The sequence below is a fragment of the Nocardia sp. CDC160 genome (genome assembly GCF_035818795.1).
In the GTDB taxonomy this organism is placed as follows: domain Bacteria; phylum Actinomycetota; class Actinomycetes; order Mycobacteriales; family Mycobacteriaceae; genus Nocardia.
Window position 1 is genome coordinate 73,312 of sequence record NZ_JAYKYT010000006.1, and the last position, 230,686, is coordinate 303,997.

General features: G+C 63.0%; 159 protein-coding genes, 1 tRNA gene and 4 pseudogenes (1 of these 164 cut by a window edge). 92 read left to right on the forward strand and 72 right to left on the reverse strand.

Annotated features, from left to right (window positions below):
- Window positions 1-235 precede the first annotated feature (235 nt).
- The 3 genes and pseudogenes from VMT40_RS31690 to VMT40_RS31700 all read right to left on the reverse strand — a co-directional run bounded on the left by VMT40_RS31690 (window position 236) and on the right by VMT40_RS31700 (window position 2,431).
- The gene (locus tag VMT40_RS31690) at window positions 236-1,183 is read right to left on the reverse strand and encodes a DUF6928 family protein (protein ID WP_326362885.1); all 948 of its coding nucleotides are present in this window, start codon (window positions 1,181-1,183) and stop codon (window positions 236-238) included.
- A 112-nt stretch (window positions 1,184-1,295) separates the two neighbouring features.
- Window positions 1,296-1,958: pseudogene (locus VMT40_RS31695) on the reverse strand (IS256 family transposase); the annotation flags it as partial.
- Window positions 1,889-2,431, reverse strand: coding sequence for a DUF6283 family protein (locus VMT40_RS31700; protein WP_326362887.1), 543 nt, complete (start codon window positions 2,429-2,431; stop codon window positions 1,889-1,891). The pseudogene VMT40_RS31695 and the gene VMT40_RS31700, both read right to left, overlap by 70 nt.
- A gap of 278 nt (window positions 2,432-2,709) precedes the next feature.
- Between VMT40_RS31700 and VMT40_RS31705 the strand changes: the two genes are divergently transcribed.
- Window positions 2,710-3,045 (forward strand): relaxase domain-containing protein, encoded by a 336-nt coding sequence (locus VMT40_RS31705; protein ID WP_326362888.1) that lies wholly within the window; start codon window positions 2,710-2,712, stop codon window positions 3,043-3,045.
- Window positions 3,046-4,620: 1,575 nt separating this feature from the next.
- Window positions 4,621-4,806, forward strand: a complete 186-nt coding sequence (locus VMT40_RS31710; RefSeq protein WP_326362889.1) for a hypothetical protein — start codon at window positions 4,621-4,623, stop codon at window positions 4,804-4,806.
- 407 nt (window positions 4,807-5,213) lie between these two features.
- Here the strand turns inward: VMT40_RS31710 and VMT40_RS31715 are convergent, their stop codons facing one another.
- Window positions 5,214-5,465: a hypothetical protein gene (locus tag VMT40_RS31715; RefSeq protein WP_326362890.1), complete on the reverse strand. Its 252-nt coding sequence runs from the start codon at window positions 5,463-5,465 to the stop codon at window positions 5,214-5,216.
- A gap of 364 nt (window positions 5,466-5,829) precedes the next feature.
- Between VMT40_RS31715 and VMT40_RS31720 the strand changes: the two genes are divergently transcribed.
- Together VMT40_RS31720 and VMT40_RS31725 are read left to right on the forward strand one after the other, a co-directional pair.
- Window positions 5,830-6,057 (forward strand): hypothetical protein, encoded by a 228-nt coding sequence (locus tag VMT40_RS31720; protein ID WP_326362891.1) that lies wholly within the window; start codon window positions 5,830-5,832, stop codon window positions 6,055-6,057.
- Between the two features lie 178 nt (window positions 6,058-6,235).
- The gene (locus VMT40_RS31725; RefSeq protein WP_326362892.1) at window positions 6,236-7,141 is read left to right on the forward strand and encodes an NADP-dependent oxidoreductase; all 906 of its coding nucleotides are present in this window, start codon (window positions 6,236-6,238) and stop codon (window positions 7,139-7,141) included.
- A gap of 464 nt (window positions 7,142-7,605) precedes the next feature.
- Here VMT40_RS31725 and VMT40_RS31730 read toward each other — a convergent pair whose 3' ends face one another.
- Genes VMT40_RS31730 through VMT40_RS31740 form a run of 3 tightly spaced genes read right to left on the reverse strand, consistent with a single transcriptional unit; the run spans window position 7,606 to window position 10,196 of the window.
- Entirely contained in the window at window positions 7,606-8,598 is a 993-nt protein-coding gene (locus VMT40_RS31730) for a zinc-binding alcohol dehydrogenase family protein (RefSeq protein WP_326362893.1), read from the reverse strand.
- 47 nt (window positions 8,599-8,645) lie between these two features.
- Window positions 8,646-9,443: an SDR family NAD(P)-dependent oxidoreductase gene (locus VMT40_RS31735; protein WP_326362894.1), complete on the reverse strand. Its 798-nt coding sequence runs from the start codon at window positions 9,441-9,443 to the stop codon at window positions 8,646-8,648.
- A 60-nt stretch (window positions 9,444-9,503) separates the two neighbouring features.
- Window positions 9,504-10,196 (reverse strand): GntR family transcriptional regulator, encoded by a 693-nt coding sequence (locus VMT40_RS31740; protein WP_326362896.1) that lies wholly within the window; start codon window positions 10,194-10,196, stop codon window positions 9,504-9,506.
- A 111-nt stretch (window positions 10,197-10,307) separates the two neighbouring features.
- Between VMT40_RS31740 and VMT40_RS31745 the strand changes: the two genes are divergently transcribed.
- The 8 genes from VMT40_RS31745 to VMT40_RS31780 all read left to right on the forward strand — a co-directional run bounded on the left by VMT40_RS31745 (window position 10,308) and on the right by VMT40_RS31780 (window position 17,961).
- A complete protein-coding gene (locus tag VMT40_RS31745; protein WP_326362897.1) occupies window positions 10,308-11,159 on the forward strand; it encodes a fumarylacetoacetate hydrolase family protein in 852 nt (283 codons plus the stop codon).
- Between the two features lie 24 nt (window positions 11,160-11,183).
- Window positions 11,184-12,107, forward strand: a complete 924-nt coding sequence (locus VMT40_RS31750; protein ID WP_326362898.1) for a VOC family protein — start codon at window positions 11,184-11,186, stop codon at window positions 12,105-12,107.
- A gap of 85 nt (window positions 12,108-12,192) precedes the next feature.
- Window positions 12,193-13,197 carry a substrate-binding domain-containing protein gene (locus tag VMT40_RS31755; RefSeq protein WP_326362899.1) on the forward strand — a complete coding sequence of 335 codons (1,005 nt, stop codon included), beginning with the start codon at window positions 12,193-12,195 and terminating at the stop codon, window positions 13,195-13,197.
- 100 nt (window positions 13,198-13,297) lie between these two features.
- Window positions 13,298-14,833, forward strand: coding sequence for a sugar ABC transporter ATP-binding protein (locus VMT40_RS31760; protein WP_326362901.1), 1,536 nt, complete (start codon window positions 13,298-13,300; stop codon window positions 14,831-14,833).
- Window positions 14,830-16,071, forward strand: coding sequence for a sugar ABC transporter permease (locus VMT40_RS31765; protein WP_326362903.1), 1,242 nt, complete (start codon window positions 14,830-14,832; stop codon window positions 16,069-16,071). The genes VMT40_RS31760 and VMT40_RS31765 overlap by 4 nt, the downstream gene beginning before the upstream one ends.
- 5 nt (window positions 16,072-16,076) lie before the next feature.
- Window positions 16,077-16,493, forward strand: coding sequence for a cupin domain-containing protein (locus tag VMT40_RS31770; RefSeq protein WP_326362904.1), 417 nt, complete (start codon window positions 16,077-16,079; stop codon window positions 16,491-16,493).
- A gap of 4 nt (window positions 16,494-16,497) precedes the next feature.
- The gene (locus VMT40_RS31775) at window positions 16,498-16,884 is read left to right on the forward strand and encodes a nuclear transport factor 2 family protein (protein ID WP_326362906.1); all 387 of its coding nucleotides are present in this window, start codon (window positions 16,498-16,500) and stop codon (window positions 16,882-16,884) included.
- Between the two features lie 390 nt (window positions 16,885-17,274).
- Window positions 17,275-17,961, forward strand: a complete 687-nt coding sequence (locus VMT40_RS31780) for a hypothetical protein (RefSeq protein ID WP_326362907.1) — start codon at window positions 17,275-17,277, stop codon at window positions 17,959-17,961.
- A gap of 325 nt (window positions 17,962-18,286) precedes the next feature.
- Here VMT40_RS31780 and VMT40_RS31785 read toward each other — a convergent pair.
- Window positions 18,287-18,418 (reverse strand): annotated as a pseudogene (locus VMT40_RS31785) (IS256 family transposase); the annotation flags it as partial.
- A 262-nt stretch (window positions 18,419-18,680) separates the two neighbouring features.
- On the opposite strand from VMT40_RS31785, the gene VMT40_RS31790 reads away from it, so the two are divergent.
- The 3 genes and pseudogenes from VMT40_RS31790 to VMT40_RS31800 all read left to right on the forward strand — a co-directional run.
- Window positions 18,681-19,088, forward strand: a complete 408-nt coding sequence (locus tag VMT40_RS31790) for a VOC family protein (protein ID WP_326362909.1) — start codon at window positions 18,681-18,683, stop codon at window positions 19,086-19,088.
- Window positions 19,089-19,338: 250 nt separating this feature from the next.
- Window positions 19,339-19,875 carry an RBBP9/YdeN family alpha/beta hydrolase gene (locus tag VMT40_RS31795; RefSeq protein WP_326362911.1) on the forward strand — a complete coding sequence of 179 codons (537 nt, stop codon included), beginning with the start codon at window positions 19,339-19,341 and terminating at the stop codon, window positions 19,873-19,875.
- 104 nt (window positions 19,876-19,979) lie between these two features.
- A pseudogene (locus tag VMT40_RS31800) lies at window positions 19,980-20,219 on the forward strand (Tn3 family transposase); the annotation flags it as partial.
- 110 nt (window positions 20,220-20,329) lie between these two features.
- On the opposite strand, the gene VMT40_RS31805 reads toward VMT40_RS31800, so the two are convergent.
- On the reverse strand, window positions 20,330-20,773 hold the full coding sequence (locus VMT40_RS31805) for a winged helix-turn-helix transcriptional regulator (protein ID WP_442790089.1): 444 nt from the start codon (window positions 20,771-20,773) through the stop codon (window positions 20,330-20,332).
- A 199-nt stretch (window positions 20,774-20,972) separates the two neighbouring features.
- Between VMT40_RS31805 and VMT40_RS31810 the strand changes: the two genes are divergently transcribed.
- Genes VMT40_RS31810 through VMT40_RS31825 form a run of 4 tightly spaced genes read left to right on the forward strand, consistent with a single transcriptional unit; the run spans window position 20,973 to window position 24,877 of the window.
- Complete coding sequence (locus VMT40_RS31810) at window positions 20,973-21,839, forward strand: nitrilase family protein (RefSeq protein ID WP_326362916.1); 867 nt, start codon at window positions 20,973-20,975, stop codon at window positions 21,837-21,839.
- 17 nt (window positions 21,840-21,856) lie between these two features.
- Window positions 21,857-23,050 (forward strand): hypothetical protein, encoded by a 1,194-nt coding sequence (locus VMT40_RS31815; protein WP_326362917.1) that lies wholly within the window; start codon window positions 21,857-21,859, stop codon window positions 23,048-23,050.
- Window positions 23,047-24,420, forward strand: coding sequence for an amidase (locus VMT40_RS31820; protein ID WP_326362918.1), 1,374 nt, complete (start codon window positions 23,047-23,049; stop codon window positions 24,418-24,420). The genes VMT40_RS31815 and VMT40_RS31820 overlap by 4 nt, the downstream gene beginning before the upstream one ends.
- Window positions 24,421-24,457: 37 nt before the next feature.
- The gene (locus VMT40_RS31825) at window positions 24,458-24,877 is read left to right on the forward strand and encodes a tautomerase family protein (protein ID WP_326362920.1); all 420 of its coding nucleotides are present in this window, start codon (window positions 24,458-24,460) and stop codon (window positions 24,875-24,877) included.
- A 759-nt stretch (window positions 24,878-25,636) separates the two neighbouring features.
- Here the strand turns inward: VMT40_RS31825 and VMT40_RS31830 are convergent.
- Window positions 25,637-26,272: a winged helix-turn-helix transcriptional regulator gene (locus VMT40_RS31830; protein WP_326362921.1), complete on the reverse strand. Its 636-nt coding sequence runs from the start codon at window positions 26,270-26,272 to the stop codon at window positions 25,637-25,639.
- A gap of 213 nt (window positions 26,273-26,485) precedes the next feature.
- On the opposite strand from VMT40_RS31830, the gene VMT40_RS31835 reads away from it, so the two are divergent.
- The 4 genes and pseudogenes from VMT40_RS31835 to VMT40_RS31855 all read left to right on the forward strand — a co-directional run bounded on the left by VMT40_RS31835 (window position 26,486) and on the right by VMT40_RS31855 (window position 32,076).
- On the forward strand, window positions 26,486-27,409 hold the full coding sequence (locus VMT40_RS31835; protein WP_326362922.1) for a PLP-dependent cysteine synthase family protein: 924 nt from the start codon (window positions 26,486-26,488) through the stop codon (window positions 27,407-27,409).
- 11 nt (window positions 27,410-27,420) lie between these two features.
- Window positions 27,421-28,143 carry a haloacid dehalogenase type II gene (locus tag VMT40_RS31840; RefSeq protein WP_326362924.1) on the forward strand — a complete coding sequence of 241 codons (723 nt, stop codon included), beginning with the start codon at window positions 27,421-27,423 and terminating at the stop codon, window positions 28,141-28,143.
- Window positions 28,144-28,562: 419 nt separating this feature from the next.
- Window positions 28,563-28,895, forward strand: a complete 333-nt coding sequence (locus VMT40_RS31845) for a hypothetical protein (RefSeq protein WP_326362925.1) — start codon at window positions 28,563-28,565, stop codon at window positions 28,893-28,895.
- Between the two features lie 167 nt (window positions 28,896-29,062).
- Window positions 29,063-32,076, forward strand: a pseudogene (locus tag VMT40_RS31855) (Tn3 family transposase).
- Window positions 32,077-32,215: 139 nt separating this feature from the next.
- Here the strand turns inward: VMT40_RS31855 and VMT40_RS31860 are convergent.
- The 4 genes from VMT40_RS31860 to VMT40_RS31875 all read right to left on the reverse strand — a co-directional run bounded on the left by VMT40_RS31860 (window position 32,216) and on the right by VMT40_RS31875 (window position 34,575).
- Window positions 32,216-32,755 carry a hypothetical protein gene (locus VMT40_RS31860; RefSeq protein WP_326362929.1) on the reverse strand — a complete coding sequence of 180 codons (540 nt, stop codon included), beginning with the start codon at window positions 32,753-32,755 and terminating at the stop codon, window positions 32,216-32,218.
- A gap of 77 nt (window positions 32,756-32,832) precedes the next feature.
- Entirely contained in the window at window positions 32,833-33,633 is an 801-nt protein-coding gene (locus VMT40_RS31865) for a hypothetical protein (protein WP_326362931.1), read from the reverse strand.
- On the reverse strand, window positions 33,617-33,931 hold the full coding sequence (locus tag VMT40_RS31870; RefSeq protein WP_326362933.1) for a hypothetical protein: 315 nt from the start codon (window positions 33,929-33,931) through the stop codon (window positions 33,617-33,619). The genes VMT40_RS31865 and VMT40_RS31870 overlap by 17 nt, the downstream gene beginning before the upstream one ends.
- Window positions 33,932-33,945: 14 nt before the next feature.
- Window positions 33,946-34,575 (reverse strand): hypothetical protein, encoded by a 630-nt coding sequence (locus VMT40_RS31875; RefSeq protein WP_326362935.1) that lies wholly within the window; start codon window positions 34,573-34,575, stop codon window positions 33,946-33,948.
- 321 nt (window positions 34,576-34,896) lie between these two features.
- On the opposite strand from VMT40_RS31875, the gene VMT40_RS31880 reads away from it, so the two are divergent.
- A complete protein-coding gene (locus VMT40_RS31880) occupies window positions 34,897-35,838 on the forward strand; it encodes a tyrosine-type recombinase/integrase (RefSeq protein WP_326362937.1) in 942 nt (313 codons plus the stop codon).
- Between the two features lie 161 nt (window positions 35,839-35,999).
- On the opposite strand, the gene ltrA is transcribed toward VMT40_RS31880, so the two are convergent.
- Complete coding sequence (ltrA, locus tag VMT40_RS31885; protein ID WP_326362939.1) at window positions 36,000-37,262, reverse strand: group II intron reverse transcriptase/maturase; 1,263 nt, start codon at window positions 37,260-37,262, stop codon at window positions 36,000-36,002.
- 877 nt (window positions 37,263-38,139) lie between these two features.
- Between ltrA and VMT40_RS31890 the strand changes: the two genes are divergently transcribed.
- Window positions 38,140-38,307, forward strand: coding sequence for a hypothetical protein (locus VMT40_RS31890; protein WP_326362941.1), 168 nt, complete (start codon window positions 38,140-38,142; stop codon window positions 38,305-38,307).
- Between the two features lie 248 nt (window positions 38,308-38,555).
- Window positions 38,556-39,167, forward strand: a complete 612-nt coding sequence (locus tag VMT40_RS31895) for a TetR/AcrR family transcriptional regulator (RefSeq protein ID WP_326362943.1) — start codon at window positions 38,556-38,558, stop codon at window positions 39,165-39,167.
- Window positions 39,168-40,038: 871 nt separating this feature from the next.
- On the opposite strand, the gene VMT40_RS31900 is transcribed toward VMT40_RS31895, so the two are convergent.
- Window positions 40,039-40,440, reverse strand: coding sequence for a Dabb family protein (locus VMT40_RS31900; RefSeq protein ID WP_326362945.1), 402 nt, complete (start codon window positions 40,438-40,440; stop codon window positions 40,039-40,041).
- Window positions 40,441-40,550: 110 nt separating this feature from the next.
- Here VMT40_RS31900 and VMT40_RS31905 point away from each other — a divergent pair, with 110 nt between their 5' ends.
- Window positions 40,551-41,177, forward strand: a complete 627-nt coding sequence (locus tag VMT40_RS31905; protein ID WP_326362946.1) for a TetR/AcrR family transcriptional regulator — start codon at window positions 40,551-40,553, stop codon at window positions 41,175-41,177.
- 1,520 nt (window positions 41,178-42,697) lie between these two features.
- Here the strand turns inward: VMT40_RS31905 and VMT40_RS31910 are convergent.
- Entirely contained in the window at window positions 42,698-43,333 is a 636-nt protein-coding gene (locus VMT40_RS31910) for a TetR/AcrR family transcriptional regulator (RefSeq protein ID WP_326362948.1), read from the reverse strand.
- A gap of 107 nt (window positions 43,334-43,440) precedes the next feature.
- Between VMT40_RS31910 and VMT40_RS31915 the strand changes: the two genes are divergently transcribed.
- Complete coding sequence (locus VMT40_RS31915) at window positions 43,441-44,163, forward strand: SDR family oxidoreductase (RefSeq protein ID WP_326362949.1); 723 nt, start codon at window positions 43,441-43,443, stop codon at window positions 44,161-44,163.
- 177 nt (window positions 44,164-44,340) lie between these two features.
- On the opposite strand, the gene VMT40_RS31920 is transcribed toward VMT40_RS31915, so the two are convergent.
- The 16 genes from VMT40_RS31920 to VMT40_RS31995 all read right to left on the reverse strand — a co-directional run bounded on the left by VMT40_RS31920 (window position 44,341) and on the right by VMT40_RS31995 (window position 101,738).
- Window positions 44,341-88,830, reverse strand: a complete 44,490-nt coding sequence (locus VMT40_RS31920) for a WXG100-like domain-containing protein (protein ID WP_326362951.1) — start codon at window positions 88,828-88,830, stop codon at window positions 44,341-44,343.
- 27 nt (window positions 88,831-88,857) lie between these two features.
- Window positions 88,858-89,352, reverse strand: coding sequence for a YbaB/EbfC family nucleoid-associated protein (locus VMT40_RS31925; protein WP_326362953.1), 495 nt, complete (start codon window positions 89,350-89,352; stop codon window positions 88,858-88,860).
- A gap of 82 nt (window positions 89,353-89,434) precedes the next feature.
- Window positions 89,435-89,752: a hypothetical protein gene (locus VMT40_RS31930; RefSeq protein WP_326362955.1), complete on the reverse strand. Its 318-nt coding sequence runs from the start codon at window positions 89,750-89,752 to the stop codon at window positions 89,435-89,437.
- 196 nt (window positions 89,753-89,948) lie between these two features.
- Window positions 89,949-90,209, reverse strand: coding sequence for a hypothetical protein (locus VMT40_RS31935; RefSeq protein ID WP_326362956.1), 261 nt, complete (start codon window positions 90,207-90,209; stop codon window positions 89,949-89,951).
- 61 nt (window positions 90,210-90,270) lie between these two features.
- The gene (locus tag VMT40_RS31940) at window positions 90,271-92,013 is read right to left on the reverse strand and encodes a hypothetical protein (protein WP_326362958.1); all 1,743 of its coding nucleotides are present in this window, start codon (window positions 92,011-92,013) and stop codon (window positions 90,271-90,273) included.
- Between the two features lie 179 nt (window positions 92,014-92,192).
- The gene (locus VMT40_RS31945) at window positions 92,193-92,972 is read right to left on the reverse strand and encodes an ESX secretion-associated protein EspG (RefSeq protein WP_326362960.1); all 780 of its coding nucleotides are present in this window, start codon (window positions 92,970-92,972) and stop codon (window positions 92,193-92,195) included.
- Complete coding sequence (locus VMT40_RS31950) at window positions 92,972-94,747, reverse strand: hypothetical protein (protein ID WP_326362962.1); 1,776 nt, start codon at window positions 94,745-94,747, stop codon at window positions 92,972-92,974. Before VMT40_RS31950 ends, VMT40_RS31945 begins: the two co-directional genes overlap by 1 nt.
- A gap of 187 nt (window positions 94,748-94,934) precedes the next feature.
- Window positions 94,935-95,819 (reverse strand): acyl-CoA dehydrogenase, encoded by an 885-nt coding sequence (locus VMT40_RS31955; protein ID WP_326362963.1) that lies wholly within the window; start codon window positions 95,817-95,819, stop codon window positions 94,935-94,937.
- A 1,625-nt stretch (window positions 95,820-97,444) separates the two neighbouring features.
- The gene (locus VMT40_RS31960; protein WP_326362965.1) at window positions 97,445-97,675 is read right to left on the reverse strand and encodes a hypothetical protein; all 231 of its coding nucleotides are present in this window, start codon (window positions 97,673-97,675) and stop codon (window positions 97,445-97,447) included.
- 83 nt (window positions 97,676-97,758) lie between these two features.
- Window positions 97,759-98,028: a hypothetical protein gene (locus tag VMT40_RS31965; RefSeq protein WP_326362966.1), complete on the reverse strand. Its 270-nt coding sequence runs from the start codon at window positions 98,026-98,028 to the stop codon at window positions 97,759-97,761.
- Between the two features lie 83 nt (window positions 98,029-98,111).
- Window positions 98,112-98,411 (reverse strand): hypothetical protein, encoded by a 300-nt coding sequence (locus VMT40_RS31970; RefSeq protein WP_326362967.1) that lies wholly within the window; start codon window positions 98,409-98,411, stop codon window positions 98,112-98,114.
- Between the two features lie 21 nt (window positions 98,412-98,432).
- Entirely contained in the window at window positions 98,433-98,732 is a 300-nt protein-coding gene (locus VMT40_RS31975; protein ID WP_326362968.1) for a WXG100 family type VII secretion target, read from the reverse strand.
- Window positions 98,733-98,828: 96 nt separating this feature from the next.
- A complete protein-coding gene (locus VMT40_RS31980; RefSeq protein WP_326362970.1) occupies window positions 98,829-99,815 on the reverse strand; it encodes a PPE domain-containing protein in 987 nt (328 codons plus the stop codon).
- Window positions 99,816-99,820: 5 nt separating this feature from the next.
- Entirely contained in the window at window positions 99,821-100,117 is a 297-nt protein-coding gene (locus VMT40_RS31985) for a PE family protein (protein ID WP_326362971.1), read from the reverse strand.
- An 8-nt stretch (window positions 100,118-100,125) separates the two neighbouring features.
- Window positions 100,126-101,427, reverse strand: a complete 1,302-nt coding sequence (locus VMT40_RS31990) for a hypothetical protein (protein WP_326362973.1) — start codon at window positions 101,425-101,427, stop codon at window positions 100,126-100,128.
- A gap of 2 nt (window positions 101,428-101,429) precedes the next feature.
- On the reverse strand, window positions 101,430-101,738 hold the full coding sequence (locus tag VMT40_RS31995) for a type VII secretion target (protein WP_326362974.1): 309 nt from the start codon (window positions 101,736-101,738) through the stop codon (window positions 101,430-101,432).
- 448 nt (window positions 101,739-102,186) lie between these two features.
- On the opposite strand from VMT40_RS31995, the gene VMT40_RS32000 reads away from it, so the two are divergent.
- Complete coding sequence (locus VMT40_RS32000) at window positions 102,187-103,056, forward strand: formyltetrahydrofolate deformylase (protein WP_326362975.1); 870 nt, start codon at window positions 102,187-102,189, stop codon at window positions 103,054-103,056.
- Between the two features lie 221 nt (window positions 103,057-103,277).
- Window positions 103,278-105,917, forward strand: coding sequence for a helix-turn-helix transcriptional regulator (locus VMT40_RS32005; RefSeq protein WP_326362976.1), 2,640 nt, complete (start codon window positions 103,278-103,280; stop codon window positions 105,915-105,917).
- A 190-nt stretch (window positions 105,918-106,107) separates the two neighbouring features.
- Here the strand turns inward: VMT40_RS32005 and VMT40_RS32010 are convergent, their stop codons facing one another.
- The 5 genes from VMT40_RS32010 to eccE all read right to left on the reverse strand — a co-directional run bounded on the left by VMT40_RS32010 (window position 106,108) and on the right by eccE (window position 115,876).
- Window positions 106,108-106,605, reverse strand: a complete 498-nt coding sequence (locus VMT40_RS32010) for a GNAT family N-acetyltransferase (protein ID WP_326362977.1) — start codon at window positions 106,603-106,605, stop codon at window positions 106,108-106,110.
- 97 nt (window positions 106,606-106,702) lie between these two features.
- Window positions 106,703-110,740 carry a type VII secretion protein EccCa gene (eccCa, locus tag VMT40_RS32015; RefSeq protein WP_326362979.1) on the reverse strand — a complete coding sequence of 1,346 codons (4,038 nt, stop codon included), beginning with the start codon at window positions 110,738-110,740 and terminating at the stop codon, window positions 106,703-106,705.
- A 2-nt stretch (window positions 110,741-110,742) separates the two neighbouring features.
- The gene (gene mycP, locus VMT40_RS32020) at window positions 110,743-112,158 is read right to left on the reverse strand and encodes a type VII secretion-associated serine protease mycosin (RefSeq protein ID WP_326362980.1); all 1,416 of its coding nucleotides are present in this window, start codon (window positions 112,156-112,158) and stop codon (window positions 110,743-110,745) included.
- A gap of 113 nt (window positions 112,159-112,271) precedes the next feature.
- The gene (eccD, locus tag VMT40_RS32025; protein WP_326362982.1) at window positions 112,272-113,738 is read right to left on the reverse strand and encodes a type VII secretion integral membrane protein EccD; all 1,467 of its coding nucleotides are present in this window, start codon (window positions 113,736-113,738) and stop codon (window positions 112,272-112,274) included.
- Between the two features lie 212 nt (window positions 113,739-113,950).
- Window positions 113,951-115,876 carry a type VII secretion protein EccE gene (gene eccE / locus VMT40_RS32030; RefSeq protein ID WP_326362983.1) on the reverse strand — a complete coding sequence of 642 codons (1,926 nt, stop codon included), beginning with the start codon at window positions 115,874-115,876 and terminating at the stop codon, window positions 113,951-113,953.
- Here eccE and eccB point away from each other — a divergent pair.
- Window positions 115,808-117,256, forward strand: a complete 1,449-nt coding sequence (gene eccB, locus VMT40_RS32035) for a type VII secretion protein EccB (RefSeq protein WP_326362985.1) — start codon at window positions 115,808-115,810, stop codon at window positions 117,254-117,256. The genes eccE and eccB overlap by 69 nt on opposite strands.
- Before the next feature lie 132 nt (window positions 117,257-117,388).
- Here the strand turns inward: eccB and VMT40_RS32040 are convergent, their stop codons facing one another.
- The gene (locus VMT40_RS32040) at window positions 117,389-117,679 is read right to left on the reverse strand and encodes a YbaB/EbfC family DNA-binding protein (RefSeq protein ID WP_326362987.1); all 291 of its coding nucleotides are present in this window, start codon (window positions 117,677-117,679) and stop codon (window positions 117,389-117,391) included.
- Window positions 117,680-117,687: 8 nt separating this feature from the next.
- The gene (locus VMT40_RS32045; protein WP_326362989.1) at window positions 117,688-118,002 is read right to left on the reverse strand and encodes a hypothetical protein; all 315 of its coding nucleotides are present in this window, start codon (window positions 118,000-118,002) and stop codon (window positions 117,688-117,690) included.
- 355 nt (window positions 118,003-118,357) lie between these two features.
- Between VMT40_RS32045 and VMT40_RS32050 the strand changes: the two genes are divergently transcribed.
- Complete coding sequence (locus VMT40_RS32050) at window positions 118,358-119,632, forward strand: MFS transporter (protein ID WP_326362991.1); 1,275 nt, start codon at window positions 118,358-118,360, stop codon at window positions 119,630-119,632.
- An 89-nt stretch (window positions 119,633-119,721) separates the two neighbouring features.
- Here VMT40_RS32050 and VMT40_RS32055 read toward each other — a convergent pair whose 3' ends face one another.
- Entirely contained in the window at window positions 119,722-122,229 is a 2,508-nt protein-coding gene (locus VMT40_RS32055) for a LuxR C-terminal-related transcriptional regulator (protein WP_326362992.1), read from the reverse strand.
- A 494-nt stretch (window positions 122,230-122,723) separates the two neighbouring features.
- Here VMT40_RS32055 and VMT40_RS32060 point away from each other — a divergent pair, with 494 nt between their 5' ends.
- Window positions 122,724-123,308, forward strand: a complete 585-nt coding sequence (locus tag VMT40_RS32060; protein WP_326362993.1) for a DUF2165 domain-containing protein — start codon at window positions 122,724-122,726, stop codon at window positions 123,306-123,308.
- 270 nt (window positions 123,309-123,578) lie between these two features.
- Window positions 123,579-125,423, forward strand: coding sequence for a type VII secretion AAA-ATPase EccA (eccA, locus tag VMT40_RS32065; RefSeq protein ID WP_326362994.1), 1,845 nt, complete (start codon window positions 123,579-123,581; stop codon window positions 125,421-125,423).
- Between the two features lie 14 nt (window positions 125,424-125,437).
- Here eccA and VMT40_RS32070 read toward each other — a convergent pair whose 3' ends face one another.
- Together VMT40_RS32070 and VMT40_RS32075 are read right to left on the reverse strand one after the other, a co-directional pair.
- The gene (locus VMT40_RS32070; protein WP_326362996.1) at window positions 125,438-126,205 is read right to left on the reverse strand and encodes an ESX secretion-associated protein EspG; all 768 of its coding nucleotides are present in this window, start codon (window positions 126,203-126,205) and stop codon (window positions 125,438-125,440) included.
- A 228-nt stretch (window positions 126,206-126,433) separates the two neighbouring features.
- Entirely contained in the window at window positions 126,434-126,754 is a 321-nt protein-coding gene (locus VMT40_RS32075; RefSeq protein ID WP_326363238.1) for a YbjQ family protein, read from the reverse strand.
- A 269-nt stretch (window positions 126,755-127,023) separates the two neighbouring features.
- Here VMT40_RS32075 and VMT40_RS32080 point away from each other — a divergent pair, with 269 nt between their 5' ends.
- Both VMT40_RS32080 and VMT40_RS32085 read left to right on the forward strand, forming a co-directional pair.
- Window positions 127,024-127,668, forward strand: a complete 645-nt coding sequence (locus VMT40_RS32080) for a hypothetical protein (protein ID WP_326362997.1) — start codon at window positions 127,024-127,026, stop codon at window positions 127,666-127,668.
- A gap of 120 nt (window positions 127,669-127,788) precedes the next feature.
- Window positions 127,789-128,259: a GNAT family N-acetyltransferase gene (locus VMT40_RS32085; RefSeq protein ID WP_326362999.1), complete on the forward strand. Its 471-nt coding sequence runs from the start codon at window positions 127,789-127,791 to the stop codon at window positions 128,257-128,259.
- 122 nt (window positions 128,260-128,381) lie between these two features.
- Here VMT40_RS32085 and VMT40_RS32090 read toward each other — a convergent pair whose 3' ends face one another.
- From VMT40_RS32090 to VMT40_RS32110, 5 genes are all read right to left on the reverse strand, one after another.
- Complete coding sequence (locus VMT40_RS32090; RefSeq protein ID WP_326363001.1) at window positions 128,382-129,758, reverse strand: DoxX family protein; 1,377 nt, start codon at window positions 129,756-129,758, stop codon at window positions 128,382-128,384.
- A 627-nt stretch (window positions 129,759-130,385) separates the two neighbouring features.
- Window positions 130,386-131,840 carry an MFS transporter gene (locus VMT40_RS32095; RefSeq protein WP_326363239.1) on the reverse strand — a complete coding sequence of 485 codons (1,455 nt, stop codon included), beginning with the start codon at window positions 131,838-131,840 and terminating at the stop codon, window positions 130,386-130,388.
- A 9-nt stretch (window positions 131,841-131,849) separates the two neighbouring features.
- Window positions 131,850-132,881: an aminotransferase class I/II-fold pyridoxal phosphate-dependent enzyme gene (locus VMT40_RS32100; protein WP_326363003.1), complete on the reverse strand. Its 1,032-nt coding sequence runs from the start codon at window positions 132,879-132,881 to the stop codon at window positions 131,850-131,852.
- Between the two features lie 556 nt (window positions 132,882-133,437).
- Window positions 133,438-133,770 carry a hypothetical protein gene (locus VMT40_RS32105; protein ID WP_326363004.1) on the reverse strand — a complete coding sequence of 111 codons (333 nt, stop codon included), beginning with the start codon at window positions 133,768-133,770 and terminating at the stop codon, window positions 133,438-133,440.
- A gap of 1,258 nt (window positions 133,771-135,028) precedes the next feature.
- A complete protein-coding gene (locus tag VMT40_RS32110) occupies window positions 135,029-135,382 on the reverse strand; it encodes a histone-like nucleoid-structuring protein Lsr2 (protein WP_326363006.1) in 354 nt (117 codons plus the stop codon).
- Between the two features lie 1,268 nt (window positions 135,383-136,650).
- Between VMT40_RS32110 and VMT40_RS32115 the strand changes: the two genes are divergently transcribed.
- On the forward strand, window positions 136,651-138,177 hold the full coding sequence (locus VMT40_RS32115; protein WP_326363008.1) for an FAD-dependent oxidoreductase: 1,527 nt from the start codon (window positions 136,651-136,653) through the stop codon (window positions 138,175-138,177).
- A 118-nt stretch (window positions 138,178-138,295) separates the two neighbouring features.
- On the forward strand, window positions 138,296-139,303 hold the full coding sequence (locus VMT40_RS32120; protein WP_326363010.1) for a WXG100-like domain-containing protein: 1,008 nt from the start codon (window positions 138,296-138,298) through the stop codon (window positions 139,301-139,303).
- A 55-nt stretch (window positions 139,304-139,358) separates the two neighbouring features.
- Here VMT40_RS32120 and VMT40_RS32125 read toward each other — a convergent pair whose 3' ends face one another.
- The 6 genes from VMT40_RS32125 to VMT40_RS32145 all read right to left on the reverse strand — a co-directional run bounded on the left by VMT40_RS32125 (window position 139,359) and on the right by VMT40_RS32145 (window position 144,434).
- Window positions 139,359-140,810: an FAD-dependent monooxygenase gene (locus VMT40_RS32125; protein WP_326363012.1), complete on the reverse strand. Its 1,452-nt coding sequence runs from the start codon at window positions 140,808-140,810 to the stop codon at window positions 139,359-139,361.
- Window positions 140,811-141,399: 589 nt separating this feature from the next.
- Entirely contained in the window at window positions 141,400-141,930 is a 531-nt protein-coding gene (locus VMT40_RS32130) for a hypothetical protein (RefSeq protein WP_326363014.1), read from the reverse strand.
- A gap of 96 nt (window positions 141,931-142,026) precedes the next feature.
- Window positions 142,027-142,380 carry a DUF4279 domain-containing protein gene (locus VMT40_RS39450; protein ID WP_442790090.1) on the reverse strand — a complete coding sequence of 118 codons (354 nt, stop codon included), beginning with the start codon at window positions 142,378-142,380 and terminating at the stop codon, window positions 142,027-142,029.
- Window positions 142,331-142,849, reverse strand: a complete 519-nt coding sequence (locus tag VMT40_RS32135) for an HAD domain-containing protein (RefSeq protein ID WP_326363241.1) — start codon at window positions 142,847-142,849, stop codon at window positions 142,331-142,333. The genes VMT40_RS39450 and VMT40_RS32135 overlap by 50 nt, the downstream gene beginning before the upstream one ends.
- 147 nt (window positions 142,850-142,996) lie before the next feature.
- On the reverse strand, window positions 142,997-143,425 hold the full coding sequence (locus VMT40_RS32140; RefSeq protein ID WP_326363016.1) for a hypothetical protein: 429 nt from the start codon (window positions 143,423-143,425) through the stop codon (window positions 142,997-142,999).
- A gap of 400 nt (window positions 143,426-143,825) precedes the next feature.
- Window positions 143,826-144,434: a hypothetical protein gene (locus VMT40_RS32145; protein ID WP_326363018.1), complete on the reverse strand. Its 609-nt coding sequence runs from the start codon at window positions 144,432-144,434 to the stop codon at window positions 143,826-143,828.
- Window positions 144,435-144,588: 154 nt separating this feature from the next.
- Here VMT40_RS32145 and VMT40_RS32150 point away from each other — a divergent pair, with 154 nt between their 5' ends.
- From VMT40_RS32150 to VMT40_RS32165, 4 genes are all read left to right on the forward strand, one after another.
- Entirely contained in the window at window positions 144,589-145,854 is a 1,266-nt protein-coding gene (locus VMT40_RS32150; RefSeq protein ID WP_326363020.1) for a DUF4241 domain-containing protein, read from the forward strand.
- 69 nt (window positions 145,855-145,923) lie between these two features.
- On the forward strand, window positions 145,924-147,270 hold the full coding sequence (locus VMT40_RS32155) for a HEAT repeat domain-containing protein (protein WP_326363022.1): 1,347 nt from the start codon (window positions 145,924-145,926) through the stop codon (window positions 147,268-147,270).
- Between the two features lie 485 nt (window positions 147,271-147,755).
- Complete coding sequence (locus tag VMT40_RS32160) at window positions 147,756-148,646, forward strand: hypothetical protein (RefSeq protein WP_326363023.1); 891 nt, start codon at window positions 147,756-147,758, stop codon at window positions 148,644-148,646.
- A gap of 479 nt (window positions 148,647-149,125) precedes the next feature.
- Window positions 149,126-150,025, forward strand: coding sequence for an SDR family NAD(P)-dependent oxidoreductase (locus VMT40_RS32165; RefSeq protein WP_326363024.1), 900 nt, complete (start codon window positions 149,126-149,128; stop codon window positions 150,023-150,025).
- 143 nt (window positions 150,026-150,168) lie between these two features.
- Here VMT40_RS32165 and VMT40_RS32170 read toward each other — a convergent pair whose 3' ends face one another.
- Window positions 150,169-150,903 (reverse strand): SDR family oxidoreductase, encoded by a 735-nt coding sequence (locus tag VMT40_RS32170; protein ID WP_326363025.1) that lies wholly within the window; start codon window positions 150,901-150,903, stop codon window positions 150,169-150,171.
- Window positions 150,904-151,013: 110 nt separating this feature from the next.
- Here VMT40_RS32170 and VMT40_RS32175 point away from each other — a divergent pair, with 110 nt between their 5' ends.
- Complete coding sequence (locus VMT40_RS32175; RefSeq protein ID WP_326363026.1) at window positions 151,014-151,937, forward strand: AraC family transcriptional regulator; 924 nt, start codon at window positions 151,014-151,016, stop codon at window positions 151,935-151,937.
- A gap of 427 nt (window positions 151,938-152,364) precedes the next feature.
- Here VMT40_RS32175 and VMT40_RS32180 read toward each other — a convergent pair whose 3' ends face one another.
- Both VMT40_RS32180 and VMT40_RS32185 read right to left on the reverse strand, forming a co-directional pair.
- A complete protein-coding gene (locus VMT40_RS32180) occupies window positions 152,365-153,405 on the reverse strand; it encodes a GAF domain-containing protein (RefSeq protein WP_326363028.1) in 1,041 nt (346 codons plus the stop codon).
- 262 nt (window positions 153,406-153,667) lie between these two features.
- The gene (locus VMT40_RS32185) at window positions 153,668-154,693 is read right to left on the reverse strand and encodes a GAF domain-containing protein (protein WP_326363029.1); all 1,026 of its coding nucleotides are present in this window, start codon (window positions 154,691-154,693) and stop codon (window positions 153,668-153,670) included.
- A gap of 204 nt (window positions 154,694-154,897) precedes the next feature.
- Between VMT40_RS32185 and VMT40_RS32190 the strand changes: the two genes are divergently transcribed.
- Window positions 154,898-155,962 carry a cytochrome P450 gene (locus VMT40_RS32190; protein ID WP_326363030.1) on the forward strand — a complete coding sequence of 355 codons (1,065 nt, stop codon included), beginning with the start codon at window positions 154,898-154,900 and terminating at the stop codon, window positions 155,960-155,962.
- A gap of 63 nt (window positions 155,963-156,025) precedes the next feature.
- On the opposite strand, the gene mobF is transcribed toward VMT40_RS32190, so the two are convergent.
- Window positions 156,026-161,692 (reverse strand): MobF family relaxase, encoded by a 5,667-nt coding sequence (gene mobF, locus VMT40_RS32195; RefSeq protein WP_326363032.1) that lies wholly within the window; start codon window positions 161,690-161,692, stop codon window positions 156,026-156,028.
- Window positions 161,693-162,120: 428 nt separating this feature from the next.
- Between mobF and VMT40_RS32200 the strand changes: the two genes are divergently transcribed.
- The 3 genes from VMT40_RS32200 (at window position 162,121) to VMT40_RS32210 (ending at window position 164,053) form a co-directional block, all read left to right on the forward strand.
- A complete protein-coding gene (locus VMT40_RS32200; protein ID WP_326363033.1) occupies window positions 162,121-162,498 on the forward strand; it encodes a hypothetical protein in 378 nt (125 codons plus the stop codon).
- A gap of 73 nt (window positions 162,499-162,571) precedes the next feature.
- Complete coding sequence (locus VMT40_RS32205) at window positions 162,572-163,189, forward strand: hypothetical protein (RefSeq protein ID WP_326363035.1); 618 nt, start codon at window positions 162,572-162,574, stop codon at window positions 163,187-163,189.
- Window positions 163,190-163,333: 144 nt separating this feature from the next.
- A complete protein-coding gene (locus VMT40_RS32210; RefSeq protein WP_326363036.1) occupies window positions 163,334-164,053 on the forward strand; it encodes an HAD family hydrolase in 720 nt (239 codons plus the stop codon).
- On the opposite strand, the gene VMT40_RS32215 is transcribed toward VMT40_RS32210, so the two are convergent.
- Entirely contained in the window at window positions 164,050-165,537 is a 1,488-nt protein-coding gene (locus VMT40_RS32215; RefSeq protein WP_326363037.1) for a helix-turn-helix transcriptional regulator, read from the reverse strand. The two genes, VMT40_RS32210 and VMT40_RS32215, sit on opposite strands and share 4 nt — an antisense overlap.
- Window positions 165,538-165,681: 144 nt before the next feature.
- Here VMT40_RS32215 and VMT40_RS32220 point away from each other — a divergent pair, with 144 nt between their 5' ends.
- Genes VMT40_RS32220 through VMT40_RS32235 form a run of 4 tightly spaced genes read left to right on the forward strand, consistent with a single transcriptional unit; the run spans window position 165,682 to window position 168,480 of the window.
- Window positions 165,682-166,014 carry a hypothetical protein gene (locus tag VMT40_RS32220; protein ID WP_326363039.1) on the forward strand — a complete coding sequence of 111 codons (333 nt, stop codon included), beginning with the start codon at window positions 165,682-165,684 and terminating at the stop codon, window positions 166,012-166,014.
- Complete coding sequence (locus VMT40_RS32225; RefSeq protein WP_326363041.1) at window positions 166,011-167,189, forward strand: radical SAM protein; 1,179 nt, start codon at window positions 166,011-166,013, stop codon at window positions 167,187-167,189. Before VMT40_RS32220 ends, VMT40_RS32225 begins: the two co-directional genes overlap by 4 nt.
- On the forward strand, window positions 167,186-167,818 hold the full coding sequence (locus VMT40_RS32230) for a 3'-5' exonuclease (RefSeq protein WP_326363042.1): 633 nt from the start codon (window positions 167,186-167,188) through the stop codon (window positions 167,816-167,818). Before VMT40_RS32225 ends, VMT40_RS32230 begins: the two co-directional genes overlap by 4 nt.
- Complete coding sequence (locus VMT40_RS32235) at window positions 167,815-168,480, forward strand: AAA family ATPase (RefSeq protein WP_326363044.1); 666 nt, start codon at window positions 167,815-167,817, stop codon at window positions 168,478-168,480. The genes VMT40_RS32230 and VMT40_RS32235 overlap by 4 nt, the downstream gene beginning before the upstream one ends.
- Window positions 168,481-168,551: 71 nt before the next feature.
- On the opposite strand, the gene VMT40_RS32240 is transcribed toward VMT40_RS32235, so the two are convergent.
- On the reverse strand, window positions 168,552-169,553 hold the full coding sequence (locus VMT40_RS32240; RefSeq protein WP_326363046.1) for a 4,5-dihydroxyphthalate decarboxylase: 1,002 nt from the start codon (window positions 169,551-169,553) through the stop codon (window positions 168,552-168,554).
- Window positions 169,550-170,575, reverse strand: a complete 1,026-nt coding sequence (locus VMT40_RS32245) for a PhnD/SsuA/transferrin family substrate-binding protein (RefSeq protein ID WP_326363047.1) — start codon at window positions 170,573-170,575, stop codon at window positions 169,550-169,552. Before VMT40_RS32245 ends, VMT40_RS32240 begins: the two co-directional genes overlap by 4 nt.
- Here VMT40_RS32245 and VMT40_RS32250 point away from each other — a divergent pair.
- Entirely contained in the window at window positions 170,574-171,332 is a 759-nt protein-coding gene (locus VMT40_RS32250) for a TetR/AcrR family transcriptional regulator (RefSeq protein ID WP_326363049.1), read from the forward strand. The two genes, VMT40_RS32245 and VMT40_RS32250, sit on opposite strands and share 2 nt — an antisense overlap.
- A 57-nt stretch (window positions 171,333-171,389) precedes the next feature.
- On the opposite strand, the gene VMT40_RS32255 is transcribed toward VMT40_RS32250, so the two are convergent.
- Entirely contained in the window at window positions 171,390-171,767 is a 378-nt protein-coding gene (locus tag VMT40_RS32255; RefSeq protein ID WP_326363051.1) for a DUF397 domain-containing protein, read from the reverse strand.
- A 2-nt stretch (window positions 171,768-171,769) separates the two neighbouring features.
- Window positions 171,770-172,615 carry a helix-turn-helix domain-containing protein gene (locus VMT40_RS32260; protein WP_326363052.1) on the reverse strand — a complete coding sequence of 282 codons (846 nt, stop codon included), beginning with the start codon at window positions 172,613-172,615 and terminating at the stop codon, window positions 171,770-171,772.
- Window positions 172,616-172,819: 204 nt separating this feature from the next.
- Here VMT40_RS32260 and VMT40_RS32265 point away from each other — a divergent pair, with 204 nt between their 5' ends.
- On the forward strand, window positions 172,820-173,263 hold the full coding sequence (locus VMT40_RS32265; RefSeq protein ID WP_326363054.1) for a DUF4254 domain-containing protein: 444 nt from the start codon (window positions 172,820-172,822) through the stop codon (window positions 173,261-173,263).
- 276 nt (window positions 173,264-173,539) lie between these two features.
- Here VMT40_RS32265 and VMT40_RS32270 read toward each other — a convergent pair whose 3' ends face one another.
- Entirely contained in the window at window positions 173,540-173,959 is a 420-nt protein-coding gene (locus VMT40_RS32270; RefSeq protein ID WP_326363055.1) for a hypothetical protein, read from the reverse strand.
- 525 nt (window positions 173,960-174,484) lie between these two features.
- Between VMT40_RS32270 and VMT40_RS32275 the strand changes: the two genes are divergently transcribed.
- From VMT40_RS32275 to VMT40_RS39455, 23 genes are all read left to right on the forward strand, one after another.
- Complete coding sequence (locus VMT40_RS32275) at window positions 174,485-175,909, forward strand: cutinase family protein (protein WP_326363242.1); 1,425 nt, start codon at window positions 174,485-174,487, stop codon at window positions 175,907-175,909.
- A gap of 77 nt (window positions 175,910-175,986) precedes the next feature.
- Window positions 175,987-176,526 carry a DUF6668 family protein gene (locus VMT40_RS32280; protein WP_326363056.1) on the forward strand — a complete coding sequence of 180 codons (540 nt, stop codon included), beginning with the start codon at window positions 175,987-175,989 and terminating at the stop codon, window positions 176,524-176,526.
- Window positions 176,523-176,810, forward strand: coding sequence for a hypothetical protein (locus VMT40_RS32285; protein WP_326363058.1), 288 nt, complete (start codon window positions 176,523-176,525; stop codon window positions 176,808-176,810). The genes VMT40_RS32280 and VMT40_RS32285 overlap by 4 nt, the downstream gene beginning before the upstream one ends.
- 18 nt (window positions 176,811-176,828) lie before the next feature.
- Window positions 176,829-177,092, forward strand: coding sequence for a hypothetical protein (locus VMT40_RS32290; protein ID WP_326363059.1), 264 nt, complete (start codon window positions 176,829-176,831; stop codon window positions 177,090-177,092).
- A 2-nt stretch (window positions 177,093-177,094) separates the two neighbouring features.
- Window positions 177,095-177,712 (forward strand): hypothetical protein, encoded by a 618-nt coding sequence (locus tag VMT40_RS32295; RefSeq protein WP_326363060.1) that lies wholly within the window; start codon window positions 177,095-177,097, stop codon window positions 177,710-177,712.
- Window positions 177,709-178,530, forward strand: coding sequence for a hypothetical protein (locus VMT40_RS32300; protein WP_326363061.1), 822 nt, complete (start codon window positions 177,709-177,711; stop codon window positions 178,528-178,530). The genes VMT40_RS32295 and VMT40_RS32300 overlap by 4 nt, the downstream gene beginning before the upstream one ends.
- Entirely contained in the window at window positions 178,515-180,017 is a 1,503-nt protein-coding gene (locus VMT40_RS32305) for a hypothetical protein (RefSeq protein WP_326363062.1), read from the forward strand. Before VMT40_RS32300 ends, VMT40_RS32305 begins: the two co-directional genes overlap by 16 nt.
- A 56-nt stretch (window positions 180,018-180,073) precedes the next feature.
- A complete protein-coding gene (locus VMT40_RS32310; RefSeq protein WP_326363063.1) occupies window positions 180,074-181,570 on the forward strand; it encodes an SCO6880 family protein in 1,497 nt (498 codons plus the stop codon).
- A 3-nt stretch (window positions 181,571-181,573) separates the two neighbouring features.
- Entirely contained in the window at window positions 181,574-183,256 is a 1,683-nt protein-coding gene (locus VMT40_RS32315; protein WP_326363064.1) for a hypothetical protein, read from the forward strand.
- On the forward strand, window positions 183,253-184,302 hold the full coding sequence (locus VMT40_RS32320; RefSeq protein ID WP_326363065.1) for a C40 family peptidase: 1,050 nt from the start codon (window positions 183,253-183,255) through the stop codon (window positions 184,300-184,302). Before VMT40_RS32315 ends, VMT40_RS32320 begins: the two co-directional genes overlap by 4 nt.
- A gap of 75 nt (window positions 184,303-184,377) precedes the next feature.
- On the forward strand, window positions 184,378-185,394 hold the full coding sequence (locus VMT40_RS32325) for a hypothetical protein (RefSeq protein ID WP_326363066.1): 1,017 nt from the start codon (window positions 184,378-184,380) through the stop codon (window positions 185,392-185,394).
- 86 nt (window positions 185,395-185,480) lie between these two features.
- A complete protein-coding gene (locus tag VMT40_RS32330) occupies window positions 185,481-186,497 on the forward strand; it encodes a hypothetical protein (protein WP_326363067.1) in 1,017 nt (338 codons plus the stop codon).
- A gap of 37 nt (window positions 186,498-186,534) precedes the next feature.
- On the forward strand, window positions 186,535-187,563 hold the full coding sequence (locus VMT40_RS32335; protein ID WP_326363068.1) for a hypothetical protein: 1,029 nt from the start codon (window positions 186,535-186,537) through the stop codon (window positions 187,561-187,563).
- A 78-nt stretch (window positions 187,564-187,641) separates the two neighbouring features.
- Window positions 187,642-188,649: a hypothetical protein gene (locus VMT40_RS32340; RefSeq protein WP_326363069.1), complete on the forward strand. Its 1,008-nt coding sequence runs from the start codon at window positions 187,642-187,644 to the stop codon at window positions 188,647-188,649.
- A 235-nt stretch (window positions 188,650-188,884) separates the two neighbouring features.
- Window positions 188,885-189,751, forward strand: coding sequence for a hypothetical protein (locus VMT40_RS32345; protein WP_326363070.1), 867 nt, complete (start codon window positions 188,885-188,887; stop codon window positions 189,749-189,751).
- 120 nt (window positions 189,752-189,871) lie between these two features.
- Window positions 189,872-190,579 (forward strand): hypothetical protein, encoded by a 708-nt coding sequence (locus VMT40_RS32350; RefSeq protein ID WP_326363072.1) that lies wholly within the window; start codon window positions 189,872-189,874, stop codon window positions 190,577-190,579.
- 2 nt (window positions 190,580-190,581) lie between these two features.
- Window positions 190,582-191,301, forward strand: coding sequence for a hypothetical protein (locus VMT40_RS32355; RefSeq protein ID WP_326363073.1), 720 nt, complete (start codon window positions 190,582-190,584; stop codon window positions 191,299-191,301).
- Window positions 191,298-193,106, forward strand: a complete 1,809-nt coding sequence (locus VMT40_RS32360) for a type IV secretory system conjugative DNA transfer family protein (RefSeq protein WP_326363074.1) — start codon at window positions 191,298-191,300, stop codon at window positions 193,104-193,106. Before VMT40_RS32355 ends, VMT40_RS32360 begins: the two co-directional genes overlap by 4 nt.
- Window positions 193,103-193,501, forward strand: a complete 399-nt coding sequence (locus VMT40_RS32365; RefSeq protein WP_326363076.1) for a DUF4913 domain-containing protein — start codon at window positions 193,103-193,105, stop codon at window positions 193,499-193,501. Before VMT40_RS32360 ends, VMT40_RS32365 begins: the two co-directional genes overlap by 4 nt.
- Before the next feature lie 166 nt (window positions 193,502-193,667).
- Complete coding sequence (locus VMT40_RS32370; RefSeq protein ID WP_326363077.1) at window positions 193,668-194,279, forward strand: hypothetical protein; 612 nt, start codon at window positions 193,668-193,670, stop codon at window positions 194,277-194,279.
- Window positions 194,280-194,932: 653 nt separating this feature from the next.
- A complete protein-coding gene (locus tag VMT40_RS32375; protein ID WP_326363078.1) occupies window positions 194,933-200,515 on the forward strand; it encodes a DEAD/DEAH box helicase family protein in 5,583 nt (1,860 codons plus the stop codon).
- Between the two features lie 376 nt (window positions 200,516-200,891).
- Complete coding sequence (locus tag VMT40_RS32380; protein WP_326363080.1) at window positions 200,892-201,044, forward strand: hypothetical protein; 153 nt, start codon at window positions 200,892-200,894, stop codon at window positions 201,042-201,044.
- Complete coding sequence (locus VMT40_RS39455; protein WP_442790092.1) at window positions 201,041-202,729, forward strand: recombinase family protein; 1,689 nt, start codon at window positions 201,041-201,043, stop codon at window positions 202,727-202,729. Before VMT40_RS32380 ends, VMT40_RS39455 begins: the two co-directional genes overlap by 4 nt.
- Here the strand turns inward: VMT40_RS39455 and VMT40_RS32395 are convergent.
- A tRNA-Val gene (locus VMT40_RS32395) sits at window positions 202,686-202,760 on the reverse strand. The two genes, VMT40_RS39455 and VMT40_RS32395, sit on opposite strands and share 44 nt — an antisense overlap.
- Window positions 202,761-202,838: 78 nt before the next feature.
- Window positions 202,839-204,623 carry a hypothetical protein gene (locus VMT40_RS32400; RefSeq protein WP_326363085.1) on the reverse strand — a complete coding sequence of 595 codons (1,785 nt, stop codon included), beginning with the start codon at window positions 204,621-204,623 and terminating at the stop codon, window positions 202,839-202,841.
- A 334-nt stretch (window positions 204,624-204,957) separates the two neighbouring features.
- Between VMT40_RS32400 and VMT40_RS32405 the strand changes: the two genes are divergently transcribed.
- Genes VMT40_RS32405 through VMT40_RS32420 form a run of 4 tightly spaced genes read left to right on the forward strand, consistent with a single transcriptional unit; the run spans window position 204,958 to window position 208,928 of the window.
- A complete protein-coding gene (locus VMT40_RS32405) occupies window positions 204,958-206,676 on the forward strand; it encodes a hypothetical protein (protein WP_326363086.1) in 1,719 nt (572 codons plus the stop codon).
- A gap of 32 nt (window positions 206,677-206,708) precedes the next feature.
- On the forward strand, window positions 206,709-207,947 hold the full coding sequence (locus VMT40_RS32410; RefSeq protein WP_326363087.1) for an FG-GAP repeat domain-containing protein: 1,239 nt from the start codon (window positions 206,709-206,711) through the stop codon (window positions 207,945-207,947).
- Window positions 207,944-208,396: a hypothetical protein gene (locus VMT40_RS32415; RefSeq protein WP_326363089.1), complete on the forward strand. Its 453-nt coding sequence runs from the start codon at window positions 207,944-207,946 to the stop codon at window positions 208,394-208,396. Before VMT40_RS32410 ends, VMT40_RS32415 begins: the two co-directional genes overlap by 4 nt.
- A 13-nt stretch (window positions 208,397-208,409) precedes the next feature.
- A complete protein-coding gene (locus tag VMT40_RS32420) occupies window positions 208,410-208,928 on the forward strand; it encodes a hypothetical protein (protein WP_326363090.1) in 519 nt (172 codons plus the stop codon).
- On the opposite strand, the gene VMT40_RS32425 is transcribed toward VMT40_RS32420, so the two are convergent.
- The 3 genes from VMT40_RS32425 to VMT40_RS32435 form a co-directional block, all read right to left on the reverse strand.
- A complete protein-coding gene (locus VMT40_RS32425) occupies window positions 208,925-210,550 on the reverse strand; it encodes an AMP-binding protein (RefSeq protein WP_326363091.1) in 1,626 nt (541 codons plus the stop codon). The two genes, VMT40_RS32420 and VMT40_RS32425, sit on opposite strands and share 4 nt — an antisense overlap.
- A gap of 39 nt (window positions 210,551-210,589) precedes the next feature.
- Window positions 210,590-212,191, reverse strand: a complete 1,602-nt coding sequence (locus tag VMT40_RS32430; RefSeq protein ID WP_326363092.1) for a GMC family oxidoreductase — start codon at window positions 212,189-212,191, stop codon at window positions 210,590-210,592.
- Between the two features lie 133 nt (window positions 212,192-212,324).
- A complete protein-coding gene (locus VMT40_RS32435; protein WP_326363093.1) occupies window positions 212,325-213,296 on the reverse strand; it encodes an AraC family transcriptional regulator in 972 nt (323 codons plus the stop codon).
- A gap of 251 nt (window positions 213,297-213,547) precedes the next feature.
- Between VMT40_RS32435 and VMT40_RS32440 the strand changes: the two genes are divergently transcribed.
- From VMT40_RS32440 to VMT40_RS32485, 10 genes are all read left to right on the forward strand, one after another.
- A complete protein-coding gene (locus VMT40_RS32440; protein ID WP_326363094.1) occupies window positions 213,548-215,218 on the forward strand; it encodes a hypothetical protein in 1,671 nt (556 codons plus the stop codon).
- A 138-nt stretch (window positions 215,219-215,356) separates the two neighbouring features.
- Window positions 215,357-216,232: an MlaE family ABC transporter permease gene (locus tag VMT40_RS32445; protein ID WP_326363096.1), complete on the forward strand. Its 876-nt coding sequence runs from the start codon at window positions 215,357-215,359 to the stop codon at window positions 216,230-216,232.
- Window positions 216,232-217,098 carry an ABC transporter permease gene (locus tag VMT40_RS32450; RefSeq protein WP_326363097.1) on the forward strand — a complete coding sequence of 289 codons (867 nt, stop codon included), beginning with the start codon at window positions 216,232-216,234 and terminating at the stop codon, window positions 217,096-217,098. Before VMT40_RS32445 ends, VMT40_RS32450 begins: the two co-directional genes overlap by 1 nt.
- Before the next feature lie 4 nt (window positions 217,099-217,102).
- Window positions 217,103-218,089 carry an MlaD family protein gene (locus tag VMT40_RS32455; RefSeq protein WP_326363098.1) on the forward strand — a complete coding sequence of 329 codons (987 nt, stop codon included), beginning with the start codon at window positions 217,103-217,105 and terminating at the stop codon, window positions 218,087-218,089.
- A complete protein-coding gene (locus VMT40_RS32460) occupies window positions 218,086-219,108 on the forward strand; it encodes an MlaD family protein (RefSeq protein WP_326363099.1) in 1,023 nt (340 codons plus the stop codon). Before VMT40_RS32455 ends, VMT40_RS32460 begins: the two co-directional genes overlap by 4 nt.
- A complete protein-coding gene (locus tag VMT40_RS32465; RefSeq protein ID WP_326363101.1) occupies window positions 219,096-220,079 on the forward strand; it encodes an MlaD family protein in 984 nt (327 codons plus the stop codon). Before VMT40_RS32460 ends, VMT40_RS32465 begins: the two co-directional genes overlap by 13 nt.
- Window positions 220,079-221,179 (forward strand): MlaD family protein, encoded by a 1,101-nt coding sequence (locus VMT40_RS32470; protein ID WP_326363103.1) that lies wholly within the window; start codon window positions 220,079-220,081, stop codon window positions 221,177-221,179. Before VMT40_RS32465 ends, VMT40_RS32470 begins: the two co-directional genes overlap by 1 nt.
- Window positions 221,180-221,235: 56 nt before the next feature.
- Window positions 221,236-222,240 (forward strand): MlaD family protein, encoded by a 1,005-nt coding sequence (locus VMT40_RS32475; RefSeq protein ID WP_326363104.1) that lies wholly within the window; start codon window positions 221,236-221,238, stop codon window positions 222,238-222,240.
- Window positions 222,237-223,214, forward strand: coding sequence for an MlaD family protein (locus tag VMT40_RS32480; protein ID WP_326363106.1), 978 nt, complete (start codon window positions 222,237-222,239; stop codon window positions 223,212-223,214). Before VMT40_RS32475 ends, VMT40_RS32480 begins: the two co-directional genes overlap by 4 nt.
- A gap of 17 nt (window positions 223,215-223,231) precedes the next feature.
- The gene (locus VMT40_RS32485; RefSeq protein ID WP_326363107.1) at window positions 223,232-224,821 is read left to right on the forward strand and encodes a GMC family oxidoreductase; all 1,590 of its coding nucleotides are present in this window, start codon (window positions 223,232-223,234) and stop codon (window positions 224,819-224,821) included.
- On the opposite strand, the gene VMT40_RS32490 is transcribed toward VMT40_RS32485, so the two are convergent.
- Window positions 224,815-225,564: an enoyl-CoA hydratase-related protein gene (locus tag VMT40_RS32490; RefSeq protein ID WP_326363108.1), complete on the reverse strand. Its 750-nt coding sequence runs from the start codon at window positions 225,562-225,564 to the stop codon at window positions 224,815-224,817. The genes VMT40_RS32485 and VMT40_RS32490 overlap by 7 nt on opposite strands.
- Window positions 225,565-225,790: 226 nt before the next feature.
- Here VMT40_RS32490 and VMT40_RS32495 point away from each other — a divergent pair, with 226 nt between their 5' ends.
- On the forward strand, window positions 225,791-225,913 hold the full coding sequence (locus VMT40_RS32495) for a hypothetical protein (RefSeq protein WP_326363110.1): 123 nt from the start codon (window positions 225,791-225,793) through the stop codon (window positions 225,911-225,913).
- Between the two features lie 205 nt (window positions 225,914-226,118).
- Here the strand turns inward: VMT40_RS32495 and VMT40_RS32500 are convergent, their stop codons facing one another.
- Complete coding sequence (locus VMT40_RS32500; protein ID WP_326363111.1) at window positions 226,119-227,345, reverse strand: GGDEF domain-containing protein; 1,227 nt, start codon at window positions 227,343-227,345, stop codon at window positions 226,119-226,121.
- Between the two features lie 256 nt (window positions 227,346-227,601).
- On the opposite strand from VMT40_RS32500, the gene VMT40_RS32505 reads away from it, so the two are divergent.
- Window positions 227,602-229,344 (forward strand): hypothetical protein, encoded by a 1,743-nt coding sequence (locus VMT40_RS32505; RefSeq protein ID WP_326363112.1) that lies wholly within the window; start codon window positions 227,602-227,604, stop codon window positions 229,342-229,344.
- 44 nt (window positions 229,345-229,388) lie between these two features.
- Here VMT40_RS32505 and VMT40_RS32510 read toward each other — a convergent pair whose 3' ends face one another.
- On the reverse strand, window positions 229,389-230,686 hold the 3' portion of the coding sequence (locus VMT40_RS32510; RefSeq protein ID WP_326363114.1) for a hypothetical protein. The gene runs 502 nt beyond the window's last position; only the last 1,298 of its 1,800 coding nucleotides appear in the window; its start codon lies off the right edge, out of view — the gene reads right to left on this strand; the stop codon is at window positions 229,389-229,391.

Below are 230,686 nucleotides of genomic sequence, written 5' to 3' on the forward strand. Positions count from 1 at the left end.
GCGAGTTCACACCCGTGCGCTGGTACGAGGTCTCCGGCGTAAGTACTGGTCGTGCGCATAGCGCTCTGAACGGTGGGCGCGGCTCCGACCACCGCTATGCATCATTGACGGCCGGCCGAAGCAGCACATCCGTCGCAGCTCGGTAGGGCATAGGTAATCGATAGCACGGTCGCACGATCGAGCCGAGATGTTGTCAAACCCTGTGGATGTGGAACTCGATTGAGACTGCCTGCTGTCAGCTGAACCTGGTCCAGGTGAATGAGGCCCGCCAGCCTGATCGGTCTTCCATCCAGCCGGTGAAGGCTGCTATGACCTGGTCGCGGGAACCTGTGGTGGTGTGGAAATGGGCGTGCGGGCCGCCGTCGCGGTATTCCAGGTCGAAAGTGTCGTCGGGGTGTCGGTAGGTCTGGATGTACTCCTGTTCGGCGTTGAGCCGCTCGAGGATGAGGAAATTGTTGTTCGGTGCGGTCAACTCCAGCAGCAGGGTGGCCAGTGTGTGTTTCGAGGGGTCGTCCTTGCAGACGCCGTTTTCGCTCGTTGCGCGCCATGATGCCCCGGCAGCAGGTGCTGAGCCCGGCGGCCCCAGCAAGAATCCGCACAGCGGGACACTCCATGCTTTCGTCTCATCGGGCTCAGCGGAGCCTTCCAGGACGTATCCGAAGAATGCGCGCAACGCCTCTTCACCCAGCTCCAGCGGATGGAACGGCAGTCTGTAATCCTCGACCGGATGGTAGCCGTCCCAATAGGGTTGCTCGAACGGCAGTGGCTTTCCGATGTCCTCCCGCACGCCGTCGTCAGGGGACAGACTCAGCGATCTGATCAGCGTGTAGTCCTCCCACACCGCGAAGGCCAGCGAGTCGGTCATGCTGAACATCGAGTGCGCAAACACCCGTCGTCCGGGTTTCGGATCCAACAGATGAAGCGGAAGGGTCGAGGGCCGGTGAGTGGACACTTCGGCGCTATAGACGATCCGCAAACCGGGAAAACAACCGACATAGACCAGACCTTCGTCCGGAAACCCTAGCTCACCAAGCAGGCCATCCTCCGCCGCCTCGACCGACCGGCCCGGGAACAGCTGTGCAACCGCTTCACCGGCCGTGTCCCGGTCGAGTGCGGGCTCGGATCGCAGCACTGCAATCGGGTCGTGGTCGGCATGGACGACCATCGCGGTCTTCGCCCCCATCGCGTCCTCCCGCGTTCGATGTGCACTTCACATCCAGCCGAAACTGTTTCGTTGAGCGTTGCACCAGAATCAGGTTGAAGACGGCTACTGTCAAATCCTTCGATGACGGTTTTCAGGCGACGTCCGTTGTGGTGGCGCCGGTTGGTGGCGTGGGGGTGATTTCGCGGGGCCGTTCGAGGCGCTTGCCCTTGTGGAACAGCGCCCCAGCGCGGACGAGGGCGACGAGGTCAGGCGCGTTGACCTTGCGCCAGCGCGTTTGTGCAGCCTCGATCAGCTTGTAGGCCATGGCAATTCCCGCCGCGCGCGAGCCCGGCCCCTTGGTGACCTTGGTCCGCAGCCGCACGGAAGCAAAAGTCGACTCGATCGGGTTCGTGGTCCTCAAATGAATCCAGTGCTCGGCTGGGTATTTGAAGAACTCGAGCAACACGTCGAGATCACCGGTAATCTTCGCGACCGCTTTCGGATACTTTGCGCCGTAGTCGATCTCGAAAGCCTTCACCGCAAGCTGGGCCTTGTCGATATCCTCGGCCATATAAATCTCCTTCATCGCCGTGATCGCGCCGGGATGCGCCGATTTCGGCAGCGAGGCAAGAACATTCGCCGATTTGTGAAACCAGCAACGTTGTTCCCGCGTCTCCGGGAACACATCCCGCAGTGCTTTCCAGAACCCGAGCGCGCCGTCACCGACCGCCAGAACCGGGGCGGTCATGCCGCGGCGGCGGCAGCCCCGCAGCAGATCCGCCCACGACTCGGTCGATTCACGGAAGCCGTCCGAGCCAGGTCAGAACGCCGACGGCTGATCTTGTCGATCACATGCGCGGCATCAGTTCCCGGACAATCGATTTCGGCCTGACCATGATCAGCTGCCTCGCTACCGGATCCGAACAACGGCACCGGCGAACGATACTCGGCCGCAGCCTCGAAAACGGCTTCGCTGATCCGACCACTGAGCAGCGCCAACCTCAAACCGAGCAGGTCAGGGCCATGACAACCGACCCAACCGGCACACATCCGGCGCATTTCGTTGCCAGCGTCGGTCTGATGACACTGAAACAGCTTCTGCGGCTGCAGCGCCATGTCGAGGTCATAAAGGCGCAGCTTCTCATACTCCTCGGCATGCCAAACCCCACTGGGAACATCACGCCGATACGGGCATGAATCACACGGGCGCGGAGCAGGAGCGCCCATCCCACCCCCGCCAACCGCGCCCTCGTCGGCGGCGGCATCAACCTGGGCACTGTCGGTCACGATCACCACGATGCACCAACCCGAGCCCCCACCACAACCCGCCCGAAGCCACCACAAATCACCACAAGAAATACGAATAGTCCCCGGTCTCAATATTATCGCGTCACCGATATAATTCAGCAACATCCAGGAAAAATCAGCGAATTGGTAATTCCCTTACCAGTCCAGACAGTAGCAATGCACAGTCATTCGGGGTTTCGATGAGTGTGTGACAGCGACGCTGCACAAAGTGTTGGCCGGCAACGGCTACCTGTACTACCTACGGCAGGTCGCCGCTGATGATTCCATCGACCGAGGCCCCGGGGACGCTCGCCGACTACTACTCCGTACGGGGTGAATCGCCAGGTCGATGGCATGGCAGCGGCCTGTCTGCGCTGGGTATCGACAGCGGGGATCTGGTCACCGAAGCGCAGATGAGGAGCCTGTTCGGCGAAGGACGCCACCCGAACGCCGACGCCATCGAGAACGAGGTCATCGCCCACGAGATCGCCGCCGGCGCCAAACCCAAAGACGCTCTGTGTGCTGCGGGCAAGGCCACTCGTCTCGGGCGTCCGTTTCGGGTGTACGACGGCGGCGGACAGTTCCCGGAACGCTGTGCGACGGCCTTCGCATAACACAATGCGGCACAGGGTCTTCCACGTTCGGCAGCTATGTTCCACCCGTTCGCTGCGAACATGATGATGAGGTGGTCGTGAACGCACAATAATGGCGCCCCTCTATGTCAAGACGTCGGTTCCTCATTTGGGTCATCGGCACCCCCGCCCTGAATAGACGAAATACGAACCTGGACAGTGCAACCCGTGCGCATCTAGATATACCCCAGTTCGTCCGCAACATCAAACGATGTTGACCGACAGCATGATTCGCGCATTCAGGCGGATGCCCAGGTGCACTTGCATCTGCAATCGAACGCGCCCACACGCGATACCTGCGCGCACGGCTTCGTAGTCGCGGGTGAGACAGTCGACGCCACCGCCAAGATAGATTGGAACAGATCACGCTTCGTCACCGGCACCGTTCCTGTTCGGCGGTCAGAGGCTTCCGCTGCTTCGACGAAGTCGGAAAGCGTTGGGGTGGAACATATTTCACGTCGTCAGATGATTGCGAGACCATTGCGTGTGTCGTGGCTCTCGCATCCGCACTGGCCACGACAGTCGCGGCGGCACGCACCCGCGCATCTGTAAGCCACGGATGTGTGACATGCACCTAAGCCCCGATACTAAGAGCGCTGCGGCGCAAGTGCCGAATTGAAAAGCTCGGGCTCGGGATGGATTTCTATGCTACTACGACCTCTCGATTTTTCTGGTCATCTGATGCGTATGGCATATGCGATGTTCATTGGCGTGATCAGCACAGCGACGAGGCTGTCGAACCCCGCTCTCGACAAGCCTTCGACAGCGCAGCCAACGCCCCTGCCGATACATCCGATCGCGATAGTTGATGCCGTCCCGCGGCCGATCCGATAATCGATGACCACACCCGGTGGCGGCGTCCGAAGTAGCCCAGAACCCCCGTTGTATACCCGGCAGCAATGCGATGCCTTCAGAAAGGAAGGACTCCCCGAACTACCGGCACATAGCGGTCGAGACAGCATTAGAATCGCCTCATTCCGAATGGAATACTGGCAGATCCTCCTACATACCATTCCCTGCGGGAAAATAACAATAACTAATGAGAAGGGTCATATGATAAACATGAAAAACCTTTCCAGAACGGTAATGACTTCCGGTGCGCTGCTTGCAGCAATTGCGATGCCGATAGCCCCCGCGAGCGCGGCTCCGTCGGCTCAGCATTGTCACGGACGATCCTGCTACCTGGATATCGCTGTCAATGGTCCCTGGTATGCAGATATCGTGGTTGATCACGGACAGAGAGGGTCAAAAGTAGATTGGTCTGCTTTCGACAGCCAAAACCGTCTTCTCTGTGCTGATACGAGAAGCCTCGACTCGAACGGGCACATTGCACTGTCGGACAACTGCTCATCACCGATTGGGGTCGCGCAGCTTGGCGTAGGGCTGACCGGAACCGACGCGGACATCTACGTTGACTATCACCAATAGGTCCAGGGGTTCTCGCCGTAGCGGTGGGCCGTTGAGCACAACACGCCTGGCTGGCCAGGCTGCCCTCGACCCTTCGACACCCTTATGTCCGCGCCACCTGCCGGACATTGGGTAGCAACAAGTTGCCGTATGGAGGTACTCACCTGCTATGCGGCACTGATGCATGTGCTGCTCGCCGACGACGACCTCGATGACGCGCTGGCCCAGCAACGCCGGCTCCTGAACGAGGCCGAACAGTTGCTCGGACGCGCGGGCCCCACCATCGACTTAGCAAGCGACGGGTTCGACCGATTGTCCATGCCGCACTGGCGATGAACGAGCAAGGCTCGGGCGGTGCGGTCCGTACGTTTACGAGGACGCGAGCCGTGGGGATGAGTCACGGCCGGTTCGAGGCCGGAATCCGCGGTCAGAGGCTTCCGTTGCTTCGAAGAAGTCGGAAGTCGGGTCCGAAGCCGAGGTCTTCGACCGCGGTCGAGCTGTGAACCAGATAGAAACGCAATTCGCAGAAGACGACCCCGCGGCCGTAGCTGCCCTGGATAGTTGGCGGTCCGCTGCGCAGTAAGCGGCACGAGAGGGGCAAATGCGACCCTCAGCCCTGCCGACTCACTACGGCCCTCGGAGGGCCCTGACTGCGGCCAAAGCCCTCCGAGATGCTGAAAATGGCCCTCAGCCAAAGTAGCCCATTTGCTGAATCACTCAATTGTCGTGAGCTGAGTGAATCTCTACACGCAGTAGGGGCGCCAAATCGAGCCGCAGAACCAGCGATTCAGGTCGGCCGAACCACTGCTGCCGATCCCCGCGTCGCCCATCGCTGTAGGTGCGGCCGCGGTCTGTACCTGATCAGCCGAACTGCTCGCAAACTCGCTGTTCTCGGTCGACATCGGCATGACCTGCGCCTCCGCCGGGGCGGCGGATATCAGGACCGCACCGCCCAGCAAGGCACCAGCGATGATATGACGATTGACTCGGATCATCTCAAACACAACCTTCCACAACGCATTTCGGTCACCGATATGACCTCGTCGAGGACGTCGAGACGGAAGGTCCGCCCGTTACCGTCCATCGGACGAAGCTGCCGAGAAGTACCACCTAAGTGCCACCTGGGATCGTATACCGATGCGGTACTCACCCTGATAGTCGAATCGTATTGACGGTGTGCATCTTACGAAAAACAAGATGATGCCGCTTGAAGTGCCTTGCGGCCTGGACTGGTGATTGTCGTGAGTTGTTGCGTACCACTGATTTCAACGATCGCTGCGACGCTCAACACTTGCCGGATCGCCTTAACCTATTCGGGCCGTACCGCCGAGCGATGAACCAGATTCAAAGGGAGTAAATATGATCCGAAAGACAATTGTTGCGGCGGCAGTCGGCGCCCTGGTCTGCACCCCCGCGATGGCCTCGGCCGATCCAGGGATTGACGATTTCGTTGCCGACCGGTCTACGGCCCAGGAAATTTCGATCAACACCGGTTCGGCGGCAGCAGACGTCGTCATCAATGGATTGATTACTGCAATCTTCGGTCCCGATGACCCGTCGACATGCAAGTTCCCGTACTGCTTTTAGTCCGTTCATTGACCAATTCGATGTTGTGGTAACCCAATCCGCTCCCACCACGGCCCAGAGATGACTCCTGCCTCGTCGCACAGAATTTAAGGCACCGTAGGTGTGAGCGAAGCCAGTGCTGTGCCGCGCGGACACAGCTACCAAAGTATGTTGACCACAGAAACTGAAAGGGTTACGTATGCGTGCCATTCGGATCGATCGGTACGGCGGCGTAGAGGCACTGCGGGTCGACGACGTCCCGGAGATCTCCGCCGGGCCAGGCGAGGTCCTGATCGCCACAATCGCAACCAGCATCAACCCGGTCGACAACAAGACCCGTGAGGGTGCGATCGGTGAGGGATCTCCACCACTGCCGGCCACACTGGGCTGGGATCTCGCGGGAGTCGTGATCGACGCCGACGTCACCGATCTGCGGCCTGGCCAGCGAGTCTTCGCGATGTCGCATCAGCTCGAAACTGGCCGGGGCACATGGGCCGATCTGGTTGCGTTGCCAGCCGATTCGGTTGCGCCCGCCCCGGTCTCGATCAGCGCCGCAGAGACGGCCACACTACCGTTGGTCGGACTGACTGCATTACAAACATTGGACTGGCTGGCAGTTACGGCCGGAGATCGTCTGCTCGTCGCCGGCGCCGCTGGTGCGGTCGGCGCAGTTGCCCTGCAACTGGCTCACGCGCGTGGTGTCCATGTCGACGCACTAGTCTCCCGAGAGACTCATGTCGAGCTCGTCCAGGCCATCGGCGCCAAGTTCGCCACTACTGACCCGACTACGTTGCCGGCCCACAGCTATGACGCTGTGTTCGACACCTTCGGAGCGTTCGTTACCGATGCCGTAGCCGACGGTGGCCGCTACGCTTCCATCGCAACCCAGGCCGGCCCGGTCCCCGACATGTCCGCACGCAACGTCCGGACCACCGTGAACCAGGTCCGTGAGGATGGCGCCGGCCTGCGTGAGTTGGCCAGATATGTCGATGACGGACTCGTCAGGGTCCGCGTGGATTCCACATTCGGAATCCACCAAATCCATGCAGCCCACGAACGTTTCGCCCAGACCGATCGCGACGGCAAGGTCGTCGTGATTTTCTGACCGCGGTAGCTATCGCCGCGACTTTACGTCGTCCAGTGCAGTCGAGTTCGTCAAACACGACACGCCCACGATGGTTGAACCCGATTGAGCCCCGAACCGGTCTGCGTCGGTTCGGGGCTCTCTCGGGGGTAGCCACCCATGTTGATCGCTCACCATGCTTGACAGCTCACGAAGGTACAGGCCTGGCCGCCCCGCTGGCACTGGTTGTGGTCCGCGACACCCGCACCGTCCGGTGATAGTTGCTGGGGATCTTGACACGCCGCGTGTTTGACCAGCATGTCCAGCCCGCTGAACTGGCCGATGGTCACGTCTCTTCCACCACCAGGCGCAAGTCCGGCATTTAGTTGGCCAATACGCCGCCCGCCCGAGGTCCTGCCGAGCGGAACGCCCTCTCCTGCAAACACAACAGCGCTGCGCATCTGGGGAGCTCCCACTTTCCGGCAGGGCACACTCATGGTGGTTGATCAGAAGCCGACCAGCACCGTTTTCCCAATGGCCCGACCGGATTCGGTGAGCTCGTGAGCTTTTCGGATCGTGGTGGCGTTGATCGGGGAGAACTCGGTCGTCATCGTGCTGCGAACCGCGCCCGCGTCGATCAACTCGGCGACGTGAGCGAGCAGTTCGTGCTGGGCGATCATGTCCGGAGTTCGATGCAGCGGGCGAGTGAACATCGACTCCAAGTGGAGGCTGATGCTCTTGGGCCGCAGGGGTAAAAGGTTCAGGTTGGAGGGCCCGTCGATCATGGTGACTTCGCCGCCGGGGCGCAACAATGCGGCGAAGTCGTCGATTCGTCCCGTCGTGTGCGGCGAGAAGATGTAGTCCACGCTGTCTGCCACGGCATGCACATTGCGTACGAGATCATTGTGATCGACGACCTCGTGCGCGCCGAGTTGCCTTGCCCAGCTGCTGGATTCGGGACGCGATGCGGTGGCCACGACTCGCAGCTGGGTCAGCGCCCTTACCAGCTGAATCAGGATCGAGCCGACCCCACCGGCACCGCCCAGGATCAGCAGAGTGCCGCTGCTGTCCGCCGTGAGACGGAAGCAGTCACGCAAGGTTTCGTAAGCGGTGATCGTGGTCAACGGCAATGCCGCGGCCTCGGCGAACGACAGCCGACGGGGCTTCGGGCCCGCGATCCGCTCATCGACGACGTGATACTCGGCATTGGTGCCCTGTCGATCCGGGGTCCCGGCGTAGTACACCTCATCACCCGGTCGAAACAGCGTGACCTCGTCGCCGATCGCGACGACCACCCCCGCCGCATCGAAACCGAGCACCCTCGGCTGACCACCTGGGTCGGCCTTTGCCCGGAACGCCGTGTCCACCGGATTCACCGACACCGCTTCTACCCGCACCAACAGGTCGCGCGGCCCCGGCGTCGGCACCGACAGCACGACATCTTCGAGGGCATCGGGGTCGGTAATGGGCAGGGCCTTTCGATAGGCCACTGCCCGCATCGTTTTCGATTTGATTGTCACCTGGATCCCAATCTCGTGGTCACCGGTCAGATCAACCCGTGAATGGTTCCGCCGACATCGAATCCGGATCCGCTGATCCGTCGCGCCAGCGGTGACGCGAGATAGGCGACCATGGACGCCACATCGGACGGCTCGCTCAATCCGAGTGCAAGCTGCCGGTCCTCCAGATAGCGCTCTATCGCGGTATCGCGATCGGTGTTGTACATCTCGGTCAACCCATCGGCGATTCCGCCGGGCCGAGACCACAGCCCCGTCCATACCGGGCCGGGCAGGACCGCGTTGACCCGGATTGCCGGAGCGTACTGCTGCGAAAGCGCCTTACTCAGATACAGCACAGCCGATTTCATCGCCCCATAGTCCATCGGCATCGGCACCGGTTGCTTCGCGAGATCCGAGGCGATATTGACGATGGCGGCACCACCGGCTTCGGCCATCCCCGGCGCCAGCGCACGGCAGGTACGCACGTAGCTCATGAAGTTGAGCTGGAAGGTCTGCTGCCATGCGTCGTCATCGATGTCGAGGAATTCGCGCTGTACACACGCGGCCACGTTGTTCACCAGGATGTCGGGTTCACGTCTGAATCCCGCCCGCACCGCCTTCACCGCATCCGCGACGCCGTCGCCGGTGGAGAGATCGGTTTCGATGAGCACGGGAGCCTGTCCATCGACGGTCCAGCGTTCTCGGCTGTCCTTCAAAGCGGCGCCATCCGCGTCGGCGACCGCTACGCGAACGCCCTCCTCGGTCAACCGGTCGGCGATGGCGGCACCAATACCGTTCCCACCACCGGTGATATAGGCCGTTTTGCCGGCGAGTTGCAGGTCCATCAGTATGCCTTTCGTTTTAGAGCGCCCGCCCCGAACGGGCATGGAGAAATCGGATTCCAGTCATCGCCGCGGGTTGGGTTCGTCTTCCGCACACGTGATGAGCAGTTGTGCGGTGTGCGCAATGTGGTCTCGCAGGCGCTCGGCGGCGAGATCGGCGTTCCGGGCCAACACGGCCTCGAGGAGTTCACGATGCTCGCGGGGAATATCCCGGTCCGGTTCGTCTCCTATCGACACCGACCATTGCCGGTAGAGCTCCGCCTCTTCACGCAGGCTCTGGGCGACGTTGAGAATCCGTCGATTGCGGCAGCCGTCGATCAGTGCGAGATGAAAGTCGGCGTGCGCTTTCGTCCAGTCGTCGCTGGGGTGATCGTGGTCGTCGTCGGCAAAGAACGGGGTGCGTTCCAGGACGTGATGCGCCGCGACAGCCCGAGCCTCCCACTGTGTGTCGCCCTCCAGCACAGACAGGCGGAGTGCGAGCGATTCGATCTCGACTCGGGCTTGCGTTAGTTCGGCCAGGTCCTCGTGAGACAGCGACGTCACGACGTACCCGAGGTGGGGCTGTGTCTGCACCAAACCTTCCGCGGTTAGTCGTGTGAGCACTTCTCGTGTCGCTCCGACGCTGGTCTGGTAGCGCTCGGACAACTCCGAGAACTTCAGCCGCTGCCCAGGGGTCAGGCGTCCACCGAGGATGTCCGCGCGCAGGCGCTGGTAGATGCCGTCTGTACGGGTTTTGCCGTCAACGTGGCGTGCCATACGTGAACACTAGCAAAAGTTACGAACCTCACGCGAACTTTCGAAAATTCGTAGACTAATCGAATGTGACGGTGTACACATGGATGCACCGTTGACGAAAGGAGAGCCCCCGTGAAGGTGGCGAACGTGAGTGGCCGGTTGCATCTGATTACCAGCGCGGGGACCGCCGTGGATGTCGAGCAGGCGAGCGGCGCTCGATTCACCGCAGACGTGCAGTCCGCCTATGACCGCTGGGCCGAGCTCGTGGCTTTCGCGGCCGACATCGCGCCGGGGCATCCACTCGAACGACAGGTAAGCGATGAGGATCTGTCCAATCCGGTACCGGCGCCCCGGCAGGTCTTCGCGATCGGATTGAACTACGCCGACCATGCGGCGGAGTCCAATTTCGTTGTGCCCGAAACGCCCACGGTGTTCACGAAGTTTCCGACCTGCCTCACCGGTCCACGCGGAGACATCGTGTTGCCGCCGGGCGGACACGTCGACTGGGAGGTCGAACTCGTCGTGGTGATAGGCCGCAGAGCCGAGCGCGTCTCCGAAGAAGACGCGTGGTCGTACGTGGCGGGTGTGACTGTGGGGCAAGACCTTTCGGAGCGTCGACTGCAGCTGTCAGGTTCCGTGCCGCAGTTCAGCATGGGCAAGTCCTATCCGCGTTTCGGCCCGCTCGGCCCGGTCGTCGTGACCCCTGACGAGCTGTCCGACCCTGACGATCTCGAACTCGGCGCGCTCATCAATGGTGAACACGTCCAGCAGGCACGCACCTCGGACATGGTGTTCAGCGTGCCCGCACTGATCGCACGGCTGTCGGCGGTGGCGCCGCTGCTGCCCGGTGACGTCCTGTTCACCGGCACGCCCTCCGGAGTCGGTCACGCCCGAAACCCGCAGCGCTACCTGCTACCCGGCGACGAGTTGGCCAGCTATATCCACGAAATCGGCGAACTACGGCACCGAATGGTCGCTGCATGAGGCAAGGAAAGGAAGTCGCCCCCGATGCCATTGCACAGGTTGACCTCCGTCGTCGTCGGCGTGCCGAACGTCGACTCGACAGCCGCCTACTACCGGGACTTCGGTCTCGGCCAAAATGAGGACGGCTGGTTCACCACCAAGGACGGTGGGCGCCAGTTGAAGCTCGTGTCCACTCCGACCCGTCGGCTGATCGAGATAAGCCTCGGCGTAGACGACAGCGAGGACCTGGACCGAATAGGCCATCGGCTCGTCAGGTCGAACACTCGATTCGAGCACCACAACGAAGCGCTCGTCACAGCGGAGCCGGTGGCCGGGTTTCGCGTCGTCGTTCGCGTGTGCGATCGCTTGAACCAGCCCACGGTGCCGCCGACCCCGTACAACGGGCCCGGGCGGATCGAGCGGCCGAATGTCCGAGCACCGGGTGTGCTGCGTGGTGAACCGATCCGGCCACGCAGACTCGGACATGTGGTCATCGGGTCGACGGACGAAGCGGCGACGAGGCGGTTCTTCACCGATGGGCTCGGATTCAAGGTCAGCGACTATATCGCGGGGCATGGTGCGTTCCTGCGGTGCACCACCGACCATCACAATCTGCTGGTTCTCGGCGCCCCGGTGAACTTCATGCATCACACGTCCTGGCAGGTCGACGATGTCGATGAGGTCGGCCGCGGTGCCGCACACATGCTCGAAGATCACCCTGAACGGCACGTATGGGGCCTCGGCCGCCACCACGCCGGCTCCAATTTCTTCTGGTACCTCAAGGATCCGGCCGGCAATTTCGCGGAGTACTTCTCCGACATGGACAGCATCATCGACGACCAACTCTGGTCGCCGGAAACCCTCGAAGGAGCGAAGGGCCTGTTCAACTGGGGCCCGCCTCCCCCACCATCTTTCCTGCACCCCGAGGACCTCGCAGCGCTGATGACGGGCGCACACCACACCAGCTGATATCCGTCGCTGGTCCCACACCTACCTTTCAACGAAGAAATCTGTTCCCGGCCAATAGCTGTCGGGACGGTAGGAGGTTCGCATCATGGGCACCCTTCGATCCGGTCGCAGTGGCCGCTTCAGGCGCCTGCCGATCTTGATGATCATCCTGTGCACGGCGCTGGCCGCAGCGGGCTGCAGCCGAGCGAGCGAATCACCGGGAGCCGGCGGCAAGCAACGGGTTATCGGAGTCTCTCTGTATTCCCAGGTGCAGAGCCGGTGGCAGTTCGATGCCGAAGCTTTTCAAGCGGAGGCGGCAATACACGGCGACAAGGTGATCATGACCTTCGCCAACGCCGATCCGCAAAAGCAGACTCAGGACGTACAGAGCTTGCTGTCCCAAGGCATCGATGTGCTCGTGCTCGCGGCAACCGACGCGAAGATCGGTGGCGGCCTGATCCAGCAGGCCAAGCGGCAGGGCGTCAAGACCATCGCCTACGACATCGGTGTGCAAGGCGGCACGCCGGACTGGTTCATCCAGCGCAAGCAGTCCGACGTGGCCGCGATGCAGATCGCGGCAGCGAAACGGTTCGCGCCCAAAGGAAACTACGTGGTGATCAAGGGGGACGCGGGCAGCGAGCTGGCGCAAGCATCCTCGACCGAATATGCCCGGCTCGCAGCAGATCCCGATATCAGGGTCGTTTACAACGATTGGACACCCGGTTACAGCGCCGACAAGGCACTACAGGTCGCCGAAGCCCAGCTCGCCCAACACCATGACGACATTCAAGCAATCCTCACCAACGCAGACACTCTCGCCGAACCCGTCGGGCAGGCGCTGAAAGACCGTGGTCTCGCCGGAAAGGTTTTCGTGTCCGGGCTGGACGCCGAACCGGCCGCGCTCGAGCTCATCGCGCAAGGCGCCCTGACCATGACGATCTGGACACCCGTGCAGGAAATGGGCAAAGACGCCGCGACCGCCGCGCACCAGCTCGCCAGCGGCCAAACCCCGGACGCCGACGCGACGAGCGCCAACGACGTCAGCAAATCCATTCCGACCAAGCACATAACGACGTCAGCAAATCCATTCCGACCAAGCACATCTCGATGACCGCGGTCGACAGGAGCAACCTCTGCGAATTCGTCACCAGGACCGCACCGACCGGCTGGGCGACGGTCGAGAAGGTCTTCGGCAACCCGGAGGCATGTCGATGAGGACCACACCGTCAGCCGCCGCGCTGCACCTGTCCGGAATCACCAAGCGGTTCGGCCGTGTCGTGGCGATCCGGGACGTCGACTTCACGGTCGAACGCGGCCAGATCGTAGGGTTGGTCGGCGAGAATGGCGCCGGGAAGTCCACCCTGATGAAGGTCGCGTCCGGGATCTATCCGGCCGGAACCTACGACGGCACTGTCACCGTCGAGGGGGAACAGCACGCGTGGCATGGCGTCAGAGACGCCGAGCAGGCCGGGGTCGTGTTGATCGCACAAGAGCTCCACATCGCGCCCGAGCTGAGCATCGCCGAGAACATGTTCGCCGGGCACCTACCGCGGCGCGGGCTGCTCCATGACCCGATCGTTCTGCACAAACAAGCACGAAAATGGCTCGGGTTCTTCAATATTCACGCCGATCCGAGCCGGCCCGCCAACCTTCTCGGGGCTTCCGAACAACGGCTCATGATGATCGCGGGGGCACTGTCCAGGAAAGCCCGCGTGCTCATTCTCGACGAGCCCACGGCGGCCTTGACCGACCAGGAAGCCGACTCCCTCTTCACGCATCTGCGCCGCCTCGCCGCCGATGGCGTCGGAATCGTACTCATCACACATCGGCTCGACGAGATCAATCGACTCACCGATCGAGTCTTCGTGATGCGCAACGGCGAGATCGTCGAGGGGTTCACCGACCGCCCGGCCCGAAGCGCACTGGTTCGCGCCATGCTCGGCAAGGAGGTGGTCAAGGACAGGCAACGCACCAAAACAGTCCACTTGGAAAGCGAAATCCTGCTCGAACTACGCGCTTTGTCGGTTTCCGATCCCACCAACCCCGCACGCCAACGGGTCCGCGACGTCGGCCTGCGCGTGCATCGCGGTGAGATCGTCGGCCTGTACGGGTTGGTCGGCGCCGGCCGCACCGAACTGCTCAGCGCGGTCTATGGCTCGTGGCGCGGACGAGTCGACGGTGAGGTCCTGTTATCCGGGACCGCCTACCCACACCGGTCGCCACGTCGCTCGATCGGCCTGGGTATGGCGCTGGTGACCGAAGACCGCAAAGCCACCGGGAATTTCGTCGGCCAAAGCCTGTTGGCCAACCTCAGCGCGGGCAGTGTCGGCACGATCAGCCGTCTCGGGCTGATCGACCGGAAGGCGGAGAGCCACCGCAACGGTGCGCTGATTCAACGGCTCAACGTCCAACCACCCGATCTCGGAAGGTCGATCGAAGACCTCAGCGGCGGAAATCAGCAGAAGGTCCTGCTCGGCCGAGCACTCGCCGGCGCACCCGCGCTGCTTCTGCTCGACGAACCCACCCTCGGCGTCGACATCGGCAGCCGCTTCCAGATGTATGAGTACATCCGGGAAGTCGCACGCGAGGGGACGGGAATTCTGTTGGCTTCCAGCGACATCGAGGAAGTCCACAACGAATGCGACCGAATCCTCGTGATGTACAAGGGCCGGGTCGCCGCAGAATTCGGACCTGCCTGCACGCGGCGCGACCTGCTCGCCGCGGCGACCGGAGGAGAAACAGCATGACAACGTCGGCCGCAGTACAGGAGACGGTCCAACCCACACGCAAGGTCAATATTCCCGCCGTATCACCGCGGCTCATCGTCGCTGTCGTCGCGGTGGTCGGGCTGGCCCTGCTGTTCAACATCCAGTCCGATGACGTCTTCCTCAGTTCACGAAACCTGTCATTGCTGCTGCGCGAATCAGCACTGGTCGCAGTCCTGGCGGCCGGGGTCGCCATCGTGATGATCATGGGCGAAATCGATCTCTCCATCGGCAGCGCCGTCTACTTCGCCGGTATCCTCGCTGCGAAATCCCAAGTGAACTGGCACTTTTCGCCGATGGGCGCAGTACTGCTCGCGGTCGGCTTCGGCGTAGTGCTCGGACTCTGGCACGCGTTATGGATTGTCAGAGTCGGCGTTCCGTCGTTCATCGTGACCCTGACAAGCCTTTTGGGACTCCGCGGGCTCGGACTGCAGTTCTCGGGCGGCAAGACCATCGGCCCACTGCCCGACAGCTACATCGGTCTCAGCGAAGACTTCATCTCGATCTCCACGACCTACGGTCTGATTCTGGCCGCCGTCGCCGTTCTCGCGTGGTACTACTGGCGCCAGCGTCGAGTCGCGCGCACCCTCGAACAGGACTACTCCTGGCCATCTGTGCTCGTCCGGATCATGGTATGGGCGGTGCCGCTGTTCGTCGCGACCTGGAGTCTCAGCGGATTCCTCGGCACGCCGACCGCGGCATTGTGGGTCGCAGCCATCGGGATCCTGCTCTCATTCCTGATGGACCGCACAACATTCGGGCGCAACGCCTACCTCATCGGCTCGAATCGAGAAGCCGCACGCGTGGCGGGGATCGGTGTAGGCCGACACCTGCTCATCGCCTTCGTGACGATGGGTGTGCTCTACGGTCTCGGCGGAGTGCTACTTACCACGCGACTCGGTGCATCGGCTGCGGGTACCGGCCAATTCCTGGAACTCGAGGCCATCGCCGCGGCGGTCATCGGCGGGGTGTCGCTCCGCGGCGGGATCGGCACCGTGCAGGCGGCCATCGGCGGAGCATTCCTGCTCACGATCATCGACAACGGCATGCAGACGATCAATCTGTCGAGCTTTCTTCAAGACGTCGTCAAGGGCGGAATCTTGCTGTTGGCGGTCACGGCTGACGCCTCCACCCGGCGGCCGCGAAATCAACGAACCCCATTGCTGCTCGGTCTTCGCGCAAAGTGGATCGACATCGTACGCCCAACCGAAAGGATCTGAGAATCATGGATATTCGCAACGAGAAGACGGCAAAGGCTTTCGTCGAACACGAGGGAACGGTGAAGGTCACCTCCCTGGTCCCGAAGTTCACGATGCGCGAGGAGACTGCCGGCGGATTCCTCGAGCTCGTCGACCATTTCGAAATCGGTCCGGGCGAGAAGGTCGCTCCCCACTATCACGATACGCACGAGTTCTACTACATCCTGGAGGGTGATCCGGTCGTGCAGATCGAGAGCGAGGCGCACCGCGTCTACCCGGGAGAGCTCGTCCATATCCCCCGTAACGCTCGTCACACCATCTGGGCGACCGGGGATCGAGGAATGAAGGGCCTGTGCTTCGCGATCAGCTATCAAGAACCGTACGACCCTGGCTATATTCCGTGCGAGCTGCCCGAAGTCGCGGTAACCGAACGCAATCGGTGACCTGATGACAAACGATGCGCAGATCAACTCCGAGATTGGCCTGTCGGAACAGCGTCGCTATACCGCGATGTTGAACGCGGACACTGCGGAACTCCAACAGCTGCTTGCGGATGACCTCGTCTACACCCACTCCAATGCCGAACGCGACACGAAGGCTTCATATTTGCGGAAAGTCGCCGATAAGACCTTCGATTACGAAGAAATCGACCACAAGATCGACCAGATAGTAGTCACAGGCGACAGCGCGATCGTCGTGGGGTGGATGCGCGCGACGCTCACACTCTACGGTCGGCGAATCGAAATCGACAATGCCTCCATGGCCGTATGGACTCGTGCCAACGGTGCCTGGCAGCTCATCGGCTACCAGCCAACCGTCCGGCCCAGTGCCTGAAACCAAGATCGAGGATCGTTGTTCACGATGCACGCGCTGCACTCGCCGCAGGCGGCGGCAACCGTGTGGTGATGAGAGAACTACACGCTATCGCTGGAGCTCGTCGGCTCGAGCAGGGCTCGAGCCGACGATTAGCCGAACCGATCCTCACCCTGAGCAGGCGGACTCCTTCCTCGGACACGGAACCCACCCATCGGTGACCTGGCGGGACAACCTGCGATCGACCGACATGGCGATAGCGACAGGCACCGACAGCCTCCTGATGCACTATGCACCCCTAGCTAACTCACTATCGGGAACGTCGCATCTTCGTGATCGCGCATCGACGACCCTCCCCTGCGCTGGGAGACCGGCACAGTGCACTCAGGCGGTACCAAGGTTCCGATATGGATGCTGTTTACAGAACCCGCGATTGGCCGCAGGACGCGGCTCGAATGGCTGACTGGTTGGTCGCCGAACTGCCCCCGTCACTGCAGCTGGACTACAGCCCCTCATCACTTCCCCGGGCTCGAAGCTGAACTCCTGCGACGATTTTCCGAACCTGCCCAATTAACCGCGCCCGAAGCCCGGACCTTCTACGAGGGATTTTCAGCCTATTTCGGCACAGTGATCCTCCGCAACGGAGGAGGTCGGCGGTGGGGATGGGCGACAACCTGGGAGGATGTCGATCCACCCTTGGTGATGCCTGAGGAAGAACTCGACCTCGAACCCCTGTCACCTTGGGAGGCGGCGCTACACGCTGTTGAGCGCCGTGAAGGCGACGTTTTCTACACTATCTGGGAATCATGGGACAAGGCCGCAATGGATCGGCTTGTGCAGTCAACCAGCGCAGCGGTTCTAGCCGCCGCTCAGGCCAAGTTGCAAGCCGACGCCGCCGAGTTCAGTCAGTGGGCCGAGTCGGCAACCGCAGCCGAGTATGCGAGCTATGCGTCCGAGCTGGCAGCAGAGGCTGCCACTCTGGCCGAGTTGCCCGACGCTACCGAGTTGGCGGCCCTGGCTGCCGAATTGGCAGCACGAGCGGCTCTCGCTGTTGGACCAGTCGAGCTTGAATCCGACCAGGACAACGACTCACGCTGAGTTCCTCAGATGGCAATTTTTGCACCCGACTGCTTCACCGATCCCAGCGATGGTCTCGGGCTCGTCGGTGTCACCGCCGCTCGCTGAATACAGCCTCGACTCTGGCGACCTCGGACTCCCTGCTCAACAGCGCTGGGTTATCGAACATTTCATCCATGAAGTGGTCCTGCGCGAATCCACAGGCCTTCCACTCGATCCCGCACTCCAAGCACACCATCCGCGCGGCTGGTGACTCATCCCGCATCGCCGTATCCCGGGCATGGGCGCGCCGCACCCACCACAAATGCTTCGCCCTGTGCGCGCCCCCTCCCCTCCGAACCCTCTGCCGTTCGAGGAGCTTGCCCTTGTGGAACAGGGCCCCGGCGCGGACGAGGGCAACGAGATCGAGCGCGCTGACCTTACGCCAGCGTGTTTGCGCGGTCTCGATCAGCTTATAGACCATGGCGGTCCCCGCCGCGACCACGACTCCGACAACAACGCCAGTCTGGCCGACCTCGCCCAGGATTGCAGCGTCGGCCGCTCCACCATCCACCGCATCATCGGCGGCCCCTCGTCGCGAACATAGCCAACGACACCCGAAGTTACTGACAGCCAACAGATTACGCCAGACCAGCCCACCGCACCGCTTGATAGCTGTCCGAGTCTGACCCCTTATCCCCAGCTAGTACCGAGAAGGAGACCATCGTGCGTGCCGGGAACGGTTGGGACAGAATCGAAGCATGGACGCATTGCACCCTCGGCTGCTTGTCGACAACTTCGCGGAATGCTTCACCTTCTACCAGGCGGTACTGCCAAAACTCGTGAACGCGACTCTGATGAAGGGCACCGAGGCCGGGCCCTATGCCAATTGGGACGTCGACGATCAGGCGATTCTGGTACTCATGGCACGCGCCGCGATTACCGGAGTGGCGGGCACGACGGACCTGCCGGTGGCAAATACTGCGGCTCAGGACGGATACATGTTCGTCTTACGAGTCGATGACGTCGACGCAGGATTCACTCTGTGCGTCGAATCCGGTGCCGTTCCTGTCGCAATGCCCACCGATCGCCCCGATTGGGGCCCGAACCTACGCACCGCGCACGTGCGCGATCCGCACGGCACACTGCTCGAACTCCAGTCCTACTGAGCTGTCGACGGACGGGTCCACCGGATTGTCCATCGCGCGCTCCGACCTGGCGAGCAGGAGCAGAATCGGCCGGAAGAGTTTCTGCGCGCTACCACAGGCACTCTCGGCGTCTTGCCCTGAGACGGCAGCCCTTCGCCCAGCCAGATAGCCGGCAGTTCAAGAATTGAACTTGTCACGGTGTTTGCTATGGCTTGATGATTGCAGCGGAATACCACTCAGGACCCTGACCTGGAGAGATGGGCGATAATTCATGCGTTTTGTGATAGTGCCTGGAATCGGTAATTCGGACGCTGAGCACTGGCAGAGCATCTGGGAAAACCGGTGGGGTGACGATGCCTCTAGGATCACACCAAGCTCCTGGACCGAGCCGGACCTTGACGATTGGACCAAAGCCATCGACCGAGAGGTCCGAACCGACAACGATGTGGTGATCATTGCCCACAGCTTGGGTTGCCTGGCGGCGGTTCATTGGATTACCACCAGGATGCAAAAACCCATTCAGGGTGCGCTGTTGGTAACACCACCCGATTGTTATGCCCCCTCCTTCCCTACGTCAGCGTCAACCTTTGTCGCCGCGCATGAGCGACCGCTAAGGATCCCAGGTCTCATCGTCTATAGCGACGACGACCCTTACTGCTCCCCCGAATCGGCCAGGGAGCTGGCGCAGCAATGGGGACTCTCCACGGTCAACGCCGGCGCACTCGGCCACATCAATTCCGAAAGCGGAGTGGGTGAGTGGATTCAAGGGCAAATGATACTCAGTGTATTCATCGCCATGACCACCTGATTCGTTTGGCCGCAACGTTTCCCGTGGCTGGCGATCATCAACCTCGCATCACGGCCACGGCAAGGATCCGCGAGTCGGTTGTTTACTCGCCGAGCCTCGCTCCAGCGGCTTCCGGACGCCAGAACACACTGGCCACCGCGCTCAAGGAATACGGGGCGTTGCGGCGCACCGTCTACGCCGCCCACTACCTGTCCGATCCGGACGACCGGCGCAAGATATCCCGCCAGCTCAACAAGGGCGAATCCCTGCACGCGCTGTGCCGGGACCCGCTGTACGCACACGAACTCGCCCAACTCGGCCCCACCGGCTACCGGCCACTGCGAGTCCGCGACACCCTCTTCTGATCACGCCACACCCAGTTACGTGCTTCACCACTCATGCCCGCCATCCGCCATCGAGGGCGTAAGCGGGAATCGTTCTAACTCAGGTCTAGTGCGGGTGCTTTCCAGCAAGTTCAGACCGAGCCCGCGGCAACTTTCCGCACGAACGCGTCGGCAGCACTGATTGGGCGGCCAGCGGCATCGGTGATCTGGAGCCTCACGGGAAGCTGGTTCTCGTTGTCCAGCAGTGTCGAACGGGGCTCGCTCTCCTCGAAAAGGTATGTCTCGCCCCATTGCCTGAGGGCAACGATGATGCTGAACAGCTCGCGGCCCTTCGGCGTCAGTGTGTACTCGTGATAGGCGGATCCGTCGGCCGCGGGGACGATCTCGAGGATGCCCTGGGCTACGAGCTCACGGAGGCGGGCCGACAGGATGTTCCTGGCCAGTCCCAGGTTCTTCTGTAGCTCACTGAATCGGCGGATTCCGTCGAGTACATCGCGAACGATGAGCAGGGTCCAGCGGTCCCCAATCACGTCCACGGCCCTGGCGACCGGACACTCCGCCCGTTCGTGACTCACACCCCGTCCTTGCATCGCTACCCCTGTCCGACTGATCGATTCTCGCCGAGGCATCTCCTCGAACTGGTTGCAATTTTAAACCAGACTGCCTATGGTGTGCATTACATGGTTTCAAATTGAAACCACATTTAGGGAATGTAGCTGAGGAGATGTCATGCCAGAGCCGCAGGACGCCAGCAAGAGCACCAGTGTCAGCCCGGTGCGGGTCGCGGTGGTGCAGTTCGAACCGCGCGTGGGGGTGGAGAATCTGAAGGCCAATATGGTCGCGGTGGAGCAGCGGTTGACGGCTGCCGCGGACGCTGGTGCGGGTCTCATCGTTTTGCCCGAACTCGCCACGACGGGGTACGTGTTCGAGACTCGCGAGGAAGCCTTTGCGCACGCCGAGACGGTTCCGGGAGGGCGGTCCGTGGAGTTGTTCGCTCGGCTGGCGGCCGAGCGCGATCTGTACATCGTGGGATGCGTGGTCGAGCGGGATGGCGAGCAACTGTTCGACACCGCAGTCCTCGTCGGCCCCGACGGGTATGTCGGCCGCTATCGCAAGACCCATTTGTGGAATACCGAGAAGTTGTGGTTCACGCCCGGCAATGAAGGGTTTTCGGTGTTCGACACCCGCATTGGGCGGATCGGGCTGCTGGTGTGCTGGGACATCTGGTTCCCTGAGACGGCCCGGATCGTGGCGCAGATGGGCGCCGACATCATCTGCATTCCCACCGGCTGGGTGTGGACCCCGCCGCCGCTCTACGACGCCAGCGGTGTCTGCATGGCGGCCTACCTGACAATGACGGCGGCGCATGCAAACAACGTGTTCATCGCTACCGCCGATCGGATCGGGCAAGAACGTGGCGCGGGATTCATGGGGAACTCATTGATCGCTGGCACCAACGGGTGGCCAATTGATCGGATCGCCGGTCCGGAGGAGGACACCAACATCTACGCAGACGTCGACCTGACCGCGGCGCGGACCGCGCCGATCTGGAATCAGCTCAACGATCTGCATCGTGATCGTCGCACCGACCTGTACGACCAGATGCTCGGCTATCGCGGCGGCTCGGCGCTGCCCCGGTAAGGAAAGGGGTGACGGCCATGACGATCACAGCGTGGTGGACACGGCATGGACCACTTGCTCTCTCGGCCCTCGTCGCCGAGATCGCCATCGTGGCTTCGGCGTCCGCGGTGCTCCTGCACACCGCCCGCAGCCACCTGCCGATCCTGACTGGCGGTTACACGGTTTGGGACGGCTCGCTCCATCCGCCCGCCGTGGCGGCGTGGATCGCCTCGGCGGGCAGCGAACCGACCTTCTATACGTGTGCGCTCTCGGGAATCGGACTGCTGGCTGGAGGTGGGTTCGCGCATTGGTTGATGGTGCGCGGCGCCCGCGGACAAGGCTTTACCCAGGCGTGCGGTACCACCGCATGGCCGTGGGTCGTCTCGGCCGCGTTGCTCGGAGTGGTGTTGAGCAACCTACTGTGGGGATGGACGGTCGCCACCACTCACGCGTGGCAGCCGTTGTTCGTCCCGTTCGTGTCGGCATCACCGACGATCGTGCTGATGTATGGCCCCAGCCTGCGCACCGTGCTGACCGGTGCCGGGTTGGGGGCCCTCACCACGACACCGCTGGCCTTGCTCGGAACGAACTACTTGTGCCGATGGCTCGACCTCCCGGCGGTGGTCGGCGTCACCGGGGGTATGGCCATCGGTGCGCTCATCGCCTTCGGTATCTGCCGGGTGCTGCCCTGGCTGCCGCAGCCTGTGCACTTGCGTCAACAGGAACCGCCAAAATCTGCGCCCCGGCAAGTCGGTCACAGCATCGGCTGGTCGATGCGGCGAATATTGGCCGATTTCACCGAGGCGCAGTTCTTCGGCAGCGAGTGGGCCAGCCTGGGACTCATCGCGGGTGCGGTGATGGCCTATCTCCTCAATCCCCGCCTGCCGGCCTACGGTTCGGGCCTGCTGCCGAACATTCTCACCGGACAAGTGCTCACAGCCGCCATCGCGGTGACGCTGTGGCATCGACAGTGGTCGACGCGACCGTTCTTTCCCACCTTCGTCCCGATCGTGTCGGTTGTCCCGGCCGCGATCCTCACCTACGGCGGCACGGTCGCCTCGATCATCGCCGGGGCCGTGCTGGGAGCCGTAATCTCCCCGCCGCTCGCCGCTGCCATATCACATCGGCTTCCTAATGATTTCCATCCCTTCATAGGCAATGTCGCTTCGATGGCGCTCAGCAGCGCACTCATCGTTCCGGCATTGGGGCTGCTGCCCGGGTTCTCCGCATGACAGGCACCACCACCAATTCGCTGCTCGACGGCTACTTCGCCGGCCAGTCGCTGATCACGCTGGGGCATGACCTGCGATCAGCCCGCACGACTTCGGCCGAGCTGGTCGAGTACGCCCTGCAATCCATCGCCCGCATCGACCCGATCGTGAATGCTTTCGTGTCCGTGAACGCCGACGCGGCACGAGCCGCCGCCCGCGCGGCCGACGCCGAGTTGAGCAGTGGTCTCGATCGAGGTCCGTTGCACGGCATACCCGTTGCAGTCAAGGACCTCATCGACATCGCGGGCCTCCCCACCTCGTGTGGGTCGGCTACCTCTTTTGGGGGCATGGCCACACACGACGCCGAGGTCGTCACCCGGCTACGCGACCAGGGCGCGGTCATCATCGGAAAAACCACCCTGCACGAATTTGCCTACGGGGCCACCGGCGACCGCTCGGTGCACGGCCCGTCACGAAATCCGCACGACCCCAGTCGAATGTCTGGCGGCAGCAGTGGCGGCAGCGCGGTCGCGGTGGCCGCGGGCATGGTGCCGCTGTCGCTGGGGACCGACACCGCCGGCTCGGTTCGGGTACCGGCCGCCCTATGCGGAGTCGTCGGATTCAAGCCGGCATATGACGCCATCCCGAGTTCCGGTGTCTACCCGCTGGCACCCACGCTCGACCACATCGGGTTATTCGCACGCAGCGTCGAGGACGCCCTTCTCGGCTATCGGGCACTCACCGACCGACCCGTCGATACCGCCCTACACGATGACTCACACTCCCTAACTATCGGCTGGATCCCGGCCAAAGACGTGGCGGACTCCGACCCGCGCATCGAAGCACTGGCACACGACCTGCTGACACGTGTCGGCTTCGTCCCCGACACGGTGCACGGATTCCCCGGATGGAAACACCACCAGCCCCTGTTCGAGGTCTTCACCACCCTCCAGAGCAAGGAAGCATACGAGGTCCACCAGCATCACCTGGACCACGACCGGAATCTGATCGACCCTGAAGTCCTCGCGCGACTCGACAGCGGCAGGAAAGTCTCGACCTCGAGCTACGCAACGGCCCATGAGGCACGTGGACAATTGCGCTCGACAGTGCAAGAGCTGCTGCAAGCCTATGGCCTGCTGGCACTCCCGACGGTTCCGGTCGTTGCGCCACCCCTCGGCGCGCGCAGCGTGCACATCGGAAGCACCGAACTCGAGGTGCGCTCCGCACTGCTCTCTCTGACCAGCCCGTGGAACATGACAGGCACACCAGCCATCAGCATTCCAGTCGGCACGTGCGACGGACTTCCGACCGCCGTCCAACTCATCGCCTCTGCTGGCGATGAGCACCTCATGTTCGCGGCGGCACAGGCGCTGGAGTCGGCTGCGCGCTGACCACTCGACAATCAAAACTTAGCGAAAGGAATCCCCGATGCCATCCATCCAAATCGACCTGCCATTGACCGTCCCAGCCGACACCAAGCAGGCGCTCGCGCAACGTGTCGGCGAAATATACGCGGAGATCATGCAGGTCGGCATGGATCTTCTCACCGTGTCCGTGCACGACTTAGGGGAGGGTGGCGTGTGGCGCTGCCACGAGACCGGAGTGCCGACTCCCTCGGCGCTGATCATGTGCGACATCCGGAGCGGAAGACCTGCGCAAACCCGAGCCCACCTGGCACGGTCATTGATCGAGGCGTGTATCGGAATGTTCGAACTGGACGCACTGTGGGTGAAGGTCGAATTCACCCAGCACTCCGGCGACGAGATGTACCACCCACACCTGTCCGGTTTCAACACCGACTGGACAGGAGACGAAAGAATCGCCGATACCTCAGGCGTAACACCCTGATCCGCCGTCACGCACGGCCCGCCCGAGCGGGGCCGCGCAGCGCTCTACTTACGAGGCTCTATAGCCTTCCGCCGATGAGCTGTTCGCGATCACAGCGCACTCGCAGGGCGATGGTCTTCCTCAGAGCTCGAAGCTCCCGAAAAGCAGGACGTCCGGTTGTGCGGGCGGGCCCGAACCACGAGCAACCCCCCACCAGATCCACGACGGCCGGGCGGATCAGGCAAACGCGCCCGATTTCGCCCGGCCGTCTCGCTCCGCCGGTGCCCACAGTCTGACGTTAGGACTCGAAATCCACGATTTCACTAGAGGTCTCGGCGACAACAAGCTCACGGTTCCAGCCTGTCGCTCTCGCTGTCTTCCCAGGCCGCCCATCTTCAGTAGATTCGACCGATGCAACATCTCGCGAGCTGTGGGTGCCGTCGGGATTCACCGACCACCGCCCCTATGCGGGAACAGAACCGTCAACACTGCAAGATCGGGACACCAACCGCCCGATCAACCACCAAGTGCCCCAATACTTCCCGAACAGGACTAGGGATGTTCCAGAGCCAGTATTGGACCGGAATCGGTACTGCACTTGAAATTCACCACAATCGCGGCGTTGTGCTGCTGGGCCCCTTCGTCGCCACCACCGATAGTGAGCCAGAGACGCTAATCCACGAGTCTCGATTCTGTCTCTGGGGCTTGGACATTGGCGCGGGAGACAAAGACGGATCGTCAGTCACTAGGTAGCTGTTGACGTAGTCGTCGGGGATACGGTCAGGTTGTGGTCACGCCGAGAGCGCCAGGGGTGAACACGTACCGGGTGAACCAGCGTGGCATTTGTTGCTGCAGTGTGTGGTCACCGTGGAGCTGAACTCCAGGCTGTTGCATCAGTTGCTGCCACGATAGGTTTCCGAGCCACCACTCGGTTGCCGCTCGGGTCGGGGTGGTAAGCCAGATGTCGACCGGTGCGCCGGTGTCGTCGCGGCACAGGTCTACGCCGGTCCGCGATAGGTGTAGCCAAAACTTTCTGTCGGAGATCGGCCGATCGCTGAATTCAATGGCGACCACGATCCGACGGTCGGGTAACGCGGCGGCGTCGACACGGCGGCGCATGTCCCAAGTGAGAGCGACGGTGTCGAGATCGTCCTCCCCCAGGGCGGCGCTATCCGTAGTGATAGCCCATCGGGCCAGCTCCCGGACTATCGGGGAGAGCGCGACACCAGCATCAGTGAGGCGATAGCCATCGACGATACCGGCAGCGCGCAACGCCCGCAGCCGCGCAGACAGAGTCGCTCGCGGGATCCGCGGCAGTCCTCGGCACAGCTCACCGAAACTCGACGCGCCAAGCAGCAGCTCGCGAACAATCAACAGTGTCCATCGCTCACCCAGCACATCCAGTGCCCTCGCCACAGCGCAGAACTGTCCGTAACCAGTACTCACTCCAGCAGCGTACTGACGGCATGCTGTTCCGCGTAGTTCAAAAATTGAACTCGGTACGCAGACGTGGGCTGACGGCCGCAGGCGTCCGCTGTTTTGGGCACTCTCGAGGTGCGGAGCCCATGTCTGATTCAAATTTTGAACTAGAGCTCCCCCAATCACAGGTGAAGGCTTATCAACATGGACATGTCAATTCCTGCGCCTCGTACCGTCCTCGATCGGATCGGCAATACCGCGCTGCTGCCTTTGCGACGGCTCGGACCGCGAAACGGATCTCGGATCTTGCTCAAGCTGGAAGACAGTAATCCGACCGGGAGCATCAAGGACCGGATGGCACTGGCGATGATCGAGGCCGCCGAAGCCGATGGTCGACTGCGACCAGGTGGCAGGGTCGTCGAGTACACAGGCGGTAGCACAGGTGTCTCCTTGGCCTTGGTCTGCGCCGTCAAGGGTTATCGCCTCGACATCGTCAGCTCGGATGCCTTTGCCGCCGAGAAGCTCGCCCACATGCGGGCACTCGGAGCAGAGGTACACGTGATTCCCAGCGACCAGGGCCGGATGACAGAAAAGCTCACGCGAGACATGATCGAAGCGGCCCGGGTCATCACGGCGGACACCGGCGGCTTCTGGACAGATCAGCTCAACAATACCGACCAGCTGTCGGCCTACCACACGATGGCCGATGAGATCTGGGCTCAGACCGACGGTGAGCTGGCCGCGTTCGTGCAGATCGTCGGCACCGCGGCCTCGCTGCGAGGCAACGCTGAGGGGCTGCGGAAACACGACGATTCGATCAGCGTGGTCGCGATTGAACCCGCCGAGTCCGCTGTCTTGTCGGGGCGCCCGACCGGTGCGCACAAGATCGACGGAGTCGGTGCTGGGTTTGTCGTGCCGTTGTGGCACGACGAGGTAGCTGATGCGATCGAGCTGGTGTCCACAGAGGAGGCGGCCGCGATGGCAGTGCAGCTGGCCCAGCAGGAAGGGCTGTTCGCGGGCACATCGACCGGAGCCAACGTCCTCGCCGCACTGCGTGTGGCCGAACGGCTCCCCGCGAACTCGACGATCGTCACGGTTATGTGTGACACGGGCATGAAATACCTGAGCAAATGAGCGCCTCTGCCATGCCGGCCAGCCTGGCCGAGATTCGTGTCTTGGCCGTGGACATCTTCGGCACCACCGTCGATTGGCGCACCGGTGTTGCCGAACAGGTCGCGGCGATTGCCGCCCGAACGAACCTCGAGGTGTCGCCGGGCCGGTTCACCGACGAGTGGCGAGACCGCTATCTCCCAGCCCTGGACGCGATCAGCAGCGGCGCTCAGCCGTGGAGGAACCTCGATGCGCTGCACAGGGAAGCTCTGGACGACCTTCTTGACGCCTACGGCGTCGGCGACGACTTCGACGAGGCCGCACGCCAAGAGCTGGTTTTGGCATGGCACCACCTCGCACCGTGGCCGGATGCGGTAGACGGCTTGTCCCGGCTTCGCCGCCGATACACCGTATCGGCTCTGTCCAACGGTGGCGTGGCGCTCCTGACCAGCCTGATCAAGGGGGCCGATCTACCGTTCGACTGCCTACTGTCGGCTGAAATGCTGCGATGCTACAAGCCCCAGGAGCAGGCATACCGGGCGGCAGCCGACCTGCTAACCGTCCGCCCCAGACAGATATTGATGGTCGCGGCGCACGGGTGGGACATTGACGGGGCGCGGCGGGCGGGACTGCGCACCGCGTTCCTCGAACGACCGCAGGAAAAAGGCCCGGATCGCACCGCGGACCGCGCGGCCGACACCGTTTGCGACATCGCGGTCAGCAGCCTAACAGAACTCGCGGACATACTCGGCTGCTGAGCGAACTCTCGACGAGCCAGTGCTTGCGCGCAGCCGCGCCACCTCAGAGGCCGTTTTCGAACCCCGTGAGTACCGTCGGGCGTGAGGGATATGAACAGCCCGGCCTGTGGCCAACATCGACTACACAGTTACCGGTTGGCCACTCCCCACGGGGAGCAGATCCGCGGCTGGAGCGGGGAGAAGGTGTGGGCACAATCGGTTCTTCTCGGGGCCACGCTGCTATCCCCTTAGGTAGTAATGGGGATGGCGAGCCGGTCCACATTTGAGGACGCTGTCCACGTGCGATTCGTAAAGGTCGAGAGGGACACCGACCGGATTCGTTGGACCCAAGCGGGTATCTGGAGCGGCTACCTGAGCAGGAGGCCGTTCTTCCACCTGGAGCAGCTCACCTCGCCGCAGACCCCGATCACTACGACTTCATGGGCGATCGGTGCGTCAAAGACCTGAAGCTGGTCAAGCTCGAATTCGTCCGCGAGGCCGTAAAATCGACGCTTGTCGCATGGTTCGAATGGAACGACAAAGCGCCCGAAGCCCTCAGAGTCGTCTACCGGCAAGTCGAGAGCGTTGAAATCGAGATGGCGCCTGCTGGACCTGTCCAGCTCGATGAGATCGAACCCCACGATCGAGGCTGCCGTCATGAAATCCAACTGATCGGCGGTTCCATCGTGGCCGTCTGCGCCCACCTCGAGGCCAAATGGATTCCCCAACACCCGAAGTCGGTGGTCGACGACACGGGGACGACCATGGTGTAGCGACTCTGCAACAGCAGGAGCGGTTCCAGTAGTTTCGGCGCAGAAAACAACGGATATGGCTTGACCAGCAGTGATGGGCTGTTGGTTGGTTCGGGCTGCGGGTGGGTGTGGTTGGTGCTTGGCTGGAGCGTCGATGAGTTGGGTTGGCGTGGTGGAGGTTCGGGTTCGTGGCGACGCGGGTGTTCGCGGATGGGGAGCTGGCGCGTCTGCGGGAGTTCCCGGAGATCAGCCGGGAGGAGTTGTTCCGGTTCTTCACCCTCGCTCCGGGTGATGTGGCGTTCGTGGATCCGGAGCGGGGCCGGGGTCCGGAGGATCGCCTCGGGATAGCGGTGGCGTTGTGTTCGCTACCGTGGCTGGGGTTCGTGCCGGACAAGGTGTCCGCGGCGCCGCCGGTGGCGGTGGCGCGGCTGGCCGAGCAGCTGAAAGTTGATGCGCGCCAGATCCGTTCGTATGGCAAGCGGGCCCAAACCCGCACCGAGCATCTTCGGTTGGTGGCGCGCTATCTGGGCTGGCGTGGCCCGGGGTCGATGGAGTTGAAGGAGCTGGACGAGTTCCTGCTGGCGCGGGCGCTCGAACACGATTCACCGACGTTGCTGTTCCGGTTGGCGTGCGAGTATCTGATCTCGGCGAAGGTGATCCGGCCGGGCCCGGAAACCCTGGCTCGCCGGGTCGCGCACGCCCGCACCCAGGCCCAAAGCGAGACCTATGACCGGTTGGCGCACGAATTCACCCCGCAGCGGTGCGTCGAGCTGGACGCGCTGCTGACCATTGATCCCTCGATCGGGACGTCCCGGATCCGGTGGCTGACCACCGGTGCGGTGGAGGCGTCGGCGTCGGGAGTGAAGACCGCGGTCGACAAGCTCGGGTTCCTGCGCAATCTGGGTGCGGACCGGTTGGACATGTCGGTCCTGCCGGCGGAACGGCGTCGTTTCCTGGCCACGATGGGCCGCCGCCTGACCGGGCAGGCCCTCGAGCGTCGCGATCCGCAGCGCCGGTATCCGATCCTGTTGACGCTGCTGGCGCAATCGGGCACCGACGTGCTCGACGAAGTGGTGGCGTTGTTCGATCAGGCGATCTCGGCGAAGCTGAGCCAGGCCGAGAACCGGATGAAGGACGCGCTGGCCGAACGCGGCAAGTCCGGGGGGCCCGCCAGGCACTGCTGGATGACCTCCTGAAAATCATCACCGACACGGGGATCGCCGATGAGGATGTCGGTGGTCTGATCCGCGGCGAAACGATCGGGTGGGACCGGCTGCGGGCGGCGCTGGCCCAAGCCAAGCCCCGCTTGCCTCGTGATCACGGTCAGCTGGCCGCGCTGGATTCCTCCTACAGCTATCTGCGGCAGTTCACCCCGGCGGTGCTGTCGGCGGTGAAATTCGCGGGCGGCACCGCGGCGACGGAGTTGCTGATCGCGGTGGCGATGCTGCGGGAGCTGAACGCGACCGGCCGGCGCAAGGTCTTCGCCGAGGCCCCGGCCGGGTTCGTTCCGACGAAGTGGCGCGGATACCTCGAGGAGGCCCGCAAGACCGGCAACACCACCGCCTACCGGCACTATTGGGAGCTGTGCGTACTGGTCGGGTTACGCGACGGGCTACGCAGCGGCGATGTGTATGTGCCGGGCTCGCGGCGCTACGCCGATCCGGGCTCCTATCTGCTCACGCCCGAGCAGTGGGCGCCGCAGCGCGCGGAGTTCTGCCGTCTGGTCGGCAAACCCGCCGACCCGGACCGTGCCATCGCCGCGATGACCAAGGAGTGGGGTGAGGCGGTCGGCGAGCTGGAGAAAGTCCTCGCCGAAGGCGACGGACCGGTGCGCTTGGACTCCGACGGCGATCTGGTGATCTCGCCGCTGTCGGCGGAGGACATCCCGGCCGAGGCGGTGGCGCTCAAGGCCGAGTTGACCGAGATGCTGCCGTTCGCGCCGATCGTGTCGCTGCTGATCGAGCTGGACAAACGCACCGGCTACCTGGACTGCTTCACCCACGCCACCGGCAAGCAGGCCCGCAGCCCCGAGCTGAAACGCAACCTGATCGCGGTCCTTTTGGCTCGTGCGACCAATCTGGGATTGACGAGTATGGCCGAGGCCACGGGCATCTCCTACGACATGCTGGCCTGGACCGAGGAATGGTACGTGCGGGAAGACACGCTGCGGGCGGCGAACCTGGCGATCATCGACTACCACCAGCGGCTGCCTTTGACCCCGCTGTTCGGCAGCGGCACCCTGTCCTCCTCGGACGGGCAGCGGTTCCCCACGCGCGGCAAGTCGCTGACCGCGCGGACGATGACGAAATTCTTTGCCGACGAAGGACTTTCAACCTATACGTGGGTCACCGATCAGCACGCCAGCTACGGCACCAAGATCATCGTCGCCACCCGCCGCGAGGCACACTACGTGCTCGACGAGATCCTGGGCAACGCGACCGATGTGCCGATCACCGAACATGCGACCGATACCCACGGCGTCACGCTGATCAATTTCGCGTTGTTCGATCTACTCGGGCTGCGGCTCTCGCCCCGGATCCGGGACCTGGGCAAGATCACCCTGTACCGGCCCGGCCCCCGCTCGGACGTCGAAGCACGGTTCCCGCATGCCGGACCGCTTTTGACCCGGCGGTGCAATCTGGATCTGATCACCGAGAACTACGACGACCTACTTCGTTTGGCGGGGTCGTTGAAGTTCGGGCACGCCACCGCGTCGCTGCTGGTCGGCAAGCTGGGCGCGTCGAGCAGGCAGAACACCCTCGCCGCGGCGTTGAAGGAATACGGGGCTATACGCCGTACGGTCTACGCCGCCCACTATCTGTCCGATCCCGCCTATCGGCGGCGGATCGCCCACCAGCTGAACAAAGGGGAATCGGTCCACGCGCTCAAACGGGACCTGCACTACGCCCACGAAGGCATGATCCGGGCACGGCACCTCGAGACCCAGACCGAACAAGCGTGGTGCCTCACACTCGCCACGAACTCGGTCATCGCTTGGACAACAGAGTATTTCGGTCTGGCGGTGGATCAGCTGCGGCGGTCCGGACGCCGGATCGATGACGAAGTGCTGGCCCATATCTCCCCAGCGCACAGCGAGAACGTGAACTTCATCGGCGCCATCGAGGTCGATGTCGAGGCCGAGCTGGCCCAGCTCGGCCCGACCGGGTACCGGCCACTGCGGGTCCGGGACACGTTGTTCTGACATGCAATTCGCCGGGCCGGTCAGCTGTGGTCGGGCTCCGTTAGTCGCGCCGGATGACCACGTCATCGCGCCGTGGCCCGGAGGTCGCACACACGGCTACGGCTGTCGGCAACGGTTCGGCCCGCAATTGAATGCAGTGTCAGCGTAGGAAGTCCTCGGCTTCCTGCTTGATCCTTCCGGGAGCAGCCTCCCACGCAGGGGTTGCCATGAACCGCATCAATTCGGCTCGCTTCTCCGCCGAAGAGGCTGAGGCCCGCACACCGATCACCGACCACAACTCCGGCAGGGACTGTGCGGGAAGATCCCACTTCGTAGTACGCAGCCAATCCTCGTTTCGCCAGTCCGTCAGGTAGCTGGTGCGCCGCTCCGCCGGAAAGCTCCGACACTCGACCGTCTGAAGTCCTGACATGGTGGCTGCCGCCTCGGTCTCGTCCCGCCACCGCACGATGTCGTCTTCGCCGACTTCGCTGCCCGCCGCGACATCCACGCTGATGGCCCATTGGTCGTCCTCGACCCGCCATAGCTTCAGGACCAGCGACGGATTGCCGTCGTCTCCGAGTTCGCGGAAACCGAACCGCGCGTCCTCCCGATCGGTCAACCGACCAGACGGGGTGAGCCCCAGGGCTGCCCGCAGCTCGTCGAGGCGGGGCTGATCAAGCCTGCCCGCCAGGATCAACAACAGTCGACGTTCCCATCTGGCGATCCGCATCAGCTGCCTCCAACCTCGTGCACGATGTCCAGCGTTCTGTCAGTGTCTCAATGGTCGGGTGAGGCGGGCGTGGCCTGCCCGGCCCTTATCCGTGTCGGAGCCATTGGTTGATGGCGGCGATGCGGGCCGTGCCCGGGTAGCAGACGGCGAGTTTTCGCAGGTTCGCCTGTGCACTGTTGCCGCTGCCACCGGTAGCGCAATCCGATCTCGCGGCCGTCAAACGTCAGCGACTGACGTGCCCCGCTCACGCGCAGCAGGCTGTTGGCCACCACGACAAGGGATATGCAGTACAGCTCGCCGGGCCGACCGCGAGGCCATTCGTACCACCAGTGCAGATCGTCGGGATGCTGGCTGGGCAGTGCTATTCGCTCTCCGCCGCGCAGCACATCGATATGGCATTCGCCCAGAACGCTGCGGACGTCATCGGGCAGGTCTTGGTGCTCGATCAGGACCGCCCAGCGCCGGCTCGGTACATAAGGCGCAAAGGTGGCCAGGGTCGGCATGCAGCCGCCCACCTCGTCGTAGGCAGCCGCAGCGAGGCCAGCAGGTGCCAGGACAACGGTCACGGCATCGTCAGCTACCAGATCCACGCCATCCACGCCGCCCCCGCCGCTGCGCACCGCGACAGGTATGCCACGATTCGCATACGCAGCAGCCCATTCGGTGACGGTGTGCAGCTCGTTCACCTCGCTCCACGGCAGGCCCGGCTCACCGTCCAGAACGGCTCTCGCGGCGGCGGCGAGCAGGCACGAATCGGAACTGTGCTCACTCCAGTACGCGCGAGCGGCCCTCGGCGTCATCCCCCTTGGCGGTGCGTCGCAAGTGAACTCCTCATCCTCCAAGCCCATGGGCTCTCCATTCCAAAGTGTTGTAGGCCGGCAGCGGTATCGTGGTGGCGATCTGCGATCTGTTCTGCGGTGCACAGTAGGCAAATAGGTGGTTGGCGGCCCGATCCGCGTTGATCGGGATCGTGGCCTTGATGCCACGCCTGCACAGGTGACCACGATTGGCGCGGGAGCTGTAGGCATTGTCGGCCCGAATCTTCGTCCGCCTGCCCTCGCCGAGGCGAGGCACCGCGCTCCCGCCGAGCACTGCGGTGAACTGCGGACTGTCGCCACGCTGACCTACGGTGATCACGATCGTCAAGGCTTTCCGGCTGCTCAACCCAGTGCGATCACGAGGCCCCACTGAAGTTGATGCGCTTGCTCGACGATGACGGCCCAGCAGTGCAGGTGCTGCTCGAATTCTTCGAAACGGGATATAAAGCGACTGTCGCTGTCGAACTGGGGTTCGATGTAGGGGCGCAGTTCGCCGGTCTTACCGGACAGTCGCCGCCACACCTGCGCCAAAGTGGTCACGTGTGCCGGGGAATGCGCCAACCAGGCATACGCTGCGATGATCTCGGTGCACGAAGCCCATCGCGCCGCCTCTTCGGGGTCGACTGCGATGCCACCCCCGAAAACACCGTCGATGAATTCATCCGTGTCATTGATCAGATCATCCCACAGCAGGGACTTATCCCATCGCTCATCGTGCTCCCCCTGCAGGCATTCGATGACCTCGGACCAGATCTCCTGGAACTCCCGATGCGGTTTGTACAGCGGCCAACCATTGTCCGGGAACCGCGCTTTGACGCCCCAACCGTCTCGATCCCAACCCAAGGGGAAGTGGCCGACCGATGCGTCTCCCGCACGCCACCGCTTCCGGTCGGAAGCACCGGCCCGGACCCGGCTCAACTCCGCAGCGAGACGCGGCCAGTCGGCGATATAAGCGGAAAGATAGACACCCACGCAATCCTCGAGAACTCTTGTCAGACCTGCCGTCAACAGGGCAAGTATGTCATCGCAGTACCCGAAGCGTCATCTTCATTTCAAGCACCAACGAACCGGGAGACTCGTCGAAAGCGTGTGTGGGACGGCGGGGCCCGGTTGGCCAACTGCACGAGGTGCAATGGTCCATGCGCAAGTCGTCACTGAACAAAAGCTACCGGATAATGGACCGTTATCCGGTAGGGTGACCAACAAGAGCAGGCAACAACCAGCACGGATGTCTACCGGCCGACAACGTGACTGATGCACGTTATCCGGTAGGTCGATCCAGGAGGACCGGGCATGACGGCGACCGTGGCGAAGCTGAAGACCCGGCGCCGCGGCGTCGGCACGCCGACTGTTCGCTCCTCGATCGACGCCTTCCTCGACTCACCGAAGATCAAGGGCAACACCCTGCGCGCCTACACCAGCGTGCTCGACCGGGCCGCCGAGGTACTCGGGCCAGACCGGGCGCTGATGGACATCGCCGATACCGAGGTCGGCGACGCGCTGGCCGAGCTGTGGGGCACGGCGAAACCGGCGACCTGGAACCGCAACCGCGCCGCGGTCGGCTCCTGGCTGACCTGGTGCGCCACCAAACAGAACTGGGCCGCCCCGACACTACTGACCTCCGTCGAGCGTCAGCGCGAACCCGAGGACACCACCAAAGCCGTCTCGCGGTCCCGCATCGACCGACTCTGCCGCCGCCGCGACGTGCCGCTGCGGGAGAAAACCCTGTGGCGGATGCTCTACGAGTCCGCCAGCCGCGCCAGCGCCGTGCTCGCGCTCAATGTCGAGGACCTGGACCTGGCCAACAAGCAGGCCAGGATCACCGCCAAGGGCGGCCACACCATGTGGATCACCTGGGGCACCGACACCGCCCACCTGCTGCCCCGCCTGATCGCCGGCCGCAAACGCGGACCGCTGTTTCTGTCCGAATACCGGCCCGGACCGCACCGCCGCGCCACCACCGACCCCCGCGACATCTGTCCCCACACCCACCGAGCCCGGCTCGGCTACGACCGTGCCCGCATCCTGCTCGGCCACTACAGCGACGGCCTACGCTTACACCAACTCCGCCACAGCTCCGCCACACACCTCGGCGACGCCAATATCTCCGCGAACATCATCATGACCAAGACCGGCCACAAGAGCCTGCGCAGCATCCAGCGCTACGTCAAACCCGGCCTGGCCGCAATTCACCAGGCCACCGAGGTGCTATCCAGCCCCCGACACCGAGGCTGAAACCCGAAAGGGAAAAACACCGGCCTCAACGACCGGATCCTGCCATTCGCCACCAGCAACACGCCATCACTGCTGGTCAAGCCAGTCGGGTGGCCCAGGGGAATCTCACCCCTGGGCTCCCACAGATCCGGGCGTAACAGTCTCCCGTTACCCGGCTCTTGTCATCCTGTTCGCCAGGCATGCGGTGTCCACTGCCAGTGTCGGAACATGGCAGGGTATGTCCTGACCGCGGTTTTGTAGGCGCGGCGGGCTTTCTTCACCGGTTTCAGCCGCCGATATTTGCAGCGGATCCAGCGCACCAGGTAGGAGTTGATGCGCGTCAGGAGGGGATGCAGCGCGGAAGGATAGAACGCTCCGTAATACCGCATCCAGCCGGTCACGACCGGATTGATCGATCTGGCCAGTTGGGCGACGGTCGAGCCGGTCCGGTGATGAAGCCGCCAGGAGCGAACATCAGCACCGGTCTTCTTCAGGGCGTCCTGGCTGATCGCGGGCTGGAACGACACGAAAGTGCCGCCGTTCCTGGTCCGCGCCGTGCGGGACCTGAACGTGAACCCCAGGAACGTGAACTGCGTGACGCCATATTGCTGGCGCCGGTTCGCGTCCCGGCAGTAGACGATCTTGGTCTTGGCCGGATGCAGAGCAAGTCCGACCTCGTCCATCCGTTCCTGCAAGGCCGCCAGAACCTGGCGGGCCTGCCGCTCGGTGATGCAGTGCACGACCGCGTCATCGGCATAGCGCTCGAACTCGACTGTCGGAAATTCCCGGACCAGCCACACATCGAACGCGTAGTGTAAGAACAGGTTGGCCAGCACGGACGACACCGATGATCCCTGGGGAGTACCTCGGGTTCGCTCCAACACGGTCCCGTCGGGCTGCTGCACCGGAGCGCGAAGCCACCGGTTGACATACAGCACCACCCACGAGGCGTCGGTGTGCACCTCCACAGCTTTGACGATCAGGTCCCACCGGACGGAGTCGAAGAATTTTTGGACGTCGAGATCGATCACCCAGTCCTTCTTCCAGCACCGTTCCCGGCATTTCCCCACCGCATCCAGAGCGGACTTCCCCGGCCGGTAGCCGTAGGAGTCGGGATGGAACACCGGGTCCACCCGCTTCTCCAAGTGCGCGGCCACCACCGTTTGCGCCACTCTGTCGCTGACACAAGGGATTCCGAGGGTCCTCGTGCCGCCGCCGTGCTGTTTCGGTATCTCCACCGCTCGAACCGGAGGCGGGAAGTAACTTCCCGAGGACATCCTGTTCCAGATCTTGTAGAGATTGTTCTTCAGATCTTTCTCGAAGTCCTCAATGGTCACACCATCGACTCCCGGTCCGCCCTTGTTCTCCTTGACCTTCTCCCATGCCTCCCAGACCTCCCGCTTGGAGATCTCGAACGGCTTGCCTGTCGACTTCAGCTCACTCACGCGACTCCTCCCAGGGCATCGCCTGGTTGATCGAACAAGTACCAGCCACGGATGACCTGGCCCCTTGGCTCCATTCCCACCGCACCAGGCAGGAACTTCCCAGCTACTACGAGCCAGTCCGTCAGCGCCGTCCCGCATCGGTACTCAGTCGCCTCACAGGTTCTCCGCTTGGGATGCTCCCTCTCTCCGACCGCGAATCAGCTTCGCGGACAGAAGTATCGGGACGGGCCTTCTCACGTTCCACGCAAGAGCAGCAGATCAGGCTCGCGCCACCTTCACGCCGGACACCATCTGGCCAGTAAGCAGGTTCCCGCCAGACTGATCCCAAGGTCGGATAAAACCCAGGTTTCGATGTCGTCCTAAACATTTCGACGCTTCAACAGCGAACCCCCGCAAGGGCTTTCAGCGCAACGCCTTCCTGATCCCCACCTGACGCCTCCAACGGACGCCTTTTCCCTCATCGCTCACCACGACAGTCTTCAGCTAACGCAGCAGAGGGTGGTTTAGTGCCTCCCCCGTGCAGGGCGACACTGGAGGGCCGAGAATCCTCCATCTCTCACGCAGCACCGCTTCAAGAAGCTCCTCCTACACCACCAGCTCCTCTCCACGTTCGTGACGCACTATCCGTTGTTTTCTGCGCCGAAACTACTGGAACCCCCAGGAGCGGAATACCCGAGCACGATGACTGCTCCACCGTGCGCGGCAGTCGCGGCGACCGCAACACGCCGACGACGATAAAGCGCTGCCAGGATTCACGCTCAGAGCCGTCAGGCAGACTCGATCGCACCCTCGGAAGCACGTTTGGTGGCTACCCCCTGGCCCGGAAGTGTTGGGGCACTTAGTGGTTGAGTCGGCGGTTGGCGTTCCGAATTCTGCAATGTTGACGGTTCTGTTCTCGTACCTGGACGAACTGGTGGTCGATGACGTTCGTGGTGTCGGTTCGACGGTGCGCATCGATGTGGCAACCGGTGAGGGTGCATCGAGGAACCCTGTCAGCCGCCTTGCTGATCTCACCACAACCAGACGCACGATCGCACAGCATTGATTTCCCTGGCCGACAACGCATTTCACCTCGATACGGCCGACGCCGTAGAGCCGGGCGAGATGCTCGGGGCCTCAACGAAAACAACATCGACAAGCCGTGCTCCCACCTCGAACGGTTCCAGGTCCCTGTTCGGCGGCGTCCCGGCAGCGGACTGCCGCCGGCCGAATACTGAACCCGGCTCCTACCTCGCCCCACACGATATTCCTGACCATCTAGTCAGAATATTGACCATATGGTAAGTTTGCATCATGGGATCTGAGAGTTCGTCGCCGACCCGCACACAACGGGCCCGCCGCGACGACATCGTCGCCGCCGCGATTTCCGTGATCGACAGCGACGGGTTCGCGGCGGCATCGGTGGACCGCATAGCCAGCGAGGCCGGAACGATCAAGGGCACCGCCCTTTATCACTTCAAGACCAAAGACGCCATCTGCGAGGCCGTGATTGCGGCGCTCTACGAGCAAGGCGGGTCGTTCATGACAAGCCGGCTCCAGGACACGGAATCGGTCGGAACGCGGCTCGCCACCGACCTGCGGTCGAATCTCGAGTTCATCTGCGCTCACGCCGCGCATGTTCGTGCGGTCCAACGGATCATCGAAAACTCGCCGCAGCATCGCGATCACGTACCGGATTCGATCACACCACTCTCCGAATTGCTGACCGCAGGCCAGCGCAGTGGGGAGTTCACCCTATTCGATCCATTGATCGTCGCGGGCGCGATCCGCGCGCTCATCGATGCTTCGGCCTATCACCTGGCCAACAGCAACGACGTCGACGTCGACCACTTTGTCTCCGAAATCATGCAGTTCGTCGAGCGGGCGACCACGAGCGCCCACAACAGAAGAAAGTCAGGACAATGATCACCACCTCGAAAAACACGCGAGCAGCGACCGTAACGCGCCTGACCGCGACATACATGTCGCTCAGTGTCGTAACCGTACTTGCGGTGCTGGTCCTCTCGGTCGTCGCCCCAACACAGGCCACGCAACAAGCGTGGGTCCGCAGCATAATCGTCGCGACTACATCTGTGCTCACCTACATCTTCGCCCGACGCGCAGAAAGGGGCGAACCCCGCGCATTGCTCCGCTTGCGCATCGTCGTTGCCGTCCTAGTGATCGCATTCGCCGCCGTCCTGATCGCCCTCCCGTTGCCCGCCTGGATGGTTGTCGAGCAAGTAATCTGCCTAGCTCTGCTCATGATCATCGGGGCATACTCCCTTCGCCTCCCAAGGCCAACGAACGGTTGAACACGAACGCGCTCACGGTGACAACCATCCCGCCGACCTACTGACAACCGGGAAGCACACCGCGTCCCAGCCTCCCAAGTGACGTCATTTTCGCCGAAATTGATCACCGCTTCAGGCACGACGTGACTCCCAAATTCAGTTGGGACCGACGCCAGAACCCACCTGCCTAGCCAGATGCCATCGCGGTCGTAGACACTGGCCGCAGAGCGACATCCAAGATCAGCAGCAGTCCGAACATGTCGAACATGACGTGGCGTTTGCGTCTCTCACTGACGACTCCGCGACGCCAATGGGAGGGTTCTCGGTCGTGCAATGTAGCAACGAATCTCCATCACTGCAGGCGGACTTCCCGCCATTGGAAAGCCCGAGACGGCCCGAACGCATTCGGTCGCGGTCGTCGCACTGCACAACGCGGCCAGCGGCAAGTAAGTTGGTTGACCGTCGGATGACGAGCAAGCAGATCTCGCGTGCCGACGGCCCACGACTCAGGCGAAGCGCACCTCGGGGATGGTTGCCATAAGCTCCTCCCATTCGGGGTACATCTCGACCTTGCGTCGATGTAGCGCGTTGATCTTGTCGGCCAGGTCCGGGTCCGGATCATTCGAAATATCCGGCCCTATAACCAGTTTCGCGAAATGCGGGGCGATCTCTGGATCACCGGCCAAGTGCACCGGGTCGTGGAGGTACCGCTCCAGCGCCGCCAGATCCTCGATGCCGACGCAGTAGGCGTGCGTGAGGCCCTCGGCCGGATCGCCCAGGCTCTGACCCACCGTCGCGAAACTCACCGACTCCACCGACGCGGTGCGACGCATGGCCGCGAGCACCTCGGCACGCTGTTCCTCGGTCGTCTCCGTGCGGAAGCGGAACCGCAGGACGTGAACGATCATGTCAACTCCTCCTGTTGAACTCGTTGGTTCACTGCATGAAACCAACAGGTTCAGTAAACTCGATTGAACCAACGAGTTCAATAAGGCGAACACTGCGGTAAGGTGCCAGAGTGACCAGTGCGAAGGCGACCCGCGGCCGTATCGACAAGCGACAGGCCATCCTCGACGCCGCCCTCACCGTCTTCGCACGGCGCGGTTACGCCCAAGCGTGCGTGCAGGAGATCGCCGACACGGCCGCCGTCGCCAAACCAACGGTCTACAACCACCTGACAGACAAGGAAACCCTGTTCCGCGAGGCAATTTCGGCCGCCGCCGACACCGTCGGGACCGAGGCGCTGACCGCGCTCGACCCCCTGCGCGATCCCGGTGACGACCTCGCAGCCAGCCTCACCGAGACCGCCTCCCTGCTGCTGCGTGCATGTTCGGACGAGCGTGCGCTGGCCCTGCACCGGCTCACCTACTCCGAGGCCGCGGACTTCCCCGACCTGGTCGAGACAGTGCTGAACCGTACGACGCTGCGGCTGCGCGAGACCCTCGCCGACCGGCTGGCCCGGCTCACCCTGTCCGGCCGCCTACGTCACAGCGACCCGTCCGTCGCCGCAGAGCAGTTTCTGGCCTTGCTCAGCGGACCGCTGGAATCCCGCTCACACCAAGGCAATCGCAACGTCCCCCCTGCTGAGCTCCGGAACATCGCTGACGCCGCCACCGATACCTTCCTACGCGCATACCTTGCCTAACCGATAACGGCAGAGACATCCGTGCGGATAGGCCTTACCGCCCACCGATCGGCGGGAGGACGCGGCTGCTCCCCATAGCAGAATGCCGTCGGCCACCGCCGGTCCCGAGGACGAGAGGTAGCTTGCGAAGCGACGTCGCTTGGTAGCGGGCTTGCGTTCACGTTCGTGAGAAGTGCTGTTGAACAGTGGAACCCAGCTACTGCCCTACATGCGGTAAATGCATGCTGATGTCCCCTTATCGCGGGAGCACTGGTTTCGGCCACGCGCCGTGCGGTTCCAAGCAGCCCCGCGATCATCTGGAGTCGAAACCGGCACGGAGGAACTGCATTTCATCCGGACCGCGGGTCGGTGTGAGCAGGATCTTGATTTGGCCAAGCCGGGGTCGAGCCAGTCGGCTAGGTGGGCTCGGCGCTGGTCAGAGCAGCGCAAGAGCGCAGCGATGTGCTTGCGTAGGCGGGCTTCACGTGACGGCGGATCAGGTCGGACCGGGCTATCGGGCCTGGCCGAATTGGCGTGCTCTCTTGCCACTTTGACGGCGATGTGACCAGCGATCGGATGCATGTCGATCTCCTTTTGGTGAGCATTAACTCCGCACCTGACCGGTGCTGGACCGAATGACCAGTTCGGTGGGTAAACCACGCGAGCCACTCCTCGGACGGATCCAGGAGCATGCGTCCGAGGGGTGGCTCGCGCCAGGCGGCGGCGCTTCCAAGTGGTTGTAGGAATCACCTCCCGGCCTCAACGGCCATGGGACCGGGTCGGCTTAGTCAACTAGTTCGTCGAGCCATACGCCCGCACGCATCACCAACGACTGCCCAGGCATCGATCATCAAGACATCCACCGCGCTTCCCAGAGATGCACGAACCCGTAGCTGCGCCTGGAAGTTTCGCACCATACGGCTGTTCTCGAACGTCGCCGTCAAGAGGCGAGGCTCATCCCGCCCGTAGGACACCGGTATGAGATGCGGCCCCGCCCGTCGTTGGCAGTCGTGAACCACGGTCTGAATTTCATTCCGCCCCGTCCGCAAACATGGCAGTCCGGAGCGTTAGTGGGGAACGTCGCCCCAGCAGGTCGGCCCCGCGCCCGTGATCGCGCACAACAGGTTGAGCGCTGCGTTGAGCAGAGTCCCGGATCCTGAGAAGGACCCTGAGTCGACGGAAGTCGCGATATGAGACAGGTCTGGTGAGGGCTGCGCGTTCGCTGCTGATGCGTAAGGTACGCCAACTATCGCAAGAGCTGTGCAGGCAGCAAACACAGCTGCGGATCGTTTGAGGCCACTTCTTGTGCGCTGGGTCTTCGTCATGAATCCTTCTTATCTGAGAGGTATACGAACGAGCGTCCAAGCTAGCTCGCCTAGGTGTGCCGTTGTCATGAGTAGTTTTATCGATTCCGGTCCGATACTGACCTCTAGGTTCCGGGTGAAGGCTGCCCCCGGGTCGGCTCGCGGCATGGCAAGACGGTGTTTTTCGAGCGGGCCCGCACGATTTCAACGTGCCGGTAACGAAGTCCGGCTCGAGTACTAGGGTCTGCTTTTACCGAACCGGACAACTCCAGTTAGCAATGCCAACAGGATGTCGTCGATCCGATCATGGCTAAGATGGAGTCGCGTGGCGATCTCGTCACAGGTTGCGAAGGTGGTGACCGCCCCAACGACTGCGGCGGCGGTGTCCGTGTCAAAGGGGCCGCACAGGCGGCCGGCATCCGCGAGTCTGGTGACGAACAACGTGACTTGATCGAAGCGCCACTGCTCTCGGCTACTAATGATCCGGTGGACCTCCGGGTCCACCGCGGAGAGACTGATCAAGCGTCGAAACAGGTCTGGGTCAGTGCTCCAGAAGCGGCACAGTTCAGAGATCATCGCAGTGAAGGCGGCGACCGGGTCGGTGAGGGCGGCAGCTGCGTACATGCCGGCCACGAGCCCAGCCCGTTGTGAAAGGTCCTCAGCTATCGCGTCGAGGAGCCCGAGCTTGTTGCCGAACTTCCGATAAATGGTCACGCGTGTGACCTCGGCATCGGCGGCGACTTGCTCGAGGCTGAGATTGTGATAGCCAGCGTCGATCAGGCGCTGCCGAGCCGCAGCAAGGATCTTGCTGCGGGTGCGTTCAGCTCCGCGGGCGCGCAACCCCAGTTGCGCCGGCAACTCAGCTCGGTTCACCTACCTTATGTTACGGCTTGTATCTCATGTTACGACTTGTATCATCGAGAGAGAAGCTATTGGACGATTGCAGATGAAAGAGGTGTTCTGTTTTGAGTGGATACCCTGTGGCATTGGTGACGGGAGCAAACAAGGGGCTGGGAAAGGAGACCGCACGCCAGCTCGCTGGACGTGGGGCCACGGTGGTGTTGGGAAGTCGCGACCTTGCCCGCGGCAAGGCGGCCGCCGATGAGCTGGCCGCTGAGGGCATCAACGTAATCCCGATACGGCTCGATGTGGTCGACGCGGATAGCGTCCGAGAAGCTGCGGATTGGCTGGACGCCACCTACGGGCAGCTGGACGTACTGGTCAACAATGCGGGAGCCCACATCGATCAGGTCGCCGAACGCACCACCGCTGTTGAGATGCGGCAGAACTACGAGGTCAATGTCTTCGGCGTGGTGACGATGATCCACACCATGCTGCCACTGCTGGCGAAATCACCTGCACCGCGCATCGTTAACGTCACCAGTACCACCGCATCCCTCTCACTGACCAGCAGCGGAACCGACTTCGGTGGTGACGCGCATCTGCGGCTGGCCTACTCCTCGTCCAAAGCGGCGCTGAATATGCTCACGATCCAATACGCCAAAGCATTCGGCAACAGCGACGCGCTTGCTCACGTCAAGATCAATTCGGCAACTCCCGGATATACCGCCACCGATATGACGAAGCATCGAGGCACACGCTCGGTTGCCGAAGGAGCCCGCGTCATCGTCCACCTCGCCACGCTCGGAGACGACGGTCCCACCGGTGGCTTTTTCAATGATGCCGGACCTGTGCCGTGGTGATTCCACGTCCTCATTCAGTCCACGAACTCATACCGGCTTATTGTTGGACGGGCCGCGCACAGATCGGCTGCCGTCATCAACCAGGATGTTGGAGAGGCGGTGCGGAGCCTCGGCTCGATCGAGCTTAGGTATCCGACCGCTGACGCTAACTACCAGACGATCCGGGCGAATGGTCAACTAGCCCAAGGTGTCATGCAGCTGAGCTGAATCGGGCCGTTTCGACAGCAGCGCCACCACCAGCGCATAGTCGCCTGGACTCGTTTCGTAGGCACGTTCGATTGTCGCGTGGGTGAATCCGTACGTGGCAGCTGTGGCACCCGATGGGATTCTCAGGACTGCTTCCTCCAGCGAGACGCCCTCTGCTATTGCCCTATTCAACTCGATCAGATCCGAAGCAAACCGGCCTTGCGAAAGTTGAATCTCGACGCGGTCCGCGCCTGATCCGATTGCTGCCATGGCATCGGCGAACATTGCGACGTCGGATCGAGTACCTGGGCCCCCGGCCAGCTTGTCGAATCGCACGAGGCCGTCTTCCAGGTACGCCGAAATCCCTTGGCGACCAGGGATTCCGCCATATCGGTTCGTATAGCGGACCACGTTCTCGTACGCCTCGATGCTGCCGGAACGATTACTCACCAACCGATCGTGGCGCGCGGTCCAAGCGATATCGGACGCTGCGGCCGAGGGGAGCGTGGAGCCCCGCAGTTGCAGGTAGCGATCGACCAACCGATGCAACCTGCCGACAAGTTTCTGCCTTTCTCCGGCTTCGTCCGAAGTCGCGTACATCGTCCGAACCATGTTATCCGCTTCGCCAGCAAGTGAGTCGAGAATACGGCGCCAGTCATCAGGACGTATCTCCGGCACCAGATGGGGTTCGAGACTGAATTCTTGGTCGGACAGGTCGAATACCTCATCGACAGCCCAGTCGGGATCATCCCCTCCGGTAGTTGAACTGCCATCGATCTCGACTCGATGCCGATGATCGATCGACCCTCTCGACACAACACTGTCCAGTCGACGCTTGGCTGCCCACACATCAGGGGGAATGAAAACGTCAATGGTGCGGCCCGCCGCGGGGTATCGCTGCAATCGATCTACTTCAACGACGATCATGCGGAAATTCCTCCGCGAATCAATCAACCCAGCTGGCTCGAGTCCGCTTCCGCGCACGAAGTCGACAACCTCTACTTGGGGTGCCACGCCGGTGACGTTCACCTGCGGATACAGCTTCCGCCATGTTGCCAGCGTCCGACCGATATGCGCGGGATGACTGATGACAAGGAGATTTTCAGTTGGCAATTGGGTCGCCGCCAAGACTCCCATCGAAAAGATGATGTTTTCATCCGTATTGCTTGCATACTGCTCCAACACCACCTGATCGGAGGCCATCCCGGCATCGGCTGCTAATCGCGCGAAGGCAGCAGCTTCACCGTTCCAGCCAGAGAAAACGACCGGAGCATCGATATTGTGTTGCCGGACAAATTTTCCGGCGAACTCCCCCACACCCGTGAAGATACTGGTGTGAACAACTACTGCGTCGTACGCCTGCTGCGGATCGAACTCGAGGATCGAATCATGTCGGACGAAATCCCAGAGAATACCCAGGTCACGCTTCACTTGGTCGGTCTCGGCCGGCTCAACACCGAGGCTGGCCAGCAGCTGCTCGTCGCCTGTGGCCTGGACTGGTGTGTCATCGCCCGGAGCATTACCCTGCCCCTCAGGCACCAATGGGGGACGACCGGCCAGCGCTCCCGCCCGTGAATTGTCTGGAGGTGGCGTCGGGTCACCCAAACCACGTACCACGTGTCCGCGCGCTGCATCCGGCTCACGCACATAGACCGAAGCGTAGGTCGCCTCCGCCACATTCGAGGCACCCCCACCCACGCGCAACAACGACATCCGGCGAGTGGAACGACTGTTCACAGTTTTGCGGAACCGCTCGTTGCCGGCCTTGTCGAACCCGACAAATTCGACAGCTTGCCCTCGCACAGTGAAGGCCACCGGCTGCGAACGAGTCTGCTGCACACACGTAACCGTGAAGGTATGGTCACTGACTCCCCATCGGTCGTTCTCGCCGGTTTTCTGCCACACGAACGCCGTAACAACGGTACGTACGGGGTTAGATGCCACCAGCTCGAGCATGCAGCGGACAAGCGCCGCTGCGTCACTCCACCTATCACCGCCTTTCGATCGTTGATCATCACCATGGAACCATTCAGGCTCGGCGCCCGGACGAAAACAGTGTTTTACCTCGGCGTATGTCCAGCCGGCTAGGCGCCCTGGCGCCACTGCAACCCAATCGACGACGTTGCCCTGCGCAACCCTGAGGTCACCGAACGACAGGGGCACACAGTGATTGACGAGATCTAACCCATTGGGTGCGGAGTATCGTGTTGCCCCTTTGCCACCCTCCCGCCTCGTCAAACCGCCGATGGCGGTTGTAATTGCTGAACCGTCCAGGGTTTTGTGCGCGGCTAACGCCTCGAGCAGCTGCGGCCGCGCTGTAACCAAAAGCGATTCGATCGTTTTGCGCGCCCGACCATCATCGAAAGCCCTCATGATCTGCGTCAGGCCCACGTTATTGTAATACTGCAATTGAAGTGCGATGCGCCGACGCTCGTCCAAGCTCGCCAAGGCCGATTCTGCAGATTTTCCATCTACACCACGAAGAGCAGCGCGAATTAAATCTCCGACCCGCGATTTAATAGGAGGTGCTTCCAATTTATCATCGTTACTGAAAGGTTCCCTCACCGAAAAGTCATCGATAACGCGCAGATACAGCTGTTGCACTGCTAGCAAGATGTCATGTCGACCCAGTGATATCGGGTTTGAAATTTTAACCCTACCTTCCCCGGGCCATATATGAGACATAATCAGCTGCCGGCTCTCGTCGGGAAGCAGAGCAAGACCGCGACGCATATCCGATTCGGCAATACGCACCATTTTCCAGGAATCCGCGAAACTCCAAGAACTTGTATCCAATATTGATAGCAGCGCTAACCGAAATTCATGATACTGGAGATGCCGAGGGACTATCGCGGATGCTGCAGCTATCAGTCGCTGGCCTACATTCTCCCCGGACACAATGTCGCTCTGGGCAACCGCGTCACATGCCAAGTCGACAATCTCGTGAACCAGATACGGATCCGTCACTCGGGTACGGACCCAGTGCACCAACGCTTCGCCATGATCGGAGCGCAACTGCCTGGCCTCTACCGCCTCCCGCGTTACACCCACGACGAAGAGCCGATGGACCAACTCTTCGGCAGGAGTCACATCGGCGACACCTCTTTCAACCGCTACGTATGCCTCACCGATCGCCTCCGAGAGGTTGACAGATCGACGCAGCCTGCTGCGCTCGCTGAACTGATCTTGCAGCCATGAGTGGAACAATTTGTCGGTGGTCGCGCCCGTCTCGCGTCGATAGAGCTGTCGTAGCTCCGGAAGCATCAGCCGCTCGACGCCGTTGCGGTCAGTCATATTCACGACGAGGGCGAGCTGCTTGACGACCTCCCAGAATACAGGCTTGTCGGCATCACCGGCCCGAGATTCGAGGGCCTCCTGGGCCAACCATTGCTGGGACAGCAGCTCCGCGTCGGCGACCAGTCGCTCGTTCAAAGTGATCGTCCACGCGGCGCTTGTTGCATGAGGCTTCGGCCGCCGGGACATCCAACCGAGCCGGACGACACCCGACTGCTCGAGCTCATTCAGCGATCCGACGACGATGTCGCCGCCGCGGATGTCGAACCGATCGCAGGCGCGCGCGAAGTATTCGACCGCGCGCCCACATTGGCGAGCGAACTCGATATCCATGCCGGTGAGATCTGAGGCATGAAGACCGCGCGATACCAGCTCGTCCGAGACATCCTGTGTAGTGCGGCAATCGGCCCAGTCGTCCCCATCGCTCGGTGAGCTGGCACCCAGGATTTGCGCCGAGACATTAACGGACACTGCTGAATCCGGATTTGCCGGATAAGCAGGTCCCGCATCGGGACCACCCGTGGCAGTGTCAGCGGAACCCGCCTCGGCAAGGGAGCCCGCGTGTTCGGCATCGTGATCGCCCGGAGAACTGCCAATCCGTAACCGGCGCGGCAAGGATGCCGCCTCACCCAGACCACTCACGATCCGCCCAGCCGACGCTCCGGGGGCTCGTTGATATACAACGGCCGACAGTGCTTTGGTCTCGAGGTTGGTGCTGCCGCACAATGCCGCAAAGGACATGTAGGGATGGGAACCGGTTTGTGCGCCGGGATCAGGGCGGAACCACTCTTGCCCACACGCGTCGAGGCCGACGAATGTCAGCTCGCGATCTTTAATCCTGAAGCGATGCTCGCCAGCGGTGTTCATGCCAAGGTACGTGGCCGTGACGGCATGGCCTCCAACACGACGCTGATCTGGTCTTATCCGCTGGTGCACCACCAAAGCAGTGGTGGTCGCTGCTGGGTCCGCCACAGCGAGCCGGATCATCGCCTCGATCAATCGCGCCGGGCCCGCTTTGTCGGCGGTCGCAGCGAATAACTCCGGTTGTGCATGTCGCAAATACCGTCTGGCCTCGTACCAGAACAAACCTCGTTGTCGACGCGGACTCATCTCGACCACGTCTGCCACGTCCCCTTGCTGAGCGATCAACTCGCCCACAGCGCTGTCCATACAGCTGTTGAGCCGACCTGGCGCCGCGGCGCTGTGTGATACAGCCGCTTGCGTAGCGCCGTCCTCGTCCACTGAATTCGGATTCTGCGTGCCGCGCGAAGAGCTGGAAAGGATTTCCGCCAGACGGTTATAAGCCCGTTGCTGCAATGTCTTGCCGGCGTATTTGCTGCGGCCCAGCGCCGCGGCGGCCTCGCGCATGGTCTCGCCCCGTATCAGTCGCCGCTCGGCATATGCCTTCTCGTTTGGGCCGAGCTTCTCGATCGCCGCGAGCAGTGCTTGCGGGTCATGTGATCTGACCGTCCGAACGATCGAAGCTGCTTGTGCAGCAGTCCACACGGGTCGCTCGGTGAGTACAGCCGCCAGCTGTTGAACGGCACGACGAAACAAGGTAGCGGCAGCCGTTTTGGAGCGATTCAGTTCCTTAGCGACCTCGGTAATCCTGATGTCCTGCAGAATTCGCGAGCGGATCACTGTCTGATGGGTCTCGTCAAGTCTGGCGAGGGCACGGTTGAATGTGTCGCGATCATTGGAAGATGCCGCGTCCCGAACGAGCTGCAAGTTGGTGCCACCCTGCCGTTTCGCTGCTACAGAGACCGGTACCGTCCCGGACAATAATGCAGCGAGACTGCGAGAGGTACGTGAATGGAGCTGACCCATCGAGCGGTTACCGCGATTGGTCTGCGCGCCAAATTCTTCCCGCGACTGTCCCGCGAGGAAATGCGCTCGTGCATAGTGTTGTTGATATTCATTGTGCAGCTCGCCGATGGCTTGCTCCACAGCTCCCCGCCGCAGTTTCACCGCCTCGAGGATCTCGAGCTCCGCAGGCTCCGTCGAAATTTTGCGCGATGATGGACGAGCGCCTGTCAGCGCATCCCGCAATTGGCGTATTACACGAGAGCGAAGCAAAGTCAGCGAATCCCCTTGGACGCCGATTCTATGCCCGACGACCTCTAACGTCAGATCCTCTACAATAAAGAGCTCGGCAAATTCCCTCCGACGAGGCGACAACCCACGAATCGCCGCTCTTACCGGCCCCTCACTGCCACCCCTTTCCCTCGCGAACTCCGCTCGTACGTACTCCTCGCTCAACGACATATTTGGCTTACGGTCCCGGGCAACGAAAACGGCCAATTCCGCCACCGCACTCGCTTGATGGTTACGAACGAATTCAACTGGGCGGTCCAGCGCCGACGCGACCTCCGGCTCCGAAAGCTGCAGCCAAAAACGCTGGTACAGCACAGCTCGCTGGTCGCGTGTCAAACGCGTGATACCTCTTTCGAGTTCGGAGCGGGTAATCGTCGCCAACGCTTGGGTACGCATCCCCGTCTGCGACACATCTAACTGCTCTACGAGCGACGCCACCGTGTCGCTCCGGAACCTCACCAACCTATCCTTCTCGCCCACCCCTTCATCATCGGGCCAACCCTGGTCGACCTCCGATGGCAACACCGCCGCCAACTTTTCCAGTGCTGATTTCACATGACGCCGAACATAATTCGGCTCTCTGCCCACGGTGGACGCCGCCAAGTCGACCGGTATCCCCTTCACAACCACCGACATGAATAATTGATGCTCGACACGCGACAGTAGAACAGACGACAAGATATCGGCTGCTGTTCGCACGGCATCCATCCTGGCGACATCACCTCGTCGCAGGTCCAACGCGGCGGTCACCCGGCCGTACAACGTGTGCGAGACGAACGCCTCGCCGAATACAACCATGATTGCCTGAGCAATTACGGTGAGGCTTTCGTCGCGGCGCCGAGTCGCCGCACTCCGGCCCACCCGTACCCGACCATCCGCGGCCACGGATGACGTGGCAGGCTCACCAGTCCACAGCTCGACGGCAGCACGCACAGTCGTGGGCAGGGATCCGATAAGTTCGCCGATACCCCCGTACAACAGCTCCTCGGCGTTCCGGGCCCGCATATCGCCGTCACCTCGCACGGCGACCTGTCGAAGAACCTCGGCCACGATCGCCCTCGACCTGTCGCTAGGCGCCGAAAGGATATCCAGCACTGGGTGATTCCGCCACGATGTATCGAGTGGCCTATCGCTGTCGACCTTTCTACGAGCGGCGTCGATCCGTTCGGAGGCGCCTTGATCACTCAGCGCCGCCACTGGTGCCGGACCGCCCACACCGGCCTCTGCTCGTCCGCTGTGGGCGGAATCGGCGCCTGCTCGCTGCGAATTCGCCGCCGCCGCCACCGCCAACCTATTCAACGCCGATTGCACATGATGTCGGACGATCTCGGGTGCTTCACACGCGGCAGCCGCTGCCTGGTCGACCCAGGCTCTCTTCACCACTACCGATTCGAAGAATTTCAGTTCATCAGGTGACAACGATTCATACATCGTTGCGATATCCACGCCGGGTTCGTGTAGGGCGGTCGTCACGATCTCGTACGCAGTGCCAGACAGAAACTCCTCACTGTGGTCGGCGAGTATCAGACGGGCCAATACGCCGAGGCCGGTGTGCGGCGCATCCGAATTCTGTCGCGACGAAGGCACACCATCGATCCACGCCTGGACAAGATCGCGCTGATGAGCGGGCAAGACGTGCACGAGGTCACCCAGCACGTCGGACAGGGTCTCGTTCAATCGGGCCTCGGCCACTATTGCCTGTGCTCTGGTATCGGGAGGCGAAAGTACGTCCAAGGACCTGGCCAACCGTTGGGCAAAGGTGACGCTTGCTGCCAGTTCAGCGGCAGCGTTGTCGTGCGGTGGTGGTGTCGACTCGCCAGTTCCAGCTCCCCCAATCCGTGCCGAAAACCGCTCGATCGCAACCGTTTCCGCGTCTTGGACGCCGCGGACTGATCGGTTTTGCTTCTCGGCTACGACCTCTACTGACAAGCGGTGCCAATATAAAAGATTCAGGAGCCGCTGCTCATCTTTCGACAGCGAACCATAAACGCCCAGCATCACACGAATATCGCTACGCCTCGGTGCATCGATGCGGTCCCTGACTCGAGTCACTACGACCATCTGGCGCGTCATCTGCTCAGCCACCCCGACGAACCATCTCTTCTTGTCAGCACCCGGTGGCGGTCGGAGAGCATCGCGATGTAGCAGATCGAGCACAAGCCGCACCACGTCGTCCGCCAGCGCGTCCCTGGCTGGAGCCTGCAAGCCAGCCTGACTCGCGACCACACGCACACGATCCACCATTGCCAATGCGTGAGCACTCACAATTTCCACGGGGTCAGCAGACTCGAGACCGAACTCGTTGAACCTGGTCACCACCGTTGCCAGCGCTGATTGCACACGACGCCGAACAAGACTCGGAGATTTGCCGATATCTGCCGCAGACCGGTCGACCGATGCACCGTCGACCACCACCGATCTGAAGTATCGAAGCTCCGTAGGCGACAACACGCGCGGTAGCTTCGCGATGGCACTCGAATCGCTACTCAGGGCAGTGGTTACCTTGCCATAGTCAGTGGCAGCGAGCAGCTCCGTTCCGTACGTCGCCAGGATCGCCTTAGCGAGTGCTGCGAAGCCGTGGTATCGGCCGCTGGCCAGCGAAATCCAGCTAATGCCCAGACGAGCGGCGGTGTCTTCGAGGCGCTCGGCCGGGCTGGCAACCCACGCATCGACAGCAGTACGCTGATCGGCGGGCAACATCGAGAGAAGTTGGTCGAATTTTGCGGACAGGTGCTCGTGCCGCCGGAACTCGGCCACTATAGCCTTCGACCGACCGCGGCTTGGCGATAGGATGACGAGGGCAGGGTGATTCCACAACGCCGCGTCGGCCCCTCGGCCTTCGGTGCCGACGTTTGGGTACAAGGCGCTCACCAATGTGTTCAGCGCCGATTGCACATGAACTCGAACGAGGTCTGGCGACGCGCCCGCAGCACGCGCGGCCTGGTCGACCGAGTTTCCATTGACCACCGTCAACTCGAAGAACTTGTGCTCGTCGGGCTCAAGGATCTCGGCAGCCATCCTCACGACGTGACCGTGCCGGATGCGCAGGGAAGCGCTCACCCTGCCGTAAGGAGTCCTTGAAACGAACTTTCTACCGTGGTGCGCCATGATTGCTTCGGCAGTTGCGGCGAGGCCGCGTGACCTGCGTTTGGCAAGAGCATCTGACGTGATCTTCATCCGGGCGGCGGTTTCAGCCGGCTGTTCGTTCGGCTCGTCGATCCACGCCCAGACAGCGGCGCGTAGACCTGGATGCAAGCCCTCGATGATCTCTAGAGTTTGCCCAGCCAGGTCGTTGGTCAGCAACGCTTGACCCACGATGGCCATCGACTTTTCATCACGTGACGACAAAACATCGATGGCGGGATGGAGCCATAACTCGGGCCCAGCTGCTGTCCTTCTCACCTCGGACACCAACTGCTCCAGCGCAGGATGCCCGCCCAAACCAGTACTGACGACAGCATCCTCATCCGCCGTCACTGTCGTGTCCCCACCAGCACGCTCTGCCGACGAATCGTCCGCTTCGCTGGATTTCGCTGGCTCGAATCCACCGGTGACCGTCGCTGCCACGAACTCCGACAGCCGTTGCATCACGGCGGAAATACCGCCCGCGGAAACCTGCTGCCAAGCCAACTGGTCGCTTAAACGGTCCGGTGCAATGCCCTGTAAACGGATGAACAGATCTTGGTTCATAGAGCCAGTTGATGTAGCCCCAACTAGATCCGGCATCTCTCCGGCGCCACCTAGGTAGTCGACGATACCGCGAACTTGCCGCTGAATCGGGTGGGCCTCGTCGAGGCCCTCGGCACCAAGAGCCTCCTGAAGCAGACCTGTTATCGCGGCACGGATACGATCGAGTTCCGTGTGCTCCTCCACTCTGCTATGCCAGTTTGTATTAGTGTCCGTCTCGACATGACTCCCCCGCGCGGAGCCCGTAGTTTTCTTCGGATTATCTGAAATTTCGGGGGTAGTGAGCCTGGTCGCGACCCCTTCCGACTTCAACGCCGCAGTACTGGCATCAGCCAATCTCGAGTACTGTTTGAGCACCTTCGATTCCGTCGCCTCGATATCGACGACTCGCATCCGTCTTCTCTCAGCAATGAGAGCCGTCGGCCAGCCATGCCAATAGCGAAGATCCATCAACTGCCGTTCACTCCTCGACAGCGACGCATAGACCCGTAAGAGCGCGGGAACCCCAGTTTGTGCGAGCCCGTCCACACAATCCCGGATCCGGGTGACCACCACAACCTCACGCGCCATCTGTCCAGCCACACCGCGCGCCCATTCTTCGATGTCCTCACCCTGCGGGGGGCTCAGGGCACCGCGCCCCACCAAAGCGAACACCACGCCCAACACGTCATCCACCAGCGCATGCTGCGCGACAGTGTCCATGCCGGCCTGATCCCCGACCGCGCCCACGCGATCCGCAATCACCGATCGCAACTGCGTGCTGTACAGCGATGGGACCGGTGGCAGGACGTCGGAACCAGCCATCACCCCCGCCTCAGTCGTTGTATTGACTGCATGTGTGCCATCCGGGTCGCCGAGGACAGACCCCGTTTCGCCTGCATCCAAAGCCCTCAGCAGCTTGCGCAGCGCAAACTTGACTGTGCGCCGAACAGTTTCCGGCTCTTCTCCCACCACAGTCGCCGCCGCATCGACCGAGGCGCCCATATTCATGACCAAGCCAAAGAGCCGACGTTGTCGAGGTGACAAGATTCTGGCAGACAGCTCTGTCACAACCTCGGATTGGAAAGCCATTGCAGCTTTCAACCTGGCATATGGAGTGCCAGCAATGAATATGTCCCCGAATTCGGTACGGATAGTTTCCGAAATTTTGGCGAAAGCAACAAATCTATGTTGCGCCAGTTTATTGGCCCTGATACCCATACGAGCGGCAGCGGAAGCCACCGAACCGGACTGATCTGCAATCCATATCTCGACAGCTTCCCGCTGATCTGCGGGTAATCCCGCGACAATATCGAGGATCCTTCCGGACAACTCCGGGTTCTGCAGCCCCTCCGCCACAATCGCTTTCGCCCTGCCACGACTCGCCGAAAGCACGTCCAATGCGGGATTACCCCACCAAGCGTTACCCTGAGCCAGCCCGTTCAACTCCGAAGCCAATTTTCTCAGTGCAGACTGGACATGGCCCCGTACGAATTCCTGCCCTACGTCGGCAGTAGCCGCAACGGCGCTGATCGAGCCGCCCTTGACCACCACCCGGACGAAATACCGCCGCTCACCCGGCGACAAGATCCGAGCAGCAAGACTTAAGACATAGTCGGATCCACCAGAAAGGGCATATTTTACCTTACTGTAGGGAGTATCAGCAATAAAAGATTCACCGGACTCGGCAAGAAAGATTCCAGCAATTCTATCGAAGCTGATTTTCCTATGTTTAGCCAGGACATTCTTATTCATCTCCAGTCGAGCGGCGGCATCGGCCAACGACTCAGTCGGCTCCTCGATCCAGGCCTCGACGACTTTGCGTAGATATGAAGGCAATCTCGACACCAGGTCGAGAACTATCCCTGAAAGATGCTGACTCCGTAGCGCCTCGGCTAGAATTGCCTTGGCCCGGCCTCGACTCGGAGAAAGGATATCCAGCGCAGGGTGGACCCACAGCGCAGAACCGATATGAGGTCCGGCCTGGACATCCACCAACTTTTCCAATGCAGACTGCACGTGTCCCCGAACCGTTTCCGGCCTAACAGCAGCAGCAGTAGCCGCACCCTTGACTGATTCACCATTGAGCACTACCGATAAAAAGTATCGATGCTCGCCTGGTGACAAGATGGTGGCAGCCACCCTTTTGAGATCATCAGGCCTGTCGATCAGGGCGTCTTTTACGATGCCATACGGAGTACCAGCAAGGAACGCCTCACCAAATTCACCAAGAATCGCCTCGGAAATTCTGGCGAAACCGCGGAGTCTGTATCTTCCCACTGCATCACGACTAACCTTCAGACGAGTGGCCGCGTCCTCCAGCGACTCGGCAGGCTTCTCGATACACGCCTCGACAACCTTCCGCTGACCCGAGGGCAGGCCATGGATGAGGTCAAGTATTCTCCCGGACAGCTCCTCATTTCGCAGTCCTTCGAACACAATGGCCTTCGCCCTACCATGTTTCGGTGATAGGACGTCCAGCGCAGGGTGATCCCGCAATGAGTAGTCGGCAACAACAGCGCCGAGCGCACTAGCGTCAGGCCCCCCGACTGGTCCAGGGGCTTCCCGCCCGTCCGGCGCCCCTTCGCGCCCAACCTCTAGCGCACGATTTGAGACCCCCAGCCGAGCGGCGGAATCCACCACCGGCTCGACTTCATCAGCGTTCGCTGAGGCTATCGTGTCTCCTCCAGTACCCGATCCGTCATCGCCATCAACGGTGCCCTGTGAGGACGGGGAGAACGGTGCGTTGTGATGCGGTGTTAGAGCACGTATTTCATGGACATTGACCACCACTCGTGCGGCGAGAGCAACTGCTTGACCAAGGATGCCGTCGGTGCCACCACGTGCAACCTCAACAAGATGATTGACCGTGGACTGGATCGTGTCGATCTGCAGCCCATGTTTCGCGGCGGGCACCCCCAGCCGCTCAGCCAACACCGCGACGCGCGAGGCCAAAGTATCGGATTCATCTCTCGCACGTTTGTAGGCGCGCTCCAGTCCTAAAGCCTCATATCGCCCGCGGTCAGCATCTGGAATCGAGGCCTCGGACCGTTGTCGAACAACCAAATCCTCCGCGGCATCCACGGCAGCGCGGGCTCTTGAGCGCTGCGTGAAAGCCTTTGCCGCAGAGCCCAACAGCACAGACGTCTCGTCATCCAGACGACCACGGTCGTCCAAGTGTTGTGCCAACTCGGCTACAACGGCATCAACTGCTGCTGCCGTGTCAGCCTTCATCAGTCGGCCCGAATCTGAAAGCGGCAACAACATCTCGAGCTTCAGGTACACCGCTCCAGCTACATTCGCCCACCCTTGGGCCTTCCCTCTGGCCGCAGCAAGATTCTGCTCGGCCTCAACCAGGTGCTCGACTTGACTGTCTGTCGGGGTTCCTGCTCGATTGACGACAACAGATCCGACAGCAGCGGGTTCCGACTTCGCGTTCGATTCCGTCGCCGTACTATTTGCCGAGGGCGAGCCCTCATCGGCATTGACTGCCACCGCCGTCAATGCGGCCAGAAGCCGCTCCAGGGCAAGCTGGACATTACGCCGAACAACATCTGGCGTCTTACCCAAAGCGGCCGCCACCTCATCGACCGATTGCTCCTCGGCCACTACCAACCTAAAGTCTCGCCGCTGCCCGGGCGTCAAGACTTCGTCAGCCAACGCCATGACATCGTCACGTCGGCGGTCGAGGGTAGCCCTCACTCTTTGATATGGAGTGCCGGCTATAAGTTCCTCTCTGAACTCCGCCATGATCGCTTTCGCAACCCTGGCGAAGCCCGTTGACCTGTGGTTTGTCAGGTTCTGCAGACCAATCTTCAAACGAATCGCCGCGTCGCCCACTGGCTCGGTCGGCTTCTCGATCCACGCCTCAACCGCTTTACGCTGGTATGGAGGCAAGCTTGCGACAAGATCGACGACTTTCTCGGCCAGATTCTTGTTCCGCAAGCTCTCGGCTACTATCGCCCGCGACCAACCTTTCTTCGACGAAAGAGCATCCAAAGCAGGGTGATCCTGACGCACCGGTCGCACGGAACCAGCTGACGAGATCGGCTGCCGGACACCATGGCCGGCCTCCGTTCCGCCATCTGTTACCGAATCTCCTGCAGGAGTTGTGTCGCGATCGACGTAGGGTGACTCGGCGACGGCTCCTTCGAATTTCAGCACCGCCGCCAAATAGCTCAGGGCAGCTTGTACATGATTCCGTACATAATTCGACGCGACACCATCAGCAGTTGCCACCTGGTCGATCGATACCCCCGCAAGAACCACTGAGTTGAAGTATTTATATTCAGCAGGAGGTAGGGCTCGAGACATTTCCTCAATAGCATCAGACCGTTTCCGCAGAGCAGCCATGACTATTCCATACGAAGTGCCAGCGATAAAGGTCTCGGCGTACTCCTCAACAATCTCATCGGCAATCCAAGAAAGTCCGCGATCCCTATATTTGGGAAGCGCATTCTTGCTGATCTCCAAACGAGCGAAAGCATCCGCGTGCGGCTCAATCCATACTTCGACCGCTTCACGCAGAAGCAAGGGCATGCTCTCGAGAAGATCGGAAATTACTCCTCGCAGGTCCTCGTTTCGCAGTGCTTCAACTACAATTGCCCGCGACATGCCCTCCCTGGGCGACAAGGTATCCAGGGTTCTTTTCAGTCGTAGAGGAAGGCCCAATTTCGAGTACCTACTGGTCACAGCCGATTCTGTTGCCATCACCTTCTGGACGGGCAGACCATTCCTCTCGGCGACGACCGCCGCCGACCAGCCATACCAGTGACGAAGGTGCATCAACTGCCGCTCGGGTCGTGATAACCCAGCATGCATCCGCATGAGTGTAGGAACATCGATATCCTCGAGGCCATCGATACCATCCCGGATTCGAGTTACCACAACGACCTCGCGGGCCATCTGCTCCGCCACACCGCGTGCCCACGTCTCGGCGTTCTGCCCCGGCGACGGTTTCAGGGCACCACGCCGTATCAAAGCGGACATCAGCTCCACCACCTGAGTTGTCAGCTCATCGCGGGCGGCGGTATCCAGGCCGGCCTGCTCTCCTACCGCGCGCACACGATCCGCAATAACAGTTCTCAGCTGTGCGCCGTCCGATGACACGGTCGGTCGCAGATCTGGTTCAGCCTCCTCGTCGTCCGTTGATACTGTCGTATCTCCCGCATCACTCTTTTTCGCAACGAGGCGACCTGTGCGCTGCCCAATTGCGGCAACCTCCGTCAGCCGCTGCAGTACAGCCGCAATACGACCGGGCGAAACTCCCTGCCATGCCAAACGATCGGCGAACTGCTGAGGCGCGATGCTCTGCACACGAGCAACGGCCGCACCATGCAGCGGGCCGACAGTCGCAAAGCCCTCCAACTCCGGCGCCTGACTCGCGTCACACACATAGTCCACAATCTTGCGGATCTGCTGCCGGAACACCTCATCGTCGTCATCGCGTCCAACATCAGCGACCTCTGCCATCATCTCCTCGAGCACCGTACGAATACGGCCGCCGTCGGTCAGACGTATCGGCTTGCGCCAATCCGCTGCGCCTTCCATTGCAGAGGTACCCCCGGCCCCCAAACCACGACGCACCAGCGCACTGTCGGACCGCGGCCCGACCCAATTGGTAAGGACGGAACCGGTGTCGAAGCCGTCCAATCTCAACGCCGCCGCCAACATGTCCCCACCGGATCGCACATGCTGGTGAACGACTTCTGCCTTCACCTGCGCAGTACGTGCCACCTCGACGGCTGACACACCTCTTACCGCTACCTGCACGAAGAATCGGCGCTCGGTCGGCGATAAGAGTTGGAAAGACAGGGCCAACACCAACAGTCGTCTGATCGCGTCGGATTCCTCATTCTCCACAGCCTGGACGGCTTGACGCCTCGCGTCGGCAACAGCCTTCACCGGCCGACCGTGCCAATACCGCAGATCCATCAACTGGCGCTCGGGCGGCGACAACAATCCGTACCCCTGAATCAATGCAGCCATCTCGAGCCGACTTAGCCCTTGCACCGAATCACGAACACGAGTAAGCACCACCACCGCATGCGCCATCCGGCCCGTCACGCCATGCAACCACTCCTCCAGGTCGACATCCGGAGACGGTCGCAGAGCCCCGCGGCGCACAAGGCCAGACATCAACCCGATCACCTGCTCCGCCAACTCGTGCTCGGCACGAGGGTCCAGACCGGCCTCCCGCCCGACCTCCTGAGCACGCTTCGCCGACATAAAACTCACCTGCACGTTGTTCAACCACGGCGCGAACTGCAGGAAATCAGGCCCAACCATCGCGCCGACAGCCGCGCCCGAGCCGTCCGTGCGCGTCTGATTCTCCGCAATGACCGCAAGCCCGGGTACGGTCCGGTCCAAGGCTCTGAGCAACTTGCGCAGCGCAGACTGCACATATTCACGAGCGTGTTGCGACCCAATACGCTCTGCGGCTGCCGCGTGGTCGACCGATGCCCCCAAAATCACCACCAGGCCGAAGAATTGACGTTCGCGCCGAGACAAGACCTTAGCAGCTAGATCGTTAACGGCATCTGGTCGCACATCCAGTGCGACCTTTACTCTGTTATATTGAAGACCAGCGAGAAACACTTCACTGAATTCCGCGCAAATCGCCGCAGAAATACTAGCGAAGCCTAGTTTCCTGCCTTCGACGAGCATGTTCGCGCTGATATGCAAACGAGCAGCGGTGTCCGCTACCCGCTCATTTGGTCTCTCGACCCATGCCTCTACAGCTCGACGCTGATAGGGTGGCAGCGCCACGACAAGGCGGCGAATTCTCCTGGCCAACTTCTGGTTTTGCAGCCCGGCGGCCACGATTGCCTTCGCCCTGCCGCGACGGGGCGACAAGGCGTCCAGCGCAGGATGGTCCCAGACATCACTCCCGACTCGGTTCTCCACCCGCGCCTTCTGGACTGGGCTGTCCGCAGAACCGTCAACCGCGGCGAACACGCTCGACTCCGCAATCAACTTGTTCAGGGCAGACTGCACGTGGTGGCGAACATCTCTCGACTTCAGGCCCGCTGCGGTGGCCGCCTCTTTGATCGATGCGCCTTCGACCACAACCCGCTCGAAGTATTTGCGCTGAGCTGGCGAAAGAATGCGAGCTGCCATCTTCGTGATGCCATCATCTTTATCTTCATTGGATGAAGCAAGCGCAGCCTTCACTCTGATATATGGTGTACCTGCAATGAGTTCGTCACCGAATCGATCAAGAATCGACTTGGCGAGCCTAGTGAAGCCTAGGTAACGTCGTCGAAACACCTGTTTCTTACTGATATTTAAACGAGCGGCGGTACCCGCCATCGACTCGGTGGGGTGCCCGATCCCCGCTTCGACCACGATACGCACATAGCGAGGCAAACCAGCAATAAGACCGAGAACTTCGTCGGACAATTCCTCGTTACGCAGCCCTTCTGTCACGATTGCCTTCGTTCTCAATAGATTCGAAGACAGGACATCCAACGCAGCATGGCTCCACAAAGGGTGGTCGCGCAATCCGGTATCCACAACTGCATGGTCTTCAGAATCCGCGCCAGAAGTTTCCAGTCGATCGGGCCCGCTCGGATACGGATCAGTGGCATCCTCGTCCACAGTAACCGTCGTATCCCCAGCACTGAACTCACCCGATGGATCAGCTTTGCTCGGACGGTCCACCGAATCATGGGTGGGCCGCGTATTGGCACCATCCAGTGGGCCGTCCTCGTCGAATCCATCGTCATCGACGTCATCCCACCAGGACGAGAGTGGTGCGTCGTGTTGGGCTGCCAAAGCACGGATTTCGTCAACATTGACCGCTACTCGCGTAGCAAGGGCTACTGCCCTCGCCAGGGTGCCACCGCCGACGCCACGCGCAACCTCGACCAAGCGCTCGACCGTGGAATGGATCGTATCGACCTCCAATTCATGTGCTGTGACGGGCATCCCGAGCTGTATAGCGAAAACTGCAGCGCGTGAGGACAGTTGGCCGTGTCGGTCGATCGCGTGTCGATGGGCACGCTCACGTCCCTGGGCTTCGTACCACCCACGTGCAGTGTCGGGAATCGACGCCTCGGCGTACTGGCGTGCTGCCGCTTCCTCGGCATCACGCACCGCAGTGCGGGCTTTCAACCCTTGTCCGAAAGCCTTTGCCGCGGAGCCCAACAGCAGAGTGGTTTCGTCATCCAGAAGGCCAAGTCGATCCAGCTGGGTTGCCAACTCAATCGCAACCGCATGAACGGCCGCCGGCGTATCAGCTTCGATCAGTTGGCCCGGATCTGACAGTGGCAGCATTTCCAACCTGAAGGACACCGCTTGAGCGATGTTCCGCCACCCTTCGAGGCTGCCATTAGCCGCAGCGAGCTTCTGCTCGGCCTCGAGCACTCCCTCATTGGGCCTACCGGCATCCGACACCGGCCCAACGCCTTCCTCCGCTGACACTGCCACGTCCCCGGCGCCATGCTCACCCGAGTCGGTGGTGGTCAGCGCAGTAGTGGCCTCTGGCATGAATTCACGAGTGACCGTCCTTGCCGCGGTGATCTCCGACAACCGCTGCCGCACAGCCGAAATGCGGCCGGGAGACACGAGGTTCCATGCCAAACGATCAGCCAGATGATCCGGCGCAATGCCCTGCAGACGAGCACGGATTTCGTCGGGTACTGAAGTGGGCTGAGTGACGCCGTCCAAAGCTCGACTGTGGCCACACAGATATTCCACGATGCCGCGGACTTGTGGCTGGTCATCAGCGCTTCCGACACCGATTGCCTGCGCTATGAACTCCGCAAGCAGGGTACGTACGCGATCGTCCTCGGTCGGCTCCGCCGGACTATGCCAAGTTGCCGTACCCGCCAAATCGGCGTCATTCCCCGCCTCCAAGGATGCAGTGCCGACACCCGTCAAGTCCAAATACCGCCTGATTACGGCTGATTCTGCTGCCTCGACATCCCGAGCCGACACGCCTAGCCGCCTGGCCACGAGCTCAACTGGCTGGCGTCGCCAGTATCGAAGATCCAACAGATGCTGGGTACCCCTCGGCAGCGATGCATGGATTCGGAGCAACGGTCGGATGCCGGCATGCTCGACTTCGTGCACACCAGTCAGGACCCGCCTCATCACGACGACCGCACGCGCCATCCGCCCCGCCATGTCGGCAAACCAGTGCTCGATGTCAGAGCCCGGCGTCGGTTGTAGAACACCACGTCGCGACAGGGCGGACACCAGCCGCACCACGTCCTCCGCCAACCTCGTATCGGCAGGAGCATCCAGGCCAGCAATACGCCCGACCTCACGCGCACGATTCCACATCGCCAACGCACCGCGCGAATCCACCTGTTCGTCGCGTTCCAACGGGATCAACATCCCGATATCAAAGTCCGCATCTATAACAGCCACCCCCGTGCTTGCCTGTGTCGCCCCTCCGTCACTGCTGACGGTCGTATCACTCTCTACCCGCGCCGCCAACGTATTCAGCGCTATCTGAAGACGATTGCGAATTTTGCTCGCTTTCACGTCTACAGCGGTCGCCAACAGGTTGATCGGCATCTTCTCAAGCACCACCAGCGTGAAGTAGCGAAGCTCCGCAGGTGACAAAATATCGGCAGCCATACTCAGAAAACGGTTGGCCGCATCATCATGCTCCGAAATAGCGGTCGCGACTATCTCATATGAGGTACGCGAGATTAACTTCTCACCGCATTCAACCAAGATCCACCCGGCCGCTTCGGAAAATCCACGCGCTCTGCGATTGCTCAGTAGGCTAGCCTTGATCCCCATACGAGCGGCGGCAACATCGAGCCTCTCGTCCGGATCGACAATCCATGCTTCGATAGCTTCCCTCAAATCACCCCCACTCAGGCGCTCAACTATTTCGGATAGTCTTTCAAGCGCGTGCTTACGACCCCCGGACAACTCCTCCTGTCGCCAAAACTCTTTCACGAGCGCCATCGACCAACCAGAACTCGGCGATAGAACATCCAATGCGGGATGAGCCCACAGAGCAGTCCCGTTCACAGCACTGTAGGCTCCCTGGTGCAACTCCAAGGCCCTGACCAACTTACGGAGCGCTAATTTCAGATCCCACCGAACAGCATCCGTGCGCACACCGGCAGTTGATGCGACCTGGTCGACCGACACCCCCTCGATAACCACTGACTGAAAATAGCTGTACTCTGATGGCAACAAAAAGCGGACAGCCAACCTAGCAACAATATTTGGTCCGTCACTCTCAGATTCCCTGTTGAGGGCAGCCTTAACTACCTCGTATTCGGTACGTGAAACAAATTCCTCACCATATTCCGCCAATATCGAATTTGCAATCTCGGCCAAACCACGGCGCCTATATACCTCCACAGTGGCCACACTGAATCCCATACGAGTCGCGGCAGCATGCAATCCCTCATCCGGATCAGCAATCCATGCTTCGACCACTCTGCGCATAGCCGGAGTCAAGCGCTCGACAAGGCCGGCGATTCGGCCTATCCCCTTGTTGTCATCGCCTGCCAGCCCTTCCTGTCGCCGAAACTCGGTCACAATCGCTACCGACCTGCCGTGGCTCGACGAAAGAAGGTCCAATACACGATGGCCCCAGAGGGCAGGATGATCGGAGTCATTATCGATATCCGATCCTGATTCATCATCCGGCTTCTCGCCCGCCGAGGTTGAAATAGCCGCCAAAATTCGCGCCAGATTTCGGGAAGTGCGGGAATGAAGCTCATTCATCGAATCTGTACTGCGATTGGTACGGACGCCGAAATCCTCGCGCGAAATGCCATTCAGGAAATGATCTTTGGCATAGCTTTGTTGCGATTTCTGAGTCAACTCGCTGATGGCTTGTTCCACGGCAGCCCGGCGCAGTCGAACCGCATCACGGACCTCAAGCTCGGCGGACCCTCTACCTATTTCCGACGTCGTCGGATGCTTACCTTCCAGTACAGCCCTCAGCCGACGAATCGTTCGAACACGGGTCTGATTAACCGCTTCCCTGTGCTGAACGGTCATTTTTTCGATGAGATCCAGTGGCAGGTCCTGCAGAAAGAATTGTTCAGCGAATACCCTTTGCTGACGCGGCAACCCACGAATCGCGGCATTTACCCGCTGTGGGTCCCTTGCTAGCGCTGCTCGTACATAGGCCTCACTCGGCGGTGTCCGCCGACGGCGGCCAGAGCCCGGAGCAAGTCGATCCGATAATGGAGTCTGCGTCAGGTCGGTGCCCTCGTCTAAAGGAGCGGCGACTACCCCGCCTGTCGGGCCATCGTCCTGAGGTGTCGGGTCGTCAGGGGTTGCAACCCCTCCCCCTTCGTCGGGTTCATCGTGGGGGCCGTCTTCGCTCTGCGCTGATGGGCTACCCGGCTCCGGACTGGTAGGCGTTCCCGGCTCGTCGGCGCGACGGCCGATGAGGGTGGTCGGATAGTCCTGTCCTGCAGTACTGGATATCCGTGACAGGCCCGAAAGGGCAGCGTGCAAAAGACCTTTGGGTTGATCGTCCCGACAATCGATTCCAAATATGCCGCTGACGTCGGTGGGCTGAGACCAGTCCTCGTAGTCCTGTGGCGCGAGCAGCATCGACACATCGCTTGTTTCGTAGACCCGGAAGCGGTCGTGAGTGTCGTCGCCGTCGTTGCGGAAGCCGATGACGTGTGCTCCGGTCTCATGCTGGTAGGCAACGATCAGGAAGTCTCCAGGATGTCCCTGTAGGGAACGCATTGCCTCATCGAACGAAACGTATCCGCCAGGGTGCCAGTGTCCGCGCACGGCCTTGGCCAGTCGCCGCGGGCTGATCTCGGCGGCCAGGCCGGTATTCAACAGTCCGATGTCGTGACGACCGGTGAACAAGTGCACCAGCAGGACAACATTTCCACCGCAGTACTGAGGACCGTTGCGGAGATACGACAGCGCGGGATCTTGTTCACGCAGATCCGGCCGACTGTAGCGGGAAGGGCCATCGTCATCGCGAGTCGAGATCGGGAGCAGATCGGCCACGGATACCTGATCGTTGTGGTCGACGACGACCTGCTTGAACTGGAGATCAGCACCCTGCTCGAACATCTCCCGCAGGACTGAACTCTCGGACAGAGCCAGATCGAGAACCCGATGGTGCGGCGCTTGACCATTCACCGAACGTCCGCAATGCACGACGATGATGACGGGGCGCTCCGGATGCGCGATCATGCCTACGCGATAGCGGTGTTCTTGCCCGTCTCTGTGTTCGCTGACGGAGACCACTTGGGCCCCTTGCGATTCCAAATAGTCCCGCTCGGCATGATCTGCCAACTCCTCGGCGACAGTTTGGGTTTGGCGCCGCAGATAGTTGCGCGCGTCGCGAGCGACCTCCGCCTCGACGGTGTCGGGACCCGTTGTCTGAGCGGCCGCGAGATGCGCCTCAGCGATGGCAATCTGGTCCTTCAGCAGCGTGCGATGCTCGATCAAGCTTCGGATCCGACGCTGGGCTTCAGGTGAGAGCGGCTGTTCGCGGAAGCTACCCGCGAGCCGGAACGCGGTGTTTGCGACGAGCTGGCTCTGCGAGAAGACAAGGTCGCCTTCGGGTGTTCGGCGCCACCTCTCGTGCGCCTGCCTGAATCGCTCCGCGGCGGTGTCTTCGTGCTCTTGCGAAAGCCACTCGGGATCCTGGGTCGATCGTGAGGCGATGTAATCGAGTGCTCGTCGGCTTTCACGCAGTTCCCGAGCGAGTTCTCGTGCCTGGCGCGTCGGACGACGACGACGCGGCTGAGGCCGACCCGACGCGCGGGCATCCGCTTCGGTAAAGGCTCGGAAGCCGCCCTGCACACGCGCCTCGAGCTCAGTGGCTCCGGGATGCGCATTCCGGTACTCGGTTTGGCGGTCGGGGACCGTCCGACGCCGCACCGCAGCCTGTTCGGTCGGCAGCGGCGGCAAGAACTGTCCAATCGAGAGCTCGTCGGGCGCAAGTGGTTCGGGCGCATATCGGATGCCGGTTCGCCAGCCCGACAGCTGCGGGCGGACCTTGTCCCAGTCCAGGCCGAGTTCTCTCGTGACTTCTGAATCCGCGACCTGCCAATCGTCTTCGGGGTGTACCGCGAGATGTGCACGGACAGAAGCCATCCGGGCGATGAAAGTGATGTCCTCTGGCCGAGGGACTCCTTCGGCGAACCGCTGCCATGCCTCCATCACGTCGGGCATGGCTGCGAAACGTGCCAGCACGCTGCGGCCCTGACGGTGATCCCGCACCCTGTGCTCGTCGCGCAATATGAAGTTCTTGAGATCCGTGATGCGCCCGATCAGTGCTTCACGCGATGGCATCGGCAGCGCCGATCCCGCTGTCCATTCGCTACCCGCGTCCTGGCGAGCGAGCATGCTGCCGAAGGCACTGCGCTTGAGTTCCCAACCGTCGGGGATTCTGAACCACCAGGACGCGTCGGGTAGCCAGTCTCGGGTTGTCTCCGTGACCCGAGACCAGGACGAGAACGATCCTCGCGGCCCCTCGGGCACTCGCGCCCATTCGGTGCCGTCGGCCAGCCGCATCCAGCGAGACCCATCCGCCGGCAGGAACATCGAGTACCAGCCGGTCTTCGATAGGAGGTGGTCCGCTATCGCTTCGACGTCATTGCCGTCTTTCAGGAACGATTTGCGCTGCCATTCGGCCCACGTCTGTACCTGGCGCCAGCGCGCTCGGTTGGCGGCCGTCCTGTCCGCCTGGCCTTCGCTCAATTCCTGGCGTGGGCCGTGGTGGAGGTCGTTCAAATCCAGCGGCGCGTGCATCGGCTCCGGATTGCGCTGTGGCCCACCGAACCACGGGTACCGGCGAATGCTGCGAGCGATCGGAATCTGACTGCCGAACAAGGTGGCGTTGTCGAGCCCGACCCCCGACAGCGGGCTGGTCAGCTTCAGGACCCAATGACCAACCCTCGGCACCTGGTTCAGCAGTGTGCGAGTCCACACGTGTTTGGTGGCGCGGGACCCTATCGATATCCATCGGGAAACGTAGAACACGTCAGGCCCGATCGCCTGTTCCTCGACACTGTGCTCGAGTTCCGGCGGTACAGCGAATCGCGGACTGACCATATAGGGGTTCGGGGGGAATGACGCGTCGAATCGGTGGCCTGGTTCGGGATGTTCGAAAATCCAAGCAGCTTGGTCGAACACAGGCTGTACCGAATAGGAGGTGTACCCCGAGGGGATCGCTTCTCCTGAGGGCGTTGCCTCCCAGGAATACTTCAACGGCGCGACCCGTCGATCGAAGGCTGCCCACCAGGCGCTGCTGGTCTCCGGGAATCGTGCAGGCCGTCTGTGTTCACTGATGGTCGGCTTCGCGACTTCCTCGAGGTTGTGCCACTCGCCCACAGCGTCGCGCCACGATGTGAGGAGCATCGGCGCGCGACGACCGTCAGCGCCGATTCCGGTGCCGATCCTCCGCATCAACGGGGATGCCAATGCGTCGACGCGGGTACCGCCGTCGGCGCCGATAGTCACCCGCTGGTACTCAACCCTGGCTTCGGGTCGGCTCATTGCCGCGGCCACGGCGCTGTCGTTCTCCAACGCCTCAGCCAACGCCCGATCCAAGTCGACTTCGTCCTCGCCGCGTGCACCGACCACGAGGATCAGTGGGCGCTCGCCCATCCGGACGCCAACCTGCCGGGTCACCGGTCGAGTCGACTCCGATACCAGCACGCCCAGACCGGCCCGACGATCGTCGTACAGCTCAGCAGCGGCCTCGGCCTGCTCGACTTGCGACGCCGCATCCCTGATCACCGCCAGGCGATGCAAGCTCGCGATCGTGGTGTCCACCGATCCCAGCTGACCCGCCTGCAGATCGCTCGGATCGACACCGAGCAGACGTGCCAATTCCTCGCGTCGGAACTGCAACTCACGCAGTTCCGACCTCATCTCGGCTCGAAGTTGTGGGTCAGGGGCAGCGAGTTCATCGGAGGCAGTGGAGGTTTCACCGCCGTCTAGGCCATGCCACTTCCCATTGCTGAACCATCGCGTGTGCTCGAGCACTTTTCTGCGATGAGTAAGTCCGAACACGCGGGTCTCGATCGCAGGTGTGCGGAACCGCCGAAGCGTCGGCGAGGCGATGTCCTCGGCTCGCACCGGGCTGGCGGCATCGAGAACGAGCTGCTTGTACTCGATACGCGCCCCGGGCTGTCGTAACGCATTCGCAACCTCGGGGTGCACGGGCTGCCCGCTGTCCGGGTCGACGGCGAGCGCATCGAGCAATGCCGCATCGTGTTTTCGCGACGAGCCGGTCGAGTCGGGACGCGGTCCCACGACGACTATCCGCGAGCCCGACGCGATTCCGACACGATCAGTGACCGGACGCGCGCCGGTGGACTCGATCGCCAGTTGCCATGCGGCTGCGTCTCCGGCCGCCAGCTCGTCGAGATGCTCGATCTCCTGGGTGAGTTGATCGATCTGCTTGTCGAGCGAGCCCAGCAGCTGTGGTACCTGGTGTGGCATCACGTCGAGGTAACCGCCGGTGGTGTCGGGTGTGTCCACGCCGCAGCGACCGGCCAGGTCGAACCACCGCGCGCGCCACTGTTCTCGCACAACCATGGCCGAGGCTCTCGCGGCCGCCAACTCGCCGGTGTCATGCTCGCCCGCCCGAATGAGGTCGGCGAGCCTGCCCAAATGCTCGTCGAGAGCGTCGATGCTGTCGGCGATATCGAACAAAGCCCTGACATCGGGCACAGCAGCTATGAGGTCGTTTGCCACGGCATTCTGAATAGCCCGCCAGGTGTCTCCACGCTGGACCGCGCTTGCGCGCGCCGCGGCTAGCCCATCTTGCTCCGCCCGCAACCATGCGTTGCGCAGCACCTCGTCGGGGTCGATCCCTGGACCCTCGAGCTCCGCGATCTTCCATTCGACGCCGGCCAGGTGCGCATGCAGTTCGTCGCGCTCTTCGAGTGCGGCTTCCAGATCAGCGGTGAGCGAGGACACCCAGCTATCACCGGCCGAGTCGGGATCTTCGTCGAATTCGGCAGCATCGCCGCCGGCGCCCGATAGCAACCGGGATGCACCGCCGGATCGCTGCCGCAACCGATCCAAGGTGTCGCGCCGATTATCCGGACGCAACTCGATGGAAGGCTCCGCAATCGCCAAATCGTCTGCCAGTGTGGCACATTTCAGATCGGCTTCGGCCAGCAACGCGGCGGTGATCTGGCGGTCCTCAATGAGTTCGTCGAGCGTCACCGCAAGGTCCTCGCCGTGGCTGGCCACGGTAACCGCCGAAATGACCCCGTGCTCGGTGAGGAGTTCGGTGAAGCCACTCATTGCGGCGTGCAGAGGAGTGCCGATCACCTCGGCGGCCTGCGCGAGGGTGGGTTCACTTGTCGGTTCGACAGTCGCGCTGAGTTCTTCGGAGGGGGTCGCCATCCGCAGAGACCTACGGCGTATCTGCCCTTTTTCGACGGAAACGGCGACAAATTCGATCTCGGCGATGCGTTGCTGCGCCAGGGTCTGCAGCAACGTGGGCTCGAGGTCGATCACCTCGTCGGGATTGGCGAAGGGCGAATAAATCACCAGTCGACGATGCCCATCGTCGATCAACTGTGCCCAGTCACCGAGGCGCTCTCCAGATCCATCTGCTTGCAAGCCTCGGGCCGCAACCGCCGCCGCGTGCACTCGCGCGCGATCGATCGCGTCGGACAGTGCACGATCGTGCGCGAGTTCGCCGCGCATCACTTCGTCAAGATCACGACCTCCCCATTCGGTGTCGACCAGATCACCACGATTCCTGCGCACCTCATCGAGATGATCTGTTCGTGATCGGATTGCATATTCGAGGCGCTTGGACCACACTGCGACCTCGGTCTGCAAAGACATCGGAATATGCTGTTCGACCTGTTCATCGCCGACCGGTTCCCACTCCGACGATGGCTTGCGGTGCTTGGCACCCGTGTGGGTACTGCCAGCGAGCAGCTGATCGAAACGCGCTTGCAGCAACACCCCGGACGACAGCCCCGGCTCCGGCGCCGAACCACCGATCCTGATGTCACGCACGTGCACGACACCAGAAGCATCAGCGTTCGTTTCGTAGCGCTCGACCAGAACACCCGCGCGCTCGAGGTCACTCTGTACGCGTTCATTCAGTAACGGGTCTGGGCTGTCCAGATCCGAAGGTGCGGCAATGACGACGCGACCGTCTACGACTCTTGCCCAATCACCCAACTCGATACCGCCGGCAGCCTCGAGGGCGCCTTCGGCCGCGGCGATGCTGGTGATTTCCAGCAGGCTTTCGATGGTGGGGCTGTTCTGCGCTGCCGCCACCCGGATTTGGGCAGCCCACCCGTAGGCGGCGGCACGCTCTGCACCGTCCTGCATTACCTGCAGGCGAGTGGGTTCCAGCACTGCCGTGGCACCGATGGCAACGCTGCGCAATTGCGCGGGCACCTCGCCCGGTTTGTCGCGGCCAATCTTCATCTCGGGCGGTGGGGGTACACGCTTGCTGAGGTCTTCGAGTCCCAGCTCCCTGCCGAGATCGGGGATCAGCGTGCCGTTCTTGGTACCGGTGTCGCGTTCGTAGACGTAGGCCCAGATCTCGGTCGGTTCGTCTCGGCCGGATGTCAGCTGCGCCAATGTCTGCCATGGCTCGCTTCCGACGCGAAACAGCACCTGGTGAGTCTCTCGGTCGAATCCCACGACCGCTTCTCTGCCGTCGACTTCGAAGAGTGGCTCACCGACCTCCAGCCCGCCCAGATAGGTCATGGTGAACAGGTGGCCGTCGGGATAGTTCTCGAACTGTGGGTGCCGCGCCAAGACCACGGCGGTGATCGTCACGGGTCGTTTCTCCGCGTGCGCCTTCTCGACCAGCGCAAGGATTGCGTCGGTCAAGCGCGCCGCACCGAACGATCCTTCACGGTCATCGAACAGTGCCGGATCGACATCCCAATAGCGTGACCGCAGATATTCCCACGTGAGCTCCTGCAATCCCACCAACGGAACTTCGAGGGGTCGTAGCACAGGCCCTTGGCGTCGCTGCAGATCGTCGAACGCCCTGTCTACACATTGATGTTCGGGCTTGTGAGTATCGGGCGCGACGAAGGCAGCACCACCTTCGGCCACCGCATGTCTGCCTGTACCGCTCAGGCGCTCAGCGATACTGCCGCGGGCATCCAACTTGCGGTGCTGTGGCACCGACTCAACCGCCGGGCCACCGCCCAATCGGTCGCGGAGATCGACCCGATCCACCGGGTTCGACGGCGCCGAAGGCGCCGACGGCGATGGATTCAGAATCTCCTGAATAGAGGCTGGTTTCGCCGGGCTATCCGGCAGATTAAGGTCAAGCTCTCCAACGAAACTGGGAGCCACATCCCAGTGCGAGGGGCCACGACGCGTCCATACTTCATCAACGAACCTCGCAGCGTGTCGATGATGAACGGTTCGCATCAATTCAAGCAGGTGCTTATCGGTCCGCAGTGCCAGTCCGGGCACCTCGTCATCACTGAGGTCGGCCTGCGCATCAAGGCCGCGGCTCGGATCGTCATGCAACAACTGACGCAAATAGCGCTTGATCGCATAGCGTTGCTCGTCGGGTTCGAGGCCTTTCATCGCATCGAGTACCCACTGCGGATCCGTCTTCAACGCCAGCTCGATCAAGGCTTGCGCTGTGTCCGGCTCGCCATCGCCTTTGCTGCGGCGTCCGCCGACCAGACCTTCCGGAGCATTGTCACCAGGTATCGACTCCTGTCCCGGCGCGATGGGCATCACCGGTCGCCCATTCGCATAGGCAATCCCAGCGATATAGGGGACATCAATCAGCCATTCGCCTCGGACATACGGTCGGGCGGGGTCGTCGGTAGCGCGGCGGATCCATCCCGCCCAAGCGTGTCGCACCTCCGTCCAATCGCGAACGACGATGTGCGAGAAGTCTTCTCGCTCGACGACACCGGTGGTCGTCTGCTCTCCTTCAGTCGTCAGGGGCGGATATTCCATCACCCAAAGGTGGTTTTGGGGGCTCCCAGGCTGATGGGTGCCGTAATGGTCCACGAGCAACAGGATTGATCCAGGCCCGAGTTCGGTGAGGAAGGCGGCGGCCTTGTCACGAGCGGTCAACCCGAGGTCCCAATCCGTGCGGAATACCCGAGGCAGCCAATGTCCACCCGAGATCTCGCGCACGACGGGGCTGTCGATACCCAGAAAGTGCGCGGCATCTTCAGGGATGTCACCGATCACGCCAGGTTCCAGCACCTGGGCGAGATAGGCGAACCCTTCGCGATAGCAGTAGTAGGGTGCGCCGTTGAGCATGTGCGCCGTCTGGGCATCGTGCGTGACGACCGACATGCTCGGGGTCCTGAATTCGGCGGTCCCGTCCAATGCCTTCGGCACTGCCTGATCGGTGCCGTACTCGATCACGATCACCTGCGGCATCGACTGCCGGCCGACCACTCCCCCAGCCGACAACAGCTTGACCAATCGTTCCTCGTCGTACCCGCGCCATATGAGAGTGGCGGTGTAACCGCCAGCCCCGTCCGCTTCCCAATCGGTATGGCGCTCAATGCCAGAGGTGACGACCGTCGCCATGCCGCTGATTGGGCAATCAACCGGAACTTTGTGCACCAGCAGGGTATCGGCGAGATTGATATCGCCCAGCGATATCGCCACGTTCCATTGCAGCGAATCCTGGTCGGAGAGCACCAATAGGTGCACCGGCAGCTGCACAGCCAGCGCTCCGGCCTGTTCTTCCATCTGATCGCGGAGCCACTTCACACCGGTCAAGTACCTCAGCCACGGCGTTTCTCCGTCGTCGGGTGTCGTCTCCGCCTGTTCACGGTGTGCGGTGATAGCGCTGATATTCCTGACGAGACGGATATTGTTCGCGAGGTTGCGCCAGCGCGCCGGAACTTCCTCGGCAGCAACCACTTCATCCGGATGCTCCTGGACGACCGATAAACGGAAATCCCGTAGAAGATCGCCAAATCCGTGGCGCCACATGTGGGTGAGGGCCTCGGACCCGGCGGGCAACTCGGGAAAGTCGTTGTCATGTTCCGCCGAGTCGTCGTCGGCCATCGACGGGTTGGCGGGTACCTCCTGTTCTGACACAAGAACAATCCGGCTCTCTGCGTCGGGCAGTCGATAGTCGGAGACGATATTCGAGGCCATCTCGGCCGCGTCACCACGGTCGATCAGGACGACGTGTGACAACGGTGGCCCCACTCCTTCGTCCGCGCGATAGTCACGAACCTCGAGCAAACTCACGATGTCCGACACCAGCACAGTGGCGTCCACCGGGCCGACCACTACGAGCGAGGCGACGCTGTGGCCGGGTACCCGTGCGACGTCGTTGACTCCACGAGCCAATTCTTCCTTCAGCGACGCCCAGTCGGAATCGCGTCCGGGCAAGCGAAGGAATACTTCGCTGGCGACATCAATATCTCCAATCGCGACGGCGACGTCACCCTGCCCGTTCAGCGTTTGCCTCGAGACCGGCCGTAGATGGATCGGCGGCGGACTCGGCAGCTTCGCCGCCAGCGTCTGGGCATGCTCGAGCGCCTCGTGCACCGTGATTAGCTTGTCGCACAGCTCCTGAGTAAGCGATGGGGCGGGAGTCGTGTTGTGGTCGAGCAGGACGTTCTGGTCCATCCACGCGACAATGTCATCGCGCTGGAACTGCACCATCAATTTCCTGACCCGCTCGGACAGCTGCGCCCTGGCTATCGCGTCCAGTGCTGCGGCGGGGAAGCCAGCCACGCGAGGACGATTGGCGCGATCGAAGACAACCGTGGAGAGGTGGTGCGCGACGTAGGCGTCGCGTCGTGGAGTGTCCAACGAATCCCAGACTTCCGCGACCGCCGTGGCCGCTTCGGCATCGTTCGACGCATCATTCAGGGCCCGGCTGATCAACTGACGTACATCCTGCGCCAGCACTGCCTGGTGGTCCTGGGAATTGCTGGTGTGTGGCTGTTGATCCGACCAAGCCTGCTGAATGTCGTGCAAATTCTGAAGTTCGGCGTTGACGGCGCGGACAAGTTTCCAGGCGGCCTCGTAATATTTAGCTGCAATGGCCATTGCCGCAATCGTGCCTGCGGATTCTGTAGGTAGCTGCGTCGAATCCAGCTGGTGTAGGTGGCGCAGCCATTCCACCGTGCGTCGCTGCAGTCCGCGGGCCGACTTCAGCTCGTGCAACCCATTGGGTCGATGCTCGGGGCGCTCCAGCTGTTGGTCGAACATATCGGCCAACGCCCCGCCCAGATAATGGACCGCTGCATGAGCGAGATCCCATTCCGAGGTCAGGAACGGGATGCGCTCCAGCACATCGGGTCGTCCAGCGCTGCGCGCCGCATCGGCGATGAGCGACAAAGCAGCCGGCACATCCATTTGTTCGGAGTCGAGCGTGATACCGAGTTCGGTGGCCAACCTAGCGGCCTCGTCACCGACGTTATGGCGGAAGGCCCGGACGTTTTCAAATTCTTCGTATACCAGATCGGTGAGCTTTTCCAGCTCCTTTATGAACGGCGGCTCGTTGACTTTCTGCGTCCCGGCAGCGGCAAGACTGTCGATGTTGGATGCTTCGGCACGCACCGACTTCGTGCCGACGTTCTCTGCCGATACGATCTGCACTCGCCCTTGGTGCCGTCCGAGCCGTTCATGGGTTAGCGCTTCGGTAATCGCGTTCTGGGCAGCGGGATCGTGGCCGATCAGGTGAATCTGCGTCAGAGCGTGTGCGTCGGGCTGTCGTAACGCGCGATCGTCCCGTACTTCGATCAGACTTGCCACATGCTCGGCCAGTCGACGGCCCGCGATGGTGGCATCCGCAGCGTGCCCGACTATGACCACCATCGACGCCATCGTCTGCGGCGGTTGAGCCGCGACGTGCTCGGCCGCAAGCGTCAACACTGGTTCCAACGCACCGAGACCTGCCGCACCGTGCAACACCTGCACCATCACATGACCGGCACCGCCGAGCGTCCCGACCCCTAGGACCATGTCTTCGAGGCCGTCCAATGCTTCCGGAGGCATCGAGAGCTTGTGTACCGGTACGCCAGGCTGGTCAGCCAACAGTTGTTGTGTCCACTCCACCGCGGTCCGGATTGTCTCGATAGCACGCACCTTCGGGGGCACCCAATCTCGGCGATCGTCCACTACTTGTAGAAGTGGATTTCGTTGGATCACCGTGATCAATCGCTCGCGCTCGGCTAGCGCCATCCACCGCGCATGTTCCTGAGAGTGCACGGCGTGGGCGGCTTCATCCCGCTCTGATTCACCGAACGCAGGCGCACGACCGTGGAGATCGAGGCGCATCTCCAGTGCCCGGGGGTAGACGGTCTGGTAGGCCTGGCGGTCTTCGATATCCAGCAAGTCCCACGCACGAGCGACTTCGACGGCCACATCCTCCGGCGGCGTGTCGCGCAGCATGGTGTTGAGCACTTCTGCCACACGCTGGGCGCGGTCGTATGCCTGCTGGTCAGCAACATCGATGTTCGCTGCGGCGTGCAGTGTCGTTTGCAATCGACTTGCGAGGGCGTCGAGCCGACCGGCGAGCCCGGCCGCATAGCCGAACATCGCTGCCACAGCATCGAACTTCTGGGCAGCCCGTGCCGCCTCCGGTGCAAGGTCGAATCCACGCAGCGTCTGCAGCGTCGTATCGATTTCTTCAGCCGCCAGCGCATCAGGATGTTCGGCCAGATATGCATGCAGTGGGGCGATCTGCTCGCTGATCAGACCGAGTTGACGAAACAGGCGGTTTCGCCAACCTGTAGCACTGGCGCACGCTCGCACGACGGTCTCCTGCTGGATCCCAGCGCCACGCCAGCCCGAATACAGTGCGTTATCCAGCGAAGTGTTGAGGAAGGCACCGAAATGACGTACTTGAGCCTGGGCGAGTTCTAGGTCGGCTTCAGCGCGAGTGATCGCCGGCCCCAACCAATCCCAACCCTCCGCAGCGGCGGCCGCATCCCGCAATACTGCCAACGTCTCCTCGACCGATGGCTCCTCGGCCAACTGAATGCCGAGTTTGCCCGCCATCCATCGAATCTCCCCGCCGGCGTACTCCCGCAAATCGACGGCATAATCGAACGCTGCGCGCATCTGAGCCGCGGCTGCATCACTCAGGTCAGTGATGGACTCCGCAGGGCGGGGCACGGGCGAATTCGGCTGTCCCGCAGGACCTCTGGGTGAGTCGATGTCACCGGCGACAGGGAACATCGGCAGTAGTGCGCGACCTCCGAATTCCTGTACCCGGCCCCGGTCGCGGATGATGGCGGTCTTCACCACGCCGATTGGCATGAGGTCGGCGTTGAAGGTGAACGCGTTGCCGTTGTCGACCAGCGGGTCGCGCACCATCAGGTCGTGGGTCTGCGGATCGTGGTAGAGGTAGATCAGATGGCTGCTGCCTCGCCGCAGCGCCGACAAATTCAGCGGCTGCTGCGTATTCGGCTTCCAGTACGCCACGATGGCGTCCGCGTCCGGACCCAATCGGCGAAGGTCGGATGTCACCTCGATCCACGCACCGAACCAATGGAACTTGGCCCCGGCAGCGTCCTGCACACGGAACGGGAAAACCCCCAGTTCGCTTACCGCGTTGGCGTGGTTCGGGTCAGCACCCACATCCAGCTTCGAGAGATCGATTTCACCCGCATGCCGGTCTGCCGCGGCAGCGAGCACGAATCGCACGCACCCGCGGGTATCGGCCGCAAGGCTGTTGTCTCGCAATCGATCTACGTATTGGGCCAGCCGCTCGTCCGCCATCACATACGGGACGGCATGAGCCCCATTCCCTTCCCCGATAAAGCAAACCTCCCGCACAACCTGCGCATCAGAACGCGAGGAACGATCGTCGAGGAGATCTCCGACGAGGTTGGCCACCCACTGCCCCACCATCCCCGCCGTCGACGCGCGGTCGACCAAGACGACTATGGATGCCGTCGACTCACTTGGAATAGACAGCACATCATCGGCGGCCGAGTTCAACGCACGCCCGAACGCACTGAGACCAGTGTCGCGATTCAGCACGCGCACGAAGATCAGACTGGCCTGATCGACCTCCCCCACTCCCACCGCCAGGTTATCCCGACCAGCCAATGCCTCCCGCGTCATCGACAAGCGGTGCAGACGCACCGAACCCGGCAACCTCGAGAGTCGGTCCTCGGTCTGCTGGATCGCAGCTTCAACGATGCTCTTGACCCATACCCCTGACGACAACGCTGCCGTCGCGCGAACATCAATGTGGCGGACCGCATTACGCTCGGTCGGCGCTGTCACCGCGGCGGGTTCTTCGGGGACGAATGCCGCCGCCATCGTCGACTCGACACCTTGAATGTTCCTGTCGGCGACAGGACCGGGGCGTAACCGTGTCACCGCCGTCTTCGCGTCCTCAGACAACGAAGCCCACCACTCGGCCAGCAGCACTGCACGTGCATGCGCCTGTTCACCTGACTCATTCTGGTCATTCCCGCGCAGGAGCAGTTCACCAACTGCGATGTAGTCGGCGTTAACGTCACCTGAACGGAGTCGCTCCAACTCATTCCGCGCATGGTCGAGCGTGGCGTAATTGTCAGGATTCTCCTCCACAGGCGCAAAGCCGGCGTCAAGCTGCTTCCGCCACAACTGTTCGAGAGCAATTGCGAGGATGGTCGATTGCTCCGGCGTCATTGGCTCTTCGAGACGCGCGACCGTAGAGTTATGCGACACCAGCTTTGAACCGGTCTCGCGCGGAACCCCTTGCCAGACTGCTACTTTCAGGCGGCGGTCGAAGATTTCGAGAACGAGACGATCACCTGCGCCCTTACGGGCGGCCCGAGCATCACGTGCGGCCTGGGTGAGGAGTACGCCGATCTCCGCCCGCACCGGACGTTCGTCGAATTGTTCGACCAGTTGGGCACAGCGTTCCGCGATCGCCTGTGCGTCCTCGGCCTCCCAGCTGGGATCGATCATGACGGTCAGGCGGGCGTGGCTATCGATCCCGGAGTCTGCGGTGATGTACTGCAGCGCGCTGTGAACCATAGTCGTGCTGACACCGTCGAACAGTCCACGCGGCGGTTCGGTATCAAACTGCCTACGCATCCGTTCGGCATGTTCGCGGATCTTCTGCTGAAGCGCGACAAGGGATCCGATCTCCCCCGAGCGCAGCTGAGCAATGAATTCGCGGCCCTTGTTCGCGTTCTCCTTGCGTAGATCCGCATTACCTCGGGTGTAGGTGGGCGGGTACTGGAAGCCGGTCTCTGGATCGAGGAAGTTCGGGTTGTCTTCGAGGTAGACCAGGCACGCTTCCCAAACAGTCATCGGCGCCGGCTGTCCATCATCCATGAGAGGTCGCAGGTCTCGGTTCGCATCGACGAACTCGAGAACCTCCTCTGTGGAGTTCAATCGCTGGCCCATCTGCCGGGCAGCACGACCGGGGATACGCAGCATCGGCGGGACATCACGGAAACCCCACTCGCACATAAGGTTCAGGCTGCCCTCGAGGCCGTCCGGGTCCGAGGGGCCTTGCAGATCAACCCCCACGACCGCCTGCGCGGCAGGATCCTTGTCCAATCTGCCCTTTTGAGTGCCCAGGTCCTCGTCGAATGTGGTCGCCTCGACCGCGTTGGCGGTCCGTTGTGCCTGGACCGGGGGGAAGCCCAGTCGAAGGGTGAGCGCCTCGGCATGGCGCGCCGAGACCCACTCGTCGAATCCGGTCGGGTTTTGGCGTTCACGGCCGTTGCACCAGTGGCTGTCCGCAGCAGCTTCGGCGACAAGCGCTACCAGATGAGTCCATTTATCGGCACCGATAGTCTCGAGGTGTCGCTGCGAGACATCCATGTCGGCAACCAGACCGAAACCGTTGTGGAAGGTCATCGGTACACCGAACTCGGGCAACTCGGCATCGCCGAAACCGTGGTTGGCTCGCCCGACCCGCGGATCGCCTTCGGTGGTGTAGGCGATGAACATGAACTCGGCCGCGGCACGCGCTGCGATCTGTGCATCAGAGTCGTCTTGCAGCCAAGACGGAAGCAGCGGTAGCGCGCTATCCGCCAGGTCCTTGATGACCTCGAGTGGCAATGGCGCCCGCTCGGCATCGAGGAGGAACGCGCGAATCATCGTGACATTCCAGCGATCCCACTCCTGCCAGGACTGTTGGCTCGCCGCGTAGAGACGGGACAGGCTCGCAATCTTCGGCCCATCGGGGGACTGCCAGAAATCAGTGGCGATCGCAGCGTGCGACAGCAGCTGCCCGGGCCGGAAACCTGCCGTCAACTCGCCGTTTCCGAGCAGAACCGCTCCGTTCGGAAGGCGCTTCTCAGTCCAGCCGGGCTGCTGGCGCAGGTACCGCAGCGGACCTTCTGCGATCGACCAGTCGATGTCGCCCGAAGGCCACAGCAAGCCATCCCCCACGACTGCGCGCATCGCATGCGTACCGATCAGGTACGACTCCTGGGCAACTCGCTCGCCGAGGCTCTGCGCCGAGAGTGCATAGATCTGTGACAAGTCCGGCGTTTCGGCCCCACGGGATCGAATATGGATGCTCAGGTCCTGCGGACTGTTGGAGCGCTCCGGGCCGACAGCACGCGTCTGTCCGATCGAAGTCGCGTCGGCGAGGTCGCGAACCACGGTGGCGCCACAGCTAGATGCCCACGGAGCGAGGATGGTTCGCTCGAACTCGGTGAACGCTGCCTGCGCCCAAGGCTCCTGCGATTCCAGTATCGGCCTGATGGTTTCGGCATTTCCGATACGGTCCAGGTGCAAGGCTGCTCGGACGGGGTCGTCGTCATACACGGAATGGATCGTCAGAGCGACCGTCAACCGGTCGCGACTGGACTCGGCGACGGTGCTGGTAACCCAGTAACCAGCGCCGTACCCGTCGATCGCCTTGCCGAGATCCTGGCCGGAGCTGTTGATGAATTCACCGATGGTCGGTGACGATCCGCCCGAAATCCATAGGGTGCCTTGGGGCTTCGCTTCGATCTGAGTTACCCCGGATAGGTCGGCTGCGCTCAGTTCGAGCAAAGCCGTAGCGGGATAACGCAGATCCGACATCCCGCCGACGAATGAACTACTGCCGAAGGTGAGCACATCGATCAGACGGCCATCCTCAACTACCCAGTATCCGAACCCAGCGGGACGCTCGTCCTCCGTCGACGAAGTCAGGTGGAACTGGATATGCGGCTCGTAACCGGCTCGAATATGACCTGGGGTCGCACCGATGCAAAAGGCCTGAACAAGTCCACGATGCGTGGAGTATCGCTCGTTGTCGGGACCATAGAGCAGGCCGTCTGGACCGACAGTGACAGGCGATATCTGGGCCGAAATCTTGGCCTTGGCTCTTCGAAAGATCGGAGCAGGAGTTGCTGCCCGATATTTCCTTTGCTCTGACGGCTTCAGATCCGAAGTGACGCTATCGCTTTCGTGGTGCCCGTCTCCTGGATCCGCGGTCACCTGCGGATCATCCGGTGAGGCGTGCTCAACCGTAGCTGGGGCGCCACGGCGGCCCTCACGATGTGCTGAGGTGACGCTGCCCTGGAGAGAAGCGGCTGCACGCTCGGCGTGCCGATACCGCTCGAACACCGCCAGCAGGCGTTCCGCAGCAACGTCACCCTCGGCCGCCGCAGCCTGCAGCATGGCGAGGTTACCCGCCCATTCACGCGTATCCCATGGGGCGGGATCGAGGTGACGCTGCACCGGTGATCCCGCCAACCAGGCGGCCTCTCGCGCAGCCCGTAGTTTTTCGCGCTGCCAGTCCACCGACTGTCGATCACGCTCGAGCGTCCACTCAGCCCGTCGCCTCAGAATGGAGTGGCGCCAGGCCTCCTCGGATTTGTCGGCCGGAAGGTGCCCAGCCTTGTCTTCGGTGTTTGGATCGGCCTCGGCCGCGCTACGCACACCTGCGGCCAGCGCCGAGTTCACCGGCGGAGTCACCTGACACAGAGACGGAAACCCTCGATCGACACCGACCTGCCAGTACTGGACTTCGACGCCCGATCGCACGTAGTCGTCATGCTGTTCCGTGGTCAGGAGCTGCTCAGGATGCTCGGATATCACCACAATGCGGCGCTTGTCGGCCGAACGCCATACACCGGCCGAGACCTGCTGCGCCGATCGGCCAGCATGGATCGACCGCGCATGCTCGGTCGTGGCGTCGATGAGTTCGCGGCGCACTTCCGGGGAGATCGCGTCGGGCTCGAATCGACCATCTCCGGCCAACTTCGGCCCTCCCGGCGTTCCCGGGATAAAGATCGTCGCGAAGTCATCGGCAGTCCACGATTCGGGCATGCTGTCCAACGAACTAGCCGCCACGCCGACAATCGTGCGAGCCTGCCGCGTCAGACGCACAATCAAGGGCTTCAGTTCGGGAGCCTGCTCTTGCAGGTGTGATGTTTCCCGCCGCTGAGCAAGGATGGATTCCAATTCTGCCCTGCGCTGCGCTGACAGTTGCCACCACCACGCTGAATCATCGGCACCGTGAACCGAAACGGATGTGCCGGTCACTCCGGAGGTGTCTACCTCGGACAGATCACACAGCAAAGGCCGGTTACGGGCGTTGATCGCTATCAGATGGCCATTCTCGTTCACTACGACGTAGCTGTGACCGCCGCCTTCCCACGTATCGTTCACCACTACCTTGGTGCGCGGGCCGAGCAACTCCAACAACGCCGCCAGATCAGCATGCCCGCGTGCCAGTTTGCGCATCCCCGCGCCCAAAGTGCTTGCAAACTCGGTCAGATAGGTACCCGTGGTCACAACGTTTTTGGTAATCAGCCGAATCGCTGGGTCACCGGTCAGCAACGCCATCATCATGACGGCGGTCGGACCGCAGTGGTCCTTGATCTCCAGCCACTGAATCGGGTCCCCCGCGAAGTCATGGTGGCGCAAAGCTGTCATCAGCTCGCCCTCGAGCCGAATCAAATCCGCACGCAGTTGCTCGACCGTCGGCGCGTCATGCAGATCGGGGTCCTGTTCAGATTCCCCGGCTCGGCGGTGCAGCGCGATTCGAATCTGCAACGCAGCGCCGAACAACGCCATCATCTCGTCCAGCGCAACAGCTACCTGCTGCTGAGTGCGCAGCATCTGCACGAGAGGCACCAGTGGATCATTCGAGGTCTCGACCACCTGCTCCTCGAGCCGACGCAAGGTGTCGGCGAGCTGCGCGCCAGTCACCTCCGCCGGGGGAATCCCGCACGACACAGCCATCCGCTGCACGAACTGATCACCATTACCCAACTGCACCGCAATGCGATAAAGCTGGGTGCGCTGCCAACGCAGCGAAGCATCCCCTGGTACGAGTGCAGTCCAGTCACCGCTGGACACCGCGGCATCTGACGCCACTGCAAGGTCCCCGAACGCGGCATAGTCGGGGCTATAGGCCGCAAGGCCATCACCCCAATGATCGCCAGTACGCGCCTGATCAGGCGACGGCGCCAGGTCGGACATTGCGTGAACAGCGACTTGGGAAACAGTCGGCTCGGCGTCGATCCCTCCGACCAGCCTGGGTACCCACCCGGTTCCACTGGACGAGTAGAGCGTGCTGCTCACCGCGCCGGGCAACCCCTTCCTCGCGCGCTGGATCGGCACGACGGTGTCCGAGGACGCGACGACGGAGGGCGCGGATCCACTCAGCACATCGGCAGGAACGCTCCGCAACGTGCGGCCCAAGCTGCTCGTTCCACCCGAAAGCGAAGCATCGCCTGGTACGAGAGAAGCCCGGTGATTCGTGGACACCGCGGTGTCTGACGCCGCTATAGGAGCCCCGGCGGCGTAGTCGGGACTGTAGGCCGCAAGGCCATCACCCCAGCGAATATCACCGCGATCATGAGTCCGCGTCTCGTGAGGCACCGAGGCAACGTCGGATGGTGCGGCAGCAGCGATTTGGGAACCAGTCGGCTCGGTGTGAATCCCTCCGACCAGCCTGGGTACCCACCCGGTTCCACTGGACGAGTAGAGCGTGCTACTAACCGCACCCGGCACGCCCTGGTTCGCATGCTGGATCGGCACGACGATGTTCGAGGACGCGACATGGGGCGTAGACCCGCTCAGCGCACCGGCAGGAACACTCCGTAGCGTACGGTCCAAGCTGCTCGTGCCACCCGACGAAGAGGTGTCATCTTGTTGGGGTTCACCCCTTCTGGGATCGTCGACGGGATCGACCGGCGGAAATTCGCGGCGGCTGTCGGCAGCCCGAGAATCGGGCTTCGAAGCTACGGGCTCAGCACTGCTTGGGGCTCCGCTAGTGCCCGTGTCGGCAGATCTGGGCGGCCGCTGGAGTGGCTGAACGGATGGTTCCTGATCGAATGCCGGTGGGGCGTGGGCGGAATAGGCTTGCGTCCGCCGAGCCCGCAGGATCCCTTTCTCGAATTCGCGTTGCAGGCGCGGCAATTCGTGGCGCGTCTCCTCAACTGTCGCCTCCAAGCGAGCACGGGATTCTTCGGTGGGTGCGGTACGATGCTCGCCCACCGCGTCCCACATGCGGGTCATGAAGGTTTCCACGTTGGGCCGACGCATGATCGGATCCTCGCGCGAGCCATAGAATTTCGCGCCTCCAGGGGTGCCGCCGTCCCGGCTCTCGCCTTGCCCTCCGCGCCCGGCCCGGGCTTCGAGCTGAATGTCATCGCGAATCGAGAAGGGCGACCGGCTGGCACCGCGGACCATCAGACCGCGGTCGTCGATGACGGCGGGTGCGAGCTTGATATCCATTCCACGACCGACCATCGCGTTGCCGACCAAAACCGACTTCTCTTGGCCGGCCCAAGCCAGCAACTCGGCGCGGCGATCAGCGACATACTGGGCGATATAAAGCGACTTCTCGTGACTCGGAACCGTATCGGGATCGATTCCGGCGGCAAGAGACTCGGCGTTGAACTTGTCCAGACCTTCGTCTTGCCAAGTCAACACCTGCATAACATCCAGTGTTTTGTGCTCGACTCCCAATTTGGTCAACGCGGCACTGATGCCTTTGACTTCACCGTTGTCGGGCGTCGCTATCAACTGCGCCCGATTCGTTTGCTGTTGCATCTCCGCAGTCTCTTCAGCGATTCTGCGCCACTTGGCTTCCCGAGTCAGAAAGTCCAGCTCATCGGGTTCACGGATGAGCTGGGAGTCGTATTTGGCCGGCAAGGGGGTCACGGGGCCGGTTTGCATCTCGGCGTCCATCTCGGCCTCGGCAATCTTGGCGGTTCCCGACATGCCCTTCCGAGCCTGGAACGACCGCAGCACCTGCTTGCCTGTCACGCCGACCGAATCATCCTGGTTGCCATGAATCGGCACATGATGCATTGCCTCGATGTACTGCGCATCATCCTTCCAGCGAGACATCGATGAGTCAGCCGCATCGAAGGACGGATCACCATCACGATTTACCAGGATCGGCTGCCGCAACCGCGGATGCATCTCGTAGTCGGTGCCCTCCATATGCAACCAGCGCGCTCGCGCCGCCGATGTCAATTCATGGGCAGCATCCTCGGGGAACGGCTCATAGTCATCGAGCCCAAGCATCCACTTGATCCGCTCTTGAGCCATTGGCGACATCTCGATCTTCGGCGGCTCCGGGTTGTGCCGATCAATACCGAAATCACTGGCCTGCAGCAAATTCAGGCTTGTCGCCTGGTCCAGCACACCAACCCATTTGCGGACCTCGGCCGCCCGCTCGGGCTCCGCCAAGTCGCCACCTGAGCGGCCACGCACAAAGTTGGACTGTTCGTCGAGCACAACTTTGTCCACCTCATTGAGGATGGCGTCGCCATCAGGCAGAGGGGTGAAGCGCACCTCGATCTCACGCCTTCTTGCAGCCTCCTGTAGCACCGCTTGCATGTCACGAACCGAGTCGATGCCCTTGAGCTCACGCTGCAAAGCCGCCAGTTCGTGTGGTTCGGCGCCGCTGGCTTTGAATTGGTCAAATACTTCGCCCAGCTCATGGACTGCACGAAAACCTGCCGCCTTGAGAGTGGACACGAGCACCGTGGGCTTGCCGTCCACACGCGACTCCGGCAATTTTTGATCCGGCAGCACCTGAACCACCGTGATGCTCTCACCGAAATACTTTCGCAAATCACGTACGGTCTCTTCGACCAGCAAGTCGTTACTAGTGTAGATCCACCCGGTTCCATCACGGATCGCGTCAATGACGCCAGCAGTGTGGCCGACCAGCTCCTTGCCGCCACCGGCACGCAAGTCGATCGCTCCCAACTTGAGCGCCAGCACCCCTGTGACCTGCTCGGGCCACATCATCTTGCCGTCGGCGTCCTTGATTGTTTGGATAATCGACGCGATGGTCACCGCGTCCAGTCCGTGCAGCGAGCGTTGGTCCATGCTGTCGATCAGTTCGAGCGCCGCGGAAAGACTATTTTCATCCACAGTCAGGCCACGACCGGCCATTATCTCTCGCACTGCTGCGGCGATATCGCCCACATCGCCGTCGTTCGTCTTGATTACCTCCACAACCGCCAGGACTGTCTTGGGGTCCAAAGCGTTCAGCGGGTGCTCTACATCAACATCGTCGCCCCACAGCGCGTCGTGCAGCGCCAGCACTGCCTTCGCACCTGACTGCGCCGCTGCCAATCGTTCGTCAGACACCGCGTTGAAAGCTGTCTCACGGTCGATTGCGCCTACCTCGCACGCGGCCAACTGCTCACGACCGGATTGCTGCACCGCGTCGATCAAATCGCTGGCGGCAGTCCACATCTCACGGACCTGTTTGATCCTCGAAGACCGTGAATGATCGAGAGCTTCAGCGAGCGCTTGCTTCGCTTGCGCTACCTGTTTTTCGGCCTGTCTCACGTGCCGGGCGGCCGCATTCCTCACAGCTTCGTCACGTGCGGTCCGGGATACATCAACTTCATGGGCTGCCTCGGAGACCCGCGCGCGCGCAACAGCGATCCCCTCGGGATCACCGCGTGTTTCCTCGACCACCAACGCCGCGCGCGAGCGATCCAGCTCCGTCTCTGCCACTGACACTCGCTGCTCAGCGCGTTGTACCTCGGGGTCCTCTGCCGTCATTCGTGCAACAGAGTCAGGATCCGATGCCTTTCGCTGCTCAATTTGTACTCGAGTCAAGGCGTCTCGAGATCGAGCAATGCGAGCCCTGCCATCAGCCGCAGCCTTCTGAGCTTCGGTCACCCGCTGACCCGCGTCGTCGCGCCGTTGCGTACGCCGGTTCCGCGCTTCCTCGGCGAATCGCTCCGCGCGACGACGTGCCTGGCCAAGTCGCCTGTGAGCGTCACCTACCCGCTGCTCAGCGTCAGCACGCAACTGCCAAAGTTCATTCCGAGTACTGCCCGCTTCCTCAGAAGGAACTGCATCCGTCTCAGCTCCCCGCTCCCCGGCATGCTGTAACGCTCTACCTATTTGCCGCAGGTCAGCGTCGGCCGACCACATCTCAGCGCGCGCATCTTTGAATTCCTGCCGTACACGTTCAAACGCATCATCGAACTCTCGCTGGCTGAGTACAGACGCCGGATCGACATCGACCGCCGTCCTGTTGACCTGATCTGTCGAGACCAAGTTGTCAGCGTCGGTCCCTGCTGTGGCTAGCTCGACCTTGGGGTCGACATGTCCCTGAGGTTCGGCGACGCGACCAACGTCACGCTGCGGCAAACCGGAACCACCAAGTGCAGAATGCCTTGAAAAGCTGGAACTGTTAACTGTGAAATCGGGGCCCACAATATCGTGCCGACTCGACACACCACCCGGTGAATTCCCCTCCCGATCCACAAAGGCCTCACGCTCAACAGCCGGAACCCCGGCCCGCGACCCAGCCCCTGATCGCCGCTGCAGTCGCTCCTCGACATCCTTCTGAAGTGCCTGATCACGGACGGTCTCAGCATGCGCAACATCACGCTTCGCGGCATCAACTGCTTGCTGCGCATGCGTGACCGCGCGATCCAACGCAGCCCCATGCCCCACATCCGAAACATCACGGTCACCCCCGACCGACCGATCAGACGACATGAACTCATCACGACGCCTCACCGCCTCCGCGAGTTCGTCCTGCCTTTCCCACAATCTGATCTGCGCACGGTCAAGCCCGCCCTGCGCATCCCGCACATCCGGGCTAAAAATCTCCGCTACATCCTTCGCCGACAACCCCGAATGCCCGGGAGAAGCACTCAAAGCACCATTCCCCGACGAACCAGCACCAGCACTATTCCCCGATGAACCAGCACCAGCACTGCTCCCCGACGAACCAGCACCAGCACTGCTCCCCGACGAACCAGCACCAGCACTGCTCCCCGACGAACCAGCACCAGCACTGCTCCCCGACGAACCAGCACCGGTGCTATTCCCCGACGAACCAGTGACCATCGATGCGGGACTGGTACCGGCCGCCACGGAGGCAGCGCCCGCCGCCTTCTGACCAGCCAAAGAGGCCTCAGAAGTACCGGTCGACATGGCGGCACCGCCTGCGCGCTCACCGTTACCAAGGCTCCCCGCATCACTGTCCGCGCGAGGCTCGGTTGTCGGTGCCACAGCCTGTGTCTTCTCCGCGGCCGGTGCATCAACCCTGCGGCCGCCATCGGTCATCGGTCCCGATGCCGAACGCTCAGTCTTCCCATCTGGTGCCGTCAATTCGTGTACGTGCCGTTGTACAGCACCCAGACCGCCGTGCAACGCCCCTAAGCCGAACGACTGCGTCAGCAGCTGCGGCGTGACCTCTGTGTTGACCTGAGATAGATCGACGGAGCCGGAATCTGTCAGCTGGCTTGCCATTTGGCCTACGATGCCGCCGACATACATACCGACCCCGCCGGCGACTGTGTGGGCAGATCCGGCACCAAAGGCGCGCATCCACCCAGGCATCCCCACCTTGTCGAGGATCTCGGTCGCCGCACCGCCGAGCCAGTGCCCGGCCACAGCGCTACCCGCGCCGACCAAAAGGTCAGAAACAACCTGGCCAGGATCGAAGTCTTCAGCGTCCCGGCCGCCGAAAACTATCTGTCCTGCTTGGACAGCGGCGTCGCCACCGCCAAGGATCAGGCCTTCACGCAGCGCCTGTAGGCCCAACTTCTCGACGTTCTTGACGCTGAACTGGCGCGCCAGTGCCGCAAACACATCCTTTGCACTGAATTGCGCTGCCTCCATTGCGAGACGTTCGACAAGCTGCTCGCCAACAATTTCGACCGCCTCGCGCCCTGCCACCACCACAAGTAGATCCATGACAGCGCCAATTCCTGAGATCGCCATCGCAGCCAATTGATATGCCGTCATTGCAGCGAAGAAGCTCATCAGGAGCTTGGTGTACTCGAAGTCTGCGCCCGCACGGTGGGCACTGTGGCCCAATTCATGTGCGCCGCCTGCCAGATCTTCGATGGAACCCGTTCCTTGCGCACCCGACAACAGCTTGTCCAGGAGGTTGGTTATCTCCTCGCCACCATCACCAATGTAGTCGCTGGCAACCCTATTTCGCCCCGAACGCAATCCCTGTTGGACCACCTGCCGCAGAGAATCCTCGACGATGAGAAGCTGTGTCCCAAGCTCTTTTACCTTGTCTTCATCCGCTTGCGGCCATGCTTCTCCAAAGTTGAGAAGAGCCGCTACCTCCGACAACCAACCGGGAATGATAATCGACACAAGACACCTCACCCGCGCTGACGCGCTCTACCAATCAAGTTCTGCGACACCTGGCCGCTTCCGAGTCGTCGGATTGTTCGGCTCCGCCGCGTCGTCCTCGACATTCAGCCGTTCGCGAGAATCGGGTGGCGCAATTGACGCCGCAGGTGGCGTAGGAACCGAGTCGAGGACATCAGGCATGCCCTCGATGAACTCGGACAATTTTGGCATTCGTTCATGCCCGCGACGGAAGTCCTTAAACAGCGCATTTACACTACGATCCAGTTCGGCAGCCGCCTGTTGCGCAACCGCAACTGTGACCGAGGAAATCTCTTCATAGGTCAAATCATCGATATCATCGGCGTATTTGATTTCAATTATGACCCGGTCAGCATTCACTGCCACGCTAATTCGGCCATCCTGGGAGATCGCCGTGCCGACGAGTTGGGCACGCCGTTTTTGCAGCTGCGCAATAACGTCGATGCCTTCCCTGAACGCCTCGATATAGCCCTCCAGACGAGCAGGTGACACACGGTCAAGCATGTCGACCTCCCAATGAAATGCCAGACTTCCCGCTCGGACACACCGGGTCGACCATCATCGTCACCATCGAAAAGCCCGATCCCTACTGAAATCCCTGAGCCGACTCCGACTCCGACTGATCCAGCAGTGTGGATGCTTGTTTCAGACCTTCGGAAACGCCTTTTGATCCAGCCAAGGTCATAGCAAGACCGAGTAGGGAGTCCATGAGCTGCTGCTGATAGGCAACGAACCCGTTGGATCCACCAGCAAACTGCTGACCGTATTTGTCATTGCCCCAGGAACCCTGCAGCGATGCGGAATTGTTTTCATATCCGACCTTGGCATCGAGCGCGTGATGCCCCGCATCGGTGATACGTCGTGCGGCAGAACCTAACTCGACCACTTGCAGCTTTTTCGACATAACAACCCTTGTCTCTCATTTCGGACGATACCCTAACGGCGTACCTCTTTTTTCAGCGGACCATCACAACCATGGGATAATCCAATTCTCATCGCATCGGCGGACGAGAACCATCAGGTAGCATTCCCTGAGCTACATATCTGCGAACGCAGGATCATCTGCCCCTGACGATTAATCCATCGAAAACAGACTTGCCCTAGCCTTCCTCGCCAAATTCGCGCGCTCGTCTCGCATACGCAGCAGCATTCAGAGCTGCAGCGGCTACCGCCCGCGCGACGTCGGCAACCTCGACATCATCGACGTCCGAAGAAAAAGACACCTCGATCAAGTCACCATCGCCGTCCACAGATACCGAAATTCTGTTGTCGACACAGAAAGAGGTCGCTGTCAACCTCTCGCTCTTACGCATCGGAAACAAGCCACCAACACTCTGCACTACAATTCGGTCGTCGAACATGAGTCTCTCCAATCCGAAATCCGTGCCAAGGGGGCAGTTGGGTCATCGGCTGCCATGTTCGTCATCCGCCGACGTACACGGGCACAAGGTCTGCGGAGCCGTGCCGTTCACGGAAGCGCTGTTCGCATTCGGACATATACTCCGCGGGCGGAATCGAGGACGACGAGTGCTCCAGAACGCCGTCGTCGGTCACATAAAAGATGGCGCGACCGATGGCGATCTCATCTTCTGGAACGGGGACGTAAATCATCCAGCCCACTGCGAAGCGCTCGGCCACCAACTCCGATAGCGGATACCCGTCAGTGTCCAGGTCTCGACCGATAATGTAGTCCCGGACGCGGGAGATCGCGGCCGCGCTCGGAATTTGCGGAGGGAGGGTGGATACCAAACCTGCGAGCGAAAACTGATACAATGCGCTGTCGATATCGATCTGTGGGCCGTCACCGAATGCCGTCAGCACCAGATCACGAGTCACCTCACCGGCTTCAGCCGCCGCCACCAGAGCAGCCACTGCTCTCCGCTCGTCGAAATCCTCGACAGCGTCATCGCCCACAACGACGGTTAGGACGACGTCGACCACGGTGTCCAAGGTCCAGACTCCGGGCAACGCGGAGGCACAATGCTCGGCGGTCGGCGACTCGCCTCGGTACCATGCACCCGCGTCCCACCAATAACAGAATGACATCAAGCCAGCTGCAGCGCGCGGATTCAGTACCGGATCTGCCACCCAGGCTGGGGCACCAGCATAGTACGCGGGCATAGGGACACCATCGTTGTAAACGGCGTCCAAAGTGGGCGCGTTCCAAACACCGCCAGACAGTACGGCCCGGCCGTCAGAGAGCATCTGCAACGTGGAACCGCTATGTTGCGAGCTTTCGAAGATGCCCAGCCCCGGGAGACCGATCCGAGGCCCTCGGTCCGAACCGATGGAAACGAAGGCTGCCGAGATGGTCGCCCAGCGAGCCCACATCGCGGGGAAAACCGGAAATTCGTTGTCGACGCGGGTCGGCCAGATATGGCCTTCCAAATCGGCACGGGCTCCGCGCGCCGCGTCCGCCGGCGACCGCCATTGCCTCTCGCGATGACCGATGTACGCCGCAAGCCACACGGGGACGCGATCGCGTGGATATTCTTGCAGATCGGCTCGGTACGCCTCCGGAGCAAACAGTTCTCCCGATGGGAAGGGTTCGTCACCAAGGTCGTACTCCACATCGAGGCCGCCACCCGCATCGATCTCCAGAACGAGGCGCCACCACGGTTCATCGCCCTCGCGAGCCAGAGTCTCACGATGATCTCGGACTAGCTCGAGTACTGTTTCTGACGGCTCGGACCGAACCGTCCGATCCTCGTACGTGTACACAATCTCGCCGACCTCATAGCCGACGGTCATAGCGAAAGTTGCTCGGGCACTCGACCATCCGGGTGGCATCGCGTCAGCAATGGTCGCAGCCACCAGGGCGAGGGCGTCATCGAGCTCGTCAAAGTCATCGAGTGCATCGAAATCGTCAGGGTCATCGAAGTGATCAGGCGTCAAAGCATCTTCGGATTCAGCGTGGACACGACCCCCTACAGCGACCACGTCCAGCCCTACGTCATCACCAGACCCGGCAGAGCCTTCGGTGCCTACTGCCTGCTCCTCCGCACTCGGCGTATTGGTCACCCGGATTTCCCACGAATCCGACGAATCCGCGTCAGCGAGCGACAGAACTGGATCGACCGCACGGTTCTCACCGAGCGTGAATGCGACATCCGGAACATTTTCCGCATCCGAGCCCTCTGTCGGACTGTCTGCAGGTTCTCCCACTGTGCCCACCTCTCCTGTATTTCGTCTGTCGTCGGCAGGAACGGAAGCAGGCTCGCCGCACACGAGCATTAGCGGAGTCCCACCTTCGACATCAACACTGACCGGGTCAGTAGGCACAGGCCATCAGGACAGCAGAATTCGATATACCGACATACCCCTACCGCCCTGGGACGCGCCGATCATCGACGTTCATCCTTGATCGCGGACACAACCCGCGCGATGTCGCTGTTGATGGAACTGATGAGATAGGACTCGTCAGCCGCCGTCACTGTCGGAGGATTGTCGAAGCGAAGGACATACCTTCCGTCGTTCGCTAAATCACGCCACACAAAACTGTGCTTGACTACGGCGCGGGGTCCGAATCTGGACCATCCCTGCTCGGTTTCGACTACACCAACGGCCACGACGTCGGCGTCGAGGAAGCTCTGCATTCGGTCCTCTTCGGTATCGTTGACCGGCCGCAAAGCCACGCTGCGCCCGTAGCTGTAGTCATAACCATCGGACTCGTGGCGCAAGATCATCTCTCCGAGTCCACCCGCCTTCGCCTCTGGCATCAACGACACCAATGTGTTGGAAAGTGCGACCGCAGGGCATTCAGTCACAACGAAACCCCCACTGTGATAGTGAGTCTCGCCCGGCAACTGCTCGACGACATAGCCATAATCGCCACAGCGGACACCGTACAGTCGGGTCGATCGTTGCGGATTGGCCGGATTTCGAGCATCCCAGCTCTGCATAACAACACGAACATCGGGCTGCACCAACGCTTGCGACACCGGGGCCGTCGACGGCCCTAGAATCTCGCGGGCACGAACCGCCGCGGTAGATTTCTCCACCAGATAGTCGTCCCACAACAATGTACGACTAGTGAATACCAATGGCCTTGGCAGACAAGGCAATCCAGCCGATTCAACGAATGCTACGAATTCGACGTCAGAGAAGCGCCACACGTTTTCCATCAGTCGAGAACAGGCTCAGAGACTTCCACTGGATCACCCAATGCGGCCTTCATATGCTCGCTGGACTCGAGTTTGACCGGCCGCTTGTACTCCTTGCCCTGTCCCGCACCCGCATTGGCACCACCCATACCACCGGGGTATCCCGGCATCCCCGACTGTGCCGCCAAACCTGCGCGCGCGGGGGCCGAATTCTGGACTGCCTCAGGCTCCGCGATTGGCAGCTTTGCGCCCGCCAGCACCGGTGATTTCGTCAGGTCCGGCTCGAGCGGGTTGGGTGTACCAGCACCCGAACTCAGCCCAGGGTCCCCGCCCAAGCCGCCACCACCGAGAGCTGCCGGGTCGTCGACCATCGCTGGCGTAAACGGAATGTCCGGATTGTTTTCCGGCGCAGGCGATTTCTGCTGAGACTGCAGAAGACTCGCTGCCTGTTGCGCCGCTTGCATCGCCTTCTCCCCCATGTCGGACAATTGGCTCAAGTCCTGACCTGACCGCGATTGGTTCTGAGCTTCTTGTTGCTGGGCAGGCGATCCCCCGTTCGTCTGCCCCTCAAGTCCCGACGGCGCCGTGATGGCGCCCGGCGTGGCAGGTGATGATGTCGGTGGGGTGACCGACGGCATGAGGGGCATGGCCCTCGACTGGATCGAAGCCCCGCCGCCTCCAATGTCCGCCCTGCCGTCCGGTTCCTTCCGAACAAGGCGCAACGGACTCTTGCCGCCACCGACGTCAGTGGCGAGAGCGGCCGGATCAATCGTCGGGGCCGGTAGCGTCGGAACCGAAGCAGAGGCCGTATGTACACCTGGGACGTAATAGGTGGCCATCGCCTGACGCGCCCGATGAAGCTCCGCCTCGACCGCCGCTGTGGTTGTAACCGCTCCACCAAAGCGCGTATTTGCCACCTGTCGCGGCTCTGGAGAAGCGGGCATATTGACTTTGGTGTCAGCAAGCCATTGCAACGTGTTTCCGAGCTCAGTAGCGATCAAATGCATTGACGAGGTCAGTTGCTCGGATTCAGCACGCCGCGCCTGTATCACAGAACTAACAGAGTCCCATGCGTGACCCTGCCACATGTCGCTTAGTTGGTTGATTTTTGCTACGAGTTGACCGAATGCCCCGTCGATCGTCGTTGCCATAACGCCCCACAAATTACCCACATAATACACCGATGGGAGTGCCTGAGAAATCGATGCACCAATATCGTACATATCATGATATGCCATGCTGTCAGGGTTTTCGGCTCCGATAGCAGACTGCTGGCCTTTCGCATAAAACGCGCCCTGCACCGGCGCCGATGCCTTCATAAAAGCGCCGTTGATTCCCAGCTCCGAAGGTAATGGCGCCTTGGGATCCGGCCAATTGATGCCCTGACCGCCGGGAGTGCTCGGCATCTCCACTCGCTCCAAGGACTGCGCAGAGCTTCTGTCGTCAGCAACAAAGGCATTGCCCGCTGCGACAAAAAGATCGGAGAGTTCCTGCGCTAGCATCCGATAATCCCGCAGCCTGTCATTAAGTTGGTCGGCTGTGTGTATGTAGCGCTCAGCCACTAGCTGTCCGGACAACAATTTGCCCGACGACGTCGTCGCAAGGGCTTTGAGAGACTTCAGATCACCCACTTTTTCGCTCACCGCAAGCAATTCCCCAACCAAGTCACCGCACGCCTTCGCTGCGACGACCGCCGCATCGGGATCAAATAGCAGCTTGCCTCCGATCGCCTGCTGTTGCAGCCCGACAACCGGGTCCTGCGCGCCCGATCCCGAAGCCGATCCGTCAGCGCTCATTACTGCCCCCACCTTGAACCGTTTCTACTGGCTGAAAACACCATCAACCACACCTTCCGGCGACCTGGGTTAGCTGATGCCCGTGGGCAAACCTTGTGGGCATACTTTCCGACATAGAGTTCCGTCCGCGTCAGGAGACGACCGTCTCAACCACCTATCTACCTACGCGGACGTCTCGCGGCCGCAGTCACCAATTCCAGTCAGCGAGAGGTAGATCCGGATCAAGCAGATCGACGCCCAGACAGTGCGCCAAGCCCTCCAACTGACGAATATGGCGATGTGGTACCGCGCCGGTGGAGTTGTTGGCGTCCCCGTGCAGAAAGCGACAGATTGCTATCGCTGCGGACAGACGAGAGGCAAGGCAGGAGACCACCTGATCAACGCACACGATGGCAGGGCGTGAGGACCAGCTGTCACCGCTACCAGCGATGGCCAGCGTCGCATCCTGCGAGGCCTGGTGCATCGCGTCGGACAGATCACACAGTTCCGAGAAGTAACGACTTCGAGCCGAGCATGCATTGGGTCGGGAGCTCTTCGCGTAGCGATGGAGCAGTTGGATCTCCTCAACTGTGAGTGAGACCATGCCGCGAAGCAGCCCGTCAGCGACCGCGGCAATCGACGCGATGGCCATATCGCGCATCATCGCAAGCCCACCCGGCAGCAGATGTTCGCGGGGAATCACCACGTCATCGAGCCACACCGAACACTCACGGCGCACGGCGGGAAGCAGATCGTCAGTGATCCTCAGGCCTGGTGCATTCGCCTGCACCACTGCGACGCCGCAATCAACTGGTACCAGTATCCAGCGTGCGATCCGGGCAAACGGTACGTCCACCTTGGCACCAGAGATATGCACCCACTCCCGGTCGATCTGCGCGATCGTCCCCGGAGCGGATGTGAAGCTCGCCCGTGGCTCGTGCAACGCGGCCGTTAGCACTGCGCCGCCAGCCACCTCAGGAAACACCTGCTCAGCGACCGCTGCAGAAGCAATCCGTGCTAGGACTAGCACGCCGAAACCAAAAGTCTCCAGCGCAGGCACCTCGACCGCGTCCGTCGCCAGTTCGGCCAGCATTGTGGCGACCTCACGCACGCCTTTACCGGCACCTCCATACGTTTGTGGAAGCGCCATCGTGGTCAACCGCCGCCGTGGCGAGTCCCGGCCAGAGCCTCATATCGCGAGAGCCGTCACGTTCTAGCAGCGACACGACGCTCTCCGCCACCAATTGCGTACCCTGGGTCACAGCTGACTCCATCCTGTAGGGCGAGAAAGATGGATCGGGCACCGTCTCATGCGACGCCTCTGTCAGGTCAGTCATGAATTCACCCTGGTGGGTTCGGGAACCTGTCGACACCAGTAGGCATTGGCTATTACCCCTATGGATAGGCGAGACTATCAACTCGACTAGGTTCAGCCTGACGTGCCGAGTATTTACGCATTGCACAGTTCGCGATCAGCCGAGCAATGGCACCTTTTTCGGTACCCCAACCAGCTGCCTACCGAGGCATGCAGACTACCTACTGCGGCAAATTCAATATCGGGAGGTAGCGCAGCTTCCCATCCTGCTGGCGATGTTGATTGTTCTCGAGCCAGCCGGCCACGGACCCGCAGACACGGTCCGGTGCCCGGCGTCGGAGGCCTGCCCCCCTCCATTCCACCCTTCGATGCCGGGCACAGGCTTGATATTCAGCGAATGCCACCGAGGTACGGCGATGAAATTTCCTGAACCTACCCGATTCCAAGGCATTGTCGTTATCTCGCTTCTACTGATTGCCGGAATAGTGACGTTCTCACTATTGAATTCACAGACATTCGCACAAGCCGACGATACTGTGTCTTCCCAGGTCAGTGCCGCGCCCGACAGTCCAGGCAGAAACAGCCATGCCCAACCCGGCCTCACCGCGGACGGTATCCAAACTCTGGCTAGTCTTGTGCCGCCAGTTGCATCCGACTCAGCCTTACAAGACCACTCCGCGCAGAACGTCCGGTTGCGAACACCACCGCCGTTACGTCAGCCATCGCGACCCACCACTGCACCGCCTACGCTTTTGGCCACGACAAACGGGCCACACGCAGAAGCCCCTGCCCTCGTAGACAATGGGACGATTCTCCAAGCAGTTCTTGCCAATACCCGCCATGGCGCCAATGATTTCTAGCTATCTCAGAATTATCGGCTTTTAAATCTTCGTCTATATGAGGGGAGCCCCTGATGGGTTCAGTCGGGAGGCGTCGGGTCATGTTGCAGTGCGGCACCTCGGCCATCTCGAAGACCTTCAAGAGGACAAGGACACCGAGGGCGAGGCGGGAGTGCCGGTCAAGATCGATCCACCCGGCAGTCGGGACCTGAACCTCGGCTGATGATCATTCGGTCGGGGCATCTATCCTTTCGGCCTAACAGATTCGGTCCCCGACACTACGGAAGTGGGCCTGCCTAGACGACCCCGCTTGGGAGTATGTGGAATCTATTCAGCGGCAACGATTTTGCCGGGATTGCCCCAGTACGTGAGCGTGTCCGGCAACGATCCGCGGGGCCCGATTCCTGATCGTGCATCGGTTCGATGGTCATGGTGACCTGCACACCGCTGGCTACCCAGGCTATGTCGACCATGGTGGGGTGGTCGTAGGTCTCATGGCCGGGAACGAAGTCGATGTGCGGGGTATAGGCCTGCCGACGAACCGGCTCGAACTCGGTGAAAGTCTTACGCGCTCACGTCGACAATGGCATACCCGCGAAGTTCATGAACTCGATCCGCCCGGGCCCTGTGGCGGTCATCGTGTAGACCAACCCACCAGGCGAGAGTCCCCTCGGCGGTCGCCAACATGGCCCAGATCCGCTCGGCGATTGTCGGGCGGTGCTCGAGGGTGAGGGTGTCGGCCATGTCGTACTGCTGTCCACTCGCCAACCACTGGAACGCCACACCGACATCCATCACGGTTTCCTCGACCTCGCCGCCACCGTGATCTACTGACAACGACTCAGCAATCGAACCTCATAGGAGCTCTAAGGAGTCACTCAGGCTGGCCGGTAGCCTATGCCCAACTCTCGCAGTGCCTCTGCAGATGTCAGACCGCGGCGCTTGCACAACCGATGGCTGCCATCCAGGAGAATCCCTTGCCCATTGCAAGAAAAGAATCCGCGAGCATCCAGGATCGCGTACTTTACCCCCTCATCGGGTAAAGGCGGATCCAATTCATACCAATCGGCCGCCAACGGATGACCATCTGCGGCATGTGGCGCACCGGGCATGAGACGCGCTACGCCATCGATCTCGAAACCGTCCATGCATTCACCATCAATGCAGAAGACCGGGGCCCGCATACGACCTCGACGATATCCATCAAGGACGTATGCGGCTCGCCCGAGATTCAAATTTGGAACGACTGTGCAATCGAAGAGTCGGTTTCCTTGGTATTCGCGACCACATTCTCGTGCGCTCGTATGAACTGCGCGTGGGCGTCGATGGCCTCTCGCAGGGTACTCATCATCGGTCCGTGAACCTGAAGAAAACCCGCCAGCTGCTGACCTTCCATCACGCCGGGCGCCTGCAGTGCATTCCGCGCATTGATGTGGTCGTCATGGTGCTGGTTCAGTTTGGCATGCCCCAGGCGCTGCGAGTCGCCAAATTCCGAATGAGCATTCCAGTCATGAAGAATCAAATCACTCATTGCAATTCCTTTCGTTCCGATTTATGCCAGCGTCGTAAATGGCTGGGCATTGCTGTCCTCAGCATCGATCGCAGTGTTTCGACCCTTGTCAAGAGCCTGCTGTACCGCGTCGATGTGGGTGTTCAGTTTGGTGACTTTTTCGTGGAAGGTGTTTGCCCAGGCGAGCATGGCCTGACTCGACTGACCTTTCCAGCCCGCGAGCACTGCATCTACGCTAGCCTGCGACTGACGCACGGTGGCCCGAGTTTCTTCCAGTGTGTCGGCCATCTTCTGCGTTGCCGCAGCATGCGCATCTTGGTCGATACCATATTGTCCGGACATTTAGTCAACCTTTCAGATATTGAATGGGGTCATCCGCCATTAGCAAATGCAGATGAGAAACTATCCCGATGGCGGGGAGTTTGTGGAGGGGGAATTTTACGGATCCCACCCCCTATCCGGAAACGAATCATTCGACCGGATGGCCAGAAATGACATATTTCGATCCGATGCGCCAGTGACATTTGGTATATTCAGCTGGCCAGCATCGGATACACCCGATTCGATACAGCCCACCCTCTCTTCGCCTCGTTCAGGTCCCTCAGCGATTCGGAACCTAGGCAGACCAGAATTCGAAGGAAGGATCCCAGCCGACGTGTCGACATCTTGAGCGCGTACCGAAACTTGTTGCTCAGTAGTTCCGTCGACTTCCTGGGCCGACGTCACGACAGCGATTACCCGTGGCGACTGTGCGACCAACGGCACTAGAGCAACCAGATCCTCCATCTGCAGGGCGGCGGAAGTCTGAACACCTGCACCCAGCATCGGCTCACTGGTTAGGGATGTCACCGCACCAGAATCGATAGTTGACGGTAGCCTCTGCTGCCACGGTATGGCCAAGGGCGCTGTAGCCAACTCATAAGACCGCATGACCCTGGCGGCCGTCGCGTCAAGCGCCTCACGCTGGCCGTCGAGTTGTATCCCAGCACCGATCAGCGCCGCCCCTAGTCCTGTGCCGGACTGCGCAATAGCCTGCTGGGCCGCACTCAAAGCAGTAACCTCAGCGACATTGGGCATTTCCATCACCGCGGTCTGGTAGGCAACTGCGTGGCCAGCAGCCTTCTGCGCGTTGTCACTGGCGGAATTGGCAGAGTCGTCGAGCCAAGCCCGGATCCTGGAAACGCAGGCGAGCGCTGACTGATTCGAATCCGAACGCCACGCGTCCTGGAGGTCTTCCATTATGTGACCGAGATGGAGAGCGGCCGCAGCGAAATCGACCCCGATGCGTGCCCATGCAGCTCCAGCATCAACCAGGCCCACCGCGCCATTGCCACTCGCCAATGCCCCAACCAACTGTTCAGCCGGCCGAGCCTCCCATACCACCCCGGTGAATCCTGGAGCTGGCGTCTTGATGATGGATCCCATGACCTTCACACCACCAGCCGGAATTCTGCGGCATTGTTGCTGTCCATCTGCACCACCGCACCTGCAACCGAGCGCAGGCCATCAGCCAGCTGGCGCAAATGCTTGATCCCCGCCTCGGTGGCTTGTGCGAATGAGTCCGCTACGTCGCCCAACGTCTGGGCGGCACGTACCGACACCTCGTCGTTGCCAGCGGGCTTCACGGTCAACGCCCAACCATTGAGCCGAAGGCTAGCCTCGAGGCGGTCTGCCAAAGAGTCCAGATCGGCGGCTGATCGTACAGCTTGAATCGTGTCGAATTCCATTGCTGCTCCTAGAGGATCAGGGCTTTGTCCGGTGACTCGTCATCACCATTACCCGCAGCAAACACTCCGATTACCGGCGACGAAGCTCCACTGAGTTCGCCGACAACCTCACTGCTGTGCTGAGCGGTTACCAGCTGGTTTCGCAATTCGGGCTCCATTCCGTCGCTGGTACGGGCCAGACCCGCAGCGGCCGAAGCACCGCCCATTGGCATGTACCCCGGGCCTTGTCCACCACCCGCTGATGCAGCGACGGTCATACCTGGCCCATCCGCCTCGGCGGCAGCGAGCTCGGCACTACCCGCCGGCGCGAGCCCACTCGGCAACTGAGGCCCACGCCAGGCGACCAACGGCGGCTCAGACATCGATGTAGAGCTGATCGCCCCCACCACCGCGCCGCCCAGTCCGGGCGCGACCACGGGTGCGCCGACAGCACTTTCTGCGGGGACACCAAGTCCTGGTTCATCCGCGGTAGAGACCGGCGTGACGGCCTGGACCGTGTGGTTGGCGGATTGTGCATCCTCGAGAACGGGTGCAAGGGAGGTCACTGCAGTAAGTGGCTGGGCAACAGCTTGCAGTAACCGTCCCAGGTCCGACAGCGAACTTGCCTCGGACGGCATCGAGGTAATGGGTACCTGCTGGCCTATCGCCATCATGTTGGTGGAATGCCCGGCCAACTGTGCCCTGGTCGAAGCGGTCACCGCCGTCGCTTCTTCGAGGCTTTCCGCAGCCATCGCCAAGACGAACGCCTGGCCGAACGGGGTAACAAGCGCCGGGGTTGCGGCCGCTACCGAGGTGGCCAGCTTCGCTAGGATCGCGGTCATCAAGGCTGACCCGGTTGCGACACTACCGGCTGCCGCCTGGGTGCCGATCGACATCTGTACCGCTTGGCCCGCCAACGCCGCACCGTCGGTGGTTGCCTCAGCGGTCTTGTCGGCAGCCGCTTGCGCCCCTTGGCCCTGCCATTGTGTCCCCAGCAACTGCATACCGGTCTGGACGAGCGACATCGCCGTCGAGATCACGCTCGACACTTCCGAGAGAACCTGTGAAGGATCCACTGACCCGCCTGCACCGAGCTGCCCGGTGCCAAAGCTGCTGGCGAGATCGGTCAACGGCTTGAACAGCGCATGCAAATCCAACGGAGGCAACGGAGGCAGACCCGGAGCGGGCGGCACCGATGGCAGAGTTGGCAACGGAGGCAGACCAAGTTGCTCAAGGACAGCATGGACCGGTTGATCCAGATAAGGTCCTACAGCGCTGTCGCGCAACAGCGCCAACACCGTGGGATCGACGGGGGCAGAGTCGGTAGTCATGCTCAAACGGCGGCGGTCAGACCCGCCGCGGATGCCGCGTCGGTCATGTCGTAGTTGACGGCCCCAGTCGCTGCTACGCCCGACATCGCTCCGAACACCCCCGCCAGTCGAGCACCCGAGGCCACATGGTTTGGCACCGCGAACCCCACGAGAGCTCCCAAAAAGTCTTGGCCGATCAAACCGAATACCGGCACCGCGGCCGCGGTGAGGCCGACCTGATCCACTGCCGTACCCGTTCCAACCTGGGCAGCGACCTGAGCAAGCGTTGCCGCGTGCCCGCGGATCACATCCGGCGATGCTGCAAAATCCATCTCACGACTCCCTTATGTGTCCGGTGGGCTGACTGTCTCGAAGGTGTTGCCACAGCGTGCTTGCCATGACGCTCGGGGAACGATCCGACGGAACGGCACCGGGATCGCTCGCCATCCTGATTGTCGGAAGATCGGAAGGGCGTCTGACATCGGGATGCGCCCTATGCGCGTACCTAATCCACTCGGTCGGCGCAGGGTCCGTTCGTGCCTTCACCGGGGTGAGGAAGCTATTTCGAGCTCGACCTAGAAGCACCTGATCGGACATCCCCATCATCGGAGCTGCGATGTCGGCAGTCGTTAGATAGACGCCACACCCATCTACTGATGCCGATCTGTGCCCGGGCGCAGCGAAAATCTCGAAGGACCGAAGCCCCACAGGCGGCGACAACGCAGTCGATGCCCTCGGGCAACGATGCTGTCGCCTCAGGCTGGAGCGAATGAAACGATCATGAGCAATCGCAAATTTATACTGAGACTATCAACGCGTGAAACATCGAGAGCCATCGAACAACTCGACTCGTTGATTGCCGACTGCGGCGGCTCCGTTGTCGAGTCCGGTTATCACTCTGACTCCGAGACCGGCTCGTTGCTCACCCGTCAGGTCATTCCCGCTTCCTCGGTCCCGATGACTTTCGAGGCGTTTCGCGCATGCGTCGCGATGGCCTCAGCCAGCCTGGGGCCAGGAACTTCGTGGTCGTTGCACGATTCAGCCGAACAACCCCGCGTCGTACTGCTGGTCAGCAAAGAATCGCACTGCATGCACGACTTGCTGGGACGCACAGCGACCGGCGAACTACCGGGCACCATCGAAGCAGTGATCGGCAACCACGACAACCTGGCCGATCTAGCTGTCGCCTATGGCGTCAAGTTTCATCATGTTCCTTTCTCAGACCATCAGGCCGACCAGGCCGCAGCGTTCGACAAGGTGCGTGATCTGGTGGACAGTTACATACCCCATGCGATCGTGCTTACCCAATTCGCGCCGATTCTGCCGCCGGAGTTGTGCCGAAATTGGGCAGGTCGGGCGATCAGCATTCATCACAGCTTCATGCCGTCTGTCGCCCGCACACGCCCCTACTATCGGGAATGCGCACCCAAGGTCAAATTGATCGGCGCGACATGCCATTACGTTACTGCCGAACTCAATGCTGGTCCTGTTATCGACCAGGACATTACTCGCGTTGATCACGCCGATACGGTCAGCCATCTCAAACGACTCGCCCGCGACTTCGAACGCGTTGTAATGGCACGAGCACTGCACTGGCATCTCGACGGGCGAGTAATTATCAGGAACGACAAGGCCGTTGTATTCAACTAGTAACGGTCAATATTATACTCCACACAGAAGCGAAAAATTCGATCGAGCCGCCATCACCATATCGAGCAACTTCTTCACACACCTACAGCTGAACCAATACCCTCATAGGTGGTTGGCGGACATCGGTAACTAACCGAGCGCAACCTATCTGCGCGCAGTCCTTTACTCTGCTGTTCGGACGTATTGCACAACCGCCAGTGGAACGCAGTATGGTCTTGCACATGACAGCCAAGCGGCGGGAGGGTTTGGGGACACTTCCAGTAGCCACGGCCGGTTTCGTCGGCCGAGAGCGAGAGCTCGACCGGATCAGTACGTCATTGTTGGGTACCGCACGACTAGTGACGCTGATCGGATCCGGAGGGATCGGTAAGACGCGCCTCGCAGAGGAGGCCGTTCGTCGTCTGCATCGTGCGCGCCAAACGCCCGTCTTCTTGGTTCGCTTGGCACGGTTGTCGAAGGATTCGACTATCGACGCGGTCAAGGAGACAATCGCCACTACCCTGCTCGACCCTGTCGCCGCCGGGGCCTCAGCCTGGCACGACGTTCTCAAAACCCTTTCCAGCCAGGACGCTGCCGGACGCTATCGGCAATCGGTACTTGTGCTGGATAACTGCGAACACGTGCTCGACGCCGTCGGTGAGGTCATCGCGGAGCTTCTGCAGTCGGTTCCCGCGTTGATGGTTGTTGCCACCAGCCGCGAACCCATCGGCTGGATCGATGAACAGCTGATCGCCGTCGCACCCCTCTCAGCCGCGCAGTCCCTCGAACTGTTCAAACAGCGCGCCGCGCTCACAGGCCACCCCATCACCACCGCCGACGAAACCGCCATAGCCAAACAAATCTGCCGCCACCTGCATGGCCACCCCCTGTATATCCGCCTCGCAGCAGCGCGCACCTTCTACGAACCACTCCCGCTGATCCTTCAACAACTCAGCGGCGATGACAGGGACATGCGGATGTCCTGGGAACACGGCCCCCGTGTCGGTGCCGATAGGCGCCACCGCAGTATCAACGATGTCATCGCATGGTCGTATGACCTGTGTGATGACAAGGAGCGATTGCTGTTCGACCGATTGTCGAAGTTCGCTGCCGGGCCCGACCCCGGTTTCGAAGTTCGCGAACGCGATGTGGACATGACCGTTCGGGCGGGCGGTGCGGACCTGGACGCCGTGGAGTGGATCTGCGCCGACCCATCGCCTGATGAGGATGCCGACTCTCGATGCGTCGGAAGTCCGCAGCTGTCGCTGCGGCGCGACGAGATCCGTGGACTGTTGGACCGGCTGGTGGAGAAATCCCTGGTAGAAGTGCACATCTCGCGTACGGCAGCCCGATACTCGCTCACCGAGAGTCTGCACCTGTTCGCCCAACAGCGTCTCGCCCAGCGCTCCACCGACGCCATCGACGAACCCGATCGCATGGCCCGCCGGCATCGTCGCTACTACCTGAATAAGCTCGAACAAGCACGAAACGACTCCACAGCGACGACAGAACAGCCGTTCATCGAATGGGGTCAAGCCTCGTGGGACAACATTCGCCTCGCCGTCGAGTCGAGCCTCGCTGTCCCTGGTGAGGCTCAGATCGGCCTGCGGATCGCGGTAGACCTCATTGCCCTGAACTTCCCGTTCTCTGTCTCCGCGATCGTCACGATCCGTCGCTGGGCCGAGACCGCACTCGCCGCGGCTCGCGCACAGTCCAGCGAGCCCTCCGACCTCTACGCCGCAGCAAGCGCAATGATCGGGTGGCTCGCCATGAACGCGGGCGACACCGAGGGTGCCCGACAAATGCTGGACGAGTGTTTCGTCCGGTATCTGCCCGAACCCGGCCAACGCGAGCATGCATCGGCCAGCCCTGAAGACGATGCCGGCCTGCCGCCAGAGATCGACTTCTTCTGGGGTATCTGGCTCGGACATATCAACGACGTTCGCTCGATCCCCGTGCTCGAACGCGCCGTGGCCAAGTTCCACGCGTGCGGGGACAGCAAAGGCGAATATCTCAGTCAGAACGGTCGAGCGCTTGCGTACGCATTCCTGGACGCGCCAGATAAGGCCCTTGTGGTCTGCAAAGAGAACCTTCAGCGCGTGGCAGCGAGCGGGATGCCCAGAATCGCATTCTTCGCCGAGCTTGCTCTGGCGACCGCTCAGATAAAGGCCGGCCAGACTGACGAAGCGCTCGCCGCGATCGAGCACATGTTGCGCCAGACTGTTATCCCTGCCCGCAACCGATTCAGCGGCATGCGGGTTGTCTGCCTGCGGATGTGGGCGTTGGCGCGGATCATAAACGATGAGCGAGCCAGCGACGGACCCGATAAACCTCGAATCACGGCGCTCGCCAAGGAGATCGCACAGCTCGCCGGTGGGGTGAAAACGCTCAACGACCGCCTCGGCATCCGCTTGGGCGGAATGTTCAAAGTGGAGACGGTCGCCGCCATCGCGGTGGCACGCGAGGTGTTGAGTCCCGATGAGTTCAGGACCGCCCAGAGCCAAGGCGCTCAACTGCGGCCGGAACAAGATGCCGTCATCATGCTGGCCCTGGGTAGCTCGCCGACCACCACCGCCGCCCCCACCGAAAGCGTTCCTCCAAAGGAGACATTCACCGTCTGGAACACGCTGTCCGATGCCGAGAAGGAAGTAGCGATATTGGCCGCCGCGGGTTGGCCCAACAGCGCGATCGGCGCGCGACGAGGCACCGCCACCAAGACCGTCGATGCACAGATGTCGTCGATCTTTCACAAGCTCACGATCAACTCACGCGAGGAGATCATCCGGGCCATCCCCAGCTACGAACAGGATCGCCTGACGCAGGAACAAGCTCGCCGACCACGTCGGCAGGGTGAGAAGCCCCGTGGTGTGCGCACCACCTGAACGATATCCCGCACGTACGCCGTATCCCGAGGAGACTGTGATTCCCAGTAACGCAGGGCATTTCGACGAACGGCGTACGTGGCGGTCGGTCACGATCCTTGCTGCATCCTCGGTGACCGTGAGGCTGTCTGACCGGCGGGTGGGCCGCGGACGAGCCACGGGATCACCGGATCATAGGATGGTTCTGCCGTTACCCGATTGATCGCGTCATCATCCAGAATCCGATCTCCCGCAGATCAGTCGCGAACGGCAGTTCGACGGCGACTGTGAAACCGAGCCGTTCGTAGAGTCGCCGGCCTGCTTGGTTCTCCTTGAGAACGGTAAGCCACACGGTTTTTTCGCCACACGCGGCGGCAAACCCGATCGCCTCCTTGATGAGTGCGGATCCACGACCCCCGCCAGTGAATTCGGGTAGGAGGTAGACTTTTTCGAGTTCGGTACCGACGTCGTCGGTCAACGGTATCGGACGACCCGAGGTGACTTTCGCGAACCCTGCTGGGTCGTCGCCCACGTGCGCGAGGAAATAGCGGGTCGACGAACCCTCGATGTCGCGCCGGATGCAGTCGATGTCGTAGTGCGATGCGATGTAATCATCGAGCCCCTGAGGTGTCCACACCGAGGAAAAATGCGAGCGGTACGAGGCTGCGCCGAGGTCCGCCAGTAGGGCCGCATCATCGACTTCCGCCACCGAAATTCTCACACACATGGCGCTCTTCCTTCCCCTGGCATTGGATAACGACCAGCAGCTGACCGGCTGGATATCGTGCAAACTAGCCCGGTCCAGGTCACAGTGGCGGAAGGTAGCCGATCTGCACCATCTGGTTGGCGCTCGTTCGCGACACGAGCGTGCCACGGCCAGGAGGCAGCTTGCTCGCGGGCACATCCCCGAGCAGCTTCCCCTCGTCCTTGGGCGTCGACATCAACACCGCGTCAACCGACAGGTCCTTCATAGTCCCCAGCACACGGTCGAACAGTGCCCTCGCCGCGCCGCCGGAACGACGGGCAATCAGTAGGTGGAGGCCGATATCGCGCGCCTGTGGGAGATATTCGAGTAATGGCTCCAGTGGGTTGCCGGTCGCGGTAACCACCATGTCGTAATCGTCGACCACCACATAAATCTCAGGGCCGGTCCACCAGCTACGCTCACGCAGTTGACGTGGGGTGATGTCGGCGCCAGGAATGCGTTTTTCGAGAAAGGCGGCGACTTCCTTCACCATTCCGGCGCAGGTGTTCGCGGAGGTCGAATATCCAGCCAGTTGATCGCCCTCGAGCACGCCGAGCATCGTTCTGCGGTAGTCGATCATGATGATCCGTGCTTGTTCAGAGATCGAATTCTCTGCGATACCGGCGACGATATTGCGCAACAGCGTTGTCTTGCCGCACTGCACGTCGGCGAAGATCAGCAGGTGCGGTTGTGCCTCGAAGTCGAGCATCAGGGGTGCCAACTCATTCTCACCCAACCCCACGACCACGTGGGTCGCATCCTGTACGACGCCTTGCGCAGCTGCCAACGCGACCAGCTCCTCGCGGGGAATCTCCAACGGAAGCATGCGCACCTCAGGTGCGCAACGTTCGCCGTAGAGCTCGCGGAGCTGGCGCTTGGCAGCATCGATGCCCTCCGACAAGGTGTCTGGATCGGAGGATGAATCCAGGCGAGGCAACGCGATGAGCATGTGCAGTTTCGTCGCGGTGAGCCCGCGCCCCGGCCGACCAGTGGGTACCAGCACGGCGGTCCGACGATCCATCTCGGATTCGCCGGGGTCCCCTAGCCGCAGCTCCAGCCGGCTTCCGAGAAAATCGCGGATGGACGGGCGGATCTCCGCCCACCGACTGGCAGCGACCATCAGGTGGATACCGTAGGACAGCCCTTGGGTCGCCAAGGCGTGGAACGCCGGTTCCAGCACCTCGAATTCGGCACGGATGGTCGACCACCCGTCCACGACCAGGAACACATCGCCGAACTGGTCCTGTGCCAGTGGATCCGCGGCCTGAACGTCCGGGCTCTGCTGGGCCAACTGTTGCTTGCGCCGCCGGAATTCTTGGATCGAGGCGATACCCAGCTCGCGGAATCGTTCCTCCCGCCTTGCCAGTAGAGTATTCAGCTCGGCAATGGTTCGACGTACTCGATCGATGTCCAAACGCCCGGCCACGGAGCCGACGTGCGGTAGATCGGCAAGCCCGGACAGCGTGCCCCCACCGAAATCCAGGCAGTAGAACTGCACCTGCTCGGGCGTATGCGTTGCTGCGGCAGCCATGATGAGTGTCCGCAAGGTGGTCGACTTGCCGGCTTGCGGGCCACCAACCACCGCCAGATTCCCCTGGCCAGCCGACAAGTCGACGGAAAGCACGTCTCGGCGCTGCTCATAAGGCTTGTCGATGACTCCGATCGGCAACTGCAGGTGGCCACCGTAGTTGGTCGAAGTGGTCCACCCGGGATCCGCCAGCAACATGTCCACCGATGGTGATTCTTCCAGTGGCGGCAACCACACCTCGTGCGCCGGGCGGCCATGTCCTCGCAGACGGTCGACCACAACATTGAGCAGGGTCTTTGTCATCGCGTCCGCGGCCGTCGGCGGAGGCGGGAGCTCCGGCCGCGCTGTCCGCGCCGCCCGCACCGTGGCACCCTCGGGTACCTCCACTCGGTCGGCGGTGAACACCACCGGACGCTGCCGATCCAGCGACGCCTCGTCGGCTTCTGAATTCGTCGCGCTTCGCGTGACATACGGCCCCGAGACATAGCTGACATTGAATCGCAGCGGATCATTGGCGTCAGTCTTGAGGAAGGCCGATCCAGGCACGCTGGGCAAACTGTAGGCATCGACCACGCCTAGCACCGCACGAGATTCACTTGCGGAGAACGTGCGCAGGCCGATGCGGTACGAGAGGTGCGAATCCAGACCACGCAGCCTGTTTTCCTCGAGCCGCTGCGACGCCAGCAGCAGATGCACACGTAGCGACCGTCCCAACCGGCCGATCATCATGAACAGATCGGCGAAGTCCGGTTTTTGTGACAGCAGCTCGGAGAACTCATCGACGATGATGAACAGTGCTGGCAACGGATCCAGCGCCGCACCGGCAGCGCGCGCCTTCTCGTATTCGGTGACGTTGGAGAACCCACCGGCAGAGCGCAGAAGTTCTTGTCGACGATTCATTTCGCCGGAGAGCGCATCGCGCATCCGGTCGACCAGCTCGAGCTCCTCCTCCAGGTTGGTGATCACTGCGGACACATGTGGCAACGACTCCAAGCCCAGGAACGTCGCACCACCCTTGAAGTCGACCAGTACCAGATTCAGAAGGTCCGGCGAGTGGGTGACAGCCAGCGACAACACCAGCGTGCGCAAGAATTCCGACTTTCCCGAACCGGTTGCACCCACACACAGACCGTGGGGACCCATCCCATATTCGGCCGATTCTTTGATGTCGATCTCGAGGGGAAGCCCGTCGGGCATCACGCCGATCGGGACACGTAGCCGCTCACGGTCAGCCCGCTGGCGCCACAATCGCATCGGGTCGATGTGCGCGGCGTCGGGGATACCGAGCAGCGCCATCAATCCCGGGTCCGCAGCAGTCTCATCACCTAGATTCACGATCTGCAGCGCGGTAGCGAGCCGATAACGGGCCAGCGCGCGAGCGAGAGCCTCGGCTTCGGCGCGGCTGACCATATCCATCCGCGCGAAACGTTCGATACCGACCGCGGATTTCGCTGCGACCCAATGGTTGTCGACGACCAACTGCAACCCACGACGCACCGCCAGCCCCAATTGTGGTGCGGTAAGGTCGATTACGGTCACTGAATCCAGACCGACGTCCCCGACGAGGCGTTCGGCACCTGAGACATACCCGTCATCGATGACCACCAACACGTGTCGGCGCCCAGGGGTTGGCTGCGCGTTTCGGGTGAACCGACTGCGCTCAACCAACTCCGTATCCAAAGCCGTCTCCAGCTCGGCCAGAGAGCGGTACATCATTCGAGCGCTGCCGATCCCGTCGCGATCACTCGGATGCTGTAGGTGCGGAAGCCATTTCGCCCAGGCCCATGTCTCGCCGTCCGGATCGGCGCACACAATGGCCACCGCGACGTGGTCTGGCCCGTGGAATGTAGCCAGCTCCATGATCATCGCGGTCACCAATTGCCGAGCTAGCCTGCGGTCCCCTTCGATGTTGATAGCAGGGAAGGCGCGCAGTGAGACCGCGGTGGGAAGATCGTGCACCACCGAGTGGGTGCGGACGAATCGGCGTAACGCCACGGTCGACACCGGCTCGAGGTCTTCGACCGGTGCCGTTTCCGGCAGTGCCAGTCGGGTGGCCAGACGGTGGCTACCTATCCCGAGCCGCACGTGCGCGAAGTCCGTATCGTTCGGGCGACGCTCCCACATCTGCCGAGTGCCGACCACCGAATGCAGGTCCGCCGGGGCGGGATGACTCCACAACAGCGCCTCTCGCTGTTGCAGCCCAGTCCTGCGCACTTCCTTCCGGACCTGATCGAGATAGCGAAAATAGTCCTTGCGTCCCTCGTTCAGTTCCGCCGCACGCTTGGGGCCGCCGGTCCCGCCCCTGTTTCCCGCGACCATGCCGATCATCGACGTCAACATCATCATCGGGAACATCAGCATGAACGGGTTGGACAGCAGGCTGCGTCCCATCATCACCATCATCGCGATCATGCCGATGACTGCCACCACCATCACCAACGGCATCAGCTTGACCAGCAGTGTGGCTGGCACCGCTCGCCCGAGCTCCGGAGGCGCGGTCATCGTGACTTCTCCGCCTGGCGCCCGTGGTGGGGCGACTCGCGGCCGTCGCACGAAACCTTCGGTGGCCATGGTTACTGTCCTTCCAATGTCTGGCTGTCGCGGCGGCCGCCGATCGCCGCGGGTGCGTCGAGATCGAACTGGTCCACCGTCCCAAGCGCCCTACGCCGGTCGCGGCGGTAAGGAATCGACGTCAGGTAACCGACCGCGAAAACACCCAGCAGGACCAAAGAGCCGATCTCGGCGATCCTCCGGGGCAGCGGATCGACATACGGGGGCGTAGGCAGTGGCGGGTGCATCCGAGGTACGTCGGCGCCAGCGGCAACGGGGGTGGTCGGCAGTTGTGCGGTCAAGGCCGCTACCGGATCGACGAGCCCATAACCCACCAGGTCGTCGCGACCAGAAGCGGGATTGAGTGCCGTACGTTCGATCCGCTCGATCACCTGGCCGGCGTTCAGCTCGGGAAACCTGGCCCGGACCAGGGCGGCCACCCCCGAAACATAAGCGCTCGAAAAGCTAGTTCCGTCCAAGGGCAACGGACCACTGCTGCCAAGCACCGAATCGACCAGCCCCGTGCCACCAGGCTTGTTGTCCAGGGAGATGAGCTTGGTTCCTGGTGCGGCTACCCCAACCCACGGCCCGTGCATCGAGAAGCCAGAGGGCTGCCCATCGTTGTCTACCGAGGCCACCGACAATACGTAGGGACCGAACCAGGCCGGCGTGACGATCGTCTGTACGGCGTTCCATCCAGCGCTGGTGTTCTGGGTGTCGCACCCGGTGCCCTGCTCGAGGTTCCCGGCAGCTGCGACCACCACGACATTGCGGTCGAACGCGTATTTCACCGCAGCACCCAGCACTCCGTCAGGACGATCCCCGCCGGGTGGACTGCATGAGTCCTCTGAAAGATTGATCACGGTCGCCCCGAGATCGACAGCCCGAACGACCGCTGCAGCCAGCGACAGAACGGTGCCGTATCCGGTGTCCGCGATGCTTCCCGGCTCGTTCGCGCCGCTGCCCTTCTTCTGGTATGCGCTGCTGAGCTGTCGGATCGCAAGGATCGTGGACGCAGGCGCGACTCCGCTGAAGCCGTCGTCAGCACCAGGTTGCGCCGCGATGAGACCGGCGACCAAGGTACCGTGCGCATCGCAGTCCACGGTGCCGTCGCTGTCGGAGACGAAATCTCCGCCGGGTTGCAGATTCGGCAGCCGAATATGCCGATTGACCCCGGTGTCGATCACGGCTACCTTCTGGCCCTCGCCATGACTGAACCGCCAGGCATCGGGAAGATTCAGGATTTTTTGGGCCACAGGCGCATCAAGTGTGGGTGTCGACTGACCGGCGACTGCGCACACCGAGCGTTGTTCGGTGGCATCGGGCGGGCCGGCGTGCGAAGCCAGTGCCAGGGCCGGACCGAGAGTCCCGTCATCCACCACCGGCGGCGCAATCGCTCGAGCGAGGCCGAGATCACCGAGACTGCCGAACACGATCACTGCGATGACCGTTACGACCCTGAGCGCCGTGGTTGACCGTGGTCGGTATGGTGTCGTGGGCTTGTCGGTGCAACGGAATCCGCGAAGCTGACTGATCATCATGGGCCGTCCGGTCAGAGGTTCCGAGCCGCCGCGTAGACGCCCATCAGCCATACCGCCAGCGGCACCACCGACCCGATCAACAGGTACTCGATAATCTCCCCAGCGCGCCGCCATACCGGCGAAGCCTCGATATGCGGTCCCAACACTCCGATGCCGACAGCGACAGCGCCTACGCCAAGCAGTGCTAGCGCGTAATGCACCCGTCCCTCGGGATGCGATAGCGCCGCCACCGCGCCCAGAACAATCATCGTGGTCAGACCGCCGACAACCAAGGTGGCGGTCTGCGCCTGATCGGCGTAAGACCTACCACGCAGGCACAGCACGAGTGCCACGACAACCACGAAGGCAAGTCCTTGCCATCGAATTGCGGCGAGGGGGTCAGCGGCTGTCAGGGCGCCTAGGCTCGCCACAGCGACGGAGGCGACAACGATTCCGACCTGGTATCGATAGGCTTGGCGAGCACGATCCTCGAGTCCGCTGATCGACGGCAGCGCCGTGGCACCAACCGCACCGATGTGCTCGATCGTCGGGCGCATTTCGTGATCGGCAGGGTCGATGGCAGCCCCGGCCGTCGGAACGGGGGGCACAGGTAGCTTTGCTGCCACCAACGCGATTCGCGGTGCGATAGTGATCATGCCCACAGCCGCGACCACGATCCCCGCACCGATTCGCGGATCGGCTGGACTCCACAACATCCGGATCGCCGCGGCGGCCCCAACGAACACCGACAGTGTGACCACAGCGCTGACGATCAATGGCCCTACCCGGGTCACGGTGTAGCAACCGACGGCAGCGACGAGTGCGGTGACCGAAGCCAGCAGCAGATGGGGGCTGCCCAGATGACCGGGTATCGCCAACGCTGCACTCGCCGCGGCCAACACCACGGTGTACATCGACAGCATTGTCGCGACGTCCGCCGCGCTGTAGCGGCGTGCCGCGATCACCGCCGCAACAGTTGACAGCAGGGCTGCAGGCAGAGTGACCAATGCGGTAGCGATCCCGTCGCCTTTTCCCAAGGCCAGCACCGCGACAACAACCAACACCACCACCATGCCAGCACCGGTGCCGACGTACCGAGCCGCGAGCGCCGACCACGCACGCACGGTGTCCGCGCCGAGCCTGGATACCGCATCGATCACATCGTCGAACAAAGCAGGCGGCTCGATACTTTCGACCGCCCGCAACATGAGCAGCTCACCGTCATGCACGTCGGCCTCGGCCAGCGAGTGGTAGGGCGGGATCGGATCGCGGCCGATACGTGCCAAAGTCCAATGCTGGTGCTTTCCCAACACACCATCGTCCGGCTCAGGGAGCGCGGTAGCGCGAGACTCGATCAACGCGACGACCTCGGCGATATAGGATGCAATCGAGAGCGATTCCGGTAATCCCAGATCGACCTGTGTGCCGCCACCGATCACGGAGACTCGGCACAATTCCACACCACCATCACTGGGGCCGTCGACCGATAATTCCGTCACCGGCTCTGGTTCTCCTATCCGTCGTGTCGATAAGTGATCGAGCAGTACAAGAAGTCTTTTGCAACTTGCTGCCGCGGTGTTCGAAGTAATTCGGTCACCGCAACTCTTAGGCGACTCCATTTTTGCGCCAATAGATACTTATCCGACATCGGTGCCTGTTCCACCCGATTACCTAAGGCTTTGCCGCAATTTAGAAAACAATCGGATCCGGGTCAGACACGTGTGGAGATCTCCACCTGCACTCCCATGCAGGTAAACTCCTCGGGGGTGGTCACCACGTGCAGGGTTTCCGTGCCACTGGGCGTCTGTACGACGATCAGACCATCTGAGCCCGAATCCCGGGTCAGGGTGATGTCGGGCTCGAAGGCCGCAAGCCGCCCGGCACGATCGCACAGCACAACGACGGTTGTATCGGTATGCTGCACCGTCGGTGAAATACCGTCGTACACAACCATATTCACAGAACGATAGGAGTCGGCTTGCTGTGAGGTGGCCGACCATGTCGCCATCCGCATGGCGCTCGACGACCCGATGCCTTCCAACATCGGCTGCCACAGCTCCCGACGGTCGGTATGCACCACGACCTTCGCCCCAACTGCAACGGCGCGAAGTACCACCTGCTTGGCGATCAGTACAGAGCCAATGATCTCCACCCGTCGGATATGCCGCCCGAAAAGGGGCGCCGCGACGCCACGACCGGCGGCATCGGCACCGAGCAACTGTCCGTGACCTGCTATCGGCAGCGGCAGCCGATCGACGACGTCCTGGCCGGGGCTCCACACCGCCAAACCACTCAGTGGAGTGCCATCGACGGGCAGGCCGTAGCGCAGGCCGCGTAGTTGTTGACCATGCAGGGCCACCAGCCCAGTAATGCCGGAGTCGGGCAATGGCGTTCGAGTCGCGAATCTGACTGCCGCCGTGACCGCCAAAGGCACTCCCCCGCCCAGCCCTTTCTCCTCGGCCGACCGCTGAACTCGCATCACCAGCGTGGTCGCAACCGCCGGTTGCGACCAAATCGCCACCAAAGCATCTGGCGAGAAGGATTCCACGGGTATGCAGTGGGTGCTGTGATAGAGCCCCGCACGTTCGACATAGGCGGGTGCCTCGGTGAACTCCGTGGCCTCCCCTACTGGGGTGAATCGCTGCTGATCGGCGGCCATCTCCGCGGCGGAAAGCACCGACGCCGACAACCCTTCGGCGGCGAGTCGATTGACTACTCGGCGGGTAGCGACCGTGACTACACGAAGTGCACCGGCGGTGCCACCACCGCGGCGACGGATTGCGGCGGCATTGGCCAGCGGATCCATCCTCAGCACCAGCCACGCCCTTCGTTGCGCGACGACCGGTAACTTCCCGAGAATCCCCTCGTACAGCCGAACGGCCACTTCGGGACCCGCGCTTCGTGACCCAGCACTGATGATGTCGATACTGGTCAAGCGGATGTCGAATTGGTCGAGACAGTCCATCACGGTGCGCAGCGGCAGCGCATCGCGTGTATCGCGCGCGTTCAGACCCAGGAAAGTTAGCGATCGAGGCGGTTCGTCGACACGTACGACAGTTACGAAACAGCTGCCGTCCCAATTCATTCCGCATGGGCCGTCACCCGGCATCGGCACATCGAAAACCACACCGGTAGACGGCGAATTGGTGCGTGAAGACCACCATCCGGACACTCGCACACGGGTCGATACCGATCTCAACCCCGCACTACGCTGGGCCAGCCATACTGCGATGACCCCAGCAGCGCCGACTGCCACTGCAACACTCCGTCCGGCACCAAAAGCGATCACGGTGGCCGAGCACACAACAGCGGCTAGTTCGGCGCAGACGAGCAGTGACACGGGAGATATCAATCCACGAAAGTGGATCACACCGGACCGAGACTTCTCCACATCAGTATTCCCACCGATAAAATACTGATGACGTCTACCTACCGACGATGAAATAGAATGTCGCCTATCCGCGATTGCCATATCGATATCATGGTCCACCATTTGAGGAATCGCTACCATTAGCAGAGAATCTTCAGCAGCCGCATTCTGTCGACACAATTCAGTTGGAGGTACACGGTGCCAGCACAATTGACCACCAAGGCTCAAGTGAACGGCTACCGCTTCCTCCTCAGGCGCTACGATCATGCGCTCGTCCGCCAGGACGTGCGGATGCTGCACGACCCAATGCGGTCGCAATTCCAGTCTCTGATGATCGGTGCCGTGCTGGCGGTGCTCGCCGTGGCGGGTGCAGCGATCCTCGCCTTCCTACACCCGCAGGGAGCGATCGATGACGCCAAGATCGTTATGGGCAAGCAAACCGGCGCGCTGTACATCGTTGACGACGGTACTTTGCATCCGGTACTGAATCTCGCATCCGCGCGACTGATCACCGGTAGTTCGGAATCGCCTACCTCGGTACAGGAGTCGAAGCTGACGATGCCACGTGGGCCGCTACTCGGTATCGCGGGGGCACCCGCAGCTTTGCCTGGACCCGGGGACGACACGAGATCGACTTGGACCCTGTGTGATTCGGTGCAACTCTCCCCGGCCGGGAACATGACCCCGGCATCAGGCGCGGAGTCGACCGTGATCGCAGGTACGCTTTCTCCCGAGGCAGGCGGCGCTCGCCCGGCACGCGCCAACCAGGCATTGCTCGTCACCCGGGCAGGCAAGACATTTCTGCTCTACGGAGGCAAGCGCGCCGAGTTGGATCCGGCCGACCCGGTAGTGGTGCGCTCGTTGGGTTTGCAGGGCAAGGCCGCCCGCCCGGCCACCGCGGGACTGCTGAACTCCGCTGTCCCAGCCCCCGCCATCACCGCCCCGCGCATCGATCATCTCGGCGATCCCGGCCCGGGGAGGTTGTCGGGTATCCCGATCGGTGCGCTGATCCGTGCCAGCAGTATCGATTCCGAACGGCTGTACGTGGTCCTGGCGGGCGGTGTACAGCCGGTATCCCCGTTCGCCGCGGAGCTGATTCGCAATGCCAACTCACAGGGGTTGACCGATATCGTCGCCGTAGCTCCCGATCGCCTCGTCGATGTCCCAGTTGTGGATTCGCTTCCCATCGACCAGTTCCCGCAGGTCGTGCCCGAAATCCTTGCAGCCGAGCAAGATCCGGTTGGCTGTATCTCCTGGTCTCGAGATACCGATGCACCGAACGCGTCGATCACCATGTTGGCCGGCCGGGCACTGCCCTTGTCGTCGTCCCAGAAACCGGTGACTCTGGCCTCCGCAACCGGCCCAGGCGACCACGTCTACTCGGTGTACGTACCGCCTAGCACCGGTGAGTACGTTCAGGTTGTTTCGATGGCAACCAACGACGTCATCGCCGGACCGCTGTTCTACGTGGCAGACAACGGCATTCGCTACGGCGTCCCCGACGCGAAGACCGCCGCCGTCCTCGGCCTACCCAAGAAGCCTCAGCCCGCTCCGGGACCGATCATCGAAGCACTCGTACCGGGCCCCAGCCTGGACCGGTCCTCAGCACTCGCCAGTCATGACGCACTGCCGCAGTCACCGTCGTAGCGCCAGCGGATCACTTGGTTGCGAACCAATCGACGGCATGATCGGCGCCGAACACCGCTTCCACCCCGGCAGGGGTAGAAACAACATTCCCGATGTCGGCCGGGTCCTCGAAACGATCGGAGCTACAAGGAATCAGCGCGTCGCAGAGTCTTGGTTGAAAGCCACAATCAGCTCAGCGCATTTCGCATAAGCTCGACCAGCAGCGCGAGCGGCCGTCTCCAGGAACAAGGTACTGAACTCCTCAGGAGACAGCCGCGTAATACCAACACCGAGCTCGAGAGAAATCAACCCACCGTACCCGTCGACTTCCAGCGAAATAACACCGCCCGGGGCCATTTCGCGCACCCGGATCCGCTCCATGTGATCCTGTAGGTCCCGCATCCGGTGCAGCTGTCGGGTCACGCGAGTGACCAGCTCATCCATTCTGTCGTTCACAGCCCGCGCAGCCAACTTTGCGGTTCCATGTCGTACTCCTGCTCGTCGATGAGCTCTTGGCGCACCGCCTCTTCGTGCGTTGGCAACCCCGACAATGCAAGCATGTCGTTGGCGACACCCGCCGAAGCCAGCTCCGCACGGAGTTCGGCCCCGGCACGCTGGGCCGACTTTCTACACAACCGCAGAATCTCGCGAGCCAGCTCGTCCGGGTCTCGCCGAAGCTCCTCGGCGTCAACCGAGATGCGCAAGGGTAGGCCCTGCGCAGTCGCCTCAACCGTCACCAAACCATTCCTGGACGTTACCGGTGCCATTCGTGCCCTCCTCCCAGCCGACCTCGCACACCGAAAGACCGACCAGACACTATTCAGGTAAAAATTCATGATCGGCCGATAAGTAGCACTATGACGTCGGTGGAGCATCTCCCTATATACCTACAGACCGAGGATTTAGATGTTCGATCAACTAGTGAAAGAAGGGCTACATAGGTATCCGGGCCGCATCAGCAGCAGCCCTTATCGGCGTCAGAGGGTTCTACTAGTCGCTCAGTTCTGCTATCCATGTGTTCCAGGAAACACAAACGTTCCAAGAACCGATCTGTCACCGACAAAGTGCCAGAACTGCTTATACAGGCACGTCCTGGGTACCAATACCGACAGGAATCTCCAAATGCCAAATGAAGGCCGGCAACGGCTTACGACCGACCAGCGTAACTCATTCATAGCAGCTCAATTGGGTTGGACTATGGACGCCTTCGACTACTTCGTGGTCGTGTTCGTCTACGCCGATATCGCCAAGAGTTTCCATATGAGCACCGCTAGCGTCGCACTGATCACCACTGCCACATTGTTCATGAGGCCGGTGGGCGCACTGCTATTCGGTCTCTGGGCCGATCGCATCGGCCGTCGCATACCACTGATGGTGGATGTGACTTTCTACTCGGTTGTCGGCTTTCTATGCGCCTTCGCCCCGAACTTCACAGTACTGATCATTCTGCGCACGCTCTATGGCATCGGTATGGGTGGAGAATGGGGGCTAGGCGCCGCGCTTGCGATGGAAAAGATCCCGGCCGATCGGCGCGGCTTCTTTTCCGGTCTGCTGCAGGAAGGCTATTCGTTCGGATACCTGCTAGCTTCCCTCGCCTCGCTGGTGGTGGGCAACTGGCTGGGCCTGTCGTGGCGTTGGCTGTTCGGGTTGTCGATCGTTCCCGCACTGATCATCCTGATCATTCGGACCCGCACCAAGGAATCGGAGGTCTGGGAGCAGACTCAGGAGCAGATGAAGTCTACGCAGACGTCAGTGCGTGACATCCTCACCAGCCCGGCAATCGTCCGTCGGTTCGTTTATCTGGTTCTGCTGATGACGGCTTTCAACTGGATGAGCCACGGCACGCAAGACGTCTACCCCACGTTCCTCAGCGCCGCGCACCACCTTGGCGGCGCAGGCCTGTCCCCCGTGACGGCGAAATGGATTGCGGTGACGTACAACATCGGCGCCATCATCGGCGGCCTGATTTTCGGTACCTTGTCCCAGCGCTACGGCCGCCGCTACACCATCATCTTCTGCGCGTTACTGGGCCTTCCGATCGTGCCGCTGTTCGCGTACTCGCACACCGCCGCCATGCTGTGTCTGGGCTCATTCATGATGCAGGTGATGGTGCAAGGTGCATGGGGGGTGATCCCAGCGCACCTGACTGAGATGTCACCCAACGCTATCCGAGGCTTTTATCCGGGGATCACCTACCAACTCGGCAACCTGCTGGCTTCGCTGAACCTGCCCATCCAGGAGCGTCTGGCCGAACATCACGGGTACCCATTCGCGTTGGCGGTCACCATCGTCCCAGTTCTGACCGCAGTAATCATCCTGACTGCAATCGGCAAGGAGGCCAAGGGCATTCAGTTCGGTACTGGCCATACACAACCCGAGCCGGTGCAAGCCGTCTGACCACATCTCGACCTCGATCATCGGTGTCGCCGCTGATCGAGGTCGAGCTTCCGGCCCTGCGGTCGTTCCTACAGCATGATCCGAACGAATCACCTGCGCGCCCGTTCACCTTGCCGACGCGGTCGACGGTCACGTTCGGCTTGTACCAGCTCCTGCATTGCTTCAGGAACAAATCGGGCGATATCAGCGCGCGATGTAATAGCCAGTTTCTGGAAGATCGAATAGATCTGTGCGTCAACCGTCTTGGTCGAAGTGCCCCGCCGTGCCCCGATCGAGCTGTTCGACCATCCGGCTGCTGCGAGAACAGCTACACCCTGCTCAGCTCCTGACAGTACGTCCCACTCGCTTTGAGCTTCCGGTCGTGCACGATTCTCGGGGTCAGGCGACGGAACGGCGAGGGTCCCGGCCGCCAGGCGTTGAGGCTCATCGTCTTCCAGGCGCAGCGCCGACCCCTGGGCCTCGGCGATCAAGAACTCCCTCTGCCCGAGCACTTTGAGTGCCACGTTCATCGCCACGTCTGTTTCCGCAATCAGAGGTCCTAGATTCTTTAGATCGATCTTGAACAGTTTCTGGAACGTCTTTATCCCTCCGGCCAGCATCGCGATCTCGGTCGCAAGGGCCTTGACCTGCTGGCGATCGACGGCATCATCCACGAGGTGATCGGTTATGGTGCGTGCCAGTACCCAGGTACGGACTATCACTGACCACATCCCGCCCCAGCGGTCACGGGCAGGGATCTGCACAGCCAGCGCATCGCGGATCGCCTCGTAGGCCGCGTCCAGCTTCCCGTTCTTCGTCAAGGCCATCGCCCACGCCAGTTCTGTCCACGACTTGGCCAGTGTGGAACCGGAGTCGATTGTCTCCTGCAGTACACGGCGAGCAAGTTCGAGTGCCTCCTCGCGCTGACCCAGCAGTGCGTGGGCCACCGCCCCATAGAACGCTGCGATCCACGCATCGCCGCGGTCACCGAGTTCGGCGAATTTCTCATTCGCGCGTGCGAGCAGCGCGATCGATGTCTTGTTCCCGCGAAATAGCAGGTCGACTCCCCAGGCAAACTCGATGGCAGCCGGCAACCCAATGTCGGTCTCGGGTGCTCGACGCCACTGCTTGCGCAGGGCAGGGTCGGGAATCTCAGCTGTGAGGCAGTCTTCGAGCACCTCTGCGGCATATTGTCGTTGACCTTGACTGGTCGCGATCCACCCGATCCGTGCGAGAACACCGATCTGCAGGTCGTCGAGCTCAGTCGATTGTGCTCGCGCCGTATTCAAGGTTTGCTGTGCCCACCGGCGGATTGAAGGCAAGGTGCCCGTATGGAACGGTGCGCGGATGGCAAGGAGGCCTGCGACGATCTCCCAGCAGAGATGGGTGTCCTTTGCATCGCCACAACTTGCCTCCATGGCCAGCTTGATGTTGTCCCAGGAGCTGCGCACCCAATCGAGCAGTTCCCGCTCCGACGGGCTGAACCATGTCGATTGCGCAGCGACCAGCCGGTCACGGTAGTAGCGCAGGTGCCGACCGCGCAGCACTGCGAGCGTATCGACCCCTGTTGCTTCTGCATGGTCCGCCAGTCGCGCCTGCCCGAACAGCCGCACACTCTCGAGCAGCGAGTACCTGACGGTTGCATCCGAGATATGGACCGAGACCAGAGAGCGATCCACTAAGCGATCCAGAAGCATCCGCAACTCGTCGTGATGCAGCCGCCCGGCCTGGAATGGCCCGCCCGTATCCGCGGTATCGTCGCAGCACACAGCAGCCACTGCTGCCTCTTCCACACCGACGCCCAGCAAGCCGTTGCCCTCTGGGCCAGTATCGAATCCCGGCGCAAAAACCGACAATCGGTCCAACAGCAGGCGTTCCTTCTCATCGCACAAGTCGTAGGACCAGCCGATCACATCACTGATCGTGCGGTGGCGCGGCTCGCCCCCGATCCGCGGGCCGTGTACCCATCGCATCCGCATATCGGAGCGATCCCCGCTCAATTGGCCGAGGATCATTGCCAGCGGCTCGTAGAACATCCGCGCCGCAGCCAGCCTTATGTACAAAGGGTGGCCGTGCAGATGACGACAGATACGTTGAACCAGAGCCACGTCCTTCGGCTCGGTGATCAGATTGCCGGTCAGCTCGGCGCGGCGCCGGAACAACTCCAGCGACTGATCGACCGACAGAGGCTGCACCGGCACCAGTTGCTCATCGATCCATCCCACCGGTTCACGGCTGGTTGCCAGGATCGTCAGTCCAGCTACCGTGTCCAGCAACCGCCCGATCACCTCACCTACCGCAGCCAGGACATGCTCACAGTTGTCCAGGACCAGCACCACAGACTGATCACGCCCCGCGCCGTTACGCATGGTCAGTGCCTCGACGACGCCTTCCCATTCGGACCTGCCCGCGAAGCCGCGCACCAGTACAGCGGCAGCGATGGCGTCCTCGACGGCGCCCACGTCGGCACCCCGCACCAATCCCGCCAGCCGAACGATGAATACCGAGGTGCGGCGCGCACGATGGATCCGCCAAACTGCTTCCTCCGCCAATCGGGTCTTCCCGATCCCTCCTGATCCAATCAGCGTCACCAACCGAGCAGAGCCGAGCAGCAACATGCTGATTCGATCCAGCTCTTGATCTCGCCCGATAAAGGTCCCGGACGTCCCCACCGAACTAGCCAGACCACCCCCATATATCGCAGTCATGGCGACGAGCATAGGTTCGCAATGAGACCTTCAGAACGCCAAACTCGCTTGCCAGACCACTACTGCTACGAAATCGACGCACCTAGGGGTGTTGCGATCCAACTCCGGACCGTCAATACCTACCTATCATTCGCTTCCGGTGTCGAATATCCGACAGGAGGTCGGATCTCAATATGTCGATCGCAATCATGCTTTTTCGGCATGCATGATCATGCATCCTTTTGCCTTCGAAACCGACCTCTGCGGAATAGAGAACCCTCGCTTTACGAACGTACCTAGGTAGGATCCGCAACATCGCCTGTACAACGATCGGTACCTACGGCTACACAATCGCTGATTGATCACGAAATGCACTCAGCCCGAAGACAACTGGACTCGGCCCGAATGAACGACGGCGGTTCGAAATGAGCGAGGTAGGTCGTATGATGTTGGCCGGTAAGAGAGTTCTGGATGTCATAGGTAGCCGTCAGGTCGTCGTGGCTGTCATCGCAGCCATCACAGGGCTCTACTACCTGATTGTCGCCGTAACCAATTGCGCCGACACAGATACCAACCGACGCGGCGTCGCGGCGGTGCTCTCCATGCAGCACACGATCCACAGCGAGGGTACGAACTGGCGGGCGATCACCAATAGCACTGTAGTTCTCGTGGTCTACATCCTCATAGTCGCATGGGAATACCTCATCGCCTTCGCATTGCTAGCTGGTGCCGCAATTACCATCCCGGTCGCCCTCGGACGCACGCGCCAGGATTCGATGGCCGTGGCGTGGAAGCTCTGCAGCATCGGTTGGACCATGGCGATCGTGTTGTTCCTCGGTGGTTTCCTGACCATTGCCGGGGAGTGGTTCCGCATGTGGGCGAACAAGGACGTCAATGCGTCCTCGGCGGCGCTACAGAACTTCCTCATTGCAGCCGTCGGACTGATCCTGCTGCACCTTCAGCCTTCCACAGCCTCATCGATCAGCAAGCCGCAACTCCCCGAGTCATAGGCATTCCGGTGCTGCACCCGATGTTCGACAACTACCTATGCCACCAACCTGGACTCAGGATAGGGCGCAGGGCCTGAAGCCATCGGTGATCCCTTATACCTGACCTTGTCTAAACTGTGGACACCGTTCTCGAGGCCCTTTCGTGCCGACCTCCACCCTGCAGTAGGCTACTTCTGCCGATTGCGGGAGACTACTCACGGGAGCGGCGGTGGCTGTCGAATTGCGGATATTGAGGTCTGGCTTTGTCATTCAAGTTCAAGGCAGAGCTCGATGACGTCCTCCACGCATCTAACGTCTGCATCGGGAAGCCGGCAAGCACAACGTGCCTTCGATGCTGGGATTCTGTCCTTGGGTATTGCAATCGATGGCCAGGAATCGGTACGCGATTTGGACTATGCGAAACTTGCCTTCCAGCGTGCCACCGAATGGGATTCGGAGATGTGCGATGCCTGGTTGGGCCGGGCGGCGGCTGGCGAGGTGACCTCCGAGGTCATCGACAACCTCTTCCGGACCAGCGCCAACACTCTGTACCGCGAGCAGCGACGACTCGGTTTGCCGCCACGAGTGCTGGCCGGGCGCTTTGTCATCGAGCCCTACATCGACTATCCACTCGCCAGCCACACCGAGATTTGGTTGGCTCAGGCTGCACGGCTGATCTCGGACAGGAAGTTCGACGAGGCCGAGCGAACACTCGACGAGCTGGCGCGCAATCGAGCCTCGCAGCCAGCGACCCCCGACAGTGAGATCGACGACCGGATCACTGCCTACGTGCGTGGAGCACTGCACTACTCAACTCAACGTTGGCCCGATGTGATGGCGGTACTGGCTGGATCAACGGAATGGAACGATGCCCTCCTGGCCGCCGGCGCGAACGTCATGATCGGCACCGCATGTGCACATCTGGGCCTGTTCGGCGAGGCAATCCGACGTATGGAAGCTGCTGCTACAGGACCAATTCCAGCCGCGGCCACCACTGCACACTTCTGCCGTGGGCTGTGCTTGCGTGAAATGGGCAGAGAAGACGAAGCGCAGGCGTTGTTCGAAAAGGTATTCTCCGAGGCGCCGGACTTCGAAGCCAATACCCGGGCCATGCGCGATCGTAGTTTCCGGATCACCGTGACCACAAAGGAACTCATCGACGTTCGCACCGATCGATGGGATCCGGCGTCGGCGCCCACCGCCGAACAGTTTCAGGGCAAGGACCTCGATGACAAAGCCGAGCGCGTCCTCGAATCCGCCCGCCTCGAACTCAGCGAACAGATCGGGCTGGCCGGGGTGAAAACCCAAGTGGCCAAGCTTCAGGCGACCGCACAGCTCGCGAAAATCCGTGCTGAGAAGGGAATGGCCAGCGCACCGCGTGGGCAACACCTGGCGTTCACCGGCCCACCGGGTACCGGCAAGACCACGATCGCCCGGGTGGTGGCCAAGATCTACCGCGGATTGAAGCTGTTGAAGACCGACAAACTAGTGGAGGCCAAGCGGTCCGATTTTGTCGGTGAACACTTGGGCAGTACAGCGATCAAGACGAACAAGCTCATCGATTCCGCAATGGATGGGGTGCTGTTCATCGATGAGGCCTACACCCTCATCCAGACCGGGCTCTCAGGAGGCGATGCGTTCGGCCGTGAAGCCGTAGACACATTGCTGGCCCGCATGGAAAACGACCGCGACCGACTCGTGGTCATCGTCGCCGGCTATGACGGCGAGATCGATCGATTCCTTGCGTCCAATGACGGTCTTGCGTCCCGGTTCGCCAAGCGAATCAAGTTCGACTCCTACACCCCCGAAGAGCTCGGATGCATCGGCGAATTCATTGCGCGGAAGCGTGATTCGGAAATATCGGCTCAGGCGCGAGAGCTGCTCATCACCGCGTGTGCACAGCTATACGAGCGACACGTCACAGATCAGGGCGGCGCGCAGCGTCGCGCGATCGACTTGGCGGGCAACGGCCGATTCATCCGCAACATCATCGAGGCCGCAGAGGAGGAACGCGAGTTCCGGCTGGCGAATGATGAATCTCTGGACCTGTCCAGTGCTGATACCTCGGTGTTGATGCGCATCGAAGCCGCGGACATGCGCTCAGCGCTAGCGACGGTGATGGGCACCGTGGGCTGAGCACATCCGCGTTGTCACGCCATCCATCGGTGGGAAGGCATGGCGCGGACCAATCCTGAAATCGCCCCGGCGACATTGTGATCGCTGCCAGGCAACAGCGTGGTCCAGCACTGACCATCCGCGGCCGTCGTGGGCACCGCGACAATACGCCCTCGATGTGTGTCGTACACAGCCGCGCCGGAAGATCGACCCCCGGAGACATGATCGTAGGCGACGATCTCGACGCGAGTCACGCAGTGCGACATTGCGATGCCGAATTCGAGGGCATCTGTTTCCGACATGCCGAATCGGGCGAGCAAGCGGATGTAATCGCTCGGTTCCCTGGCGGTATCGAGACAGTCCAGGATGTCGCAAGTAAGCCCTCGAAGTGGCACCGTATCAGCGGGTGCGCCCGATCCGATCACAGCTATAACCGGGCTGGCCAGGGCAGCACCGTCGTCGGCCCAGATGCCAGCGATCTCGACTGCGTCACCGTTGCGAACAGCCAGTGCATGCTGTGCGCCGTGCCGAACAAGACACGCTTGGCGGTTCCCCGATTCCGTGTAGATATGCATTGCCAACTCACGCTCAGGATGCTCGAGTGTGCGAAGTGCGTCTGCCAGTTCACAGTCCACGTCCGCATACGCGTCCAACAACCCGGCGGACCGCAGGCTCCTCATCGCCGATGCTCGCAGCGCAGTCCATGCCGCAGCCGAGTCATGACCCGGCCGTACTCTCAGTACGCTCGGAAGGGTCTGCACACCCAACAGCTCTGCAACGACAAGCAACTCGTCGATCAGCATCGTGACCATTGCATCCCCTCAATCCGACCATAGACCGGCAACCAGCACACCACCGCCATACCCATAGATGGCTATGGCCCGTCCTGCGTTGGCCAGCATGCAGCAACCCGAATTCGGGCGTACAACCCCTGTTCGACTTCATCGATGATCGTGCCGGGCCCACGCAGGAACTGAGCAGTGACCATCAGTGCCACAGCGATACTTGGAATGGCTGAGCCGGTTGCTCGATCACAATACAGCCTGTATCACACACGCCGTGCCATAGGCACAAATCTCGGTGCCATTATCACCGACCGAAGTCTCGAAACGCATTGCCAACACAGCGTTTCCACCGCGCGACACCGCCTCCTCGGTGAGCCGGCCCAGCGCTTCGCCGCGCCCCTCCACCAGCATCTTCGTCTGCCCCTTGAGCTCACCACCTTTCATCGACTTCATCGCGGAGCCCATCCAACTACCGATGTTGCGAGAGCGCACGGTAAGACCAAAAACCTCACCGAGCACACGCTCCACACGAAAGCCAGGAATATCGTTCATTGTGCTGACAAGCACATTCCAGCTGGAACCTTCGTCACCGCGGTAATCATTGCTCATGGCTTACACGATTACACATCATGAACGAAATTCCGACGTGCTGTCGGTATCTTCTTAGGTATCCCGCGGGAGGCAGTGTGGACGCCCTCGCCATCATAGATATCTATGCAGAGGACATCGATTCAGCAAGCTCCGTCCCTCGGCGAGTAGCGTGAAACTCATCGCCCACATACGATTTCGGTTAGAGATATTGTCAAGCCTGTAGATCGGTATGTAGCCTCGAGCTCATGGGTCTAGGGGTATGGACGCACGGTTTCGCTAATGCATTGGCCGACAGCCCTCCAGAGCGCCTCGATCATCTGCGGGACCAACTCCGCTCACTCAACGATCTGCTGCTCGGCGAAGGCTTTCTGCCCCATCACGAAGCAACGGCTCGCGGCGCGGCGGCCGAACGAGACCAGATGGGCGGGGTTCCTTACAGTTTCCTGCACCACCTGCGACGTGCGTACGCACGAGCACACAAATACCCAGATGAGCCGCTGATGCCCGCGGCGGAAGACGAGGATCCGGCCGACGACGAGGCCGTCGTCGACCTCAGCTATACGTTCGAGTCCCATCTCCTCTGCCACTCGGACTGCGAAGGTTATTACGTCCCGGTCGATTTCGGCGAAGTACTCTTCCCGGACGAGGAATTGGCCCTATCTGGCGGCATGGTTGGATCCAGCCAGGCGTTGATGCGCGAACTCGTCTATGTAGCTCCCTATCTCGGCATCGCGTTCGTCGACGGTGAACTGTTGGATGCCGAAATCGACAGGATCCACGATGACGGCCGCGACGAGCACTCGTTGTATCGCGAACGGTTGGCGTGGCTGCTGTTGTACGAGGCAGCTCGCGTCTCGGTAGCAAACAGCACCATCATCACCTTTGGCTGAACGCATTGAGCGCACCTCTGCCGAGCAGGAACCTAACGCCGCCTCTTTCGGTATGAGATCTGACGAAAGCAATTCGTAATCCCGCGGTAGTGCTACCGCGGCTCATGATGGAATTGGTGGATGGACGAGATCATCTTCCGGTCCGCGACGATCGAGGACCTTCCTGCGATAGTTTCGATGCTCGCCGACGACCCACTTGGCATGGTCCGTGAATCTGCCGATGATCTAAGACCATATCGTGCGGCCTTCGCGGAGATCGACGCCGATCCGCGACAGGAGCTATTAGTTGCCGAACACAGCGGTACCGTGGCGGGAACGGCACAATTGAGCTTCTTGCCCGGACTGGCCCGCAAGGGTGCGGTACGTGCGCAGATCGAGGCGGTGCGTGTGGCTCGACCGATGCGTGGCATCGGTCTGGGGTCGCGGCTGATCGAAGAGTGTGTGCGGAGGGCGCGAGAACGTGGTTGCATCCTGGTGCAATTGACCTCGGACAGTAGTCGGGTAGACGCGCATCGTTTCTACAGCAAGCTCGGATTCGAGGCCAGCCACGTGGGTTTCAAGCTGATGCTGGCGGAAACCTCGGATCGATGACGGACGGAGTAACATAGCCCGCGATCGATCTCCGCGCGTTAATATTCCGGGACTTGAGCTCGGCCCGCCACCAACCGCTTCGAAACCGCCAGCGCCACACCGACACCGCAACACGACCATCGCTACAAATTCGGACGGTCCTGCATCCAATGAAACGATGCACTTCGTTGAGGGAAGGCGCTTAGGTCGATCCGGTCGAGGCTCAGTGTGACCTGATGACCATCCAGCTCCCCTGTGAGTACAGCTTTCTCGGGCCCCAGCTGTTGAAAGACGAATGTGCCCCGGGGATTTTCAGGGCGCTCTGCGCCTTCCGCTGGTCCGGACACTACCGTGTCCGCGATCAGCCGTATTCGGTGGTCGACAGCATCCCACTCAGCGGGAACTGTCACCAACGTGTCGTCCATCCGCTGGTAGGTGATCGCATTCAGATAGTCGAACACCACTGTTTTCCAGCGGATTCCATCCGTTATCAGAGGTGGGACCTGCTGCCCGTCGCGAATGTACTGCGACACCGACCAGATGCCATACAGCGGAGGCTTAGGACGATCCGGCCCCCCGGTCCGCCAGGCATGCCAACCCCCGAGCACCAGGGCCACGGCAATCCAGAGGCCAAGTGAGCCTTGTATCACCGCGGCGATTCGTTGAGATCTCCTGGTGTGGAACGGATATGGCAGGACAGCCGGGGCAGTCGAGCGATTGAGAAGAAGTACTCGTAACAATCGGCGGCTGTCGGGTGCCAGTACCACCAGCGACATCAGCAAGAGATGCGCGGACAGAATCTTCTCTGGCACATCAAAAGTCATGTTCAGCACCAGGATCTGCGACGTATCGATCAGAGCCAGAAGGGCGCCGAGCGATGTAGTCTTCGGGATGAAGAGCAGTACCGCTGCAGTGATTTCCGCTGCCCCGAGCAGCATCTCATACGGTCTCGACACCCCAACTTGCGACCATAGGACGGCCATGGGGGTGAGATCACCATACTTGGTCAGCAGTGTGGTCAGCGAGGGCTGAGGCATCTGGGTCGGAATCATCTTGCCGACGCCATAATTCAACATCTGGCCGGCCAGCAAGAGTCGAACGACGAGAAGGTACCAGCTCGCAAGCACGCGATGCTGCACGCGCCGCCGATCGAGCACCGACCACAAAGCCGTCCCGATCATCGACACGACAAAGACACAGAATACCAGCACCCAGAATATCCTCTGGTCGCCGACGCCGCTGGGATACAGCTGCACACTCGTACCGAACAGATGCCGGCTCACCCAACTGAGAGCTGGCTGCAGCTTCCGAACAGGCCAGAACTGCGCGCTGTAACCCATCTGACGGCCTAACCACCCGAACAGTACGAAGACGATCGGTGGCATCAAGGTACAGAACAGCCCCAAATACAAGAAGCAAAACCGAAACGCGAGGCGGGTGAACAGCTTCCATTCCACAGAGTCCGCTCGACCCGGTTCATGCTCAGCGTCGTTGGTCTCATCGGTTACGACTACTGACATCCATCAGATCCCTTCAATGGGCAGATGTGCTGTACCGCTGCCAATCACGAGCCCGCCCCACGTTTCGAGCCATACACCCAGACTCGGCACCGCCGAAGACGATTCCAGGCGCGGAACGCCTGCCCGCGCATCCAGGGACCGGCCTGACCCGCTCACCAACCACGTATATAAAGAGCGACGTCATCGGCCCAACCGACCCGCCCACGGTAAATGCACGTATATGCCGCAATCTTTCCGAGACCCCACATTGCTCCCCCCAAGTCGTTGCATTGCTGACACGATGTGTAACCGCCCCCGTAAAGATGCGCAGCGTCTTGAGGCACGCTGCTATCAAGGTTGCAGCCGTGAGGGTCCTGAACTTCGCGCATCACCGACATATTGGCACCGGCAAAAGAAGCCGACGTCATCATGATCGCCACGGCTGCTGCGGAGACCGCCATGGCCCGCGCCAACCAAGATCTCATTGCTCCACCACTTTCAGTTATTGCCGCACATCTACCGAGAGATGCTGTTCGACCTCGGAACAAATCAAATCTCAACACACGCCGCGCGGCGGCGGCATCGGTAGGCTCCCTAACGGGATAGGTACCTGTGAACTCCCGACGAAGGGCGGACTGGCTGCTCTCCTCAACCGCGAATCGTGGTTGAGGAGAGCAGCCCTGCGAATAGCAACCCTGCAGCCAATGCCGCAACCGCCACGATGAAGATGTTCGCGACGGCAAATGCATGAGCAAACGACGCCGCTTGGCCGAGAGCAGGCCGAAGCGAGCCGAAGAAGATCACGCCGACCACTGCCACACCAGATGCCGCACCGACCTGCTGGGTGGTCGACAGCACTCCCGATGCCATTCCGATCTCGCTAGGGTCGATGCGTGCCAGCACGACCCCCATGAGCGGCGTGATCAATAGCCCGCCACCAAATCCTTGACATAGCAAGGCCGGTATCAACGAACGTGCGGTCAGCGCACCACCTTGGTCCAGGGAGACGATCATCGCGACTGTCACTCCTACTGCAATTAGACAGGCTCCAAGTGCAGGAACTCTGCTGCCGTAGCGCGGCACGAGCCGACCAGCCAGCACGCTCGCAGCCAAAAATGCAAGTCCGTCAGGGGCATACACGACGCCGGCCATAGTTGGTGTAAACCCCAGCCCCTCCTGCAGCATCAAGGACAGAATCAGGAAAAACGACGAAACCCCACAGTAGACAACAAAGATCAACCCGATGCCGACCACAAACGGGCGGCGTCGGAACAATTGTATCGTCAACAATGGATCGCCGCCGTTGGCCAGCACTCGACGCTCTATGACGACAAAGCCCACCATGGTAAGCACACCCACGATGAAGCTGGCCCACATTGTTGGGGGCCAACCCGATTGACGGCCGTGGATGAGCGGAATGAGCACCAAGAACAACGCAGTGGTGAGAACAGCAGTGCCCGCGAGGTCCAGGTGTTTGCTCTCGTTGGCGCGTGTCTCAGGAATGAATCGTGACGCCAGAACGACAGCTATCACGCCGATTGGCACATTGACCCAGAACACGGACTGCCAGGTTTGGCCGAAGAGATCGGCAGCAGACAACACGCCGCCGAGCAACTGACCGCTGATGGATGCGACACCGATAACCCCGCCAAGAACACCAAGTACCTTCGCTCGGTCGGCTTGTGGGACCAGCACCGAGATCATCGCGAAGACTTGAGGGAACATGATGGCGGCGGCACCGCCCTGCAACAGCCGACTCACAATCAGAATCTCCGCGGTCGGCGCGAGTGCGCAGCTACCCGAGAAAACGGTGAACAGTGCCATTCCAGTAACAAAGGTTCTCTTGCGCCCAAACCGGTCTCCCAGTCTCCCACCAGTCACGAGCATCCCTGCGTAGGTCAGTTGATAACCAGCGAGGATCCACTGCAATTGCTCTGGCGCCGCATCCAGATCGCGCCGGATTGTCGGCATCGCTACCACGACAATGAAGGTGTCCAAAATCGCCATGAACGTCCCGATCATGGACACCCCGACCGCGGCCACCCATTCAGGACGAGGCCCGCCGGCACCCGCTACCTGCAACCGTAGCGCCTTCATCACCATGGCGATCACTTACGCGCAACCTACGACAGCACTGTTCAGGGCCTGTAGAACAGCCCGCCCTGCATCGGGGTCTCCGACTGCAATGCGTGCACTGCCATCGGGATAGGACTTGGCACTGATCCCTGCACGATCCAGTGCCGCCGAGATCCCGCGACCGGGCAGATACAGGAAGTTTGCCGAACTACGTGGCACCGGGATTCCGATCTGGCGCAGACCATGGCGCAGACTGTCCCGTTCCGCGGTAATGAACCGTACCCGTTCAGCCAACTCGCCTTCGGCGGCGTAAGAAGCCGACACGGCCACTGTAGCGGCAGAGTTCATTCCGAACGGCAACTGCAAGCGCCGTACTCGTTTGACGATATCGGCAGCTCCGAACCCATAGCCGATCCGAAGTCCGGCAAGTCCAAATGCCTTCGAAAACGTTCGCAGCACAACAAGATTGGGGTGGCGAGCAACCAAACGCACCGCGTCGACCTGCTGTCCTTCGACGAGGAACTCCACGTAGGCCTCGTCAAGTACCACCACAACATCGTCGGGTACCGCACCGAGCAGCCATTCCAGTTCTGTCGTAGGAACCACTGTGCCAGTGGGATTGTGGGGCCGGCATACCACGACCATGCCTGTCCGGGCGTCGATTGCCGCGGCGAACGCAGCCAGGTCCTGGTCGCCACCGGCGGTGAGCGGGATCGGCACAGGAACGACGCCGGCTATATGACAAGCTATGGGATAGCCGTCGAAGGTTGGTGACCCGAATACCACCGACTGGCCAGGCTGAACGAGTGCACGCATGATCTGCATCGCGACGCCGGTCGCGCCCAGTCCAACCACAACCTGGTTCGGCAGTAGTCGCTGCCGGTCGGCAATAATCTTCAGCAACTCATTCGGCCAGAACTCCGGATAACGGTTCACCCGCTCCATCGCGTCGTCGAGGGCGCGCAGCACCGACGGTAAGGGCCGAAAAGGGTTCTCGCTCAAGCCGAGTGCAAATCGACCTCTGGCGGAGCCAACGGCAGGCGAAACTGAATCGATGACAATAGACATTTCACGCACCTTTGCGATGTACTGCTCCAAGCATCGTCAGAAAGTTGAGGCGGCACTTGGTCTATACAGAACTCACAGCAGCCCATGCACCGCTACATCAATTACGAGCAACGCTACAGACGATGACAGCTCAGTACTCACGACGGCCCTCCATCAATGACAATCTGCCACAATGGATAGGATTCCATCTCGTGACTATCGACTCTCGGTCCTTTGGTAGCTCGTTGGTTGTTGCCATGCGGCTAGCCGGGCCACTGCTGGAAGCATCGGCCCTTAGGTGCCGAATCGACATCGGTAACGCGCGAAGAAACTCCTGATGAAACCGAGACCCATCCAGAGAGTCGCTCTGCCCACAACTCCGCTACGGCCTGCGAGAGCAGGATCCCCTTCGGCAGCCGAGGGCTCGACCGAACAAACGGCCGCACATACGCCCTGACTGCGAATTCGCACAACTAGAGCGTTGGTGAGCTCACTGTCCGAACACGCAGCAGGGAGCATGAGCGCCAATATCCTAGGTGCACTAGAGGTATAGATGCCCGTTGTCACCTCGAGCGGATTATCTGCCCGACCCGGTGGGTACAGCATTGGGCGGCTCAGGGTTTGGGTAATCCCAGACCGGAGCGGCATCGACAGGATGGCCACTACTGGTGTCCAGCACCGCTACTTCGTATTCAGCAGACATCGTCGGATGGCCCGGATCGGTGTCGATGCACTGGTAGGTTTCATGCACCGGCTGCAAGGAGATCCATTCCCTGCAATCACCATTAGCCGCATCCTTGTTCGCTGCATGAATATGATAATCAGCCATAGCCGTACCAGCTGACAGCCAGGGACACAAGGCCACAACTCCCACCGATGCGATGGCATTCAGAACTGTGTTCGCTTTCATTTGCCGCATCGTATCAGCTGCGCTTGCCAGCCGACCATACCAATTTCATCCGTATCGACCCAAAAGCGCGGCCATACCGATCACCTACCGACCACCTACCGATACCCATCGCTCACCTACAAGCACAGCTGAGGGTTTGTAAATGCAAGGAATCGTCGTCACGCTGACGCAAAAGGAGCTGGCTACGGTTTCGCGTTCAAGCACGACGAGGTCGACGAGAGGCTGGGAGATTTACTGATGGTGATCGAGGTAGATATCCGCATCGCCGCCCGTGAGGGAAACCGAAAGCTGCACCGTTCCATTTGGTGCCGAACAGGTGTCCGACACCCCTATGTGTCCGTTTGAGTCCAGTTTTCTTACGTCGGCACAGAGTAGACGATTCGCATCGTCCGCAGCGGTCCACTCCACTAGCCAACCACTACCTCCATGGTTCACAACAATATCAGCAAAAAATGGCCCATTGACATTGAAATCTCAATAACATTGGTCCGAATGGCAGTAACTGGAGGATGGGAGTGGTGCACTACTCGCAAGACCACTCGACAAGATTTCCCCCGAGAGCAGCGCACTCGCCATAGCTACGAGCTTGAAAAAGCGTACGCGTGTTGACATCTGAACATTTCTCCTTGACGACTATCAGTTAAATGCAAAACTCAATCACATTACAAGCGAGAATCGCAGATCCATATACGAACCTTAGGGAATCCAAAACCGACATCGAAAGGCTGGCTGTTCTACGGCCACCAGACTTCACCATCCCAACCGCCCTTAGGCTTTCAACCACCAGATGCATTGCGCCTCTTATCAATTCGCATTAGAGCATGCGCCAGCTATCGCAGCATCGGTAGATTTCCGAGCTGCATAGGTATCTGATGCCTTCCACTGATCCGGGCGGCGGGGACCACTAGGTGATCGCCTGAAGTTGACAGCGGGTCAGTAGACTCGAAATATCAACTGCGACAAGGGAAACAGATGATCAGGCACCAGCGCATCTGTTCCGAAGCTCCAAGACGGTGCGAACGTCGCGCAGCGGTCCGACGCTCGAGTCGACGCGGGCCCAGCGGACGTCGATGACGAGGTCCAGCATGGCAGAACGTGAAGGCCGAGCGTTGCCAGGCCGTGCTGATGAATCGTGAGCTTTCGAGCCGGGCCTTCCGCACACAACCGCTGAAGCCCTTCGTACCGCACGAGCCCTTCGTACCGCACGGAAGAGATCGGCCTGCCCGCAGCCCCGGCTGACTGCGGGCAGGCCGATCTGCTACACGCCCGCCTTGTGGTATGCCGCCAGGATCTCCGTAGATACCCTGCCACGGCTGGAAACCTCGAATCCGTTCTTACGCGCCCAATTCCGGATCGCCTGGGTCTGCTCACGATCGACAGCAGTGCGAGCCTTGCTACCCACCGTCCTGTTGGTCGCCGTCGACCTCGGAGTCCGACCTACGCGGCGGGCACGCTGGGTCCAGGGCTCGAACGTTTCTCGGATCCGCGCAGCATTGTGCGTGGACAGATCGATCTCGTAGGCCACACCATCGACAGCGAAAAGCACTGTCTCCTCTGCGGTGGACTTGCCGTCAAAATCGTCAACCAGCTCGACGACCACCTTGCGCGCCATGCAGCAGCCTTTCGTGTCCGCATTTATAATTGATATGAAGGGTAGTGGACTCTATACCGGGAGCAGCTCCCGGCCCCAAGCGGTTGCGCGCGTTCACTTCTTGTCCCGGATCGAGTCCCCTTCGATGGGGCGGCGCGCCGTTCGATCGGCCGCCGTGCAACAACTCCATTTGCGTGGCATCAGGATAGAGATCAGTGCGCTGACCCCGAGCGCGGATCGGCGCGGAGCCACCTTTCACGCCCTGGCGGTCAACGGCCCCGACAGACGCCGACACCGTGCTCGTCGCTGCTGCCACCGTCGACGACCATGGACAGTTTGCCGATCGCTTGTGCCGTCAAATCCGTTGCGGGTGCGAGCGTCTCAAGGCTCCCCCGCGGCCCGACAAGAGCGACTCTTTGGCGGGAGGTTGATGTGGCTGCGGCTGCCCCAAAGGCACCCATCTGCATCACATCTCCCCTCGACTGTGGAGTCGAAAACCCGAGATACATCACCTATCTCATACCTATGTCGCTTCGGAATCACTGATGTGGTTGCAAGTAGATTGTGATTCTGTAATACAGGGCAACAAATTCAATTCACTCGCACATGGGTAGGGTAACGACTAGAAAGCTGAGGACAATGACGTCTTCCATGGCGAGAGCCGGGCCGTGTCCGCATTCATTCTAGTAATCACGACATCAGATTCCTCACCTTATGCCAAAGCGTCAGTGGCGTGTGAGCGCAACAGCTCAGCAGTGCAGTAGATATCCAAGACTCAGAACGCGCGAATCATGTTGGTGCAGATCGGGTCAGGCAACTGCGTATTCGCTCCGAATATCGAGGAATTGCTGAGATCGAACTCGAAAATCGCTCTGAGCCGGAACCGGCTATCGCTTCGGGATTGACCTCATCCTCAGACTGGTGCACAGTGCCCCGAGGTTCTGGAAGTCAGGACTTATCGGATACCGCGGCCTTGGTCTGGTGACGGAAACGCGGTACTCGCTCGACTTTCAGGCTCCCATCGGGGTTCGGAGTCGTGACGCGATCGCCGCGCCCCACCACCCGCAGCGTACTGGTTCTACACCTTTGGTAGATACGTAAGCAAACGTCGTTAAGCCATACCCTATTCGGCCGCCGATTGTTGCTTGTCGCCCAGCCACCCGACAGGCAGCAAAGGCAGCGACCGCTTATCCAGTTGCGTCCGCCGGAACTGACCCGTTGCAGGACATTGCACCGAAATACGTGATCCCACATCGCATTCCAAGCGTATCCGAATCTGTGCACCCAACATGGAGTATGCAAATCAACTGCAGGAGGACCTGATGGAGACAGATATCGTGATCGTCGGTGCCGGTCCAACCGGCCTGATGCTCGCGGCTGAACTACGGCTCGCCGGCGTGGATGTGCTTCTCGTCGAGCGGCGGCCCGAGATCGGCGGCACCGGACGCGCAGGTGGCGTGCAGTCCCGCACACTGGAGATCTTCGACCAGCGGGGACTTCTGGAACCTCTGTTGGCTGCGGGCGACTACCCATCGAACGCTGGGCACTTCGCTGGCATCGGATTCGAAGCGGACAGTCTCGATAACCGTCTGATAGGCAAGTTGATACCACAAGCCCGCATCGAAGCGATGCTTGCGGACCGAGCCGTCGCTTCTGGAGCGCGGGTGCGCCGCGAGAACGAACTAGTGGCGCTCAACGTCTATTCCGACGGCGTCAGTGCCACCATCACCGATGGTGAAGGGCAGTACAGGGTGCGCGCCCGACACCTGGTGGCCGCCGACGGCGCGCACAGTACGACACGTTCGCTGCTCGGTCTCGATTTCCCCGGCACACCCGCGACACATGTCTCGACGGTGGCCGACGTCTGGCTCACCGATGCGGATCGGTATCGCACCGGGGGTGTCCACTGGCGCTGGGACGACGCGGGTAACTGGACGATGCTACTCCCGTTCGGCGATCATTTTCGGATCGCGTTCGGCGGCCCTGGCCACCCGGATAACCGTGAAGCGCCGATCGCAGGTGGGGAAATCGACACAGCGCTCGCCACTTTCGACCCGGGGTTGGGTTTGGCTGAGACCCGCTACGGGTTTCGGATCACCGATACAGCACGGCAACTACTTGATTATCGACACGGCCACGTGTTCTTTGCTGGTGACGCGGCGCACGTCCACCCGCCGTTCGGCGGGCAAGGTATGAATCTCGGCATTCAGGACGCATTCAACCTTGGCTGGAAGCTGGCAGCTACGTTGCGTGGCGACGCGGGCGATGATCTGCTCGACACGTACAACGCTGAGCGTCACCCGATCGGCGCGCGGGTGCTGTTCAATGTGCGGGCCCAGAATGCCCTCATGAACCATGGTGCTGCCGACAGCCAGACCAGTGACCTCCGCGCCCTGTTCACCGAATTGATGCACCTGCCCGACACACGAAACTATCTCGCCGAGATGCTAAGCGGCCATGCCGTACGTTACTCGATGCCCGCCGACGTCGACCACCCATTGCTCGGCCTGGCTGCACCTGACTGCCCGCTGCCCGGTGCTGCCGGGCGGCTGTTCGTCCAAATGCGTTCAGGGCGAGGCGTACTCATAGCAGGTAGCGACGTCGTCGCGGCGGCCGGGGAGTCGTGGTCCGATCAAGTCGATATTGTCAGGACGTCGACACCGCTATCTCTGCTGGTCCGACCTGACGGATATATCTGCTGGGCTACATCGTCGGTGTCGATTGAGGCCGATGACGTGGTCGTGGGGCTCCGATCGGTCCTCACCCGATGGTTCGGCCACAAGCAGGTCAGCGATGCCGTAGTGCCTGTGTGCTAGCGGCGATTTCGACCGACCAGTGCGTCAACTTGGTTGCGTCCGCCGACTCGGTCCTTCGATTTATTCCTCCTGAGCGCAAGGCTGGGAGAACGCTCCAAGTTCGACCAGATTGCTCAACATGTCGGTGATGATTCCTGATTGGCTGGTCGGTTACACCCGAATTCTGAATTTCGGTGGAGTGTGGCCAGCAGCCGACGAAGATAAGGTCCGCGAACTAGGCCAGTTGCTGATCGAGTTAGGCGAGCAGCTGGACACGCTTCACTCGGAATTGTCTACAGTTCGCTTGCAGCTAGAGGCCGACTACCGCGGAGATGGTGGGGATGCAATCGCCGAAACAGTAGCTGCACTGGCGACCGAGGCAGACCGGCTAGCAGACACTGCACGCACGATCGGGCATTCCGCTCGTCGCGCTGGTGCAGACTTCGAATACACGAAGTTGATGATGTTGACCTTCGCCGCTCTGACCGCCTGGCAGCTCGCAGTGGCGGTCGCAACGCTTGGCGGAACATTGGCCGAGCTGTGGGTGGTGGCTGCTGGACGCATAGCAGTCAAGGTGGCCGGTGAGAGTTTGATCGACCAACTGGCTGCGGATGCCGCCCAGGTTGACGTCCGCGGCATTGTTAGCCTTTTCGCCCGGCAGTTCACGGTGAAACAGATGCTTGCAGGGGCCGTCCGTGACGGGTTGCTCATGGGACGGGTGGATGCCGCGATCGAAGGTGGGCAGGTCCTAGTCGGTGAGCGCGATGTACGCGATGTCGACACGGGTCGCATTGCAGGCTCGGTGGTATCGGGAATCGGTAGTGGGATATGCGATCCGGTCGGCGGCGGGGCGCGGGCAGTGCTGGGTCGGGCCGGTGTTCCTGGATGGTTGGGGCAGCTCATAGGTGCTAGTACAGGAAATGCGGTTAGTGCCGGTGGATACTGGGCGGGCGGCGTGGCAGGCCAGTTGGTAGGGCAGCTAGTCGATTCCGGCAATATCAACTGGCCCGCGGTCGACCCGACTTTCGAACCACGACTGCTGTTACGGGGAGTCAGCCTCGGCGTCGCGCAGGCCGGCGTAGCGGTGTTCCGTGACGCGACGGTGCCGAACGCGCGGCCGGTTCGTGAGGACCAGATAGTCCGCTGACCAAGCCAAACCTGTGTCGGACAAACCTTTTGGATAATGAACTCAGCCAGCAGAGTCAGTTCGACACGCGATCTACCGTTACCGGGCCGGGCACCCCAAACCAATGCCGCAATGACTCGTCCAATCCTCGAGCGTCATCACCGGTAGAGGCCCACGCGACATAACCGTCGGGTCGTACCAGCATCGGGGTCCGGCCAGCCACACACCGCAGCCGATCTTCGTAACCTGCCGCAGTCGCACCGATTAGAAGCCCGCCGCCGTTGGTAAGCGGCAGAACCTCAGGCATGAACTTTCCGACGTATGGTTCACCGGTGCCGGCATAGTCGATGTCGAATCCATTGGCCATGTCGATGAAATACCGTTGTGCATCCGGAATCGCAATCACCTCCGACACCACTTCGCGTAACGCGTCGACCTGAGGCCCTGGACGCATCAACGCGACCTGCGCCCGGGTGTTTCGTAATACCCTTGCCCCGATCGGATGGCGTTCCGCGTGGTAGGTGTCCAGTAGCTCCTCGTCGGCAAGTCCGCGGGCCACCAGACCGAGCTTCCAGCCAAGGTTCGCCGCGTCCTGCAAGCCGAGATTGAGCCCTTGCCCACCGATCGCCGAATGGACGTGCGCTGCATCGCCTGCAAGAAACACCCTGCCTCGGCGATATGTCACGGCCTGCCGAGTGTTGTCGCTGAACCGGATGCCGCCGTCGAAGGTCGTCACCTCTACGTCCGGCACACCCGATACTCGCCGAATGCTGTCCTGCATCTCCGAGGCCGTCAATGGCGCGCGCGGATCAGCGGGCCCACCGGAGAACTCGATGGTCGAGATCTCCCCCGGGATCATCGACAGCAACAGCAACCCGCCAGGACTGCGCACATTCGACCGCAGCGCCATCGGATCTGCGACTGTCACGGCGGCCACCCGACCAGTCATGGTTGCCTCTGTACCGACGAAGTCGATAGCCATCGTCTTCCGGACAACGCTGCGGCCGCCATCGCAGCCGACCAGATATGGCGCCCGCACTGATTCGCCATCTGCCAGAATCGCTACCACCGTCGGTCCCTCGTCGACAACCTCGACGACTTCGCTACCCGGCCGGACAGTGACACCGAGCGACGTAACCCAGTCAACGAGTATCCGCTCCAACCGATGAGGCTGGAGAATGACCCAGCGGTCGTCGCTCGGCTCGGTCTGAAGCGGCAGCAGACTGAAAACGCCCTGTGCCCTGCCCTCGTCGAGCATTCGCCGCAGGAGGTTGGTGCTTTCAGAACCGCCGTGGGTTGCGATCCAGTCGAACATCGCTCGTTGCTCAGCGATCAACGGAGCGTCCAGTCCGCGAAGCGCCAGCGTCTGCATGCTGCGCAGATTTATCCCACGTATGTGGAAGCTCCGCGAGCGCCGCGCGCTACCACCTGAAGCTTCGAGGACTAGCGGCTCGGCTCCGGCCAGCTTCAACTCTCCTGCCAACAACAGCCCCGTCGGCCCGCCGCCGACTACGACCACGTCCACCATCGAAACGCCCCTAGTTCCACAACATGCAACTACCAGTCAGCAAAACGAAACCGGAATACCCGGCCCCACACCCTGAGCTTGGATCACGTAGGTATGCCACGCGCATCAGTGTTCGATATCCCTGCACCCGCTCACCTCTGTCGGGTCTCACCTAAAATGGCGGATTCTCAACCAATCTGGCGAAAGCGTGGTGAGTTCTCATCCAATGTGGCGAGGGTCGGTGCGTGCGGGAGGCCGATGAGGGGTTGACCGAGGACGTCGGGCAGTTCAATGCGGCGTACATGACGACTGCTGGTGTCAAGCGTGGGGTTCCCTTGGTGTGGCTTCCGGAGGTTCTTGCCGAGTTAGGCCGACCTGTGCGGCCGTTTCCTTCCTATCGGGGTAGGCGCAGTTTTCCGGGGTGGTATTGGTCCGCGACGCTAGGGCGGCGCATCGGATTCGAATCATGGGTCAAGCGAGACACTTGGTAGCATTGGACTTCGATCCGACCGTGGTCGACGCCGCGGAAACCACCACTCAGCCTGAGAAAGACCCACCGGCAGCCGCCCTATCGCGGCTGGCGGACCGCATCTCCGCCAGGTCCGCTGAGTCAGGCGCAACGCAGCACGAGTCGGCGGGTCTCATCGAGATGTCGGTCGACAACAAAGAGAGCGCTGGTACCGACAGCGGGCGGCGCGCCCGACCATGGGAGTGCGGACCAGACGGCATCGAATTCGACGAAGTATTCGCGGTTCAGCGGAAAGACCTGAGTGACTTCAGCAGTCACTTCGGAACCCACAGGATGGCGGATTTTGACGGCACGCCATTCAGGCTCGCTCATGGCCGGCCACACCGCGGTGCTCGATTGGAAGGCTGTGTCGAGCGGCCAGAGCCGAACCTGCCGGTGCATGTGCTGGAGCACCTCGAACTCAGTGACAGTTCCGACGGTCGGCCATTGATCGATGGATTCGGGCAGGTTGAGCACGTCGACGAAACCGAATGGCGGACAACCCAAGTCGACGAACAATCCGATTGCGCCGGGGCGCGGAATCAGCGTGACCACCCCGACTACATGGTCGCCGACCGGATATATCCTGCGAGCCGCGTCGAGGTCCAGTTCGATTGGGTCAGGTTCGATCATCGCGCGACCATCTCACCGGGGAGCGTCGCAGGTTGTCAAGCTATCCGTAGTCACCGTCGCTCGAGTCGTATTCGTCCACGTCAAGCTCTGCTCGCGTCAATACCAGGAAGTCCAGCACCGATAGCGGCAGATACCATCCCAGCGGTCGAGGCCGACTCCGCGCCTGATCAAAGGCCGTCTCATCGGGCTGACCTCGTCGTTCGAGCACAGTGCGACCAGCTCGGCACGAACCGGTTCCAGCCGATCCATCAGATGCTGAATCTGGTCGTCGACGCTCTCGTCACTGCGGCGGACGATCTGCCACGCATGAAAGCGCGGAAGGACACGTTCGGGTGACAGGCTGCCTGGCTGAGCTTCACGGCACAGATCCCACCACAGAAGCGCCAGACCTACGACCCAGTTACCGGTCCGCGGAGGCATCAATCCACTCGGCGAGGGCGGCGAAATCATTGCGCCGCAGCCCGATCCGAGGATCAACGCGATGCAGAAGCGCTCGATCACCGTGATGCTCCGACACCCATTCCCGGTCCCCGTCACCGATCTCGTCGTCGATCCAGATGAACGATCGCCCCTGCGCCCATTCGATCAATGTTCGGGTCTTCCAATGCAGCCCGAACCATTCGTCGACGTGGTCGTCCGACCGCTCTGGCCAATCCACCACCGCGAGCATCGGCAAGCCCAGCGCCGGAGCCACCGAGCGGTTGGCCTCATCCATCCAGGTTGTTGCCCACACCAACTCGCATGGAAGGGCCGCCAACAGAGGCCCGAGTTCGGGATCGAGACGCGCCAGGAGCGGATTAGCTCCATCCTGCCGCGTCGGAACTGGCGACGAATCCGACTCATGCCCAGGTGTCATTCCAAACGGGATCAACGGTCCATCGACGTCGAGGAACAACAGGGGACGATGCAGCCTATCCATCACCATCGCAGGCTAGACCCAGAACTTCGCCAGCGACGCGTGTGCCCCAAGCGGATTGAGGCGGCTCCCAACGCCTCCGGGGAAACCGCCACTCAGCTTGAGAAGAACCTGACGGAGCCTGCCTCAGCGCGGCTGGCGGATCGCAGGTCAGACGCTCACTCTCCGCCAGGTCGGCTGAGAACTCACAACCTCGACCGTGATGGCGCTGGTCCGAATCCGGTGTGGCTCTTCCGCAGTGACCGTTGATCGTTGGTCGTTTCGGATCTCGGGGGCAATCCGGTCCGAAAGGTTGGGTGTAGGCGGCCGGTGGTTAGCGGGTTGTGCTGACCTGCTGGAGGAGTCCGTGCATGTCGAGTTGGCCGTGGTGTTCGACGAGTCGCCCGTCGACGAAGCGGTCGATGCGGATGGCTCCGACCGAGATCGCTGCGCCTGTTGCTGTGATCTCGCGAAGGTGCTGGTGTGGGTGCCGACGAACCGGCATCGGGTCACGAAGCGGTTGCCGGCGATCAGTACGTCGTCGATGACGTGTCGGCCATCGGGAAACCCGCGGTAGAACGCTTTCTGGTTGCGTTCCATTCGGCGAGCCCCATCGGGGGTGAACTGCGGACCTGGACGACGAGGTCGGGCGAGACGAGCTGGGCAAGTTTCGGCCAGTCTTGTGCGTCGAGTGCGGTGTAGAGAGCGTGTCCTATTGCTCCGATCGGGTTGTCTGTTTCATTCACAGCGGCAGGCATGGCTTCCGATTGGGGCACCACCGATTTCAAGGCGGTCGCCGATGGTGTGGCGGATTGCTCCCTCGATGACTCCGGTGGCGATCAGCCAGCCTTGTTGCGGGGCTTGGTCGTAGCGAAGGTAGTCGGATCGCCAGCATGGTGGTCCGACCCAGTCCTCGCGGTGATGGGGTGGTCTATCAGCCAGTCCGTGCACCATCGGAAACGGTTCGAACGCGACGGTCGGCGCGCGCTTGGCAGCGGGCTTACGACAGGACTTGCAGTCCATTGCGGATAGCGTCCAGGTCTGCTCGGTAGAAGTCGATGTCAGCGGCAGCCACCTCGGCGTACAGCCCGATCGGGTATGTCTGATCACCGGCATCGTAATCGAAAAAGAGGGAATCGCCGTATATTTCGACCTCGTCGGCATTCTGGGCGGGAGTCGTCCCGGCAATTCGGCGGCCGGACCAGCCGCATACCTCAACGGTTTCGGATAGCACCTCTTTCCAGCCTCGAGAGGTAGCCATACTCTCGACATAGCTGACGTCGCGCCTGCGTGGTTCACGCAGATTGACAGTGATTGTCGCACCGCGGGTTCGCCCCGATTGCGGATCGGTTCGGCGGATCATCAATGTGGGGCCCACGTCGTCCCGCTGCTCTCGGTGCCAGCCGGGCAACTGCGGGATCCGAACCGTAATCGGCCGATCTGGCAGACGATCGATGCTGAACACCGCACCGGCCGGATCAGCGCAGGCGGTTTTGGCAATCGTTGTGGCCGTGGCAGATTCCGGTGCAGACGCACTGCACGCGACGGCACAGACTGCAGCAACGCAGGCGAGCGCGAGCCACTGGCCGACCACCGGGCAACTATTCATGGGTCTACAGCCTAAAGCCGCCGCCCACCGAGATGAGACCACATGAGACATGCACTTAGGTAGCCAACGAGCACTGCCAAGGCCCTCCCCTATGCACCGATATCCCCAGCTGCGGGAGTCTGGACTCCTTTGGGCGCAAGAAAGGATTGGCGGCATGAAGAACATCAGCGGCCTCATCGTCGACCCGTCAGCCTGGCACGAGATTGTCGAGCGATCGGGGTGGGTTGTGCAGAGTCAAGTCGATGCCGATCGGCTCGGACTGGTTTACTGCGAGGGATGGGCAGACGGCAAGGCCGTTGGCCCATTTTCGGCACAGCGCGCCCGTGAGCGTGATGTCTCCGGCGAGCCGTATGCGGTGATGATCGCAGACTCGGATGGTCGAATACTTGCGTATGTGGAGATCGCTTGGGCTGCCCGGTTCGCGTGCAGTTGGCATATCGACGAGCGTCATCGACGATGGCAGCGGATCGAGTACCGCAAGCTTGATGATGGACGACTGTCCCTCTTCGATGTCAAGAGTTGGGCGTATGCAACTCCGGAGAGTCCAGAATTCGACAATTCGAGCACCTGGCGGCGCTGGCAGTTCTTCGGCGATGGGAATGTGAAACTGGAGTATTCACACGCGGGTGGTGATAGTGGAGGCCGCGGACCGAGTCGAGTCGATCCAGAGCGGTTCACCTGTGAGTGGGTGTTCGGCGACTGGGCGCGACTGTGCGGTCTGGATACCCGCGCCGATTTCTACGACCTGCCCATTCCTGAGAGCCGTTCGGCCGCTATGGTATCCCGGCCTTGGAGCCCTCCCGAGCCGCTGCAGCCAGAGATGCTGGAAGAGCTTTTCACTTCAGGAACTCGGATGGAGCTGGACACCGGCGATCGTGTCACCGTCGAAGTGTCGGTCACGGGCGCACTACTCCTCGGCAACAGCGGTGTAGTGATCGACGATCCCGGATCGTTGTGCTTCCACAACGATCCCCTCCGGGTCAACGTTGCTCCGGGCGAGTACACGGTTGAGCTGGCCAGGGTGCGCTTTGACAATAAGCCGACCCATACCAGGGTCGCAGCGGCAAAACTCGTCGTCGTTGACGAACCGCCCGTGACATGGGAGATGGCTCGCCGTAGTAGAGAGGACCCGATATTCCTCGGAGACGGCGAGTTTTTCGGCTTCGGTGTGGACTCGGGAGCCGCGGCCTTTGTCGACGGCGACATGATCGACGCGGTTGTAGAGGCGGTTCATGAGTACTACCAGAATGACGATTACGGAACCGAACTTGCCGCCAACGGTGCGGTCATCTTCGAAAGTGGCTGGGGGGATGGCACTTATCCGGTATGGGTGGGCCACGACCGCAATGGTGTGTTGTGCGCAGTAGTCGCCGACTTCTGCATCGCCCATCGAGCGAGTGTCCTGCATGGGAATGACTGACTCAACGAAACCGGACCATATGAAGGCCTTGGTCATAGTGTGCACCACGCGATCGAGGCGGGGCCCGCGATGACCGGCAGCCAGAGCCTGGAAGCACTGATAACCCGGCTCGGTGGCGACGACCCGGTGATACGTGCCGAAGCGGCCGACTACCTGCTCCGCGACATTGCCAATGCCGCACCACGTTTGATTGCGACACTGCGACAGTTGAGCACGCGAGCATGGGCCGATCCACGCGCAGCAGCGGCGGTCGAGGCGCTGGTCGACCTGTTGGGTAGCGGTGGTGATGTGGTGCTCGACCCGCTGGTAGCGGCAGTTCCGGCCGCGTGGGCGGCCGATCGGGCCGATGCAGAAAAACGGTGGTGTGTGGTGCCTCCCTGGGCGCTGAAGAGCGAGGTCCTGGTGCTGCACAGGGTGTTCGAGAATTTGTCGGTGTCCGATGACGCGAAATACCTCCCCTTGCTACGGGATCGGGAACCGCTGGTCCGCTGGTGGGGCCTGTGGGCGCTGGCCAGGTCAGGCTCTGCCGCGAGTCGCTTTCTAGATGTTGTGCTGCCGCTGGTCGACGATCGGGCGTCGGTGGTGTCGAATCGGGCTTTCGCGACGTTGGATGCCATGGGATCGGAAGCACTTGCGAAGTTGCGGGAACTCGGGCAGGAGCCCGGTCCCGCACAGGGACCGGCGCTCAGCGCCGTCGCGGCGCTGGGTGGCTGGCCGCTGTTGGATTCCACGCAGCGGGCACTGCTCACGCAGAGGGTCGAGGACAAGGTCGCCCACGAAGCGCCGCAGTCGATGTGGGTGGGCGGCTTGGAGCCGAACTGGCGCGGCGATCGGGACCTGATGGGAGATTGGACCGGAGATTGGCTAGCAGTACCCACCAATGATCAGACCGCATTGCTCGACGCTCTGGGACTGGTCGAAGCCATGCCCACGACCATGCAGAAGGGCATGCACATCTCGATCAATGTCGATTGTGTCTATATCACTCCGCAGTTGGATGGCTGGACACTCGTGTTCGGCTACGTTCTGCCCGACGGCATTTCGGTGGATTCCGTGCGTGAGTGTGTGGTCGGGCTGAGCCGCCGGTTCGGTTCCGCTCAGTGCTACGGCTTCGAGGAGACTTGGGCCGGGTGGGCCTTGGCTGAACACGGTGAGCTGGTTCGCTTGCGCTTGTCGGGAGAGTTCGCGGAAGCCGAAGAGCAGATCGGTCCCCCGCATCCAGCCGAACTGGACGCGGGCTGGCAGGAAAACGAGCCCCACGAGTATCCGGGATGGTCCTCGACCTCGGTTGCGCACCTCATGTCACTGAATCCCAGGGCCATCGGCTCACACACTCGGGTACGCGGCCACGGTCTTGTGGCGGACACGTCCGCGCAATGGCACCAGTCGCTGACGCGGTGGATGCAGTTCGCCTGACCCATGCCGGAATGTCTTGACCTTGACCGCACGAATCGCCGAACACAACTTGATACTGGAACGCCTACCCGGTGGCAACGGGAGTGACTGCTGACTCCTTTGACGAATCGAGAAAATCGTTCGAGACATTACTCGCTGAGTTGGCCGGTCCGGCGACCGCGACGATGCCCTAACACCAACTCGAGGAGCTCGTGGCCCAACGAGGCCGAAATCTGCTGCGACAGTTGCTGCAAGACCATCTGAACCTGCTCGAGCATCGGCGTGTCCAACCCAGCTTCCGAGCCGGTCGCTGTTGAACGACAGAAGCCTGCGGAGCCGATGACGATTGGCAGGTCAACCCGATCCAGGTTGGGTGAGATACCGATGCGATCGGACTCCCCAACCAATCACGCTGGTCTGGAGAATCGTGGCGCGAGGTGAGCGTGGCAGAGGTAAGCGACGGGACCCAGAGACATCCAGGGCCTCTCGAGGCGTGGGTGGAGGAAATGCACCCGAGACTGGCTGGGCTACAGGATTTTCTGCTGCCCGAAGACTTCCGGTTCGACTTCTCCGCGAGTTCGCTGACCGAACTCGAAGCGGTTCTGCTCGATGGATTTGATACGTGGACTGCCGTGGCCAACGACATCGATGACAATCCGCAGGGCTTCATCGTGCGAGCGGCAGGTTACCTGGGCGAGACCCTCATGCGGGCTGGTGGCGGCGCCTGGATCTGGGACAAGCTCAGCGCTCAACCGTTGGCGAGTTTCGATCCCGCTCTCAGACTTTCACCGATCGCCCCACTGGTCGTATTGGCTCAGGCTGCCGATCGCGGCACGGGCAGGGTTCTCACCGACAGTCTCGAGACGGTGAGGGCTGCCGTGACGCAGTACCAGCACCAGCACCCCGACTGGTCTCCGGTAAAGCAGGCTACGCCGGCGCTCGATCCTGATCCCGATTTCCCGCCGGACCTCGGAACTCTGACGGCCTGGTGTCACCAGCGTGAGTCCCGATTCCAGACTTGGGCCACCGAATACACGGGCGGGTCGGCGAAATACGACTTCTCGGTCGACTCATTGGACCTGCTAGAGCGCCTGGTCAAGTCCCGACTCTCGGGCTTCTCCGACTTCGAGAGGCCTGAGAACCAAGAGTTCATCGACGGCGCGATCTGGTACCTCGGAGAGACCATCGTGCGCCAAGGAAAAGCGCAGTGGCGCTACATCGAAGGTGAGCGGAACGAGGACAGCGAATGGGTCGGCCGCCCATTCCTCAAGCAAACCGAACCCCCGAACAATTCAGTAGTTCCAGAGTTAACTCTCATGAACTGCGCCGAATTCGATGACCCGAACTGCCTCCGCGGCGAGGTTGCTCTGTTCGAGGATCGACGCTCACACCGGTAACCCCAGGCGGTGGAAGCCCCAAACCACAATTCAACCACTCGCCATCAACGCACCGGAGAGCCCACAGTTGGCGGAGTCACACTGTCGCAAACTGCTGGCCGGTGACGCATCGAGCACTAACCATCCTCCTCAGGAGTCCGTGACCGACTCGAAATCGTCGGCAGCAGATGGGAACTCACCGATCCCGCCGACACCATTTAGCGCCTATGAGCCTTCCTGGGCAACGACGACTTCGATACCTAGTGGGGCCTGCCACCTCACTAGCGAGCCGACCACCTACCGGCCGCCTGATCGATAGCCCTTCAAACAAGCCACACCTGCAGCAGGAAGGCAACCATAGACAGTGTCAGTATCGATAGTTACACTATCCATAATTTGGTGAAAGTCTCATCCCGCGATCAGGAGCATCTCCGATGACAGAACAAACCCCTGAAACCCCTCACACCGCAGCGGGGTCCGGTGGAGTGAGCAGACGCAGGATGATGACCACCGCCGGCATCGCCGCTACTGTCGCCGCGGCGGCCGGAGCGGCGGGTGGCATCGCCGTCGTACATGGAGCCGGCACCGCACCCGTCGTCAATCCCTCCGCCGCCCGCCGGTTCGACAAGAAAGTAGTGGTGATCACTGGCGCCACCTCCGGTATCGGCCGAGCGGCGGCAATAAGGTTTGCAGCCGAGGGCGGGCTGATCGGATTCTGCGGCCGCCGTGAAGAATTGGGCCGCGCAGTGGAAGCGGAGATCCGGCAGGCGGGCGGCGAGGCCACCTACATCCGCGCCGACGTCCGGGTTGAATCGGATGTGCAGCAGTTTGTGGACGCGGTCGCCGCCAAGTACGGCGGACTCGACGTGTGCTTCAATAATGCTGGCATCACCATCCAGAAGCCGCTACACGAATACAGCGCCGCCGAGTGGGACGATGTCGTCAATACAGACTTACGTGGTAACTTCCTCGCGCTGAAATATGAGATCCCCCACCTCATCTCGCGGGGCGGAGGCGTCGTGGTCGTGACTGCTTCCTCCAATGCCATTGCCACCACGGAGGGTCGCGCCGCCTATACCGCTGCCAAACGCGGCTTGGTCGGCATGGTCCAGTCCGCCGCCTTCGACTACGCGGACAAGAACATTCGGATCAACACCCTCATCCCGGGCACCACCGACACTGAACTAGTCCGCCGCGCCGCCGGGGCCATGAACCTCCCCGACCCGGTCTGGAAGACCATGGTCGATATCTATGGCAAACAACACGTCCCCGGCCTGCATCGCATGGCCACCGCCGACGAGATAGCAACCTTCGCCCTTGCTCTGGCCTCCAATGACTTCCCGTACATGACAGCAGCGCAACTGGTCATCGACGGAGGCAAAACCGCCTACGCCGGATAATGTCCCGACGGGACGTGCTGGCGCTGTGAGACTGATGGGACTGGAACAGACCGGGGTGGCTGCTCGGCCATTTCGGGTGGCCATCATTCTTCGAAATCACGCTAGTCGCAGCGCAGTCCCGCTGTCGCGGTTCACGGGGAGGTTTAGAACATTCCGCCGCTGGCATGGATGGCTTGCCCGGTGATCCAGCGGCCCGCGTCGGAGGCGAGGAAGGCGACCACGTCGGCGATATCCGCGGGCTCGCCGAGTCTGCCGAGCGGGATCTCGGCGATGATCGCCGCGGCCTGCTCGGGTTGCAAAGCGGCAGATATCTTTTCGGTAAGGGTAGGACCGGGCCGAACGCTATTGACGGTAATTCGGCGTGTCGCGAGTTCGTTGGCCGCCACGCGGACGAGTTGATCGCAGGCGGCCTTGGTTGCTCCATAGAGGCCTGCGGTGGCTCGAGGCACCACGGCAGCACCACTGGAGATGACGACAATTCGTCCGTTGTCGGGCACCCGTGAGGCCGCCTCACGGAGCGTGACGAACGTGGATCGGGTGTTGGTGTCGAAAACCCGGTCATAATCGGCATCAGTGGCCTCGCTGATCGGTGCGAAGTGAGTGATGCCCGCGTTGTGTACCACCACATGTGGGGCACCGAAATGATCATGGACTACCTCGAACAGCTTACGGACCTGCTCGGGCACGGATACGTCCGCTTGCACCGCCATCGCGCCGCCTCCTACCGCGCGGATTGCGGCCACGACACCTTCGGCGGCGGTCGCATCGGAGCGGTAGTTGACGATGACATTGGCCCCGTCGGAGCCGAATCGCTCGGCGATGGCGCGTCCAATACCGCGGGCAGCACCAGTGACGAGGACAGTCTTAGGGATCGACATGGGTTCTCCTTCGTGCGTCTTCTACTGCATTGACGTTAGGGAGGAGACGCGATCCGAGCTATGGTCAAACCTGCCCGAAACATATCCGATCGGATCAATGGACGGTGCGAATGCACGGTGATCTCCTGAGCGAGGCGTTGGCAGCTGTGACGACCGCGCCCGCCCTTTCGGTCAATGTCTACGCCAGCGCCCCGTGGGGTTCGAGGTTTGGCGGCAGAGGGGGATACGGCTTCCACGTGGTTGTACGCGGCAGCTGCTGGCTGCTCCACAAGGGTGCGGATCCGATCCTGCTGCAGCCCGGAGACGTCGTGCTGGTACCCAGTGGTGAGGTCCATACCCTTGCGGACCCCTTGGACACTGAGCCTGTGGACCTCGTCGCCAATGACCGCATCGGCCGTGTAGTCGTCGGCGGTTACGGTGCCGAAACCGTCCTGTTGTCTGGCGCCTACCGTATGGAGCACGGCGGGCGACACCCGCTGTTGGCCAATCTTCCCGATCTGGTTCACCTTCGCGACCACGGACAGCACCGACTGCACACTGTCGTCGGGTTACTGAGCGCCGAGATCGAGGACTCCAGCCCTGGCAACGCGGCCGTGGTGGGCGCGCTGGTGGACGCACTGTTGATCTACATCCTGCGGACCTGGTACGAGGGCCGACCCACGGGATGGACTGCAGCGATGAATGATCCAGCGATCGGGAGCACACTGCACCGGATCCACTCCACCCCAGCTGAACCATGGACGGTCGACCGGCTCGCCCGCGAAGCGGGCCTGGCCCGCGCTACATTCACCCGCCGATTCACTGCGTTGGTCGGCGAGCCGCCCCTGACCTACCTCACTCGCTGGCGCATGATCACCGCTGCCCGTCTACTGCGCCGCGAGCCGAAACCGTTGGCTGCCATCGGCCGACAAGTGGGTTACAACTCCGAATTCGCCTTCGCGAAGGCGTTCAAACGCGAATACGGTCTCGCTCCTGGGGAATACCGCCGCAACCGGAGCCAATCGATGAAATCGCGGATGGGCGTTGGGAACTGAGCTGGCTACTGAGGCCGTCATAATAAGACAGCGATGGTCACGCTGACCGAACCGGCCAGCACGGGCCGGTCGATGCACCGAGCGTGAGGTACAACGCCGTTCGTGGGGCCTTCTCGCGGGCGTTGGCTTCAACCCATTGTGGGGCGTTGTGGTTTCGCCGAGGATGATGCCGATCCCGTCAAGGTCGGTTCGAGCTTGCTGGTATAGCGCCAGCGCAATGTACTTCGCCTGTTATGCCGTGAACCGGCGTAAAGCATCATCGGCGGGCTCGCCAGGAACCCGCGACACCGCCTGGTGATCTGAGAGGAGCCTGGTTTCGAGAAACCGTCGGCTTCTGCAGGGAACGGTGGTCCGTCCTGGGCCGCACCCGATAGCGGCCGCGGCTCGTTCCCCGCGCCCGAACCCTACGTCACGAATTCGAGGGGGTTTAGTGGTCGGGTTGCGGCCGGGACAGGTCGTAGCAGATTTGACAGCCCCGAATGAATGAGACGGGATCGGTGGAGCTGGGCGCGATGTCGATGAGTGCCTGCGGGCGACCACGCCCCCTGATACGAGTCCACTTCGCATTCAACGCAATCCATTGACCCTCTGGTGAAAACCTCACTCGCGCTGGAGTGTTTGCTTCGGTTTGTTGCCCAGTTGCGAGCTCGAAGCAGGTACTTGCCGCAAGAAGTCGACTGTCATCGTCAAGGTCGGGCTGGTGGTGACGCCACCCTGCGAGCGGAGTGTGTTCTTCGGCGAGCCATTCGTGGACGAATCCGCTCCATAAATCCGCCAAGGCCAACGCGTGGCCCGCGGGAACGGGTATCTGCCTGAACGCTAGTGCGCACGGATCCGGTTCGGGTGTCGAGTCGTTGGCTACTACCTCGAAGACGATCGCCCGGATGGTGCGGGACATGCGTGGGCCGCTGGCGCGGGCTGCGATGCACAGGTGGTGGTCGATGCCGTCGTCGTATGTTGTTGTGGCCGTGCCGATCCACCGATCGGTGGGATGGGCGAGGTTGAACATCGACAGGAAGCTGGCGCGATCTCCCCAGTAGTCGAACCGTGACAGCAGCTCCGGAATCGTGTGTCCGTTGGGAGGTTCGCCGGGCGGGAGTTGGAGCAGATAGTGGGCTGCCGGCGTGGTGGTGACGATGCCGGAGGGGCTCCACTCGATGGCGCCGACTTTAGGGATGGCGGGCAGGTCGTCGTTCTTGCTGCCTACCCATACCGAGGCAGCGTGGACGTGGCCGGAGGGTCCGAGCACGGGGACGGCGACCATGCGCTTCTCGCAGCCGTCGGGCAATGTGACGACTTTGCGGTGGGGCTGCCCTGAAGCAGCGCAATCGCGGACCAGGGGACCCATCTTTCCGGCGAGGATTCCGTTGCCTGTGACGCTGGTGCGGGTGAGTTTGGAGAACTCGCGTGGCTCTGGTCCGTCGAGAACGACGGTGGGCCGGTCTGGGGAGATGAGGGTCTCGACCACGACCCAGTTGCGGGTCTGTAGACCGGGCGCTCGTTGTTCGCATCGGCTCGATCGGTGAGTGGGCGTATTCACGGATCGGTGCGTGTTCCTGCCAGAGGAATGCAAATCGGTCATGTGGTCCAACCCCTTTCCAGACAGCGCGACTCTCCGTCGCCGGGGAGTGCCCGGTGAACGCTGCCTGGCGTGGTTCACATGTAACCGACCACAGCCGGATTCCCGATATTGTGCGGGAGCGCAACTTCGTATTTTAGCCCGCAAATAGTCAGCGATCTATCGTGAATTTGAGCAGGGCCGCGGTGGTTTCCTGATCGATTGCCACCAGGCTGGCGTGGGCGTTGATCGGGATCCAGCTGCCGTCGACACCTCGCATGCGCAGTCGGCCGGTGGTGCTGGATCTGGCGAGTCCTCGGGCCATGTCGAGCATGATCGGGTGGTCGTCGGGGTGGACCTCCGGGGCGGGCTGGTCGGCGATGCCGCGCCATGCGATCTCGTCGGGGATCGGGGATCCATGGACCCAGCGGATCAGGCGCAGGTTGCGCAGGTTGATCAATGCGCGGTATTCGCCCGGTGGTGTGTCGGCTTCCAACAGCCGGTGTTCGAGCAGGATCAGCGGTTCGGGTTGACCGTCGGGGCCAGCAAAGACTTCTTGGCTGATGCCGCGTGCGATGCGCTGCGCGGTCCCGGCGATCTGCTGTTCGTAGATGCGGCAGGAGAAATGTGATCGGAAGGCGGCCCCGTCGCGCCGGTAGACCGTCCAGATGCCCTGATGCGTAGTGCCCGGGACGGCGGCGATGATGCGCTTCATCGCGACGAGTTCCTTGGCGTCGGTCTGGACTTGGGCGAACATGTTCGCCAGCGAACGTTCGTGGCCGCGCTGCTCCTCAGGGATGTCGGCCAGCTCGGCCCATTCCGCGCTTCCGAGCGCGGTCAGGGTGGTCAGGTTGATGTCCCAGGCCCCGGCACGTGGACGGGGCGGCACGGTCTGTTCCTCGGTGCCCGCCCACACCTGGACCGCGTGCAGCCTATCGCCGACGAGGTGCGGATAGACCTCGACCTGTCGTCCGGCGCCGTTGGCCGACAACGGTTCATGTGAGCGCGCGACCAGGGTGATCGCTTGTCGAATCTTGGCTGCCGCGCCCTTCACGGCCTTGTCCAGCGGCAGAAATTCCTTGGGGTGCCCACCCCAGTCGACGATTGTGTAGTTACCGTCCAGTTCACCGAATGTCTCGATCAGAAGCCATTGCGGTGATTTCGCGTGTTCCTCCTGACGTAGGATTTTGTCCGCCATGCTGCAATAGTGCGCCTTACGCGTCCGAGTTTCGCGGAAACCAGGGGAACTATGCCGACCAGCTCCGTCATCTTCGATGACGCCTATTTTCAGGATCCGCACCAGTTCTATCGGCACGTCCATCAGCAGGGACCCCTACATCGGTTCACTACTCCTGCCGGGGTTCATGGGTGGTTGGTTACCGGTGAGCATCTGGCGCGGACGGTGCTCACCGATCCGCGGATCGGCAAGGGGCGCGACACGATGCTCGGAGTCTCGGCGTCCGACGCCGAGCTGGGGTTGCGGCAACGGCTGCTGCGATCGGCCACCGAGTGGGTGGTCACCCATATGCTCGGCTCCGATCCACCCGAGCACACCAGGCTGCGCAAAGCTGTCGCCGATTACTTCAGCCCGCGTGCAGTCACCGAGATGACTCCCCGGATCGACATGCTGACAAAGGGATTCGTCGATGCCATGCCGTCGGATACACCGGTGGATCTGGTGATGGAATTGGCATGCCCTTTGCCTGTCGCCGTAATCTGCGAGATCACCGGAATCTCTCAGCGGAATCGGCCCCGGATAGAGAAGTCCTCGGCTGTCCTGTCCGACGTCACCGTCGCCGATAGTCGTCAACTCCGCAGCGCCAGTATCGATTTCGTGCGGCTGATCGCACCCTACTTCGTGGCTCGCCGACTACGGCCTCGCGAGGACCTCATCACCTCGTTGACCCAGCAGATGGCCTCCGGCGAGCTGAATCTCAAGGAAGCCCTGTCCACGGTGGCGCTGCTGCTCATCGCCGGCCACGAGACCACCGCGAATCTGATCGCCAGCACCATGCTTGCCCTGCTCAGAAATCCCGACGAGCTCGAGCGAGTCCGCTCGGACCCCGACCGGATCTCAGGAGTCATCGATGAGACGCTGCGCACCGAACCTCCGCTTCCGGTCGCGACACTGCGTCAGGCGCACTCTGAACTCGACCTCGCCGGGGAACGAATCGGCAAGGGAGAGCTATTGATGGTGTCGTTGCTCGCGGCCAATCACGATCCCGAATCTGTCTCGGATGCAGACGTATTCGATCCAGCCCGCCAGGCCCGGCACCTGTCCTTCGGGACGGGAATCCACCACTGCCTGGGTGCCCGGCTGGCCCGTATCGAGGCGACGACGGCCATTACCATTCTGCTGGAACGGTATCCCGGCATCAGGCTCGCCGCTTGCCCCGAAACACTGCGCTGGCGACGAAGCATCTTTTTCCGGCACCTCGATTCTCTGCCGGTGTATCTGACGCACTAGACGAACCTGCCGCCTGGTGACACCCGGGTTTCCGCGCGAGTCGGCACCGGTCGGCTTCCTCGGTCAGGGGCCATCGAGATGCTCCGCGTTCTCCTCCGTGGTTATGGCTGTGAAGGATTCGAGGCCCACTGGGTCCTGGTTGGACTTGGTGGGCTCGCAGCGCCGGTTCGGTGCACGCATACGCGCCTGGTCTTCAGCGGAACGAAGGTCAGCTGGGAGCGCTTCACGACGTTGGTGTTCAGCTTGCGCGGCGGCTAGATCCTCGCGGTGGCGTTCGGTTTCTGTCGTCAGGCGGTGTTGCTGCAGTCGGCGATCGAAATCCGACGAATCCGTTCGAGTCCACCGCATCAGCACCGCGTTGCTGGCCGACTCGAGTGCGAGCCGCATGCACAGCTGGCGGATCTGCTCACCGAGTTCCACGTCGGTCAGGTGGCGCAAGTCGCGATCTGATGCCGGGCTCGCCTTCCACACCGGCGCGCTGGTGGCGTGGGTGTCGGCACGGAAAGTGCGGGATTCGCTTCGACCAAGGTCCAATGGCGCTATGGGTTCGAGGCCGATTCGGTGAAGCTGGGCCAGTTTCCATTGGTAGCGGAAGCGCGCTTGGTTGAGTTCTGCCAGGTCGAGATCATCCGCGGTGAGGCGGGCTGTTTCAACGTCGGCAGCGGTGACAATTCCGGTGGGGCCTGCGGCTTCGACCAGTTCGCGGAATGTGTTGTCGGCGTGAGTCTTTGCCCGCTCGGCGGCTTGGGTGGCGGAGTCGGCGCAGATCCGTGCCAGGTACAGGTCGAGTACATCGCTGTCGATCTGCGACTGGGCATGGAGTTCGGCGATCTGAACGACGAAAGTAGCTCGCGCGGCATGGTCTGGGATAGCCGTGAGCAGCAGCTCGAGATCGTCCAGCTCGGTGTTGCGGACCTTGCTTGGGATGTGTGTGGACAGGTCTTCGACGCGGGCGCGGTAGGTGGCGGCGTCCTGTTCGGCCGCTATCCATTCGGCGTGTGCATCGCGGGCGGCAAGCAGGTAGGGGCGTTGGGCATCGCGAAGGGCGCGGAGCCGTTCGAGATGGGGTTGCACGGCACGTAGGTGACGACCAGCGCCGCGATGGTAGGCGATGTACAGGTCTCGGTAGACGCGTGCGTAATCGTCGTGTTCAGCACGCAACACCCGCGCGCGTTCGATCGGTGGGAGGTCACGATGATCGGGAATCGTGGCTGGATCCACGGAAGGTCGCCAGCTGGCGTCATCCTCGCCTTCGACCGTGTATTCGAGCGGTCCGCCCGCTTCGGCAACGGGTGGGTCGCCAGGCGGGATGAGCGTTTGCAGCGATGCAAGGTAGTCGGCGTCAGCGTCGCTCGGAAGCTCGACGATGTGGGTGCCAGGCCTGTCGGCGAAGGTGACCGGTGGGTGTTCAGGTTCTGGCGGGTAGCCGTGGGCCGCAGCGTATTCGGCGTCCTCGTCGGGGTGCGGCGGAGGCTCCTCACTCAGCTTCGAGTGACTGCGATGGAGGTCGAGGTGGTGACGGGTGAGTGCGGTGATCCGCCACGCCAAAGCGGTGGCGTAGTGGTCCGGGCGGGGCCGGTCGTCATCGGTGCATGCTTCACGCAGGAGTTCGCCCGCGGTCTCCAAGAGGGTGCGGGGAGTCCACCGAGTCGGGTCCGCAGATTCGATGGCGGCGACCAATCGAGGCCAAGCTGGATCGGCTTGGACGAACGCAGCCAATGGCACACCGAGAACATCTTCGACGTCGGTGATCCATTCCGGCCGTAGCGGATCAGTGTTTCGAAAGTCGGCCTCGAGCACGGCGAGATCGAGCTCGCCGGCTATCCGCCACCACAGTGCTGCGGCGGGTTGTTCGTCGGGCAGCGGGCCAGCGTCGGAGGCCCCGCGCAGCAAGGTGGGGACATCGATTCCGGCGCGGTGCGCGAGGTCGAGCCGGGCCGCCAGCGCGGGCCAGAAGGAGTCCGCGGCGATGCGCGGATCAATCGCGTCGACGGTTAGCACCCAGCGGCCGAGAGCATCAGGGTGATCGCCTATTTCGACGGTGACACGCTTGTCGAGTAGTCGTTGATAACGGCGTGCAGGGCCGAAGTCAGGTAACGGGGGGCCGGAGAACCGGTGGTCGGCGTCATCGATGCGGCGCACTGCACGCCATACGGCCACATCGCCGAGCAGGCTCGACCGAGTCGCCGAAGTTGCCCGCTGCCGCACCTGCAGGGGCCGTGACCAGGCGGGGGCGCTGGCGGGTGTCCAGCGCTCGGTCTGACGCTTTGTTTCCGCGGCAAGGTCCGCGACAAGCCGTGCCCGCGCGACCAGATAGGGCCCGAACTCGACGTTGTTTCGCAACACGTCTGGTATGCCGATCAGCCACGGAAGCGGGCCCGATCCTCCGGTACCCGAATCGGATTCGGACAGTCTCCAGTCCAGAACAGCCGCTGCGTCACGAACACCGTCAAAATCGCGTTCCGCGATCGCGGAGGCAAGTCTCTGCATCGGGTCTCCCGGCTGGCCGTTCTCGTCCGGTGTGATGGCGATGATCGCGAGGTGCTGGCGTAGGGCCGGCCATCCGCCGCAGTTAACGAGGCCGGGGTATAGCCGTTCGGCGGCGGTCTCGATGCGGCTCATCGTTTCGGGGCCAGCGAGATGTTCCGCTGCCGCGCCGACGGCGTGGGCGTAGGCGTCCGCGGCGTGCCCGAGTCTGGTTGTGACCGCGAAGGTTTCGCGATGACTCGTCGTCGCCGACCGCTCGCTCGGGTCGCGCGTGAGGATCTCGATGAGGATGTCGACCACGGTCGGCGGATGCGTCGCGCGTTCGGAGTGCAGTTCGTGCGCGAGGTCGACCGCGGTCTGGGCGTAGATATCGTTCCGGCGGCGGCCGCGTGAAATCGCCACATACAGCTGGGCGCGGGTCTCCGTGCCGGTGACGACGCTGTGCCCGGTATCGGCGGTGATGCCCTGTGCGGAGTCGATCGTCGTGGCCCATCCCAACGTCACCTCCTCGCGCACGTAGGCCGGTGGCAGCAGCACACGGCGGCCGGAATCCAGATGAGCCGCAAGGATCGTGCCGTCGGCGCGCACCTCGAGCACGCGCCAGCGGTAGCCGTTGCGGACGTAATCGGTGGCGCTGATCCGCAATCGCGGATTGTTGCGACGGGTACAGATCAGATCGCCTTTGGAAGCACGCAATCCGTCGGCGAGTTCGAGTTCCGGGCCGACGGCCTTCGTTGTCTGGGCGAGCCGATCGCGGCGGGCGCGCTCGTTCAGGATCGCTACGATCTCCCGTGTCGGGGCGAGCATTACAGCGTCCAAGCCTGCGGCGCGATCGGCTGCCCATGCGGTGTAGCAGGCGTCGATGACGCGGTCCAGGACACCGATGTGCAAGCGGTTGCGGTCGGCGTAAAACGCGATCACCGATGGATCTCCGGCGCGCACCGCCAGGGTCGCGGCAGCCTCGGCTGGATCGTGGAAGCGCATGACCCGGGTGAGGCTGACCGCCCCGGCGAGGTCGGCGATATCGCGCAGCACCCCGCCCGCGGTGATCGATGCCAGCTGCCGGTCATCGCCGATCGCCCGCACGATCGCGCCGCGCCGCAGCAAGAAGTCCACGACCAGATCCAGTTGCCGGGTGGAGGCTTTGGCGGCCTCGTCGATGATCACCAGCGTGCCCGGGCCGATCGTGCGAACCCATGCCGGAACATGCATCTGCCCGGCGGTTTTCGGCGTGAGATGGGTCAGTACGTAGCCGAGTTTGTCGATGGTGACCACCGGGACTCCTGTCCCGATCTCGGCCTCCAGCACGGCGGCAGACGCGGCGGTCGGCGCGAGGCCGAGTGCATTGCCGCCCTCGCCGCGCCAGGCCCGCACCAGCACCTGCATCGCGACGGTCTTGCCGGTCCCGGCCGGTGCGATCGCCACCTGCAACCGCCGACCAGAGGTCGCGAACTCCCGTACCAGCGCCACCTGACCGGCGTTGAGTTCTCGGCCGTTGTTATTGGCCGTGAACTCGAGCAAGGCGATATCGACTGCCGAGTCGAAGATCGTTCGCCCACCGTTGGTTTGCGCAGCTGCAACCAGACGATGCTCGGCGGTGAGCACCGCCGACGAGGTGTACTGCTGCGACTCGGCAACGGTGTACACGCTGGTGCCATCGACGCGCCGAAGAAGCTGCGGTTCGTCGAGCCGATCCGGTTGCGTACGTGCGATCGACCGGGACGCAGACAGCGCTTCGCGCGTCACAGCTTCTGCGGCGCGCGCCCAATCCTGTGCCGACACTTGCCCGCGGATCTGGCGCTCGACTTCGGACCGCACATGCGTGGCTTGCCATACCGACCGCTTGCGCGATACGACGTCGATGACGCGATCGGCCACTCCTGCAATCCATTCCGGGCTGATCTCGTCCCGTGGCACGGGACGCGGGTGGCAGGCGTTCCAGATCATGTCCGCCACTGCGGCTTCGCCGCCGAGCAGCTCTACCGCTTCTGTCCACCAGGCGGCGCGTTGCTCGGCGGGGGAACGTGATTCGTGTTTGGCCGGGCGGGTGTCCAGCGTGGCGCGCTCGGACAGCTTCAGCATCTCTACGGTCGTCGGTTCTCTCCCCCACTCCGTGTGGAAGCGGCGCGCCAACTCCGCCAGACAGGCCTCGATCGCGGTATCTCGGCGAGACCACAGTGTTCGCAATTCCTCAGCGATGCCGACGATCTCGCGGATCGGAGGACGGTCGGGATCTGCGTCGCCTCGATCAGCGAACTCCGCCCCCACCAGCGAGTTCACATAGTGCTCGGAACGGGTGTTATAGATCTCCGACGCGGTGACCAGAACCCGGTACACCATGCGGCCATCCAGCGCCCGCCACAACTTTCCTTCACGGGTGCGGACCTTCGCCGAGATCACCAAGTGCGTGTGTAGATCCGGATCTCCTGCACGACTGTCACGGTGCTCGAAGGCGGTAGCCACCAATCCGCACGTATCTACCTGCGCGACCCCATTCGCTCCCAGCCGGGTGTATGCCGCGTGCGCCTCCAAGTACGCCAACGCATCCGCCACGGCCATCCGATGGGCGCGCTCGATCTTCTCCGCGATCGGCCGCGGGGCGATCGCCCACAGCGCGGAAATCGACTTCACCGGCGAGAAGCACACATCGAAGCCCGCCACGGCGGTCGTCGCGCTCCGGGAGTTCCGCGCGACCCACCCCGACAATTCCCGATCGTTCAGCGGCGCGCGATCGAACTCGGCGGCGAACAGCTCCCGCGCGATGCGGGTCCGGACTTCCGCCCGCACCTCGTCCGGAATCGGAGCGTTCCACCGCTCCCCCAGCGCCAGGTTGTAGGCGGTGAACTCTTCGGCACATCGCCGCCGAAACTCGCTGGCTCCGGTGAAGATTCGAAACGGTTGCCCCAGCTGCGACGCCGCCAACGCGTCCCGCCGGGCGTCCTCCCGCTTCGCGCCAGCTTCCAGCCGCTCGGCGAACACCCGATCCTCGATCGCTTCCGCGTCCGGGTGCCTTCCCAAGCCGAACAACGCCCGCATCTGCGACTCGGTGACCGCATCGCCTGCCGCGATCGAGTCGAATTCCGACAGCCCTGAACCCATCCAGACACCCGGCGACTCTCCCTTGACCGAGTAGTAATCGGACAGGGAACTGCGCCCACGCTCGCTCACATCGTGGGCAGCCGTCTGCCGTAGGTAATATTCGAACCCGTCACCGGCAGACAGTTTGTGCACTGTCGCCGTCATATTTCACGGTAGGTGCCAAAAGTGTTGAAAAGCCACCGTTCCGGCGCCATTCTCAGCGCATTGCTACATGCAGCTTTCAAAATTCTTAGATGAACATGGCGAGACCATCCATCAACGACTGTCAGACCATCTCAAGCACCCGGTGACCTGGAGTCACGAACGCATCGGGCGCAATAGTCCGCCTTCCCACCCTGAATGCAAGAGGTCTGAGGTGAGGCAGGCACACGTAGTGGGGGCAGATGTATGGGGCAGGGCATTGAAGGAGACAAGTGGAGAGGCGTAACGGATTGACGAGGTAGATCAGCGATGACAAACGAACGAAAGAACGAATACCCTGGTGTCATCACTAATTTCACCGCGCCAGGAATGACCAGCGCGACACATCGCGCAGCAGGAGGCGAACCGAAGTACTAGCGAGAGGAGAACACATGACATCGAAGAAGGAAGCAACGCGCGCCCGTCAGCAGGCGCACGAAGCTATGGCCGCCCATCGCCAAATGAGAATGGCACGGGAGCAGGCCAATGAAGCCGACCTCACCGCGTATCTACTGTTGGAACAGCAGCTCCGCGCCGCTGAGGTCAGTTACCGAGATGCGCTCGCTGTGTTGCGACGTAGGCAGGGAGACCTCCTCCGGCAATGGCACGCCCGCGGCGAAAAGGTCGCTGATATTGCCGATCTGACCGGAATGCCCGTACGTCACCTGAACCAACTGATCAACGCTAACGAGTCTGAACACCGTCGGGCAGGGACAGCCCAGCAGTCTTCGATCCCACTTCCATCACCCGATCCCCACGAAGGCAGCTGAAAATCACGCAAGCAGCATGCCGGGAGCAAACCCGAGCTACGATCGATCAATCGTCAGGCGCTAAGGGGGTTGCGTGGTGATCGATTGTCCAGGTTGCGGATCCATCGACCGAGTGCAGAGCATACGGGCCATCCATGACATGGGCGTCAGCACGATCCACTCGGCTGCGAGTACCACCGCGCTCGCCTACACGCCATCGGGGTTCATTCCAGTATTCGGCACATCCTCAGCGACCAGCACCCAGACCTCCGCTCTCGCCGCTGCCACCGCCCCGACTCCCGAACTGCCCTCATCGAGCGGCTGTCTCGTCGGCGCGACAGTCGGAATCGCTTTTCTCGCATTGATCGGGTTCGGCCCGCCCGTAGGAATCCTGGTGCACAGTGTCAGCAAGGGCGATACGTCCCTTATGCCCGGAGCGGTCATGGGCAGCGTGATGCTGGCAGTTCTGATCGTGGCACCAATCGCAATTGCCATCGCAGTCACGACTTCCCGCTCCCGCCGGACCACGCGGATCCTGCGAGGCCGACCGGCGGCATATGCCACGTGGTCAGCCGGCTATTACTGCCACCGCTGCGCATCGACCTTCTTCGCCTTCCAGCCCGCTCCACCCGCCCCGGCCGTCCCCGTCCATCAGCCGCTCTCGGTCAGCCAATTCAGAGCGATCGTATGGGCCGCAGGCAAGTTCGGCTAACCCTTCGGGACAGTCGGCCACACCCCCGCCCGACGTGTCGGAGCGTGACCGTACCACCCTGCCAGGAAGTTTGACGCGCTAGATGACCAAGGGTGTCATGCGTGGGCTCAGCGCGCAGTCCGCGCCTCTGCCAGAATGCGCGGTATGGGTGTGGAGCACGCGGGACTCATCGTTTGGGACGTCGACGGCACTCTCATTCCGGCCGATTTGCGGTGGCTCCGTAGGGCAGTTGCTCGGACGTACTCCATCGCGGAAGCAGACGTCGTCTTCCCGGCGGCGCGGGTTCACGGCTACACCGATGAATCCATCGTTGTGGACACAGCTCTCGCCTCCGGTGTTCCGGCGGAGGCCGCGGAGCGAGGGGTCCAGCGCTTCCATCAGGTGCTTGACGAGGTCATGGCCGAAGGTGAGGCGGAGTTGGCTCGCGACCAGCCCGCTTATCCCGGCGTAGCGGACACGATTGCCGGCCTGGATAAGCGCGGGTTCATCCAGACGGTGCTGACGGGGAACCTGCGGTCGGCCGCGGAGGTGAAGCTCCGTGTCAATGGGCTGGATCGCCATCTGGATCTCGATATCGGCGGCTTCGGGTCGGACGCGCGCGCGAGATTCGATCTGCCCACAGTCATCGCTGAGCGGTTCCTGGCGAAGTATGGCGAGCCGTTGGATCCTGCCCGGACTGTGGTTATCGGTGATGCGCCGAACGACATCGCCTGTGCCCGGCACGCAGGATTTCATGTCATCGTCGTGACTCATCGAGCCAGTCGTGAGGAGCTGGAACAGCATTCGCCGGATGCGATTGTGGAGGCCATGGTGCCGGATGAAGTTGTTGCCCTGGCGAATTCGCTGACGGGCCTCGGTCGCTAGACACTGAGGCTGTCGACTCGCTCTTCCAGCTCGCGTACGGGCCGCTCGGTCTTCCATGGCGCCAAGCGCTCCATGGCTCGGCGGGCACGTTCGATTCCGCGCTGATTGCCCATTCCCGCTAGGCGTTCGAACGTCTCACCAATGATCCGGCAGCCCTCCTCCAGTTCACCATTCAGCACGTGAGCGCTGGCGAGGTCGACTTGCGCGGCCAGCGCGACGTTCCGGTCTGGTTCCCCGGTTGCCTTCAGCGCCTCCTCGAGTGCGGTAATCGCTTTCCGAGGTTCGTTGAGGAAGACCCAGCAGGTTCCCTCGTAGACGCGCAGGCGAGCCGTGCTCCAGTCGCTGAACAAGCCGGTTCGATCGGCGTCGCCGATTTCGTTGACGGCACGATCGGCTCGGTTCAGCGCATCCTGACATTCTCTGGGGAGCTCGAGCACCGCGTAGGCCTGCGCCTGTTCCGCAGCGATCCTCGCTCGCGCCGACGGTGGCAGTACGTCCCCGAAGGCTGCGGCTTCGCTGAGCATCCGAAGCCCGATCACGATGTCGCCATCGGAGCCGATCAGAGTGGCCGCGTCAGACCTGAGATTGCTCTCGAAGATGCGCGCCATCCCACCCAAGAACGGGTCTTCGAGTTCGTCGGCGAGTTTCCGCGCGAACGCGCAATTCGCCAGTGCCATAGGACGATCCCCGAGAGCGCTCCACAAGCGACTCTCGACGATCGAGGTCTCGCCCAACACCAACCCGAGCCGACGTTTGACTCGATCGTCTTGGGCGGCCCGAAAGAGGGTCGCAACCGTATCTCGATGTGCAGACAGGACGCTCACCAGAGCATCGGGTGCGATGCTTTGCCGCTGGCTTGCCAGCAGCCGCGTCACGTCGGTGAAGCCCGTGATGGTCTGATCAGTGATCCTCCTGGATTGAATGAGTGAGTCGACAGGGTCTGAGCGCAAGGCTCCGTTGGGTTTGAATGCCGACGCTGTCGCGGCAGCGAACCCCTGCGCAATGAACGATCGACGCCCGATCACCGTATCCTCGTCAGATTCACCGACCGGCCAGAAAGGCTCGGTCGCAGCTTCGGCTAGTACACGCGGATCGAGTGGCACATGCACCACCAGTCCGTTGACGATGACCGGCAACAAGACCGAGTCGCCACCCAGCGCGCTCGAAGGTGCTGAGGCAGGTTGGGGTTGTTTGCGGCCAATCTGCTGGTCGCGCTTGGCTTTCGCCCGCATCGCGACCAATGCGCCGCCGGTGCCGAGTGCATCGTCGATCGCCGAGATTAGCTCCAGGGATGGAAGATTGGAATCCTCCCATTCGGTCATGGACACGTACTGGCGCGAGTAGCCGATCCGGGTCGCGAGTTGGCGCTGACTGAGGTTTGCGGCCTTCCTGAGCCGTCGGATTTCGCGCGCCAAGCTGTTGGCGACGGCTGCAAGCTGCCGGTCTTCGTCGTTCCCCGGGTCACGCTTCGCCGCCCCTGACATGCGCTCATTCTTGCCGATCGGGAGGTGGCAAGTCGGTTTTCCGCAGGACTTGCCACCTTTCCGCCCTGGTCGCGGTCGAGGTTCCCTCGAAGGAAGTAGCCGCCACTACGCACTTCGAGGGCAATCATGACGAGAACTATTCCGATGGCAATCGGCTATCTCCGCACCGATGTCAGCGGACACAGCCAGCAATGGGACGAGACTCGAATGCGAAGTCTCGCAGCCAGACTCGGTTACAACCTCCGAAAAACCGTCGCATTCAGCGAACACACTCACGAGCCGATTCAGCGGTTGGTCAACGTCGTTCGAAATCTGGGGGCTGAGGCCGTCATCGTTCCCGGGCCTCAACACTTCGACCGGCACGAAGTTCCGCCGGAGCTGGTGCAAGTCGCCGATGTCATCACGGTTGATCCGGAGACGACCTATGCGAGGCGCGCGACCGGCGAGCTGCCCGAGATGAACGGAGCGCAGCGATGACCACCAGCCCGATCGAAGAATTCGTCATCGGACGGCCGCTGCCGATTCTGACCGGGCGGCAGCAGGTTGAACTGCAACCGGCGCTGGCGGAGATCATCGAATACCGCAAATCCGGCTTGAGCGTCAACTGGATCATCGGCTGCCCACTCGACTGCTCCTACTGCGTGCGGCACTTCTTCCACAACTTCGAGATGAAGGTGCCGCGACGGCTCATCGACGAAGAAGCCGCGGTCGTCCGCTTGCTGACCCACCGATTCTTCCGACCGCACGTCACCCCGATCCAGCTGCTGAATCGGGCCACCGACCCGATGCTGCCGCGCGTCAAACCGCACCTGTTCGAGATGCTGCGGCTGCTCGACAACGAGACGCTCACCAATCACGTCCTGATGATCACCCGCTGGCGAATCGACCCCGAAGACTGCGCGATCCTCAACAGCTTCAACAACATTCGCCTGACCATCCTGGTCACGAACTCCGGCATCGACAACGAACGCATCGAGCCCGTCGACTCGCAGATCGCCGCGACATCACTTCGAACCGCGTTCGAGCACGCAGGCCGATATCGGGTGGTGCACTACTGGCGGCCGATCGTTCCGGGCCTCAACGACTCCGACGACCATCTGCGCCGGGGACTGGCGTTGAGCCACCACGCCCACGCGACGGTCTTCACCGGCCTGTTCTTCAAGGGCGAGATCCGCGACTACTACCGCGAGAACGGACTCCCTGAACCGTACCTGGAGGGGCCGCGCCGCAAGATCTTCCCCGAAGACCTCGAACACCGCATCCTCACCGCCGCAGACAAATTCGGCACGGGTTCTCCGTTGTTCCGGAAGACCTCATGCGGTGTGACATACGCTCACCGAGTCGCTGACTACAACGGCCACTACGGCATCCGCGAACTGTGCGACATCTGCCCCGTCGCGCAGATCAAGCGCTGCGCCGAAGCATGGCGGCGGCCCGAGGAAGCCGAGGTCGACGAATTCGCCCAGCAGCTCGGTGGCAAGCTGATCGAGATCAACGACCGCGCGATCGTGGTCTCCGGTCTCAATGAACCACCGCGTTACCTGATGCAGCACGGCCTGGGTTACCAGGTGCACGACGTCGATAGGCCGCACATCCCGCATCATCACGGCCGCGCCGATATCGGCTGGCCCGCGACCAAGGAGAAGCTGTGACCACCGCGTTTACGGAGATCCCCGCCGCCCTGCGCGGACACGACATCGCTGTCGTGGACGTCGAGGGCAACGGCCAGACTCCGCCGGAGATCATCGAGATTGCGATCGTCCCAGCGGCGGGGACGGTCGTCAGCCTGGATGAGGTCCGCTCGTGGCTGGTGCGGCCGAAGAACCCGATCACGCCGATCGTGACGCGCAAGGTGCACGGCATCACGAACGACGACGTCGCCCAATGCCCGCCATGGGAGCAGGTGTCGCCCACGATCGGCCGCGTCATGTTCGGACGAACCCTGGTGGCGCACAACGCGACCGTCGAACACAAGGTGCTGTCGGCCCACCTGCCCGAATGGAAACCGCTGATGGTCCTCGACACGCTGCGGCTGGCCAAGAAGATATGGCCGGGACTGAAAAGCTACTCGCTCGACAAGCTCATCGAACACGCCGCGCTGGACATGCACGGTTTGGACGACGACCAGGCGTATCACCGCGCCGGATACGACGCCTGGGCCGCCTGGCAACTGCTGTGCCGCCTCGTCCGCGACGTCGAACTCGACTGGGACGCACTCGTTCAGGCGGCCGGCCTGCCCGAGTTCGTGAAGCCAGCCGAGCCTGAAGGCGGATTGTGGTGAGCGCACCGAACGAGGTGGACCGCCCCATCACGGTTGCCGTGATGGGAACGCACTCCACCGGCAAGACAACGTTTCTCGAGCGACTAGAGGAGGAATTGCGGCGCAACAGGATTGAAGTCGCTACCGTCGCCGACCTCGGCTACCACGCCCTCAAAGCAGGGCTGCCGATCCTCGACCAGCACACGTGGGCGTCCACGCTGTGGATCATGACGCGCGGAATCTCCAACGAGCTGGAGGCTTGGCTCCACGCTGACGTAGTCCTGATCGACCGGGGCGTCCCGGATGCCCTCGGGTACTACGAAGCGGCGCTGGAATACAGTGGCCGCCAGCCTGATCCGCAGCGGATCAAGCACCTCGAAGAGCTCGTGGTCAGCCACAGCCAGAACTACGACTTGGTCCTCCGCACGGTGCTCGACCCGGACAAGCCGCTCGGCGACAACAAGCCCCGCGACACTGACCTGAAGTTCCGGGCACTCGCCGGCCAACGGATCGAGGCAGTTATGACCAGACTGGGCATCGGTCACGACGTCCTGACCTCCGCCGGCCATGACCGCGCGTTGGTCGATGCGAAGGCCTACATCGGACTGCGGCTCTCGGAACCGGAGTTGAAGATCTCCTGGGACGACGACCCGCCGCCTGCTGCCGCTGTGCCTGCGTCCTAAATTGGCGTTGGGGTGCAACAGGATCGCCGAGGGACTCCATTACCGAGAGATCCATTTCGAGGAACGCTTCCTCAGGTGCCGAGGAGTTCCGGAGTGAACAGCTCTTCACAGGTCAGGCGACGAGCCGACAATCCTTGTTCGAAGTGGTACCGGAGGAAGGTATCGATGGTCGCGCGGTTGGCGTCGAGGCCATAGGGCCACCAGTCGGCTGGGAAGAGCTCGGCGTTGCGCTCGAATAGGGCGTTGGTCCACGGCAGCATGGTGCGGACCTGGTAGACCTTGCGGCCGGTGCGATACCTGTCCATGCCCGCATTCTTGGCTGCCAGGTATGCCTCGTAGACGGTTCGGGCCAGGCCGGGGTGGGCGGCGACCGGCGACCGGGGCAGCACGACGGTGTGCATGATCGGGAAGATCCCCGTGCGTCGGTAGTAGTCCCGCTCGACAACTTCGTGGTCGGGGAACAGCCGTGCTACATGGCGCGATCCGTCCAGCACACATTGTGGAGCGTTGGAGGAGATGAGCGCATCGATCTCGCCGCTGTCGAGCATCGCGCCCAGGGAGCGGCCCGGCGGCGCCTGCTCCACCTGAACGTCTGCGGGGTGTGGATGGGGTACGAAGTCGAACGGCGGCATCGGCCGGTCCAGGCCGCCGATCACCCAGCGACACTTGTCCGGGGTTACGCCGTAGTCGTCGGAGAGCATCCCTTTGGCCCAGACTCCCGAGTCCTGCCCGTACATTCCGAACTCCCCCACGGTCTTACCTGCCAGGTCTTCGGGCCGGGAGATCCCGCTCGCGGTATTGACGAAGATGGCCGAGTGTCGAAAGATCCGCGCGGGAAAGGCAGGGATCGCGACGAACGGTGACTCGTCGGAGCCCAGCGTGCGGAGATAGACGGTCAAGCCCAGCTCTGCCACGTCGAACTCTCGATCGCGCACCATGCGGCGGAAGATGTCCGAGGCGAGGTCTGCGGTGTCGACGCGCGCCGGAACTCCGGCGAAGGTGACACTCCCGTCGAGCAGCGCCTGCGTGGTCTCGTAGGGCATCGTGCCCACGTGCAGCGTCGCCCCGCTCATACGGTGGCACCGTTGGCGCGCAAGGTGTCCCACTCGATGCCGGGGACGAAGATATCCTCGGAAGTGAGCAGCCGCTGGGACAGTCCCTGCTCGTAGTGGTAGCGCAGGAAGGTGTCGACGGCCTTGCGGTTGGCGTCGAGACCGTAGGGCCACCAGTCCTCACCCATCAGCGCGCGGTTCTCCGCGAACAGCTCGCTGAACCACGGGGTGATCACGGACATGTGCTGCTTGGCTGCACCGGCCCGATAGTATTCCTGCACAATGTCTTTCGCCTCGTCGAAGGCGCGGTACACCGACTGCACCAGGCCGGGTTCCGCGGCCAATTCTCGGCGTATCGCGACGATATGCATCATCGGGTGAATGCCGGTGCGCCGGTAGTAGCCGCGCTCGACGGACTCGTAGTCGACGAACAGCCGCCGGATCTTCTTCGTCGATCCGTCGAGCAGGGCCGCGGGGACATCGACCGACAACAATGCATCGATTTCACCCGCTTCCAGCATCGCGGCCAGGGTCTGGTCGCCCTCGGTGTGACGGACCTCGACGCCGTCCGGTACGGGTAGCGGCACCCAGTCGAAGGGCGGGATCGGGTGGTCGGTGCCGCCGATCACCCAGCGCATCTGATCGAGTGTGACGCCGTACTCCTCGGCCAGGACGCCCTTCATCCACACGCCGGGATCGCTGCCCCACAGCGCGAACTCCCCGACCGTCCTGCCCGCGAGATCCTCCGGCTTCTCGATCCCGCTGTCGGTGTTGACGAACAGTGCCGCGTGCCGGAAGTTGCGGTTCGGGAAGATCGGCAGGGCCAGGAACGGCGAATCATCCAAGTCGAACATGCGCAGGAAGTAGGTCAGCCCGAACTCGGCGATATCCAATTCGCCGGCCGCCATGCGGTGGAACACGTCGGAGATCAGCGGCGAGGTGTGCAGGGTGACATCGGCGCCGGCGATCGTGACTCGCCCGTCGAACAGCGGTTCGGTGTGCTCATACCGATAGACGCCTAGGTCGAGCTTCAGATCGGTCATGACAGACCCTCTCTCCTCGGTAGCCGTTTCCGTGAACGACCTTTCACTTTCAGGATGGCGAGGGCATCGGCTATCGTCAAGGCGAATGGTCATTCATTTTTTGGAAGGGAGCTGGACCATGCCGCGCATCACTGCCGAACATCGGGAGGCGAACCGGGCGCTGATCGTGGCAGCGGCGCGTCGTTGTTTCTCCCGGGACGGTTTCCACCAGACCTCGATGCCCGATATCGCCGCCGAAGCAGGCGTCTCGGTGGGTGCCCCCTACCGCTACTTCGCCGGTAAGGAGGAGATCATCGTCGAGATCGCCGGCGATGCCTTCCGGGTGATATTCGCTCCGGTCGAGCAACTCGCCGACACCGCCGACGTCACGGTCGCCGATCTGGTTGCGGCAGCCGTCGATCCGGTAAGCGGCGACCTCGCCGTCGACGCGGCGGGCCGATCCGCTCCCGTCGACGAACTCCTGCGCTGTGCCGTCCAGGCGTGGGGCGAGCTACTGCGCAACGAAGGGCTGCGACAGCAGGCCGTCGCGGGCTTCGAACAGGTTCGCGAACGCATCACGCAGGCGCTGCGCAGTGGTCAGCGAGCAGGAAGCGTTGCGGCCGAACTGGATCCCGATCGCGGAGCCCGGGTAGTGATGGCGTTGCTGCACGGTTTCGTCCTGCAGCACGCCGCCTTCGGCCTCGTCGACACTGCCGGCTTCATCGACGATGTCCGTGTCGTACTCAACGACGCCGGAATGCTCCGCAATCGTCGCTGACCATACTGCGTAGGTACCGTCACGCAGATGCGGACAGCGATGAGATCGTCTGAGGTCTCAGACCCTCTGATCCTCGAAGGTGCATCCGAATTCGCCGTCGCGAACCCCGGCCAGAAACGCCTTCCACTCCTCGCTTGTGTACTCCAGCGTCGTGCCGGGCACGTCCCGCAAGACCGTTCCGCGGGAGTGGATCTCAACCGACGGGACGTCTGATACAAGGGGCCTGGATTCCTCGCTCCAGACAACTTCGAGGAAGGTCGCCCACGCGACGGCGCTCACAGCAATTTCGGGCTGGCACAACGGGTTTCCGATGTACTTGCTGTCACGGATACGAACAATGGGGCCGTCGAACAGAACTTCCACACAGGCACCGCCGTTGCTTCCGCTATAGGTGCTCTTTCGCCAGCCTCCACCGGACGACCCTGCCGTGGCCATGCTCAATCCTTTCTCTCCTCAGCAACTTTCAGAATCAGATTGCGGGATTCGACCGGACCGAGCGCGACCGCCTGCAACCTGTCCCACAGCTGAGCGTACGCCCGCACGGTCTCCGGGCGGTCGATGTAGTCGGCGTCGGCGTAGCCGTCGAGGTACACCACGTCCGAGGTCGCGTCGTCGGCAAATCGCAGGAGGATGAAGTGTGCCCAGGCGTCGCCGACGCTCTTCGCGTTGAACGGCAGAACCTGAATGGCTACGCGCGGGGACTGTGCGATCTCGGCTAGGTGGCGGAGTTGATCGCGCATGACCCTTTCGTCGCCCACCATCCTTCGCAGCGCGGATTCACTGAGAATCGCGCTGACCGTCTTGCGACGCTGGTCGAGTACCTTTTGTCGCTCGAGCCGCACCTCGATGACCTTCTCGATCTCGTCATCGGCTGCCCGCGGTTGACCACTCAGCAGCATGGCGCGGATGTAGGCCTCGGTCTGGAAGATGCCGGGGATGACTTCGTGCTGATACCACTTGATCTCGCTCGCATCGGTTTCGAGATCGATGTAGCGACGGAACCAGTCCGGGATCGATCGGACACCGCTCCATCGGCCACGTTGTCTGCCAGCGCGGGCGAGCTGCTTCATCGACTCGGCGTCGTCGCCGGCTACGCCGTAGAGCTCCAGAAGTATCCCTAGATCCGTCAGCTTGATGCCGCTCTGGCCCATCTCCAACCGGCTGATCTTGCTGGCCGCGGAGTCGATGGCCTTCGCAGCCTCGTCCTGCGTCTTCCCCGCCGCCTCGCGAGCACGTTTGAGGGCGAGCCCGAGCCGACGCCGCTGGATCGTGGGGCTTTCCATCGCACTGCTCCTCTGCTCAATCGTCGACCAGCCTGGCGTGAGCCGCGAACACCTTCAAGAGCAACCACAGAATACATTCCCAAAATAGAAGTCCAGTTGTACTCTTGATTCGCAAGCCCAAAATAGAAGTCTATTTCAGACCCAGCCGGTCGACACCTCCCGCCGACCTCCGGATATCCCGTGCGCCTCGTAGGGGTGAGCGTTATGGAGCTCTTGCCAACCAAGAATCAGATCTTGTCGGCGTGCCGGGGAGACACACCGGGTGACCACCCACTGCTTCAGTGGGCCGCCGAGCTGGCACTCGCCCACGAGCAGCTGCTCAACCCGAATGGGGCCGCACGGGAATCGATCGACAATCGCCGTGTCGAGCTGATCCACAACATTGACAGGTGGGTTGCTCGTGAGCTGATACAGCCGCTGGGCTGCGCTCGGCTGCACACCGAAACCCTTGGGGCGGTGATCGACCGGTTGGCGATGTTCACGGTGCACGCCAACGCCGCGCTGACGGGCACCCACGAATGGGAACTATGGGATTCGTGGGAGCGCCTGGCGGAATTGGCCGTTGGCTACGACGACCTGAAGGACGAGATCTCCACCGGGCGACGGCGCCTACCTGTCGCGCCACCCGAGGCCACGGGCAGGGCGTGATGAATTCGGTCTTACCGCAATAGATATGCCACCAAGGAGAGCATGATGTCCGCCATCTTCTGGTCCTTCCTGATCGGCATCACCGTGGGCTCGTTGGCCGTGTGGCTGCTACCTCGGCTCACGGGAACGATGAGCCCGGTCAACCCACACACTCAGGCGCATGAGCACCTGACCGTGCAGAGAATCGCGGCCCGCATCGAACGCGAACGACTCGAAGGGGAGCGTGGCCAACGCCGGGCCCGATCCGGATCAACAACGACGAGGGACCGAGTCCTTCTAACCAATCCCCTTCTCTCGCAGTGTGATATAGGCACCGAGGATTTCAGCACAGTTCATCACGGGCGCACTATCGGGCAGTGAACCACGAAGGTGCTGCAGCACGGTGACTGTGTTTTCGTCGTGAATGCCGGCCTGCTGGAGCAATTCGTTCGCCTTCTTTGCCTCGGCGTCAAGCTTCGCGTCGTCCTCACGACACGCGCCATGCAGCGCGTCCAGGGCCGCCTGCTCATCCGGACTGAACCGCGCCGTTGCCGTCGACGCCGGTGGCCGATCAGAGCTCTTGGAGTTCTCATGGGATCCGCATTGCCTCAGCAACACCACGATTGCGACGATCCCCAGCAGCGGAAACAGGCACCAAGCCTTCTTACCTGAGCCGCTTGCTGCATTGCTCCGGCCAGCATCCGCCTGATCTTCCAAGTCCTCGTCCCCCTCTGACGGTTGCGATGTATTCATCGCCGCCTTTCGTCCCCTCGAGAATCGCCCGACAAAAGGTGTCGGCGCCACGCTACGCCCGGTCTGCCACTCCTTCGGTGGGCATCGACGGACTCTGCACGAAATGTCAGTGCTGAGTCACACGGGAACACATATCGACGTTGTCCAGCACAGGCTCAATCGGCATATTCGAAGAATTTGTTGCACAGATCACCGAGTGGTTCTAATCTGGAGCCCTCAGCACGACAGCGACATTGCAGCAAATGTAACTGGCTCGATAGTCGCCTCGTGACTGACCTTTCCAGGGATCTGCGGTGGCAGTACCTGAAGGCGTGATCTCCCTTCCCGCGTACTCGAGTGGGACTGGCGCGCGCATTTCTTTCACCGATCAATCGCACACATCCTCTGCCGCTGCGGCAGGGCGTTGACGGATCGCTCGCGCCATCATGCCGGGCCGATTCTCCAAAACGCTTGCCTGCGTGGGGGTTCGGAGGTGGAAGGAGGCATGCCATGAGGCGTCCCAGGAGAATCGTTCGAGCGTGCGTCGTTTCGCGTGGTCTGAGCGCGGCCATCGCGACAAGTTTGGTAGCCGCGGGGGTCAGTGCGGGAGTTGCAGCCGCTGAATCCACGGAGAGCGGCGGATGCCCCGGGTTGATCGCGTTGGGAGTGCAGGGGACCGGTGAATCCGCGCCGGATGCAGATGCGCGCACCGATACCGGGTTTCTCGGAGATAACGTGTTGACCCCATTGATGGTTCGCGCGGCCGGCAAGGCCGACCGTTTGTATGTCGCATATCCGGCCGGATTCGGTGGCGCGACGTCGGGGAGTTCCGAGCCGTACTCCGAATCGGTGGCTACCGGGCTCAAGAACCTGCGGGAGTTGGCCACCGACCAGTTGAGTCGCTGCCCGACTTCGTACCTCGCGATCGTCGGGTACTCGCAGGGCGCCCATGTCGCGTCGATGTTCGCCCAAGAAGTCGGCCGCGGCGGCGGATCAGTTCCCGCGGATCGCGTTGCCGCGGTGGCGCTTTTCGCTGACCCGACTCGTAACCCGAATGCGCCGCTGTTCCCCGGTGCTCCGGGCAGAAACGTCCCCGACGCTGCACCGGGAACCTCCGGTGACGCAGTTCGATCAGTGACACCGATGTCGGAGGCGACTGCCACCGGCGGTGGTATAGGTCCCGAGCGTGACGTCGCCACAGATTTCGGATCCCTGACCGGCCGGGTCGCGTCGTGGTGTACGACAGGCGATCTCGCGTGTGACGCCCCCAGCGGTGCGCCGATCCTTCGGGTGGTGACCAACCTGGTCGGGCAATCCGACCTGAGCGATCCGCTCAAGGCGTTGCAGTCGGTGTCGGAAGCATTGGCGTTCACGGCCTTCAAGACCGCTGTCACGGTCACGGACGAGGACGTCACGGGCACCTCACTGGCGAGCTTGTCGCTGAATCCGAAGAAGTCGTTGTCGGAGCGGGTCGCCGAAGCCTCCGATCCGCGCACAACGGTCGACACCGATGCAACGATCCGCGCGCTGTTCAAGGTCGCCACGATCGGATTGAACGCGGTGACGACGCTCGCCCAAACGCTGCTGACCCCAGCGAACATCACCGAGCTGGTATCGGCCGGGCTGGCCAATCCGGGCGCGGCGATCGCGCTGTTCGGTCAGAAGCTTGCGGCGGCCGTCCCGGAGGTGATGCCACCGGCGACCACGAGTCGGCTGGTGCAGCAGGCGTTCACCGCGGTCGAGCAGAACGTGACCGATAACAAGGAGTTGCTGGATCTGGCCACGTGGACGAAGTTCAGCGACACCGTCGCCCGGCACGTGTCCTACCAGACCACGCCGACTGACTCCGGCACCACCGCGACAGCGGCGACAGTAGAGTGGCTGACCGCGGTGGCCGAGGATATCGCCGCCTCGCACGGTGGCGATGCACGATGAGATCCGCCGGGCTCCTGTGCCGTCGGCTCCCGCCACGTGCGGTGGTCGCTCCCCCAGCCGCACAGCGTGCTGAGGTCATGATCGGACCGTGTCCCGCCCAAACGATCGACGGCAAGGTTCCATCGTTCTGGCTCCTCGGTGCTCACGGCGGGGCCGGGGTGAGCACGCTGGCGTGGATGTGGTCGCAGGCCGCCGATTGCGGGCGGGCGTGGCCGGCTCCTGTCGCCGACGAATCGAAGTTCGTGGTGCTGGTGGCACGTGAGACCGTGACCGGTCTGGCCGCAGCCGATGCCCTGCTGCGCCAGCATCACGCCGAACTCGCGGGCGGCTGCACGGTTTTGGGATTGGTCACGGTCGCGGCCCGCCCCGGCCGGATGTCGACAGTAATCCGCCGCGACCTGGCCCTGTATGGGGCTTTGACGGACCGAGTGTGGCGGGTCCGGTGGCATGAGGAGTTCATTCAGCAACCGCTGCGGATGTTCGGCCGCAGCAGCGAAGACCTCAGCTGGCGCGACACCTCAGTGCCGTCCGACGTCGCGGAGATCGAGCGCGAAATCCTCACGCTCGTAGAGCAATCCGGATCCGCCACCACTCAGGAAGGAGGGCTGCCGTCATGAACACAATCCATGAGTTCCTCACGATGAGCATCTCCGCCATCGAGCCGATCACCTCGGAGGCCCCACCCGGATCGAACGCCATCATCCGGTTGGTGCGGTGGCTGCTATGGGGCGTGATGCTCTCCGGCGTCGCTGGAATCACCTACGCGGGAGGGAAATTCGCGTGGGAACGCTGGACCGGTGGCGTCCTGGAATCCCCCAAGATGGTCGTCGCCGCGTTGATCGGCGGCATCGTGGCCACTTCGGCCTCGACCATCCTCAACACCGTCGTGCTCACCACCTAGCCGGACGAGGCGATCACCATGACGAGCACGTTGATGTGGGCGGCCTCCGAGCTGAACCCGGAGGTGAATCGGACACTCCGACAGCTTCTTTCGTGGCTGCTGTGGGGGTGCGAGCTGGTATTGCTGGCTCGGCTCATCGCGGCCGGAGCACAGCTGTGGATGGAGCGGCGGCAGTCGGAGATCCACGGCCGTCACGCCGGAACCGTCATCGCGATGACGCTGGTCTCGACTGCCATCGCGGCGGTCGCGGTGCCGATAGCGGCCACCGCGCTGGGAGGCTGACCATGAAGCTCCTGCTGGCGCTGGCCGCTCTGCTCTCGGCCGCACTCGTGTTGGCCGTCGCCTGCGCCAGCGCTGATCACCATGACGGCGGTGTCGCCGATGCCCCGGCGACTCCGACCGGTATCCGATGGACCGACTACCAGGGCGTGGCGATCCCGCTCACTGACCAGGGACCACGCACTTATACGCCCTCCGTCGCAGCTGGTTTCGATCCCTCACCTGCCGGAGCGGCCGTGGCCGCGATCGTGCACACCATTCGGATGTCACTCGCGCCGGACGGGGCATGGGCACAGATCGCGGCAGCAGAGCTGGCCCCTGGTCCAGGCAAAGACACCTGGGCCACCGCGCGAGTGCTGTTCTCCATCACCCACCCCGCCGACTCCGCCTCCGCACCAAGGATTCTCGGCTACTCCGTCGACGAGTACGGGCCCGGACAGCATGCACAGGTGACCGTGTTCACGGCGTATCCGGACGCCTCACTCGCCGCAACCCGCACGGTCGTGGTGTGGATGGGTGAGGACTGGCGTCTTCAGCTTCCCGATCCTCATTCGACCCAACGCCTGGTTCAGACGATCTCCCAAATCCCTGAAAAAGCAGTGAGATTGGAGAAAGCGCGATGAACGCATCCGAAGGCACACGTTTTCGGTCAAAGGGCTGGCTGGTTGCGGCTCTGTTCGTGGCCCTGATCGTCCTCGTCGCAGCACTGGTGTTCATCGTCGGCTCCGACAACTCGAACAGCCACGACACCACCGCACCCACGCCGTCTACGTTTGCCCGCGGCGACACCGAGGGCGGATTCGGAACCCCGACGACCGACATCCTGGGACGGCGAGTGGACCTCCCCCTCGCTGCCGCAGGCCAGCCGTTGTCGCAAACCGTCACCCCGGTGGCTGAATCAGACCCGTCATGGCTGACCGCCGCTCCAGCAGGCACGACCGGGCGGGGCGGCTGGCAACGCGTCTATGGAGTATCGGTGCCGTTCTCGACCTCGGACGGGCCGACCCAGATCCGAGGCGGGATGGCCGCCGGGTACGCGCGCACGCCGCGCGGCGCAGCGCTGGCGGCGGTGTACATCACCCACCAACTCGCGGCGCGACCAGCCGATCCCGCCGTGGTCGCGCGGGTCAACTACTCCGCGGCCGACTTGGCCGCCTACCGCGGCAAGGTCGCGGACGGCACGCTGCCGATACGGCAGCCGGAGGCAGTGACGCGGTGGATCGTAGCCCCGGATGCCTTCCAGATCGTGTCGTGGTCACCGGATCTGGTCGTGGTGAAGACCGCGAGCCGTCGTGCACCTGGCACAGCGGAACAGGCGCCGACGTGGACGTCGGTCCGATACACCGTCGTCTGGACCCGCGGTGACTGGAACCTGTTGCCCGGCACAGAATTCACGGGCAGTCAGGAAATCGCCTCGATTCTCGGGTGGACGCCATGGTGACCCGGGAGCGCACGAACCACCGACTACGCCGCCGGATAGCCGCCCTACTTATCGCTGTCGTCGCAGCGCTGGGCGTCGGGGCGAGTAGCAGTGCCGCCGATCCCGGCTCGTTCGGATTCGATCAAGCCTGTAATCAACTGCACGACACCATCAGCACCGTCCCCGGACTCGGTTCGCTCGGGGACACGGTGTCGGGGCTGTGCAAGGCCGGCAACGTCGCCACTCATCCGCTCGACGCCGTTGAAGCGGTGAAAGACAAGGCATGGGACACGACCTTCGGATCGATCGTCGATTCCCTGCTGCACGGCCTGGGGCAGGCGCTGATCATGGCGCTGGTGTGGTGGACCAAGATCCCCAACGACAAGCTTCTCGCGGAACAGGACCTCTGGACACGAATCAGTAAGTACACCAGCGATATTCAGGTCTACTTCCTCGCGGCATCCGTGATGGTCGGCGCAGTGCGGATGGCGATCGCGCGCCACAATGCCCACGCCGAGCAAGCCGGTGAACTCATGCGAGTGCTGACGCGTTCGATCGTCGCCGTCTGGATTGCCGGAGCGGTCGTGCTGGGCGCCTCCCGCGCCTCAGATGCATTCGCAGCATGGATCATCAATGACGCTACCGATGGAAATGCATCTGGCACAGCACAATTTATGGTCGAGACCAGCGCCTACCAGGGGTTCTCGCCAGGGCTGGTGTTGATCATCGCGTGTGTCGGGATGCTCGGAGCACTGGCGATGGCGGTCATGGCGATCCTGCGCCAGGCATTCCTGGTCGTCGCTATGGCGATGCTGCCGCTGGCGGCGGCGGGATCCGGACTCGGGTCAGGCAAGCACGCCCACGATCGCCTGTGGTCCTGGATCGTCGCGTTCCTGCTGTGGAAACCTGTTGCAGCCCTTGTGTATCTGATCGCCTTCTCTGCTGTCGATACCACCCCGGCAATGAACCCGGCCACCCCTCTGGACGCCGACACCGGCCAGCGTCGGCTGATAGGTGTGATGTTGCTGATCTGCGCGGTGTTCGTCCTGCCCGCCCTGATGCGGCTGGTGTCACCCGTCGTTTCCGCCGTCGGGTCCGGCGGGTCGGGTGCGGCGGCGGTCGGAGTGATGCTGACCGCCGGAGCCGCGGCGGCCACCGGCGGCAAGGCGCTGCTGTTACGCGGAGCCGCCGCAGCAGCACTGGGTGCGGGTGCGTCGAACTCCAGTTCTAGCGGCGGGTCGACGCCCACCGGTCACGCCACCCGAACCCCGACCACGGCGGCCGCCGGACGTACCGCCGCCGCGCGCACCCAAGGCAATACATCGCCGACTGTAACCACAGCCCCAGCCAACGTTTCGGGCACACCCGCGGGAGCCGCACCCGGTCGCACACGCACCGCGACAAACACCGCGCCGACCGCATCCACTGCCGCGCCGCCACCGAAGCGAACAGCGGCCCCGCCTCCTCCATCGCCGCGTCGCCGAGGGGGCGACGACATCCCGATCTAACTGTCCCCCAGAGGAATTCGCGGCCGAAGCCCGCACATGACGAAGGAGGGTTGACCATGGCGACACACGTCGAGACTGACATCGAACGCACCTACAGCGCAGGCACCGTCCCCCGCGCGGAGGGTCTGCTGGGGTTGTCCTGGCCCGCGATGGTGACCGCAGGCACGGTCGTCATTACCGCGATGATCACCCACCTGATCGCCGGATTCCCGGCCTCGGGAATCGTTCTCGCGACCGGTGCCGCCATAGCCGGGCCGCTGGTGATCCGAATTCGAGGCCGTTCTGGCTACGAACGCGCCATCCTGCTGGCCCGCTGGGTACATGCACGCCGCCGCCGCGAAACCCTCTATCACGGTGGCGCGTTCTCCACCCTGCCCGGCCGCTCACGAAAGCTCCCTGGCCTGCTCGTCAGCACCCGCCTCTACTCCGGGCGCGATATCGCCGGCTGGCCTTTCGGCATGATCCACGCCCCGAAACTGCACGAATACACCATCGTGCTGGCCTGCTGGCCGCAAGGCGCCGAGGCGGTCGACCAGCCGATCGTGGACCGGTGGGTCGCAGCGTGGGGTGGGTTCCTGGCCGATATCGGAGGACAGCCCGATGTCGCCGCGATCGTCCCCGTGCTCGACACCGTGCCCGAGACCGGCAATCGACTGCTCAAAGAGGTGCAAACGCTCACCGACCCCGACGCGCCCGCGTCTGCGCGAGAGGTCCTGTGGGCGTTGGGAACTGGACTCCCCGCACAGCATGTCCGGCTGGAAGCCCGCCTGGCGATCACGCTGCGCGCAACCACACCCGAACGCCGCAAGGACCCGGCCGAGCAGGCCCTCGAAATCGCGCGTCGCCTGCCGGGCATCACCGCGGCCCTCGACGAAGCCGGGGTGCGGTCACGGCCGATGACCGCCGAAGAGATAATCGCTTTCGTCCGCCGCAGCTTCGACCCGTCCTCCCAGCCCGACCTGGAAGCCGCGGCGGCCGAACCCGATGGCCACGGACTCACCTGGGACCAAACCGGCCCCAGCGAACACGACGAGCGCCGCGACCACTACCGCCACATGGGTGCGGTATCGGTGAGCTGGGAAATGGATGCCCAACCCCAAGGCGTGGTGACCGAACGGGTCCTGACCCGGCTACTCGAGCCCAACCCGGACCTGCCCCGCAAACGCGTCGCCGTCGTCTACCGGCCGCATTCGGCCGCCGAGGCGACCACAATCGTCGACAACGACTACAAGGACGCCCTCGTCGGCTCCCAAAACCAGCGGGGTGGAATCACATCCGCGGCCTCTGTGCTGCGCGTCCAAGCCACCGAACAGGCCCGCGCTGAGCAAGCTCGCGGACACGGCGTGAGCAGCTACGGAATTCTGGTCACCGTCACCAACCCCGCCGGAACCGATCTGCCGCGCATCGAAGCGCTGACCAAGGATCTGTCGACCCAGTGTCGGCTCCACATCGAACGGTGCTACCGGTATCAGGCCGCCGCATTCGCCGCGTCTCTCGGCGTCGGGGTGATCCTGCCCGAGCACGCCAGCGTCCCCAAGTTCCTGGAGGGCTGAGCGATGCGCCGATTACGCAGTCGCACCGCCTTTTCGGCGACCTCGGACGTCGCTCGCCGTCACCGCCGCCTGGTCGGCCGCCACCATCGTGACCCCGAACCACTCAGCGAGGCCGTTCATGGGGCGGACCGCGAACGGCGCACCGCGCGCTCGACCTCTACCGGCTACCGCGGCGTGGAAGGGGGCCGTTGCGCGGGCGTCGGCCGACCGCTGGAAGTCCGCGGCACAACGGCGCAAATCGTTGGACTGTGGCCGTGGGCCGTCGGCGCCGGGGCGCCGGTGATCGGCACGCCCCTCGGCCCGCATCTGCGCACCGGCGCACCCGTCTGCTTCGATCCACTCAATTGGTTCGCACGCGCCGGACTGCTGTCTGCGCCCAGTCTGTTCGTCCTGGGCCTCAACGGATTCGGCAAGTCCTCGCTGGTGCGCCGCATCGTCATCGGCGGCGTCGCGCAAGGCATCACTCCGCTCATCCTCGCCGACGTCAAACCCGACTACCGACAGCTCGTGGAGGCCGTCGGCGGGCAGGTCATTGATCTCGGTCACGGATATGGCCGACTCAACCCTCTCGATGGCGGTGCGCTGGCTGCTGCCGTCGTTGCGCTGGAAAGCGCTGGACAGGCTGAACGCGCCGCAGTGATGCGCTATGAGTGGCACGCCCGGCAGGCGTCGCTGCTCTCAGCGCTGATCGAGTTGGTGCGCGGCGCTCGGGTGGCCGATTACGAGCAGACCGTCATCGCCACTGCGCTGCGAATCCTGCACTCCCCCACCGAATCCGGTGGACATGGGTTCACCCCCGATCAACCGCCCGTAATTGACGACCTGATGAGCGTCATCGTGACCGGAGGAGAGGACCTCCGGCTTGATGCCGCCGCCGACACCGAGGCGGCGTACCAGGAAGCCATCATCGGCATCCGCCGCTCACTCCGCGCACTGACCCAAGGACCATTCGGGCGAATCTTCAACGGGCACACCACCACCCGTATCGATCTCGATGCCACTGCCATCTGCGTCGACGTCTCCCACATCCCGGCCGGTGACAAGAAACTCAAAGCCGCGGTCATGATCGCGTGCTGGGCCACCGGATTCGCCGCCATCGAAGCACACAACGCACTCGCCGATGCTGGTCTGATCCGCCAACGCTACTTCCAGGCCGTGATGGACGAACTCTGGCAAGTCCTGGGCATGGGCGAGTTCATGGTCGACCGCGTCGACGAACTCACGCGCCTGCAACGCGGCATCGCCTGTGCACTGATCATGATCTCGCACACCATCAAAGATCTCGACAACCTCGGCACCAGCGCCGCCAAGGCTCTCGGCTTCCTCGAGCGCGCCCGCGCGAAGATATTCGGAGCGCTGCCCGCCGAAGAGATCTTACGCCTGGACTCACGAGTTCCATTCACCGCGACCGAACGCGAAATGGTCACCTCCTGGTCCTCGCCCGCCGCGCTGAGCGGCGACATCATCGGAAACGGGGAGAACCGCCCGTTGCCCCCGGGCACCGGCAAGTTCCTGCTCAAGATCGGCGAAGACAGGCGACCTGGCATCCCGTTCTATCTTTCGCTGACCGAGATCGAGCGAGAACAGTTCGGGGACACCAACTCTCGCTTCCACGGCTTTGCCGCTCCGCGGACAGAACAAGAACGCGACACATCTCGCAGCAATGCCGATGGGGTGTCGCCGTGAACCGCGGGAGTGCGTTACGGCTGGGGATCGCGCTCGCGGTCGCAGTCTTGGCGGTGCCGCTGTTGCTGATCCTGGTCGTCATCCCGTCCGACGGTGGCTGCACGAATCAGACCGTCGGCGCAGCATCGACCGCGAACGGATTCACCGCCAATCAGACCTCCATCGCGCGCACCGCGATCGCAGTCGGCCGACAGCGCCACATCAGCGACACCGGCATCACCGCGGCGCTCGTCGCCGCGGGTACTGAGAGCGACTTCCGCAATCTCGCCAATGCCAATGTCCCCGAATCATTGCGTTACGACCACGACGCCGTCGGCGACGATCACGACTCGGTCGGACCGTGGCAGATCCGCGCGTCCCTGCACGGCACCGACGGGATCGCGGGGCTGATGGATCCAGCCCAGCAGGCCCATTGGTTCTACGACCAGCTCGATGCGCTCCCGGGATGGCAGACCATGACCCCGGACGCGATCGCGCAAGCCATCGAACGCTCCGCCGTCCCCGACGCCTACGCCCGCCAAATCGACCGCGCCACACACCTACTGGCCACCATTGGAGCCAGCATCGGTATCCCGGTCGCCGCCTGCGCGGTCGCTGCCGTCGATGCCGACGGCTTCGGTGCAGCTGTTCTCGCTGCCGCCCGTCGATGGATCGGCTACCCGTACGTCTGGGGCGGAGGAGACGAAAACGGCCCCACTTCAGGTGGTTTCGACTGCTCCGGGCTCGTGCTGTACGCGATCTATCAAGCCTCCGGCGGTCATATCGCTCTGCCGCACTACACCCAAGCCCAACAGGACGACCCGCGCGGCGCACCCGTGGACCGCGCAGACCTGCGGCCTGGCGACCTCATCTACTTCACCAGCCCGGGGCAGAACGATTCGCATCACGTCGCGATCTACGCCGGAACCATCGATGGCGACGAGATGGTCCTGCAAGCACCGACATTCGGTGTCCCTGTCGGCTACGGCTCGCTGTCCGGATGGTCAGGCGAGCGCTGGGACATCCGCCGGTTCGGCGGCGCGGTAGAGGGAGGCACCAGCCCATGACGGCCAGCTGCCCAGCTACTCCCACGAGACCGTATCCCGGTCGTTCACATCCCATGCACGAAGGAGGTGTCGAGGATGAACACACCTGAGATGCCCGCAGCCGAACGGGCGACGCAAATGTACGAGGCACTGGAGCTGCTCTACGCCCGGGAAACCGCGCGCAGCGTCTTCCCCCAAGGCGAGGATATGACGGCCTCCGATGCCGAGGACCTCACCGACGACCTCGATCTCGCCGTTGAAATCGATGCCGCCGAAGCGGGATTGATGAAGTTCCTCCTGGAGCATCAATCCGAGCTCGACAAGGACCCGCGGTGGGGATACGTGTACTGCAGCTACGCGGTGCTCGTCGGCCACCCGCCCGAGGTGCTGGCCTGTCGAACACTCGCGGATTGCTTCGACGCCACCCGCGAACACCTTCAAACGCACCCGACCCCGCCGACCGAAACTGCATTGCACGTCGAAATCCAATTCGTGGCAACGCAATCGACGATCCTACGGGTCTGCGGCACACCCAGCCTAGTGGACAAAGCACTGCACCAGAGCCAGCACGAGCATCTCGCCGCGGTAGCGACCGTCATAGCCCGCAATCTCCTTCAACAGCGAGAAACCGGCGATTCGACCGCGCCAACAGCGACCCCTCGCGATCGCAGTTGCTTACCGACCACATGCGATCCCGCCATCCCCGTGATCGTCCGCTGGGCTCTCGCCGAGGCGACCCGCACCAATGAACCGAATCCGTGGGACCTCCAAGCCGGTGTGGCGGGCATGCACGTAGGCGGAATCCGGCACCTCATGCGGTTCCCCCATCTCCTCGAAACCGCAGACCAATGCCGGTATCCGACTGCACGGCACAACCTGGCCGCGATCGAAGAACTCGTCACCATCCACGTCCACCGGCACCAGCGCGCCGAAACGCGGACCGACGGAACCGAACTCACCGCCGGCACATCGAACGCGTCCCAGATCCGCCGACTGATCAGCAGCGCACAGGACCCGACGGGCGCGCCGTACCCAGGACTGCCACCCACTCCGGAACACCCCGGCACACCAGAGGGCCCGGACCTGTCATCTGATCCGGGCATCGAGATCTGAGCAGCAGCCACTCGGACACGCCCACTCCGGCCGCCCACGCCAGTTCATCCGCGCGCTCCGGCCACCTAGCAGAAGGGAGCCGACCAATGACCACTCCGCACTCCGAATCCTCCGCCCACACGACTGCCAAGCGGCTCTGGGACGAGCTGGTCGGTGTTTACAACCAGGCGATCGACCGTCACGTCGAGCCGACCGACGGGGGATGGTCAGTCCGTTACGTCTCCCGTGTGCACGAAAGCCCCGAATTGGCCGACGCGGTCTTCGAGGCCGATCGGCGGATGTCGAAGTTCCTGTTGCAGCATCGCGACGAGCTGTCGACCTACTCCCGATGGAAGGGCCAATACACCACCCTCGACGAGCCGAAATACACTGTGCAAGCCAGCCATCCGGCGACGACGATCGAATGTTGCACTCTCCCCGACGCATTGGCTGCAGCCACAGCCCATCTCGAATCCGATGACCTCACCGCGCAGCCAGGTCAGCGGGTGATGGTCGAAATCTACGACGACGACGGCGATACAGCGCGCTTCAGCGCCTACAACACGGCCTCGGCCGTGATCGAAGAACTCCGAGCCCGTGCTGACGAACAACTGGCCGCGACCGCACTGGTTCTGGCCCGCAACGAATCTCGACGAGACCGGGTACACCCAGGTCCCGGCATTGTCAGCATCGACCTGCGGGTGGACCCTCGTGCCGCGACGACGATGATTATCGCCCAGTGGGCGATCGCCGAGGCACGGCGCTCCGACACCACGGTCGTCAACGGATACGACCATGCACTGGAGGACTCGGGGGTCAACCTGGTGCTGGTCCGTGAGCTCGCTGCCGATCCCCTGGGCGCCTCGCTCGCCGATGTGCCTCACCTTCCGAGCGTGCATGACCGCTATGCCGTGCTCGAACAGATCATCACCGGCGAAGCTCCGCCGATATCCGCAGCGACGCCGACCACCCACCACGAAACGTCGGCCGCGAGAATCCAGCGGCTGATCGCCGAGGCCCGACTGTCCACCGACGGTCTCGACGCTGAACCTGCGACTGGAACTCACCTTCCACAGTCGGACACCGGGGCCGACACCATCGCCGCACCAGAGCTAGAGCTATGACCGCGGCCGGCGTGCAATGCCCGGACGGAGCTGCGCGATGACGACATCGGATCCCAGCGACACCGCCGAAGAGCTATTGGAAGCCATCTTCCGGCTCTACGACGCCGTCGTCATGCCCGACGGCGAATGGCCCGGGCACATTCCCACGCGTGCGGAGATATTCCAAAAGGCCACGAGCCTCGGACTTTCCACCGAAATACGCAAGGCCGAACGCACGCTCGGCGACTTCCTCGAACAGCACGCCGACGAGATCGCCGATCACCCGAAGTGGTCCGATCACTACAACAAATACTCGCTGCACCTCAGCGACCCCACCGAGACGATCAGATGTTCCTGCCTCGCTGACGCTTTCACACACGCCGCAGAGCATCTGGCTGCCACAACGGAAACCGGGGCTCCTGACCGCCGACTGCGAGTCGAGATGTACCGGCTGGGTACGAACGAGCCCTTCCTCGAGATCTCGAACACCCGCGCCGCCGCGATCATGCAGCTTCGCTCTGCCGCAGGCGAATTCCTCGCCGCGACCGCCCTCGTCTTGTGCCGACGCCTAACACAGCCGGACACGACTGCTGTGGCGTCGCGCGCGGTATCCCCCGCCGCAAGTGTCACCGATCTCCGAGAACTGATGCGCCGCAATCCCACGGAGACGCTGGCCGTCCAGTGGGCGATTGCCGAGTGCACCGGAAAGAACCCGAACCCCTGGAGCCTTGCGATGCGAGCCGCCGGAGCCGATCTCGGCGCGGTGCATCTGCTCGCCAGCCTGCCGGGGCTGATCGATATCGCCCGAACCCCGCGCCATCCCGACGCGTGCACGCAACGCAGCGTCCTCCAACAGCTGGTCACCCAACTCGCCCAGGGGCGCACGCTCGACAAAGACCGATCGGTGGTCGCCGACCGCGGCACCCACTCCGAACTGGATCAGGCCGCACAGATCCAGCATCTGATCCACCAGGCACAGACCTCGGCTCCCGAGACCGCCGTGCAGGAACCCTTCGGCCCCAATGAGCTTCCGCCTCCAGCGGAGGCAGCACCCGACCTGACAGCCGGGCCGGAGGCCGACCTGTAGAGCCCGGTATCGGTCGTAGACGCGATCACCGCGACAACCGAGCGTCCCATCGTCTCACCGCCAAAGGAGGTGGCAGTTATGTACACAGAGGAATCCCCGGCCGCCGCTAGGGCCAGCGAACTGAAGAAGATCGTCTTTCGCCTCTACGACAAGGAACAAGCCGCTGGGGACGGCATCAATGCCCTGTCCGATATCGCCGACCTGATGGTCCAGATCTTCGAGGCCGAGAACCAGCTGATCGACCACCTCGGAACGCACACAGACGAATTGATCGACCACCCGGCCTGGCAGGCGTACTACAACAAGTTCGCCGTGCAGCTCAGCCACCCGATGACCGCGATCGCCTGCTACACCATCGCCGACGCGTTCGCCCTCGCCGCCGACCACGTCGCCGACCGCCACAAGGCAGTCCCCCTCGATCACCCGATGCTGGTCGAGATCCATCAGGCCGGTGGGGACCGATCGATTTACCAGTTCCTCGACTCCCCGGACAGGGCAGCCGAACACGTCCGCAGGGGCGCGGACGAGTACCTCGCGGCGACCACGCTGCACAAGGTGCGTGACCATGTCGCTTGGTCCAAACGATCTGGGCGGGAACATGATTCGCGCCCAGCCAAGGTCGATTCTGCTCGGCTTCGGGAGATAGTCGATCGCAGGCCCGCCGAAGCGTTGATCGCACGATGGGCGGTAGCCGAGGTCGGTACTCCAGACCTCGCTATCCGTAATCCGTGGGATGCCGATATGGAGAAGGCAGGATTGTGCCTAGGCGCAATCCGACACCTGAGCGAAATCGACGGACTCCTCGAAATTGACAGGGAGCCAAGGCATCCCGCCGCCAGGGAACGCACTCAGCTCGTCGATCAACTCATCACCCACTATTTCGACCACGCGGCGGAAACACGCCAGAGCACGGCATCAGTGGATAGCGAGATCGCCACGCGGGTCGAGCAGTCGACGGGCATCCAGCACCTGATCAACACCGCCCACCCGACCGGGTCGACGACAGCCACCGAAAGCACTGCCTCCCAGGACATCCCGGAGTCGGATATCTCCTCACCTACCGCCGAGCCGGAGGCGGAGCTGTGATCGGCATCTACGCAGCGACCTCCCGAGACGCGGCAGGCACGGAATCGATTACCGCCCGCGATCAGATGGCAGCGAGGCCACGATGACGACACCCGGATCCCAGCCCTCGGCGCAGGACCAGGCCAGCGACCTGGAACAAACCCTGTTCGACCTGTACAAGCGGGCTGGCCACCCGACATACATCTGGACGGAGACCGGATTCCGGTGGATCCCCGTCGATCAGAACGACCAGACCGTGAGCCTCTCGCACGCGCTCCATTCCGCTGAAATGCGGTTCGAAGCATTTCTGCGCACGCATCGCGTCGAATTGTCGGTCGAACCGCGCTGGCAGGGCTACTACGACGCCCTCGCCGAGCGCCCCTACTACGCCCAGATCGCGCCGAGCACGGGATTCTCCTGCCACACCCTGTCCGACGCCTACGCGCAGATACTCGCCTGCCTGCGCGACCTGCCGCCGAACCCGCGCACGGAAATCGAACTACACGACGCACGACTGCCGGAGCCCACTCTCCTGCTGGCCATGCGCAGCACCCACGACGAGGTCGTACGGCACGTACGCCGAGAGGCGCTGTCGCACGAGACGGCCAAGGCTCTGGTCATCTTGCGGAGCGTGGACCGCCACAGCAGACTCCCTGGTCGCATTCCCGCCGTACTCGCGCTTGCCAGACACGATCGGGAGGAGTTCTACGACCTGGTCGAAATTCTCGATTGGGCCAGAACCGAAGCCGCCGCAACCGAACCGACGCTGCCAGGGCCGCGCCTGGATGACGGACTCGTCTTGTGGGACGACGAGATCCGGGCACGAGCCAGCCATCTCGACATCGAGCGAGAGTTGTCCAGCCGACCGATGCTTCCCCAAGCGCGGCGCTTCGACGCCGCCTTGCGCGAATGGCTCACCGGCAGTGCCGATTACACACCACCGGCCGATTCGGCTGCACCGAAGACCGACGCGGATCCAAACGCCGCAGCCGATATCCGCACCCTGATCGACATCGCGCATCCGTCCGAAGTCACAGCTGTCGATGAACCACAGCTGCAGGCAGATCTTCCGGCATCGGAGCTGCGCAGCGAAGCGACAGCGGAGCCGGAGGTGGGGATGTAGACACCTGCTCCCAACCCTGATCCTCGCGCACACAACCGCTGCTGTCGCGACAGCAGCTCACCCAACCCCTCGGAGGGATGAAACACCCGACACGACAAACGATTGAGGAGGTCGAGAACCATGAACGACAACGGTCACGACACCGATCCTCTCTGGTATCAAGCTATTTCGGCCGTCACGCAATACTCGAACAACCTTCGCCGGTTCACCGAACACGGCCAGCTCTACGGCTGGGCGGTCATGCACGGACTCGACGGCCCCGACCTGTGGCCAAAGGTCAAATACGAGATGCGCCGCCAGCTGGGCATCGACTTCGACCAGATCCGCGCCGCCACCCACGCTGCCCGCCGCGCAGCCATCGCCCACGCCGACACCGGACCGGCACTGCGGCTGTGGGCCGCCGCCGATCATGCCCAGCAGAGCTTCGCCGTCTGCGGACCGCACGGGGTCGTCTGGTACGACAATCTCAGCCTCGACGACTGGTGGTACCGCGGCGACCAGCCCACCGCTGAACTATCTGCCGCACACCGGGCGATCTGGCTGGCGGGACGCGCCCGCACCCTGGCCCGCTTCGGCGCCGCCCGTCTGACACTGCACCTGTCCTCGCAGGAGATCACCCCGCGTGCACTGGCGGGCAGCATCGAACGCGCCCGCCTCGCGGTGACAGTCGAACACGTCGACGCCACTACCAATCACGCCGTCGAATGGTGCCGCAAACCCGGTCGCCACGTCACCACCGAACTCGCCGATTTCGTCGAAAAGGACGAACCGCAGGACCCGCCCGCGACCTCGACAGCGCCTCAGCCCGACGACGGGAAGGCGGTGTAGTCATGAACGAGCATGACGAGATCGATCAGGCTCGCCGCGAATTCGGCAGTCTGGCAGGCAAACTCAAGGACGCAGCTGTCGCGGCCGGTCAATGGAATCAGACCCGCGTGCACAATGCCGAGCGTGCCCGTGAGCAGGTCGAGCGTATCCACGACCGTGCCGCGCAACGCGCCGAGCGCGCGTTGCGGATGGCCGAGCGCGCGCAACGCATCGTGCGCACGCACTGGAAGCAGATCGACCGCACCGCCGACGCCGATCTCGCCGTCGAGCTGGAGACCGCCAGGGCGATGCGTGCCGAGCAAGAACAGCTCGTGGCCCAGTGGGCGTGGGCACAAGCCCATGCTGACGAGAATCCGCAAGCAGCAGCCGAATTCGACGACCGGATTCGGCGGGAGATCGGTATCGACCCGGAGCTGCTGCGCAACCCGATCGCCAACGAACCCACCCAGCCGTTCACCCCAATTCGCACGACCTCGGCCGTCGGTGAATCCGCCGACCCTGGTGACGGCGTCACTGGGGCACCCGGCGCCGTCGACGCGACGGCGCTCGACGAAGCTGCGCTGATCCAGGGCTTGATCGATGCCGCCCACCCCGACCACGGCACATCCGAACCGACAACGCCCTCACCGGTGAAGGAGCCCAGGGTGAACGGCGTCGGGCTGGACCAGCACGTGATCTCCGCTGACCTGGAGTCCGATCTGGGCGGGGGTGAGGGTGTGTGACGCAGCGTCCGTCCCAGCACGGCACGACCGATGAATCGGTGCTGGCGTTGGTCGTGTTGCTCGTCGCGATCGGTGCAGCCGTGATCGCGCGGGAATGCTGGGTGCTGGGTGACCGGTGGGCCGGAATCCGCCAGCCCGTTCCCGTCAATCCAATCGCCGCCGCCGGTGAACTCCTCGCCGGCGGTCTGCGGTGGCCGATACAGGCCACATTCCTGGCGGTGCCCACCGAGCTGCTGTTCGCCGCATCAGTCGGTGTTCTCACTCTGTGGCGCGCCCCCTGGGGGCGCACACCGCGCGCACGCCTGGACGCACAGGCACGGTTGATGACCGCACCGCGGCACCTCGGCGAAGTCACCGGTGCCGCCGCCATCCACCGAGCGCAGCGCCTGCGCCCCGGCGCCGTGCTACGACGCGCCACTGATATCGGAATCATTCTGGGGCGCACCGTGATCGGCGACAAGCCTGTGTACATGGGGTGGGAGGACGTCGGGGTGTGTTTCGCCGGGCCGCGCACCGGCAAGACCGCCGCCCTGGCGATCCCAGCCCTCTGTGCGGCGCCCGCCGCGGCGATCGCCACCTCCAACAAGCGAGACCTGCGCGACCATACCCGCGGGGTGCGCGAAAAGGTCGGCCACATATGGGAATCCGACCTGCAAGGTATCACCGGCCACCCGCATCAGGACTGGTGGTGGAACCCCCTGGCCTATGTCTGCGGCCTTGGCGACGCCCGCACCCTGGCCGGCAGGTTCGCCTCGGCCGCCCGCGAGGACAATGCGCGCCTGGACGCCTACTTCTCCGGCGGCTCCGAGGAACTCCTCGCCCTGTACCTGTGGGCCGCTGCCGCCGGGCACGGCGACCTGGTCCATACCCTCGCCTGGCTGGCCGATCCCGACGACTCCACCGCCCACCGGCAACTCGTCGGTGCCGGTGATCTGTTCGCCGCCACCAAACTCGCCACCGCACAAGCACTCAACCCTCGCCAGCGCGATGGCCTCTACGACATGGCGCGGCGCAACCTCGACGTGCTCAATGACCCGACCGCCGCCGCGACCGTCGTCCCGCCTGCGCGGAAGCTGATCGATGGCGATACGACCGATCTCGCGGACTGGTCAGCGTCTGCGAATCAGCGTCTGCCGCAATTCAATCCGGTCGCGTTCGTGCATTCCCACGACACGGTGTATGCGTTGTCCATGGAAGGCCCGGCCTCGGCCACCGGGCTGACCACCGCGCTCGTCGGCTGCATCGTCGACCAAGCGCTCACCGTCGCCCGCGCCAGCACCGGAGGACGGCTACCCGACCCGCTACTAGCGATCCTGGACGAGGCCGCCAACGTCTGCCGGCTGAAGGAACTGCCGAAGCTGTACTCCCACTTGGGCTCTCAAGGCGTCGTCGCGCTCACCTTCCTGCAATCCCCGGCCCAGGGCGCAGAGGTGTGGACCCCGGAATCGCTCAAACAGCTGGCCGAGCAATCCAACGTGCACTACTACGGTGGCGGCGTCCGCGACCGCACCTATCTCGCTGACCTATCAGCGCTGGCCGATGACTACGACGTCTCCCGCTGGTCGCGCTCGCGCGGGCACGGCGGAGCCTCGACCTCGCAATCGTGGTCGCGCGAACCGATCCTGTCCATCGCGACACTCGCCGCACTACCCAAAGACCGTGCAGTGGTGTGGACCTCCGGCAATCCACCGGTCCTGTTGAAGAAAACCTATTGGGACACCACCGAATACGCCGACGCGATCCGCGACTCACTACGCCGATACGGACCTGACGCCGATCCGTTCGCCAAGGACGGTGCGCGATGACCGGGCCAGGCAAGCCTGGCGACGGTGAGCGACCTGCACCGCTGTTCCGCAACGTCGGTGTCTGGGTCGAATCCTGGCTCGCCCCCGCACTTGCCGGGAAACTCACCACCTCCGGCGGCAGCGGCGGGCGGGTGTGGTGCCCGCAATGGTGGCGGCATCCCGAAGTCGCGGTCCGCCTCACTGCGCTGTGGCAGGCCTGGGAATCCGCGCGCGCCAGCGGGTCCGCCGACGCGATGAGCGCTTGGTGGATCCACCACGCCGACCCCCATCTGCGCGTGCTCTGCGACGGCGACTCCGGCCCCATGTACCGCTGCGGCAGCACCCGCCACCACGACCTCCCGCCGTTCCCGACCACCTCGGTACCGCCGGGCTGGTTCGACGATCTGGCCGCATAACCGAACACCCGCGTCGATCCGGAAGGGCACCGCCCATGACCTGACTTCGCCAGCACACGAAAGGAGTCGAAAATGAAATCCAATAGCAAGAAAATCGGCGAGGGACAGCCCGCGCTCTTCGACTCCGTGCCACCATCGCAGCAAGCGATCGATGAGGAGGAAACGCATGTCTCAGCAGATACGCGCGATCGTCGAAACGACCTGGCGCGTGCACATCGGCCTGCCGCCGGAGTGGACCAACGAACAGATCGAGCGGTTCCTGAGCACCGAGACCGCGACGATCGACACCGAGATCCAACGGCGAATCGCGGCAAACAAACCGCAGACGCTGGCCCAATGGCGGGCGCGAACGGGGCTGGAGCCGGACTACCTGACCACGGTCGGACTGATCAACAACCTGCGCAACCAGGTGACCGAAGCGGTGCTGACCGAAGCGCTCTACGAGAAGATCCCGGCATCGCAGGACATTCCGGTCGAGGACGCGCAGGTGACGGAGGCGCCGCTCGACCCATCGGCGGAGCGGTGGCGGAATCCGGCGACGCGGACAAGCGAGCCGGATCCCGATCTCGACGACCTCGCCGATCGGCTGCTGCCGAACCGGTCGATGCTGATGCGGGTGATGGCCGCGCACCTGGCGCAGGCGATGCGCGAGGACGGCGAACCGCTGCCGGTCGATCCGAGCGATCCACGGTTAGCGTCGTTTATCAACCGGCTGGAGCAGGGCATGCGAGCGGACCGACTCCCGCTCGACGGCCCCGGCGCACGCGCCGTCAGCTAGATCCCAACCAACTTTCCCTCTTCGACACCGGCGGCGCGATCGACGCCGCCAACGCCGACCCCGGCGGCACACCGCTGCCCTCCACCGCCGCCGATCTCACCGCCACACCAACGCGCCCCGCCGCAGTCGCCACCGAAACCCCTGGGACGCACCAGCTTCCGCCCCTTGACGCGGCCTCCGAACCGGCCACCGGAACGGGCAGTGCCGTCACGCTGGTCGGCACTGCGGCCGAGGCCGATCTCACCGTTGCCGCGCTGACGGCACTGGAGCCCGCCGCATTCGTCGCGCTGGGCCGTGCGGCATACCGGGCCGGTCGCACCGACCCGAACGCACCCATCGACCCGGACCTGGCGACGGCGTTGGCTCGCCGCAATGTCGATCCCGACCAAGTTATCGAGCTGATCAACGAATACCTCCGCGGGTGGCACGACGCCGCGGGCCAAACGCCGACGGCACCGATCGGACACACCGCGCCGGACGCGGCCGGCGAGAGTGTAGAAGCAGCCCTCGAAGCGAGCGCGGGTTCCTCTGCGACCACTCGACCCGATGCCATCGCGGCGGACACCATCGACATTCCCCGCGAAGAACCGTCGCCTGATTCCAAGCCGGAACCCGCCCCAGACGCACATACCGACAGCGATCTCCCGGCACCGGTGAACTTCGAGCCGGGCACCCGGTTATGGGTGCCGTCGCAGGAACTCGACCGCGCACACGCCAACCTGCGTGTCATCGAGACCCTGCGACGCCTCGACGCCGAGGATCGTTACGCGACCCCCGAAGAACAACAGGTGATCGCCGCCTGGTCCGGGTGGGGTGCACTGCCGGGAATCTTCACCGACGACCCGCAATGGGAGGCCGAACACGCGCGGCTGTGGCAGCTACTCGACACCGCGGAACTGGCCCAGGCCCGCGCAGGCACTCTCAACGCTCACTACACCGATCCCGCTGTATCCCAAGCGATCTGGGACGCCATAGCACGTGCCGGATTCTCCGGCGGGCGAGTACTCGAACCCGGCTGCGGCGCCGGCGTTTTCATCGGCCAAGCCCCTACGGAGGCGGTGATGGTCGGCGTCGAATGCGACCCGATCACCGCCCGCGCGGCGGCGGCGCTGTACCCCTCGGCACAGATTCGCTGCGAAGGATTCGAAGACACACGCGTGCAGGCGGGCGCGTTCACTCTGGCTGTCGGCAACGTGCCCTTCGGGAAGGTGCGGCTCTACGACCCGATCCACAACGCCGCGAACTTCTCCATCCACAACCACTTCCTCGTCAAATCCCTCGACCTGATCGGCGTCGGCGGCTACGTCGCCGTCCTGACCTCACATTTCACCAGCGAGACCCGCGACGCCACCGCCCGCGAACACATGGCCGCGCGGGCGGATCTGATCGGGGCATTGCGGTTGCCCGCAAAAGCATTCCAGCGCGTCGCAGGCACCGGAGTGGTGCAGGACCTGCTGATCTGGCGAGTCCGTGAACCCGGCCGCGAACCCACCGCCGACACCCGGCTGTATCTCCAATCCGGGATGACCACCGTCCGCGACGAGCACGGATACCGCCGCGAAGCCGAACTCAACAAGTACTTCCTCGCCCACCCCGACCACATCCTCGGCGAATTGTGCTGGCGGCAACGCCAATACAGCCGCGACGCCCTCGACGTGGAAGGCCCCGACGGCGAAGAACTCGCCCACCTAGTGACAGGACGACTGACCCGCATCATCGACAACGCCCTCGACGCCGGACTGGGACTGACCGCCACCCCTGCCTCCACCGTCATCGCCAGCCCCGACGCGTTCGGCACCGGTCTGGTGACGCCGGTCGAAGAAAGCACAGAGGTCGCGGTCGACACCTTGCGCTGGAACAAACAGCTCGGGCGGATCGAGGTTTTCACCGGCACCCAGTGGGCCGAAGCCCCGGTGCGCGGCAAACGTCGCATTGCCGAATGGCGGGAGCTGCTCGGATTACGTGATGTCGCAGCCACTCTCGTGCAGGCCCAGCTCGAAGGCCGCGAGCACGCCGAACGGTCCGCGCTGCGCGGCGAGTTGAACCGCCGCTACGACCGCTACCTCGAAACCTACGGATTCATCAACCGGTTCACCTGGATCGAACCACCCCCGGTCACCGAGAAGCGCCACCGCGAACGCGTCGACGCCGCGGTCACCGCGTGGCGCATCGAGCAGGGCGAACCCGGAAAGCCCTTTGCCGGACCGGTTCCCGACGAGGTGCTCGAGCACTTCACCGAGCAGGCATGGGAGCCCGAACGCGAGCCGTTCCGCAAGCAGGCGCATCTGGAAGGCGTCCTGCGCAACGATCCCACCATCGCGCTGGTGTTCGCGCTCGAGGTCTTCGACGAGGACACCGGCCGCGCGAGCAAGGGGCCGCTGTTCACCTCCGACGTGATCGCCACTGCCGCACAACCGATCACCCACGCCAGCAGCATCGAGGACGCGGTAGCGGTGAGCCTGGACGAAACCGGCGTCATCGACCTCCCCCGCATCGCCCGCCTGCTCGCAGTCGCCGAGGAGAACGCTGCCCAGCAACTGGTGGACACCGGATTGGCGTTCCGGTCGATCTCCGACCCCGACACATGGATCAGTGCCGCGTCCTACTTGTCGGGCAACGTCTTCAAAAAGCTCACCGCCGCGACCGCCCGCGCTGACACCGACCCGCGCTACCGCGCCAATGTCGAAGCGCTCACCGCGGTTCTGCCTGTGCGGCGCACCGATGTCGACATCCGGCTCGGCGCGGTCTGGGTACCGCCGGAGGAGTACGCGCAGTTCATCCGCGAAACCTTCAGCGTCCCCGCCGGACACCAGGTGCTCGTCGAACGCGTCGCCGGGGAATGGGTGATCGACGTCCCCGAATACGACGACTGGCAAGCCGATCTCGAGAAATGGGGCTTGGCGCCGAAGATCTACCCGAATCAGGACGGCGGCTACAACTTCGAAGACTCCCAGGCCGACGAGCTGGGCGTCGCCTACTGCGGTGTCGCGAGCAAACGGTTCGACCACATCGACATCCTGACCGCGCTGTGCAACTCCAAACCGATCCAGATCAACAAGTCCAAGGAGTTCCACGCCGCCACGGGCGGCGACAAGCTCCACACCCGCGCCACCCGCGCCGCACAGGCCAAGGCACGCCGGTTGGCAACCGAGTTCGAAATGTGGGCGCTACAAGGCGATCCCGCCCGTCGCGAACGGTTGATCGACCGCTACAACGAGCTGTTCAACACCATCGTCGCCCCCGAGTTCGACGGCTCGCATCTGCGCCTGCCCGGTCTCGGGGTGTTGTATGCGCCATATCCGTATCAGCGGAATGCAGTGGCGCGCATCATCTCCGAGCCCACCGTGCTGCTCGATCATGTGGTCGGGGCGGGCAAGACCGGGACCATGATCATGGCCGCGATGGAGCTACGCCGCCTCGGCCTGGCTCGACAGCCCTGGATCGTCGTCCCCAACCACCTGATCGCGCAGATGGCCCGAGAGGCCGCCCAGTGGTATCCGGGCGCGAAGATCCTCGCCGGCACCGCGGGCACCGATCGCGAATCCCGCCAACGGCTGATCGCCCAATCCGCCGCGCAGGACTGGGATCTGGTGATCGTGCCGATGAGCTCGTTCAAGCTCATGCCCGTTTCGGCGCAGACCCGCACCGCCTACTACCAGGAGCAAATCGACGAACTCACCGAAGCCCTCGGCATCCTGTCGGGCAAGAAGGCCGTCAAGATCCTGGAATTGCGGCTCAAGACCGCCACCAACCAGCTCAAGAAGCTCCTCGCCGAAATCCGGCAGGACACCGGGCTCGGATTCGAAGCCTCCGGCTGCGACTACCTGTTCGTCGACGAAGCCCATTCCTTCAAGAACCTGCTGCGCGTGTCGAACATCGACGAACTCGCCTGCGCCCCAGGCAGCCAACAAGCCCAAGACCTGCTACTGAAACTGGAATACCTGCGCGGCAAACGCCGCCGCGAAGCCGCCGCCGCAGGCATTCCCGAAGACGCATACATCGAACGCGTCGCGACCTTCGCCACCGGCACCCCACTGTCGAACTCGCTGTCGGAACTGTGGGTAATGAACCGCTACCTACGCCCAGACCTACTGCGCGACGCGCGAGTCGAGCACCTCGACTCGTGGGGCGGCGCGTTCACCGCCACCCGCGAAACCATCGAACTCAACTCCTCCGGCTCACGCTTTCAACCCAAGACCCGTGTCGCCGAATTCGTCAACGTCGGCGACCTCATCGCGATGACGAGCGCCTTCGCCGATTCGGTCAGCCGCGACCAGATCCCGGCCACCCTGCCGGAGCTGCGCGGCGGCGAACGCACCGTCGTCTCCTTCGAACCACCGCAGGAGGTCGCCGATTTCATCACCGATCTCGGCCACCGCGCCGACACCTTCGATCCCCGCCGCCCCGACATCGACAACCCGCTCAAAGTCGCCACCGACGGCCGCAACGCCACCCTCGACCCCCGATGCGCCCACCTTCGGGTGCCGGACCCCAGCGAACCCGGACAGCTGCGCTCGACCGTGGTCACCGAACGCATCCTCGCCACCTGGACGGCCACCAAAGACAACATCTACCTCGACCCCGAAACCGACGAACCCTCCCCGATCCTCGGCGGATTGCAGATCGTGTTCTGCGACCGCGCCACCCCCAAGACCGACCACTCCAGCTGGAGCATCTACGACGCAATCCGGCACGAGCTCATCGCCGGGGGCATCCCTGCCGAGCAGATCGCATTCATCCACGACTACCCCGGGCCCGCCGCCAAGACCCAGCTGTTCGCCGACTGCCGCTCCGGCAAGATCGCGGTGCTGCTCGGCTCGACCGAGAAGATGGGAACCGGCGCCAACATCCAAACCCGCGCTGTCGCACTGCATCACGTGGATGTGCCGTGGCGGCCCGCCGACCTCGAACAGCGCGAAGGCCGAATCATCCGGCAAGGCAACCAGAACGCGGTCGTGGACATCTTCTGCTACGTGGCGGAGAAGACCTTCGACGTCTATATGTGGCAGACCGTCGAACGCAAAGCCCACTTCATCGAGCAATACCGGCGCGCCGACCGCACCGCCCGCCGCGTCGCCGACCTCGGAGCCGACGACTTGGCCGAGAACGCCGCCATGATCAAGGCCGTCGCCACCGGCGATCAGCGCTACGTCCGACGCATCGAACTCGACCAACTCATCGGCGAACTGCAAACCGAACACGACTCCTACTTCGCGGCCACCCGCAGCCGCGAACGCGAACTCGTCGCTCTACGCGCCGCGATCCCCGCCCACGAGAAGGCCGTCTTCGAACTGGACAACATCGTCGCCCTGCTCGACTGCCAACGGCAGACCGACACCACGCCACCGGTCGTCATCGGCGAGGTCAACTACGACAAGCGCCCCGAAGCCTCAGCCGCACTGGTGGCCGCGCTGCGTGATGCCGCCATGCGATTACGTGCGCGTCCCGCGGACGAAGCCGTCACCATCGGCAGGCTCTCGGGCATCGAGATCGAGGTCCGCTACAACGCTGCCGATTCGCTGCTCTACGTCAAACCCTTCGGTCTGCCGGTCGTCAAATCCATTGAACACGAAGCGCTCTACCTCGACAACCTCAAAGCCGCCGCCATGACCCAGGCCGAACACGACACCGCCCAGGCACGTCTGGCCTCGGGGATCATGACCCGCGTCGAGAATCTCGTCGCCGACCTCCCCAAAGCGCTCGACCATCGTCGCTGGGACCTCGACCGCGACCGAAACCGCCTGACACAGCTGGAAACCGAACCAGTCCCCGAGTTCACCCGCCTGCCCGAACTCAAAGCAGCGCACGCCGAACTCGACGCCCTCGAACGCGACCTACGCAACGAAGCCGCCAGCCCCGAAGCCCTCGCCCGCCGCCGCGCCCTCGACGACCGCCTCGCCGCCAAGGGCCGCCGACGCGGCTGGAGCCTCATGCTCAACGCCACCCCCGCCCTGTGCCGCCACCTCGGCTACGACAACCCCGACCAACTCCGCGCCCTCATGCGCAAACGCGAACAAGACGCACACCTCAGTCACCTCGAACAGGTTGAGCATCGCCACCTCAACCCGGAGTTGGTGACGACCCAACAGTCCGCGAACGGGGCCCAAATCGGTGGCCTCATCGCGGCCGCATCTCCGGAGCCCGCCGCGCCGGACATCGCCCACCGAATCCCCGCTCCGCCACCACCAGCACCGGAATCCGGTCCGAACCGCGGCACCTCGATCGAGCTCGAGTGAACCACGGGCCCGACCAAGATCACAACTGCGACGGCAGATTATCCGCCGAAACACGAAGGGAGAGAAAAGATGTCGAAAACCGGAAGGCTCAACTACCGCCGAGGAACGAAAGGCACGCCGAAAAGCCTGCGCCGCATTCTCGCGGAGTGCATACGTCATGACGCGACGGAGGCCGCTCAGGAACGCGAGCTCGACGCTATCCGCCGTACCGTCCGCAAGCCTCGGACATCTCAGGGCTCGACACGATGAGGCGCTAGCGATCCAGTAGCAACATTTCCCGCCTTGCGCATTGCGCTGAGATACAGGAGGTTCGAAGTGTCAACAGCAAACACTCCCCGAATAGCAACACTCCAGAACGACTGCGCGGGCGTCCACGATGCCTGATCGCGAACGCATCCACGTCGGGGAGTCCCGCGAGCACCGGGTGCTCGTGGAGAGCGAGCAACGCAACCCGCCGGACCTGCGCAGGTTGAGCCGGGCGGTCATTGCACTGGCCAAAAAATCCAAGAACGCCGAGGAGAGCACGTGAAAGGATCCGGTATCCCCGAGCCCGCAGTCTCATATCTGCGGGTTTCGGACAAGAAGCAGCTGAGCACAGCGATCGATATTGACCCCGACGGCAACTCGATCGCGACTCAGCGCGCCGTTGTTCAGCACCGTTCGGACGCTCTACCGGCGTCTATCGTCAAGGAGTTCGTCGAGCCCGGCGTCTCGGCCAGCACGATCGAGAAGCGGCCGGTGTTCCAGGAGATGATCGCCTACCTCCAAGAGAATCCGCAGATCAAGTACGTCATCGTCTACGCGCGATCCCGAGCGTTCCGCAACTACATCGACGCCGCGGTCACCAAGCGACAGCTCGACAACATGGGCGTGAAGCTGATCTCCGCGCGCGAGGACTTCGGCGAAGGTGTCTACGCCGACATGATGGCCGCCATCACCGACATCTTCAACGACACCCAGAACAAGCTCTCCGGCCAGGACATCAGCATCAAGCTGCTGAACAAGGCAATGAACGGCGGCACCTGCAATCGCGCCAAACTCGGATACGTCAACGCCCGCATCATGTTCGAAGGCCGGCAGGTCAACACCATCAAGATCGATGAAGAGCGTGCGCCACTCGTCGTGCAGGCATGGGAGCTCTACGCAACCGGCGACTACGGACTCGACGATCTCGAGGCGGCCATGGCCGACCTCGGGCTGACGTCCCCACCGACGAGCCAATACCCCGCGGGCAGACCGGTTTCCGCATCCACCCTCCACAACATGCTGCGCGACCCCTACTACATCGGATACGTCACCTGGAAAGGCCAGATCTATCCCGGCCGCCACGAACCTCTGGTCAGCCACGACCTCTACGAACGCGCACAAGACATCCTTCGGCACCGCAGCGCCAACGGAAACCGCGACCGGGTACACAATCACTACCTCAAAGGCGCCCTGCTGTGTACCCGCTGCCGCGACGCGGGACACACCTCCCGCTTCGTGTTCAACCAGACCACCAGCCGCACCGGCAACAAATACCCGTACTTCACCTGCCGACGAAGCAAGGAGGGCTTATGCGACCTGCCCAGCCTCCCTGTCGAATTGGTCGAAGACGCGATCGTAGAGCACTACCGCACCCTCCAACTCCCGACGGCCTTCGCGGCCGAGACCCGAAAACTGCTGGAAGAGGTCGTCGCCGACGAGCACAACATCACCCGCGACACGCATGCTCGTCTCAACCGGCAGCTGAAGGACCTGGACAAGAAGGAGAACCGGCTGATCGATCTCCTCACCGACGGCTCGATGCCGCAGGCGAAGATCCGGATGAAGCTCATCGAGCTCAAGAACGAGCGACAGAGACTGCAAGCGGGTCTGGTGAACACCTCCGAGACACTCGCCATCGGCGTCAGCGTCCTCAAGCACGCACTCGACCTCATCGCCGACCCGTACGTCCTCTACCGCGACGCCGGCCCGGATGTCCGCCGTCTGCTCAACGACACCTTCTTCCACCGCTTCTACATCGACGACGGGAAAGACTCGTACGAACCGCGGGTAACCGACGAGAAGCACCCCGTCTTCGCCGACCTCCACCAGGCCGGACGCGCCTGCACCAGCCGCTCGTTCACCAGAAAGCCGAAAGGGGCTCATCCAGACCAGCGAGCGAACGCTGGTTTGAATAAGCCCCTTATGGTGGTTCTAGCTGGGATCGAACCAGCGACCCCTCGCGTGTGAAGCGAGTGCTCTCCCGCTGAGCTATAGAACCTGGGGTGTCGCGCTTGGCGGTCAGAGAACCTTAGCGTGAACACCCCCGGGGATGCCAAATCGGGTGGTTGGGAGGGGTTTACGGGGTGAAGGGGATGGGGGTGCCCGCGGGGACGCAGGGGGTGGGGTCGGGTTCGCCGTAGAGGCGGGAGAGGGCGGTTTTCAGGGGGGTGAAGAGGAGGGTTTCGAGGTCGTGGCGGGTGGGGGTGGTCAGGCAGTAGGAGGGGCCGAAGGGGCCTGCGGGGGAGATTTCGGCGGCGGCGGATTCGGAGAGGTTGGGGTCGGGGGTGGTGGTGCGGGTGCAGGCCTCGGGGTCTTTGGTGATGTTGCAGTCGAGCCAGTCGAGGGCGTAATGGGTTGAGGCGGCCCAGGATCCGACGGCGCGGGGAGTGACCATGTCGATGTTGGAGGTGTCGCCGTGGCTGCCGCCCTTCAGGACGAGGAATTGCAGCGGGGCGTTGCCGTGGGCGTTGCGGCGGACCCAGTCGTACCAGGATTTACCGCCGAGTGGGCCGTCGGTGGGGTCGAAGCCGAGGTGAATGCCGCCGAAATTCAGGTCGTTGATGGGGAATACGCCGCCGTCGGTGACGCCGGGGATGTCGGTGTCGGCGGTCTGGATTTGGGTGGGGACGTCGGCGAAGCTGGGCTCGAAGCCCGACATCAGCACCGCCGCGGCGGGTTTCGGCAGCGGGCGGCCATCCATGCCCTGCCCCTGGCCGAGGTCGTAGAGGTAGTGGCTGGTGGCGATGGAGCCCATGGACTGGGCCATGAGACCGACCTTGTCGGTGTCGATCAGGTCGAGCACGGGATTGCGGTCGTTGTCGCCCGCGGGCTTGTACGCCGGGTCGTAACGCTCCCCCAGGCGCGGAATGTGCACGGTATTCCAGAATCCGACGAGGCTCGAGGTGTCGCCGAGCACGGTCTGGGTGTCGGGTGCGGGGGTGAGGTCGTCGCCGACCACCCAGCGCACCACGTCCTCCACATCGCGGCACGCGCCGGAGGCGAAGCAGTGCGGGGTGTTGTACGGGACCACCTCGTCGAGCACGGTGCCGTCGCTGGCACCCTGCCCGGCCTCGTCGTAGGTCAGTCCGATGTATCCGTGCCGAACAGCGGTCATGGTGTAGGCGTAGTACGACGATTGCGGCACCGCGGCACCATTGGTGAACACCGTCATCGGGAATTTGTGGCCCGGCTGCGGGTGCAACGCGTCCTCGGGCAGCCACAGCGTCGCCGCGATGCGTAGGCCGCGCGAGTTCACGATCTGAATTTTGCGAGCCTCGCCGAGTTTGAAGTCCGCGCCCGGGGTATCGGCGGAAACGCAATCGCCACCGCGGGTTTCGTAGAGAACGGTGTCGTCGGGCTGGATGCACGGGTAGCGGAACGCACCGGTGAGCCCGACATTGCCGGGGCTGGTGGTCGGCGAGTCACCGTCCAGGGTGTTGTCGGCGGGATCGCCGAACACCCCGCTGTGACTCCAGTTCGGCAGGAACAGTCGATTGGCCGGAATCAGCTGCGCGCCAAGGGCAGTCGGAAACTGACGCACCGACTCGTCGAGAACCTTCTGAATATTGTCGCGCAGCTTCTGCTGCCCGTCGGGCCCTTGATACTGCGTCACATCCAGCATGGGCGCGAGATCGGCGAAGGCGCGGCCGGGCACGCTGCTCAAATGCGCTGCCCAGTACTGCCATTCGGCCGGAATGGCCCAGTCGTGTTGATAGCCCTGCAACAGCATCGCCATGTTCTGCAGCAGGTAGGCCGGGTCGACCGTGCCTGGCGTCGTGGGTGCGGTCGCGACGGCATCGGGCTCATCGGCCAACACCGGAGCGGTAGCGGCCGCGCCCAGCAGTCCGACCGCGATCAGCACGGCCGCGCACCGAGCGCGGGATCGTCTCGAATTTCTCACTGCGTCCTCCCCAGGTTCGGCGGTGCACCAGACAGTGAATGCCACCGTCACGAGCACGGGCGAGGACGCGGTCGGCCAAGTTGTTGGCATTTGTGGCCGACGCCTGTGCGGCACAAGAGCATCCATGTCGGTGCTCTGCCCAGATTCGTTATCCGGGCACCTCGAGCCTGGCGCGAGATATCAACGTCATGGCCGCCCACGACCTGCCGCCCCTTTGTCTGAGCCACTTCAATGCGAAGTGCGATCCGGATCACCGCCGATCCGGATCGGTCTACGAGTGAGCCAGGAGGTTCGGGTGCGCAGAGCCCGTCGAATTCGTGGTCTGGCGGCCTTGCCCGCCGCGGCGCTGTTGACGCTCGGCGGGGTGTCGGCCGCACCCGCGCAGGCCGATGACTATCCCGCCCCGCAGCCGCCCGACCCGTCGTATGTGTTCACCGAGATCGGGCAGCTGTTCACGGGGACTTTCGTCGATGCGCTGACGCCCGGTCAGCTCCAATACTTCGTTCAAGAGGGGATTCTCGACAGCGCGGGACGGCTCGCCGAGCCGTTCGTGGATCTCACCAAGCCCGAAACCTGGCACACCCCTCAGGGCGCGTCGGGCGCTGCGGCCGCGGCCCAGAAGGTGTGGGACGCACTGACCCATGTCGCGCCCTTCGGGCTGGGTTGGCCGACGCATCCGGCGTATATCCCGGACTGGAACCACAATGGGCAGTTCGGTGTCGCCGATGTCGACGACTCGGTCCACGACGACGACTACGACGATCCCGCCTACGCTCGAGCGCAGTTCCGGCTGCCGTGCAACAATCCGGACGGCACCGTCTGGTTCGAGACCGTCGACGGCACCTGTGCCCCCGGCGAGTCCGGTGCGGCCTTCAAGACCGGCACGGTCGAGAAGTTCCGCATGATCGACGCGCGCGGTATCTCCTTGGCGGGCAAGGTGTTCTTCCCCGCGGGCGTCGATCCCGATCATCCGGATTCGACGAAGTATCCGGTGACCATCGGTTTCCCCGGCGCGTCGGAGCATCAGAGCGATGTGGGCATGTACGCCATGGGCGCGGCCCGCGACGGCTTCGTCTCCTTCACCTTCGCTCAGGCCGGGCAACCGGCCAGCGACGGCAACGCACTGGATCTCCTCACGCCGCTCTTGCAGGTCGAACATTGCTTCGCCCCGGGCTCCTGCCTCGACGCCCAGGACGTCACCCGCTGGGTCGCGGGCCAGGACATCACCGCGATCAGCGATCTGAACAACGAGATCGGAAACGTGCTGCGAGCCCAGAATCCGCGCCTGGTGCGGATCAACCCGGCCTATGCCCCGGCCGGGGAGAACCAGCGCAACCCGTGGCTGGACATGCTGGATCTGGACCACATCAACCTGTGGGGTCAGTCGGTGGGCTCGATCGGCATGTCGTCGTATTTGAATTGGCAGGACAAGGGTTTCGGCTATGACGGCCGCCCACTGCCGAAGGTGTCCTCGTTCGTCGGCATGTCCGGGTTCACCCACCACGTCGCCTCGGCGGCGGTGCAGTGGCAGACCGCGGACTTCGATATTCCGGGCCTGAACGAGAACGGCTTCTTTCCCGACAACCCGATATTCGACGCCACCGACGGTCCGCTGGGCACCAAGGCCCTCTACGACCGCGAGCGCCGCGACCCGCGCAGCACGAACCCCATGATGTTCGTCGATTACGAGGGCGGCAGCCACGGCGATTCCATCAACTGGCTGGGCGTCCCGCACAATGCGAAATCGCCTGCGCTGTCGGTGCATTACGCGATGGCGTGGTTCAACTGCTACGGGCGCGGCGACGCCGATCAGAGCGCGTGCGATGCCCTGACCAAGCCGGTCGACGGTCTGTCGCGGGCGGTCGCCACCGAGTACGCGCCGCAGGGCCACGACGGGCCGAGCCTGTGCGTCACGATTCCGGACCGCGCCACCCTCATCCAGGTGTTCCGGCCGGAGATCTTCCTCCAGAACATCACCTCCAGCCCTGGCTGGCACGACTGCACACCGCAGTGACGCCAGACGCGAATTCCCTAGGAAAACAACACATGTCGGTCAAGAAGACGCTGTTCACCACCGGCGCGCTGGCGGCCTCGCTGGCGCTGGCCGGGCTGAGCGTGCCGGGCGCGGCCACCGCCGCTCCGGACACCGGATCCAGCCTCACCGGATCCAGCGGACCGAATCCGGTGTTCGAAGACTCGGCCGAATACTATTCCGGCGGACTGGGTTCGGGATTCGGCTCGCAGACCCTGGCCACGGGCGATTTCTTCCATGACGGAAACCAGTCGGTGGCCGCCACCGGCGTGGCGGGCGGTGTCGCCATCATGCGCGGCGACGGTCACGGCCATTTGCGCCGAACCCAGTTCATTCCCACCGAGATCGGCGCGAACGCGGTGGTAGCGGGTGACCTGCGGGGCACCGGGAATCTCGATCTGGTGGTGAGCAATCAGTTCAGCATCACGGTGCTGTTCAATGACGGCAGCGGCCATTTCACCGTCGATCGCCAGTATTCACGCGATCCGAACCCGGATGTCACCTACCGCACCGGCGGGCTACCGCTGGGCGTGGAGCTCGGCGACTTCAACCACACCGGGCACCTGGACATCGCCTTCAACAACCTCGTCCCGCTGCCCGGCGCGATCGGCGTCATGCACAATGACGGCACCGGTCATTTCGCCGAACCACAGTGGCTGGCAGCGGGATTGATTCGCTCGACGGTGCTGGTCGCCGATGTCGACAATGACGGCTACGACGACATCCTCACCGGCGATCTGGGCACCACCGGCTTCTGGGTACTGCTCAACGACCATCATGGCGGCTTCCTGCCCCCGCGCTGGAATCTGCTGCCGCTGCCCGACGAGGATCTGAAGGTCGCCGATGTCGACGGCGACGGCAAGCCCGATGTCATCTCGGCCAATGTCGCCACCTTCAGTTTCTCCGTCATGTACGGCGACGGGCACGGCAATTTCGGCCCGCCGCAAATGACTTTCGGCCCGATCACCCCGTGCGCGGTCGCGATCGGCGATTTCACCGGCAGCGGGCGCATGGATATCGCGGCGGTGCAGTACCTGCCCTCGACCGCGGTGATCTACCGCAATAACGGCGACCGCACCTTCAGCTACGTCGAACAGCACACCGTCGGGTTGGGCGGGCAGGCCGCGGCGGCGGTGCGCCTGGACAACGACCGACACGACGACATCATCTCCATGAGCATGGCCTCGGAGTCGGTGGCGGTGCTGCGCAACCGCATTCCACTCAATTCCGATGAAGGACAACAGGATCGATGAAACACAAGATCATGACCGGATTGGCGGTCGCCGGAGGCACCGTGGCGCTGGCCGCCACGGTGGGTACGCCGAACGCCGACGCGGTCGAGCCGACACTGTCCTGGGGAAGCAGTTTCGGCGGCACCAGCATCAACCACTTCACGACCGTCCCGGCGGGCGCGCTGTTCGACGGCGATATCGCCACCCTCACACCGGCGATCCCACCCGGCATTCTGGGCGTGGTCACCGCCACGAATCTGTCTGGTGGAGGCTGTGTTTCGGCCCAATACGCCTTCTACCCCAAGGACGGCAGCACCCCCGAGATCGTGCCGGTGGGCACGTCCTGTGGCCTACCGGTGGTGTACGCCGTCGCGGCGAGCCGTCCCGCCGGGGCGTACGCGGAGGTATGCGGCGAACTCACCGTCGCGCCCAATCCGAACCGCACCTGCCTGCGCTTCCCCAACGACTGACGAAAGCCCCACCATGACAAGCTCTTTCACGCGCCGCCTGCTGACCGGTGCTGCCCTGGCCGCGGTGGCGTCCGCCCCGGCCGCACCGGCGCTGGCCGACACACTGCCACCCGCCATCAATGAACCGGCCGCACCTCAGCCCACTCCCCTCTCCCCGGACCTGACCACCAGCGCGGGCTGGCTGCCCCCGATCAACTTCACCATCAACCTGGCGGGCTTCGACTTCAAGCACACCGATCTCACCCCCGAATGGACGACATACGACGCGGGCAATTGGTATGTGAGCCCGGACCTTCCGATCTGGACGCTGGGCTGGCTAGCCGATGTGAAGCTTGGCGACCCCGCCGGTGCGGACGGCGAGATGACGCTATATCTCAAGGACGGCACCACCGAAGTCGTGCCGCTGCACTCGAATCTGACGATCTGGAACTACCTGTCCAAGCATCCGGGCCGCGACTACGCGATGGTCTGCCATCGCGCGGCCATGCCCGGCGACGCAGGCCAACGCACCTGCTTCCGCTTCGTCAACTAGTCTCCCCACTCACGCAGGGTGCGTTTGAGGACCTTGCCGGACGGGTTGCGGGGCAGCTCGTCCAGGAAGGTGACTGTGCGGGGAACCTTGTAGCGGGCGAGGTTGGCTCGGACGTGGGCGCGGATCGATTCGGCGTCGAGGGTGCCGTCAGGGCGCGGGACGATGAAGGCGCGCAAGGCCTTACCGAATTCGGGGTCGTCGACGCCGACGACTGCGGCGTCGGCTATGTAGGGGTGTGCGGCGAGAAGTTCTTCCACTTCCTGGGGGAAGACGTTCTCGCCGCCGGAGACGATCATGTCGTCGTCTCGACCGTCCACGAAGAGCCGTCCGGATGCGTCGAAGTGGCCCATATCGCCGCTGGACATCAGGCCGTCGATGGATTCCTTGGTGCCGCCGCCGGTGTAGCCGGTGAATTGGATGGTGTTGCGGACGAAGATGCGGCCACGCTCGCCGGTGGGTTGTGCCCGGCCCTCCGCGTCGAGGATGCGGACCGTAACGCCGAAGGGTGGGCGGCCCGCGCAGCCGGGGGCGGCCCGCAGGTCGGCGGGATTCGCTATGGCGGCGTAGCCGACTTCGGTGGAGCCGTAGAGGTTGTAGAGGACATCGCCGAACGCATCGGCGGTGCGACGGGCCAGCGCGCCCTCGAGTTGCGCGCCGCTGGCGGCGATCACCCGCAGCCGGTCGATGTCGTGCAGGCGGATCTCGTCGGCCCCGAGATCGAGGATTCGCTTGAGCATCACCGGAATCACCCACCAGGCCCGGCAGTCGTGGGCGGCCACGGCGTCGAGCATGTCGACCGGGTCGAAGCGGCGGCGGGTCACCAGGGTCGCACCAACGCCGATGCCGAGCACCGAACCGAGGAAACCCCAGGCGTGGAACATGGGTGGGGCGATGTAGACGCCGTGGCCGCCGCGCAGCGGGACATTGCCCAGGATCATGGCGGGCAGGGCGAAGGATTTCGGTTGTGGGCGCGGAGCGCCTTTGGGTGTGCCGGTGGTGCCGCTGGTCAGCATGACCACCGAGCCGGGCTTGGTCGGACGCGGCGGTGTCGTGGTGCGACCCTCCGCGACGAGTCCTTCCAGCGTCGGGTCATCGGTATCGACGTCGATCCAGGCGACGAACCGCCCCTTGGGTGAATCCACCTCCGCCACAACGGCTTCGAATTCCTGATCGTAGATCAACACCTGCACGCCCTCACGCGCGCACACCTGCACGGCCTGCGGCCCGGAGAAGTCGGTGTTCAGATACAGCGCCCGCGCACCGGCCTTGGCGCAGGCGAAGGTGGCGTCGAGAAAGCCGCGATGATTGCGGCACAGAATCCCGACCCCGGTCCCCGGCCCGATCCCCCGCCGCCGGAACGCGTCGGCGAGAGCATTGGAGCGCCGGTCGAGTTCGGCGAAGCTCAACGCGCCGAGCTCGTCGATCAGTCCCGTCCGATCACCGAATCGCAGTGCCGCGGCGGTGATTCCACCGCCGATCGGTCCATAGGCCGTCATCGCGCGCAGGGCGGCGGGCAGATTCGCGTCCAGCGGCACCATTCCGGCCCGGACCACCGTGCCCACCGCGTGCGCCTCCACCGCCACGCGCGATGACAGCTCCGCGATCCGCTCGTACCACTCCATGCTCGACCCTTCTCGCGATCAGAACTGTGCCAAGGGAATTCAGGCGGTGACGGCCGCGTGCGGCACATGCGCCATGGCGGCCTCGGCCATGGCGCAGATCGTCAGACTCGGATTGACCCCCACATTGGCGGGCACCGCCGACCCGTCGCACACCAGCAGGTTGGTGTAGCCGAAAACCCGGTGCTGCCGGTCGATCACGCCGTGCTCGCGATCCGCGCCGATGACCGCGCCGCCCAGGAAGTGCGCTGTCATGGGCGCGGAACCGAGCGTCTCCCCCAGCGACGCCAGCGGTTGGCCGTTCATGCGCCGCGCGGCCAAGGTCGCCACCCGGCGAGCGATCTCGACGGCCGAGTCCCCCTCGGGCGGTGCGCCGACCGCCTCGGTCTGCAATCGGCCGGGACCGAATCCCCTACGCAGCCGCAGGGATACATCGGTCCCACGCATGACGGTGAAGATGACGGTCCGCCGCGACCACCGCCGATTCCGCAGCAAGCCCCACAGATACCCCGGGTAGGCGCACAGGAACTGCGCCCAGCGGCCCAGCGCGGTGCTGGCATTCGTGGCGGGTCCGTATGTCAGGGCCAGCAGCCCGCCACCGTCGCCGTAGGTGTTGTTGGTGATATGGGTGTGCTCGTCGGGGAACACGCTCGAGGTGATCGCGATATCGCTGCGATAGTCCGCCGCCGGGTCCGCGGTCGAGGCGGCCGGAATGGATTCGTCATTGGTGCGCACCACTTCTCCGAGCCGATCGGACAGCTCCGGCAGTGAGCCCCGCCGTTTACAGGCGGCGAGCAGCTCATTGGTGCCCAGCGCCCCCGCCGCCACCACGACGCCGCGCGCGGTGAATTCCCGGGCACCGCCGCGCACAAGGCCGGGCCGGTGCGCGCGCACCCGATAGCCCTGCGCACCGGTCCCGTCGCCGAGCGGCACGATATCGACCACCTTGAGCTCGGAAACGACCGTCGCACCGGCACTTTCGGCCAACCATAGGTAGTTCTTCGGCAGACTGTTCTTCGCCCCGTACCGGCATCCCAGCATGCACTGCCCACAGCGCACACAGCCGGTCCGCGCGGGCCCCGCACCGTCGAAATACGGGTCCGGCACGGTCTTTCCGGCTTCGCCGAGAAACACCGCGGTCGGCGTGTGCCGATATCCCTGCGGCACACCGAGTTCGGTCGCCAGCTCGCGCATGAGCCCGTCCACCGGCCGCTCGCCGACATACGGCTCGACCCCGAACATGCGTGACGCGGTCCGAAAGTGCGGCTCCAATTCCGCGCGCCAGTCGGCCAATTCGGCCCATTGCGGGTGCCGGTAGAAGTCGTCGCCCTGCGGCTGATACATGGTGTTCGCGTAGACCAGGCTGCCGCCGCCGACACCGACCCCGGCCAGCACCATGGCGTGCCGGTAGGGCGCGATGCGCAGGATTCCCCGCAGTCCCAGGCTCGGCAGCCACACGTAGCGCCGCAGCTGCGAGGCCCTCTCGGCGAAGTCGGTGTCGGCGTAGCGGCGGCCCTGTTCCAGGACGCCCACCCGATATCCCTTCTCCGACAGCCGCAATGCGCTGACGCTGGCCCCGAATCCACTGCCGACCACGATCCAGTCGAAGTCGAATCCCTGGTCCCCGGGTAGGGAAGTGTCCACGTCGCAACCTCCGCGCAGCCGATGTCCCGGGGACGCTATCGGCGCGCGGTACCGCCCGACCAGGGCCGTCGCGGTCGCACGATTGACATTTCCCGTCACCTGTCACGCCGACCCGGTGCGAGGTGACGGCCGACTACACCGGTTCGGGCACGCGGGGCAGCGGTCGCCCGTTGCGGGTGCGGTATTCCTGTGGCGGGCAACCCTTCCAGCGTCGGAAGGCCCGAATGAACGAGGCGGCCTCCGCGTACCCGAGCCGTGCGGCCAGCTGTTCGGTCGTCATATCGGTGTGGTCGAGCAGTTCCTCGGACAGTGCTTGCCGCACCTCGTCGAGAAGGACGCGGAAGGAGGTCCCTTCCTCGTTGAGCCGCCGCGACAGCGTGCGCGGGCTCATGAACAATTCGGCCGCGACCTCGACCTGATCGGGCACCCGGCCCGGATCGCGCACCAGCAGGTCGCGCACCGCGCCCGCCACCCCGGTCCGGGCGTGCCGCCGGGCCAGCAGGTCGCGGCACATTTGCTCGCAGGTGCTGCGCGCCCACTCGTTGGCCTGGGGCAGCGGCATGTCCAGATACACCGCGTCGAAGGCCAGCTCATTGCGGTCCGCGCCGAACTCGGGTTCGAGGCCGAACACCTCGCGGAAGCGGGCGGTGTCGGCGGGCGCGCGGTGCCGGAAGGTCAGGCGCTGCACGGGGACCCCGGCGGAGAACAGTTCGCGCCCGATCATCTGAATCCCGGTCATCACCCGTTCGGCGAGGAATCCCCGCACATCGGCGGGCACCTCCTGATCCTCGAGAATCAGCCGCGCCTCGGTCTCGGTCTCCTCGAAGCGCAGTTGCCCGAACGCGAACGCCAACTCCACGTACTGCAGCGCCATCTCCACCGAATCCCGCAGCGTGCGGCTGGCGAGCATGGCCAGCCCCCAGGGTCCGTAGAGCGAAATGTGGTATCGCTTGCCCGCTTCCACGCCCAGGCCCGGTTCGGTCCCGAAGCGGTCCAGCAGATTGCGCACCACGGTGAGTTCCTGGCGCGCGGTGACCGTGGTGTTCGGGTCGATCACTGCTTCGGCCGCGAGCCCGGTTCCCGTCAGGCAGGCCGTGGTCGGCATCCCCCGCTCCTCCGCGATCCGCGTCAGAATGTGGACGCTGGAGGTGTTTCTCGATAGATCCCAGTCGAACATGTGCACGTTGTCCTCATCGACTTCCCTCAGCCGTCGAAGGCCGACGGTAAACATTCGATTGACCGAGACAGCCGTGGCCTTCACCCTTTCCGCCGTTTTTCGCCTGGCCGAGCCTCGATCCCGAGCAGTTTACCTAAACTGACCCAGACAGACTCCAAGTTGAGGGGGAAGTGCGAGCGATGACGCGTACCGAAGAAGTGCTCGAGGTCTCCGGTGGCATCCGGCTCAGCATGGTCACCCACACCGTGCCCCTGCCCGAGGGCTTTCCGGCGCATCCCGCCGACTGCGACGAGCTGCGGCATCTCCGCGTCAAGCAGGCTGCCACGCCCGACGATCCCACCCACGCCGAGGCGATCGTCGTGCTGCTGCCCGGGGCCATCGCGGGCGCCCGATCGCTGCAACCGTTGGGGCGCAATACCGTGCGCAATCTGGCCGCGGCCGGGATCGCGGCCGAGGTGTGGGTGCTCGATCGCCGCGCCAATGGCCTCGAGGACCACTCCGCGATCGAGGTGGCCATGGCCGAGGGCGACTATCACCTGGCCTTCGATTACTACTACGGCGGCAAGACCGTCGGCGGGCGCATCTTCCCCGGGTTCCATCGCGATCGCACGCTGGGCTTCCTGGCCGAATTCGGCTCGGCCCGAACGGTCGAGGACACCCACGCGGTGCTGTGCCGGGAACTCCCCGATGCCGATGTCCGCGCGCAGAAGGTGTTTCTGGGCGGGCATTCCCTCGGCGGCATTCAGGCGGGCACCTATGCCGCCTGGGATTTCGACGGCCGTCCCGGGCATGAGCAGATCGCGGGCCTGGTGGCGCTGGACACCGTCACGCATCTGGATCCGCTGCGGCTGGCCAGACGGCGTGCGCTCGCCGCACCGTTGGGCGCGGTGGCCCGAGCCGTCGAGCGCGTTCCGGCGCTGTTGCGCCGCGGCCTCGCGCCCAGGAGCACCGCGATTCTGAAGGGCGGCTGGGGCAATCCGGAGGCCTTCGCGATCCTCGCGGCCATCGGCGCGGCGGCCACCCTGGCCCCGGACGAGGAGTCCGACATCCTGCGGCTGCTGCCCCGCGGCGGCACCCCGGAGCTGATCGTGCGCGGGTCGACCGCCCGCACCTGGCGCGAGTTCGTCAGCGGCACACCGGATTACCGCAAGCTCCGGCTCACCAACCAGGCCGTGCTCGGACTGCTCGGCGGCGCGCACACCTCGGTCAACTTCGCCATCCTGTCCTCGAGCTGCGGCACGCTCGACAGTGCCGAGGTCGCCCCGCGCACCTTCCCGCTCTCCTTCGAGGCGGGCCAGACCCGCGGCGTGCGCCCGCTCTACCAGGCGGCCTGCGGCACGGCCCCGCGCTTCAGCCCGACCTCTTTCGACACCCTGTACCGCTGGCGCGATTACGACCGCTGCGGAACCCCGGACGCGCCAGCACAATTCACGCGCAGCGGCATCCCCGTCGCCACCGCCGAGAGCGAGGTGGTCAGTCTCGCGGAGTTGGCCCGCATGCTGGCGGGCGGTCGGCTCAATGTCTTCGAGGACTACTTCCCCACCCGCCAGACCCTCGACGCGGTGGCCACCTTCGCCGGGTGCCGGACCGGTTCCCTGGCACCCATTCGGCACAAATTAGGCGCTGCCCGACTGCCTTTCATCAATCTCATGGGCCAGTCCAGCTTCACCCACACGATCGCCGGACTCGGCGTCTACCCGGAGCAGAACGTGCACTGGTTCCCCGGCTATCTGCACTGCGATGTCGCCGCCGGTGCCGATCCGCGCGCGGACGGCTCACCCGAACCCATCGCGGCCCGGCTCGCCGAGTTCGTGCGCACCACGCTGACGTCGATGCCGCTCGCCTCCTGAGTGATCCGGGTCACCGTCGGAAACTGTCAAACGCCTGTCCGCCACTGCCATGGGCACCGCTCCCGCCACTGCATAGCGTGCAGAAAAGGCTTTACCGCCGGGGAATTTCGAGACCACCGGCACGGGAGGAGTCAGCCTATGGGGAGCGAGTCGACGACTCGGGTGCGGGAGGGGACCCTCCGGGTGCGCGCGGAGGCGGCCGAGGCCGCGCGGATCGTGCGCGCCAATGTCTCCGGTGTCGCGCTCACCAGCCTGCGCACCTTCGGGCGGACCGTCGACCTCGCCGCGGAGGCGCTGCGCGGCACGGTCACCGATCTGCTGGCCCGGCGATTCCAGTGGCGCGAAATGCTGTACCAGGCTTGGTATTTGATCACCGTGACCGCGCTGCCCGCGATCCTCATGGCGGTGCCGTTCGGCGTGGTGGTGTCTGTTCAGGTGGGCAATCTCATTCACCAGCTGGGCGCGAATTCGCTGATCGGCGCGGCGGGCGGGCTGGGCGTCATTCAGCAGGGCGCGCCCATCGCGACCGGTCTGTTGCTCGGCGGCGCGGGGGCGTCGGCCATCGCCTCGGATCTGGGCGCGCGCACCGTCCGCGAGGAGATCGACGCGCTGCGGGTGATGGGCATCGATCCCGTGCACCGCCTGGTGATTCCACGGGTGGCGGCCATGGTGCTGGTCGCGCCGCTGCTCAATATCCTGGTCATCTTCGTCGGCGTGGTCGCCGGATACGTGGTGGCCATCGGCGCGCAGAATGTGACGCCGGGCAGCTATTGGGCGACCTTCGGCGCGTTCACCGTGCTCACCGACGTGTGGATCTCGCTGGCCAAGGCCGTGCTGTTCGGTTTCGTGGTGGTGATCGTGGCCTGCCAGCGCGGGCTCGAGGCGCGCGGCGGCCCGCGCGGGGTGGCCGACGGGGTGAACGCGGCGGTGGTGCTGTCGGTGGCGTCGATCATCGTGATCAATCTGGTGCTCACCCAGGTGGTCACCATGTTCCTGCCCATGCGGGTGGCGTGATGACCGCTACTCCCTATGTTCCCAAGGGTTTTCGCACCGCCAACCGTCTGGCACTCGCGTCCGGGCGGGCGCTCACGCCGCTGGAGAACGCGGGCTTCATGCTCGGGTTCGCGGTGCAGGCGCTGGCCGGAATCCCGTTGACGCTGCGGCGTTATCGTGGACAGACCCTGCGCGCCATCACCGATATGACCTGGGGCCGTGGCTCGTTGATCGTTGGCGGCGGCACCGTGCCGATGCTCGTGGTCTTGGGCCTGTCGATCGGTGCAGGCGTCGGCATCCAGGCCTATGCGGCCCTGAACCTGATCGGCCTGGGCTCGGTCTCGGGTGTGGTGTCGGCCTTCGCCAATACCCGCGAACTGGGACCCATTGCCGCGGCGGTGGGTTTCGCCGCGCAGGCGGGCTGTCGGATGACCGCCGAGATCGGTTCCATGCGCATCTCCGAGGAGATCGACGCGCTGGAATCGCTTGGCCTGCGGTCGGTTCCGTTCGTGGTCACCACCCGGGTCATCGCGGGCGCCGTGGCCATCGTGCCCACCTTCCTGATCGCGCTGATCCTGTCCTACCTGTCCTGCTCGACGGTGATCGTGCTGCTGCACGGTCAGGCGGGCGGGGTCTACGACCACTACTTCTTCCAATTCACCAGCGGCTACGACATTCTCGCGGCGGTCGTGAAGATCCTCGTGTTCGGTGTCGCGGTCATCCTGATCCACTGCTACTACGGCTTTTTCGCCGCGGGCGGCCCGGAGGGCGTGGGCATCGCCTCCGGTCGTGCGGTGCGCGCCAGCTTCGTGGCCATTATCGGCCTGGACATGGTGCTGACCCTGCTGCTGTGGGGCATCAATTCCTCGATCGAATTCCCCGGGTAGGTCCATGCCGAACTACGCGATTCCCGGAGTGCGCATCGGCCGCGGCCGATCCCGCCTGCTGGGGGTGCTCGCCGTCCTGCTGGTCGTGCTCGCCGTGCTGGCGTGGTCGGTCATCGACCATCGCGCCACCGGTGCGCGCCTGCGAATCCAGTTGCGCACCGAGCAGATCGGTGAGGGCATCGTCCCCGGCACGTCGGTGCGCTTCGATGGCGTGGCTATCGGCAGCATTGCCGATGTGCGGCCCGCCGACGCTGGGCGGCAGCTGCTCACCGTGGATCTGGACCCGGGTCAGATCGGCGGGCTCACCGACGCTCTCACCGTCGACTACGCCCCCGAGAACCTCTTCGGGGTCAGCACCGTCGCCCTGCACGCCGCGCCCGGCGGCACGCCCCTGCGCGACGGGCAGACCATCGATCTGGCCAATCGGGTCAGTGACGTGACCATGGGCGCGCTGCTGCGCTCGCTCACTCAGACCTCCACCGAGGTGCTCACCCCGAAGCTGACCCATTTGCTCACCCAGTTCGACACCGACCTGCGCGCCTTCACGCCAGTACTGCAGGCGGTGGTGATGTTGAGCCGGGCCGTGGCCGACACCCAGCGCTACCCGTCGTCGTTCCTGATCGACCAGTACGCCGGGTTCTTCCACGGTTTCGGCGCGTTCACCTCGGCCACCTTCAAACTCGCCAAGGCTCTCATGGATATCGAGATCTTCCAGCACGAGCGCGACCGCTACAACGCCTCGATAGAGATGCTGCGCGGCGGTGTGCTCGAGGGTGCGGCCACCACCTTCGATGTGGTGTACCAGAACTTCGGCGGGTTCACCGATCCGCTCGCGCCGGTCATTCAGGCGCTCGCGGACACGGTGCCCGATCCGGCGAAATCCCACGCCCAGCTCACCGAGACCATCGACCGGGTGAATCGCATGTTCGCCGATACCCCGGACGGGCCGACGCTGCGGATCGCCGTCACGCTGTTGGGGGCGGGACGGTGAGGCAGCGGGGCCTGGGCGGTGTGCTGTGGCGGTTGGGGGCGTTCGCGGCGGTCATGATCACCCTGCTGCTGGTGGTCATCGCCGCGATCGTTCGCCCCGTGCCCGGCGAAACCGTCTCCTACCGTGCGGAATTCACCGACGCCAGCGGGTTGCGGACCGGTGACGACGTGCGCATGTTCGGTGTGCAGGTCGGCAAGGTCACCTCGATCGCGTTGCGCGGCACCCGCGCGGTGGTCGGGTTCACGGTCAGCCGGGATCGGCCGTTCTATGTCACCAGCGGCCTGGCGATTCGCTATCAGACGCTCACCGGGCAGCGGTACATCGATGTGCGGCAACCGGATTCGCCCGCCGACCGGCTCACCCCCGGATCGACCATCGGCGCGGACAAGACGATTCCCTCTTTCGACATCACCCAGTTGTTCAATGGACTGCAACCGGTCTTGCGGGAGTTCTCCCCCGGTGCGCTCAATCAGTTCACCGAGAGCGTGCTGGCGGTGATCCAGGGCGACGGCAATGGCATCGGGCCCGCGCTGGACGCCTTCGAGAAGCTGAGTCGCTATGTCAGCGACCAGCAGTCGGTGCTGTCGCTGCTGCTGTCGAATCTGCAGGCCATCTCGACTCAGATCGGCGGCAAGTCACCGCAATTGGTGACGCTGCTGAAGGGTTTGGCCGATGTGTTCACCTCCTTCCGCGCCGAACTCGACGGGCTGCTGCATTTCGCGGCGGTCGCGCCCTCCGCGCTCGGGCCGCTCGACAGTCTGCTGGAAACCCTCGGCTTCACCGAGGGTTCCAATCCGAACCTCGAGGAAGATCTGCGGCTGCTGTTCCCCGATCAGAACCAGGCCCTGGACGTGCTCGGTCGGCTGCCGGGCCTGCTGCAATCGCTGGCCAATCTGCTGCCGCCCGCAGATCCGGTCGCCGGTCAGATCAAGCTGAGCTGCTCCAAGGGACCGGCCGAACTGCCCGCGGCGGTCGCCGTGCTGATCAGTGGACAGCGGGTGTCGATATGCCGAAGCTGATGCCCGCCAATGGATCCCGCGAGCTGCGCCTGGGCCTGTACGGCGCGGTGGTCTTGGCCGTCGTGCTGGTCGCCACCGCCGTGTCCTACGTGCTGCCGCTGGGCAAGGCCACCTACACCGCCGATCTCGCCGAGGCGCGGTCGGTGCGCACCGGGGACGAGATCCGCATCGCGGGCATTGACGTCGGCTCGGTGAAATCCCTGGAGCTGCTGCCGGATCGGGTGCGCATGACGTTCACCATGAACGACAACGTCTTCCTGGGCGATCAGACCTCGCTGGAGGTGCGCATGCTGACCGTGGTCGGCGGCCACTACGTCGCGGTCTTCCCGGCCGGGGACAAACCGCTGGGCAAGCACTCGATTCCCACCGACCGAGTCCGCCTGCCCTACAGCCTGATTCGCACCCTCCAGGACGCCACCGCCCCGGTCGAGCAGGTCGACGGCGACACGCTGCGCAAGAACTTCGACGCCCTGGCCGATTCCGTCGACCGCAGCCCGGATGCGTTGCGGCGCATGGGTTCGGCCGTACAGAGCCTGGTCGATCTGATCAATCGACAGAACACCGATGTGTCGAAGGCACTCACGGTCATGGACGAGTATCTGACCGCGATCAACGCCAATCGGTCGCTGCTGGGCACCTTCCTGCGCAAGATCGGCGCGCTCGAGACCGATGGCCTGGCCAAGAAGGCCGAGATCGCCACGGCCCTGACGGTGACCGGGCAGCTGCTGTCGCGCATTGCCGCGATCGAACCGGCCTGGCACGACGAGCTCGAACCCCTCGCCGATCAGCTCGAGGCGGCCGTGCCGCAATTGGAGGACCTGGGACGGCGCTTCGATCAGGCCCTGAACAACCTGGGCGACATCAAGACCCGGTTGCAGGCCGCGGCGCAGAACGGCGTCACCGTCGACCAGTCCGGGATCACGATCACCGCCCCGGAGGTCTGCGTGCCGCTGCCCGGGAGGGACTGTTGATGAAACGTCTGCTCGCCTCCCAGGGCTTCGTCACCACGGCCGGGGTCGCGTTGGCCGTGCTGGTGGCCGTCGCGGGATATCTGCTGGCTTTCGACCCGATGAAGAAGACCCTGAGCTATTGCGCGATCATGCCGGATTCCATCGGCCTGTATCCCGGCAACCATGTCACGATGCTGGGCATCCCGGTCGGATCGGTCGGGTCCGTGACGCCCGAGAACGGCGCTGTCCGAGTGGATTTCACCATCGACGCCGTCCACCCGCTGCACGGCGCGGTCACGGCGACAACGGTCTCCGATACCTTGGTCGCCGACCGGGATCTGGAGGTGCTGGGCGACAACACGTCCCCTGATCGCTGGCCCGAGAGTACCTGTGTCACCAAGACATTCACGCCCAAGAGTCTCACCCAGACCCTCGACGCGTTCTCCAAGCTCGCCGATCAACTCAATGGCGACGGCGATCCGGCGCAACAGAACCGGTTGCGCGAGGGTGTTTCCGCGCTCGAGCAGGCCACCTCGGGTACCGGGCCCAAGCTCAACGAGCTCATCAAGGAGCTCGGTGCCGCCCTGAACCATCCGGATACCGCCATCGGGCACCTGGGCGCATCCCTCGACGCGTTCGCCTCACTGGCCTCGAGCGTGGCCTTGAACTGGAACGACATCAAGGTGGCGCTCACCCAGGCCAATGAGGGCCTCGGGTTCGTCAATGCGGTGTGGGGCAAGACCATCGAGATCGTCGACTCGCTGCTGGTGATCCTGCCCTGGTTCAATACCATCTCGCACAAATACGGGCGCTCGATCCTCAATGGGCTCGACGCCGCCGTGCCGAAACTGAAGCTGCTGTCGGCCGGGATCGCCTCGCTGCAACAGCTCTTGGGGATGATTCCGGCGGTGGTGACCGCGTTCGAGCAGTTCATCGACCCGAAGACCGGTCAGGTGAAGGTCGGGTACGCGCCGCCGCGGGTGGCCCTGCCGCCCGAGAGCGCCGACCAGGTGTGCGCGGCGGTGAACGCATTGCTGCCGGGCAAGTGCCGGACGGGCGAAAACGGCTTGGCGAGTGTGGATCTGGTGCCGCTGGTGCTGCGATCGGCGGGTGCCCGATGAAGCGGCATACGCTATCCCTGAGACGCACGGCTCTGCTCGGCGTGACCGTCGCGGTCATGGTGATAATGCCCGCGGGCTGCGCCATCGACCCCTCGTCGGTGCCCGTGCCGGGAGCCTCGGTGCCCGGACCGACCTACGACGTGCACATCGAATTCGCCAATGCCCTCAACCTGCCCGCCCAGGCGAAGGTGGTCGCCAATGGCGCAAAGATCGGCCGACTGCGCTCGGTGCGGGTCATCGACCCGTCCGCGGCCGGGCCGGGTCGCATCGACGCGGTCGTGGAGATCGAGAGCTCGGTGCGACTGCCCGCCGCCACCACCGCGCAGTTGCGCCAGGACACCATCCTGGGTGACGTCTTCATCGGGCTCACCACTCCCCCGGGCGATGTCGCGCAACCGATTCCGGCGGGCGGGCGCATTCCGATCACGCAGACCAAGCCCGCCCTGCAGGTGGAGGATCTGCTGGTCGGGCTGTCCACCTTCGTGGGTGGCGGTGCGCTGCATCAGATTCAGGAGATCATCAACCAGACCAACGCCGTGCTGCCCGCCGACACCCGCGACACCACAAGAATTTTCGGCCAGATCAGTACCGATGTCCGTGACGTATCCGACCGTCTCGACGTGCTGGACAAATTCCTCGACGCCTTCCAAACCGATATGGACGCGGTCCTCGGCAATCCGCGAGAGCTCGCCGAGCTGCTCAGTGAGCAAGGCGCGCACGACATTCCGGCCGATGTGCAGGCACTCGTGACCACGCTCGGCATCGTCGGCTCGCTGGGCGATATCGGCCAGTCGCTGGTGCCGCTCGCGCCGCTGCTGCGGGCCGGGGACGCCGCGGCCAAGGCGTTCGTGCCGATGCTGTTCGCGCACAACCCCCTCGATCTGAGCGCACCGTCGAACCTGAACCGTCTGGTGGCGTTGTTGCGCGACAAGGTGATTCCGTTCGCGCAGAACCCGAGGGTGAACATCACCTCGGTCACCGTCGGCGACGATCCGGCCGCCACCGACGCGGACATCGACGCCATCTTGCGCATCCTGCGAATGATCGGAGTCGTCCGGTGAGAGCGAATTCGCTGCTGTCGCTGGCCAGTATCGCGGTGATCCTGGTGCTGGGCAGCCTCTACCTGACCTTCGATGTGGTGCGGGTGCACCCGTTCGCCCACGAGCTCACCGTGTCCATGACCATTCCGCGGTCCGGCGGCGTGCTGCCGCGCTCGAAGGTGCTGCTCTCGGGTGTGCAGGTCGGGCAGGTCAGCTCGGTGACCCACCGGCCCGACGGGGTGCTGGTGCGGTTGCGGCTCTCGGATCGCTATCCGATTCCGGCCGCCAGCGCGGTGCGCATCGATGGGCTGTCCGGCCTCGGCGAGTCCTATATCGAATTCGAGCCACCGCTCGGCACGAGCCCAGGCCCGTATCTGCGTGACGGACAGGCGGTGCAGGCCACCAAGATCGCCGCGCCGATCTCCATCCCCGATGTCGCCGCGACCACGACCAAGCTCATGCACCAGCTGGACCCGGCCGCCCTGTCCGCCATCGTGGACACCTTCAGCCAGGCCATGTCCGGCACCGAGGCGGTGGTGCCGGAGCTCTCGCGCGCCACCGACCTGCTGGCCGCCACCCTGATCAGCCGCACCGACCTGATCAGGCAGATGCTGCTCGCGCTACAAGGCCCCGCCGCCGATATGGATTGGGCCGAACCGGCCTTGGTGAACGCGTCCGGGCCGTGGGCCGACTTCGGGCCGCGAGTCTCGGAGGTCGCCGCCTCCATCGCCGCGGTCATTCGGGCGGGCAATATGCCCGATTCCTTCCTGGAGGACACCAAGGACAAGCTCGGCCTGGTGCCGTTCCTGCGCGAGCTCACCGACCGCATCCGCCAGATCGGCCCCGAAATCGCGCCGCTGGCACCGCTGCTCGTCCCGGTCTACGCCACCGCGACCCCCATCCTGCAGCGACTCGACCTGGGCAGTCTCATCGACCAGGCCCTGCACGCCACCAGCCCCGACGGCACCCTGCGCCTGCAGATCACCGTCAAATAACTCGACAGGAACCCTCGGTGACCCACGACTTCGATTGGCTCGTCATCGGATCCGGCTTCGGCGGCAGCGTGTCCGCGCTGCGACTGCGGGAGAAGGGCCATCGCGTCGGCGTCCTGGAGGCCGGGCGACGCTTCGCCGACACCGATTTCGCCGAGCGGGCCTCGCAGGTGCGGCGGTACTACTTCCTGCCCGCGCTGGGGATGCGGGGCATCTTCCGGCCGACGCTGTTCAAGGACGTGTTCGTGGTGACGGGTGCCGGGGTCGGCGGCGGCTCGCTCACCTACGCCAACACGCTGTATCGCAGCAGGCCCGAATTCGCGAGCAATCCGCAATGGGCACACCTGGGTGATTGGGATGCTGAGCTCGCGCCGCACTACGACACGGCCGAACACATGCTCGGGGTGACGAGCCTCGCGGAAGACTCCCCGGCCGACACGCTGCTGCGTGAATACGCCGACGCGCACGGTTTCGGCGACACCTACGCGCGCAGCCGGGTCGGGGTGTTCCTGGGCGAGCCCGGAAAGACCGTGCCGGACCCGTATTTCGGCGGTGCGGGTCCCGAGCGCGCCGGATGCGTTCACTGCGGGTCCTGTCTGCTGGGCTGTCGGCACAATGCCAAGAACACCCTCGTCAAGAACTATCTGTGGTTTGCCGAGCGACTCGGGGCCGACATCCTGGCCGAGCGCACCGTCGTCGACATCCGCCCGCTCGGGGCCGCCGACGGCAGCGACGGCTACGCGGTGACCAGCGAGCGCACCGGGCGGTGGGTGCGTCGCGATCGGCGGACCCACACGGCCCGCGGTGTCGTGGTGGCGGGCGGCGCGCTGGGCACCAATCGACTGTTGTTGCGCTGCAAGCTCTCCGGCTCCCTACCCGGACTCTCGCCGCGACTCGGGACGCTGGTGCGCACCAATAGCGAATCCATTCTCGGGGTCACCACGCGTGACGACAGCCATGATTTCGCGCACGGCATCGCGCTCACCTCCGGGGTGTATCCGACCCCCACCACCCACATCCAGCCCGTAACCTACGGCGCGGGAGGCGATTTCATGTCGCTGCTCACCACACTGGCCACACCGCGCGGTACCCGCCGCACCCGGCCATTCCACTATGTGGCCAATGCCCTGCGCCACCCCGTCCGCTTCGCACGCGCCTCCCGCATCCGGCACACCTCCCGCCGCACCATGCTGCTCACCACCATGGAGTCGGTGGACAACTCGGTGCGGCTGAAGGTGCGCTTCCGGCTACCCACCGGATACCCGGTCCTGACCACCGTCCAGGACCCGAATCACCCCATCCCCCAGTTCATTCCGGCCGCCTACGCCGCCGCCGAAGCCATTGCCGAGCGTATCGGCGGGGTAGTGCAGGCCGCCGTTCCGGAAGCCATTCTCTCGATCCCCACCACCGCCCACATCCTCGGCGGCGCGGCCATCGGCGACTCCCCCGACACCGGCGTGATCGACCCCCAACACTGCGTCTACGGCTACCACAACCTGCTGGTCTGCGACGGCGCAGCCATCCCGGCCAACGTCGGGGTGAATCCGAGCCTGACCATCACGGCCATGGCCGAGCGCGCCATGACCTTCATCGACAAACCGAATCAGTAACCACTCCACCGAGGTTCACGCCGTTCCAGAAACGCGGCAATGCCCTCGGCAGTGTCCTTGGACGACAGCGTCGCAGCCATCGCCGCCTCGGTAACCCGCCAGGCTTCCGCGTCATCCGCGGAGTTCAGACTCTCCAACGCGGCCAGGCTCTCGCGCACCGAGACCGGCGCATTACGGCAAATCCGCTGCGCCAGTGCGCGTGCTGACCGCTCGGCCGCCCCCGGCTCAGTCACCTCATTGACGAAGCCCAGCTGATACGCCCGCTCCGCCGACAGCGAATCCCCGGTCAGCAACAACTCTTTCGCCACATTCAACGGCAGCGCCCGCCGCGTGCGAAACAGCCCACCACAGGTGGCTATCACACCCCGCCGCGGCTCGGGCAGCCCAAAAGTGGCCGTCCGCCCGGCCACCACCAAATCGCAAGCCAACACCAATTCCATGCCGCCACCGAGCGCATGCCCCTCGACCGCAGCAATGAGCGGCTTACTCATCCGACGCCGAATCACCCCGTATTCGCCACCCCGCACAGTCTTCTCCCCCGCCCCCACACTCAAATCGGTCCCCGCCGAAAACATCGACTCCGTCCCCGTCAACACCGCCACCCACAACTCAGGATCATCCTCGAACGCATTGAGCGCCGCATCCAGCCCGGCCGCCATCTCGGCATCGATGGCATTGCGCTTGTGCGGCCGATTCATCCGAATAATGAGAGTGCGCTCATCCCGCTCGTGTTCCACCGTCATGGATCGATCATGACCGACGGGCGACTCGCCGCTGCCGACGTGGCCGCCGCTGTCAACCAATTGGCCTACGAGGACTCGTCTCCCGAATAAGGTGTGCCGGTGAGGTACTTCAACACGGCGGGCCCGTGTTATCCGGACCTGCACTACTGGGATTGGCCAACGACCTGACCGCCGAGGGTCACTTTCTGGCGATATCGATCTCCTGCGAGACGGGACAGGCAATCAGTTGCGGTTCGCGAATCCGATCTACGAGGAGGTCATCATCCAGGTGCTCGGTCAGCGCACCGAGGCGGTGATGTTCTGGCCGCCCGCGACACCTATCACGGGGCAGCCGCACAGCTGGTGTTGACGGCGTACCTGCATCGAATCGTCAACGGAGCCGGGTACATCGACCGTGAGGTCGGGGTGGGCCGGGGCCGGATCGACCTGCTGGTGCGCCAGCCCTACGAGGACTCTGAAGGCCACCGCGCCGAACAACGCGAGGCGCTGGAGTTGAAGGTGTGGGCCGATGGTCGCCCGGATCCGTTGTCGGAGGGCCTCGTTCAGCTCGACGGCTACCTCGACCGTCTCGGTCTGGCGACCGGTGTGCTGGTGATCTTCGACCGGCGGTCCTCGGCGGCACCGATTTCGGAGCGCACCGCCTTCGACGAGGCCAGTACGCCCTCGGGTCGCGCGGTCACCGTGCTGCGGGCATGAGATGGCTCCGCCACGGGGACATCGGCGAGCATGACGGCGTTGCCGCCCTGTTGTTTGGCCCGGTACATCGCCTCATCGGCGGCCGCGATGGCCACCCGGACGGGGTCGCAGGCGCGGTTCGGGTCATCGGGTGCGTGTAGGGGTGCGAGGCCGATGCTGGCGGTGACTGTCAGGGAGTCGATGGGTTCGGCGATCGCGCTACGGATTCGGTCGGCTACCTCGAAGGCCGCGGCCAGTGGGAGGCTGAGGATGACGGCGAATTCCTCACCGCCGAAACGGGAGACGATGCTGTGTGGCGGGGTGGCTCGGCGCACTCGGTCGGCGGTGCGGACCAGGACTTCGTCGCCCGCGCAGTGGCCGTAGGTGTCGTTGACGGCCTTGAAGCGGTCGAGGTCGATCATCATGACGCTGGCGGGGAACGAGGCCGCGCGGGCGAATCGAATGGCCGAGTAGTAGTCGAGGCCGCGCCTGCTCAGCAGTCCGGTCAAAGGGTCCGAGAGCATGTCGCAGCGCAGCAGGGAATAGCAGATCTGGAGGCCCGGCGGCACCATGACCGCGGCAGCCATACCCAGGATCATGATCAGCGCGGACGTGGTGTCACCGCCGCGGAACAGCGGCACCGCCAGCAGGCAGGCCGATAGAAGTGACCAAACCGTCTGCCCGACAAGCATTTTCGGGCTGTGTAGCGCGCTCACGTAGATGCCGATGATCAACAGCATCATCATGCCGACCGACCGCACCACATACCCGGGACTCAGCGCGCACACCGCGGTGATGCAGATGTCGGCCACGCCGGTCAGCAGCAACGAGGCCCGCTCGGTGGGCCACCGCCACACCAACCACCGCGCGCACCACACCACACCGACCCCCGCCAGCAGCCACAACAGCACCCGTGACACCGAATCCGTTGGCCCCGTGGGCGACAACACGCTCAGCACGGCGATGACCGGCGCGGCCAACCCGCAGAACCCCACCGCCGTCTTCAACAGCCCGAGCGCCGATCGAGCGGCAATGGCATCGACAACCCACCGGTAGTCGACGTCCTCACGCCACCACTCCCGAAACAACCGCAGACCAACGACCACGTCCAGCCCCTTCGGCGCGGAACGGAACCCCCGGCACGATCGACTCGCCACACCCGCCGCCATCGCCGGGCGAATACCGAAGTCTACTCACCGGTAATGATCCTGACCGGGAAACAGTGATCTACGTCACCGGCATGTCGGCATGTCGGCCTCGGCAAGCATTGCCACCGCCATGAGTCGCCAGAGTGTTGATCATTTGCGTCGGAGTTGCCGGGCCGGTTTCCGGAACGGGGCGGTCTCACTAGGTTGGTCGGATATGGCATGGAGGACAGGGAGTCGGGCGCGCGGTTCGGTGCTCGGGGTGATGGCGTTCGCGGTGGGGATTGCCGGGGGTGGGGTGGTGCCGGGGGTGGCACCGAGTTCGCGGGCGGAGGAGCCGGGGCGGGTCGAGGTGCCCGTGGAGACTCGCGGAGATGTGTCCGTCAGCGAGGTCACCTGGGATGCGCCGTTGCCCGCCGGGTCGGCTCCGCATCCGGCGGCCTGCGATCGATTGTCGTTCCTGCGCTTCCGCTTCACCGATGGTCCGGCCGACTCCGCCGATGCCGACGCGGTGATCAGCGCGCAGCCGGGGAATATCGGCGGGCCGAGTTCGATGAGCACGCTCGCGATCTCGACGCTGCACAAGCTGCGGGCGGCCGGGAAGACCGCGGAGTACTGGTCGATGGCGCGGCGGCCGGTGTGCATGGAGGATCGCAGTGCGATGGTCGCGGCCAATCGGGCGCGGGATTATCACGTGGCGCTGGACTACTACTTCGGTGGGAAAGCCGTTGACGGCCAGACGTTCTCGGGATGGGCGGACAATTCGCAGCAGCGCTGGCTGGGCGACTACGGGCTGCGGCAGACCATCGAGGACTGGCATTTCATCAACAGCCACGAAATGCCGTTGGTCGCGGACCGCAAGGCGAAGATGTTCATTTCGGGGCATTCGCTGGGCGGGCCGCTGAGCAGCGACTACGGGCAGTGGGATTTCGCCGACGGGCCCGGGTTCGCGCAGACCGCCGGGGTGATCGGGGTCGACGGCCCGATTCGATCGGACCCGTTCCTGACCAATCAGCTGGGCCTGCGGGGACTGGCCGACGTGTACGGCATGATCGGAATGCCGGTGGCCGACGCCGTGCTGCGGTCCGGAATCGCGCCGGAGTCGACCCAGTTCGGCATCGCGAACACCGGTGATCTGTTCAATCTCATCGCGGTGGCCGGTATCGCGGCGCGGTATCAGCCCGACGCGGAAAGCGATATCCCCCGGGCGATTCCGCACACGCCGTTCTGGGATCTGGTGTTGGGCACGCTGTTTCCCGGCGGCCCCGATTTCCGGGATTGGCGATTGACCAATGCGGCCGTGCTGGGCGCGCTCATCGGCAAGAACTCCATGCCCTCGGTGGGCGTGCAGGCCGGTTTCGGCATCTTCGACGGCCCGCTGGTCGAGAAGCGGGTGATCATTCCGCCGGAGCTGACCAGAATCCCGGTGGTGGGACCGTTCTTCGCGGTCGTCTCCGCGCATCGACTGGCCCGTCCCGCCGACCCCACCGGCCGCCTCAACGGCTGGCTGAACTACGACGAGCTCGACCGCGCCGACAATGGCGGCGCGCCCTACACGACGCCCGGCGAGCAGGTCACCGATCTGGCCGATATCGCCGCCGATGTGGGCGCGGGCCCGCTCGGCTACACCACCGCCTACGACTCCAACCGGCAGCTGTCCGACATGGTCTTCGCCGGAATCGGTGATCGCACAGGCGATCTCGCGCAGCTGCGGTACACCGACTATCTGGACCACGTGCCGAACACCACGATCATCGGCGACATCTGGCATCCCTACCAGAACCTCGGTCCCGCGCTCGGCCTGCCGTGGCTCGAGTTCGGCCAGCCCGCCTCGGCGATCTACGCCCAGAACTACAGCCATCTGGACATGATCGCGGGAGCCGAACGCCAGAACGACGGCCAGCCGGAGACGGTCAGCCGCACGTCCGCCGACTTCGTGCTGGGTGTCCTAGGCCGCTGAGACATGGGGCCCTCGGCCGCTGAGTCGGCGGCCGAGGGCCCGGTTCAGCGGCCCAGGGTGCGCTGAATGAATCCGACCGTGTTCCACATGACTTGATCGGGCCGCCCGTCGTTCTGTACGGCGGCGGCATTGATCATGTCGGAGTGGCTGTAGTGGTCGATGAGGATGGCGTCGGGTTCGATGAACCCGGGAATCCAACGGAACTTCCCCCACAGCTGGGCGCTCACCATCTGGATGCCGGGCACCCGGCTGCGGAAGTCCTCGAAGCGAATGAACCGGAAATCGCCGGAGCGGTCACCGGTGAGCATGAAGATCTCGTCGGTGTACTGCTTGGCGGAGACATACGGTTCGAGGTAGCCGAGGCGACCGGTGCCGCAGGCGCGGGCGATTTGGTTGGCGTCGCAATGTTCTTCGATCGGCGAGTTCAAGGACCGACCGTCGGCGGTGAGCCCCGGGAATTCGAACGGCTCGCCCATTCGGTCGTAGTTGCGCCACGTGTAGAGGTGACCGGTGCTGGTCGGGGTGAACCGGGGCTGCCAGGTGAGGAAGCTGGTGGCCCAGCCGATGAGCGGAATCCCATTGAAGTCCGGGCCGATCGGGAACTTGCGTTCGGCGACCGGGCCGCCGTCGAGGGTGCCGAAATTCGGCGCGGCCAAAGCGAACGGCAGCCCCTGCCCGTCGAAGATGCCGCCCAGCACCGCCATATTGGTCATGCGGAAGTCACGGAAGCCGGTCTGCTGGGTGAGCATATTGACCGGATCGCCGCCGAAGAATATGCGGCCCAACAATTCCCACTTCCAGTTCCGTGGCAGTTCACGGGGGAAGATGCTCTCGTCATCGGGCGCGAAGCGGGCGGCGAGGCCGAAAATATTGAGCATGGCCCCGATTTCGGCCGCGGGGGTGGGCACCAGGTCCTTGGGGACGAGGCCGTCGAAGATATTGGGCAGGGCGACGGTGCGCGGCAGCACACCCAGACGTAGTCCCTCGTTCACCGCGCCCACCGGGAGCTGGCCCGGCCCGTCCCACCCCATGCGAACGGCCTCCGAGAAGGCCGGAATATTGTCGGGGACAACGCGAATCGGCAGCGGCCCGTCGAAGCTGACGTATCCGGCCGACTGTCCGCACCCCGCGTCGGCCACATCGCCGCGGTCGCCGAAATCCCAGGCCAGGTACAGCGCGGTGATCTGCCCGCCGTAGGAATGCCCGCCGACGAACAGCTTTCGTCGGCGCAGTACCGGGTCGGGGATCTCGTGGCTGTTGATGAAGTGCCAATCCTCCATGACCCGCCGCAATCCGACATCGGCGAGCACATTGGCGCGCTCACCGGTGAGGGTGAACCCGT

Coding starts and splice junctions, on each gene's coding strand:
- VMT40_RS32220 (WP_326363039.1), top strand. CDS start 165,682: ATGGCAATCGGCTATCTCCGCACCGATGTCAGCGGACACAGCCAGCAA.
- VMT40_RS31930 (WP_326362955.1), bottom strand. CDS start 89,752: ATGTCGAAAAAGCTGCAAGTGGTCGAGTTAGGTTCTGCCGCACGACGT.
- VMT40_RS32225 (WP_326363041.1), top strand. CDS start 166,011: ATGACCACCAGCCCGATCGAAGAATTCGTCATCGGACGGCCGCTGCCG.
- VMT40_RS32280 (WP_326363056.1), top strand. CDS start 175,987: ATGATCGGACCGTGTCCCGCCCAAACGATCGACGGCAAGGTTCCATCG.
- VMT40_RS31960 (WP_326362965.1), bottom strand. CDS start 97,675: ATGGATGTCGGTGTGGCGTTCCAGTGGTTGGCGAGTGGACAGCAGTAC.
- VMT40_RS31840 (WP_326362924.1), top strand. CDS start 27,421: ATGCCGGCCAGCCTGGCCGAGATTCGTGTCTTGGCCGTGGACATCTTC.
- VMT40_RS31900 (WP_326362945.1), bottom strand. CDS start 40,440: ATGATCGTTCACGTCCTGCGGTTCCGCTTCCGCACGGAGACGACCGAG.
- VMT40_RS32330 (WP_326363067.1), top strand. CDS start 185,481: ATGACCACTCCGCACTCCGAATCCTCCGCCCACACGACTGCCAAGCGG.
- VMT40_RS32465 (WP_326363101.1), top strand. CDS start 219,096: ATGCCGAAGCTGATGCCCGCCAATGGATCCCGCGAGCTGCGCCTGGGC.
- VMT40_RS32310 (WP_326363063.1), top strand. CDS start 180,074: ATGGCGACACACGTCGAGACTGACATCGAACGCACCTACAGCGCAGGC.
- VMT40_RS32505 (WP_326363112.1), top strand. CDS start 227,602: ATGGCATGGAGGACAGGGAGTCGGGCGCGCGGTTCGGTGCTCGGGGTG.
- VMT40_RS32265 (WP_326363054.1), top strand. CDS start 172,820: ATGGAGCTCTTGCCAACCAAGAATCAGATCTTGTCGGCGTGCCGGGGA.
- VMT40_RS31980 (WP_326362970.1), bottom strand. CDS start 99,815: ATGGGATCCATCATCAAGACGCCAGCTCCAGGATTCACCGGGGTGGTA.
- VMT40_RS31985 (WP_326362971.1), bottom strand. CDS start 100,117: ATGGAATTCGACACGATTCAAGCTGTACGATCAGCCGCCGATCTGGAC.
- VMT40_RS32475 (WP_326363104.1), top strand. CDS start 221,236: ATGGTGATAATGCCCGCGGGCTGCGCCATCGACCCCTCGTCGGTGCCC.
- VMT40_RS32135 (WP_326363241.1), bottom strand. CDS start 142,849: ATGGATAGGCTGCATCGTCCCCTGTTGTTCCTCGACGTCGATGGACCG.
- VMT40_RS31795 (WP_326362911.1), top strand. CDS start 19,339: ATGCGTTTTGTGATAGTGCCTGGAATCGGTAATTCGGACGCTGAGCAC.
- VMT40_RS32145 (WP_326363018.1), bottom strand. CDS start 144,434: ATGAATAGTTGCCCGGTGGTCGGCCAGTGGCTCGCGCTCGCCTGCGTT.
- VMT40_RS32080 (WP_326362997.1), top strand. CDS start 127,024: ATGGGTCTAGGGGTATGGACGCACGGTTTCGCTAATGCATTGGCCGAC.
- VMT40_RS32420 (WP_326363090.1), top strand. CDS start 208,410: ATGACAAGCTCTTTCACGCGCCGCCTGCTGACCGGTGCTGCCCTGGCC.
- VMT40_RS32260 (WP_326363052.1), bottom strand. CDS start 172,615: ATGGAAAGCCCCACGATCCAGCGGCGTCGGCTCGGGCTCGCCCTCAAA.
- VMT40_RS32055 (WP_326362992.1), bottom strand. CDS start 122,229: ATGTTGCTGCTCGGCTCTGCTCGGTTGGTGACGCTGATTGGATCAGGA.
- VMT40_RS31720 (WP_326362891.1), top strand. CDS start 5,830: ATGATCCGAAAGACAATTGTTGCGGCGGCAGTCGGCGCCCTGGTCTGC.
- VMT40_RS32200 (WP_326363033.1), top strand. CDS start 162,121: ATGACATCGAAGAAGGAAGCAACGCGCGCCCGTCAGCAGGCGCACGAA.
- VMT40_RS32215 (WP_326363037.1), bottom strand. CDS start 165,537: ATGTCAGGGGCGGCGAAGCGTGACCCGGGGAACGACGAAGACCGGCAG.
- VMT40_RS31735 (WP_326362894.1), bottom strand. CDS start 9,443: ATGGACCTGCAACTCGCCGGCAAAACGGCCTATATCACCGGTGGTGGG.
- VMT40_RS32470 (WP_326363103.1), top strand. CDS start 220,079: ATGAAACGTCTGCTCGCCTCCCAGGGCTTCGTCACCACGGCCGGGGTC.
- VMT40_RS32325 (WP_326363066.1), top strand. CDS start 184,378: ATGAACACACCTGAGATGCCCGCAGCCGAACGGGCGACGCAAATGTAC.
- VMT40_RS32435 (WP_326363093.1), bottom strand. CDS start 213,296: ATGCCGACCACGGCCTGCCTGACGGGAACCGGGCTCGCGGCCGAAGCA.
- VMT40_RS31755 (WP_326362899.1), top strand. CDS start 12,193: ATGGGCACCCTTCGATCCGGTCGCAGTGGCCGCTTCAGGCGCCTGCCG.
- VMT40_RS32440 (WP_326363094.1), top strand. CDS start 213,548: ATGACGCGTACCGAAGAAGTGCTCGAGGTCTCCGGTGGCATCCGGCTC.
- VMT40_RS32290 (WP_326363059.1), top strand. CDS start 176,829: ATGACGAGCACGTTGATGTGGGCGGCCTCCGAGCTGAACCCGGAGGTG.
- VMT40_RS32165 (WP_326363024.1), top strand. CDS start 149,126: ATGATGACCACCGCCGGCATCGCCGCTACTGTCGCCGCGGCGGCCGGA.
- VMT40_RS31710 (WP_326362889.1), top strand. CDS start 4,621: ATGGAGGTACTCACCTGCTATGCGGCACTGATGCATGTGCTGCTCGCC.
- VMT40_RS32050 (WP_326362991.1), top strand. CDS start 118,358: ATGCCAAATGAAGGCCGGCAACGGCTTACGACCGACCAGCGTAACTCA.
- VMT40_RS31975 (WP_326362968.1), bottom strand. CDS start 98,732: ATGTCCGGACAATATGGTATCGACCAAGATGCGCATGCTGCGGCAACG.
- VMT40_RS32250 (WP_326363049.1), top strand. CDS start 170,574: ATGACAGACCCTCTCTCCTCGGTAGCCGTTTCCGTGAACGACCTTTCA.
- VMT40_RS32110 (WP_326363006.1), bottom strand. CDS start 135,382: ATGGCGCGCAAGGTGGTCGTCGAGCTGGTTGACGATTTTGACGGCAAG.
- VMT40_RS32370 (WP_326363077.1), top strand. CDS start 193,668: ATGTCTCAGCAGATACGCGCGATCGTCGAAACGACCTGGCGCGTGCAC.
- VMT40_RS32210 (WP_326363036.1), top strand. CDS start 163,334: ATGGGTGTGGAGCACGCGGGACTCATCGTTTGGGACGTCGACGGCACT.
- VMT40_RS31890 (WP_326362941.1), top strand. CDS start 38,140: ATGTTGACGGTTCTGTTCTCGTACCTGGACGAACTGGTGGTCGATGAC.
- VMT40_RS31760 (WP_326362901.1), top strand. CDS start 13,298: ATGAGGACCACACCGTCAGCCGCCGCGCTGCACCTGTCCGGAATCACC.
- VMT40_RS39450 (WP_442790090.1), bottom strand. CDS start 142,380: ATGATTTCGCCGCCCTCGCCGAGTGGATTGATGCCTCCGCGGACCGGT.
- VMT40_RS31835 (WP_326362922.1), top strand. CDS start 26,486: ATGTCAATTCCTGCGCCTCGTACCGTCCTCGATCGGATCGGCAATACC.
- VMT40_RS32155 (WP_326363022.1), top strand. CDS start 145,924: ATGACCGGCAGCCAGAGCCTGGAAGCACTGATAACCCGGCTCGGTGGC.
- VMT40_RS32300 (WP_326363061.1), top strand. CDS start 177,709: ATGAACGCATCCGAAGGCACACGTTTTCGGTCAAAGGGCTGGCTGGTT.
- VMT40_RS31725 (WP_326362892.1), top strand. CDS start 6,236: ATGCGTGCCATTCGGATCGATCGGTACGGCGGCGTAGAGGCACTGCGG.
- VMT40_RS32380 (WP_326363080.1), top strand. CDS start 200,892: ATGCCTGATCGCGAACGCATCCACGTCGGGGAGTCCCGCGAGCACCGG.
- VMT40_RS32115 (WP_326363008.1), top strand. CDS start 136,651: ATGGAGTATGCAAATCAACTGCAGGAGGACCTGATGGAGACAGATATC.
- VMT40_RS31935 (WP_326362956.1), bottom strand. CDS start 90,209: ATGTTCGACGACCGAATTGTAGTGCAGAGTGTTGGTGGCTTGTTTCCG.
- VMT40_RS32120 (WP_326363010.1), top strand. CDS start 138,296: ATGTCGGTGATGATTCCTGATTGGCTGGTCGGTTACACCCGAATTCTG.
- VMT40_RS31990 (WP_326362973.1), bottom strand. CDS start 101,427: ATGACTACCGACTCTGCCCCCGTCGATCCCACGGTGTTGGCGCTGTTG.
- VMT40_RS32060 (WP_326362993.1), top strand. CDS start 122,724: ATGAGCGAGGTAGGTCGTATGATGTTGGCCGGTAAGAGAGTTCTGGAT.
- VMT40_RS32130 (WP_326363014.1), bottom strand. CDS start 141,930: ATGATCGAACCTGACCCAATCGAACTGGACCTCGACGCGGCTCGCAGG.
- VMT40_RS32160 (WP_326363023.1), top strand. CDS start 147,756: ATGCACCCGAGACTGGCTGGGCTACAGGATTTTCTGCTGCCCGAAGAC.
- VMT40_RS31965 (WP_326362966.1), bottom strand. CDS start 98,028: ATGGACGGTTTCGAGATCGATGGCGTAGCGCGTCTCATGCCCGGTGCG.
- VMT40_RS31775 (WP_326362906.1), top strand. CDS start 16,498: ATGACAAACGATGCGCAGATCAACTCCGAGATTGGCCTGTCGGAACAG.
- VMT40_RS32095 (WP_326363239.1), bottom strand. CDS start 131,840: ATGGTGATGAAGGCGCTACGGTTGCAGGTAGCGGGTGCCGGCGGGCCT.
- VMT40_RS31925 (WP_326362953.1), bottom strand. CDS start 89,352: ATGCTTGACCGTGTGTCACCTGCTCGTCTGGAGGGCTATATCGAGGCG.
- mobF (WP_326363032.1), bottom strand. CDS start 161,692: ATGACGGCGACAGTGCACAAACTGTCTGCCGGTGACGGGTTCGAATAT.
- VMT40_RS31820 (WP_326362918.1), top strand. CDS start 23,047: ATGACAGGCACCACCACCAATTCGCTGCTCGACGGCTACTTCGCCGGC.
- VMT40_RS32425 (WP_326363091.1), bottom strand. CDS start 210,550: ATGGAGTGGTACGAGCGGATCGCGGAGCTGTCATCGCGCGTGGCGGTG.
- VMT40_RS31945 (WP_326362960.1), bottom strand. CDS start 92,972: ATGGAAAACGTGTGGCGCTTCTCTGACGTCGAATTCGTAGCATTCGTT.
- VMT40_RS31865 (WP_326362931.1), bottom strand. CDS start 33,633: ATGGGCTTGGAGGATGAGGAGTTCACTTGCGACGCACCGCCAAGGGGG.
- VMT40_RS32150 (WP_326363020.1), top strand. CDS start 144,589: ATGAAGAACATCAGCGGCCTCATCGTCGACCCGTCAGCCTGGCACGAG.
- VMT40_RS32255 (WP_326363051.1), bottom strand. CDS start 171,767: ATGGCCACGGCAGGGTCGTCCGGTGGAGGCTGGCGAAAGAGCACCTAT.
- VMT40_RS32275 (WP_326363242.1), top strand. CDS start 174,485: ATGAGGCGTCCCAGGAGAATCGTTCGAGCGTGCGTCGTTTCGCGTGGT.
- VMT40_RS32340 (WP_326363069.1), top strand. CDS start 187,642: ATGTACACAGAGGAATCCCCGGCCGCCGCTAGGGCCAGCGAACTGAAG.
- eccA (WP_326362994.1), top strand. CDS start 123,579: ATGACGTCCTCCACGCATCTAACGTCTGCATCGGGAAGCCGGCAAGCA.
- VMT40_RS32350 (WP_326363072.1), top strand. CDS start 189,872: ATGAACGACAACGGTCACGACACCGATCCTCTCTGGTATCAAGCTATT.
- VMT40_RS31815 (WP_326362917.1), top strand. CDS start 21,857: ATGACGATCACAGCGTGGTGGACACGGCATGGACCACTTGCTCTCTCG.
- VMT40_RS31950 (WP_326362962.1), bottom strand. CDS start 94,747: ATGAGCGCTGACGGATCGGCTTCGGGATCGGGCGCGCAGGACCCGGTT.
- VMT40_RS31895 (WP_326362943.1), top strand. CDS start 38,556: ATGGGATCTGAGAGTTCGTCGCCGACCCGCACACAACGGGCCCGCCGC.
- VMT40_RS32245 (WP_326363047.1), bottom strand. CDS start 170,575: ATGACCGATCTGAAGCTCGACCTAGGCGTCTATCGGTATGAGCACACC.
- VMT40_RS32105 (WP_326363004.1), bottom strand. CDS start 133,770: ATGAAAGCGAACACAGTTCTGAATGCCATCGCATCGGTGGGAGTTGTG.
- VMT40_RS32090 (WP_326363001.1), bottom strand. CDS start 129,758: ATGTCAGTAGTCGTAACCGATGAGACCAACGACGCTGAGCATGAACCG.
- VMT40_RS32005 (WP_326362976.1), top strand. CDS start 103,278: ATGACAGCCAAGCGGCGGGAGGGTTTGGGGACACTTCCAGTAGCCACG.
- VMT40_RS31880 (WP_326362937.1), top strand. CDS start 34,897: ATGACGGCGACCGTGGCGAAGCTGAAGACCCGGCGCCGCGGCGTCGGC.
- VMT40_RS32295 (WP_326363060.1), top strand. CDS start 177,095: ATGAAGCTCCTGCTGGCGCTGGCCGCTCTGCTCTCGGCCGCACTCGTG.
- VMT40_RS32490 (WP_326363108.1), bottom strand. CDS start 225,564: ATGACGGTGGAACACGAGCGGGATGAGCGCACTCTCATTATTCGGATG.
- VMT40_RS31740 (WP_326362896.1), bottom strand. CDS start 10,196: ATGGCACGCCACGTTGACGGCAAAACCCGTACAGACGGCATCTACCAG.
- VMT40_RS32410 (WP_326363087.1), top strand. CDS start 206,709: ATGTCGGTCAAGAAGACGCTGTTCACCACCGGCGCGCTGGCGGCCTCG.
- VMT40_RS32175 (WP_326363026.1), top strand. CDS start 151,014: ATGCACGGTGATCTCCTGAGCGAGGCGTTGGCAGCTGTGACGACCGCG.
- VMT40_RS32455 (WP_326363098.1), top strand. CDS start 217,103: ATGCCGAACTACGCGATTCCCGGAGTGCGCATCGGCCGCGGCCGATCC.
- eccCa (WP_326362979.1), bottom strand. CDS start 110,740: ATGGCCACCGAAGGTTTCGTGCGACGGCCGCGAGTCGCCCCACCACGG.
- VMT40_RS32000 (WP_326362975.1), top strand. CDS start 102,187: ATGAGCAATCGCAAATTTATACTGAGACTATCAACGCGTGAAACATCG.
- VMT40_RS31730 (WP_326362893.1), bottom strand. CDS start 8,598: ATGCGGGCAGTGGCCTATCGAAAGGCCCTGCCCATTACCGACCCCGAT.
- VMT40_RS32185 (WP_326363029.1), bottom strand. CDS start 154,693: ATGGCGGACAAAATCCTACGTCAGGAGGAACACGCGAAATCACCGCAA.
- VMT40_RS31705 (WP_326362888.1), top strand. CDS start 2,710: ATGATTCCATCGACCGAGGCCCCGGGGACGCTCGCCGACTACTACTCC.
- VMT40_RS32355 (WP_326363073.1), top strand. CDS start 190,582: ATGAACGAGCATGACGAGATCGATCAGGCTCGCCGCGAATTCGGCAGT.
- VMT40_RS32170 (WP_326363025.1), bottom strand. CDS start 150,903: ATGTCGATCCCTAAGACTGTCCTCGTCACTGGTGCTGCCCGCGGTATT.
- VMT40_RS32070 (WP_326362996.1), bottom strand. CDS start 126,205: ATGCTGATCGACGAGTTGCTTGTCGTTGCAGAGCTGTTGGGTGTGCAG.
- VMT40_RS31825 (WP_326362920.1), top strand. CDS start 24,458: ATGCCATCCATCCAAATCGACCTGCCATTGACCGTCCCAGCCGACACC.
- VMT40_RS32040 (WP_326362987.1), bottom strand. CDS start 117,679: ATGGATGAGCTGGTCACTCGCGTGACCCGACAGCTGCACCGGATGCGG.
- VMT40_RS31845 (WP_326362925.1), top strand. CDS start 28,563: ATGGGCGATCGGTGCGTCAAAGACCTGAAGCTGGTCAAGCTCGAATTC.
- VMT40_RS31995 (WP_326362974.1), bottom strand. CDS start 101,738: ATGGATTTTGCAGCATCGCCGGATGTGATCCGCGGGCACGCGGCAACG.
- eccE (WP_326362983.1), bottom strand. CDS start 115,876: ATGATCGTAGCGCCTGAGGAGGAAGCGGTAGCCGTTCACTTGAGCCTT.
- VMT40_RS32285 (WP_326363058.1), top strand. CDS start 176,523: ATGAACACAATCCATGAGTTCCTCACGATGAGCATCTCCGCCATCGAG.
- VMT40_RS32365 (WP_326363076.1), top strand. CDS start 193,103: ATGACCGGGCCAGGCAAGCCTGGCGACGGTGAGCGACCTGCACCGCTG.
- VMT40_RS31955 (WP_326362963.1), bottom strand. CDS start 95,819: ATGCTGGCCGAACTGGCGACGGACGCGGTCGAGGTGCCTGCGCTGGAG.
- VMT40_RS32100 (WP_326363003.1), bottom strand. CDS start 132,881: ATGTCTATTGTCATCGATTCAGTTTCGCCTGCCGTTGGCTCCGCCAGA.
- VMT40_RS31765 (WP_326362903.1), top strand. CDS start 14,830: ATGACAACGTCGGCCGCAGTACAGGAGACGGTCCAACCCACACGCAAG.
- VMT40_RS31780 (WP_326362907.1), top strand. CDS start 17,275: ATGCTGTTTACAGAACCCGCGATTGGCCGCAGGACGCGGCTCGAATGG.
- VMT40_RS32335 (WP_326363068.1), top strand. CDS start 186,535: ATGACGACATCGGATCCCAGCGACACCGCCGAAGAGCTATTGGAAGCC.
- VMT40_RS32085 (WP_326362999.1), top strand. CDS start 127,789: ATGGACGAGATCATCTTCCGGTCCGCGACGATCGAGGACCTTCCTGCG.
- VMT40_RS32450 (WP_326363097.1), top strand. CDS start 216,232: ATGACCGCTACTCCCTATGTTCCCAAGGGTTTTCGCACCGCCAACCGT.
- VMT40_RS31790 (WP_326362909.1), top strand. CDS start 18,681: ATGGACGCATTGCACCCTCGGCTGCTTGTCGACAACTTCGCGGAATGC.
- VMT40_RS31770 (WP_326362904.1), top strand. CDS start 16,077: ATGGATATTCGCAACGAGAAGACGGCAAAGGCTTTCGTCGAACACGAG.
- VMT40_RS31970 (WP_326362967.1), bottom strand. CDS start 98,411: ATGAGTGATTTGATTCTTCATGACTGGAATGCTCATTCGGAATTTGGC.
- VMT40_RS32415 (WP_326363089.1), top strand. CDS start 207,944: ATGAAACACAAGATCATGACCGGATTGGCGGTCGCCGGAGGCACCGTG.
- VMT40_RS31750 (WP_326362898.1), top strand. CDS start 11,184: ATGCCATTGCACAGGTTGACCTCCGTCGTCGTCGGCGTGCCGAACGTC.
- VMT40_RS32315 (WP_326363064.1), top strand. CDS start 181,574: ATGCGCCGATTACGCAGTCGCACCGCCTTTTCGGCGACCTCGGACGTC.
- VMT40_RS32125 (WP_326363012.1), bottom strand. CDS start 140,810: ATGGTGGACGTGGTCGTAGTCGGCGGCGGGCCGACGGGGCTGTTGTTG.
- VMT40_RS32445 (WP_326363096.1), top strand. CDS start 215,357: ATGGGGAGCGAGTCGACGACTCGGGTGCGGGAGGGGACCCTCCGGGTG.
- VMT40_RS32045 (WP_326362989.1), bottom strand. CDS start 118,002: ATGGCACCGGTAACGTCCAGGAATGGTTTGGTGACGGTTGAGGCGACT.
- VMT40_RS32140 (WP_326363016.1), bottom strand. CDS start 143,425: ATGGAACGCAACCAGAAAGCGTTCTACCGCGGGTTTCCCGATGGCCGA.
- VMT40_RS31715 (WP_326362890.1), bottom strand. CDS start 5,465: ATGATCCGAGTCAATCGTCATATCATCGCTGGTGCCTTGCTGGGCGGT.
- VMT40_RS31690 (WP_326362885.1), bottom strand. CDS start 1,183: ATGGGGGCGAAGACCGCGATGGTCGTCCATGCCGACCACGACCCGATT.
- VMT40_RS32240 (WP_326363046.1), bottom strand. CDS start 169,553: ATGAGCGGGGCGACGCTGCACGTGGGCACGATGCCCTACGAGACCACG.